Below are 225849 nucleotides of genomic sequence, written 5' to 3' on the forward strand. Positions count from 1 at the left end.
AACTCATCCCGACCCCGGGCAGCAAGGTGCCACGTGGCCTGGTCCTGCGCAAGACACCGGACAATGCCGAGCGCACGACGCTGGTGATCGATCCGGCCAACAGGCGCTTCGAGATCGACCGCACCCACACCACGCTCGACCCGGACGCCCGCTCGCGCGGCGTGCAGGGCGGCGCCTTCGATGCGCGCGGCGAGCACCTGCGCCTGCGCGTCTTCCTCGACCGTTCGATGGTCGAGGCCTACCTGAACGACCGCAAGAGCCTGACCAGCCGGGTCTATCCGAGCCGATTGGATGCGACCGGCCTGGCCTTGAACGCGATGCCGGGCGACCGCATCGTTAAACTCAGGGTATGGCGCATGGGGGCGTCGAACGGCAAGCCGGTCGCCCCCGCGCAGCCGGCCGGTGCAGCCCGTTAATCAAGGAACGTCAATGGCATCCATTACGCTGGCCGGCGTCGGCAAGGCCTACCCCGGCAAGAGCAGCAAGCACATTCTCGAAAACATCGATTTCACGATCGGCGACGGCGAATTCGTCGTGCTGGTCGGTCCATCGGGCTGCGGCAAGTCGACCGTGCTGCGCATGATCGCGGGGCTGGAAGAGATCAGCGCCGGCGAGATCCGCATCGACGGCGAACGGGTCAACGAAACGCCACCGGCGCGGCGCGGCCTGTCGATGGTGTTTCAGAACTACGCGCTGTATGCCCACATGAGCGTGTTCGAGAACATCGCCTTCGGCCTGCGCCTGGCGCGGGTGCCGAAGGCCGAGATCAAGCTGGCGGTGCAGGAAGTGGCGCGCATGCTCCAGCTCGAGCATCTGCTGGAGCGCCGCCCGCCGCAACTGTCGGGCGGCCAGCGCCAGCGCGTGGCGATCGGCCGCGCCATTGTGCGCAAACCGCGCGCCTTCCTGTTCGATGAACCGCTGTCGAACCTGGACGCGGCACTGCGCGCCGATATGCGGGTCGAGATCGCCCGCCTGCACAAGCAGCTCGGCGCCACCATGGTGTATGTCACCCACGACCAGGTCGAGGCCATGACCCTGGCCGACCGCATCGTGGTGCTGGGGCCATCCGGGGTGCAGCAGATCGGCGCGCCGATGGCCTTGTACGAACGGCCGGCCAATGTCTTCGTCGCCGGCTTCATCGGCATGCCGAAGATGAACCTGGTCGAGGCCGCGCTCGACGCCGCCGGCCGCCTGGCGCTGGGCGCGGTGGCGCTCGATTGGACCCAGCTCGAGGCCGCCGGCCAGGCGGTCACCGCCGGCATCCGCCCGGAACACCTGGCGCCCGATCCAAGCGGCCCGCTGCGCGGCGTGGTGGTGCTGGTCGAGCGTCTCGGTTCCGAGTCGCATGTGCACCTCGAAGTGGCCGGCCTCTCCAAACCGCTGGTGGTCTCAAGCAAGGATGCGCCGCCCGCCGTCGGCAGCGCCTGGGCGGTGCGTCCATTGCCGGGTGCGCTGCACGTATTCGGCTCCGACGGCGCGCGCATCGAGGCACAGGCGCCAGGCGCCATCCAACTCAACGGTTTCAATGGTCATTCGGAGGTTGCATGATTGTCGTATGTGGCGAGGCTTTATTCGATGTGTTCGCGCAGCACGAGGTGGCGGCCGGCATCGAGCTGTCCGCGCGCCAGGGCGGTTCGCCCTTCAACCTGGCCATTGGCCTGGCGCGTCTGGAAGCGCGCGCGCAGTTTTTCGGCGGCCTGTCGCAGGACATGTTCGGCCGCAAACTGTACGCTGCCTTGCAGGCCGAGGGGGTCGATCTTGACGCCGCGCCGCGTCCCGATGCCGCCTCGGCCCTAGTCATGGTCAGCGTCGACGAGCGCGGCTTGCCGCACTATGCGTTCTACGGCAACGAGACCGCCGAGCGCATGGTGCATCCGGCCGACCTCGCGCGCGTCGCGCACGATGCGCAGGCGATCCACGTCGGCTCCTACTGCATGGTGGTGGAGCCGGTCGCCTCGACCCTGCGCGCGCTGGTCGAACGCCAGCGTGGCCGCAGCCTGATCGTGTACGACCCCAATGTGCGGCTGACGATCGAGCCGCGCGTCGACCGCTGGCGCGAGGTCCTGCGCTGGATGCAGGAACGCGCCGATGTACTCAAGGTGAGCGAAGAAGACATCCACGCCCTGTATCCGGGCCTGGCGGTGAAGGATTTCGTGGACCGTGCGCTGGAGGCCGGCGTGGCGCTGGTGGTGGTCACCCGCGGCGAGCAGGGCGTGGTGGCGGCGACCCGCGCGTTGCCGGCCTTCACGCTGCCGGCCGTGCCGGTGACGGTGGTCGATACCGTCGGCGCCGGCGACACCTTCCAGGCCGGCCTGCTGGCCTGCCTGCAGCGCGCCGGGCGCCTCACCCGCCAGGCGGTACAGGACATCGGCGCCGACGAACTGCGCGCGGCGCTGGCGTTCGCGGCGCGCGCCGCCGCCATCACCTGTTCGCGCCAGGGCGCCGAGCTGCCGTATCTGAACGAAGTCATGCCAGGCGCCGGACCGGCGGCGCCTGGTGCGCTCTAGTGGTGTCCGGCGTGCTGCGGTCGCTCATGACAACGATGGACACCTGTTAGTCGTCGCGAGCACGGCACAAGTTCTTGAACATACAAGTCGAATATAAAATCTATCTCAGGAGACACTCTCAATGCCTTACTCGATTTCATCCTATATCGGCCGCTCGGCCGCCCTGGTCATCGGCCTGATGCCGGCACTGGCCTTCGCCCAGCAGCAAGCCGCGAGCGCCGCCGCGGCCGAAGCCCAGTCCCAGGCCGAAGACGGCACCGCCGTCGTCATCGTCACCGGCGTCACCCAGACCACCAGCAAGAAGAACGCGACCTTCTCGATCAACACGATCAGCGCGGAAGAAATGCAGCGCCTGGCGCCGATCAGCACCGCCGACCTGCTCGGCAACCTGCCGGGCATCTATGCCGAGGGCAGCACGGCCGGCGAGGCGGGCAACAACATCACGGTGCGCGGCCTGCCGGTAGCGGGTGGCTTTCGCTTCTCACCGCAGCTGATCGACGGCCTGCCGGCCTATGAAGAGCCGGAAGTGCCGTTCATGAACAACGACGTGCTGGTGCGCGACGACCTGATGACCGAAGCGGTCGAGGCGGTCAAGGGCGGCCCCGGCGGCATCTTGTATTCGAACGGCCTGGGCGCCACCGTCAACCACATTACCCGCACCGGCGGCAAGAGCCTGGAAGCGGGCTACAAGATCGAGTACGCCGACTACGGTTTCTGGCGCCACGACGCCTTCGTCTCGGGCCCGATCAACGACAACCTGACCGGCGCCATCGGCGGCTTCTACCGCCGCAGCGACGGCATCCGCGACACCGGCTACACGGCCGACCAGGGCGGCCAGGTACGCGGCAACCTGATTTTCACCAGCGACAACAAACGCACCACGCTGCGCCTGGACGGCCACTACCTGAACGACCGCACCGCCTTCTACCAGAACCTGCCGATCTCGGTGCCGCGCTTTACCCAGAGCGGCACGCCGGCCAACCCGACGGTGCTGAACAACGATTCGATCCAGCCGCTCGGGATCGACTTCGGTAACGGCACCACGGCCTCGCCCTACAACCGCCGCTTCACGATGCTGGGCGAGTACGGCAGCCGCGAGATCGACCAGGCCGACGGCCTGCACCCGAACTTCCGGATGTTCAGCGCCAAGGCGACCCATGTATTGGACTCGGGGCTCAAGCTGTCGGCCAACCTGCGCCACACCGGTGGCGGCAGCGGCTTCAACGCCGTCTTCACCGGCAACGACACGGCCGGCGCCAGCAACTTCCTCAATGCGCGCTACCAGAACGACGTGATTTCGCCGGCCCATGGCGCGGCCCTGAACTGCAACCTCGACAACGCCAAGCTGCGCGGCTACTTCAATGTCCCCGCCAGCGGCGCCTGCTCGGCCTTCGCCAATATCAGCCGCGAAGACTTCATCCGCAATTATGGCAAGGCGAGCGGCGTGCAGGGGCGCTGGACCAACGACGGCTCGGCGGTCGCGGGCGACGCTTACCTGAACTTCCTGATCCCGTACATCGCCAAGATGGATGCCAGCAGCAATGTGCTGGACCTGCAGGCGCAAAAGACCTTCCAGGCCGCCGGCACCCACGACGTGACCTTCGGTGTCTACGGCAGCCGCTACACCTACGACGTCAACTTCCAGACCGGCCTGCTGGTGGGAGAGAGCGCCGCACGCAGCCGCCTGGCCGACCTGATCGCGGTGGACGCCAACGGCCAGCAGGTCGGGCCATCGCTGACGCTGGGCGGCGCGATCCTGCCGGGCTGGAACGGCCACCTGGCCGACTTCAAGGGCGACGGCCGGGCGGTCTACCTGCTCGACCATTGGGAGACAATGAATAAACGCCTGCGGATCGATGCCGGCGTGCGCTACCAGAGCCTGGACGCGAATGTGGTGCGCCGCAACCGGGAGACGGCGGTCGACCTGACCCCGGCCGGTGTCGTGGTCGGCTCGACCGCCGATACGACGGCCGACAACGAGGTATTCTTCCCGTCCACCGCGCGCACGCTGAAGAAGAAGTTCGACGCGGTCGGCTGGTCGATCGGCGCCAACTACAGCATCAGCCGGCCGCTGTCGGTCTATGCGCTGGCCTCGAGCTCGTTCCGCCTGCCGAGCGTGGGCGACCTGGTCGACCTGAGCGCCGCCGGCACCATCAGCGCCAATGGCGAAGCGGTCGACATCGACGCGGTCGAGCGCATTCGCCAGTATGAAGGCGGCGTGCGCTACATGACGCGCGAGTTCGGCACCTCGATCGCGGTGTTCTACAACAAGTTCTCGCCACGCAGCGCGGTCAATATCTACCGCGATATCGAATCGAGCCAGTGTTCGGCGATTGGCGGCGTCACTCAGATCAATTCCTGCCCCGAGGTGGCGCAGCTGTACAAGCGCGGGGTCGAGAATGTCGGCGCCGAAGTCGAGCTGACCTACCGGCCGCGCTTCATCGACGGCCTGGAGCTGAAAGGGAACTTCCTGGTCCAGCAGCCCAAGATCGAAGGAGCCAACTATACCCTCACGCAAGAAGACAAGACGCCCGACGGCGTGATCACGGGTTACCACTACGTACAGGTGAGCGAGGATGGGCGCCGTCCGCGGCGCCTGGCCAAGTTCATGGCCAACTTCACGCCATCGTACGACCTGCGCGCCGCCACTGGCCTGCCTCTGACGATTTATGGGCAGTACCAGTACACGGGCGACCGCTTCTCCGAAGCGACCGATACCAACGTCACCCTGCTGCCGTCGTACAGCATCATCAACCTGGGCGCGCAGTACGAGGTCACGCCGCGCCTGATGGCACAGGTGCACGTGGCCAACCTGCGCGATTCGCTGACCTTCACCGAAGGCGATCCACTGTTCAACGACCTGTTGTCGCCGGACGGCACGCGCAATCGTGGCGTGGCACGGCCGCTGTTCGGGCGCACCATTCGTGCGAGTCTGACGTACCGGTTCTGACGCAGTCCCAACGCTTGCGAGAAGAGGCGGGACGAAAACCCGCCTCAAGCAAGATTCGGGCAGACGCGTTGCAGACCGGCCTTGCGCAGCGCGCGCACTTCTCGCTGCAGCGCCTTGGTGCGCTCTGCGTCTGCAGTAGTCGGGCCTGGGCGCTGGCCAGTGTCACGCTCCTGTGGCGGAATCAATCCGCCGTCCACGCTGGTATGATTGCGGTACCATTACTGTTATGCGCATGTTTGTAGGGGCTTAAGAGCCCCGTACCGCGCAGCCAGTGCCGTTCACCAGCGGCAATAACGATAAGCGACCACTCAGCAGCGGAGACCATCTCTATGGGCATCAAACGCAGACAATTCCTGGCCTCGGCCGGCAGCGCGGCCGGTCTTGCCGGCCTGGGCAGCGTGCCGGGCGTCGCCAGCGCCGCTGCCAGGGGCGGGGCCCCGCTCTACCGGCAGGGCGGCGCACCGGTGCGGGCGCGGGTCGAAGACCTGCTCGGGCGCATGACGCTCGACGAGAAGATCGCGCAGATGCAGTGCCTATGGCAGAAAAAAGTCGCCGTGCAGAACGCGGACAGCAGCTTCTCGGGCGAGAAGGCTGCCGCCGCACTCCCGCACGGGGTGGGCATGCTCGCACGCCCGTCCGACCGCCAGCTTGGCAGCGGCGCCAACGTCGCCGGCGACGCCGGCCAGACCGTGAATCGCGGCCCGCGCGAGACCGCCGAGTACGTGAACGCGGTGCAGAAATGGGCGCTCGAGCGGACCCGGCTGGGTATTCCGGTCCTGATGCACGAGGAAGCGCTGCACGGTTATGCGGCGCGCGAAGCGACCAGCTTCCCGCAGGCGATCGGCCTGGCGTCGAGCTTCGATCCGGGCCTCGTGACCCGGGTGTTCGCGGTCGCCGCCCGCGAAATGCGCGCACGTGGCGCCAACCTGGCGCTGGCGCCGGTGGTGGACGTGGCGCGCGATCCGCGCTGGGGCCGCATCGAGGAAACGTTTGGCGAAGATCCGCACCTGTGCGGCGTGATCGGCAAGGCCGCCGTGATCGGCTTCTCGGGCGAGACGCTGCCGCTCGCACCGGGCAAGGTGCATGCGACCCTCAAGCACATGACCGGCCACGGCCAGCCTGAGAGCGGCACCAACATCGGCCCGGCGAACGTCGGCGAGCGCGCCCTGCGCGAAGATTTCTTCCCGCCCTTCGAAAAGATCGTCCGCGAGACGAAGATCGCGGCCGTCATGCCCTCGTATAACGAGATCGACGGCGTGCCGTCGCACGCCAACCGCTGGCTGCTCACCGACGTGCTGCGCAAGGAGTGGGGCTTCGAGGGCGTCACCGTGTCGGATTACATGGCGATCAACGAACTGGTCACCCGCCACAGCCTGGCCGCCACGCCCAAGGAAGCGACGCTGCGCGCCATCCAGGCCGGGGTCGACGTCGAAACCCCGGATCCGCTGGGCTTCCTGACCCTCGCCGAGCTGGTACGCGAGAACAAGGTCGCGCTCAAGGAGATCGACGACGCCGTGCGCCGCACCCTGACCTTGAAGTTCGACGCCGGATTGTTCGAGCATCCGTATGCCGACGCGGCCCAGGCCGATGCCCGCACCGCCACCCCGGACGCGATCGCGCTTGCGCGCGAGGCGGCGCGACGCAGCGCGGTGCTGCTGAAAAACGACAAGGGCCTGCTGCCGCTGCAGGCGGACAAGGTCGGCAAGCTGCTGCTGCTCGGCGCCCATGCCAGGGATACCCCGATCGGCGGCTATTCGGATGTGCCGCGCCACGTGGTCTCGGTCTACGAGGGCCTGCAGGAGGAAGCGCGCGCGCACGGCTTCGCGCTGGCCTACGCGGAAGGCGTGCGCCTGACCGAAGAACGGATCTGGGGCAAGGCCGAGATCATCTTTACGAAGCCGGAAGTCAACGCGCGCCTGATCGCCGAAGCGGTGGAGGCGGCGAAAGCGGCCGACACCATCGTCATGGTCCTGGGCGACAACGAAATGACGGCGCGCGAAGCGTGGGCCGACAACCACCTGGGCGACCGCATCACGCTCGACCTGCTGGGCCAGCAGAACGACCTGGCGCGCGCGATCTTCGCGCTGGGCAAGCCGACCGTGGTACTGCTGCTCAACGGCCGCCCGCTGTCGGCCACGCTGCTCGCCGAGCGCGCCGACGCCCTGCTCGAATGCTGGTACCTGGGCCAGGAGACCGGCCACGCGGTGGCCGACCTGCTGTTCGGGCGGGCCAGCCCGGGCGGCAAGCTGCCGGTCTCGATCGCGCGCGATCCGGGGCAGCTGCCGATGTACTACAACCGCAAGCCGAGCACGCGCCGCGGCTACATCGACGGGGTCACCACGCCGCTGTACCCGTTCGGCTTCGGCCTCTCGTACACGCGCTTCGAGATCTCGGCGCCGACGCTGGCGCCCGCGCGCATCGGCGTGGACGGCCGCACCCGGGTGCGGGTCGAGGTGCGCAACGTCGGCAACCGGCGCGGCGACGAGGTCGTGCAACTGTATATTCGCGACGACGTCAGCTCGGTCACTCGCCCGCTGCTGGAGCTGAAGGGCTTCCAGCGCGTGACCCTGGAGCCCGGCGAAACCCGCAGCCTGGGCTTCGACATCGGACCGGGCGATCTGTGGTTCTTCGACACCGGCATGCAGCGTGTCGTCGAGCCGGGCACGTTCTCCATCTTCGTGGGACCGAACAGCGTCGAGCTCAAGAAGGCGACCCTGACGGTGGCGTAAACCAGGCAACGTGCTGGCCGCCGCCTGGGGACAGGCAGGCGGCCTCTGTCTGCTCGCCTCGGGCGGGAGGGCGCGGTCGCGCCCGGGCGCTTGCGCCCTGGATGCGCCTGGGATGTGCTCTCTGCGAACTCCGGCAATCAAAAAAAACGCGGGCCGCTTGCGGCCCGCGTTGTCTTGCGCTGGAAGCGACCGGGATCAGAAGTCGTAGGACGCGCGCACGCCGAAGCTGCGGCCGGTCTTGAACCAGGCGCGGCCCAGCATGCCCACGTGCTGCTGCATCAGCTGCTTGACCGTGGTGTCGGTCAGGTTCGTCGCTTCCACGCCGATGCGCAGCTTCGGGGTGACGTTGTAGAAGAACGAACCGTCCAGCTGGCCATAGTCATCCATCCACAGCGGCAGGCCGAAGGCCTGGTTGTTGTCGCCGTTGTAGGTGCCGTAGGTCGGGCTGGCCGGGTTCATGTCGCGCGCGTCGGTGCCGCGGGTGCCGTAGGTGTTCACCCCCAGCAGGTAGCGCGAGCGCCAGTTGTAGGCCAGGCGCGCCTGGACCGGTCCGCGCTCGTACATGAGGGCGAGGTTGACGGTCTGCTTCGACAGGCCCTGCAGCGGCAGGTTGCCGAACGAGCGCATGTCGACGTCGCAGCCGTTGATCGACAGGTTCAGGTTGTCCGCGCCTTCGCCACCGCTGCACCATTCGGAAGAGACCGGGTTGTCGAGCTTGCGCTCGCTGTCGACGTAGGTGAAGCTGAGCTGGGTGCCGATGCCGCGCAGCCACTCCGGCACGAAGTCGAAGTACTGCTGGTAGGCGAGCTCGAAGCCGCGGGCGTAGCCGTGCGCGCCGTTGGTCGGGCCGGTGACCAGGAACTGGCGGTCTTGTCCGGCGGCGTCCTTCACCACGTAGTTGTAGTTCTGGTTGACGATGATGTTCTTGATGTCCTTGTTGAACAGCGCGAAAGTCAGCGAACCGGCCTTGGCGAAGTACCACTCGGCGGTCAGGTCGACCGAGGTGGCCGTGGCCGGGCGCAGGTTCGGGTTGCCCTGGCCGGTGCCGACCAGGTTGACGCCGTTGAACGTCACCGTGGTCGGCAGGCCGGTGTCGCCGCCACCGGTGGTGGTCGAGCGCACCGACTGCGACAGCGAGGTGTAGGCCCTCAGCTGGCTGAAGTCGGGGCGTGACATCGACCTGGCCACGGCGAAGCGGAACTGCAGGTTGTCCGCGGCCTTGTAGCGCAGGTTCAGGCTCGGCAGCCAGTTGTGGTAATCGTTCTCGTAGTCCTGGCGCTGCGCGAAGGCCGGGATGTTCGGGATCAGTTCGGCGCCGCGCACGTTTGCGCCCTCCGGGATGGTCGGCACGGTCGGGGAGAAGACCGTGTAGCCGAAGGCGTTCGACGAGGTCTTCACGTAGCGCACGCCGATGTTGCCGTCGATCGGATAGCCCAGGTCGTCGAAGCTGAAGCGGGCCTGGGTATAGAAGGCGCGGCTCTTTTCACTCTGCCGGTTGATGCTGGCCGGGTCGTTGGCGAAGCCGGCCGGCTTCCAGGGGGTGCAACTGTTCCAGCCCTGGATGGCGGTCAGCTCGTCGCACAGGACGGCCTGGTAGCCGTGCAGCCTGGCATAGCTGTCCGGGTAGCCGCGCGCCACGGCGTCGTCGGGGAACCACACGCCCGGGATGGTCACGTCGCCGCCGAAGAAGTTGGGCTGCCCGACCAGCGAGGCGCCGCCGGCGAAGCGCGGGTCGTTCAGGAATGCCTCGTGCGGGATGCGCGAGCCGATCATCCACGGCTGGGTCACGCCCTGCCAGTTATAGTCGGGATTGGTGTTCTGGTTGAGCGAATCGCGGTTCTGCAGGCGCACGCCGAAACGGACGTCGCGCAGCACCGGGTGATCGAAGTCGTACCTGACGTCGGTCTTCCACGCCTTGCTGTCGGCGACCGAGTTGTCCAGGTGCTCCATGGTGTAGGCCCAGTAGTATTTCGCCGGATCGGCGAAATGGGCCAGGTCGGCCGGGCTGAAGCTGAACGTCGGCTGGTCGCCGCGGAAGTCCACTCTCTGGCTCGGCACCTTGATCCCGGTCGCCACGTCCGAATCGAAGCCGTTGGTGCGGGCCTTGATGCGCTGGAAATCGGTGACCACGGTCCAGTTGGGCGACACGCGCCACTGGAGGTTCAGGGCGATGTCCTGGGTGCTCGACCTGCGGTCGGACACGCGGCGGTCGCTGTTGTAGTTGACGCCGCCGTTTTCCGGATTGGACCAGGTGCCGGCCAGCAGCGCGCCGGTATCGCTCCAGACGCCGTCCTGCACCTGCATGTCGTATGGGTTGCTCTCCTGGGTCAGCAGGGCCCGCTCGGACCAGTCTTCGCGGTAGCGCGAGCGGAAATAGGTCAGGCCGGCGGTCAGGTCGCGCATGGGGCGCCACTGCAAGGCCGCGTAGTCGCCCTTGCGGTTGCGGTTGAATTCCTGCGAGCGCCATTCGGCGCCCTTGGGCACCCACATGGTCCTGCCTGGAACGATGTCGTCGACGTGCGGGTAGTAGGGCGCGACGTACATCGCGTCGTTGCGGGTGTTGGTCTTGGAGGAGGCCAGGTCGATCAGGGCGCCGACCTCGCCGAGCGGCGTGGTCCAGCGGTTCGAAAACAGCAGCGAGCCGCTCGGGTCGGCGCGCTTCTTGAGCAGCTCCGAGTAGCTGGTGTTGACCGTGGCCGAACCCTTGAAGCCCTTGAAGTCGAACGGCATCGCGGTGCGCAGGTTGACGATGCCGGAAATGCCGCCCTCGATGTGCTCCGCCGACGGATTCTTGTACACGTCGACGCCGGCCATCAGCTCGGGGGGAACGTCGCTGAAGCTCAGGGAGCGCCCGCCGTTGGCCGAGAAGGCTTCGCGGCCGTTCAGTTCGGACAGCACGTAGGTCAGGCCGCGGATCGCGATGCCTGAACCCTCCACCGCATAGTGCTGCGGGTCGTTCGGCGCGCTGCGGTCCATGGTCACGCCGACCACGCGGCTGAGCACCTCGGTGATCGAACGGTCGGGCAGCTTGCCGATGTCTTCGGCGACGATCGAGTCGACCACTTCGTCGGAATCCTGCTTGAGCTTCTGGGCCGACTGGAGCGCCGCGCGCTGGCCGGTCACCTTGACGACGGCCGCGTTCGGCGCGCCGGGATCGGCGGCGGTGGTGTCGGTGGACTGGGACCATACTGCGCCGCTGTACAGGACGGCAGTCTGCGCAACCGCCGCGGCGATCACTGTTCTCTGGAACTTTCTCACGTTGTCTCCGTAATTTAGGTAATTTTTTTTATCCAACAGGTTGTCACGCGCCATGATGAATCGGGCTGTCACTAACACTATTTGTTATACGCTACCATAAAGATTCTGCCGACCTCCTGTTCATCTGAAGTTTTTGTGAATACACAACAGTTAATGCGGTAAAGCGCTGGGCGCAGCCGGGCGCGTCCCGAATGTCGCTACGAGAGAAGCACTTGCGCTGCGAGGGTGCCTGGTAACAATGTTCGGTCTGTCTACATGTCTACCGTACGTAATTGCGCCGCGCTCGTCAAGAAATCGGTTTCATCCAAGTCGGTTTTTTTTGAGGTTGTTGTTTTAGCCACCGCTTCCAGGGTCGGGCTACCTGATTCCCATAGGAGGAAGAGCAACCGCATGCGGCGCGGCGCCCGCAGTCTGGCGCGCTGCGACGTGGTGCGGCGCCGGCTCGGCTGCGGCGTTGCAGGCTGGCGAACGCGCAGCCCATGAAAGGTTTTCATGGACGCCAGGGAGCACAGGCAGGCATATGAATGGTAGCGTGAACATTTTTACTCCGGAGTACTTTCGGCCCGACGACAGCGGCGCGCCATGCCGAGCCCCGTCGGATAAGGCGGGTAGCGCCAGGCAGTCCGGGGCGCGCGCCTGGCATGGCCCAGCGCCCAGCCTCACGCGGGCGTCGTCACGGGGCGAATGGCGCGGCCGACGGCCCTGATCCGGTCGAGGGCAGGGCGGTGAATCAGGCGGCCGCGGGCGGCCGCACCTGGTGCGCGATGTAGGCGCGATGTTCCGGCATCCGGCTCACGACCTGGCCGATCATGTCGCGCACGCCGGCGAAGTGCCCGTGCACCTGGCGCATGTCCAGCGCGTCCACGAAAGGGTCGTAGCGCTTCGGGACCACGCCGAGCCCCATCAGCATGGCCACGAAGGACGGCTCGGCAAAGCCGTCGTGGTCCAGGATGGTCACCCGTCCGGTCTCGCGAAACAGCGCGATCTGGTGGCGCAGCGAATCCGGAATCGGCATGTTGGCGCAGTAGCGCCAGAATTCCGAATCGTCGCGCTGCGTCAGCTTGTAGTGCAGGATGATGAAGTCGCGCACCGATTCGTAGCGCATGCCCATGACGCGGTTGAACTCGTCAGCCAGTTCGGGGCGGCAGTCACGGTCCGGGAACAGTTCGAGCAGCTTGCCTACCGCGGTCTCGATCAGGTGGATGCTGGTCGATTCGAGCGGCTCGACGAAGCCGGCGGCCAGGCCCACCGCCACGCAATTCCCGATCCAGGACTTGCGCCGGCGGCCGGTCACGAAACGCAGCTGGCGCGGCTCGTCGAGCGCGGCGCCGTCGAGGGAGGCGAGCAGCGCCTCGCGCGCCCGATCGTCGCTGGTGAAGGCGCTGCTGTAGACGTGGCCGTTGCCGGTGCGGTGCTGCAGCGGGATGCGCCAGATCCAGCCGGCGTCCTTGGCGGTGGAGCGGGTATAGGGCAACAGCGAGGGCAACAGCGAGGGCGACAGCGAGGGCGACAGCGCGCTGGCCGTCCCTGCGGCGGCGCAGGGGACGGCCAGCGCGCTGTCGCATGGCAGCTGCCCGCTCCAGTGCTCGTAACCGGCTTTCAGGGCGCCCTCGATCAACAGGCCGCGAAAGCCCGAGCAGTCGATGAAAAGGTCGCCTTCGAGCCGGCGCCCGTCGCGCAGCTTGAGCGCCGTGATGAAGCCGTTGTCCGGGTGCCGCTCGACCTCGACCACCATGCCCTCGATGCGCCGGGCGCCGCGCGCCACGGCGTAGTCGCGCAGGTAACCGGCGTACAGGCCAGCGTCGAAATGGTAGCCATACGAATACGCGTCGCTGACCGAGGGCGTGCGGTTGTCCGGCGGCGCGAACTTCGACTGGCGCGCCATCATCGCGGACACCGACCAGTTCTCCAGCGCAGGCATGTTGTTGAACTCCCTGGCCATGCGCAGCCAGAACATGTGGGTCGGGTGCTTGCCGAGCGAAGGGCCGAAGTCGCCGAAGCCATGGAAGAAGCGGTTGCCGACGTGGCCCCAGTCCCTGAACTCGATGCCGAGCTTGTAGCTGGCCCGGGTTTGCCGCACGAAGTCGTCGGGATCCAGGCCCAGCGCGGCGTTGTAGAAGCGGATGGTGGGCAGGGTCGCCTCGCCGACCCCGATGGTGCCGATTTCGGGCGACTCCACCAGGGTCACCTCGCAGGGGGCGCCGGCGCGCCGCGCCAGGCGCTGCACCAGCGGGGCGGCGGTCATCCAGCCGGCGGTGCCGCCGCCCACGATCACGATCCGGCGGATCGGTTTGTCGTTCATGTCGTCTCCTGTTCCGGTTCCCGCCGCAGGGCGTGCCTGTCACGGCGTGTTCTGCATACGACGGGAAGTGTAGGGCAGGTTCCGATGGCCGCGCAATCAAAATGTTTGCGCATAACAAACGATGTTGTGCAGTTTTCGCGCGGCCGCGACGCCGCGTGGCGGGTCGGGGTGTCGTTGGAGAGTGCGGCGGGGCGCACGGACGCCCGCCGGCCCAGGCCGGCGTGGCGTCAATCCGTTTGCGGGGCAGCGCTATCGGCAGGCGAAGCTGGCCGCGTCCTCGACGTTGCCGCTGCCCTTGTAGCGCGCCACCTGCGGGAACGGGCACAGGGGCCGCGTGCGTGTCGCCGACCAGGTTGGCGGCAGGTCGGCGTTCACGCCCGCGGCATTGCCCGCGCCGCGGGCGCTGGCGGTCACGCTGTCCGGCGCCTGGCCATGCTCGACCCAGTTCACGAGCGGCGTCAGCATGTCGAACTGGTCGGTGGCCGGGCCGCCCGCGCAGTGGTTCATGCCGGGCACCGGGAAGTAGCGGGCGAAGTTCGATGCGTCACCCAGGTTGGCCGTGGCCAGGCCCCGGTACCAGTCGCGGGTGTCGTCGCTGGAAAAGATCGGGTCGCTGGTGCCATGGTAGACCAGCATCTTGGCGCCGCGCTGTTTGAGCTTGCCGAGATTGGTCGCGTCGGGCGCCGTCATGAAGGACATGGCGTTCTCGGGAAAGCGCGCGCTGGTGGCGTTGATCCGTGCCAGCATCTGGTCGAGGCTGCGCGTCAGGACGAAGTCGCGGCCGTCGAAGCTTGCCGGGTCTTCCGGCGGCGCCGAAAAGATGAAGGCGACCGCGCCGGAATCCAGGTTGATCGGCGCGCTGAACTTCCAGCTGGCCCAGCCGTTCGCCGCCAACCCGGCGTCGTAGGGGAAGCTGGTGTAGATGGTGGCGCCGGAGCCGGTCCTGGCGCCCGCGAATAGCGCGCCGATGCCGGTCTTTTGCGCCGCGCTCAGGCAGGCGCCGTCGCGCGCGCCGCTGCAGGTCGGCACGTCGCGCTGCAGGTCGAACGCGGCCTGGCAGGCGGCGCCGTCCTGGATCATGCCGTCCGTGGCGCCGTCGAGCGCGTCGCACTTGCCGAGCACCGCGTTCGACACGAGGGCGCGTTCCGGCTGGGTGAACCCGGTGGCGGGTTCGCCCGGCGTGCTGGCCAGCGCCGCGTAGGTCTTGGCGCCGGCGATGTTGGCGATCGCCGCCAGCGGCAGGCGGTAGCCGGGGTTCCCGACCAGGAAGCCGTCGTACTGGTCGGCGTAGCGGCTTGCCGCCACCATCGCGTGGCGCCCGCCGTTCGAGCATCCGCCGATGTAGGAACGGTCGGGGCCCTTGCCATAGGCGGCCTGGATCGCGCTCTTGGCCATCGGCGTGAGCTTGCCGACCGCGGCGTAGCCGTAGTCGAGGCGGGCCTCTGGGTCGAGCCCGAAGAACGGTGTCGGGGCGCCGTGGCCGGCGTCCGAACTGATGACGGCAAAGCCCATGTTCAGCGCGTTGTCGAGCGCCGCGGCGCCGGCCGGGCCGGTGGCGGGAACGACGCTGCCGTCGACGCCGCCGTTGGCCTGGTAGAACATGCGCCCGTTCCAGTCGAGCGGCAGGCGCATCTCGAAGCCGATCGCGTAGCGCTCGCCGTCGACCGGGCTGACCCTGCGCAGCATCTGGCCGGTGACCTGGCAGTGGGCCGCGACCGGCTTGCCGGCAACGGCGAGGGCGCCGGCGGCGACCGGCTTGGCGGCGGTGATGTGCGTGTCGGGATAGCTGATGCGGGTTGCGAGTTCGGCACAGGCGCCGAGCGCGGCGCCGACGGCCGGGGCCAGCCGGGGGAGCGGCGCGCCCTGCACGGGCGGAGCGGGTGCGACGGGCGGCGGGACGGGGGCGTCATCGTCGCTGCAGCCGGCCAGGCCCAGCGACGTGGTCAGGGCGGCGACGATGCCGAGGTGTCGGGCGTTCATGCGTGATGTCTCCTCTGCGGGGTAACAGATCGTGTCGAAACGTCGGATGTGCGGCTGTGCGCTGTGCGGCTGCGCGGCCCCGGCAGGGGCGCGCAGCAGTTACGTCGGAGAGCGGCGCTCAGTCCGGACGGACGTCCTTCAGGACGCCGATCGGCTGGTTCACCAGCTTGCCGTTGACCTTCTTCACCTCGCGGATGTACATGTTCTGCACGATGTCGCGGGTCTTCGGATCGATGCTGATCGGTCCGCGCGGGCTGTTCCACTTCATGTTCGACAGCACCTTCAGCGCCGCGTCGCCGGTGACCTTGCCGCCCAGCTTGCGGACGGTTTCATAGATCATGCCCATCGTGTCGTAGGCCGCGACGGTGACGAACGTGGGCGCCGGACGGCCCGGATTGGCGTCAGCGTAGGCTTTCAGGAAGATCTTGTTGGCCTCGTTGTCGAGCGCGGTCGAGTAATTGAGCACCGTGACCGCGCCGAGCGCACGCTCGCCCAGCGCCTCCAGGGTCGGGCTGTCGCTCGTCATGTCGCCCACGCCGAGAAACTTGATGCCCGCCTTGTCCAGTCCCTTGTCGCTGTACGCCTTGAGCATGCCGGCGCCGTCTTCGGCCCCCGGCGCGAAGAAGAAGACCGCGTCCGGCTTGGCGTCCTTCACGCGCTGCACGAACGGCGAATAGTCGGGATTGGCCAGCGGGATGCGCGAGGAACCGATGATCTTGCCGCCACTCTCGGTCAAGCCCTTGGCGAACTTCGCCTCGGCGTCGTGGCCGGTGCTGTAGTCGGTCACCAGCGAGAACACGTTGCCGATCTTGTTCTGCGCGGTCCAGGTGCCGAAGGGCTCGGTCATCTGCTGCATCGTCATCGAGGTGCGCAGCATGTAGGGCGACCTGGACGTGATGCCGGTCGTGACCGCGTTCATGACGATCATCGGCGTCTTGCCCTGCGTCGCCACCGGCGCCACCGCCAGCGCGCTCGGCGTCAGCGAAAAGCCGATCAGGAAGTCGACCTTTTCACGGCCGATCAGCTCCTGGGCCGCGCGCTTGGAGTGCTCGACGTTGCTGCCGCCGTCGTCGCGGTAGATGACCTGGATCTTCTTGCCGGCGACCTGGTCGCCGTGCAGCTTCATGTAGGTCTTGATCCCGTCCTCGAACGGCTTGCCGATGTTGACGAACGGCCCCGTGAGCGCGGCGATGACGCCGATCTTGATCGTGTCCTGCGCGAGAACGGGGGCGCTGGCGAGAGGCAGGATGGCAAGGCCAAGGCAGGCCAGGGTGTGCAGTTTCATGTTGTCTCCGTGTTTTTTAGGTTTCATGCAGCAACGATGGTGCCGGGTTCGGTTCCGTCATACATCGCATCGACCAGGGCCGCGCGCCGCTGCAGCACCGCGGCCTGGTTGATGGATCCCTTGTCGGTCTGCTCCCTGGCGTCGATCGAGGGCGGCTCGGCCAGCAGCAGCATGCGCTCGACCCGCTTCGACGACCCGCCCGCATCCACGTTCAGGGTCGCCAGCAGACCTGTGAAGAAAGCGCGCACCGGTTCGCTGGCCAGCACCTCGGCCGCCGCAGCGCCGGGCGGCAGCTCCGACAGCACCAGGCAGTTGTCCATGCGCGGGAACACGAGCAGGCCGATCGCGTGCCGGTTCAGGCCCGTGACCACCGCATCCTGCACGTAGGGCGCGCCCTGGCTGATGACGCGCGCGCGCAGCGGACCGACGCTCACGAAGGTGCCAGAACTGAGCTTGAAGTCCTCGGCGATGCGTCCGTCGAACATGAAGCCCAGTTCAGGATGCGCCTCGTCGACGAAGCGCAGGGCGTCGCCGGTGCAATAGTAGCCGTCGCTGTCGAAGGCCTCGGCCGTGAGCTGCGGCGCGCGCCAGTAGCCGGGCGTCACATGCGGACCGTGAAAGCGGGCCTCGAGCTTGCCGGCGAGCGGCACCAGCTTCACCTTGCAGCCCGGCGCCGGCACGCCGACGTAGCCGGCCTTGAGGATCGGCCCGGTGCCGAAGGTGCACGACGGCGACGTTTCGGTCATGCCCAGGCCGGTCATGATGCGGATCGACTCGCCGCAGCGCGCGAGCGCGACCCGGTCCAGGTGTTCCCACGCGGCCTGCGACAGCCCGGCCCCGGCGCAGAAGAACAGTTTCACGCGCGAGAAGAAGGTCTTGGCCAACTGGTCGTCGGTTTCCAGCGCCTCGGCCAGCATCTCCCAGGCCACCGGGATGTTGAAGTAGACGGTCGGGGCGATCTCGCGCAGGTTCCTCAGGGTGGTGGCGAAGTCCTTCGGCGTCGGCCGGCCGTCATCGAGGTAGAGCGTGCCGCCGTTGTAGAGCACGATGCCGACGTTGTGGCTGCCCCCGAAGGTGTGGTTCCAGGGCAGCCAGTCGAGCAGCACCGGCGGCTCCGCGCCAAAAAAGGGGAAGGTCTGCAGCAGCATCTGCTGGTTACTGCTGAGCATGCCGTGGGTGGTCACGACCGCCTTCGGCTTCTTGGTCGAGCCCGAGGTGAACAGGAACTTGGCGATGGTCGCCGGCCCCACCTGTGCGTTGCGGGCGTCGATGGTGGTGGGTTCGGTGGCGAGCAGCGACGCGAAGGCGGTGGCCGGGCGTCCCGGCACGTCGCCTGATGCCAGAATCAGTTCCATGTCCGGCGCCAGCACGGCCTCGATGGCGCGCGAATAGGCCGCGCCGTCGCTGGCGAACAGCGCGCCCGGCGTCAACTGCTCGATCAGGTCGCGCAGCTTGGCCGGGTCGGTCGCCACCAGCGAATAGGCCGGGGACAGCGGCGAATAGGGGATGCCGGCATACATGGCGCCGAGGGCGAGCTGGAAGTGTTCGAGGTCGTTCCCCGACAGGATGACCAGCGGGCGCTGCTCCGACAGGCCGCGGTCCAGCAGGGCCTGGCCGATGCGGCGCGCGTTTTCCAGCACCTTCGCATAGGACAGGCGGATCCATTCGCCATCAAGCCCGCGCCGCGCCACCAGCGTGCGCTCCGGGTGCGCGCGCGCGCCCTCGACCAGCCGGTCGGTGAAGCGCGCGGGGAAGGGCGCGAGCGGCGTGACCGCGTCGAGATGCCAGGCGCCGTCCACCTGGTAGGCGGCGACTTCGGGATTGCCGAGGTCGACATGCCGCCGCGCATGCGTCCCAGCTGCGAGCCCATCAGTGCCACCGCCCGCCACAATCGTTGATTGGGTCATGGCAGCCCCCTTCAGATCGGGAAGTGGCGCGGCGTGGTCTGTATCGTGATCCAGCGCAGGTCGGTGAACTCGGCGATGGCCGCCTTGCCGCCGAAGCGCCCGTAGCCGCTGCCCTTGACGCCGCCGAAGGGCATCTGCGCTTCGTCATGCACGGTCGGGCCATTGATGTGGCAGATGCCCGACTCGATGCGCCGGGCCAGCGCCATCGCGCGGCCGATGTCGCGGCTGAACACGGCCGCGGACAGGCCGTATTCGCTGTCGTTGGCCATGCGGATGGCTTCCTCGTCGCTGTCGAAACGCAGCACCGAGACGATCGGGCCGAACGATTCCTCCTGGTAGACCAGCATCTCGGGCGTGACGTTGTCGACGATCGCCGGCTGCATGATGTTGCCTTCCACGCCAGGACCGGACCGGGTCACCGCCGCGCCGCGGGCGCTGGCGTCGTCCAGCATCGCCTGCACGCGCTCGGCCGCGCCCGGGTCGATCATGCCGGCCAGCGGGGCGTCGCTGCGGGCCGCCTTGAGGGTCGCGGTCTTGGCGGCCAGCTTGCCGATGAACGCGTCGGCGACCTTGCGGTCGACCAGGATGCGGTCGGCCGACATGCAGATCTGGCCCTGGTTGAAGAAGGCGGAAAACGCCGCCGCTTCCACCGCCGCATCGAGGTCGGCGTCGTCCAGCACCACGACCGGGTTCTTGCCGCCCAGTTCCAGCAGCACCGGTTTCAGGTATTTCGCCGCCTGCTGGGCGATGATGCGTCCGACCTTGGTCGAACCGGTGAAGTTAATGCGGCGCACGGCCGGAGCGGCGATCAGGCGCTCGACGATCTGCGGCGCGTCGTCCGGGGCGTTGGTGATGACGTTCACCACGCCTTGCGGGAAGCCGGCGTCGACGAACGCCTGGCCGATCAGGCGGTGCAGCAGCGGGCACATCTCGGACGCTTTCAGGATGACCGTATTGCCGCAGGCGAGCGGCATGGCGAGCGCGCGCGTGCCGAGGATGATCGGCGCGTTCCAGGGCGCGATGCCGACCACGACGCCGCAGGCCTGGCGCACGCCCATGGCGAGCGAACCCGGCACGTCGGACGGAATGACTTCGCCGCTGATCTGGGTCGTCATGGACGCCGCTTCGCGCAGCATGTTGGACGCGAGCGTCACGTTGAACTGGTACCACATCGGCGCGCCGCCGCATTCCGCCACGGCGGTTTCGACGAACTGGCCGCGCAGCGCTTCCATCTTGTCGGCCGCTCGCAGGAGCAGGGTGCGGCGCTCGCCCGGCGCCATGGCCGACCAGGCGGGGAAGGCCGCCTTTGCGGCGGCGACGGCGGCGTCGACATCGTCGAGGGTGGCGGCGGCGGCGCGGGTGGCGACGTCGCCGGTGGCGGGATTACGGCGCTCAAAGGTGGCGCCGTTCGATGCGGGACGGGCTTGCCCGTTCAGCAGCAGGTCTGCTTGGAACATCAGAGGTCTCCTCTGTCAACTTCGATGGTAGGCGGCTGCCCGGTTGCGGGCGCCGCGCGGTGTATTTATTATTCGCAATTATTATGATCGACCGCTACGCCGCGCGGCTCACGGTTGGCGCTTGTAGGTCTGCAGGCCCGGCTTGATCGTCTTGTCGTCCAGGAACTGCTTGAGGCCTTCCTTGCGGCCTTTTTCCGGATCGCGGAAGTTCGACTGGTCGATCTTGGCGTACAGGTAGTCCTCGCCCTGTTCCCAGGTCAGCTCGCGGCAGCGCTTGAAGCCGACCTTCGCATAGCGCAGCACCACCGGGTTCTTTTCGAGCAGCTTGTTCGCCAGTTCGATGACGGCGGCGCGCAGCTGGTCCTTCGGCACGCTCTTGTTGACGAGCCCCATGGCGGCCGCTTCCTTGCCGGTGAAGGTGTCGCCGGTCATGATGTAGTGCAGCGCCTGGCGGTGGCCCATGGTGTCGGCCACGGCCTTGCTGACCAGGTTGCCCGGCGGGATACCCCAGTTCACTTCCGACAGGCCGAACACGGCGTCGTCGGCGGCGATCGCCAGGTCGCAGGCGACCAGCGGCGAGAACGCGCCGCCGAAGCACCAGCCGTTGACCATGGCGATGGTCGCCTTGCTGTACATGCGCAGCAGCTTCCATTGCCACTGCGAGCAGTCGCGGCGCATCCGCTCCTGCATGATTTCGGGCTTGCCGTCGGTCTCGCGGAAGTATTCCTTCAGATCCATCCCGGCGGTCCAGGCCTCGCCCGCGCCGGTCAGCACCACGACCTGCGCATCGTCGTCCAGCTCGAGGGTTTCGAGCACGTCGATCATCTCGCGGTTGAGCGTCGGGCTCATGGCATTGCGCTTCTCCGGACGGTTCAGGGTGATCCAGCCGATACCGTTCGCGACTTCCACTTCGACGGTTTGCCAGCGCGCAGCGTATTTGGACATACAATGTCTCCTCAGTAGTAAGAATATTATCAGGCTGCCTGATATACGGCTTATACTATGCCGAGCTGATTTCGCTGACAAGCACTTTTTCATGACTATTTCAAAAAAACCTTCACCGGCATCCAGGGCCCCCGCCGCCGTCTCCACCGCCAAGCCGATCGGCCTGGCGTACCTGGTCGGGCGTCTCGACCACATACTGAGCCAGCGCCTGCGCGAGAGCCTGGCGCCGGCCGGCCTCACCGTGCCGCAGTACACGGCCCTGTCCGTGTTTCGCGCGCACGGGTCCCTGTCGAACGCCCAGCTCGCCACGCGCACGATGATTTCGCCGCAGTCGGCCAACGAGATGGTCAAGCAGATGGAAGCGAAGGGATGGATCGCGCGCACGCCCGATCCGGCGCACGGGCGCATCATCCAGATCAACCTGACCACGGCCGGGCATGCGGTGCTGGGGCAGTGCGATCCAAAGGTGGCAGAGGTGGAGCGGGCGATGTTCCCGGATCTGGACGAGGCCGCAAGGGCGCAGCTGCTGGCGCAGTTGCGCGGGGCGGTCAAGGCGCTGAGCGCGCTGGAGGCGTAAGGCCGCGCTTGAGGCCTGCGGTCATGGCGCCGGCGGGCCTGATGGCGCGCCGGCGCCCGGGTGTTACTTGCCCGGATCCTTCTGGTTCGCGAACTGGTCGAACTCCACGTTGTACGGCTGCCCGTTCACCTTTTCCACCTTGCGCACGTAGACCGTCTGCACCACGTCGCGCGTGGCCGGGTCGATCATGATCGGCCCGCGCGGGCTCTGGATCTTCATTCCCTTGAGCACCGCCATCGCCTTGTCGCCCTCGATCTTGCCGCCCAGCTTGTTGCTGACCTGGTAGATCGCGTTCATGCCGTCGTAGGCGGCCACCGCCATGAAGTTCGGGCGGCCGCCCTGCGGGTTGGCCGAGGCGAAACTCTTCAGGAAGGCTTCGTTCTCGGGCGACTTGTGCGCGGCCGAGTAGTGGAAGGTGGTGATCACGCCCAGCGTGTTGTCGCCCATGGCCGGCAGCACGTGGTCGTCGGTCAGGTCGCCGGTGGCGATGACCTTGATGCCGGCCTCCGCCAGGCCGCGTTCGCGGTAGCCCTTCATGAAGGCGATGCTCTGCTCGCCGGCCGGCACGAAGACGAACACGGCGTCCGGCTTGATGTTCTTGATGCGCTGGATGAAGGGGGCGAATTCCGGGTTGCGCAGCGGGACGCGGATCGCGTCGACGATCTTGCCGCCGTTTTTCACCAGGCGCTCGCTGAAGGCCTTTTCGGCGTCGATCCCGGGGCCGTAGTCGGCCACCACGGTCACCACGTTGTTCACCTTGTTCTTGACGGCCCAGTCGGCCATGGGCGCTGAGATCTGCGGCAGCGTCATCGAAAAGCGCGCGATGTAATCGGACCTGGTGGTGATCACCGAGGTGGCCGCGTTCATGATGATCATCGGCTTTTTCGCCTGCTGGGCGATCGGCGCCACGGCCAGGGCTTCCGGCGTCAGGCCGAAGCCCGCCAGGAAGTCGACCTTGTCGCGCACGACGAGTTCCTGCGCCAGGCGCTTGGCGACTTCCGGCGCCGGACCGGTGGTGTCCTTGTAGATGATCTGGATCTTCTTGCCGGCCACCGTGTCGCCGTGCTGGGCCATCCAGGCCTTGATCCCGCCCTGCATCTGCTTGCCGTAGTCGGCGAACGGTCCGGAAAACGCGGCGATGACGCCGACCTTGATGGTGTCCTGCGCATGCGCCCCGGGCGCGAAGGCGAGGGTGGCGGCAGCGAGCGCGGTTGCGGCGGCAATCGTCGTGTATTTCATGTTTTGTCTCCTGTGGTGGGTCTTGTCCGATGCCTGGTGGGCCAGGCATCGGTGTGTCGTTGTCGACACGGATCATATCAGGCTGCCTCATATTGTTGACAACCTTCGGCGACGTCAATAGTATCTAAAACACGTTCGATTAACAACTTCTTGTTCGATAATCGCACGACCCATAAAAACCACGGAGACAACATGAAGAACACCACCTGCAGCGCCGCCGCGCTGGTATGCGGTATCGCCGCCGCCTGCGCCACCACCTTCGCCCACGCCCAGGCCACGGTCCAGCTCTACGGCATCGTCGACAGCGGCCTGGCCCGCATGACGAACGTGAACAGCGCGGGCGATTCGGTCACCAAGATGCCGTCGCTTACCAGCTCCTTCCCGTCGCGCATCGGCTTTCGCGGCACCGAGGATCTCGGCGGCGGGCTGCAGGCGTTCTTCGTGCTCGAGAACGGCTTGGCGATGGACACGGGGGCGCAGCAGCAGGGCGGCCGCCTGTTCGGGCGGGCGGCGAACGTCGGCCTGAAAGGCGCGTGGGGCACGCTGACGGTGGGTCGCCAGCAGAACATGACCTACATCGCGGGACTGAAGACCGACGTGCTGGGACCGCACCTGTTCGCCATCGGCAGCATCGATCCTTACCTGCCGAATGCGCGCAGCGACAACGCGATCGGCTACATGGGCAATTTCAGTGGCTTCGTGCTGGGCGCGACCTACAGCTTCGGGCGCGACGCTTCAAGCGCCGGCGGTCCTGCCGCGACCAACTGTCCCGGCGAGGTGGCGGGCAACGCCAAGGCCTGCCGCCAGTACACCGGCCTGATCGGCTACGAGACCAAGGCCTTCGGCCTGAATGCCACGTATGACCGCATGTACGGCAACACCGGCGCGGCCGGTGGCCTGGCCACCAGCGCCAACACCGACATCCGTGCCACCGTCAACGGCTACCTGATGCTGGGTCCGACCAAGCTGGGCGGCGGCGTCATCGCGCGCGAACTCAATGCCGTGACCGGGCAAACCGAATCGAACCTGTACTACTTCGGCGTCAGCCACCCGATCGGCGCCTTCACGATCGACGCCCAGGTCGCGCGCCGCGACACCAAGGACTCGGACTCGGACGTCGACATGCTGGTTGCGCGCCTGACCTACGCGATGTCGAAGCGCACCTTCGTCTACACGGCGGTGGGCCGCATGGACAACGACGGCGCCTCGGCGGTGGCGCTCGATGCCGGCGGCACCGTCGGGGTTGGGTTGGCGCAGAACGGCGTCATGGCGGGCCTGCGTCACCACTTCTGAACGCGCCTCGATCAACCTACTGCGCGTCGGATCTTCGGTCTGCGGTGCTCGCCGTACGTTTGTACGGCTGCGCTCCTCGACCGAAGCTCCTTCCGCTCGCTACGGTTTCTCGAGGCGCGGGGACGTCGCGTGACAGATGGGGGGAAGCTTCGAAAGCATTACGGCAACAGCACCGAGAGTTCCTGCGCGCCGCGCTGCAGGATGGGCAGGAACTCCTCGCGCATGCGTTCGACGCTCACGCGGCCGGCCTGGGCGCCGACGTTGAGCGCGGCCAGCACCTGGCCGGTCGCCCCGCGCACCGGAACGGCGATCGAACGCAAGCCCAGTTCGAGTTCCTCGTCGTTGACGGCGTAGCCGTCGCGGCGCACGCGCAGCAGGATCTCGCGCAGGCGCTTCTGGCTGGTGACGGTCTTGTCCGTCATGGGGCGCAGCTTCACGCGCGCCAGATAGTCGTCCAGGGCCTCGGGCGGCAGGTGCGCCAGCATCACGCGGCCAAGCGACGTGCAATAGGCCGGCAGGCGGCTGCCCGTGTTCAGGGCCACCGACATCACGCGCGAAGTGGCCGAGCGCGCCACGTACAGCACCTCGCCGTCGTCGAGCACCGCGAGCGAGCACGACTCTCCCAGCTCGCGGCTGATGGCGTTCAGGTAGGGCTGGCTGGAGACGGTCAGCGGCGTCGACGACAGGTAGGAGTAGCCGAGCGTCAGCACTTTCGGGCGCAGCGAGAAGTTGTTCAGTTCGGCGTCGACATAGCCGAGTTGCTGCAGCGTGTAGAGGCAGCGGCGCACGGCGGCGCGCGGGATGCCGGTCTTCTGGCTGATCTGGGCGATGGTCTGGGGTTTGCCCGAGTCGCTGAAGGCCTGCACCACCGCCAGGCCGCGGGCCAGCGAGGTCATGAAGCTCGGATCGGTCATCGCGTCGATCTGCTCGGCGATGGTCGCCTCGCGTTCCTCGTGCAGGCCGGCAGGGCCGGCGGCGGCCGTCGCGGGTGCTTTGCTTATCGGTTTTTTCATGGCGCGATTTTAATGCAAGGGCAGGGCGCTTTGATTGGGATTTTTTCTTGACCTTTCGGGCGCCGTGCCACTACACTGATTTGGTCGGTAATCAATCATTAGTTCGATTATCGAACATTTCGAAAATTCAATCAAGCTCGAAATTCGAGCGCGATATTCAAGCTCGACATTCAGGCTGCGCCGTCGCCACAGGGCGCACGACAGGGAACACCAAGGTGAACACATGATCGACAAAACCTATGAATCGCTGGAGCGCGCCGTCGCCGACGTGCACGACGGCGCAACCGTCATGATCGGCGGCTTCGGCAACGCCGGCATGCCGTCCGCGCTGATCGACGCGCTGATCGCGCAAGGTGCGCGCGAGCTCACGATCGTCAACAACAATGCCGGCAACGGCGACACCGGCCTGGCGGCGCTGCTCAAGGCCCGGCGGGTCCGCAAGATCGTCTGCTCCTTCCCGCGCCAGACCGACTCGCAGCATTTCGACGCCCTGTACCGCGCCGGCGAGATCGAGCTGGAACTGACGCCGCAGGGCAACCTGGCCGAACGCATCCGCGCCGCCGGCGCCGGCATCGGCGGCTTCTTCACCCCGACCGGCTACGGCACACTGCTGGCCGAAGGCAAGGAAACGCGCCTGATCGACGGCCGTCACTATGTGCTCGAGTCGCCGATCCACGCCGACTTCGCGCTGATCAAGGCGCTGCGCGGCGACCGCTGGGGCAACCTCGTGTACCGCAAGACGGCGCGCAACTTCGGCCCGATCATGGCGATGGCCGCCAAGACCACCATCGCCCAGGTGGCCGAGATCGTCCCGCTCGGCGAACTCGACCCGGAAGTCATCGTCACGCCTGGCATCTTCGTGCAGCGTGTCGTGAAGGAGGCAGCATGAACAGCCCACTGAACCACAGCCCAATGAACCGATTCACCCGCGACCAGATCGCCGCCCGCGTGGCGCAGGACATCCACGAAGGCGCGTATGTCAACCTCGGGATCGGCCTGCCGACCAAGGTCGCCAACTACCTGCCGGCCGATCGCGAAGTTTTCCTGCACAGCGAGAACGGCCTGCTCGGCATGGGGCCGGCCCCAGGTCCGGGCGAGGAAGACGACGACCTGATCAACGCCGGCAAGCAGCCGGTCACCCTGCTTACCGGCGGCGCCTACTTCCACCACGGCGACTCGTTCGCCATGATGCGCGGCGGTCACCTCGACGTCTGCGTGCTGGGCGCGTTCCAGGTCTCGGAAAAGGGCGACCTGGCCAACTGGCACACCGGCGCGCCGGACGCGATCCCCGCCGTGGGCGGCGCGATGGATCTGGCGATCGGCGCCAAGCAGGTGTTCGTGATGATGGACCACCAGACCAAGCAGGGCGAAAGCAAGATCGTGCGCGAATGCACCTACCCGTTGACCGGTGTGGCCTGCGTGAACCGCATCTACACCGATCTGGCCGTGCTCGACGTCACCCCGAATGGCCTGGTCGTGCGCGAAATGGCGCCGGGCCTCTCTTTTGAAGCCTTGCAGGCGGCCACCAGCGCACCCCTCCTGGCCCCCGAATCGAAAGGATGAACATGACTGAAGCGTATATTGTCGACGCGATCCGCACGCCCATCGGCCGCTACGGCGGCGCGCTCAAGGACGTGCGCGCCGACGACCTGGGCGCGGTGCCGCTGCGCGAACTCATGCAGCGCAACCCCGGCGTGGACTGGAGCGCCGTCGACGACGTGGTGTTCGGCTGCGCCAACCAGGCCGGCGAAGACAACCGCAACGTGGCCCGCATGGCTTCGCTGCTGGCGGGACTGCCGCCGGACGTGCCCGGCACGACCGTGAACCGCCTGTGCGGCTCCGGGATGGACGCGATCGGCATCGCCGCGCGCGCCATCAAGTCGGGCGAGACGCGCTTGATGATCGCCGGCGGCGTCGAATCGATGACGCGCGCGCCGTTCGTGATGGGCAAGGCCGACAGCGCCTTCTCGCGCCAGGCCGCGCTCTTCGACACCACGATCGGCTGGCGCTTCCCCAACAAGCAGATGAAAGCGCTGTACGGCACCGACTCGATGCCGGAAACGGCCGAGAACGTGGCAAACGACTACCAGATCTCGCGCGAGGACCAGGACCGCTTCGCCCTGGCCAGCCAGCAGAAGACGGCGCGCGCCCAGAAAGAGGGCCTGTATGCGGACGAAATCGTGCCGGTCTTGATCCCTCAGAAGAAAGGAGAGCCCATCGTCTTCGCCCAGGACGAGCACCCGCGCGAGACCAGCATGGAAGCGCTGGCGAAACTGAAAGGGGTCGTGCATCCCGAGGGCAGCGTTACCGCCGGCAACGCCTCGGGCGTGAACGACGGTGCGGCGGCGCTGCTGGTGGCCAGCAAAGAGGCCATGGAAAAATACGGCTTGCGTCCGCGCGCGCGCATCGTCGGCATGGCCACCGCCGGCGTGCCGCCGCGCGTGATGGGCATCGGCCCGGCGCCGGCCACCAGGAAGCTGATGCAGCAGCTCGGCATGCACCTGGACCAGATGGACATCATCGAGCTCAACGAAGCGTTCGCGTCGCAGGCGCTGGCCGTCCTGCGCGACCTGGGCATCGCCGACGACGATCCGCGCGTGAATCCCTACGGCGGCGGCATTGCGCTGGGCCATCCGCTCGGCATGAGCGGCGCGCGCCTGGTGACGACGGCGGTGTATCAGCTGCACCGGACGGGCGGACGGTACGCCTTGTGCACCATGTGCATCGGGGTCGGGCAGGGCATCGCCATGGTGATCGAACGCGTCTGACAGCGGTTTTCACCGATTCGAGTAACAGAGTAGCAGGAGACAAAATGAACAAGCACCACACCTCACGCGGGAGGCAGCCATGATCGGCAACTTCATCGGCGTGCTCTTCGACGGGATCGCCTACGGCAGCCTGTTGTTCCTGATTAGCGTCGGCCTGTCGGTCACGATGGGCCTGATGAACTTCGTCAACCTGGCGCACGGCGCCTTTGCCATGGTGGGCGGCTACGTCTGCGTCACCCTGCTCGGCAAGCTCGGGCTGCCCTTCCTGGCCACGCTGCCGCTGGCCTTCATCGCCGCGGCGGTCGTCGGCCTGGTCCTCGAACGCACGCTGTACCGCCGGCTGTACAAGGCCAGCCACCTCGACCAGGTGCTGTTCTCGATTGGCCTGACCTTCATGGCGGTGGCCGGCGCCACCTTCCTGTTCGGCCCGACCCAGCAACCGGTCAACCTGCCCGACTGGCTGCGCGGCCAGGTCCACGTGCTGGGCCTGGACCTGGGTTCCTACCGGCTGTTCCTGATCGCGGTCGTCGTGCTGATCACGCTGGGCCTGTACCTGCTGATCGAGCGTACCCGCTTCGGCGCCCAGATCCGCGCCTCGGTCGACAACCAGACCGCCGCCGCCGGTCTCGGCATCAACGTCAGCCGCGTCTTTTCGCTGACCTTCGCGCTCGGTTCGGGTCTCGCCGGCCTGGGCGGAGGATTGGGTATCGACGTGCTGGGCCTGGACCCGAGCTTCCCCGTCAAGTACATGGTCTACTTCCTGCTGGTGGTCGCCGTCGGCGGCGCCGGCTCGATCAAGGGACCGCTGATCGCCGCGCTGATCCTCGGCGTGTTCGACGTCGCCGGCAAGTACTACGTGCCCGAAGTGGGCGCCTTCGTCATCTACACGCTGATGGTCGTGCTCCTGATTCTGTTCCCGTTCGGTCTGGTACGGAGGAAAGCATGAGCGACTATTCCACTTCCGCCTTGAGGGCCAAGGCCCCGACCACCCCGGATTCCGCCATGGACACTGCGACCACCACCGTACCACCGAGCGCCATGCAGCACCGTGCGCGGCGCCTGCCGAACGACCGCTGGAAGCCGCTGGAGATCATGTTCTGGCTGTTGCCGGTCGCCTCCTACTTCCTGTTCCCGGACTACCTGGTGCTGACCAGCCAGATCATGATCATCGGCCTGTTCGCGCTGTCGCTCGATCTGATCCTCGGCTATGCGGGGATCGTCTCGCTCGGCCACGCGGCGTTCTTCGGCCTGGGCGCGTATACCGCCGGCCTGCTGTCGGTGCATGGCTGGGGCGAACCGGTTTCCGGGCTCCTGGCCGCGGCGCTGGTGGCCGGGGTGATGGGCTTCATCGTCAGCTTCCTCGTGGTGCGCGGCCAGGACCTGGCGCGCCTGATGGTCACGCTCGGCATCGGCCTGATGCTGTTCGAGGCCGCCAACAAGGCGGCCTTCATCACCGGCGGCGTCGACGGCCTGTCGGGCATGGTGATGGATAACCTGTTCGGCGTCTTCGAGTTCGACCTGTACGGCAAGACCGCCTTCTGGTACAGCTTCGGCGTGCTGTTCATCCTGTTCGTGGTGCTGCGCCGACTGGTCAACTCGCCCTTCGGCCTGTCGCTGCGCGGCATCCGCGAAAGCGGCCGCCGCATGCCGGCCATCGGCGCCGACGTCGACCTGCGCCTGAAGGCGATCTTCACGGTCAGCGCGGCCATCGCCGGCGTCGCCGGCGCGCTGCTGGCCCAGACCACCCAGTTCGTCGGGCTGGACGTGCTGGGCTTCCCGCGCTCGGCCGAACTCCTGATCATGCTGGTCCTCGGCGGCACCGGCCGCCTGTATGGCGCCCTCATCGGCGCGGCGGTATTCATGGTGGCCCAGGACTATATTTCGGGTCTTGATCCGGCCTACTGGCAGTTCTACATCGGCCTGCTGCTGGTGCTGATCGTGCTGTTCGCACGCGGCGGCATCCTCGGCGGCCTCGAGAAGATCGTCGCCAGGTTCAAGCGCAAGGAGGCGGCATGAGCACCAGAAACAGCACCAGCACCGGCGCCCTGCGCACCGAAGCGCTGTCCAAGGCATGGGGCGCCTTCAAGGCGAACACCGACATTTCGCTCACGTTCGAGCCGGGTGCGCGCCATGCGCTGATCGGCCCGAACGGCGCCGGCAAGACCACCTTCATCAACCTGCTGACCGGCGGCTTTGCGCCCACCAGCGGCAAGGTCTGGCTCGGCGGCCAGGACATCACGAGGCTGCCGCAGCACGAGCGCGTGAAGCTCGGCATGACGCGCACCTTCCAGATCAACACGCTGTTCGCGGGCATGACCGTGCTCGAGTCGGTGGTGCTGGCGATCTGCGAGCGGCGCGGCCTGCAGAAAACCTGGTGGAAGACGGTCGAGAAGCACGACGACGTCGTGGCGGAGGCGATGGCCCTGCTGGCGACGCTGAAGCTGACCAGGGAAGCCGACGCCATCACGAGCAGCCTGGCCTACGGCAAGCAGCGCCTGGTCGAGATCGCGCTGGCCCTGGCCACGAAACCGAAGATCCTGCTGCTGGACGAGCCGGCGGCCGGCATTCCCTCGGCCGAGAGCCGCGAACTGTTCGAAGTGATCGCGGGGCTGCCGCGCGACGTGACGGTGGTCTTCATCGAACACGACATGGGACTGGTGTTCCGCTTCGCCGAACGCATCACGGTGCTGGTGGGAGGCCAGGTGCTGACCGAGGGGACGCCGGCGGAGATCGCGGCCGATCCGCGCGTGAAGGAAGTGTATCTGGGCGAGGTGGAACATGGCTGAACTGCTGGTGTTGGACAAGGTAACGGCCGGCTACGGCGAATCGATCGTGCTCGAAGACGTCTCGTTTTCGATGAACGAGGGCGACAGCCTGGCGCTGCTGGGGCGTAACGGTGTCGGCAAGACCAGCCTGCTGGTGACGCTGATGGGGTTGACGCGCCTGCACAAGGGCGCGATCCGCTGGGCCGGACGCGACATCGCGCGGGTGCCGACCTACCGCCGCTCGCGCGACGGCCTGGGCTGGGTACCGCAGGAGCGCCACATGTTCCCTTCGCTGACCGTCGAGGAGCACCTGACGGTGGTGGAGCGCCCGGGGCCATGGACGCTGGCGAAGATCTACGAGATCTTCCCGCGCCTGTATGAACGCCGTGCCAACATGGGCAGCCAGCTTTCGGGAGGCGAGCAGCAGATGCTGGCGATCGCCAGGGCCCTGATGACCAACCCGCGCATCCTGCTGCTCGACGAGCCGATGGAAGGCCTGGCGCCGATCATCGTCCAGGAACTGGTGCGCGTGATCCGCCGCCTGGTGGCGGAGGAACGCATGTCGGTGATCGTGGTCGAGCAGCACGCGCGCCTGGCGCTGTCGCTGACCTCGCGCGCCATCGTGCTCGATCGCGGCCGCATCGTGCACGATTCCGACAGCGCGAGCCTGCTGGCCGATGGCGAGAAGCTCGACCGGCTGGTGGCAGTGGCTTAGGCCTGCGCTCCAGGTTCACCCTGCGGGCCCGCTCGAGCCGTAATGGTTTGTACCCGCGCCGCCACGGCGCAATCATAAGAAAACAGGAGACACACCTTGAACACGCTGAACCCAACCCGTCGCCACATCGTCCTCGGCGCCGCCGTCCTTTGCGCCGGCCTTTCCTCAAGCCCTGCCTACGCCGCCGAACCCCTGAAAGTCGGCCTGATCGTGCCCATGTCCGGCCCCTTCGCCTCGACCGGACGCCAGGTCGAAGCCGCCGTCAAGCTGTTCCTCCAGCAAAACGGCGACACCGTGGCCGGCCGCCGGATCGAGGTGATCCTGAAGGATGACGGTGGGGTCGCGCCGGACGTGACCAAGCGCCTGGCGCAGGAACTGGTCGCGCGCGACAAGGTCCAGGTGCTGGCCGGCTTCGGCCTCACGCCCCTGGCCTTCGCGGCCGCCCCGGTCGCCACCCAGGCCAAGGTGCCGATGATCGTCATGAACGCGGCCACCTCGGTGATTCCGCAGCGCTCGCCGTACATCGTCCGCACTGGCTTCACGCTGCCGCAGGTGACGGCGCCGATGGCGCAGTGGGCGGCGAAGAACGGCATCAAATCGGTGGTCACCTTCGTGTCCGACTACGGCCCCGGCATCGATGCCGAGAAGGTCTTCGTCAAGGACTTCACCAAGGCCGGCGGCAAGATCGTCGCCTCGCTGCGTGCGCCGCTGCGCAACCCGGACTATTCGCCGTTCCTGGCGCGCGTCAAGGATGCCAAGCCCGACGCGCTGTTCGTCTTCGTGCCCTCGGGCGAGGGCGCGGCCGTGCTCAAGCAGTTCACCGACCGCGGCCTGGGCCAGGCCGGCATTCGCCTGATCGCCACCGGCGACGTGCTGGACGACGACCTGATGCCGAGCATCGGGCCTTCGGCGATCGGCGTGGTCAGCAGCCACCATTATTCGGCCGCCCACCCATCGCCCGAGAACAAGACGTTCGTTGCGGCCTTCACCCAGGCGAACAAGGGCATGCGCCCGAACTTCCATGCGGTGGGCGCCTACGACGGCATGCAACTGTTGTGGGCGGCCCTGAAGAAGACCAATGGCAATAGCGAGGGGCCGAAGCTGATCGCGGCGATGAAGGGGCATTCGTGGAACAGCGTGCGCGGCCCTGTCTCGATCGACCCGGCCACGCGCGACATCGTGCAGACGGTCTATATCCGCAAGGCCGAGCAGGGCGCGGGCGGCGTGTTCAACGTCGAATTCGACAAGGTCGAGAAGTTCAAGGATCCAGGCGTCGAATAAATCTCGCGCGGGTGCAGAGGCGGCATCACTTGCCGCCGCTCTCGCCCGGCATGGCCAGCGGCGCCCGGCTTTGTTCGTTGTTCTCTTCGACCAGCTTGGCCAGCAGGCCCATGAACTGCGCCTGCTCCTCGCCGCTCAGCGGCGCGAGCAGGCGCTGGCGCAGCCGCTGCGCCCCCGGCACCAGGCCGTCGAGCAGTTGCCGGCCGGCGGCCGTGATCGTCAGCGCCCGCTGGCGCCGGTTATGCGGAATCACCTTGCGTTCGAGCAGTCCCTTTTCTTCGAGGCGGGCGCAGACCGTGGCGCCGGTCGAGGTATCGATCGCGGCCAGCCCGGCCAGCGACACCTGGTCGATGCCCGGATGCTCGGCGAGCCGGCTCAGCATCGCATATTGCACCGGCGTCAGTTCGCTTCCCATCTCGTCGTAGAACAGCGACACCGAGATCTGCTGGGCGCGCCGCAACAGGTGGCCGGGGTGCTGGTACAAGTCGAGCATCGAGCTCTGGTCGTCAGGAGCTTTTTCCATTTGCATGTTTCTAGTTGTTATCCGCGCGTCGTTCTTGCGCAGCGCACCATCAAAATAATCACGAAACCCGGTTTACTTCGGCCCGCAAACGCGTAATACTTTTCTCACATTCAGTGTACTGAATATCCCTGAATATACGATAAAGACGACAAAGGAGACAAGGATGTTCCCTAAAAATGCGTGGTACGTGGCCTGCACCCCGGACGAGATCGATGGCAAGCCGCTGGGCCGCCAGATCTGCGGCGAGAAAATCGTGTTCTACCGTGGCGAGAACGGCAAGGTTGCGGCGGTCGAGGACTTCTGCCCCCACCGCGGTGCGCCGCTGTCCCTCGGTTTCGTCCGTGACGGCAATCTCGTGTGCGGCTACCACGGGCTCGAGATGGGGTGCGAAGGCAAGGCCATCAGCATGCCGGGCCAGCGCGTGCGCGGCTTCCCCTGCATCCGCAGCTACGCCGTCGAGGAGCGCTACGGCTTCATCTGGGTCTGGCCGGGCGAGCAGGCGCTGGCCGACCCTGCCGCCATCCATCATCTGGAGTGGGCGGACAGTCCCGAGTGGGCCTATGGCGGCGGCCTGTATCACATCAACTGCGACTACCGCCTGATGGTCGACAACCTGATGGACTTGACGCACGAAACCTATGTCCATGCCTCGAGCATCGGCCAGAAGGAAATCGACGAGGCGCCGGTCACCACGAAAGTGGAGGGCGAGCAGGTCGTCACCAGCCGCTTCATGGAAAACATCATGCCGCCGCCGTTCTGGCAGGCGGCGCTGCGCGGCAACGGCCTGGCCGACGACGTGCCGGTCGACCGCTGGCAGATCTGCCGCTTCAACGCGCCCAGCCACGTGATGATCGAAGTGGGCGTGGCGCACGCCGGCCACGGCGGCTACCACGCCGATCCGGCGTACAAGGCCTCGAGCATCGTGGTCGACTTCATCACCCCCGAAACCGAGACCTCGCACTGGTATTTCTGGGGCATGGCGCGCAACTTCAAGCCACAGGACGCCGAACTGACGAAGACCATCCGCGAAGGCCAGGGCAAGATCTTCAGCGAAGACCGCGAGATGCTGGAACTGCAGCAGCAAAACATCCTGCGCCATCCGGACAGGAAGCTCCTGATGCTGAACATCGATGCCGGCGGCGTGCAGTCGCGCCGCATCATCGACGCCTGGCTGGCCAGGGAACGGCCGCAGGAGGTGGCGGCATGAGCACGATCGAGGTGAGGGTGGCCGGCAAGGCGATCGAGGCCGACGGCATCTGCAGCTATGAGTTGGCGCCGCTCGCCGGCGGCGCGTTGCCGGGATTCGAGGCCGGCGCCCACGTGGACGTGCACCTGCCCGGCAATCTGGTGCGCCAGTACTCGCTGTGCAACGCGCCGGGCGAAACCCACCGCTACCAGATCGGCGTGCTGCTCGACGCCGATTCGCGCGGCGGCTCGCAGGCCATGCACGACCAGATCGAGGTCGGCTCGGTGCTGACGATCAGCGCGCCGAAGAACCATTTTCCGCTGGTCGAGGCCGAGCGCACGGTACTGCTGGCGGGCGGCATCGGCGTGACGCCGATCCTGGCGATGGCCGAGGCGCTGGCGGCCAGGGGCGCAGCCTTCGAGCTCCATTACTGTGCCCGTTCTCCCGAGAAGGCGGCGTTCAAGGAGCGGCTCGGGCAGTCGCACCTGCGCAGCCTCGTGCAGTTCCACTACGACAGCGGCGAGTCCGCACAAAAGCTCGACTTGCCGGCCGTACTCGGCGCGCCGGCGCCCGGCACCCACCTGTACGTGTGCGGGCCGCAGGGTTTCATCGACTACGTGCTGGGCGGCGCACAGGCGCTGGGCTGGCCGCAGGCGCAGCTGCACGTCGAGTACTTCAGCGCGGCGGCGGTGGACACGAGCGGCGACCAGGCGTTCGAGGTCAGGCTCGCGTCGAACGGCAAGGTGGTGACGGTGGCGGCCGGCCAGACGGTGATCGAGGCGCTGCTTGGTGCCGGCGTCACGGTCCCGTACTCGTGCGAGGAAGGCGTCTGCGGCACGTGCCTGACCCGCGTGCTCGAGGGCGTGCCGGAACACCGCGACATGTACCTGACCGAGGAAGAGCAGGCGGCGAACGACCAGTTCACGCCGTGCTGCTCGCGCGCGAAAACCAGGGTGCTGGTGCTGGATCTGTAGGACGCGCCGCGGGAAGCTCCCGCGGCGACCCGCTCACAGCGCCTACAGCGCCTGCACGAAGCCGGCGACACTGGCCGCAAACGCCTCCGGCTGCTCCACCGCCGCCAGGTGCGAGGCGTGCGCGATCACTTCCAGCCGCGCGTCGGGAATCGCTTGCGCCAGCACCTCGGCCATCGCCACCGGCGTTCCCTGGTCCAGTTCTCCCGCCAGCACCAGGGTCGGCACGGCGACTTGCCCCAGCCGCGCGGTGGTGTCGACGCGCCCCACCGCATTGCAGCAACCGATATAGCCTGCCGGATCGGTGGTCACCAGGCGCCGCCGGAAGCGCGCCACGGTCGCGGCTTTGCGCGCCCGGAAGTCGTCATGGAAGTAGCGCCCCATGACCGCGTCGGCGATCGCCTCGATGCCCTGTTCGCGTACGGTGGCGATGCGCTGCTCCCACACGGCGCGCGCCGCTTCCGGGTAGCCGCTGGTGGTGTTGGCCAGCACCAGCGCGCGCACCAGCGCCGGATGGCGCAGGGCCAGTTCCTGCCCGACCATGCCGCCCATCGACAGGCCGATCCAGACCACCGGGCCGGTGTCGAGTTCGCGCAGCAGGCGCGCGGCGTCGTCGGCCAGGTCGGCCATCGCATACAGCCCCTCGGGCGCGTCCGAACTGCCGTGGCCGCGGTGGTCGTAGGCGACGACGCGGCAGTCCTGCGCCAGCGTGTTGGCCAGGCTGTCCCACATGCTCAGGTCGCAGCCGAGCGCATGACTGAGGACGACCGTGTGGCGCGGCGCCTTGCCGCTACGCGGCTCGCGCACGCTGTAGTGCAGGGCCGGGCTGCTCGCCGTGCGGCCCGCGCGGCCGATGCCCGGATGCGCGGCCGCGGCCGGCGCCGCCGGCGCCAGGGCGTAGCCGATCTGCTCGCCGACTTCGCGCAGGATCTGCAGGGTGTGCGTGAAGGCCGTGTTGGCGGCGGGCACCCCGGCGTAGACGGCCGACTGCATCAGGATTTCCTTGATCTCGTCGGGGCTCAGGCGGCTGTCTTCCTCACCCAGCAGGGCGGCGCGCACGTGCAGCTCGAATTCTTCCCAGCGCCCGAGGGCGATCGTGATCGACAGGACGATCGCGCGCCGCATCTTGTGCTCGAGCCCGGGGCGGCCCCAGATCTCGTTCCAGGCGAAGCGGGTGATCAGGTTCTGGAAGTCGGCGTTGAAACCATTCGCATTGTTCAGCGAACGGTCGACCCAGGCGTCGCCGAGGACGCTGCGGCGGTTCTGCAGGCCGCGTTCGAAATCGTGGTCAAGGGGATCGAAGCTCATGCGCGTTGTACTCCGTGAATTCAGTCGTGAAAGGGATGGGTGGCGCCGAGCACGGCCATGCGGCCGCGCAGGCCTTGCAGCTGGCCTTCGGCCAGGCGGCGCGCGGGCTGGGCGGCGGCGAGCGGGTCGAAGCGGGCGGCCAGCTGGGGCAGGTCGACGTGCCCGGCCAGCTGCGGGTCGGCCTGGACGGCTTCGCGCAGCAGGGCGTGCAGGTCGCGATCGTGGCCGGCGCGCCGGCTGAGGCCTTCGAGCAGCGCATGCGCCTGCGGCCGGCCGATGGCGCCGGCCAGGTAGCTCGACGCGCTTTCGGCAAACACCAGGCCGTGCAGCGCCTCGATATTGCGCAGCATGCGCGCCGGGTCGACCATCAAGCCCGCGAAGGCCTCGTTCAGCGCGCGCAGGGCGCCATGGGCGGACAGGAACAGGTTCGGCCACTCTGCCAGCTCGGCCTGCCAGTTGCCGAGGCCGCGCTCGTGCTCCTGGCCCATGCAGGCCAGCAGGGCGGCGGCATGCTGGGGCGTGCGCCGGGCGGCGGCCAGCGCGATCATCGCCGATACCGGGTTGCGCTTGTGGGGCATCGCCGACGAGCCGCCGCGGCCATTGCCGGACGGTTCGGCCAGCTCCGCCACCTCGCCCTGGGCCATCAGGCTCAGGTCGGTCGCCAGCTTGCCCAGGCTGCCCGCCAGCACGGCCACTTCGAGGCCCAGCCGCACCCATTCGTCGCGCTGGGTGTGCCAGGCGGCGTCCGCCACCTTCAGGCGCAGCTCCTCTGCCACGCGTTCGGCCACGGCGCCGCCGTGTTCGCCCAGCACCGACAGGGTGCCGACCGCGCCGCCCAGCTGCAGCTGCAGCGCGCGGGCGGCCGCCAGGCGCAATTGCTCGCGCGCGCGCACCAGCGGCGCCAGCCAGCCGGCGGCCTTGAAGCCCAGGCTCGTCACCTGCGCCGGCTGCATCAGCGTGCGTGCCAGCACGGGCGTGGCCAGGTGGCGCTCGGCCAGCGCCAGCAGGTGTTCGCCCAGTTCGTGCAGGCCATCGTCCAGCAGCCGCAGGGCTTCGCGCGTGACGAGCACCATCGCCGTGTCGACCACATCCTGGCTGGTGCTGCCCCAGTGCACGTGGCGCGCGGCCTCGGCATCGTACAGGCCGACCGTCCGGGTGAGTTCCTTCACCAGGGGAATGGCGAGGCTGCCCGCGCGGCGCCCGGCATCGATGATGGCGGGGATGTCGTACAGCTGGGCGTTGCACACGCCGGCGATGGCCGCCGCCGCCGCGGGCGGCACCAGCCCCTCGGCCGCCTGCGCACGCGCCAGCGCGGCTTCGAAGGCAAACATGGCCTGCACCACCGCCGCGTCGTCGAACGCGGCGATCATGTCCGGCGTGGTCAGGAAACTGTCGAAGATCGAGACGCTCATACGTTTAGTTGCTCATACATAGTCGAAGAAAACGGTTTCCTGCTCGCCCTGCAGATGGATGTCCCAGCGATAGGAGGGCTCGCCCCGGCCATCCTCCATCTTGCGGGCCAGCAGCGTGGCGCGGCGCGCCTGCGGCACCTGGTTCAGGATGGCGGACTGCGCCAGGGCGGCGTCGTCCTCCAGGAAGACCGCCGTGAACTGGTGCTTGACGAGCCCGCGCGCGAACACGGTGACGTACATCAGCGGCTCGCCGCCGCCGGCGGGCGCGGCCACGCGCATGCTGAATTCGCCCTGCTCGCCGCTCGGCGCGCGGCGAAAGCCCGGGATCAGCCGCCCGGGCTCGGCGTCGGCCCCCTGCGGCGTCCAGACCTCGATCTGGGCGTCGTTGACTGGCGCGCCGTCGCCGTCGTAGATGACGCCGCTGACGAGGACCGTGGCGCCGGCCGCCGGCACGGCGTCCGGCAGCGAGGCGTCGACGGCCCACTGCCAGGCTTCATGCGAGAACGGACCGATGGTCTGGGAAGTCGTGATCTTGCTCATCGTGCGTTCTCCTTACAGGTCCATGGGCGTGGCATGGCGGCCACGCAGGACGATATCGAATTCGTAGCCCAGCATCTCGCTGCCCACCGTGTGTTCGAGGCTGAAGCGCGACACCAGCCGCTGGCGCGCCGCTTCGTCGGGCACGCTCTGGAAGATCGGGTCGTAGTCGAACAGCGGGTCGCTCGGGAAATACATCTGGGTCACCAGGCGCTGCGCATACACGTTGCCGAACAGCGAAAAGTGGATGTGGGCCGGGCGCCAGGCCTTGTCGTGGTTGCCCCAGGGGTAGGGGCCGGGCTTGATCGTCACGAAGCGGTAGCGGCCCTCGTCGTCGGTCAGCATCTTGCCGACGCCGTGGAAATTCGGGTCGAGCGGCGCCGCGTGCTGGTCCCGGTTGTGCCAGTAGCGTCCGGCCGAGTTCGCCTGCCACACCTCCACCAGCGAATTGCGCACCGGCTTGCCGTCTTCGTCGCACACGCGCCCGGTGACGACGATCTTTTCGCCGAGCGGCTCGCCGTCGCCGTGCCGCGTGAGGTCGACATCGTTCGGCAGCAGGATGCGCGGCGTGGCGACGATGTTCTGCGTCACCGGCAGCGGCGCTTCGATGCGCAGCATCGGCTGGGAGGGGCCACGCTTGACGGTGGATTTGTAGGACGGGTAGACGAGTTCGGGGTACACGCCCGGCTCGACGAGATCGAATTTCACGGCCTTGTCTCCTTCGATATGGTTGGTCAGTGCCGGGATATCGTAAGGAAAGGTGGTTGGGCCGACAATGGGAGGGATGAGCGCGGCGTCCGCACAGCGCACGAAGTGTGCGATACTCGCACAAATCATCCTTCTTTTCAGTCCATGAGCCAAGACGCAGCGCAGCCGCTCGCCCGCGACCTCGTCGCCGGCCTCGACAAGGGCCTGAAGGTCATCGAAGCGTTCGACCAGGAACGCTCGCGCCTGACGATCGCCGAGGTGGCGCAGGCGACCGGGCTGACGCGCGCCGCCGCGCGCCGCTACCTGATCACGCTCACGCATCTGGGCTACATGCGCCACGAGAACAAGCTGTTCTCGCTGACCCCGGCCGTGCTGCGGCTCGGCCAGTCCTACCTGCATTCGGCGCGCCTGCCGCGCATCGCCCAGCCGCTGCTGTACCGGCTGGCGTATTCGCTGGGCGAAGCCGCCTCGGTGGGTGTGCTCGACCACGACCAGCTGGTCTGCGTGGCGGCCGTGAGCGCGGGCCAGCTGGTATCCGGCACGCTGCAGCCGGGCACGCGCGTGCCGGCCTGGTGCACGGCCAACGGGCGGATGCTGCTCGCCAGCCTGCCGCAGGAGCGGGTCGACGAGTTCCTGGAACGCGCCCAGCCCGAGCAGATCACCGTGCACACCATCGTCAACAAGGAACGCCTGGCGCTGGAAATCGCGCGCAGCCGGGCCCAGGGCTACGCCCTGGTCGACCAGGAACTGGAACTGGGCCTGCGCGCGATTGCGGTGCCGCTCAGGAATTTTCGCGGCGACGTCGTGGCCGCGATGAACGTCAGCGTCCACGCGGCGCGCCTGCCTGCCCAGCAGATGGTCGAGCGCTGCCTGCCGGCGATGATCAAGATTCAGGTCGAGTTGGGCGCGCTGCTGTAAGCGGCTAAGCGCCTGACAAGACCTCTGGACGTACCGCCAGCAGATGAGCGAGCAGGCAAGTGAAAGAGACGCCTGATGGATGTCTGCCCGTCGCTCATGCCGGATTCGCGATGACGGAATAAGTCAACGTGTGTCGTGCACCTGGGCGCCCGACATCTTGGCGTCGAGCGGCAGGCCACGTTGATCCATGGTGCTTGCAGCCAAGCTTGCCACGATTGGTCGGGTTTCGGGCCCATATGTTCGCCACCTGCAGGGGCCGGTACGCTGGCAGCATCAACGCTAGCTCGATCCCGGATGATCGGGTCGTGCTCTCGCAGTCGTCGCAGAACTGCCTCGTGGATGCGCTGCCAAACGCCGGCTTGCATCCATTCGTGCAGTCGACGCCAACAAGTCATGCCAATGCCGCAGCCGAGTTCGCGAGGCAGGTGTTCCCACGGCATCCCAGTCTTGAGCACAATAGAATCCCAGTCAGGGTCGCGCGATCATCGATACGTGGCCGTGCGCCTTTCTACGATCTGCGACGATGGGTCGGGAGATGAGTTGCTACAAGCGACCAAAGGTCTTTGGGGAGAAGTGCTTTGGCCATGGCGTTCTACCGACGCGATCCTCAGCGGAATTTCCCTTGAAGGTACTGCCGGTTGTATTCGGCCATGTCAAAGTTCGCCTGGTGCAGCAAGTTCTGGATCGCCCGCGCCTCCTTCTTCAGGATCAGGACGATCTCGCCTTGCGCTTTCAATGGCAGGCAGTCGGCCTTTGCCGAAATGCTGATGGCGCCCAGCGGAGCGCCGGAGCCGTCATGCACCAGGACCCCAACGCCGCTGATGCCGGCAATCATGCGCCCGTCGTGAATTCCATAGCCGGCCTCACGCGATTGCCGGGCGATTTCCAGTAGCAGCGGCACTGTCAGTTTGCCGAAACCCGCGAGCCGTCGTGCATTCGCCGATACGATCCGTTCGATCTCATCGTCGGCCAGGGCGCTCAATATTGCCAGGCTGCCGGCGCCAACGCCCAAAGGGCGATGCACGCCGATATCGAGCGCGGGAATGTCCAGCGGGGTTGTCCCATCAACCCGTTGGATCGACAGCGCATCGTAGTTGCTGCGGATGGTCATGAATGCGGTATGTCCGGTTTCGGCTGCAATACGTTCCAGCGAGGGGCCGCAGATTTCGCGCAGCTTGAATTGCGAAGCTGCGGTCAGCCCCAGTTCGAACAGCCCATGCCCAAGCACATAGCGCCGCGACGTCAGGTTCTGCATCACCAGGCCCTCTTCGATCAGGCAATTCAGGATCCGGTGGATTGTTGTGCGGTTCAGGTCCAGTTGCCTGGCCAGGTCGACCAGGCGTAATCCATTCAGGCTGTAGGAGGCGATTTCACGCAGGATCCGCGCGGCGCGGTGAATGCTTTGCGTCCCCGATGCAGTTTCTGAAGAACCCTCCCTGGATCGCTTCCCGACTCGTGCCGCGATCGATTTGTCGATGCTTGCGCTCATTGTGTTACTCCGATTAGTTCACTATCTGGACCGTAAAATTATGCGCGGGCCGCTATAAGCCAATGATTTTAATGTACTGTTTACTCAACTCGCAAGCAATCGGAAATTAGTTCACAGTGTGAACGCTTCTTTCTGGTGCATTGCGCAGCAATTTGGTGCGCGCTCACGCATCTTGCACCGTTTCCAATCAGAGGGAGTTCGAAATGAAAAAGACGAGTTTGGTGGTACGTACATTCGCAGCCGCCGCCGGGCTGTTGCTGGCGGTCGGTTCGTCGCCGGTGCAGGCCCAGGACAAACAGTCCTGCATCGGTTTTTCGGGCGCGCTGACGGGCCCCGCCACCTTCAGCGGTGATGCGGCAAGGATGGGAGCCGAAGTGGCGCTCGACGAGATCAACGCCAAAGGTGGGGTGCTGGGCAAGAAGCTCACGCTCAAGATGTATGACGATGCCGGCCAGCCGCCGAAGGGCGTCGATAACGTGCGCCGCATCGCGCTGGCCGATAACTGCATCGCGATGTTGGGCGGCTACCATAGTGGCGTGGCGCTGGCGATGCGCGATCCGATCGAAAAGATCGGCATACCCTACGTTGGCGTGATGGCGGCCGGCACCAAGATCATCGAGCCTGACAGCGGCACGAACAAATGGATGTTCCGTGTCTCCGCCAAGGACCGTTGGGTCGCCGAATACCTGGTCGATGTCGCCCTGAAGCGCGCACCGAACAAGAAGGTCGCGGTCTTCTATGAAAACACCGGGTGGGGCAACGGTGCCGCGCCGGACGTCAAGGCCGCACTGCTCAAGAATGGCGTCACGCCGGTTGCGATGGAAACCTTCAACTGGGGCGACCAGGACATGACTGCCCAACTGATGCGCGCGCGGGCCGCCGGCGCTGAAGCGATCGTCATGTTTGCACTGGACCGTGAAGGCAACCAGATCCTGCGCGGCATGGACAAGCTCAAGTACCGGCCCGTGATCGCAGGCGCTTGGGGCCTGGCTGGGAACCTCGGTGAAATCGCCGGCCCGCTGGCCAATGGCGTCATGGTGGTCCAGACCTTCAGCTGGATGGGGCAGCAAGACGCCAGGACGGCCGCAGTCTACGCAAAGATTGCGCAGAAGTTCGGCTTGAAAAAACCCTCGGAACTCAAGATGGGCAGCGGCACCGCCAACGCGTATGACGCGGTGTACCTGATCGCCAAGGCGATCGAGGTGGCCGGGAGCTATGACCGGGCGAAGGTGCGTGACGCGCTGTTTCGCGTCAAGCACCAGGGACTGGTTGCCAACTACAACCCGGCCTTTGGCGCATCGCTCGAGAAACATGATGCGATTCTTCCCAAGGACTACAAATTGACGGTTTGGCAGGACGGCGCGCTGCTGCCGCTGGCACAGACCCGATACAAGTAATCGGCAATTCCTGCGCTGGCGCTGGCGCGATGCCGCGTCAGCGCGACGAAACCTGGGAGTCTTAAAGTGAGTACCTTCATTCAATATGTATTAAGCGGGATGTCGATCGGCGCGATCTACAGCCTGATCGGACTGGGGTTCTACATCATGTGGTCCGCCTGCCGTGCGGTCAATTTTGCGCACGGGGACGTGGTCATGGTCGGTGGCGTCGTCGCCGTGGTTTGCCTTGACGCCGGTATTTCCCTGGCTGTGGGCCTGCCACTGGCAGTCATCGTTTGTGTCGGGTACGGGATGCTGGTCGAGCGCCTGGCGGTCCGGCCGTTCAACAAGGACGCCAGTGCGATCGGCTGGATGTTGACCACGATCGCGATCGGCATCATGGTCGAGAGTTTTGCCACCATTAAGTTCGGCTCGTTTGCGCGTGCCTTGCCGTCGCCCGGCGTGGACGAGCCGATCGAGATCTTCGGCGCCGGGGTCTACCTGCAGGAACTGCTGATTCCCGCGTTCGCCATCGCCTTCATGTTCGGCCTGGAAATCTTTTACCGGCGCACCATGCTGGGCCGCGCGATGAGGGCCATCGCTTTCAACCGGGTCGCCGCTGGCCTGATGGGCATCAACGTCAGCCGCGTCACCGGGATTTCATTCGGCCTCGCAGCCGGCCTGGGCGGCTTTGCCGGGGTCCTGGTGGGCCCGATCATCCAGGTATCCGCCACCATGGGCGTGCTGATCGGTCTCAAGGGTTTTGCGGTCGCGATCATGGCCGGTGTCACGAGTGCGCGCGGTGTCGTCATCACCGGCCTGCTGTACGGCGTGATGGAAAAATTTGTCGAAGGCTACATCAGTTCGGCAGCGCGGGAAATCGTCGGCTTCTCGATCATGATCCTGATCCTGCTGGCATTCCCTCAAGGAATCTTCGGACGCAGAGAGGTGGCCAAAGTATGAATATGCATACGATCAAAAAATTCGGGTTTCCGGTGCTGGTGGCCGGACTCGGCATCGCCCTGTACCTGTTGCCCCACATGGTGGCCAACGTGTACGAGTTGCGCATCTGGATGCTGTTGCTGATCTACGTCATGGTCGCCCTCGGGCTGAACCTGCTCACCGGCCTGACTGGCCTGATCAGCCTGGGCCAGGCCGGCCTCTTTGCCATCGGTGCCTATGCGGTGGCCATCCTGTCGACCCGCTTCGGCCTCGGCATGATCCCTTGCATGCTGATCGCCACCGCCCTTGCGGCAGTGTTCGGCGCAATCCTGGCCTACCCGACGGTACGGGTCCGCGGCGTGTACCTGGCCGTGATCACGATCGCCTTCGGCATCATCGTCGAGAACGTGGCGATCGAGTGGCAAAGCCTGACCGGCGGAACGGCCGGCATTTCCAGCATTCCGAGCCCGGCGCTGTTGGGAGCCACGCTGGACGAAACCGGCTACTTTACGGCGCTGGCAGTGCTGGCGATGGTGGCGTTCATTCTTCACTACAACCTCATCAAATCACGCTATGGCCGCGCGATGCGTGCGGTCAGCCAGAGCGAGACCGCGGCGCGCACGGTCGGCATCAATCCAGTGATGATGCGCCTGATGTCCTTCGTGATTGCCGCAGCCTTCGCTGGCGCCGCCGGCGGCGCGTATGCCTACCTCAATCTGTACGTGAATCCGGACACCTTCCGCTTCGACGATTCGGTGCGCTTCTTACTGATGGTCATCCTGGGCGGTTCCGGCACGGTGATCGGCCCGGTGCTGGGCGCGACGGTGCTGACCTTTATCCCCGAGTACCTGCAAGCGTTCGGCAGTTGGCAGCGCTTCGCTTATGGTGCGTTGCTGGCGCTGGTCATGTTCGGCATGCCGCTGGGCATCGTCGGCACGGCCAATGCCTGGGCTACGCGCTTCAGCAAGAAAGTCAGCCGTCGTTCACGCCCCTGGCCGCGCCCGGATAACGACGCGCAGAACCTGCTCGGCGTCGAAGCGGTGGCCGGCGCAGCCTGCCTGGAGACGGTCAACCTGACGATGGCGTTCGGCGGCCTGGTCGCCAACCAGGACGTCAGCGCGTCGCTCAAAGCTGGCCAGGTGCATGCGGTGATCGGCCCCAACGGCGCCGGCAAGTCGACCTTCATCAACTGCGTGTCGGGATTTTATACGCCGACCGGCGGCACGATCCGCTTCCTAGGGGAGAACGTGACCGCCAAGGTCAGCCACCAGTTGGCGCGCATGGGCTTGGCGCGCACGTTCCAGAACACCGAACTGTTCGGCGACATGACGGTGCTGGAAAACGTGCTGGTGGGCGCCAACGCGCGTTACCGGAGCGGACTGGTGGCGACCTTGCTGCGCCTGCCGTCCTTCTTCCGCGACGAAAAAAAGTACACCGAAGAGGCCAGGCAACTGCTCGCCTACGTCGGCCTGGATGAGTACGCGGACGAAAAGGCGCGCAACCTGCCGTTTGGTCACCAGCGTCGGCTGGAAATCGCCCGCGCCCTGGCGATGTCGCCGAAGCTGTTGTTGCTCGATGAACCGGCTGCCGGCCTGACCCATGGCGAAATCGAAGACCTGATCAAGCTGATCCGCAACCTGGCATCGCACCGGCTGACCATTTTGCTGGTGGAGCACCACGTCGACATGATCATGGCGGTGTCGGATCACGTGACGGTCCTCGATTACGGCAAGGTGATTGCGTCCGGCAGCGTGGCCGAAGTGCGCAATGACCCAGCGGTGATCGAAGCCTACTTCGGCGCGGCGCCCGCAGTCGAATCCAAGGAGTACGCATGAGCGCCCCATTGTTAAAGGTTGAAAACCTCTCGGTGAACTACGGCCATATCCAGGCCTCCCGCCAAGTGTCGATCGAAGTGGGCGAAGGCGAGTTCGTCGGCATCATCGGATCGAATGGCGCCGGCAAGAGTTCCACCCTGAAAGCGGTGGCGGGCGTCGTCAGGCCGGCCGCCGGGACGATCACCATGGCGGGCAAGCCGGTGCACGGCTGCGGCTCGCACGAGATGGTGCGGCATGGCGTGGCCCTGGTGCCGGAAGGGCGCTTCGTCTTTGCCGACCAGAGCGTCGAGGACAACCTGATTCTCGGCGGCTACATCCGTGCCGAGCGCGGCGGCCCGGCCGCACTGCAGGACGACATGGAGCGCATGTACCAGCTGTTTCCACGGCTAAAGGAGCGGCGCACCCAGCTTGCCGGTTCGCTGTCCGGTGGCGAACAGCAAATGCTGGTGATTGCACGCGGCTTGATGTCGCGGCCCCGGCTCTTGATGATCGATGAAGTGTCGCTCGGACTGGCGCCCAAGGTGCTGGAACTGCTGTTTCCGGTGCTGCAAGACTTGAACCGGCAGGGCTTGGCGATCTTGCTGGTCGAGCAGATTGCCACCCGTGCGCTGGCGGTGACGTCGCGCGCCTACGTCATGGAAAACGGCAGCGTCACGCAGAGCGGACCGTCGCAACAGCTGATGCGCGACCCGTCCGTCATGGAGGCCTACCTGGGCAAACAGCACTGATCACCACGGGCCTGGCCCTTGTTGCGCGCAGTACCGGCTTCCGCTGGCGGAGGCTGTCTTTTCCCACACTCGTATTTTCTGGAGTTATGCAAATGAAACAACGTATCGTCGACCTGACGCTGACCTTGTCGGACAACATGCCGGCCCACAAATTGTTCCAGCGCCCCATCGTGGCGCCGCACATGACGCATGAAAAAACCAAGTCGCTCGGGCTCGGGGTGCCGGGCGATGCGATGACCTTCGCGACCACCTTCATCAGTACCCTCGATCACATCGCGACCCACGTCGATGCGTTCTACCACACCGATCCGAACGGCATGAGCGTGGACGACATGCCGCTTGAAATGTTCATGGGCAAGGCAGTCTGCTTCGACATGACGCATATCCCCGATCTCGGCGATATCGATGTCGCCGATCTCGAGGAAGCCGAGCGCAAGACCGGCATCAAGGTTGACGGCCACATCGTGCTGCTCAACACCGGCTTGCACAAGCGGCACTATCCCGACATTAAAGTCGTGTGGAGCAATTGCGGGCTGACCGCCGAAGCGACCCACTGGCTGGCCGACCGCGGCTCCAGGCTGCATGGCGTGGAAGGACCCTCGACCGACAAGCCGTCGCACAACCTGTTCCCGAGCCACCGGGTGTGCCGCGACCGTGGCATTACGCACTATGAGTGGCTGGTCAATCTGGAAGAGCTGGTGGGGAAAGGCGAGTTCATGTTTTACGGTCCACCCCTGAAGATCCATCAGGGCAGCGGTTCGCCGGTGCGCGCCTGGGCCGTGCTGAACGACTGAGCGTCCACCCTGTAACCCCTGCCTGACGGCCGCGCAGCGCACATGATACGCCGCGGCCACGTCCGCACTTTCTGACCGGAGCAATGATGACGCACACGAACACGACCGATCAGCGGATTCCGATCACGCTGCTCACCGGCTTTCTCGGCGCCGGAAAAACCACCCTGGTCAACCGGATTCTGTCGGCACCCGACAGCGGCAAGACCGCCGTCATCGTCAATGAATTCGGCGACATCGGCATCGACGGCGACTTGATCACCAAGACCTCCGACGACATGCTCGAATTGAGCAACGGTTGCATTTGCTGTTCCAGCAAGGACGACCTGATCGAGGCGCTCTACAAGCTGTACATGCGCAAGGCTGGCCTGGCGGAACCGAAGGTGGAGTTCGACCGCATCGTGATCGAGACCACCGGCCTGGCCGATCCGACCCCGCTGGCGCAGGCCTTTTACAGGGACATGTCCTTGAGCCTGACCTACCGGCTCGACGCCATCATCACGCTGGTCGACGTCAAGCATATTGAATCCCAGCTGAGGGACGCGCCGGAGGCGCGCCGCCAGTTGGCGATGGCCGACAAGATCATCTTCAACAAACGCGACCTGGTCGGCGACGCCGATTATGCGCGCGTCGTCGATGCGGTCAATGCGCTCAATCCGTTTTCGCCGAAGGAAACCGCGACCTACGGTTCGCTCGAGCTGAGGAACCTGGTCGACCTGAACCTGTTCGACCCGAACGCAAAGGAATCGGCGATCGCCGCCTGGCTGGGGGAAGCCGCGGCTCCGGCAGCGCAGGGGCATCACCATCACGACCATGAAGGACACGTGCATGGCGCCGCGGACGATTGCCCGGCCTGCCTGGACGACCCGGCACACCGCCACGCCGCCCACCTGGACGGCATCACGGCGATCAGCCTGCGCGAAGTGCACGCCATGGATTACCAGAAGCTGATGGAATTTCTCGAGCGCCTGTCAAATGTGCATGGCGCCAACTTGTATCGGGTGAAGGGGCTGGTGCGCTTTTCAGGCATCGACAAGCCCGTGATCCTGCAGGGCGTGCAAACCGTATTCAGCCCGCTGGCCTATGCGGAACAATGGCCCGGCGGCGATACCAGTACGCGTATGGTCATCATCGGCAAGCAGCTCGACAGGCAAGAGATCGCCAGCGGTTTTGCGCAGTGCGTGGCGGCCGAGACGGCGACGCTGGACCGCTCGCTGTGCATGATTTGAATCCGGGGAATGACATGCTGACTCAATACCCTGGCGCGATCGCACTGCGCGACGCGATGCTGAGCAAGGAAGTCTCGGCGCTGGAGGTCATGCAGGCCTGCCTGGCACGCCAGGAGGAAACCGAGCCGCGGCTGAACAGCTTCGTCACGCGTACGCCGGAGATGGCGTTGGCGGCGGCGCACCGTGCCGACCAGTGCCTGGCGCGGGGCGCGCAGCCGGGCGCGCTGCACGGATTGCCGATTTCGGTGAAAGACCTGATCGCCATTGGCGGCGTGCACCAGACCTTCGGTTCGCGCGTCATGAAGGATCACGTCGCCCAGTGCGACGCACCGGCGGTGGCGCGCATCAAGGCCGCCGGCGCCTGTATCGTCGGGACCACCACCACCAGCGAATTCGGCTGCAAGGCGGTGGGCGACTCGCCGCTGACCGGGGTGACGCGCAATCCGTGGAATACCGACAAGACCCCCGGCGGCTCGAGCTGTGGCGCTGCCGCAAGCGTGGCCGCGGGCGTGACGCCCTTCGCGCTGGGCACGGACGGCGGCGGTTCGATTCGCGAACCATCTTCGTTCACCGGGCTGTTCGGCATCAAGGCGCAGTTCGGGCGGGTGCCGGTATTTCCCGCGTCGGCAACGCCCACGCTGGCACACGTCGGGCCGCTGGCACGCACGGTCCGCGATGCGGCATTGTTGTTGGGGGCGATATCCGGTTATGATGCGCGCGACCCGTTTTCGATCACGGCGGCTGTGCCCGATTTCCTGGGGGCTTGCGGTCAGCCCGTCAAAGGCATGAAGCTGGCCTGGAGTCCGACCCTGGGCTACGCCAAGCCTGATCGGGAAATCGTGACCATTACCGAACGCGCCGTGCGCGCGTTCGAGGCGATGGGCTGCGAAATCATCGACCTCGGTGAAGCGTTCGGGAGCGATCCGGCCGACGTGTGGATGGCTGAATTCTATGCCGGCGTCGGGACCCGCTTGAACGATGCCATGTGCAACAGCCGCGACCTGCTTTGCCCTGCGGTGTCGTCCCTGCTGGAGAGCGCCCTGGACCAGTCACTGCTCGGCTATTATACCCAGGTGTTCGAGCGCTATCGGTTCCGCGAAAAGGTACGCACGATGTTCGACGGTTTCGACCTGCTGTTGACGCCGACGGTGCCGGTCTGCGCGTTCGACGTCGAGGTCAATGTCCCGCCGCAATTTGCCGACCGCAATGCGTGCTCGTGGCAGTACTACACCTATCCGTTCAACCTGACCGGGCAGCCCGCAGCGTCGCTTCCGGTGGGTTTCACTGCGAGCGGCTTGCCTGTCGGACTACAACTGGTGGCGAAATTGCACTGCGAAACAGATATCTTCCGCGCCGCTGCTGCGTACGAGGATCTGCACACGTGGACGTCCATGCGGCCGCCGCAGGCGTCGCGGGACCGGTAGGCGTCTGATGCGCGCCATCGGTAACGCAGGTCGGCGCCAGGTCGCGATCGCCCCCTGTGCTCTGTTGCCCGAAGGCTGCGTCTTGGCTGCCGAGGCCACGGTTTCGCAGCCTATCACCAGCTGCCCATGAACGTGACCCTGCACCTTTGCCGGGCCAAAGTAGCCAAATCGGACTACGCGGCCTGGAATGTTTCTCTACATTCCAAGAGCAGCCCTGGTCGGGAAAATTGGGCTCCCAGTCCATCGATTTGAGTTTTTACACGGGCTGGGCCGATAGAGGACGTCGGCTCAGTGTACGAGGTTGTTACTGCCGGAACAAGTAAGAGGTTAGGCGTTCTAAGTCGTCACCGCGGCTTGGGTCTGCCGCCTGAACTCCTTCGGCGTCACCCCGATCAGTTTCTTGAACAGCCGGCTGAAATAGGCCGGATCCTGAAACCCCAGTTCATAGGCGATGCTGGCGATGCTGGCCGGTACGTAGGTCAGCTTGCGGCAGGCTTCCAGCATCAGCCGGTCCTGGGTGATGTCGAAGGCCGTCTTGCCGGCCAGCTTCAGGCACAGCCGGTTCAGGCGGGCCGGCGGGATCCGCAGCAGGTCCGCGTAGCGGCCGACCTGCCACTGTTCCTGGTAATGGCGTTCCACCTCGACCCGGAAGCGGCTGAACAGCTCGAAGTCGCCGCGGCCGGACTTGTCGGCGAGGCGGCGCTCGGCCTGCACCCGCACCAGGTTCAGGAGCGCGCAGCGCGCCAGCCATTCGAGCATCAGGGTATGCCCCTGGCGCGGCCATGCCGCTTCGAGGATCAGGTTGCGCAGCAGCGCCTCGATGCGCTCGCGCACTTCTGGCACGGGGTCCAGCGCGATGGCGAGGGGCTGCACGAACAGCGCGGCGAACAGGTCGCCCTCGTGGCCGGCGGCGGCGAACAGCACGTTCTGGTCGAGGGTCAGCACATAGCCATGCGCTTCCTCGGAAAAGGCGAAACCGTGCGCCAGCGACGGATGGATGGTCAGGGCGACCGGGCCGGCGCACTCCCAGCGCTCGCCTTCGATGTCGGCCACGACCCGTCCGCCAAATAAAAAAAGTACCTGGAACAGCCCCGCGTGCCGGTGCACCCCGATGTGCCAGTCATGCTGGCGGCTGCGTGTTTCGATCAGCTCGATATGCACGCCCTCGGCGTCCGTGCCCCGTGTCAGCTCGCCATAGAGCGCGAATTCGGGGATCTTCGGGGATGGTGCGGGCTTGGGCATGAGGGCAACGGGCACGGGAAGCGAATGTAAAAATAGTACAAGTTTTTCCGCGTTCTATCCATTCTTATCCGCGCGCCTGGGTACTACGATGATGTCAACAAAACACAAACGGAGACAACATCATGCGTACCCAGGTCGCCATCGTCGGCGCCGGTCCTGCCGGCCTTCTGCTTTCCCACCTGCTGCACCTGAACGGCATCGAGTCGGTCGTGCTCGAGACGCGCAGTCGCGCCGATATCGAAGCCACGATCCGCGCCGGCGTCCTCGAACAGGGCAGCATGGACATCCTGGACCAGGCCGGCGTGGGCGAGCGCATGCGCAGGGAAGGGGCGCTTCACCACGGCTTCGAGCTGGCCTTCGGCGGCAAGCGCCATCGCATCGATCTTACCGAACTGACCGGCAAGGCGATCACGGTCTACCCGCAGCACGAGGTGATCATCGACCTCGTCGCGGCGCGGCTGGCGGCCGGCGGCCAACTGCTGTTCGAAGCGAGCGAGGTGGCGCTGCACGGCACCGATACCGCGCAGCCGTCGGTCACGTTCTCGCACCAGGGCGAAGCACAGCGGCTTCTGGCTGACTTCGTCATCGGCTGCGACGGCTTCCATGGCGTGTCGCGCCCGGCGATTCCGGCGGGTGTGCGCCAGGACTTCCAGCGCACCTATCCGTTCGGCTGGTTCGGCATCCTGGTCGAGTCCGCGCCGTCGTCCGACGAACTCATCTACGCCCAGCACGAGCGCGGGTTTGCCCTCGTCAGCACCCGCTCGCCCACCGTGCAGCGCCTGTATTTCCAGTGCGATCCGCAAGACCATGTCGACAACTGGTCGGATGACCGCATCTGGTCCGAACTGCATGCGCGTACCGCGAGCGACGGCGGCTGGAAGCTCAACGAGGGCCGGATCTTCCAGAAGAACATCATCGGCATGCGCAGTTTCGTCTGCGCCCCGATGCGTTCCGGCCGCCTGTTCCTGGCCGGCGACGCCGCGCACATCGTGCCGCCGACCGGCGCCAAGGGGATGAACCTGGCGATTTCCGACGTGCGCCTGCTCGCGCGCGCGCTGGAGGCCTTCTACCAGCGCGGCACCGAAGAGCTGCTGGACGGCTATTCGGACGCGGCCCTCAAGCGCGTGTGGCGGGCCGAATACTTCTCGTGGTGGATGACGCGCCTGTTGCACACCTTCGCCGACGCGTCGCCATTCGAGCGCCAGGTGCAGCGTGCGGAGCTGGAAAACGTCGTGTCCTCACGCGCGATGCGCACGGCGCTGGCGGAAAACTACGTGGGCGCGTTCTGAAGCGGGCGGCCGGAAGCGGGCAGGGCCGGCACATGCGCTCCGGTCCGGGATGACCGGCGGCGGCCCCGAGCGCTGGAAGCGGCGTCAGGCCGGCGGGGTGGAATAGTCCGGCGGCGCGGCGTAGAGCGCCGCCAGGCCCTCGTCCTCGAGGTCTTCCAGCAGGCGGATCAGGGTGGCCGACGCCTGTTTGCACTCGTACAGGAGCGGCATCATGTCGGCCAGCGCGGCGCCGGCCCGCACCCGCTCGATGAGCCGGGCGCCGGCCTCGTGCAGCGCGCGGTGCGGGGCGTCGATCGCCTGGTACATCGGCGTATCGGCGAAGTAGCGGCCGTCGCCCACGTACCACGCCCCGAGGGCGCACTTGGTCACGCCCATGGCTGGATAGCCGTCCATCTGGCGCAGCGGCGAATCGGCCGGCAGCGCCGCGCGCTGGATGACGTAGCTGACCATCTGACGGCGCCACTGGATGTGGTCGACGATCGCCATGTGCACCAGCCCGATCGGCATGCCGCGGCGCTTGCCGTTGTCGCGCCGGAACAGGTCGAACTGGTCCAGGGGGAGCGGGCGGCTGATCAGGTAGCCCTGCGCCACCTTGCAGCCCGCCTCGACCAGGAAATCATGCTGCTCCGGCGTTTCCACGCCTTCGGCCACCACGGTCAGGCCCAGCTCGTGCCCGAGCCGGATGGAGGAGCGCACGATGGTCGCGTTCTTGGCCGAGTCGAGCATGCGGCCGATGATTCCCTTGTCGAGCTTGATCGTCGTGAACGGCCACTGGCTGAGCGTGTCCATGCTGGAGTAACCGATTCCATAGTCGTCCATTGCCAGTCCCACACCGACGTCGGCCAGCTCCTGGACGTTCCAGAGCATGGACGCACCACCCTGCAAGGCCTGGGTTTCGGTGATTTCGAGCTCGAGGGTGGTGGGGGACAGTCCGTACTGCAAGACGGCATCGAGGATGGCCCTGGTGACGAGGGCGTCCTCGAGATCGCGGGCGGTCACGTTGAGCGAAAAGTGCAAGCCCTCTTCCAGGTGCTTGCCCACCAGGTCGTGGACCAGCGTGGACAGCAACTGCATGGTCAGTTCCTTGATCAGGCCGCTGTGCTCAGCCACCTCGATGAAGGTGGCCGGTGGCAGCATCGTGCCGTCGGGCCGCTGCCATCGCGCCAGGGCCTCGGCGCCGACGATGCGGTCGGTGACCAGAGATGCCTTGGGCTGGTAATGCAGGATGAATTCCCTGTTACGCAGCCCTTGGGCGATGTCCGATGTGGTGACCCTGACCATGGCGCGCCTCCCTCGCCGATGCGGAATCTATCTTTATCCGCCGATATGGCTGGACCGTCAAGCGTGCCTGCGGTCCGCGCGGCATGCCGGACGGCGCCCGCGTGTTGCTGGTGGGGGCAGCGGCGGCGATGAGGGCAGCCGCCGGCGAGGCGCCGGGCGCGACGCCGGGCGTCCCGGCAGCGCATTTGTTGAACATGGATGCCGATCCCGACCGTGGCCGGCAGGGGCGGATACCAGCGCCCATATCGCGGCTGCGCCACGCCCGGCCAAGCTGCGCGAAAAGGACTATCATGATCGCTTTATCAACCCGGACCTTGATGCTCATGACGACTTCCAGCTATCCCGACATCCGCCTCCTGATCGCCAACGAATGGGTCGACGCCACCGGCGGCAAGACCATTCCTGTGGTCAACCCGGCCACCGGACAGCCGATCGGCACCGTGGCCCATGCCGCCATCGCCGACCTGGACCGCGCCCTGGCCGCCGCCCAGAAAGGGTTCGAGGCCTGGCGCGTCGTTCCCGCCGCCGAGCGCGCCGCCACCATGCGCCGCGCCGCCAGCCTGCTGCGCGAGCGCGCCGGCGACATCGCGCGCCTCCTGACCCAGGAACAGGGCAAACCCCTGGCCGAAGCGAAGATGGAAGCCATGGCCGGCGCCGAGATCATCGACTGGTTCGCCGCCGAAGGCATGCGCGTATATGGCCGCATCGTGCCGTCGCGCAATCCGGCCGCGCAGCAACTGGTGCTGAAGGAGCCGGTCGGCCCGGTCGCTGCCTTCACGCCGTGGAACTTCCCGATCAACCAGGTCGTGCGCAAGCTGGCCGCGGCGCTCGCCACCGGCTGCTCCTTCCTGTGCAAGGCGCCTGAAGAAACGCCGGCGTCGCCGGCGGCGCTGTTCCAGTGCTTCGTCGACGCCGGCGTGCCGCCGGGCGTGGTGGGACTGGTGTTCGGCGACCCGGCCGAGATTTCGGGCTACCTGATTCCGCACCCGGTCATCCGCAAGGTCACCTTCACCGGCTCGACCCCGGTCGGCAAGCAGCTGGCGGCCCTGGCCGGCGCCCACATGAAGCGCGTGACGATGGAACTGGGCGGCCATGCGCCGGTGATCGTGGCGGCCGATGCCGACGTGGCGCTGGCGGTCAAGGCCGCCGGCGGCGCCAAGTTCCGCAACGCGGGCCAGGTGTGCATCTCGCCGACCCGCTTCCTGGTGCACAACGCGATCAAGGACGAGTTCACGCGCGCGCTGGTCAAGCACGCCGAAAGCCTCAAGCTGGGCGACGGCCTGCAGGAAGGCACCACGCTGGGGCCGCTGGCCAATCCGCGCCGCCTGACGGCGATGTCGCAGCTGGTGGACGACGCGCGCGCCAAGGGCGCGGTGGTCGCCACCGGCGGCGTGCGCGTCGGTGATGCCGGCAACTTCTTCGCGCCGACCATCCTGGCCGACGTGCCTCTGGCGGCGAGCGTATTCAATGACGAGCCGTTCGGCCCGGTGGCGGCGATCCGCGGTTTCGACAGCCTCGAGGATGCGATTCTCGAGGCCAACCGCCTGCCGTACGGCTTGGCCGCCTATGCGTTCACCAGCTCGATCAAGAACGCCCAGCTCTTGATGAACCGCATCGAAGTCGGCATGTTGTGGATTAACCAGCCCGCCACGCCGAGCGCCGAGCTGCCGTTCGGCGGGGTCAAGGATTCGGGCTATGGTTCCGAAGGCGGTCCCGAGGCGCTGGAATCTTACCTCAACACCAAGGCCGTCTCGATGGTCGGGGTCTGATTCCGGCCGGGCCGCACTCGTCGCTGGCGTTGTCGATCGGCTGGCTGTGCCGTCGACAGGCCGCGCAGCGTGCGCTCAAGGGGTAGGGGCAGCGGCGGCGTCGAGGTAGTGCACCTCGTCGGAGACCGCGCGCAGCATGGCGGCCGCCTGTTCCGGCGTCAGGTCGCGCTGGGGCTCGGCCAGCATCTCGAAGCCGACCATGAACTTGCGCACCGACGCCGAGCGCAGCAGCGGCGGATGGAAGTGGGCATGCAGCTGCCAGGCCGCGGTGTCGGCGTCTTGCCCGTCTTGCCCATACGGGGCGCCGTGCCAGCCCATCGAATACGGGAACGAGGTCTGGAACAGGTTGTCGTAGCGGGTGGTCAGGCGCTTGAGGGCGAGCGCCAGGTCAGTGCGCTGCGCGTCATTCAATGCTTCCAGGCGCGCCACCTTGAACCGCGGCAGCAGCAGTGTTTCGAACGGCCAGGCCGCCCAGTACGGCACCACCGCCAGCCAGTGCGCGGTCTCGACCACCACCCGCTCGGTTGCCTGCGCCTCGCGCCCGGCGACGTCCAGCAGCAGCGGCCGGCCATGCTGGTCATGATAGGCGCGTTGATGGATGTCCTCGCGCGCCGGCAGGTCGGGCAGGAAGCTGGTGGCCCAGATCTGGCCATGCGGGTGCGGGTTGGAGCAGCCCATCGCCGCGCCCTTGTTCTCGAATACCTGGACCCAGCGGTAGCTGGCGCCCAGCTCGGCCGCCTGTTCGCACCAGGTGTCGACCACCTCGCGCAGCGCCGGCAGGGGCAGTTGGGGCAGCGATTTGGCATGGTCGGGCGAAAAGCAGATCACGCGGCTGGTGCCGCGCGCGCTCATGCTCTGGAACAGCGGGTCGGCGCCGGGCGGCGCTTCCGGGGTGTCGGGTGTCAAGGCCGCGAAGTCGTTGGCGAACACATAGGTGCCCTTGTAGTCGGGGTTGCGCTCGCCGTTGACGCGCACGTTGCCGGGGCACAGGTAGCAGCCGGGATCGTGCGCCGGCCCGGTGGCGCGGTCGGGGGCTTCCTGCTGCCCTTGCCAGGGGCGCTTGGCGCGGTGGGGTGATACGAGTACCCAGTCGCCGCCGAGCGGATTGTAACGGCGGTGCGGGTGGTCGGTGGGATTGAACATCGCATTCCTCGTCATGGTCGGATCGCCTGGAGCTTACCACCCGACGCCATCGATGGCGACCAGCGGCACGCAGATCGCGGCCGAGCCGCAGGATGTGGATGGGACGAGGAGAAGATATGCTGGCCCTGCGATGGACGAGCACGCGCGCGGCGGCGTAGACTGCGGATTCGATCCGCTCATCTGTTCATCCGCTATCCGCACATGATCATCTCGTCCGCCACCGACTTCCGCCAGGCCGCGCGCCGCCGGCTGCCACCCTTCCTGTTTCACTACCTCGACGGCGGCGCCGGCGCCGAGCAGACCCTGCGCAGCAACGTCGACGACCTGCAGGCGATCAAGCTGCGCCAGCGCGTGCTGCGCGGGTCCGAGCAGCTCGACCTGGGCGTCGAGTGGTTCGGCGAAGGCTATGCGCTGCCGATCGCGCTGGCGCCGGTGGGCCTGACCGGCATGTATGCCCGGCGCGGCGAGGTGCAGGCGGTGCGCGCCGCCTGCCGCCGCAACATCCCGTTCATCCAGTCGACCGTCTCGGTCTGTCCGCTGGCCGAGGTGGCGGCCCAGGCCGCCCACCCGATCTGGTTCCAGCTGTACGTGCTGAAAGACCGCGGCTTCATGCGCGACGTCATGCGCCGTGCATGGGAACTCGGGTCGCGCACCCTGGTGTTCACGGTGGACATGCCGGTGCCCGGCGCGCGCTACCGCGACGCCCACAGCGGCATGAGCGGGCCGAACGCGCCGCTGCGGCGCCTGCTGCAGGCCGCGCTCCATCCGCGCTGGGCCTGGGACGTGGGGCTGTTCGGGCGTCCGCATGACCTGGGCAACATCACCGCCTATCGCGGCAGCGCCACTGGCTTGGCCGACTACATCGGCTGGCTCGGCGCCAATTTCGACCCCGGCATCGCCTGGCCCGACCTGCAATGGATCCGCGACGAGTGGCAGGGCAAGCTGGTCATCAAGGGCATCCTCGACCCCGAGGATGCGCGCGCTGCGCTGGCCTTCGGCGCCGACGGCATCGTGGTCTCGAACCACGGCGGCCGCCAGCTCGATGGCGCGCCGTCGAGCGCGGCGGTGCTGCCGGCCATCGCCGCCGCGGTCAAGGGGCGGATGACGATCTTCGCCGACGGCGGCGTGCGCACCGGGACCGACGTGTTCCGCATGCTGGCGCTGGGGGCGGACGGCGTGCTGCTGGGGCGCGCCTTCGTCTATGCGCTGGCCACCCAAGGCCAGGCCGGGGTCGAGCGCCTGCTGCAGATCATGGAAAAGGACTTGCGCACCAATATGGTCCTGACCGGCGTGCGTGCGGTGAGCGAGATCGGGCCGGAGCTGCTGGCGGCCTGACTTTCGGATAGGGCGCTCAGCCGTCCGGGTCCGGTTTCACGCGGGTGAGCTTGTAGTCGGCGGCGGAACGCTCGAGCGCCAGGCCCAGCGTGTCCTTCAGTTCGTCGGGATCCGCGCCGGCGTCCAGCTGGCGCTTGGCGAAGGTGTTGCGCAAGGTGCGCCCGCCGGAGCGCGACAAGTCCATGCCGGCCCGCTCGAACGTGGCGCGCATCTGCATGTAGACGGTTTTCCTGGTCATCCGGGCGCCGGTCAGGTTGGCCGGGAACACGAACTCGCCCGGGATCGCCATCGTTTCTCTTTCGTCCAGCCAGGCGCGCAGTTCGTCGGCGCCTTCGGCGGGCAGGGCGACCTCGTGTTCGTGGCTGGTGTCGTGCTTTTCTTCCGGGGTGATCGTCAGCACGATCGCGCCGTCGATCGACGCCTGGCGGCCGACTTCCGTGGTCAACAGGCCAACCGCTTCCGATACCTTCAGCCCCGCCAGCGCGATGACCACCTGCATGGCGCGGTCGCGCCGGCGCTTCCAGCCATCGAACGGGGTAGAGCGCCGGCGCCGCGGCGCCTCGGCCGGCAGCGCCGCGAAAAAGCGCGCCAGCTGGTCTTCCGACAGGGTGCGTCCGGCCTCGTCCTTCGCCATGTGGGCGCGGTCGATGCCGAGAATCGCCTCTTGCGCCGGATTGGGCACGACCCCGAGATGCTCGTAGCAGCGTTCCAGCAGGCGCAGGTAGCGGTAGGCGATCTTGCTGTTCAGGACGCGCTTGCCCTTGACCGTGCGGTTGATGAAGCGCAGCAGGTCTGCCTTCGACACCCTGGAGAAGGGCAGGCGCTGTTCCCGCAGCCAGCCGGCCAGGTTGTTGAACATGAACAGGTAGATCTTCGCCGACTCGGCCGACAGCACGCGCAGCGTGCCGTCGGCGCGCTGGCGCCGGCCGGTTTCGGCGAAGGCCGTGCTCGACACGAACGCGTTGAATGAGGTGACCGGGTCGGCGTCCCAGGAGGTGGCGGTGTGCATGGCGCGGCGCATTGGATGGAGATGGCGCCACCATACCATAAAACGTAACTAACCAACATTACGCACACACCAAAGAAAAACCTGAACGCTGACGACTACGAACAGGCTAACCCTACTCACGCAAGGCTTGCAGGAGAGGGGGCGAGCCGGACCCCGGTCGGCGTCCGCAGGCGGCGCCGCATGGATGGCGCCGATCGATCGCTCAGAGGGCGCGCAACACGCCCATGGCGCCGGCCAGCTTTTCCGACAGCAGCGACGTGTCGCTGTGCGTCATGACCAGCTCCTGCGTGGCGCGGGTCATCGCCACATACAGCAGGCGCGCCTCGTCGCGCTCGTCCTCGCCGTCCCTTGCCGGTGCGCCGATGCCGGGAATGCAGACGAGCGGGAATTCCAGCCCTTTGCTGCTGTGCATGGTGATCAGTTTCACGCTGTCGTGCTCCGGGGTGAACGATCCCTTGCGGTCCTGCTGCCACTGGAAGGGGATGCGCTTGTGCTCCAGGGCGTCGACGAGCAGCTTGCCGATGCCATAGCGGCGGTAGACGACCGCCATCTCGTTCCATGGCGTTCCCAGGCGATTGGCTTCGGTCAGGCGATCGGCCAGGAACGCGGCTTCATCCTTCAGCGTCGGCAAGGTGACGAGCAGCGGTTTCGGGCCGCGGCGCCCGGCGCTCATCGGCAGCACGGTCGGCGCCTGGTCTTCTTCGGCATCGCTGGGCGAGAGCAGGTTGTCGGCAAAGGCGCGCGCCACCGCCAGGATGTCGGCGGTGTTGCGGTAATTGAGCTTCAGGATGGTGGTGCGGCCCTTTGCCTGGATGCCGACGCTGGAAAACGAAAACCGGGGTCGCTTGCGGTCGCCATAGATCGACTGGGCATCGTCATACAGCACGAGCAGCGAGTTCGAATCCGGGTGCACCATCTGGACCACGAGCTTGAACCATTCCGGCCTGAAGTCGTGCCCTTCGTCGACCAGCACGGCGTCGTACTGCGCCGATGGAATCAGCTTCTGGTCGACCGAGCGGATCACGCGCTCCACGCAGGCTTCGAAGAAGGCGTTGGCGTCGCCGTCGTTGACCGGCTTGCCCGCATGGTAGGCGTCGAGCTGGCGCACGCACCAGGCATGGAAGGTGGCAACGTGAACCTTGTCCTGCAAGCCCTTCGCCGCCATCACGCTCGCGAGCTTGGTCGCCAGCGTCTTGTTGTAGCACAGCACCAGGATCGGTCGTGTGGACGATTTCGCCAGGTGTTCGGCCCGATAACCCAGGATCAGCGTCTTGCCCGAGCCGGCGACCCCGTGGATGACGCGGTGTCCTTCGCCCAGGCTGCGCGCCAGTTGCTCCTGCTGCAGGTCCATCACGCGCAGGACATCCGGCAGCTCGACCGTCATTTGCCCCGGTTCGTCGAACGCGCCCGGCTGGGGCGGGATCCGTACCTCGGGGAAGATGTGCCAGCGGATGCGGTCGATCTGCGGTAGCGTCAGTTTCCGCGTGAATTTGATGGGGAACATCTGCCACAGCCGCTGCTGGAAACCTTCCGGGTCCACGGCGTCGGTCATCTCGTCCTGGCAGATGACGAGGTGCGGGGGCAGGACGCCATCGAGCTCGGCCTTGTCGAACTGCTTGCGGGTGATATTGGTCAACACTACGCCATGGCCGTAAGGAAATGCCGGCTTGCCTTTCAGCGAGCCGCTGGGCCATACCAGTTGCGGGTCGCGTTCGAGCTTGTTGATCACGGCGTACATGTACTGACGTGCCTGTTCCAGTGGATTCTGCACGTGCTTGACGCCGTCGCCGGCGACGATCGCCACCGTCTGCTTGTCGATGCTGCGGATCGTATCGGGACGCCAGTCCTTGACCTCGAGGACCAACAGGCCGCGGTTCGGATGGAACACGACGAAGTCCGGGTGCTGGGTGCGCTCGCCGATCGACACGTCGTACCAGCACAGGTAGTCGTCTTCGAGCTTGTCTTCGAGACGGGTCGCCAGGCGCCGTTCCCCGGGCGTCATTCGCGAGGCGCAAGCGCCGATCGAAGGAATCAGCGTTGCCATGTGCACTCCTAGTTTTACTCGCGAATCATTCTACCGGACGCCTCGACGGGCAAAACTCGCCAATTTCCACGTTGTTGCGCCGATACGTCCAGGCTGGCGGCGGCCGGCGGAGCAGTAGAATGATCCTCCGGCCGGCAGGCGATACGGCGCCCCGTGATAAAATGCGCGCGCTATCCCTGGCAGTAGCGGATCGAGCGAAGTGCGACTCCCACGAGAAATTCGGTACTGTAATCAGCGACCATGAGCCCTGTCCCGGTAGTAATGACGTTAAGTTAAGGCGAAAGTCTTCTCGAGTTAGCGTAAAAGCGTCGTCCCCACGCAGGTGGGGACCCAATCTTGCAAGCGTTTCGGCGACGTTTGCAGCACTTGGGTCCCCGCCTGCGCGGGGACGACGTATTTGACGGCTAGCTCAGCAGCTCAACTTAACGGTATTACTGTCCCGGCAGGGCTTTCTATTTTTACCCCATCGTTTCTGGATTTTTCATGGAAATTAAAGTCAACTTCCTCGACAAGCTTCGCCTGGAAGCCAAGTTCGACGATTTCACCGTCATCGCCGACCAGCCGATCCGTTACAAGGGTGACGGCTCGGCGCCGGGCCCTTTCGATTACTTCCTGGCCTCGTCGGCCCTGTGCGCGGCGTATTTCGTGAAGTTGTACTGCAACACCCGGAATATCCCGACCGAGAATATCCGCCTGTCGCAAAATAATATCGTCGACCCGGACAACCGCTACCAGCAGATCTTCAAGATCCAGGTCGAGCTCCCCGCGGACATCTCCGACAAGGACCGCCAGGGCATCCTGCGCTCGATCGAGCGCTGCACGGTGAAAAAAGTGGTCCAGGCCGGCCCCGAATTCGTGATCGAGGAGGTGGCCAGCCTGGACGCCGACGCCCAGGCGCTGCTGACCCTGCAGCCCGACGCGGAATCGCGCACCTATATCGCGGGCAAGGACCTGCCGCTGGAGCAGACCATCGCCAACATGTCGGGCATGCTGGCCAGCTGGGGCATCAAGATCGAAATCGCGTCCTGGCGCAATATCGTCCCCAACGTCTGGTCGCTGCACATCCGCGACGCGCATTCGCCGATGTGCTTCACCAACGGCAAGGGCGCGACCAAGGAAAGCGCATTGGCTTCGGCGCTGGGCGAATTCATCGAACGCCTGAACAACAACCACTTCTATGCCGGCGCATTCTGGGGCGAGGACATCGCCAACGCCGACTTCGTGCATTACCCGAGCGAGCGCTGGTTCAAGCCGGGCCCGGACGATGCGCTGCCGGAAGGCATCCTCGACGACTCCAGCCTGGCGTTCTACGATCCCGATGGCGAATTGCGCGGATCGCACCTGATCGACACCAATTCGGGCAACGTGGAGCGCGGCATCTGCGCGCTGCCTTTCGTGCGCCATTCGGACGGCGAGGTCGTGTATTTCCCGTCCAACCTGGTCGAAAACCTGTATGCCAGCAACGGCATGAGCGCCGGTAACACGCTGGCCGAGGCGCAGGTGCAGTGCCTGTCCGAGATTTTCGAGCGCGCGGTCAAGCGCGAGATCCTGGAAGGCGAGCTGGCCTTGCCCGACGTGCCGCAGGCGGTGCTGGCGAAATATCCTGGCATCGTGGCCGGCATCAAGGGCCTGGAAGAGCAGGGCTTCCCGGTGCTGGTCAAGGACGCCTCGCTGGGTGGACAGTATCCGGTGATGTGCGTGACCTTGATGAACCCGCGCACCGGCGGCGTCTTCGCGTCCTTCGGCGCCCATCCGAGCTTCGAGGTGGCGCTGGAGCGCAGCCTGACCGAATTGCTGCAGGGGCGCAGCTTCGAGGGCCTGAACGACCTGCCGCGGCCGACCTTCGCCAGCGAAGCGGTGACCGAACCCTATAATTTCGTCGAACACTTCATCGATTCGAGCGGCGTCGTCTCGTGGCGCTTCTTCAGCGCCAGATCGGACTTCGATTTCGTCGAGTGGGACTTCACCGCGCAGGGCGAGCATGCCAACGCCGAGGAAGCCGCGACCCTGCTCGCCATCCTCGAGGAGATGGGCAAGGAAGTCTATACCGCCGTCTACGACCAGCTGGGCGCCGTGGCCTGCCGCATCCTGGTGCCCGATTATTCCGAAGTGTATCCGGTCGAAGACCTGATCTGGGACAACACCAACAAGTCGCTGCTGTTCCGCTCCGACATCCTCAACCTGCACCGCCTGGACGACGAAGCACTGGCGCTGCTCCTCGAGCGCCTGGAAAACAATGAGCTGGACGAGTATTCCGACATCGCCAGCCTGATCGGCATCGAGTTCGACGAGAACACCGACTGGGGCCAGCTGACGGTGCTCGAACTGCGGCTCTTGATCAACCTCGCGCTCAAGCGCTACGAGGACGCGCACGAACTGGTCGGCGCCTTCCTGCAGTACAACGACAACACCGTCGAGCGAGGCCTGTTCTACCAGGCCATGAACGTGGTGCTCGAGGTGGTGCTGGACGACGAGCTGGCACTGGGCGACTACGTCGCCAACTTCCGCCGCATGTTCGGCGACGCCAGGATGGACGCGGTGCTCAGGTCCGTCGAAGGCACGGTGCGCTTCCATGGCCTGACCCCGACCAGCATGCGGCTCGAAGGGCTCGAGCGCCACCACCGCCTGATCGACAGCTACCGCAAGCTGCACGCGGCGCGCGCGAAGGCGGCGGGCGCCAGGTAAGGCAAGCATAAGGCAAGCATGATCGCGCCCCTGTCCGCAGGGGCATTTTTTTGCCATCGGGCGATTCCCTCGGTAGAATCGGCGTCTTCGCTTGCACGCCCGGGGAGACGCCAGATGCGCGACGCAATCATCATCGGCGCCGGCCATAACGGCCTGGTCTGCGCCTGGTACCTGGCCCGCGCCGGGTTGAAGGTGACGCTGCTCGAGCGGCGCGACGTCGTCGGCGGCGCCGCGGTCACCGAGGAATTCCATCCCGGTTTCCGCAACTCGGTGGCCGCCTACACCGTTTCGCTCCTCAATCCCAAGGTGATCCACGACATGGCGCTGGGCCGGCACGGCCTGCGCATCGTCGAACGTCCGCTTTCCAATTTTCTCCCGCTGGAAGATGGCCGCTACCTGAAGGTCGGCGCCGGCAGGACCGCCCTGGAAGTCGCCAGGTTCTCGCAGCGCGACGCCGGGCGTCTGGACGACTACCATCGGCACCTGGACGACGCGGCCGACCTGCTGCGCGAGCTGGTGCTGCGCACGCCACCGAACCGCAGCCAGGGCGGCTGGCTGGCCGCGCTGCCCGAGCTGCTCGAGGCCGGCCGCATCGGCAACCGCATGCGCAAGCTGTCGCTGGCCAGCCAGCGCGAACTGCTGGACCTGTTCACCAAGTCGGCCGGCGACGTCCTGGACGGCTGGTTCGAGAGCGATCCAATCAAGGCGGCCTATGGTTTCGACAGCGTGGTGGGTAACTACGCCAGTCCCTACACGCCGGGATCGGCCTACGTGCTGCTGCACCACGTGTTCGGCGAGGTCAATGGAAAAAAGGGCGCCTGGGGCCACGCCATCGGCGGCATGGGCGCCATCACCCAGGCGATGGCAAAGGCGGTGCAGGCCCTGGGCGTGGAGATCCGCACCGGATGCGGGGTAGCCGAAGTCGTGCTGCACAAGGGTCGCGCCACCGGCGTCGTCACGGCCGATGGCGAGCGGTTCGATGCGCGCGCCGTCGTCTCCAACCTCAATCCGCGACTGCTGTACACCCGGCTGGTCGACCCTGGCGCGCTGCCGGCCGACTTTTTGCGCCGCATCGGGGCGTGGCGCTGCGGTTCGGGCACGTTCCGCATGAACGTCGCGCTGTCCGAACTGCCGGACTTTCGCTGCCTGCCAGGCCGGGGCATCGCCGAACACCACGGCAGCGGCATCATCATCGCGCCCAGCCTGCGTTACATGGAGCGCGCCTACCACGACGCGCGCGCCCAGGGCTGGTCGCAGGCGCCGATCGTCGAGCTCCTCATCCCGTCGACGCTCGACCCGAGCCTGGCCCCGCCGGGCCAGCATGTGGCGAGCCTGTTCTGCCAGCACGTCGCGCCGATACTGCCCGATGGCGCGAGCTGGGACGAGCACCGCGAGCAGGTGGCCGACCTCATGATCGACACCGTCGACCGCCATGCGCCGAACTTCAGACGCGCGGTGCTGGGCCGCCAGATCATGAGCCCGCTCGACCTGGAACGCACGTTCGGGCTGGTCGGCGGCGACATCTTTCATGGCGCGCTGGGGCTCGACCAGCTGTTCTCGGCGCGTCCGATGCTCGGCCACGCCGACTACCGTGGCCCCGTGCCGGGCCTGTATACCTGCGGCGCGGGCACCCATCCCGGCGGCGGCGTGACCGGCGCGCCCGGGCACAACGCCGCGCGCGAGATCCTGCGCGACTTCAGGCGGGGGCGCGCTGCGCCGCCGGTCGCGCCGGCATAGTCCCGCATCGCGCTTGCGCGTGGGCCAGGACGCGCGCCCAGGGCCGCCCTGGGGGTGGTCCGGAATAGGCTCTTAGCGCACGTCGAGTAGCTCGACGTCGAAGATCAGGCTCGCGTTCGGTGGAATCGGACCGGCGCCGCCGGCGCCATAACCCATCTCGGGCGGCAGGATGAGGGTGCGCTTGCCGCCAACCTTCATGCCTTGCACGCCTTCGTCCCAGCCGCGGATGACCTGGCCGGCGCCCAGCTGGAAGCTGAACGGCGCGCGTCCGGCCGACGAATCGAACTGCGCGCCGCGCAGCGTTTCCTTGCCCGGCTCGTACAGCCAGCCGGTGTAGTTGACGACAGCGGTGGCGCCGGCCACGGCTTCCTTGCCGGTACCGGGAATGGTGTCGATCTTCTGGAAGGCGACGGCCGACGCGGCCGACTGCGGCGCCTGGGCGCGGTCGCAGCCGGCCAGCGCCAGCGTCAGGCCCAGGCCGAGGACGCAGGAGGACAGCAGGTGTTTCATAGGCTTCTTTCTTGATAGTTGCCGGAGTGGTATGCCCGGCAGCATACATGGCGCCGCGCGCGCTGCCAACACCGGCGCATCCGCACGGCCCCCGCCGTGCGGCCTTGGCGCGTCCGGTCTCCACCTTACACCTGCAGGCAGGCCCGCTCGACCTGTGCGCAACGGCGCCCCTTGTCGCCGGGCGCCGGGGCTCCGGCATCACCGCGCCATACACCGGCGCCACGACACATTGCCATCGCCATCTGGAAGTAACCAGCGCGCTACGGCGCGCTTGTTCGATGTATTTGCCGGACTGGTTCGTCGTTTGTAAAAAGATGTATGAACTAATTTGTGTATTTATGTCAACGGAATCCGATGGCGAAGCGTTGAGCCTGGTATCGAAGGGCGCAACCGTCGTGCACAGGACGTGCACGCCAGAGCGCATCACAGAACTGGAGAATGAATGAGAGTCAAGCCGATCTGCGCCGCCATCATGCTGATGTCGGCCTATGGCGCGCCGGCCCTGGCGCAAACCGTCGCCGGGACCAACGCCGAGATCGAGGCCCGGACCGACACCGAGGCCGCCACGGCCGCGCAGGCCGTTCCAGCCGCAGAGGCCGCCGCCGTTCCTGCCGCCGCCGTGGTGCAGGTCACCGGCCTGCGCCAGAGCCTGCGCTCGGCCGAAGACATCAAGCGCGACGCCCCGCAGGTGGTGGACGCCATCAACGCCGACGACATCGGCAAATTCCCCGACCGCCAGGCCGGCGACGCGCTGCAGCGCATCGCCGGCGTGCAGGTAGGGCGCGACCGCGGCGAAACCAGCACCGTCATCATCCGCGGCCTGCCGGACGTCGCCACTACGCTCGACGGCAACGAGATCTTCACCGCCGCCGGCCGCCGCCTGTCTTATCAGGACTTGCCGGTCCAGTCGATCGCCGGCATGGAAGTGTACAAGTCGGCCACCGCCAACCAGTTCGAAGGCGGCATCGCCGGCGCCGTCAACATCCGCCTGCGCGCGCCGTTCGACAACAAGGGCTTCACCGGGACCGGCTACATCGAGGACCGCGTCAACCAGACCAATGGCAGCGGCAATACCCCGGACAAGCACAGCCCGGGCGGCGGCTTCCTGGTCAGCAACCGCTGGAACACCGCCTTCGGCGAGATGGGCGCGCTGTTCGACGTCGCCGTCAACCGCGACAACTGGGCCTACCCGGTGCAATACGTCGACCGTCCCGACAATGTGTTTTCGGTGCGCCCGGACGGCAGCGCCACCCGCCTCGGCAACGTCGGTCCGTATGCGCCGGCCGCGCCGGACGACGTGCTCGGCCAGCTGCCGAACATCGGCGGCATCTACAACGCCGGACAGCGCGAGCGCCAGAGCGTGCACGGCGCCTTCCAGTGGAAGGTCAATCCACGCCTGACGGCCAGCGCCCAGTACCTGGGCATGGGCTACCAGGGCCGCTCCGGCGTCAACTACGTGATGAGCAACGTCACCTGGGCGCCGCGCCTGACGGACGTGGTGCTGGCGCCGCAAGGCAGCGCCTGCGCCACGCCGCAGGGCGCGATCTGCCCGATCCTGGCCGCCAGCGCGCCGGCCGCGCGGTTCGGCAACGCCTACGACTGGGATCCGTACACGGCGTCGAGCAGCTGGGGCCAGAACGAGCGCACCGCCACCCATTACCTGAACCTTGGCCTGAAGTACGCCGATGGCCCGCTCAGCGTCGACTCACAGTTCGGTTACACCCGCTCCAGGTTCGTCAACGACACCGTGATCGTCGACCAGCAGGTGCCGGGCGCCAGCGCCAGCGTGTACTCGTACGGCGCCGACGGCCACGGCGGCTTCAACGCGATCACGCTGCCGGGCAGCGGCGGCAATGCCCTGCAGGACCCGCGCAACTACGTGCTGCGCGGCCTGGTGCAGAACTGGAACGAGCAGGCCGGCAGCCAGCTGCAATGGCGCACCGACGCCACCTGGCGCCTTGGCGGCGACGGTTTCTTCACGGCCCTGCTGGGCGGCCTGCGCCTGTCCTCGCGCAAGGCCAGCTATCACGGCGCCGAAGGCTACGCCGATTTCAGCGGCGAGCGTCCAGGCGCTGCCGGCGCCCTCGGCCCGGCGTTCCAGGCGCGGGTGCCGGGCCTCGATCGCCTGGGCGGCGCCTGGTACGGCCCGTCATCCGACTTCCTGATCGACGATGCCGACGCCGTGCGCGCGCTGTACGGCGCGGCCAGCGGCCGCGTGCCGGACGACCCGGGCCGCCTGTTCGACCAGCGCGAGCGCAACGCGACCCTGTACCTGGCGGCGCGCTGGGCAGCCAACCCGGGCGGCATCGACGTCAAGGGCGAGATCGGTGCGCGCGTCGTGCGCCTCAATCGCGAGCTGAGCGGCATGACCCGGATCGGCGACGCGGTGTCGAACGTCGACCTGTCGACCTACGAAACCAATTACCTGCCAAGCGCTTCGGCGGTGGTCGGCTGGACCGAAGATCTGCAATCGCATTTCTCGGTCGGCAAGACCATCACCCGTCCGAACTTCGGCACGCTCAATCCGGCCCTGACCCTGGTGCCGTCGACCGTCAATCTGCCGGGCAGCGGCGGCGCCGGCAACCCGTACCTGGCGCCGACCCGCTCGACCAATATCGACGCCACGCTCGAATACTACTTCCAGAAAAACGGCTTCGCCCAGGTCGCGCTGTTCAACCGCGACATCGACGGCTACGAGCAGAGCTTCACGCGCGATGAAGTCATCGGCGGCCAGGTCTACCGTGTGACGCGTCCGCAGAATTCGGGCAAGGGCCGGCTGCGCGGGGCCGAATTCGGGATCCAGAAGTTCTTCGACTTCTTGCCCGGCCCATGGGCCAACTTCGGCGCCCAGGCCAACGCTACGTGGATCGACGGCGACAACCAGAGCCGTACTGCCTTCGACAGCGACACCTACACCACCACGCCGCTGACCGGCGTGGCCAGGAAGAGCTACAACCTCGCGCTGCTGTACGAGGGCAACGGCATCACCGGGCGCCTGGCCGCCACCCGCCGCGGCGACTACGTCGAGCAGATCGCCGAAGCGCCGTTCAACCAGGACCGCGTGGTCAAGGGGGCGACCTTCGTCGACCTGAGCATCGGCTACGAGATCAACGACACCGTCTCGTTGCAGTTCGATGCGATCAACCTGACCAGGACGAAGTTCGAGAGCACGCTGGGCGAGTACATGCCGCGCGACGTACGCTACAACCCGACGACCTATGGCCTGAGCCTGAGGTTCCGGATGTAGCGTGCGCGCGTCCACGGACGCCGGCGTCCGCCTTGCCGTGGCCCCGGCGACGCGAAGGCGGGCAGGGCCGCGACCGCGCCCCGGTGCGGGCGTGCGCCGCTGGTCGGCTCGGCCGGGTCAGGACCCCGTGCGCGGCGGCGCGGCGTCGGCCGCCATCTCCATCACTGAATCACGCTTGTCCAGCAGGTGCCGCGACAGGATCGCCGCCAGGCGCTTGCCGTCGCGCTCTTCGAGCGCTTCCATCATCTGGCAGTGCTCTTCGATCGCCTGGTCCCATTTTTCGGGGACGATATTCGACTTGAGCCGCAACGACTGCAGGCGCCGGTTCATGTTCAGATAGGTGTGATGGAGGACGGAGTTGCGGGCGGCCTCCGAGATCTTGTTGTGGATCGCCTGGTTGCGGCTGTAGTAGCCGGGCAGGTCGCCCTGCTCACGGCAGGCCAGCATCGCGTCGTGCAGCGCCCGGATCTCGGCGACTTCCTCGGGCGTGATCCGCGCGCACGCATATTCGCCCGCCAGGGCTTCGAGGCCGCTGACGAATTCGAAGGTTTCCCATACTTCTTGCTGCGTCATCTTGTAGACCGATGCGCCGCGATTCGGCGCGATCTCGATCAGGCCTTCGGCGGCCAGCGCTTTCAGCGCTTCGCGCAACGGCGTACGCGAAATGCCCATGGTTTCGCACAGTTCGCGCTCATTGAGCTTCATTCCGGGAGGAAACACGGACTCGACGATCAGCCGGCGCAGATGCGACACCACCGTGTCGTGCAGGTGCTGCCTGGCCAGCTTGGGAAGCGCCGGCGCCGCGGCGCCGTTTGCCGAAACCGGATCAACTTCCGCGTCTTGCATTCAATGTCTCCACTTTCATAATTTTGGTGGGATTCTATCACCCGGTTGTATTTGCATTACTGAACGTCGACCTGACTTCCTGAAAAATAATGATCGGCCTTGCATAAGCCTGGGTGTCAGTATGTTTCAATTCTGCAACAAATCCAGCCAGTGACGATGGCTGCCATTGGCCGCCATGCGCGTTGACCAAGTATCAAACAGGATTCCTTGGCACACGCCGATCATATCGGGGATCCGTTGGCGCTCGGCGCTTTGCGTCACGCGCGTGATGCAGATCGCGCGGCCTCTTGGCAGCGGCAAGGGGGCGCTGAGCCGGTCGAGGCGACCAGATCAAGGGATCCCTTACCGCCCATCACCTCGATGGAAATATTCCAAAATTTCTGAAACTCCGAAACTGCCATTTTAGCAGTGCCCACGCTACCAGCGTTGTAACTTATGGTAGTGATGCGACGGTTGCGAGGGGGCGTTCGACGCGCAGCCGATGCCCCCTGGAATGCCGGATCGAGACGAAATTTCTCTGTAGAAGCTATCCAATGCTGGTGGCGGGGATTGGCATCCCCCCTGAGTTATTGGTACGATGTATCTTGCATTTTGCATACAAAATACATTTTTCAATCCGAGAGAGAGACTTCATGTCCGACGATCAACAATCCCCATCGCGGCGGCGCCTCATCAAGAGCCTGGTGTTCGTGCCGATGGGCGCGGGAGCGGCGGCAGCCATTCACCAGGGGCTGCCCAACGCCAACGCCACCGCCAGCGCACCCGCGGAAGGCAAGCCGAATCCCTATACGCCCAAGTTCTTCAACGCGAAGGAATGGACATTCGTGATCGCCGCGGTCGATCGCCTGATCCCGCATGACGAGCACGGCCCTGGCGCCGTCGAGCTCGGCGTGCCGGAGTTCATCGATCGCCACATGCAGTCGCCGTACGCCGCCGGCAGCATCTGGTACATGCAGGGCCCGTTCCTCGAAGCAACCGGCGACTTCGGCTACCAGGGCAAGCTGGCGCTGAAGGACATCATCCGCGTCGGCATCGCCAACGTGGACGCGTATTGCGCCAGGACCTACTCGGGCAAGGCCTTCGCCGACCTCGACGTGCGCATGCAGGAATCCGTCCTCAAGGAACTCGAGGGCGGCAAGATCAAGCTCAACGATATTTCGTCGAAGCAGTTCTTCGCCGATTTCCTGTCCGAGACCCGCGCCGGCTACTTCTCCGATCCTAGCCACGGCGGCAACAAGGACATGGGCGCCTGGAAGATGATCGGTTACCCCGGGATGCGGGGCGACTACCTGGAGTGGGTGAAGATTCGCGACAAACCGTATCCGCTGGGACCGGTGGACCTGGCTGGACGGAGGGGATAAGAGAATATGGCAATCGTAAAAGAGAAAAAAGACGCGGTCATCGTCGGCGCCGGCTGGGTCGGCGCCATCATGGCCAAGGAACTGACGGACGCCGGCCTGAATGTAGTCATCCTCGAACGCGGCCCCGACCGCGACACGCAGACCGACTTCGCCTATCCGCGCGTGATCGACGAGCTCGAAGGCTCGGTGCACCGCAAATACCTGCAGTCGCTGGCGCAAGAGACCGTGACCATCCGCCACAACCTGAACACCGTGGCGGTGCCGAAGCGCCGCATGGGCTCGTTCAAGCCGGGCACCGGCGTGGGCGGCGCGGGCTCGCACTGGTCGGGCGTGCACTTTCGCGCGCTGCCGGAAGACTTCAACCTGCGCAGCACCATGGAGCAGCGCTACGGCAAGAAGATCATGCCCACCGGCATGTCGATCCAGGATTTCCCGGTCACCTACGAAGAGCTGGAGCCGCATTTCTCGCATTTCGAATACGTGTGCGGCACGTCGGGCAAGGCCGGCGTGTTGAACGGCAAGGTGGTCGAAGGCGGCAATCCCTTCGAAGGCTCGCGCTCGCGCGAATACCCGCTGGGACCGAACCCGGACTACCTGGGCGGCGAAATGTTCTACACGGCGGCGCGCGAAATGGGTTACCACCCGTTCCCGATCCCGGCCTCGAACACCTCGGCGACCTATACGAACCCGTACGGCTGCCAGATGGGTCCGTGCAACTTCTGCGGCTTCTGCTCGGACTACGGCTGCCTGAATTACTCGAAGGCCAGCCCGAACATCAACATCTTCCCCGTGCTGCGCGGGCGCAAGAATTTCGAAATGCGCACGCTTGCCCAGGTCTTGAAGGTGAACCTGACGGCGGACGGCAAGATGGCCACTGGCGTGAACTATCTCGACGCCGGCGGACAAGAGTGCGAACAACCGGCGGACATCGTCATCCTGGGCGCGTTCTCGCTGTACAACGTGCACCTGATGCTGGTGTCGAAGATCGGCCCGGCCTACGACCCGGTCACCAGGACCGGCACCGTCGGCAAGAACTACTCGTACCAGAACCTGAACCGCGTCTCGCTGTTCTTCGACAAGAACGTGCACGCCAACCAGTTCATGGGCATCGGCGGCGGCGGCACCACCTTCGACGACCTGAACGGCAACCGCAACGATCCGACCAAGTCGGGCTTCGTCGGCGGCGGCGTGATCTGGGCGCGCCAGCCGGGCGGTGGTCCGGTGCGCGGCATCGCGACCGCGCCGGGCGTGCCGAACTGGGGTAGCGACTGGAAAAAGGGCGCCAAGGACGCGATGCGTCACTCGTTCTATTACGAAGTGCAGGGTTCCTGCATGGCTTACGACGACGCCTACCTCGACCTCGATCCGAACTACAAGGACGCGTTCGGCCGACCGCTCTTGCGCATGACCTTCGACTGGCACGACAACGAGATCGCGGCGTCGGCCTACCTGGTCGACAAGGCCCAGGAGATGTGCAAGGTGCTGAACCCGCTGGCGACCAAGGGCGACGCCAAGAAGCCGGGCACGCACTACAACATCAACCAGTACCAGAGCACGCACACGGTCGGCGGCGCGATCATGGGCGCCGACCCGAAGACCTCGGCCCTGAACAAGTACCTGCAGTCGTGGGACGTGCCGAACGTGTTCGCGCCCGGCGCCAACGCCTTCCCGCAGAACAACGGCTACAACCCGACCGGCATGGTCGGCGCGCTGGCGTACTGGTGCGCGAAAGCGATCCGGGAACAATACATCAAGAACCCCGGCCCGCTGGTGCAGGCATAAGAGGACCACATGACCCAACAAAAACCTGTCAAGAAAATCGTCCTTGGCCTGGCCATCGCCGGCGCGGTGATTCTTGCCGGCGCCTATGGCTACGCCGTGGCGCCGACCGAAACCCGCAAGATCGAACCCGGACCACAACTGGCCGGCCTGGCCGCCGGCGCCAGGCCGGATGCGGGCCTGATCGAGAAGGGCCGCTACGTCGCCACCGCGTCCGACTGCATCGCCTGCCACACGGCGCCCGCCGGCAAGGAGTTCGCCGGCGGCCGCGTGATCCAGTCGCCGATCGGCAATATGTACGCGACCAACGTCACGCCGGACAAGGAAACCGGCATCGGCAACTACTCGCTGGACGACTTCGATCGTGCGGTCCGCCACGGCATCGTGCCGGGCGGCGGCACGCTGTATCCGGCGATGCCGTACCCGTCTTACGCCCGGATGAGCGACGTCGACATGCGCGCCCTGTATGCCTACTTCATGCACGGCGTCGAGCCGGTCAGGCAGGCCAACCGCGACAACGAGATCAGCTGGCCGCTGTCGATGCGCTGGCCGCTGGGCATCTGGCGCAAGACCTTCGTGCCGGTGCAGGGCCCGATGGACTTGTCGAAGTATTCGGACCAGCGCATCGCGCGTGGCGCCTACCTGGTGCAGAGCCTGGGCCACTGCGGCAGCTGCCACACCCCGCGTGCGGTGACGCTGGGTGAACTGGCGCTGGACGAATCCGGCCCGGAATACCTGGCGGGCGGCCCGCTGATCGACGGCTGGCTGGCGGTCAACCTGCGCGGCGACAGGGTCGACGGCATGGGCAACTGGACTGCGCAGGACATCGTCGACACGCTCAAGACCGCCCGCAACAAGCACTCGGGCGTGCTGGGCGAGCCGATGCAGGACGTGGTCAAGCACAGCACCCAGAACATGCTCGACGACGACCTGATGGCGATGGCGCTCTACATCAAGAGCCTGCCGGAGACCGGCAACAAGAAGGCCAGCTTCGCCGCCAGCGACGCCACCGTGCAGAAGATCATGGCGGGCAACGACAGCGAACGCGGCGTCCAGCTCTACCTGGACAACTGCGCGGCCTGCCACCGCGTGGACGGCAAGGCCGCCGGTGACGTGTTCCCTGCGCTGCCGGGCAATCCGACGGCGCTCTCGGCCGACCCGACCTCGCTGATCCGCGTGATCCTGGCCGGCGCACGGTTGCCATCGACCCACACGGCGCCGTCCGACCTGGGCATGCCGGGCTTCGCATGGCGCCTGTCGGACGACGAGGCGGCGCGTCTGGCCACCTTCGTTCGCAGCAGCTGGGGCAACCAGGCTTCGCCGGTCGGCGCGGCCGACGTGGCCAAGGTGCGCAAGCTGTTGAAGGAGCACGAGATCCATACGGCGGACCAGGGCAATACCAGGCACTGATGCCGTATCGGACGGCGGCGCCGTCGGCATTCGTCAGATCGACGGCTGCCGGCGGCGCCGTTTTTCGTTAACCGGCCGGCAAGGCCGTCCGAGCTGACCGACGTCGGCGCGGTGCGCGGCCATGCTATACTGGCGCCGTTCCGACTCCTGCATCGTATATGAGACGATTTTTCGTCATCTGCCTGACCCTTCTGCTACCCCTGAATATGTTTGCCCTGGCCATGGCCGCATCCGCGATGCAGCCCGCCGCAGCGGCGGAACACGTCACACCTTCCGAAGTCCTCATCCACACGGCTGCGCTCGAGACCGACGCCGCCGTGCCGCTGTTCGCCGACGCCTACCTGGCCGGCGGCGCCGATTGTCAGTCCGCCTGCGATATCGATCCCGATGAACCGCCCGCCGGCGCCGACGTCCACGACTCCGTGTACGAAGAGCTCGGCCTGCGGCTGTCCGGCCTGGCGGAAGGCGCGATCGGACCCCCGGCGCCGCCGCGCGCCAATCACTCCTCGTTCCCGTTGCTGAAACCCCCGCGCCGGCCCTGGAGGCCTGCCTTCGCCGCTGCCGCGGCGCCCCTGGCCGATCACGATCCCCGCATGGACGGCGCATGTCGACACGACCGCGCCGCCGTGCCCGCGATCGCGGCCGCGATTCACTTTTAGCAAATTAACGAGGTAATACCATGGAATGGCTATTCGACCCGGCAATCTGGGCGGGTCTGCTCACACTCATTGTCCTGGAAATCGTCCTGGGCATCGACAACCTGATTTTCATCGCGATCCTGGCCGACAAGCTGCCGCCGCACCAGCGCGACAAGGCGCGCCTGATCGGCCTCTCCCTGGCCATGCTGATGCGCCTGGGCCTGTTGACGATCGTGTCGTGGCTGGTCACGCTCACGACGCCGCTGTTCGCGCTCGGGCCGTGGGCGCCCTCGGGGCGCGACCTGATCCTCCTGTTCGGTGGCGTATTCCTGCTGTTCAAGGCCACCGTCGAGCTGCACGAACGCCTGGAAGGCGTGACTCACGTCCACACCCAGTCGAAGGTGTACGCCAGCTTCGGCGCCGTGGTGGCGCAGATCGTGGTGCTCGACGCCGTGTTCTCGCTCGACGCCGTGATCACCGCGGTCGGCATGGTCGACCAGCTGGAAGTCATGATGGCGGCCGTCATCATCTCGATCGGCGTCATGATCCTGGCGTCCAAGCCGCTGACCCGCTTCGTCAACGCGCACCCGACCGTGGTCGTGCTGTGCCTCTCCTTCCTGCTCATGATCGGCCTGTCGCTGGTGGCCGAGGGCCTGGGCTTCCACATTCCGAAGGGCTACCTGTACGCGGCGATCGGCTTCTCGATCCTGATCGAGACCCTGAACCAGTTCGCGCGCCGTAACTTCCTCAAGAACGAGGCGCGCGTCCCGCTGCGCGACCGCACCGCCGACACCGTGCTGCGCCTGATGGGCGGCAAGCGGCGCCAGGATGCCGAGCCGGACCCAGAGGACACGCAGGCCGGGGAGCCACAAGCCTTCGGCGTCGAGGAGCGCAATATGGTCAGCGGCGTGCTGACCCTGGCCGACCGTTCGATCCGTTCGATCATGACGCCGCGCTCCGAGATGTCCTGGGTCAACCTCGACGACGAAGCCGACGCCATCCTGCGCCAGTTGCAGGAAACGCCGCACAGCCGGATGCCGGTCTGCCGCGGCCAGCTCGACAACCTGGTCGGCATCGCCCGCACCAAGGACCTGATCAGCCAGCTGGTACTGCAGGCGCGCATCGACGACGTCGTCGACGACGGCAATGGCTCCAATGGATCGATACGCAAGCCGATCCTGCTGCCCGACACCGCCGGCGTGCTCAAGGCCATGGACACGCTCAAGCGCGCCCACGGCCAGCTGGTGCTGGTGACGGACGAATTCGGCATCGTGCAGGGCCTCTTGACCCCGGTCGACATCCTGGAGGCGATCGCCGGCGAATTCCCCGACGAGGACGAGCAGCTGGCGATCCAGCCGGTGGGCCCCGGCGTATGGGAAGTCATGGGCACGGCCGACCTGCACCAGCTCGAGCAGGTGCTCGAGACCGAGGGGCTGGTCAGCAGCGACGACGATTACACCTCGCTGGCCGGCTTCCTGCTGGCGCGCTTCGAGAGCATGCCGGAGCTTGGCCAGGAGCTCGAGATCGAGGGCCTGCGCTACCGCATCCTGAGCGTGGAGGAGCGCCGCATCGCGCGGGTGCTGGTCCAGCGCATCGTGGCCGAGGATGCCGGGCTGGCCGCCTGACACCGCTTTTTACCGTAACCGTACCAAGAAGGACATCATGAAACGTACTTTGTTGTTTATTGCAACCAACCTGGGCATCATGCTGGTGCTGGGCATCACCGCCAGCCTGCTGGGCGTGAACCGGTTCCTGACCTCGAATGGCCTCGATCTCACCAAGCTCCTGATGTTCGCCGGCCTGATGGGCTTTGGCGGCGCCTTCATCTCGCTGCTGCTGTCCAAGCCGATCGCCAAGTGGAGCACCCGCGCGCGCGTCATCGGGCAGCCGTCGAATTCGACCGAACAGTGGCTGCTGGACACGGTGGCGGCCCAGGCCCGGCGCGCCGGCATCGGCATGCCCGAAGTGGCGATCTATGAGGGCGAACCGAACGCCTTCGCCACCGGCGCCACCAGGAACTCGTCGCTGGTCGCGGTCTCGACCGGCCTGCTGCAGTCGATGACCCAGCAGGAAGTCGAAGCCGTGCTGGCCCACGAGGTGGCCCACATCGCCAACGGCGACATGGTCACGCTGACCCTGATCCAGGGCGTGGTCAACACCTTCGTGATCTTCCTGGCGCGCATCGTCGGCTATTTCGTGGACGGCATGCTGCGCAAGAATGACCAGGAAAACACCGGTCCCGGCATCGGCTACATGGCCACCGTGATCGTGTGCGAGATCGCGTTCGGCATCCTGGCCAGCATCATCGTGGCCTGGTTCTCGCGCCAGCGCGAATTCCGCGCCGACCGCGGCGCCGCCACCATCATGGGCCAGCCGCAGCCGATGATCGCGGCCCTGCGCCGCCTGGGCGGCATGGCCGAAGGCGCGCTGCCGAAGAACATGAGCGCATTCGGCATCTCGGGCAAGGGCGGCGCGCTGGCGCTGTTCTCGAGCCATCCTCCAATTGAGGAACGCATCGCGGCCCTGCAGTCGCGCTGAGGCGCACCGGCCTCAGGGGCCGGGAGTCGGCGTCAGGGCGCCGCCGCGTTGACGCCTGGCACGCCGACCCGGATCGCCTGCGAAAAGTCGTGCGCACCGGTGTCGGAGGCGCGCCCGCGCGCGTTGATGTGGCCACGATCGCGCAAGACCGCATAGGGCAGGCGCGAGGTGAGCGCACCCTGCTCGTAGGCGTATTCGGCGAAGTGCCCCGACGCGAGCAGGCGATAGTCGAGCGGCAGGGCGGGATCGATCCGGCGCGCCAGCTCGAACAGGATCGTGGTGCAGTTGCTGGTCAGGGTGTTGTAGAACTCGGGCTGGCGGCGCAGCCGCTCGGCGCGCGCCAGGTAGTCCAGCAGCGCCGCGCGCAGCTGCGCCGGCGTGGCGCGCAGCCGGTATAGATAGACCTGCTCGCCGCGCACATTGCTGCGCGTGCGGATCAGGTCGCGCTCGTCGGACGCGACGATCACCTGTTCGAACTTGCGGAAGAACCCACCGGCGGCCGAGAAGGTCTCGTCGCGTTCCTTGCGGATCTCGAGCGACAGCACCAGCCGTTGGCCGTCGCTGAAGCCGAACGACACCAGCGTGTGGGCGATGTGCGGTCCCATCCAGTACGACAGGACCAGGTCGGCCGTCTCGAGCCGGGACAGGTCGTAGCGCCGGGTTTCCCAGCGCGGCGTATAGTCGGTCTCGGTGCGCCACTCGAAGGCGCGCACGTTGCGTAGTGTCAGGCGCTCGCCGTCGACCGAGGCTTCCAGCAGGCGCGCGACGTCGTCGGCGCAGGCCCTGGCGTGCGACGGCGCGAGCGACTGCCACCATCCCAGCATCGCCAGCAACGCCAACGCGCCGGCCAGCAGCAGCCTGCGCTCGTGCTGCCAGCCGGGCGCGCGCGCCAGCACCAGCGCCACGGCCAGGCCGAGCAGGGTCCAGGCGCCGCCCACGGCCAGCGCCGGCGCGGGCGCCAGCTGAAACCATAGGGCGGCCGCGCCCCATGTCGTGACGGCCACGACCGGCAGCGCCGACAGGCTCCGGACCAGGCGCCTGCGGTTCACCGCGCTTCCTGCGGCGCCGCCGGCTGTTCGGGCAAGAACCAGTTCAGCAGCAGCGCGCACAGCCCGCCGGTGGCGACGCCCGATTCGAGCACGCCCCGCACTGCGGCCGGCATATGGGCCAGGAATTCAGGCACCTGGGACACGCCCAGGCCCAGCGCCAGCGACACCGCGATCACCAGCAGCGCGCGCCGGTCGAGCGTGACGCCGGCCAGGATGTTGATGCCGGCCGCGGCCACGGCGCCGAACATGACCATGGCGGCGCCGCCCAGCACCGGTTCCGGCACCGCCTGGATCACGCCGGCGACCGCGGGGAACAGGCCCAGGATCACCAGGAACAGGGCGATCCACATGCCGACGTGGCGGCTGGCGATGCCGGTCAGCTGGATCACGCCGTTGTTCTGGGCAAAGATCGAGCTGGGGAAGGTGTTGAAGATGCCGGCCAGCAGGGAGTTGGCGCCGTTGACCAGCACGCCGCCCTTGATGCGCTGCATCCACAGTGGACCCTCGACCGGCTGGCGCGAGACCTTGCTGGTGGCCGTCACGTCGCCGATCGCTTCCAGCGAGGTGACCAGGTAGATCACGATCATCGGGATGAACAGCGACCACGAGAAGCCGAGGCCGAAGTGCAGCGGCGCGGGCACCTGGAACAGCGGGGCCTCGTGCATGCCGCTGAAGTCCAGGCGGCCCATCCAGCCGGCCAGCGCGTAGCCGACGGCCAGCGCGATGACGATGGCCGCGCTGCGCATCCAGGCCACCGGCACCCGGTTCAGGATCACGATGATGGCCAGCACCACGCCGGAGAGCAGCAGGTTCTCGCCGTTGGCGAAGCTGCCGTCGGCCATGGCCGCATAGCCGCCGCCCATGCTGGTCAGGCCGACCTTGATCAGGGTGAGGCCGATCATGAGCACCACGATGCCCGTGACCAGCGGCGTGATCAGGCGCTTGACGAACGGCAGGACGCGCGAGACGCCCATCTCGATGAAGGAGCCGGCCACCACGACGCCGAAGATCGCCGCCATCACCGCTTCCACCGGCGTGCCCTGCTTGACCATCAGCGCGCCGCCGGCGATCAGTGGTCCGACGAAGTTGAAGCTGGTGCCCTGCACGATCAGCAGGCCCGCGCCGAACGGACCGAAGCGGCGGCACTGCACGAAGGTGGCGATGCCGGAGACGACCAGCGACATCGAGACGATCAGGTTGGTGTCGCGGCTCGATACGCCCAGCGCCTGGCAGATCAGCAGGCCAGGGGTGACGATGGGAACGATGATGGCCAGCAGATGCTGCAGGGCGGCCAGCATGCCGAGCAGCGGGGGCGGACGGTCGTCCAGTCCGAGGATCAGTTCCGGTGGGGGCGCCTGGACGGCGTGCTGGCTTGGGGGTGTCGGCATGGAAAACTGCTGGGCAAAGGCGCGATTCTACAGCCTGACGGACGGCGCCGGGCGACCGGGGTGTAGAATTGCCGCCTTTCACGGAGAAAACCATGGACACGGCGGGACTGACGATCGCGAGAATCCTGCATGCGGGGTACGTCTTCGAATGCGAGGGCAGCCGTATCGCCTTCGACACGATTTTCGAGAATCCCTTCAGCCGCAACTGCCACGCGTTTCCCGACGTGCGCTTCGACCTCGACGCCATCCGGCGCCAGCGGTTCGACGCCGTCTTCATCTCGCATTTCCACGACGACCACTGCTCGCTCGAGAGCCTGGACCTGCTGGAGCGCACCACGCCGCTGTACATCTACTGCCAGTTCGACGCGCTGTTCGAGATGGTGCGCCAGCTCGGCTTCACCCGGGTGCACGCGCTGGCGCTGGACCGGGTGGTCGAGGTCGGGCCGTTCACCGTCACGCCGCGCGAGGCGATGGATCGCGAGGTCGATTCGATGTTCCAGGTGCGCGCCGCCGGCATGAACGTGCTCAACGTGGTCGATTCATGGATCGACGACGACACGCTCGGCCAGCTGGCCGGCCTGGGGCCATGGGACATGGTGCTGTGGCCGTTCCAGACGATGCGCGAGCTCGAGGTGCTGGCGCCGTCGCGTCACGCCGCGGCGCCGCCCGGCGTGCCCGCGGAATGGCTGGACCAGCTGCGGGCGCTGGCGCCGCGCCATGTGGTCCCGAGCTCATGCCAGTTCCTGCAGGAGCCGTGGTCCTGGTATAACCGCGCGTTCTTCCCGATCTCCTACGCCCGCTTCGCGCAGGAGGTGGGAGCGGCATTGCCGGACGCGCGCATCGTGCGCCTGGACCCCTCGGTGGCGGTGCGGCTCGACGCCGCCGGCCTGCACCCGGCGCCGCCGCTGGCCTGGGTCATTCCGGTGGGCGAGCAGGACGTCGACTACGCCTATGAGGGAAATGCGGCGCCCCCGTCCACGGGCGAGATCGCGCGCCACTTCGCGCCGCTGGGCGCGCAGGAACAGGCGCGCGTCATGGAGTACTGCCGCCGGGGACTGGTGACGAAGTATCGTGACACCGAAGCCGGCTCGGCCTATTTCGACCGTCCCCGCATCTGGCGCCTGTCGGTGTTCGACCATGCGGGCCAGCCCAGCCACTATCACTACCGCCTCGACGGCGAGGACGCGGCGCTGGTGGACGCCACGGCCGGCCCGCTCGGCTGGAGCACCGAGATCCCGGCCGCCAAGCTGTACGCGGCGCTCGCGCTGGGCGAGTCGCTGACCTCGATGTACATGCGGATCAATGACGTGCAGTTCGAGCCCGCTGTCGAGCGCGAACTGCAAGAGGCCGACGTGATCGACGACCCCTTGATCCGCTGCCTGTTCGGCGACACCTTCGGGGCCTACCAGGCGGCCCAGCTGCGCCGCCTGCTGGCGCGCGACCTCAGCGCGCGCCCTTGATCGCGCTCGACGCCACCCGGGCCAGGCCCTGGCCATGGGGATTGCTGACGGTGCGCGTAACGAGGATGTCGACCGGCGTCACGGCGCGGCCATAATAGGCGTGGTTGCGGCCCTCGTCGACCGAAATCACGGTGCCGTCGAGGTTCACGCCGCCGTACAGCCCTTTCGACCGGGTGTACGCCACCATGTCGGCATTGATCGGCGCGCCCGTGCCGGCGCCGACCGGGCCGGCCGCGACACTCACTTCGCCGCCCAGCTTGAACGACGTCGACAGCAGGGAATCGAGGCCTTTTTCGGTCATCACCAGGGCCACCATTTCGGACGCCTGGGCGCCGGCCTGCAATCCCACCGAGCCTGCGGCGATGCGGTAGAAGGCCGGGCCGGCCCAGTCGTTGCCATGGCGTGCGATGAGAACCGCCGAACCGCCCGAGCCGCCCACGATGAAACCGGCCTGCACGATCTGGGGGCTGATCAGGATCGCCCTGGCGCTGCCCACGTGTTCGCGGAACCACGTCATGTCGGGGTCGCGCACGAAGTTGGTCAGGGTGGCCTGGGCCGCGTCGACCTGGGCCCGGGTGTCGTCAAGAGTCGGCTCGCTGGCGCAGGCGGCGAGCCCGAACGCGGCAACGGCGGCGAGCACGCGGCTGCGCCGCGCGGTACTGTGCAATGACGTCGACATGATCACCTCGCAGATGGCGGTAGGGTAAGTGCCGGCTCAACATCGCCTGGCTTGTAGCGCATTGCTCCCGATGATGGCGGGGAACGACATCATCGGGTAGAACATCCGGTATCCATCCCTTCGCGGCGGATTGCCCGGGCAGCACAGCCTAACGCCGCCGCGGGCGCCGGCGCCATTGGACTTTCGTCGTACACGGCGATTCCTTTGGACCATGGTCCAATGCCGCCGCGCGGCCGCCGCGCCTAACATCGGTGGACGGCCTGCGCTGGCGGCCAGGCGCCGGGTTGGGGAGACACGATGGACATACTGCACGAACTGCTGACGCTGGCCACGCACGCGAGCCTGCTGCTGCTGGCGCTGGGCATCGGCATGGATATCGCCAAGGGCGACGGCCTGTACCTGCTGCGCCGACCGCGCCTGCTGCTGCGCGCGCTGCTGGCGGTGGTGGTCGTGGTGCCGCTGGTCGCGGCGCTGCTGGTGGCGCTGCTGCCGCTGAGGGAATCGGTCGAGATCGCGATCGTGCTGATGGCGGTGTCGCCGTTGCCGCCGATCGTGCTGGCCAGGGAGATCCGGTTCGGCGCCCGCAAGCCCTACGCCTACGGCCTGCTGGTGGCGATGGCAACGCTGTCGATCGTGACGGTGCCGGCGGCGGTGGCGATCCTGGCCTGGCTGTTCGACGCCCACGCCGCGGTGTCGCCGCTGGCGGTGGCGCAACTGGTGTTCGTTTCGCTGTTCGTGCCGCTGGGCCTGGGACTGGGCCTGCGCGCGCTGGCGCCCGGCCCGGCGGCGCGCGCCGCGCCGCTGGTCGGCAATTTCGCTTTCGGGTTGCTGGCGCTGGCCTGCCTGCCGCTGCTGGTGACCGTGGCGCCCGAGCTGGCGCGCCTGATCGGCGACGGCACGGCGCTGGCGATCCTGGCCGTGGTGCTGGCGGGCCTGGTGGCCGGCCACCTGCTGGGCGGGCCCGATCCGCACGACCGGGTCGCGCTGGCGCTGTCGTGTGCGACGCGCCATCCCGCCATCGCGATGCTGGTCGCCGGCGCCAATGCGCTGGGCGACGAGGTGCGGGCGACGGTCGTGCTGTTCGTCGTTCTCGGCCTGGTGGCGATCGTTCCCTACCAGCTCTGGCTGCGCCGTCAGGCGCTGGCGCCGCAGTAAGGAGACGCCGATGACGCCGGCGCTGCCATCCTGGGCCGACGGCCCCGCCCGCGACCGGATCATCGATTTTGTGCGGCGGGTGACGGACGAGGCGTCGAGCGCCCATGTGCCGCCCGCCGGCCGGATCGCCGTGTTCGACAACGATGGCACGCTATGGTGTGAGAAGCCCGGTCCGATCCAGGCCGAGTTCCTGTTCCACCGGCTCGCGCGCATGGCCGCGCGCGAGCCGGCGCTGGTCGTGCGCCAGCCGTGGAAGGCGGCGCTGGCGCGCGACCATGCGTGGCTGGGCGCCGCCATCGAGCAGCATTACCGGGGCGACGGCGCCGCCCTGCATGCCATGGTCGATGGCCTGCTGCAGTGCTATGTCGGGCTGAGCACCGACGAGTTCGCGCGCGCGGCCGCCGATTTCCTGCACGTCGCGCGCCATCCGCAGCTGGGCCGGCCCTATGTCGAGTGCACCTATACGCCGATGACCGAGCTGCTGCGCTACCTCGCCGGACACGGCTTTACCAACTGCATCGCCAGCGGCGGCACGCGCGACTTCATGCGCACGGTGACCGAGGAGGTGTATGGCATCCAGCCCGAGAACGTGATCGGCAGTTCGGTCGCGCTCGAATACCGCGAGGACGTGGGCGACATCGTCCATACCGTCGCGGTCGAGGTGTTCGACGACGGGCCGATGAAGCCGGTGCGCATCTGGAGCCGGCTGGGACGGCGGCCGATCTTCGCCGCCGGCAATGCCAACGGCGACATCCAGATGCTCGATTATTGCGCGCGCGGACCTGGCGCGTCGATGTGCCTGCTGATCCACCACGACGACGCCGCGCGCGAATATGCCTACACGGGCGGCGCCGAGGCGGCGCTGCTGCGCGCGGCCCGCGATGGCTGGACCGTGGCCGCCATGGCCGGCGCCTGGCGCACCGTGTTCGCGCCGCCCGCGGGAGCGCTGTGATGAGGCCCGGCTCCAGATCCTGGTCGGTCCTGGCGCAGCTTGTGATGCTGGCGCTGGTGGCGTCCGGCCCGTTGGGCGCCGCCCAGGGGCCCACCGCGCCGCAGGACGATCCGCAGGGCCGCCAGGAGGATGTCGCGTCGCCGCAAGCCGCGCCCTGGCCGCGTCAGGTGCGCGCGGGCGCCACCACCCTGACCATGTACCAGCCCCAGCTCGATGCCTGGGATGGCGCGCGGCTGCAGGCGCGCGCCGCCGTCGGGGCCAGCGCCGGCGCGCCGCCGCAGACCCGCTATGGCGTGATGACGCTCGAGGCTGACACCCTGGTCGACAAGGGCACCCGCAGCGTGACCCTGGTGCGGGCCCGCATCGTGGGCTCCGAGTTCCCGTCCGCCTCCGCTGCCGAGAAGAGCGCCTGGGAGGCGGCGATCCGCGCCGAGCTCGAAGGCCGTTCGCGCACCATCGAACTCGACCGCCTGGAGGCGGCCATGGAGGCGCTCGGCGCCGGGCGCGCGAGCGCGCAACAGGCGCTGCGTAATACGCCGCCGCGCTTCGTCTTTTCGACCGTGCCGGCGCTCCTGGTGAGCATCGACGGCGCGCCGGTGTACCGCCGCCTGGCCGGGCTGCCGTTCGAGCGCGTGATCAACACCCGGCCGCTGCTGCTGCGCGATGCGCGCGGCGTGCACTACCTGAAGATCTTCGACGGCTGGATGAGCGCGCCGTCCCTGGACGGCCCTTGGCGCGTGCTGGCGGCGCCCGGCGCCGACCTGGAACGCGCCTGGCGCCAGGTGTCGGACGCGCACCTGGCCGATCCGCTGACTGGCCAGGCGGGGCCGGACGATCCGGCGCCGCGCCTGGCCGACGGCGCGCCGGCGCTGTACTTCGCCACCGTGCCGACCGAGCTGGTGGTGACCGACGGCGCGCCGCGCTACGTCCCGATCGAAGGCACCCGCCTGCTGTACGTCGAGAACACCACCGGCAACCTGTTCAAGTCGACGCTCGACAACCGCAGCTACGTGCTGGCTTCCGGCCGCTGGTTCGGCGCCGCCGACGAGAGCGGGCCCTGGGAATACGTGGCGCCGTCCGCGCTGCCGCCCGACTTCGCGGCGATTCCTGACGATAGCGCCAAGGAAAACGTCAAGGCGTCGGTTGCCGGCACCGCCCAGGCGCGCGAGGCGGCGATCGCCGCCGCCATTCCACAGACGGCGACCGTGCAGATCGCGCAGACCACCTTGCCGACGCCGGTGTTCGATGGCGCGCCCCAGTTCAGGCCGATCGACGGCACCTCGCTGCGCTACATCGTCAATACCGCCACCACCATCATCGAGGCCGCTCCGGCCAGCTACTACGCGGTGCAGGATGGCGTCTGGTTCACCGCCAGCGCGCCCGCCGGCCCATACCGGGTGGCCACCAGCGTGCCGGCCGAGATCTATGCGATCCCGCCCGAGTCGCCGCTGTACTTCGTGACGGCGGTGCGCATCTACGGCGTCGACGACGGCGGCGTGACGGTCGGCTATACGCCGGCCTACCAGGGCACCCTGGTCGATCCCGGCAGCGGCGTCGTGGTCTACGGCACCGGCTACGCCTACCAGCCTTGGATGGGCAGCGCCTGGTATGGCGCGCCCGTCACCTATGGCTATGGCGCGTCGGTGGCCTACACGCCCTGGACCGGCTGGGCGGTGGCCTTCGGCCTGGGCTGGGCCTGGGGCGCGGCCGTCTCGTCCTCGGGCTGGGGCTGGGGCCCCTATCCGTACTGGGGCGCCTGGGCGGCGCCGGCATGGGGCGCCGCCTATGGCGCGCGCGGCTGGGCCGGCTATACGGGGAATATCTACTCGCAGTGGGGCAGCCGCGCCAGCGTGGGCCGCGCCGCGGGCGGCTTCGATGCCTGGAGCGGCAACGCCTGGGCCAGCCGGGTCGGTTCTTCGTACAACTCGCGCACCGGCGTGGCCGCCGCCGGCCAGCGCAGCGCCGTGCGCAACGTGTATACGGGCGAATTCGCCGCCGGCGCGCGCGGCGTGGCCCAGGGGCCGCGCGGCGGCTTGGCCGCTGGCGGGCGTGGCATCGTGGCCGACCCCGCGCGCGGGGTCGCGGCCGCCGGCCGCCGGGGCGTGATCGCCGACCCGGCCAGCGGCAGGGCGGTGCAGGGCGGACGCGGCGTGGTCGTCGACCGCGCCAGCGGCCAGGCCGAACGGGTGGCCGGCGCGCGCGGGGCCGGAGGCGGTGCGGTGGCGCGGGTCGGCAACGACGTGTACGCCGGACGCGATGGCCGGGTGTATCGCAACACCGGCGCCGGCTGGGAGCGGCACGGCGCCCAGGGCTGGAGCGCGGCCGGTGGCGGCCAGGGCGCCGCGACGCTGCGCCAGCGGCTCGACGTGGATCGCGGCGCGCGCCAGATGGGCGAGGTGCGCACCCGGAATTTCGACCGTTCATCGATGAACTTGCAGCGCAGCTTCGGCGGGCATCGCGGCGGATTCCGGCGCCGCTAGCACGGCTTCCAGGCGAATGAGGAGAGAAACCATGAACGAACCGATCAACCCCGAGCCGGCGCGCGGCCGCCCGGCTCCGGTGAACGTGGACGACGCCGAACTGCTGCCGGGGGGCTGGACCATCCCGGCCGCCGGGCTGGTGGCGTAAAGGGCGGGCCGGCCATGGATACTGTCAGCGCGTCCCCCTTCGAGGACCCGGCGGTCGAGCTGTCGGCGCGCCGCACCGGCATGTCGTTCCAGCGCACCCGCATGAGCGCCGACCGCACCCTGATGTCGGTGATCCGCACCTCGCTGTCCCTGATCAGCTTTGGCTTCACCATCTTCCAGCTGTTCCTGAAGCTGGCCCAGGCCGAGGTGCTCGATGAAGGCAGCGGCGCGGTGCGCGGCTTCGGCGTGTCGCTGGTGCTGCTCGGGATCGCGATGCTGGTCTCCGGCATCGGCTTTCACGTGGCCTTCATGCGCGGCCTGCGCAGGGAGCGCGCGCAACTGAAGGCCCAGGGACTGATCCACGGCGAGAGCGCGTTCCCGGTTTCGCTGACCCTGATCGTGGCCCTGGCCATGCTGCTGATCGGCCTGTTCGCGATCGGGGACATGGTGCTGGGCTTTGGGTCGGTGGTATGAATCCACAGGCAGCGAGAGGCAGGTCAGCATGGCGAACACATCAAAGAACACCAACCGGAAAAGCGCGTCCCGGGTGCCGATGGCGGTGCGCTGGCCGGGACGCATCGCCGCCGCCAGCGGCGCCTGTCACTGACCAGGAGGGCATATGCCGGAAGCAACAAGCAAGACGGCGGCCGGCGCCGACCGCCGCGACGCCTATCTGGAAGCGGCGCCGGCCCCGGGGCTGGCGCCCCGTCCAGGCCTGGCCTGGATCCCCGGCGGGCAATTCCGGATGGGGTCCGACCGCCACTATCCCGAAGAGGCGCCGGCCCATCCGGTCCGGGTGTCCGGCTTCTGGATGGCCACGAGCACGGTGACCAATGCCGAATTCGCCCGCTTCGTGGCGGCGTCCGGCTACGTCACCGTGGCCGAGCGCGATCCCGATCCGGCCCTGTATCCGGGCGCCTTGCCCGAGATGCTGGTGCCGGGCGGCATGGTGTTCCTCAAGCCGCCGGGACCGGTCGACCTGCGCGACATCGGCAACTGGTGGGCCTATGTGGGCGGCGCCGACTGGAAACATCCGCGCGGGCCCGACAGCGCGCTCGACGGCCTGGACGAGCATCCGGTGGTGCAGGTGGTGTACGAGGACGCGCTCGCCTATGCGCGTTGGGCCGGGCTCGAATTGCCGACCGAGGCCGAATGGGAATTCGCCGCGCGCGGCGGCCTGGACGGCGCCGATTACGTGTGGGGCGGCGACTTCATGCCGGATGGCGCGCCGATGGCCAATACCTGGCATGGCGAATTTCCCTGGCAGCGCCTGCCGCCCTCGACCGCCCGTGGCACGATGCCGGCGCGCGCTTTCGCGCCGAACGGCTATGGCTTGTACCAGATGGCAGGCAATGTCTGGGAATGGACGGCCGACTGGTACCGCGCGCGGCATCCGGCGGCGGCGCACAAGGCCTGCTGCGTGCCGCTCAACCCGCGCGGCGGCGCGCAGGACGGCAGTGTCGAGGCGGGGCGCGAACGCGGCGGCCCCCGGATCGCACGCAAGACCATCAAGGGCGGTTCGCACCTGTGCGCGCCGAATTATTGCCGGCGCTACCGGCCGGCGGCGCGCTATCCGCATCCGCTCGACACCGCGACCTGCCACCTGGGCTTTCGCTGCATCCTGCGGTCTTAGCCGGTGTGGCGCTGTCTCTGCGGCTACTCGACGGTGTAGCCGCGCCCCCGCATGCAGGCGCTGTAGGCGCGCCCGTAGTCGTCCAGCGCCGCCTGCTGCGCGCCGGCGCTGGCCGCGTTGCGGCCGGCCTGGTTCTGGCGCGCGCGATGGCCGCCGGCGATGGTGCCGACCCCGGCGCCGATGGCGGCGCCTTCGCCGGCGTCGCCGCCGATCGCGCCGATGGCGGCGCCGCCGAGCGCGCCGCGCAGGGCGCCGCGCACCCGTTCGCCGCCGCCGACGGCCGGGCCGGTCTCTTGCGGCGGCGGCTGGGAGGCGAGGGCGGCCGGATCGATCCCGGTCTGCTTCCTGGCCCAGGTGGTGCACTCGCCGTCATCGCGCTCCTGGCGCGCCTGGCTTTGGCCCTGGGACGGATAGGCGATCGGGCGCTGGGCCTGGGCCGCCGTCGCACTGGCGGCCAGCAGGACCGCACAGCCGAGCTGGCGGGTGAGCCGTCGCGTGAGCGACATGGTGCGCTCCGGCGCTGGCTGGGAATAGTTGCCCGGGAAACCCGAGCGCAGCGCCCGGGCCGCGCCGGCAGCGCCGGGCTGGGTGGTCCGGCGCGCCTGGCAGCCTGCCAGCACCGTGGCCACGGGCACTGTGCCGATGGAAGTGTTCATCGAAAGGATCCCCCGAAGGTCTGACGGCCATCGTCATCGTGGTCGAATCGCGGGAACAAGGCCATTGTCCTTTGGTCCTACCTCGGACAGACGGACACAGACGATGCGCGGCCCGGCGGCGCAAAGGACGAGACGAGGATGACGGCGACGACCTGGCTGCGACTGGCACTGATCTGGATGCTCCCCCTGGCGCTGACCCCGGCCGCCGCCGGTGCAGTCGCCGATGCCGCTGCCGCATCCGACACCGCAGCCGACACCGCAGCCGATGCCGCGGCGGGCGCGCAGCCGGCCGCGCCGCGCATCGGCCTCGTGCTGGGCGGGGGTGGGGCGCGCGGCACCGCCCACGTCGGCGTGCTCGACGTGCTCGACGCCTTGCGCGTGCCGGTCCATTGCGTGGCCGGCACCAGCATGGGGTCGCTGGTGGCCGGCGCCTGGCTCGGCGGACTCACCCCGCCGCAGATGCTCGAGCGCATTGGCAAGGTCGACTGGCGCGACCTGTTCGACGACGCGACCGCCCGCGGCCAGACCAATTACCGCGAGCGGCGCCTGGCGCAAAGCTATTATCCCGGTCTCGAGGCCGGCATCACTCCGGACGGACTGCGCATGGCGCGCGGTCTCCTGGGCGGTCAGAAGATCAAGCTGTTCTTCAATACCCTGGTCGGCGCCGACCGCGGCGAGCGCACCATCGAGAGCCTGCCGCTGCCCCTGTCGATCGTGACCACCGACATCGGCACCGGCGAGCGGGTCGTGTTCCGCAGCGGCGAACTGGCGGCCGCCATGCGCGCCAGCATGAGCGTGCCGGCGGTGCTGGCCCCGGTGCGCTACCAGGACCGCTACCTGGTCGACGGCGGCCTGGTCGACAACCTGCCGGTGCGCGAAGCGCGCGAGCGCTGCCAGGCCGACGTCATCATCGCGGTCGACGTCGGCTCGCCGCTGCTGCAGCCGCAGCAGGTCGCGTCGGTCGCCACCGTGTCCCTGCAAATGATCAATATCCTGACGGAGCAGAACGCCGAGGCTTCGCGCGCCCAACTGGGGCCGGGCGACATCTATATCAAGCCCGACCTGACAGGCATCACGGCGGCCGACTTCGGCAAGTTCCGCGAGGGCGCGGCGCGCGGCAAGGCGGCGGCCGAGGCGGTGGCGCCGCAGCTGGCGCGGCTCGCGCTGCCGGTCGCCGACTACGCGGCGTGGACCGCACGCCTGCGCAGCCCGGCGCCGCCGCCGCCCGTCATCGACCGCGTCGAGGTCGCCCGGCTGCGCCATGTGAACCCGGTGCTGGTGCATGAACACCTCGATATCGTGCCCGGGCAGCCGCTCGACACCAATCGTCTCGAGGCTGGCCTGGCCCGCGTGTATGGCGAAGGCGACTTCGAAAGCGTCGACTACGCGCTGCTGGGCACCCGCGCGCGGCGCATCCTGCAGGTCACGCCCACCGAGAAGAGCTGGGGCCCCGATTACCTGCGCTTCGGTGTCGAGCTGCAGGCCGCGAACGACGAGAACGACTTCGCGCTGCGCATGGCCTACCACCGCAAATGGCTCAATCCGCTTGGCGGCGAATGGCTGTCCGGGGCCCAGATCGGCGAGCGCGCCACGCTGTTCACCCAGTTCTACCAGCCGCTGGGGCCGCGCCAGCGCTTCTTCCTCCAGCCGGCGCTGGCGCTGGTGCGCGACCGGCTCAATGTTTACCAGGACGACCGCCGCATCGCCGAATATGCGCTGCGCAGCCGCGGCGCCAGCCTCGGGCTGGGCATGAATGCCGGCACCGTCGGCCAGCTGCGCCTGGAACGCACGGTGCGCAAGATCGAAGCCACGGTCGAGACCGGGCCGGCGTCCTTGCCGACCGGCGAGTCGACCCTGCGTGGCTGGCAGGTCGTGGCCGACTTCGACCAGTTCGACAGCGCTTTCTTCCCCAGCCGCGGCTGGGCGGCGCGCGCCGCCTGGTTCCGCCACGACGATGGCGACTACAGCCGGCTGGCGACCGAGCTGCGCGCCGCGTACGTCTGGGGTGAGTACGTGCTCAATGGACGGCTGCACTACACCGGCTCGACCCAGGGGCGGATGCCGCTGGCCGACGCCGCCGCGCTGGGCGGCTTCCTGAATCTGTCCGGCTATGTGCGCAACCAGGTCCTGGCCGACGATGTGCGCTTCGCCAGCCTGCGCGGCGAAAAGATCATCGGGCGCATGCCGCTGGGGCTGCGCGGCGACCTGCGCGTCGGCCTGTCGCTCGAGGCGGGCAGTGCGCGCAACCGCTTCACCGAAACCCGGCTCGACGGCTGGCAGGCCGCGGCCGCCATCTACCTGGGCGGCACGACGCCGCTTGGTCCGCTGTACTTCGGCGCCGGACTGGCGCAGGGCGGCCGCTCGTCGCTGTACCTGTTCATCGGTTTGCCTTGATGCGGCGCTTGCGCGTGCCGCCATCGCAGGCCGGTCCGCAACCATGGCGACGTTGCCGCGTCCTTTACCACCATGGATCATGACAATCGGAGGCTGGCATGAACATCCGTACCACGAGCAAGACGGCAATGGCACTGGCGAGCTGTGCAGCGTTGGCGACGATGGCCACCCCGGCTGCGGCCCAGGCGCAGGCGGGCGAGCGCTGGGACTACGAATTTTCGCCCTATCTGTGGGCGGCCGGCCTCGATGGCACGACGACGGTGGGCGATCTGTCGGTCGAGAGCGAGCACAGCTTTTCAGACCTGGTGGACAAGCTCGACTTCGGCTTGAGCGGCAGCTTCGAGGCGCGCCAGGGGCGCTGGGGCGTCCTGTTCGACGGCATCTACATCAAGCTCTCGGACGACGTCGCCACGGCACGCGGACCGGTGGATGTGGAAGTGGTGCAGCAGATGTACACGCTGGGCGGCGCCTGGCGTGCGCTCGAGGGTCCGGCCCCGGTCGACCTGATCGCCGGCCTGCGCTTCAATTACCTGAAGCCGACGCTCGAACTGGGCGGCGTCGAGCGCGGCCAGAGCAAGGATGCGCTCGATCCCTATGTCGGCGTACGCGGCCGTTATCCGCTGGACCCGCGCTGGACGCTGGTCGGCTACCTCGACGTCGGCACGTTCGACGGCAGCGACTACGCGTGGCAGTTGCTGGTGGGCGCAAGCTATGCCTGGCGGCCCGACCGCTCGCTCAAGTTTGGCTATCGCCAGCTCAAGACCAAGTACGACGGCGAGCGCGTCGACGTCGACACGACGATGCAGGGCCTGTATGTCGGTGTTGGCTTCCGCTTCTGATCGGCAATTTTTACGGTCTATATGCGTTCAAAATAGGGTTGCACGGAAAGGTTGATGCTGTGTGACCGCGTTACTCAAGATTGGTTTCACAGGAGGCTGGCTAAGTGCCCTTGATGTTTGTGACATATCAAATAGGCCATGTGTCGTCCCGTGCGTGGGTGACCGCGCATCTAGAATCGTCTGCACCGCGCTGGCATGCGCAGGATCATGGTTGACAGCGGAAGACGCCGCGCCTGAAAGTATGGAGGTGGCTTCCGGTGCATTCTTGCAGCGGGAGTTGGCTATGCAAACGATCGAACCCCTGACCTATCTCGTCGATGGCGATGCCGGGGCGCTGAAGGACATGGCGTGCCTGCTGCAGGCGGCGGGCCTGCATGTGGCCGCCTTCGACCGCACCGACAGCTTCCTGCAGGCCCACGATCCGACCGCCCCCGGCTGCGCCGTGATCGATGTGCGGATGCCGGGGCTGGACGGCCTGGCGCTGCTGCGCGAACTGCAGGAGGGCGGCGCCGAGCGCGCCATCGTGTTCGTCGCCGGCGGCGCCAGCGATGCGGCGCTGGGCGTGCGGGCCATGAAGGCCGGCGCCGTCGACTTCCTGATCAAGCCGCTCGAGGTGGATGGCTTCATCGCCGCGGTGCGCCATGCGCTGGCGCGCGATGCCCACGAGCGCGCGGTGCGGGTCGAGCTGCAGCGCATCCGCGCCCACCTCGACACCCTGACCCGGCGCGAGCAGCAGGTGCTGCGCCATGTGGTGTCCGGCCGCCTGAACAAGCAGATCGCCTTCGACCTCGGCATCGCCGAAAAGACGATCAAGGTGCACCGCGCCCGGGTCATGGAAAAGATGGGGGCGACCTCGCTGGCCCAGCTGGTGCGCGAGACGCTGGAACTCGAGGCGGGGGCGGTATTCGCCGGCGACGGCGTCGACAAGGATGCGCTGTGACGGCGGCCACATTCGGCGCCCCGCGGCCAAGCGCCCCCATTCGCCGGCATCGCCCTTTGGTCCAATAGGCACTTGCCATCGGCCAGGGCAGGATGGCGATCCGCAGGCGCGCGCCGTACGTGCGTCCGGCAAGATGGGGAGAGCGTCATGTTGAACAAACTGTTGGCCGAGTTCATCGGCACATTCTGGCTGGTGCTGGGCGGCTGCGGCAGCGCGGTGCTGGCCGCCACCTTTCCCGAGGTCGGCATCGGCCTGACCGGGGTGTCGCTGGCCTTTGGCCTGACCGTCCTGACGGCGGCCTATGCGCTCGGCCCGATCTCCGGCGGCCACTTCAATCCCGCCGTGTCGGTAGGGCTGTGGGCCGGCGGGCGCTTCCCGGCGCGCCACGTGGCGCCCTACGTCGTGACGCAGGTGGCCGGCGCCGTGCTGGCCGCCGCCCTGATCTATGTGATTGCGAGCGGCAAGGCCGGCTTCGACGTCCAGGCCGGCTTCGCGGCCAATGGCTACGGCGTGCATTCGCCGGGCGGCTATTCGCTCGAGGCGGCCTTCGTGTGCGAGCTGGTGATGAGCTTCATGTTCGTGCTGGTGGTGCTGGGTGCGACCCACCCGCGGGCCCCCGTCGGTTTCGCCGGCATCGCGATCGGCCTGGCCCTGGCCCTGGTGCACCTGATCAGCATCCCGGTGACGAACACCTCGGTCAACCCGGCGCGCAGCACCGGCCCGGCGTTGTTCGTCGGCGGCTGGGCGGTGGCCCAGCTATGGCTGTTCTGGCTGGCTCCCTTGCTCGGCGGCACGCTGGCCGGCGTGTTGTACCGCAAGGTGCTGCAGCGCGAGCCGGCCGAGCCCTCGGGCATGGGTCCGATGGAGCCGGAGATCAGCCTTGGGGCGCGCACCTGAAGCGCGCCAGTTTTATAGCCTGGGAGAAAGTGCCGATAATATTGCTGACATCTTTGCAGAATAGCCACTACAATCGAAATGCATCCTGTCGTCACGATGCACCCGTCAGCGCCCGCCTTGTGCGGGCGCTCGTTCGTTGTGCCTCGCATGCAGCTGGCATATCCGCCCCGGCGGAGTTCGCATCGCGGGCCTGGTTCGAAAGGAAGTGGCGTGCAAACCGAGATCAAGTCATCTGTCATGGAAGCGATCGGCAACACGCCGGTGGTCAGGCTCGGCCGCGTATTCGCGGCGGCCAATGTGGTGGCCAAGCTGGAATTCATGAATCCGGGCGGCAGCATCAAGGACCGCATGGTGCGGGCCATGCTGCGCAAGCTGCCGCCTCAGGCGACGCGCGTGGTCGAGGCGTCCTCCGGCAACACGGGGGCGGCGCTGGCCATGGCCAGCGCCGTCCTTGGCCTGGACTGCGAGGTCGCCGTTCCGCTCACCACCAGCCGGGAAAAGATCAGGCGCATCGAAGCCTATGGCGCGACGGTGCGGGTGTGCGACGCCGAGCGGGGCCCCGACTACCAGGAGACTGCCCTGGGCATCGCGCGCCAGGGCGACGCCCATCATCTCGACCAGTACCGGTCAAGCCTGAACAGCCAGGCGCACTACGCCGACACCGCGCCCGAACTGTGGTCGCAGATGAAAGGCCAGATCGACGTCTTCGTGTGCGGCGTCGGCTCGGGCGGGACGATCTCGGGCATCGGGCGCTACCTGAAGGAGCGCGATCCGTCGATCCGCGTGATCGGGGTCGAACCGCGCGATTCGGCCTACCGGACACTGGTCACCGACCAGCCGGCGGGCGGCGAATTCGCCAGCGCGATCGAGGGCGTCGGCAAGGGCTGTCCGTCGCCGGTGTTCGATCCAAAGGTGGTCGACGACGTGGTCCAGGTGCCGGATGAAGAAGCGCTGGCCTGGATCCACCGGCTGGCGCGCGAAGAGGGCATCCTGGCCGGCGGTTCGAGCGCCTGCGTGACGGCGGGGATCGCCCGCCTGCTGCCGCAACTGGGCAATGCACGCATCGTGACGATCTTCCCGGACTCCGGCGCGTTCTACCTGTCGAAATACTTTTAAGAGCCTACCCCGGTAGGTGGGACAGGCTCCTAACGGCCGTCGCGGCCGGCTTCCTGATCGCCCTCGGCCTGTTCCTGCGCGCGCGCCGTCGGCAAGTGCCAGCCGTAGCGGATGGCCGCCAGGCGCAGGCCGAAGCACAGCGCCGCGCCGGCCAGCGCCGTCGGGGTGCTGGGCAGGCCCAGGGCGTCGCCGGCCACCACCACGCTGGCCCCGGCCAGGGCGGCGACGGCGTAGATGTCCGACCTGAACACGGCCGGCACGTTCGACAGCAGGACGTCGCGCGCGACGCCGCCCCCGATCCCCGTCAACATGCCGAGCAGCGCCGCCATCACCGGCTCCAGGCCGAACACCAGCGCCTTCTGGGCGCCGGCGACGCAGAACAGGGCCAGGCCGGCGCCGTCGAATACCAGCACCGGGTGGCGCAGGCGGTGCAGGGCGGGCGACCAGAAGAAGATCGCCACCCCGGCCAGCAGCGACACGCCAAGATAGCGCCAGTCGGTGAAGGCGGCCGGCGGCGTGGCGCCGATCAAGAGGTCGCGCACGATGCCGCCCGAGGTGGCGGCGACGAACGACAGCACCAGCACGCCGAACAGGTCGAGGTGGCGCCGCACGCCGGCGGTGGCGCCGCTCAGGGCGAACACGAAGGTGCCGACCAGGTCGAGCGTCAGCACCAGGGTCTTCATGGCGGCGCCCATGTCGAGGGCGGAAACGGGGAACAAGGCGTACCTCTGAACATGAAAGGGAGGATGCGGATTCTATAGCACGGCGCCGGTGCGTGCCCATCCGCGTCCATCCACGCCCGCCCTTGGCTGTGCGCCGGCGCATGGACGAGCGCGGCCTGCCGCTCGGGCATGGCGCCCGCGCGGATGCGGCTGCTTGACGCCGGGCGGGATGCCGGGGCAGGATGGATTCCGTGCTGGCGCCGCCGCCCGCACTGCACGACCTTGAAACAAGGCGGGCGCCGTCGGGCGGCCGCATCGCATGGGAGCCAACAGATGAACATATCCAGCCCCGGGGTGAAGCAGCGCGAGGAAGCACCCCTCCGGCAAACGAGCGGCGAGGTGCAAGGGGGGCCAGACCCACACCTGGAAGAGGCGCTCGACGAAGCGCTTGCCGAATCCTTCCCTGCCAGCGACCCCGTGGCCGTCTCGATCAGCTCGGCCGCTCCGGGTGCGCATCCGCGCACTGCACGATCCTCCGAACCGCCATCCTGACCCGCAAGCGTGCGCCTTTTCGGCACGGCTGACTCTAGACTTGGTACTCGTTGTCGGAGCACATACGGTCACTTCCCCGCATGATTGCATGCATGACCTGGCGGGCCCGCGCCCGCCACCCGAGAAGGAGATTTCACCGTGTCGACCACCATCACCATCAACGGAAACGTCGTCGCACTGCCAACCGATCCGCGCGTCTCCCTGCTCGACTTCCTGCGCGAGCACCTGCACCTGAGCGGCACCAAGAAGGGCTGCGACCAGGGCGCCTGCGGCGCCTGCACCGTGCTGCTCGACGGCGAGCAGCGCATCCTGTCGTGCCTCGCGCTGGCCGTGCAATACCAGGGCCGCGCGATCACCTCGGTCGAGGGGCTGGCCAGCGGCGAACAGCTGCATGCGCTGCAGCAATCGTTCATCGAGCATGACGGTTTTCAGTGCGGCTATTGCACGCCAGGCCAAATCTGCTCGGCGCTGGGCATGGAGGCCGAGCTGCGGCGCGGCGTGCCGAGCTACGTCACCGAAGACCTCGGTCTCGATACGATCGCGTTCAGCGAAGACGAGGTACGCGAGCGCATGAGCGGCAACCTGTGCCGTTGCGGCGCCTACAACGGCATCGTCGCCGCCGTGACCGAGCACCATATGCAGTCGCACGCCAGGGCGCCGGCCGGGGAGACGTCATGAACCCGTTCACCTTTGCCCGCGCGCACGACGCGCAGGACGCCGTGCGCAAGGGTGCGGCGGCGGGCAGCCGCTATCTCGGCGGCGGCACCAACCTGGTCGACCTGATGCGCGAGACCATCGAGCGGCCGGCGCAGTTGGTCGACGTCAGCGGCCTGTCGCAACAGATCGACGAGCGCGCCGACGGCAGCCTGCTGGTCGGCGCGGCGGTCAAGAACACCGCGCTGGCCGAGCACCGCACGGTGCGCACGCGCTTTCCGCTGCTGGCGCGCGCCATCGCGTCCGGCGCCTCGGGCCAGATCCGCAATATGGCCACCGTCGCCGGCAACGTCCTGCAGCGCACCCGCTGCGCCTATTTCTACGACCGTGACGGCGCCCACTGCAACAAGCGCAATCCGGGCGAGGGCTGCGACGCGCTCCAGGGCGTGCACCGCATGCATGCGGTGCTGGGGGCCTCGAGCGCCTGCATCGCCACCCATCCGTCCGACATGTGCGTGGCGCTGGCCGCGCTCGACGCCGTGGTCCACCTGCAGGGCCTGGGCGGGACGCGTCAGGTGCCGTTCACCGGCTTTCACCTGCTGCCCGAAGACCATCCCGAGCGCGAGACCGTCCTCCAGAGCGGCGAACTGATCACGGCGATCGAGATTCCGGCGCTGGCCTTCGGCGCCAACTCCACCTACCGCAAGGTGCGCGACCGCGCCAGCTACGCCTTCGCGCTGGTGTCGGTGGCGGCCGCGCTCGAGGTCCGGGACGGGCTGGTCAGCGACGTGCGGCTGGCGCTGGGCGGGGTGGCGCACAAGCCGTGGCGCGCGTCGACGCTGGAGCAGATGCTGCGCGGCCAGCCGGCCGACGCGGCCCATTTCGAGGCAGCGGCGCGCGCCGAGATGGCCGACGCCAGGCCCCTGCGCGACAACGCGTTCAAGATCCCGCTGGCCCAGCGCACGATGGTGGCCGTGCTCGACCGGCTGGCCACCGCCCATTCCTGAGGAGCTAGAGCATGAAGATCGTGCAGAACATCCAGAAGGCCGGCCAGGCGATCATGCAGAAGGCGGTGGCGCTCGCGCCCGACCGCTACGTCACCGGCGGCAAGCCCGATCCGCTCACGTCCAGCGACGATCCGCTGATCGGCGCGCCGGTATCGCGCCTGGACGGCCCGGTCAAGGTGAAGGGCGAGGCAAAATACGCCGCCGAGTTCGCGCTGGACCGGATGGTCCATGCCGCACTCGTGCACAGCACGGTGGCCAAGGGGCGCATCGCCGCCATCGACGCGGCCGACGCCGAGGCCGCCCCCGGCGTCGTGCTGGTGCTGAGTCACCGCAACGCACCCAGGATGTGGGCCCCGGCCGTGCTGATGCGCGAGCCCATGGGGGCGAGCGGCGACGCACTGCCGGTATTCCAGGACGACCGCGTGCACTGGAACGGCCAGCCCGTCGCCCTGGTGCTGGCCGAGACGCGGGAACAGGCCGACCATGCGACGACGCTGGTGCGGGTGCGCTACGAGAGCGAGGATGCACTGACGTCGATGGAGGCCGCCCGCGCCGCCGGCGACAGGCTCGGCCAGTTCCAGGGCGAGCCGCTGCAGGACGTCATCGGCGACGCCGAGGGCGCGCTGATGGCCGCGGCCCACCGCGTCGATGCGGTCTACCGCACGCCGCGCCACAACCACAATGCGATCGAGCTGCATGCGGTGACCGTCGTCTGGGAAGGCGACGTCCTGCGGGTCCACGACGCCAGCCAGGGGGTGGCCAGCACGGCCTGGACGCTGGCGCAGGTGTTCGGCATTGGACACGACCAGGTGCGGGTCACGTCGCCCTTCGTGGGCGGCGGCTTCGGCGCCAAGCTGTTGTGGCAGCACCACCTGCTGGCGGCGGCGGCGTCGAAAGTGTCCGGGCGGCCGGTGCGCATGATGCTGTCGCGCGCGGGCGTCTACCGCGTGGTCGGTGGGCGCGCGCCGACCGAGCAGCGGGTCGCCATCGGCGCCGACCGCGACGGCCGCTTCGACTCCCTGATCCATGCCGGCACGACGGTCATGACCGAGTACAACGCTTTCCCGGAGCCGTTCATCCACAATGCGCGCGCGCTGTATGCGGCGCGCAATATCAAGCTCGAGGTGCGGACGGTCAACATGAACATGGCGGCCAATACCGCCATGCGCGCGCCGGGCGAGTCGGTGGGGTCTTTCGCCCTGGAGTGCGCGGTGGACGAGCTGGCCGACCTGCTCGGCATCGATCCGATCCTGCTGCGCCGGCGCAACGAGCCGGTCCAGGACCCGACGCAGGGCACGCCGTTCTCGTCGCGCCACCTGATCGAGGCCTACCGCGCCGGGGCCCAGGCCTTCGGCTGGCAGGAACGCCATGCGAAGCCGCGCATGCGCCAGGAGGGCGAGTGGCTGGTCGGCCTGGGTTGCGCCAGCGCCGTGTTTCCCTATTACCGGATGAATGGCGGCGCAGCCCGCATCGTCCTGGGCCGCGACGGCCGCGCCCGGGTATCGGTCGGCGCGCACGAGATGGGCATGGGCACGGCCACCGCCCAGTCCCAGCTGTGCGCGGCGCGCCTCGGGCTGCCCTTGGACAAGGTCAGCTTCGACTACGGCGACTCGTCGCTGCCGGGGGCGATCCTGGCCGGCGGCTCGCAGCAGACCGCCGCGATCGCGGCTTCGGTCAAGGCCGCGCACGAGGCGCTGTGCGCCGAGCTGCTGAAGTTCGCCGGGCGCGATTCGCCGCTGGCGGGCCTGAAGCCCGAGCAGGTGCGCGCGCGTGGCGGCGGCCTGTGCAAGATCGATGACGCCGGCCGCTGGGAAAGCTATGCCGGCATCCTTGCCAGGGCCGGGCGCGCCGAGGTGGAGGTGACGGCCGAGGCGGCGCCGTCGCAGGAAAGCCTGCACTGGTCGATGCACTCGTACGGCGCGATCTTCTGCGAAGCGCGGGTCAACGTGGTCACCGGCGAGCCGCGCGTGACGCGCCTGCTGGGCTCCTTCGATTGCGGCCGCATCCTCAATGCCAAGACGGCCGCCAGCCAGCTCCGGGGCGGGATGATCATGGGCCTGGGCGCGGCGCTGATGGAAGAGACGCATTTCGACGAGCGCAATGGCCGCATCGCCAATCCGAGCCTGTCGGACTATCACGTGCCGGCCCATCTCGACGTGCCGCCGATCGAGGTGATGTGGCTCGACATTCCCGATCCGCATGCGCCGGCCGGCATGCGCGGCATCGGCGAGATCGGCATCACCGGCACCGCGGCGGCGATCGCCAACGCGATCTACAATGCCTGCGGCAAGCGGGTGCGGGAGTTGCCGATCACACTCGACAAGCTGATGTGATCGGGCGGTGAGGGCGCCCGGGACGCTTGCCGGGCGTCCCGGCGCCGATCTCGGGGTGCGCAGGATGGCGCAGGCCAGGCCACCGGGATCAGCGACCCGAGGCCCATCGCTGCATGATCGACACCGGCGTCTTCGCGTCCGCCTCGACGTCGATGATGGCCCGGCGCCGCGCTGCCGGTAAAGAGTCGGGCGCCTATCCGACCACGCGCATGGAACACAGGTCGGCTCCGAAGGCGGGCAGGGCATTCTCGCCGAACGTGGAGGCGCTAATCAGCAAGCTCGACCGCCGCAAGGCCGCGCTCACATGCGCGGATTTTCGCTACAGTCGTGACAGTTTTCCGCGCTTCAAGTTGGGGCATGGCTAGATGTCGTTGCGCTCGACGATGCCGGGCGCGTTGTCGCGCATTGGCGACGACGGTCTCGTCGCGCAGCCGGCTGCCTGTTGCGACGCTGCGCTGTCGCCCGTGATGGCAAAGCGGGAGCCCTCGTGCACGGCATGCTGCAGCGTGAGGGTGGCAAGGAACACCGTGCTGAACTCGATGATCGCGACCACCAGCAGGAACACCGGTGCGGCGATCGCCATCGCGACGATCGTGGCGTCGGACTGACGGCGGATACATCGTAATTCAGGACATTTTACGGAAGGGTTGACCAGTCATGCGGTAAGCTTCGGGATTCTATAGGGAAAAAAACATTTCCCGCATCGGTTTTAGAAAGGATTCAACGCCTCCGTCGGCGCCGCACAACATGAATTGGCTAGCAAGCATCGTCCCTTCCTTTCTTCGTTCAACGGGTCGCGCGCGCACGCGCCAGTCGAGCGCCGAGCAGCGCGTGGCCAACGCCGACGCCGAGGTCTGGATGGTGTTCGGCATGCGCGGGCTGCTGGCCGTGTCGGCGCTGCTCACCTTGTTCATCGGGCCGGGCGGCATGACGGCCCCGGGCGCATGGACCTGGGCCGTGTTCGCCGCCTATGTCCTCCACAGCCTGACCCTGCTGGCGCTCGCCGGTTACCGCGCCGGCTTTTCGCATGGTCCGCTGGTGTACTGGATCGACATCGCCTGGTACGGCCTGTTCGTCTGGGCCAGCGGCGGCAGCGCCAGCCCTTTCTTCCCGTTTTTCTTCTTCGCCATCCTGGCCGCTTCGTTCCGCCACGGCTTCGACGCCGGCGCCAAGCTCACTCTCGGTTCGGTCGCCGTGGTGGCGCTGTCGGTGGCGGCGGCGCAAGGCCTGGCGTCGCTGCACATCCTGCTGCTGCGCGCGACCTTCATGCTGGCGCTCGGCTATATGGTCGCGTTCTGGGGCGGACTGGCGGTCGACCAGCGCCGACGCCTGGCGCTGCTGCGCGACGTGAGCCGCCTGTCCAATCCGCGCTTCGGGGTGCAGCACACCCTCGACTCCTTGATGGAAAAGATCCTGCGCTTCTACGGCGCCGACAGCTGCGTGCTGCTGATGCAGGACAGCCACGAGCGCTGGGTCATGAGCACGGCTCACCATCCGAAAAGCGGGCGTGCGATCAGCCGCAGCCGGCCGGATGCGGCCGACATCGCGCCGCTCCTCAGGCTCGAGGACGACGCCAGCCTGTACCAGGCGCCGCCGCGCTACCTCGGCCTGTTCGCGCTGGGTCGCGCCACGGCGCTGAACCAGGGCAAGGACACGCGCGAGTGGCGCCAGGCCGACCCCCACGCCTGCCGCCATGTCGCCGACCTGCTCGATGCCGAGGGGTTCATCAGCGCCGCGCTGCCGCTGCGCAAGGGCAGCGGTCGCATCATCGTCACCGGCGCGCGGCTCAAGCGCAGCGACGCCAGTTTCCTGAAGCACATCGTGCAACAGGCATTCCCGGTCATCGAAACCATCGACCTGCTCGACCGGCTGGCGTCGGAAGCGGCGTTCCGCGAGCGCCAGACCATCGCCCGCGACTTGCACGACAGCACAATCCAGCCGTATATCGGCCTGCGCCACGCGGTGGCCGCGATCCGCAACCAGGCCGGTGACGACAGCGCGGTCGCGCCGGAGCTGGATCGCTTGCTGGCAATGTGCTCGGGCGTGATCGGTGACATGCGCGACTTCGCCCAGCGTTTTCGCAGCGGGCGCCAGGAAGAACCGGAACTGCTGATCGCGCTGCGGCGCCAGTTGCACCAGGTCGAGACCTTCTATGGCCTGGATGTGATGCTGGAAATGCATGCCGACAGCCCCATCCAGGACCGCATGGCGGCCGAAGTGTTCCAGATCGTCACCGAAGGCATCAGCAATATTTGCAAGCACACGCGGGCGCGCACGGCCGGCGTGGTGGTGGAAGCGAAGGGCGGTACGCTCGCCATCGATATTGTCAATCCGACAGCCGTGGGCGGAAAGGCCGCCGCGGCCTTCGTGCCGAGCTCGATCGCCGAACGGGTCCAGGGCCTGGGTGGCAAACTGGAGATGGAAGCCGACGGCCGCCAGACCCTGCTGCGCATCCACATACCGATCTGAACACGCAAAGTTGCAAGGAGAAACATGACCATTCGTATCTTATTGGTCGATGACCATAAAACCATGTTGTGGGGACTGGAGCGCCTGATCCAGGCCGAGGGCGATGCCTTCCAGCTGGTCGGCAGCGCCAGCGACGGCATCGAGGCCAGGGCCTTGTGCGCCGAGTTCAAGCCCGACATCGTGCTGCTCGACCTCGACCTGAAGGGGACCTGCTCGATCGATTTCCTGCCGACGCTGATCCAGAACGGAACCACCAGGGTCGTCATCCTGAGCGCCAATCGCGACCAGGCGACGCTGGCGGCGGCGGTCAAGGCCGGCGCGCGCGGCGTGGTCAGCAAGGAGGCGCCGACCGAGGACGTGCTGGCCGCCGTGCGCAAGGTGCATGGCGGCGAGCTGTGGCTCGACCAGACGCTGATGCAGGTCCTGCTGGGCCAGCTGGTGGCGCCAGCGCCGAAGGCCGATCCGGAGGCGCAGCGCATCGCCTCGCTCACTGCGCGCGAGCGTGAGGTGATCGGCATGATCGTGCAGGGCAAGGGCGCCCTGAACAAGGACCTGGCCGAGCGCGCCTTCATCTCGGAGCGCACGCTGCGCAACCACCTGACCACCATCTACCAGAAGCTGGACGTGGCGAACCGCCTCGAACTCTACGTCTACGCCACCAGGCACGGACTGTCCTGACCCTCCCCGCCGGCGCGCTCCCGGGCGCCGCTCACTTCTCCAGCCTGCCTGGCGATCCTCTCCACATGGCGTCTGGGACATTTGTCCCAGACCGCCGTGGCAACAAGTCCCCCGCGAAAAGGTAGTTTTGACGGATGGCGCCAGAACCGCCGATCCGTAAGATTCGACCCGTGCGCCGCGTACCGTTTCACGCGGCATGGCGGCAACAGGACAGGAGCGAACGTGGACGACATGGAACCCACGCGGGAAGACAATCCGGAGCACAACTACGAAAGAAACAGCAGCCCGGCAATGTCGTACCTGGTCCTGAGCGTCCTGCTCGCAGTCGTCTGCTTCATCGCGGCGATGGCCGTGTGGACGATCGCATGAAGCCCGACTTATTCATATCAACGAAAGGCACGACCATGAACTTCATCGCCAACCTGATCAAGGAAGAGGATGGCGTCACGGCGATCGAGTACGCGCTGATCGCCGCGCTGATCGCCGCGCTGATCGCCGGCGTCATCATCGCGGTGATCACTCTGCTGGGCAGCAACATCAGCGTCCTGTTCAACGCCCTGGCGGCAAAGATCAAGTAGCAAGCCCTGAGACATCCCACCGCCCGACGGCGGCCCCGATCCGGCACGGTCTTTCCGCTGCCGGATTTTTTTTCGACCGGAGTCGAACATGACGACGCTGCCACTCATGCTGCTGCTTGCGCTGCTCGGCGCCGCCGTCTGGCACGACGTGCGCGCGCGCCGCATCCCGAATGCCGTCATGTTCCCCGGCATGCTGGCGGCGTTCGCGCTGCACGCGCTGCTGCCGGCGGGGCCGGGTTTGTTCGGTCCGCAGGTCGGTGGCCTGGGCCTGCTGCAGTCGCTGGGCGGCTGGGGACTGGGCCTGGCGCTGCTGCTGCCGATGTATGCGCTGCGCCTGATGGGCGCCGGCGACGTCAAGCTGCTGGCGATGGTGGGCGCGTTCGTCGGCGCCGGCCAGACCCTGACCGTCGGCCTGGTCACGCTGCTCGCCGGCGGCCTGCTGGCGGCGGCCTTCGCCGCCTGGAAGGGCAGCCTGCGGCGCCTGGCCGGAAATGCCTGGCAGATGGTCATGCGGGCCGTCTTTTCCGCGCTGGCCGGCCGCACCGCCGCCCCGCCCGCGCCGCCGGAGGCAGCCAGCGGCCGCCTGCCGTACGCGGTGGCGATCGCGGCCGCCGCCATCGGCTGCGTGCTGTGGACCCGTGCGCACGGGGAACTGCCGCTGTGAGCCAAACCACAAGCAACGCCCCCCTGGCCTCGTCATCAACGACGCCGGGCGCACGACGCTGACGCGCAACAGCCAGAACGAGATGGTGGGCTTTGGCCCGCTGGAGCGTCTGCTTGCCGACCCGAGCGTGTCGGACATCCTGGTCAACACCCACAAGCAGGACTGGGTCGAGCGCCGCAGCAAGCTGGAACGGACCGACGTCACCTTCACCGACGACGCCCAGCTGACGAAGATCATTGACAAGATTGCTGGCCTGATTGCCCTGGCAAGGCGGTAGCGGCGGGTCATAGGGCGATAGCGGTCATACAGGATCAGTATGACTGGCGGTCGATGAGATAGATGGTTTGTGAATGGCGATCATCATGGATCGCAATTTGATTTCTATCTCAGTGGGCGCATACTGGAGTCATACCAGTTCACACACGAAAGAGAAGATCATGTCCACCCTGTCGCTTCGCCCCAGCTTTGCAGCCCAGTTGTCGGCCGTCGCCGCAACCCTCACCAACTTCCTGCGTGCAAAGGCGGCGCCAGTCGCCGTCCCGCGCAGCGCCGACGCCGGCGACGTCTGGGCGCTGTACCGCATGACCCGCGGCGCGGACGCCATCTCGCCGGCAGTCGCCCGCCGCCTGGAAGCGCACGCACAGCAGAAGTAACCGGCGCGCCGCGCCACGAACAGACGCCCTGCTTCGAGCAGGGCGTTTTGCTTGGCGCACGCTGCCTTGCCCGGCAGAACGGGCTGTGCGACTAGTCCTCCGGCGGCTCGTGAAATTCATCGGCCCGCGAGAACAGATCCCAGGCCGCGATGAACAGCGCCGCGATCACCGGCCCGATCACGAAACCGTTCAGGCCGAACAGGGCCATGCCGCCCAGGGTCGAGAGCAGGATCACGTAGTCCGGCAACTTGGTGTCCTTGCCGACCAGGATCGGGCGCAGGATATTGTCCACCAGCCCGATCACCAGCACGCCATAGGCGGCCAGCACGACGCCTTGCCAGATGTCGCCGGTAGCCAGGAAGTACACCGCCACCGGCGCCCACACCAGGGCCGCGCCGACCGCCGGCAGCAGCGACAGGAACGCCATCACCACGCCCCACAGCAGCGCGCCGCTGACGTCCAGCGCCCAGAAGATCAGGCCGCCCAGCGCGCCCTGGGCCATCGCCACCAGCACATTGCCCTTGACCGTGGCGCGGATCACCGTGGTGAAGTTCTGGAACAGGCGACCCTTGTACTCGCTCGACAAGGGGACTGCGCGCTGGATGCGCGCCGCCAGGATGCGGCCGTCGCGCAGCAGGAAGAACAGCAGATACAGCATGATGGCCATGCTGATCACGAAATCGAGCGTGTTGCGGCCGATATTGAGCGCGTATTGCGCCGTGGCCTGGCTGATCTGGGCCGCGCCTTCGGTGATTTTTTCCTGCAGCGAAGCCAGGTTCGTCAGGTCGAACCGCTCGAGCAGTGAGATCGCCCAGTCCGGCAGTGCACCGACCACGAGGTTGAAGTACGAGGCGACATCGAGCTGGCCTGCGCTCAGGCGCGCGTAGATGGCGGTGACTTCATTGATCAGCGACGAGGTGATCACGGCCAGCGGCAACAGCACCATCAGGACGATCACCAGCAGCGAGAGCAGGGCGGCGGCCGTCGGCCGCCCCTTGGTCGCGCGCAGCAGCCGCGATTGCAGCGGCGCGAACAGGATGGCGAACACCACGCCCCAGAACACGGCCCCGGAATAGGGTAGCAGCACCCAGAAGAACGCGATCGTCACGATCGCCAGTAACAGGAGGAAGGAGTTCTGGGGCAGCGTGAATTGCTTCATCGGTGAGGCGCAAGGCGAAATGGTTAATGTTTCCTGATGATAAACCATGGCGTTGCGACCACGGCTGCCTTTTGCATGGCGCGGTACGCCAGCTAACATATGTTTCTACTTTTAGTAAATTGTCGCTTGTTGACCACAAAGTCATCAATCGTGCGCATTGCTCAAATGCCATCTTGCGATAATGAATGTCGCTACGCTTAGACATGGTCTGGCGGGCAATTGAATATCATTCTTTATCGGAGAACCCATGTCCCGCATCGCGCCGCGCTTCACATTGTCCACCATTCCCACCACACTCGCCCTGGCCCTGAAGTGCGCCATCGTGCTGGGTGCGGCAAGCGCCGGCATGGCCCAGGCCCAGCAGTCGCCGGCCCTCGACCGCATGAGCATCTCGGCCGGCGCCTTCCATGCCGAGCCGACGATCCACCTGGGCGGCGACACCCGTTATGGCCGCGTCGATACGCCCGACGAAAAGATCGACGACGTCACCCTGCCGCGCGTGAAGGCCGAGATGCTGATCGGCGACAGGCATGGCCTGTCGTTCGACTACTTCCGCTTCGATGAAGACTGGGCCGGCAGCGCCAGCGGCGATACCGTCTACGAAGGCCGGCCGGTCAGCGGCACCATCAGCGCCGAAGCCGACCTGCGCCTCGAAATGGCCCGCTTCGCCTATAAATGGTGGATGGGCAAGGAAAGGAACGCCTTCGGGGTCGGCCTGGGCGCGGCCTACCTGCGCGCCAAGGTCTCGGGCTCGGTCGATGCCAACCTGAGCGCCTCGAATCCGGTCGAGAATTATTCGTGGAGCGGTTCGGCCTCGGGCAGCGACAGCGTCTGGGCGCCAACCGTCGAGCTGGCATGGCGCCACGCGCTGAACGAGCAATGGCGCTTCTACGCCGAGGCCTCGGGCATCAAGAAGAATGGCGGCACGGTCGAAGGCCATATCTGGAACGGCGCGGTCGGCGTCGAATGGTTCCCGCACCAGAACGTCGGCCTGGTGCTCGACTACACCGTCCAGAAGATCGACCTGCACCGCAACGGCGACCGCACCGCCGACCTGGACCTGAAACTGAAGGGCCCATCGGCCTTCGTCAAGGTCCGTTTCTGACCGGCGAGGCGCACGCGATTCCTCTTGGACTGCACGCTCAATTGCTTCCGGTCATAATACATAGTGCGAAAGCACTAATGTAGCGGAGCGAGGAGAGCGATTGAGCGCGGAGCATCTGATCGGTTGTCATGATTGCGGTAGCCTGTACCACCGGGAGCCGCTGAATTCGTGCGAGCGCGCGCGTTGCGTGCGCTGCCGCCACGAACTGTATCGCTGGCATGCCGGCGGGCCCCTGCGCCGCGCTGATTCGCTGGTGGCGCTGACCCTGGGCGCCGTGCTGGTCTACCTGCTGGCCCAGAGCTTCCCGATCGTCACGCTCGAGATGGGCGGCATGGCGTCCAGCGCGACCCTGCTGGAAGCGGTGGGCGTGCTGTGGAACGCAGGAATGCAGGTGATCGCGGCGATGGTGCTGTTGTGCGCGATCGTCTTCCCCGGCCTGGAGCTGGCATCGCTCCTGTATGTCGCCGTCGGCCTGCGCCGTGGCCGGCGCGTTCCGGGATTTAACATGGTGCTGCGCGTGGTGCAGGGCGCGCGCCACTGGGCCATGACCGAAGTGCTGATGATCGGCATCCTGATCACGGTGATCAAGATGACCAGCATGGCGCGGGTGGTGCCTCATCCGGGCCTGTTCGCTTTCGGTGTACTGACCATCCTGTGCGCGCTCGTGATGCGCTACGAACCCAAGGCGCTGTGGGAACTGGCCGACCGCCTGGCGCCGCGTCCAGGCCAGGCGGCCGGTGGTGGCGCCCATCCGCACGCCGGCGCCCACGTGGCCGGCGCGCTCGTCTCCTGCGGCGCCTGCGGCCTGGTCAACGGCCATCCCTGGCAGCGCGCGAAGAATGGCGCGGCGCACTGCCGCCGCTGCGGCGCCGCGCTGTACCGCCGGATCCCGAACAGCATCGGCTGGACCTGGGTGATGCTGGCCGCGGCCACCTTGCTCTACATTCCGGCCATGGTGCTGCCGGTCATGTACACCCGCACGATCGGCGGCGGCGCCGAGGGCGACACCATCATGAGCGGCGTGGTGCTGTTCTGGAACACCGGCTCGCCGGGCCTGGCCATCATCATTTTCATCGCCAGCATGGTGGTGCCGGTGTCGAAGCTGGTGGCGCTGGCCTGGCTCAATGCGACCGCGCAGCTGCGTTCGCGCATGGCGCCGCTGGCGCGCACGCGCGCCTACCGCGTGGTCGAATTCGTCGGCCGCTGGTCGATGCTCGACATCTTCGTGGTCGCGCTGACCGTGGCGCTGGTGCGCTTCGACGCGCTGGCCACGATCACCGCGGGGCCCGGCGCGATCGCCTTCGGCTGCGTGGTGATCGTGACGATGGTCGCCTCGCACCAGTTCGACCCGCGCCTGATCTGGGACCCTATTGAATCGAATGGAGAACGACATGCCTGAACAGGACGGCGTACGAGCGCCGCAGGGGCCGCCGGCCCCGGGCCCCATTTCGCCCGACGTCGACCGGCCGAGCCGCTGGCTGCCGTCGCTGATCTGGTTGATCCCTTTGCTGGCGGCCGTCATCGGCGCCTGGCAGGTGGTGCAGTGGGTGACCGACAAGGGCCCCACGGTGTACGTCTATTTCGCCACCGGCGAAGGCCTGGAGGCGAACACCACCCGGGTCAAGTACAAGGACGTCGACATCGGCCGCGTGGTGTCGGTGACGCTGGCCGAAGACGGCAACCGGGTGGTGGCCAAGATCGCGATGGTCAAGGAGGCGGGCCGTTTCACGGCGAAGGATTCGCGCTTCTGGGTGGTGCGGCCGCAGATCGGCGCCAGCGGCGTGTCGGGACTCGGCACCTTGCTGTCCGGCCCGTACATCGGCGCCGCGCCCGGCGTGTCCGAGGAGTCCAGCGACGCCTTCACCGGGCTGGAGACGGCGCCGCCGATCCCGATCGGCCTGAAGGGGCGCGAATACCTGCTGCATGCCGACAGCCTGGGGTCGGTCGCGCCCGGCTCGCCGGTCTACTTCCGGCGCGTGCGCGTCGGCCAGGTGGCCAAGGTCGAACTGGACAAGGCCGGCCAGGGCGTCGACATGTCGGTATTCGTCGAGGAACCGTATATCGGCTTCGTTGGCACGGACACGCGCTGGTACCACGCGAGCGGCGTCGACCTGCGCCTGGACGCCAGCGGCCTGAAGCTCAATACTCAGTCGCTGGCGGCGCTGGCCACCGGCGGCATCGCCTTCGAATCGACCGACGGCAAGAAGCCGGCCGTGCCGGCCCCGGCGGGCAGCCGCTACCGGCTGGCCGAAGACCGCGCCGCGGCCCTGCGGCCGCCCGACGGCCCGGCCACCAGCGCCGTGCTGTACTTCGACCAGACGCTGCGCGGCCTTGCGCCGGGCGCGCCGGTCGATTTCCGCGGCGTGGCGCTGGGCGAGGTGCGCACCGTCGGCATCGAATGGGACCGCGAGCGCCGCCGCTTCAATATGCCGGTGACGATCGACATGTACCCGGGGCGCCTGGGCCAGGACTTCATGAACGCGCTGAACCAGGGCCGCGCCGGCCAGGACATGCTGGGCATGATGGTGGGCCGCGGCCTGCGCGCGCAACTGCGCAACGGGAACATCCTCACCGGCCAGCTGTACGTGGCGCTCGACTTCTTCCCAAAGGCGGCCAAGGCCGCGATCGGCCAGCAGGGCGAGCTGGTGGTGCTGCCGACCGTGCCGGGCCAGCTCGACGAGCTGCAAGCCCAGGTGGCGCGCATCGCCAACAAGCTGGACAAGGTGCCGTTCGACGAGATCGGCGCCAACCTGAACCGCACGCTGGCGCAGGCGAACGCGACGCTCGCGCGCCTCGAAGGCGAGGTGCTGCCGGAGATGACGGGCACGCTCACCGCCGCCAAGGGCACGTTCGCGCGCGCCGAGAACCTGCTGGCCCAGGATTCGCCGCTGCAGTCCGACCTGCGCCAGGCGCTGCAGGAAGTGACGGACACGATGGCCAAGCTCAATGCGCTGGCCGACTACCTCGAACGCAATCCGCAGTCGATCATCCGCGGCAAACCCCAGGAGAAGAAGTGATGACGTCATTCCCGTTGCGCCGCCGCGCCCTTGCCACCGCCTGCGCCGCCGGCCTGCTCGGCGCCTTTCTCGGCGCCTGCAGCAGCACGCCGGTCGACCGCTTCTATACGCTGAGCGGCGGCCCGACGGTCGCGCCGCCCGCCGGCGGCGCCGCGCCGCTGTATTTCGAGATGCGGCCGGTGACGGTGCCGGCCCAGCTGCGCCGTCCGCAGATGGTGGTGAGCACCGGAGAAGGCACGATCGACCTCGAGGAACACCATCGCTGGGCCGGGCCGCTGGCCGAGGAAATCGGCAACAGCCTGTCGCTCGGGATCGCGGCCCGTGTGGGCGGGGTGGACGTCTACCGCAGCGCGGCGCCGGACGGCAGCACGCTGTACCGGATCGGCGCCGACGTCCAGCGCTTCGAATCGCGCCCCGGGAGCCATGCGCTGATCGATGTGGTGTGGAGCGTGCGCAGGCTCGATGGCGGCCAGATTGGCGGCCAGATGCAGACTTGCCGCAGCGTGTTCCAGGAACCCGTGGGGATGGGCCACGACGCCCTGGTGGCGGGCCACCGGGCGGCGCTGGACAAGCTCTCGGCCACCATCGTGCTGGCGGTGCGCGCCCAGCAGGAGGGACAGGTCGGGGGGGCGGCGCCGGCCTGTCCGGCCGGCTGAACCGTCAGGGAATCAGGCGCTCCGCGCGCAGGCGCGCGAACAGGTCGTAGAACGAATCGTCGGTGGCCTGCCAGGCGGCAAAGCCCAGGCGCCGGCTGTTGGCCATGTCGGTCATTACTTCCAGCGGGCGGCCCAGGTCGAGGTCGGTATGCCAGGGCGAGGCCAGGCGATCCAGGTCGGCTTCGACCAGGCCGTGGCGCGTGGCGATCTCGCGCCACACCGCGTGGTCGTTCGCCATCGCGGCCTCCAGGGGCTGGATCGTGCCGTTGAAGCCCGCCGCCTGCACGCCGAAGAACGCGGCCAGCTTCGGCCACAGCCAGCTCCAGCGGAACACGTCGCCATTGACGATGTTGAAGGCTTCGTTGCGGGCGGCGTCGGTGTCGGCGGCCCATACCAGCTGCCTGGCCAGCATGCGCGCATCGGTGACGTCCGACATGCCGTTCCACTGCGCGCTCGACCCCGGGAACTGGAACGGGCGCCCGGTTTCCTTGCAGATGGTCGCGTAGACGGCCAGGGTGGTGCCCAGGTTCATCGCGTTGCCGACCGCCAGACCGATCACGGTGTGGGGGCGGTGCACGGTCCAGGTAAAGCGGTCGCGCTCGGCCGCGGCATAGACTTCGTCTTCCTGCGCGTAATAGAAATTCTCGAGCGGCAGGCGCGGCTGGCTTTCGCGCAGCGGGGTGTCGGGCAGGGTGCCCGAACTGGCGTAGGCTTCGAACGGGCCCAGGTAGTGTTTCAGGCCGGTCACCAGCGCGACGTGGCGCACGCTCTTCTTTGGCGCCAGCGCGTCGAGCAGGTTGCGCACCAGGGCGGCATTGACGCGGATGTTCTCGGCCTCGCTGTCCTGGCGCATCCAGGTGGTGATGAAGACGTGGGTCGGATCGACGTCGGCCAGCGCGGCGCCCAGGGCTGCGGGGTCGAGCAGGTCGGCGGCCACGTGGCGCACGGCGGGCAGGTCTTGCGGGGCGCGGCGCGACAGGCCGACCACCTCCCAGCCCCCGGCCAGCAGTTCGCGGGCGACGTGGTTGCCGCCGATGCCGGTGACGCCGACGACCAGTGCGGTTCGTTTCATGTAAGTACTCCTGATGTAACAGTTGGACCTCATTCTACCGGCTGAGATAAATCCGCGCGCAGGCCCCAAGGAAACGGGGCGCCGCCTTGCCGCGGCGCCCCGTCCAGGACTTCACCTTCAGGACATCAGAAGCGGTAACGCAGGGTCAATGAGGTGTTGCGCGGCGCACCGTAGGTGATCTGGTTGAAGGCGGAGAACATCGCGAAGTGGGTTTCGTCGGTTGCGTTGCTGACGTTGAGCTGGGCCGACAGCTGCTTCGTGAAATCGTAGCGCGCCATCAGGTTGACCAGGGCAAACGACTCCTGCTCGATGCGGCCGTCGATGCCTGGCGCCACGGTGCCGTCGATGGTGTAGGTGCTGCCTTCCCAGTTGACGCCGCCGCCGATGGTGAGCTTGCTCCAGGCGCCGGGCAGGCGGTAGGAAGCGAAGGCGCGCAGGGTCTTGCGCGGGTAGATCGCATTGAAGTCGGCGCCGGTTTCATCCTTGGCGCGGAAGATCGCGTAGCCGATGCTGGCGTTCAGGCCAGAGACGATCTCGCCCGAGACGTCCAGCTCGATGCCTTTGCTGGTGGCGCCGTCCGCCGCCCGGTAGTGCGTTTCTTCCAGCAGCGGGCCGGACGGGCCGTCACGATCGATGCGGCCGGCCGCCTGGCCCAGCTTGTCCTGCTTCAGGTGGAACACGGCCAGCGAGGCGTTCACGCGGCGGTCGAAAAACTCGCCCTTGATGCCGGCTTCGCTCGCCTTGCCCTCGATCGGGTCGAGCAGGTTGTTGGCCAGGTCCCTCAGGTTCTGCGGCTGGAAGATGCTGGTGTGGCTGGCGTACAGCGAATAGGTGTCGTTCAGGTCGAACACCAGGCCGGCGTACGGCGTGATCTCGTTCGTGTGCTTGATCGAATACGGGGCTTCCCACGCGCCGCCGCCGTGCTTCTCATAGTTGGTCACGCGCGCGCCGACGATGGCCTTGAGCTGGTCGGTGAGCGAGAAACGCGCCATTCCGTACAGGCCTTGCTGGGTCGTTTCGCTGTCCTGGTAGCGCGCTTGCGCGCCCCAGGTCGGCGTCGGGTAGGCGGCCGGATTCCACCCGTTGAAGTCGGTGACCGGCGGCGTCATGCCTGTGGCCATGCCCGGGAAGGTCGCGATGCGGTTGTTGGCATAGAAGTCGGTATCGGCATGCAGGTAGCCGATGGCCGCCTGGTGCTCGCGGCCGAACGCCGAGAACGGACCGCTGGCGTGGATGCCGAAGTCCTTCTGTTTGGTCTGGGTGACATAGGAACCGGCGAAGGAGCCGATGCCGGCGCCGGTCTGGCGATCCGGCACGCCGGACAGGTACAGCAGGCGCGAATCGCCGTCGCGGGTGGCGTCGGTATAGGTCAAGCGCAGGTTCCAGCCGTTGGCGAAGCGGTGCTCGTAGTCGGCGAAGAAGTTGTCGTACTGGTTGTCATAGCCGGCCCAGGGGGTGGCGGTGGTCAGCGAGCGGTCTTCGGGGATGACCGAGCCATCGGCGTAGCGGTAGGGCAGGCCGCCCCACATCGGGCCGCGCGGGCTCATCTTCTGGCGGCTGAAGCCGGCCGAGAAGGTGCCGTCGCGGCCGATGTCGGCTTCGACCGTGCCGTAGAAGGTGCGGTCCTTGTTCTCCAGGTGCCGAACCCAGCTGTCGCCTTCGCCGACCTCGCCGACGAAGCGCCCGCGCACGCTGCCCGATTCGTTGAGCGGGGTCGAGACGTCGGCCATGACGTGGCGCTTGTCCCAGCGGCCGACGGTGGCTTCGATGCGGCCGCCCAGCGTCTTGCTGAAGGCGCGCTTGCGCACCAGGTTCAGCGCGGCCGATGGGGTGCCGGCGCCGGTCATCAGGCCGGTCGCGCCGCGCACCACTTCGACGCGGTCGTACAGCGCCAGGCTGCCCAGCACTTCGCCGGCGCTCCAGGCGGCGTCCCAGGTGGTCGGGATGTTGTCGATCTGCAGGTTGGTCACTTCGAAGCCGCGCGCCGTGAAGCTGCCGCGGTGAGTCTCGTACTGGTTGACCGAGACGCCGGTGACGTTGTTGACCACGTCGGTGATCGTGAGGAGGCCCTGGTCTTCGATGCGCTGCTGGGTGACGACCGAGACCGATTGCGGGGTGTCGCGCAGCGACATGTCGAGCGGCGTCGCGGTGCGGGTGCGGCCGATGGTGTACGAACCGACGTCGTCGGCCAGTTTCTGGGCCTGCACCTGCACCTGCGGCATCGAGGTCGTGCCGGCGGCGGTATTGCTGGCCTCGGTGGATTGGGCCTGGGCGAGGAGCGGGAGCGCGAGGCCCACACAGAACGTCAGGGTCTTCAGTGTATGGCTTGGGATTGCGCTGACCTGCTTTTCCATCTTTTTTCCTGTTCTTAACGATGAGTGGGGGCGGACCAGCGCTCGATGAGCGTGCATCGCCCTGCAATAACTTGAATGCGATTAAGAATGATAAGCATTCTCATCTATGAGTGTCAAGTATGGCAATGACCTTGTCCTGAAGCGAGGATCGCGTAAATGCAGGATGGCCGAGAGCGGGCAAGGCTCTATCGGCCGGTTCTGGATGGGCAAGCAGGTGTCACGTCGACGACAGCACTGGACAGGTGGTGCAATGGATCAGGCAAATTCTTCGGCGTCAGTCTGTTGCCGAGACGGACCTCAAGATCGCCGGTCGGCTGGCTGGCCGTGGCGCGGGCAGGCCTAGCTGCTGCGAGGCGGCTGAATGAGCCGGTGTCGGTCGCGCGGGGGAAGGCGCGCATGGCCAGGAACTGGTGCATGCACAGGCGAGCGGGATGGAAAAGCACATGGGCCACCATGATCCATCAGGATGGATAATGGTGGCCCTCAAACAGGGCGTGGCCGGATCAGGCCACTTCTTTCTTGTTCGCTTCGGTAATGGTCCAGTAATAGATCGTCCGGCCATCGACCTCGGCCGTCTTCTCCGCCGGCCATTCCGACCCCATGTCGAAGGCATGCGACACCACGCGGGTGCCGACCTTGAGCTGCTTCCACAGCTGCGGACGCAGCTTGGCGTTGATGGTCGGCAGCAGGTACAGGGTCACGACGGTCGCGTTCGAGAAATCGGTCTTGAACAGGTCACCGACACGGAACTGGGCGCGGTCGGAGACGCCGGCCTTCTTGGCGTTTTCCTTGGCTTCCGCGATGCGGGTCGGGTCGATGTCGATGCCGGTGCCGCGCGCGCCGCGTTCCTTGGCGGCGGTGACGACGATGCGGCCATCGCCGCAGCCCAGGTCGAACAGGGTGTCGTTCTTGCCGACCTTGGCCAGGTCGAGCATCTTGTCGACCACTTCTTGCGGGGTCGGGACGTAAGGCACGTCGAGGCGCGGCGTGGCGGCGGTGGCCGCGGTGGCCTGGGCCAGCGCGCGGCCGAACGGGAACATCATCAGGCCGGTGGCGGCGGCGGTGGACAGCAGCAGGGTACGACGGCGAGGTTGCGGATTCATCAGCACAGCTCCTTGGTCAGGTGGGGTCTTGGGGGTAAAAACTCTCTTGGACATTATCGATCGCTTTTCGAGCGCAGCAGCAGCAGCAGCACGACGCCGACGGCCAGCACGGCGACGCCGATCCAGGCCGCGTTCAGGCCGCCGAGCTGCTGGCTGTACACGTACGACAGGCTCGACCACAGCATATAGGCGCAGCTGGCGCAGAACAGCAGCGGCAGCAGCGGATACAGCGGCACCTTGAACGGCCGCGGCGTGTGCGGCTCGCGCCGGCGCAGCACGAACAGCGAGATGCCGGTGAGCAGGAAGAACAGCCAGAACACCGGCGCCGTGAATTCGACCATGGCCTTGAAGCCGCCGCCCAGCGCGGCGCCGGTCGCGACCAGGGCCAGGGCCGCCACGCACTGCACCGTCATGGCGACCGTCGGCGTGCCGCGCTCGCTATCCCACTCGGCCAGGCGGCCCAATTTCTTCCAGTCGAGGCCGATGGCGTAGCTGGTGCGGGCGCCGACGATCATGGTGGCGTTGATCGAGGTGAGCGCCGAGATCGCCACCAGCACCGAAATGATTTTCTCGCCGGCCGGGCCGAAGGCGACCTTCATGACGTCGGCCGCGACGGCCTCGGAGGCGGCCATGCCGTCCATGCCCAGCACCTTCCAGTAAGCCCAGGTCACCATCAGGTAGAGCGCGGTGATGACGACGATGCCCATGGTCAGCGCCTTGACCATCTCGCGCGGACCGCCGCGCATCTCGGCGCTGATGTAGGCGGCCTCGTTCCAGCCGCCATAGGTGAGCAGGACGAAGACCATCGCCATGCCGAGGGCGGCGGCGGCCGGGCCCGATGCGCCTCCGGCAGCGGTCGCGGCGGCTGCCGGCGCGGGCGCCGGGTCGGTGAACAATGCGGCGGCGCCGACGATGAGCAGCAGGCCGAGGATTTCCGCGACCGTCAGGAAGGTCTGGGTGTTGGCGCCGGTGCGGATGCCGCGCAGGTTGAGCGCCGACAGGCCGGTGATCACGGCGACGGCGTACACGGTGCTGCCCCAGCCGGCCGGCAGCATGGTCAGCGGAATCGCCTGCTGCATGTAGTCGCCGAAGACGAAGCCGAGCAGTGCGATCGAGCCGGTGGTGATCACCGAGAAGCGCGCCCAGCCGAACAGGAAGGCGACCGAACGGCCGTAGGCGCGGTGCAGGTAGTGGTAGTCGCCGCCGGTATGCGGATACGCGGTGGTCAGCTCGGCGTAGCACAGGGCGCCGATGAGCGAGACCACGCCGCCCATGATCCACAGGGTGAACATGGCCGTCGCCCCGCCGCTCATGCTGGCGACCAGGGATGGGGCCTTGAAGATGCCGGCGCCGATCACGACGCCGACGATGACGGCAACCGCTTCGCGCAGGCCGATGGTGGGGCGGGGTCGGGTATCGTGAGGGGCTGAAACAGTACGCTGCGCTTCTATGGCATCCATGTCGTGATCGGTTGGGCACGGCAGCGGCCGGTGGCTGCGTCGCGCTTGGTTGCACATGGGGAGCCTGTACAGACACCAGCGCTCACCCGTTTTTCGGTACTGGATGTTATCCAGACCGCAGAGCAGATGGCGCGCGATTGAATTGCTATAAAGATAAATACAGTGTGGAGGCAACGTGCGACGCTATAGTCCGTGCGCGGCGCGGCCGGGCGCCGCGCCGTGCCGGCAGCATGAGCGCTGCCGTAACCGGTTCTCAGTCTGCTGGCGGGGAAGCCTTGGCGTCGGCCCCGGCGCTGGCCGCGACCGCAGGCAACGCCGGCGTGCGTCCGTCGTCCGATGCATGCGCCAGCGCGGGCGCGCCCAGCCACTCGAAGATGGCCGGCCAGATCGCGGCGTGCGCGTTGCGGCCGACCAGGACGCCGACGTGCTGCAGGTTGACGCCGACGTCGCCGTCGTAGGCGAGCACGCGCTTGCGTTCGCTGCCGGCGGCTTCGTGGAAGGGCAGCACGGATGCGGGCGGAATCACCTTGCTGCGGAAGTCGACCACGCACAGCAGCGGCGCGCGCAGGTCGCGCGGGCCGATCGCGCGGCCATTGATGTCAAGCCGGCCCTGCATGAACTCGTCGTTGCGGTACAGCGACTCGACGATGTCGGTGAACAGCCGGCCGGGCAGCGGAAATTCGTCATGGGTCCAGCGCTCGACGCGCATATGGGTGGCCAGCGCCTTCGGGTCGAGCAGCGACAGCCAGCGGTCGGCGATGCGCTCCCACTGGAACGCCTGCGGTTCGGCGATGGCGCTCATCATGTTCAGATAGGCGCCCGGCACGTGGCGGAAGGCGTCGGCGATGCCGCGCGCGTGCGGGGTGGCGTTGACCAGTGGCGTAAAGCAGCAGCTGGCCTGCTCGAAGTGCAGCGGCGACTCGAGCAGGATGGTCGCGGCCACGCGCTCGGGATGCATGCAGCTGTAGATCGCGGCCAGGATGCCGCCGAGCGAGTGGCCCACGATCGTGAGCTGTTCCTGGCCGCTGTCTTCCATGATCGCGCGCTGGCAGGCCGACAGCATGCGCTCGCCATAGTCGTCAAGGCCGACGTCGCCGTCGCCGTCAGGCATTGGCAGCCATTCGGCCAGGTAGACCCGGTAGCCGCGCTCGCTCCAGCGCCGCACCACGCTGATGTCGGGCGCCAGGTCCCAGATGTAGGCGCGCTTGATCGGCGCCGGCACCAGCAACACCGCCGGGCCGCCGCCGGGAGCGTCTTGGTAGCGGTGCAGCTTGACGCCGGGCTGTTCGAGGATCACGGTGGACGGGGTCTGCTGCGGCCCGTAACCGGCCCGCTCCAGCATCTTGCCGCGCGCCTGGCGGCTGCGGTCCATCTGCTTGAGGGCGTGGGTTCCCAGGTGTGCGAAGGCCCCGAGGTTGTTCCAGTTGCTTGCGTACATGGATGGCGATCCCGTCGAATTGGCGATCACGAGACTCTACGCTAACTCCCGTCCGGCTCCAACCGCGCACGTTTCGAATCGCGGCCCTGTTTGCGCTAGGTAAAACAACGCACGAACAGATATATCCGAGCGGAATCGAATTGCGCTCACAGATACTTGACCCAGGCTTGTCCGCTCTTGCGCTTGTACTGGCCGAAGCGTTTCGTCGGCCAGTACAGCAGCGCCGCCAGCACCACCGCGGCCAGCCATACCTGCCATACCTGCGTGAAATCCGCCCGCGGCACGCCCAGCACGGTCGCCGCGATCCTTTGCGTGGCCAGCAGCACGTACAGGTGCAGGATGTAGAAGAACAGCGGCGCGCCGCCGAACACCGCCGCCACCCGCATCCAACCCGCTTCGGCGCGCTCGATCCAGGCCAGCGCCAGCAGGCCCACGCCCAGGGTCAGCAGCAGGAAGTCGAGCGAGGGCGGGTATTTGGTGAAGTTCAGCCACGACATCGCGCTGCGCAGCGGCTCGGCCTGCGGCGCCCACGGCAGCGTCTCGCCATAGATGTTCCAGGTGCGCAGCACCACGAGCAGGGCCAGGCAGGCCAGGGCCCCGGCGACCAGCCAGCGCCGGCGCAGGGCGGGGTCAAGGCTGCGGGCGTACAGGGGTCCGCAGGCATAGCCCAGCAGGATCACGCCGATCCAGGCCAGCAGCGGATAGCTGATGCGCACCCGCACCGGCTCTTCGAGCAGGTAGCCGCGCTGCTCCAGCACGGTCCAGGCGGAGGCGGCCCAGGAGCCGGGTTCGAACGACAGCCCGGACAGCGCATTGTGGCCGCCGACGATCGCGATCCCGATCGCCGCCAGCAGCGCCAGGGGCAGCCGGTGCAGCACGGCCAGCGCCAGCATCGACAATCCGATGGCCCAGATCACCTGCAGGTAGACGATGTGCGGCGTGAAGCTGCCGGTCCAGGCGAAGTTGATCACCACGATTTCGAGCAGGATCAGGAAGGCGCCGCGCCTGGCGAGAAACCCCGTGGCGCTGCGCGGGCCGTCCGCCGGGTGGGCGTACAGCCAGGCCGACAGGCCGGTGAGGAACACGAACATCGGCGCGCAGAAATGGGCGGCCAGGCGCGAAAAGAACAGGGCGGGATCGGTCGCGCCCACGTCCATCGGGTCGCCGACCTGGTGCTGCAGGAAGAATGTCTCGCGCACGTGGTCCACCGTCATCAGGAGCATGACCAGGCCGCGGGCGACGTCGATGGAGGCGATGCGCCTGCTCGCGTCGTGGATTGGAAGGGGGGAGGTACTCGGGTTCATATCGGCCGGGATTGTACGGGAATCCGGCCGCCGGCAACACAACGGCGTCCGCCCCAGGGCTTGTTCCTCTGGCAGAGTCGCCACCCATGGCCATTGACGGGCAGGGTGGTCGACGATGAAGCGGAAGATGCGCGTCCCGGCTCAGTCCAGATGCTCGTGATGATCGGCCACTCCCAGCTTCCAGTAGGCCGAGATCCGGCCCGCCTGGCGTGGCAGGCCCTTGTCGATCAACCGCTGGCGCACCTGGGCCATCAGCCAAGCCTCGCCGCCGCCCCAGGCCAGGCCCGCGCCGCCCGGTAATCGCAGATCGCCCAGCACCTGCAGCAGTTCCTCGTTCGACGCCGCCCAGTGGACGTCGGCGTCGGCCTCGGTGGCGAAAGCGCGGCGGTCGGCCGCATCGACCAGCAGCACGGCCTGGACGCGGGCGCCGGACGGCAGTTCTTCCAGGCGCCGCGTCACCGCCGGCAGCGCGCTGGCGTCGCCGACCAGCAGGTGCCAGTCCATGACCAGCGGCAGGATCATCGAGCCGCGCGGGCCGCCGATGACGGCCTTCGATCCGATCGCGGCGTTGCGCGCCCACTCGGCGGCGGCGCCATGGCCGTGCAGGGCGAACTCGAGGTCGACCTCGCAGGCTTGGCGGTCGAAGCGGCGTGGCGTACAGTCGCGCCGAACCTGCTGCCCGTCGGCATCAATGAACATGAACTTGACGTGGTCGTCGAACGACAGCGAGGTGAAATCCGAGAGCGCGGCGCCGCGGAAAGTGATGCTGGCAAAGCCAGGGCTGAGCCGCGCGATGCGCGCCACCTCGACCTCGCGCAGCTTGAGGTCATGGCGAACGCGCTCGATGGCGGGAATTGGCGCGGGAATGCGGGAGTCGGCCATGCTACACTCCAGAATTAGTTGATAGTGTCCACCATTATGCGAAAAGAAGTTGATAGAGTCAACCAGGGCCGCGAGGGCCGGGCGAACGACGGGCGGGCGGATGACGGCCGGGCGGACGATCCCCTGGAGACGATGCACGCGATCGTGCATCTCTACCGTTCACGGCAGCTGCGCGACCTGCGCGGCGGCCCGCACGAGCTGGCGCAGATGGAGATGAGAGCGCTCGGATATTTTGCGCGCCACCCCGGCGCCACGCAGAGCGATCTGGTGGCGCATTCGGGACGGGACAAGGCGCAGGTGGCGCGCCTGATCCGTGCGCTGCGCGAGGCGCGGCTGCTGGAGGCGGCCCCGGATGAACACGACCGGCGCAGCACGCGGCTGACGCTGAGCGCGGCGGGGCAGGAGGTGTTTGCCGGACTGCAGCGCGAGAGCGGCGCATTGGGGGCGGCGGCGCTCGCCGGGCTGTCCGGGGACGAACAGGCCCAGCTGATGGCGCTGCTGGCGCGGGTGCGCGCCAACCTGGAACGACAGCGGGCCGATTAGCCCGCCGGGCGATCGTTGATTACTCGACCCAGCCGAATCCGTCGCGCGCCAGCAGCGCGAACGACTCGGCCGGACCCCACGAGCCGGCCGCGTACGGATGCGGCTTCTCGTTCAGGGTTTCCCAGCCCTTGATGATCGGTTCGACCCATTCCCAGGCCGCTTCCAGTTCGTCGCGGCGCATGAAGTGGGTCAGGCGGCCGCGCACCACGTCGATCAGGAGGCGCTCGTAGGCTTCGGCGCGGCGCTGCTGGAAAGCCGACTGCAGGTCGAGGTTGAGCTCGACCTGCTGCATCTGCATGCCGCTGCCGGGCTGCTTGGCGAAGATCTGCAGCTTGATCGCCTCCTCGGGCTGCAGCTCGATCACCAGGCGGTTGGCGACGCCGCCCGGGGTTTCCGGGAACAGCGGGAACGGCGGATTGGTGAATTCGATCACGATCTTGGACGAGCGGCGGGCCATCCGCTTGCCGGTGCGCAGGTAGAACGGCACCTTCGACCAGCGCCAGGTATCGATGCGCGCGCGCAGGGCGACGAAAGTCTCGGTATGGCTCTGCGGCGGCACGTTGTTTTCTTCGTGGTAGCCCTTGACCTCCTGGTTGCCGCTCACGCCGCGCGTGTACTGGCCGCGCACGGTGTCGCGCGCGATGTCGGCAAGCGTCATGCGGCGCAGCGAGCGGATCACTTTCAGCTTCTCGTCGCGCACCGCGTCCGGCGACAGCGAGGTCGGCGGTTCCATCGCGACGATGCACAGCAGCTGCATCAGGTGGTTCTGCACCATGTCGCGCATCGCGCCGGCGCTGTCGTAGAAGCCGGCGCGGCTGCCCACGCCCACTTCCTCGGCCACCGTGATCTGCACGCTCGCGATGTTCGGCGCGCGCCACAGCGGTTCGAGGATCGAATTTCCGAAGCGCAGCACCATCAGGTTCTGCACCGTTTCCTTGCCCAGGTAGTGGTCGATACGGTAGATCTGCGACTCGGCGAAGTGCTTGCCGACGGCCTCGTTGATCTCGACCGCCGAGGCCAGGTCGCGGCCCAGCGGTTTTTCGAGCACCACGCGCGCGTTGGCGTCGACCAGGCCGGTGGCGGCCAGCTTGTCGCAGATGGTGGTGAACAGCGCCGGCGCGGTGGCCAGATAGAACACGCGCTGGGCGCCGTCGCGCGAGGCTTCGCGCAGGGTGTCGAAGATCTCGGCGTTCGAGACGTCCAGGCGCACGTAGACCAGCAGGTCGAGAAAGCCAGCCCAGCTCTTTTCGTTGAAATTGGCGGCATTGATGAAGGAGCGCGAATGCTCCTCGACGAAGGCCAGATAGGCGGCGCGATCGTAGTCCTGGCGACCGGTTGACAGGATGCGGGTCGACGGCGGCAGGTTGCCGTGCAGGAAGGCCATGTACAGGGCGGGCAACAGCTTGCGCATGGCAAGGTCGCCCATGCCGCCGAAGATGGTCATGTCGAGGGGAAGGCCGTTATCGTGCTCGTTCGAGGTGCTCATGTCTCTTTCGCTGACAGGTTGTATAGATCGCTTGCGTCGTGCGCTCGCCTGGTTGGTCTTCGATTGTAGCCTACATGAAGAAAATGGACTGGCAAATCGGGCAAGGTTGCTGCGGCCAGTGCTGGAGCGAAAAAAAGCCCGAGCAAGCGTTAATGACGCTAAGTTAAAGCGAGAGTTTTCTTGAGTTAGCGTAAAAACGTCGTCCCCACGAAGGTGGGGACCCAATCCTGCAAGCGTTTCGACGACGTTTGCAGAACTTGGGTCCCCGCCTGCGCGGGGACGACGTATTTGACGGCTGACTCGGCAGCTTAACACGCGGGCAATGGGTGCTGACGCAATCCGATCCCGCACGCCGACGAAGACGCCAACGCGGACGCCGACCCGGACGCCGACCCGGACGCCATCCGCGTGGGTACGTCGCCTTGCGATCCCTGGCGAAGAATATTTTTTCAGTTCACCTTACAGCCGAACGATCTGCGGCTCAGGTACACTCATGCAAGAACGCTGGATACCACGATGATGTCGTGACCACGCCGGTCCTGCCGGTCCGATGGAATGTGCATGCTCATGAGCGGTTGACTGGCGTCTGGACGGGGGAACTGTCTCCGAAAGTTAATTGATGAAACTGATCGACCAATTACGAACGCTTCCTGAGCGCCTGCATGCGCAAAGGCCTCAGTTGCGCGAGATCCTCGCAACGCTGGGGGAGAGCTCTGCCGCGCTTGTCCTGCTTCTATTTTCGCTGCCTGCCATCGTTCCTACTCCGGGGGTACCCGCGGGAATGTTGTTCGGTTCGCTGCTGACGCTCGTAGGGTTGCAAATGACTTTAGGCATACTTCCGATTCGCATTCCTCCAGGCCTGTCCGGCTTGCGCATCGAGCATGCGACGCTGCATCGCGTCATCGCGCGCACGGTTCCCTATCTGGAAAAGTCAGAGCGCTGGATACGACCACGTTTGTCCAGCTTGGTGACGCCTTTTGCCACACGTGCAATTGGATTGGTCATATGCGTCATGGGGGTTCTTATCGCCTTACCCATCCCGTTCGGAAATACCGTTCCGGGCCTGGCCGTGCTATTGCTTGCCTTAGGATTGGGGCAACGTGACGGTGTAGCCATTCTCGTCGGCATGGTGTTGGCGCTTGTTGCATGCGCAACCTCCTGGGGATTGCTGGCCGGGAGTTGGTGGGTGATCGAGCGGTTTTTCTTGCCGAACTAAAGGGTGGGCAGCTTCCGAGTCCGCCCTGCTGAACGATTGTTCAAGATGATAATGAAAATATGGCTTTTCGGGATGTTCCATGCACTTGCGCGATAAAACGCCTCTTTCACATGATGGCACGACCTGCTCGCACGGCACCGACTCCTTTCTTTCCATTTTCTGGATATTCCTGAAGCTCGGCCTGACCTCATTTGGTGGCCCGATAGCGCATCTTGGCTATTTTCGGGATGAGTTCGTAACAAGGCGGCGCTGGTTGAACGATGCCAGCTATGGCGATCTGGTAGCACTGTGCCAGTTCATGCCAGGGCCGGCCTCGAGTCAGGTCGGCTTCTCTTTGGGCGTGTTGCGCGGTAATGGCTTGTCGGGAGGACTGGCGGCGTGGTTGGGCTTCACCATGCCGTCGGCCATCGTCCTGGCTGCGTTCGCTCTGGGAGCCGCTGCATTTACCGGCCCGTTGGCCGAAGGTTTTTTGCATGGACTCAAACTGGTTGCAGTGGCCGTTGTGGCTCAAGCGATCTGGGGCATGGCAAGAAGCCTGACACCCGACCGGCAGCGCGCAGCGATCGCACTGGGCGCCGTCCTGATCGTGGTTTTTCATGGCGGCGCGATCGGGCAAATTGCGGCCATTGCCATGGGAGCCCTTGCAGGGCTGTGGCTCTGCCGGGGGCAGCATGTTCCGACGCATGGACATTCCGCTTTTCCGATCACACGTCGCGCCGGCATTGCTGCAATCGTCTTGTTCGCCGCCTTGCTGATCGGACTGCCTGTTCTCGTTACCCTGACAGGAAACCAGCAACTTTCCTTCTTCGATGCCTTCTACCGGTCAGGTGCGCTGGTCTTTGGCGGCGGCCACGTCGTGCTGCCGCTACTGGAGGCAGAGATGGTCACGCCTGGGCACGTCACCAATGAAGCCTTTCTTGCCGGGTACGGAATGGCGCAAGCGGTCCCCGGTCCACTCTTTGCCTTCGCCGCCTATCTGGGCGCCGCAGCCAACCAGACTGCGGATCCGCTGACCGGCGCAGCCATTGCCCTTATCGCGGTCTTTCTTCCTGGTCTGTTGCTCGTATATGGAATGCTGCCATTCTGGGACCGTTTGCGCATGCATCCATTCGCCCAGCACGCCATGCTCGGCGCCAATGCAGCAGTCGTCGGCATCCTTGGCGCCGCGCTGTATGACCCGGTCTGGACCAGCGCCGTGCTCGATGCACGCGACTTTGCGGTCGCGCTCGGAGGTTTTGTGCTGCTCACCGCCTGGAAGGCGCCACCATGGACTCTGGTGGTGGTGCTTGCAGCAGCCGGGATGGTGTCCAGGACGCTGTAGACTTTTTTGGGAGAAAATAATGAACACTGCCTCCGTCATCGAACCGGATGCGCTCGCCGCGGGGCGCCCTCTACGCCTGCTCGACGTGCGTGACGTCCCGGCGTTCGACGCCGCCCACGCAACCAAGGCGATACGCGTACCGATCGAGGAGTGGGAAGCGGCCGCCAAGGCCGACACCACCGGGCTCGACAACGTCGCCTATTGGGAGCAGGCCATTCGCCAACTCGGCATCGACGATCACGCCCTGGCGGTCGTCTATGACGATGGGCGCATGACCGAAGCCGCGCGCGTCTGGTTCATCCTGCAGTATTTCGGAGTCCGCGCGACCATCCTGAACGGCGGCTGGCCTGCGCTGTCATCGCCTGACATTCCTGCGGAATGGATTGCCTCCGGCAGCGCCGCTTTCCATGCCAGCCCGGATAGCGGCCGTGTCGGGCTGACCGACAGGGTCACGCTTCAATCCGAATTAGAGGATGGCATCGACATTCTCGATGCCCGTACCGTCGCCGAGTTTCGTGGCGAGGACCTGCGTCGTAACAAGCGTGGGGGCCACATTCCTGGCGCGCGGCACCTTCCGCACGGCGCGCTGTTGATTCAAAACCGGCTTCGGCACAGCGACGAGCTGCGTCAGCTTCTTGCTGAGGCAGGATTTCAGTCCGGCGACGATATCATCACGCATTGCGACGGGGAGGACGCGCCGCGCTGGCGGCAGCGGCTGCCCTTCATGCCGGTTACCACAACGTGCGCGTTTACTACCTGAGCTTTTCTGATTGGGCGCGCGACGAAACCTGCCCGATCGAACGCTGAGATTCCAGCCGTGCATGGGGCGCCGGGCCGGCGCGCAGGCTGGGATCGACCACGTGCGTGGGCGGCGCCCCCGCTACGGGATGCCTGCTATTCCGAGCTGCGCCGCATGCCGCCGCAGGAATGCCAGGTGGGCGCCGCGCGTGGCGGGCCCGTCGTAGGGCAGGATGGTCCACCGCTCGGACGCCCGCATCGTCTGGCCGGGCGCCAATTCGACATAGGGCGCGTGCACTTCCAGCTCCAGCATCCCTTTGCCTGGCGCGTCGGCATCGGCGTCCTGGTACAGCTCCACCTGGCCCTGGGCCGGATGGATGGCGGCCCGCGGCTGGTGCGCGAACTGGATCACCAGGGCCTGGCCGTCGCCAAACGCCGCCAGCCACCCGCGTGACGGCTGGGCAAACAGCTTGCCCTTGCGCGCGGCGTCACCCGGCACCGGCAAATCGAGCGACAGCATGCCGCGTTCGAGTGTGTAGCGCAGCGCCGCGCCCGGCTCGAGCCGGACGTCGTCGTGCGACGCCACCGGCACGTAGGCCCGGGTGTGCGCCGGCACGCGGGTGTTGAACCAGATGTCGCGTCCCGCGGGGCTGGCGCTGCGGTTGGTGGCCTCGGCATCGAGCTGCAGGCTGTCGGGCCGGCCGGGCACCAGGGCATAGCGCTTGCGCAACTGGATCCCGGACACCGGGCTGGCTGGGCTGTCGAGCACGATCTCGCCCGGTGTTTTTTCCACCACCGAGTATTTCGCCAGGCTCAACCAGGGATCGGGCGGCCAGCTCGCCTTCGCCGCGGCGCGCGCCGGATTGACCTCCTGGTGGACCCACCATTCGTGTTGCGGCCCGATCCAGACCTCATGGCCCTGGTAGCGGACGTGGTTGGACATCGCGTCCGGCGCGAGCGCGGGATCGCCGGCCGTTTCGTCGACGAGCAGGAAATTGGGTTTGCCCTTGAGTGCGAACGACAGCAGGCGGCCGCCAGCCACGTCGGCGACGCGCGCCTCGATCACGCCATTGTCGAGGCGGTGCGCGGGGAGTCGCGCAAACGCGGACGTGGCGGCGCACAGGCAGGCAAGGCCGAGCGTCAGTAGGGACAGGGGCGGGCGGGGCATAGGCGCGGGCATGAGCGCAGGCGCATGCTGGTTGTCGGGCATGCCAGCATAGCAGAGGAGTGGCCGGCCGAAGAAGCGCCGCGCCAGGAAAGCGGAACAACCGCGCAACCGGTTACCCGGTTGCGCGGCGTGGATGATTGAAACGCGACAGGATTACTTCGAAGCGTCCTGCATCTTTTCGCCAGCGCGCTCGACGCTGCGGCCAGCTGCGGCGGTGGCGTCGCTGGCGGCGTCCTTGGCTTCGGCGGCGGCTTCACGCGATTCCTGGCGCACTTCGGCGGTGGCGTTTTCGATGCGGTCGCCAGCGCGCTCGGCAGCGGCTTCGGCGCGCTCACCGGCGGCTTCGATGTTGTCGCCCGCGCGCTCAGCGGCGGCGTCGGCGGCAGCCACGCCTTCGCGGGTTTCCTCAGCGACGTTACGGCCTGCGTTGTCGATGGCGGCGCCGGCTTCTTGCGCCGGGCCCATATTGTCGTTCTTGTTGCAACCAGTGGCCAGGACGGCGACGGACAGCATGATGGCGGACAGGGCGATAGTGGTTTTCATTGTGGGCTCCTAAAATAAATGTTGTCGTTTAGCTTACACCAGCTGCTAATTTTTGACTCACGCCACGACCTCAATCGTGCGCGATGGAGCTATTACAACATTTCCAACACTCATCGGCTGTGCGCTAGATAACTTAACAACATGTCTGGCTGCTGAGCCGAGGTCTGCGGATGAGCGAAGCACACACGGAGTTGCCCGTTTGGTCGACCTGCACGGGATTTCTCTTCTCGCGAAGGCCCGGTCCGGGAATCACGCATTCCAGCGCAGATACTTTCTTGGCAGAATAAGGTCTTTGCCACCGAAATCCGAACATGAGTCCAACCCAGGTACGTCTGCGCCGCTGGTCGCAGGATGGCCGCCTGTACGCGGTGCTGGCCGCCGCCGGCTTCAGCATGAAGGCGGTATTCGTCAAGTTGGGCTATGCAGCGGCGCCGGTCGAGCCGCTCACGCTGCTGGCCGTGCGCATGGGCTTCGCGCTGCCGCTGTTCCTGTGGCTGGCCTGGCTGGCGCGCGCCCATGCCGCCGCGCCGCTGTCGGTCAGGGACGGCATCCATATCGCGCTGCTGGGCTTCCTCGGCTACTATCTTTCCAGCCTGTTTGACTTCTACGGCCTGCAGACCATCACGGCTGGGCTGGAGCGGCTGATTCTCTACCTGTACCCGACGCTGGTGCTGCTGTTCCAGGTCTGCCTGACGCGCGAGCAGCCCTCCGGCCGTACCCTGCAGGCGCTGGCGATCTGCTATCTCGGCCTGGGCATCGGCTTCGTGCACGACCTGCAGGTGGCGGGCTGGAGCCGCGACGTGATGGTGGGTTCGGCCTGGGTATTCGCCAGCGCCGTGACCTACGCCCTGTACTACCTGGGCACCGGGGCACTGGTGACCCGTATCGGCTCCATGCGCCTGGCCGGGCTGGCCGGCAGCGCATCGTGCGTGTTCGTGCTGGGGCACTTCATGGCGGTGGGCGATGCGGCCGCGCTGCCGGCGCTGCCGGCGGCGGTCTGGTTCAATGGCGGCCTGATGGCCGTGGTCTCGACCACGCTGCCGATCTACTGGCTGGCGCTGGCGATCGGTCGCATGGGCGCGGCGCAGGCGGCGGCAGTGGGCAACCTGGGACCGGTGCTGACCGTGTTCGCATCGTGGCTGCTGCTGGGAGAGCCGGTATCGCCGTACCAGTTGGGCGGGCTGGCGCTGGTGATCTTCGGCGTGAGCCGGCTCAAACCGGCGCCGAAGCGCTCCCCCGACCGCTCGTAACGGCGTCGAACAGGCCAGCGCCCGCCCAGCGTGCCTGGGGAACGACGCTCCGCGCCGCAATGGCCTTCTGCGCGTAAGCCGGCCCCAGCGCGCGCAGCAGACGCGGAAAGGCGCGGCAGTAGCTCGACTGAATCCCGGCCAGACGCGCCAGCTGGGCGTATTCGACCACCGCGCCCGGCGCAACGGCGTCGAGCACCTGCCGTACCCGCAGGCGCCAGTCGTCGGCCCATGACGGGAAGCGCTGGCCGAGGTCGCGCACCGGGTCGCCCGGATGAATGATCCCGGCTGCGACGACGCGCGCCAGGACGCCGCGGCGCGTGCCGATCCGGGCCGCCAGGCGCTCGCCATGACCGTCCAGCCGTGCGCAGGCTTCGCACGCGAACATCAGGCGCACCTGCGCCTCTGCGCCGATGCGCAGCACGGTGCCGGATGGCAGGTGGTCGATGTCGTCGTCGAGCAGGAGATTTTCGCGCAGCGCCTGGGGCGCCAGCGCGAGGGCGGCATAGCTGGCGCTGGAAGCGAGCAGCAGCTGGCGCGGGGAAAGCGGATCGAGATGGCGGTCCCCTGCGGCGCCGCTGCCTGCGACCAGGCACATGGCGTCGACCCGCACCGGCGCGGGTGCGCCGGCCGGGCGGATCGACAGGTCGGCGATCACCTGGCGGGTGCTGACGTCATGGGGCGGCGTGCAACGCGCGCGCCGCCTCGCGGTACCTGGCGGCATTCGGCACGTCGGTCCAGGCCGGCTTGGCCGGGTCGTTGGCGATGTCCTGCACGGCGACGGCGATCATGCGGTTCACGCGCGCCATATTGTCGTAGTCGATCTTGTCCCAGGTGTCGTCCTTGCCGTGGTAGTCGGGAAAGCCGAAGGCCACCGCCAGCGTGTGGGCCGGCACGCCGGCGTTGGCCAGGGCCTGGTTGTCGCTGCGCGCGAAATAGCGGTCGCTGTTGGTCGGATGCTTCCAGAAACGGATGCCGGTGCGCTCGGCGGCGCGCTGCATGGTCGTGCCCACGGTCGAGTAGTCAAAGCCCGTCATGGTCGCGGACGAGACCTGCGCTCCTTCGCTGTCGTCGGTGCGGCCCAGCTGCTCGAGGTTCAGGTTCATCACGGTGTCCTTCAGCGGAAACACCGGGTTCTTCGCATAGTAACGCGACCCCAGGAGGCCCAGCTCTTCGCCGAACAGGGCCACGAACACGATGCTGCGCCGTGGACGCTCCTTCTGCGCCGCCATGGCTGCGGCGATCTCGATCACCGATACGGTGCCGCTGCCGTCGTCGTTGGCGCCGTTATGGATCTCGCCGTCGCGGATGCCCAGGTGGTCGTAGTGGGCGCTGAGCATGACGTAGGTGTGCTTGAGTTGCGGATCCGATCCGCGCAGCACGCCGATCACGTTGCGCAGCTTGACCGGGCTGACGGTCGGCGCGGCCACCCTGGCGGCCATGCTCGCGCCGCCCCGTTCGAGCGTGGCGGCAACGTCGGCCGCGTGCAGCAGCACGACCGGCGGGCCGTCCTTGGGCACCGGCTGGCTCGGGTCGATCAGCCAGCCATCCCGGGTGCGGCCGTGGCGGCGTTCGCGGTCGATCATCACGACCAGCGCGGGTTTGCTGCGCAGCTTCGCTTTCAGCACGCCGGCCGCGCCGGGAATCGCCGCCGCGGGCACGACCAGCACCTTGCCATTGGCCGCGCTCTCGTCGTCCAGCGCCGCCTGCCACTGCATGAACACGGCCGGCGTGGTCCCGAGGGCGACCGGATCGACGAAGTTGGCCGAGGCGCTGCCGGCCGGGACCTCGATCGTCCTGCCGCCCGCCGTCACCGTGATCGTGATGTCCTTCTCGCCGCGCCTGGCGTACTGCCAGTTGGCGGTCTGGTAGTAGCCGTCGTCGCCGGCTGCTTCCAGGCCGGCGCGGCGGAACTGGGCGGCGATGTATTCGGCGGCCAGGTCGACGCCGCGCGAGGGCGTGCCGCGGCCCTCGAGCATGTCGGACGCGAGGAAGGACAGGTGGCCGCGCAGCGAGTCGGCCGAGATGTGGCTGGCGAGCGCATCCTGGGCGAACGCGCGGGGCGCATCGGTCTGGGTCGCGCAGCCGGCGAGGGCAAGGCTGAGGCCGAGGGCAGAGACGAGGTGACGCATGCGTGGACTTCCTTGGGGGGTAAAAAAATTGCAATATGACATGCCAGGTAACTGCGGTCAATTGCCTGGTAAACCAAGCGTTCTCATGGCGCGTTGTGTTGGCATGGTTTGATTGGTTCGTCTGGCATGGCATTTGCGCCCGGTATCAGAGGTCTTGCACGGGCATCCAACGAAGGTCCAGTCATCGCATTCGCGGCGGCCCGCTTCACGCCCGGCCTGCCACTCAAGCGCCCAGGGACGGTCGCGGCGCGCCTCTGATCGCCTGACACATGCCGCCAAATTGCGCACCCGTCCATCGAGGCTGGAGCGAGAGGCGCACGTATTGCGAGCGTCCGTCGCGGGCTTCGTCGATCGCCTTCTTCGATCACCCCAGGGCGATCCGCGCGGACGGGCGACGTCGGTGACGGTGATGATCGCTTGTGAACGCCGCGCTCCGGTGCTTGCGCCAAGCCGTTTCGGTCGACGCCGGAGCCGCTTCGCGCCATCCATTCTCCGGTTCGTCGCAGCGCATCTTGCCGGTCGCCCGGCTGCTGGGCACAATGGCTTTACTTTCAGTCAAGCGAGCCAGCATGTCCAGCTCCATCCATTGCCTCCTGCCAGCCCCGCGTTCGCGCCTGCGGCGCCTGCTCGCCGATCTGCCGTTGTCGATCGCCATCAGCGCCGTGCTCGCCGCCTTCATCGGCCTGGTATCCGGGCAGTTCCTCGAAAACCTGCTGGTGTCGATCCTGATCGGCATCGTGGCCTTCACCATCGTCAATGGCGGCAGGCTGCTGTGGTGGGACCGGCCGCACTGGGGCCTGCGCGAATGGGCGCCGTTCCTGGCGCTGGCGATCGCGGCGGCACCGGTGGCGCATTTCATGGGCCTGAGCGCCGGCGGCGCGATGCTCGGCATCCCGACCCCGGCGCTGGCCGAGTATCCGACGCCCGGCCGCATGAGCATGATCCTCTTCACCATGCTCGGAACGATGACGATGGTGGTGCTGGTGAGATACCGCGAACGGGTGCGCCGCATCGAGGACGAGCATGCGGCGGCGCGGCTGCGCGCCGAGGTCATTGAACGCCAGGCGCTGCAGGCGCAACTGCGCCTGCTGCAGGCGCAGATCGAGCCGCACATGCTGTTCAACACGCTGGCCAACCTGCAGGGCCTGATCGCGATCGACCCCGACCGCGCCAGCGAGATGCTCGACCAGCTGATCCAGTACTTGCGCGCGACCCTGAGCGTTTCGCGCGCCGAGACCACGACCCTGGAGCAGGAATTCGCGGCGATGGACGCCTACCTGGGCTTGATGGGCGTGCGCATGGGCGAGCGGCTGGCCTATCGCCTCGACCTGCCGCCCGCGCTGGCGACGGCGCGCCTGCCCACGATGCTGCTGCAGCCGCTGGTGGAGAACGCGATCGTGCATGGTCTGGAGCCGAAGGTCGATGGCGGCGAGGTCGTCGTCAAGGCCAGCGTGGCCGGCGACAGCCTCGTGATCGAGGTGCGCGACACCGGTCTTGGCCTGGGCCAGCTGCATGGCCGGCGCGGCGGCGGGGTGGGGGTGTCGACCACCCGCGAACGCCTCGAGGCCCTGTACGGCGAGCGCGCGACGCTGTTCCTGACGCCGGCCGCGCCACGCGGCGCGCTGGCCCGCTTGAGCCTTCCCCTGGAGACCACCGCATGACCCGCGCCCTGATTGCCGAAGACGAACCGATCCTGGCCGCCACCCTGGCCAGGACCTTGCGGGACTTGTGGCCTGGGCTGGACATCGTGGGCACGGCGCCGAACGGCGTGGCGGCGGTGGAGCAGGCGCTGGCGCTGCGGCCCGACGTGCTGTTCCTTGATATCCGCATGCCGGGCCAGACCGGGCTGGAGGCGGCCGAGGAACTGGCCGAGCGCTGGGAAGGACCGCAGCCGCTCCCGCACATCGTGTTCGTGACCGCCTTCGACGACTACGCGGTCGAGGCCTTCGAGCGCGCCGCGGTGGACTACGTGCTCAAGCCGGTCAGCGCGGGGCGGCTCGGCAAGACGGTGGAGCGCCTGCGCGCGCTGGTCGGGGCGCGGCATGCGGCGGCAGTGGACGCCACGGATGCGGACGCCCTGGGCCGGCTGCTCGGCCAGCTGCAGGCGCTGCTGCCGGCGTCAGCGGTGAGCGAGCGCTTGAGCACGGTGCGCGCGGCGGTCGGCAACGTGGTGCGCATGATTCCGGTGGCCGACGTCGTGTTCTTCCAGGCGGTCGACAAGTACGTGAACGTGGTGACGGCGGACGGCGAGGCGCTGATCCGGGTGCCGCTGAAGGACTTGCTGCCGCAGCTCGATCCGGGGCAGTTCCGGCAGGTCAGCCGCAGCATGGTGGTGAACATGGCGTGCGTGCTGAGCGCGGGGCGCGATGACATGGGCAAGGTGACCCTGAACCTGCGCGGGCGGTCGGACAAGCCGCGGGTCAGCCCGGTGTATGCGCACTTGTTCAGACACATGTAGGGGGCTGGGTGGCTTATTCGACTTCCGGGACAAAAAATACACTGTCGATCCTGCCGTCGTCTTTGTCGGCTTCGAAGACCAGCAGATACCCTTTTCCGTACATGCTACTGACGGTGTCCGGCCCGACAACATAGGCCAGGTTCGTATCGTAGTCGTAATAGGCGGTCTGAGTGCCGAGCAACGCCTCCACGTCTTTTCTGGTGAAATTTCTGGTGTCGTGCTGTTCGAGGAAGGACGCGGTCATTTTCGCCCGCTCCACCTGAGACGCAGACGCCCAAGCTTCGGGCGTGAATTCGCGCCCTCCGAGCTTGCGCGCCTGATCCTCAACCGAGTTCAGCCAACATCCGGCTAGCCCGAGCATCGAAAGCAATAGCGGACAGACTACGCGCATGGCGGTCAACCGGACCGACTGAAGGTGGGCAAGCACAGTAACGCTGTCAGACATGCGTGCGATCAGCTTTCATTCCACTTCGGGTAGGAAGAATACTCTGTCGACCTCCCCATCGTATTTGTCGGTCTCAAATACCAGCAAGTAGCCTTTTCCGTACATACTCTCGACGGTCGTTGGCCCAACAAAATAGGCTGGATTGGTGTCATAGTCGTAGTATCCCGTTGGCGCCCCAAGCAGTGCAACCACTTCCTTACGATGAAAGCTGGTGACGTCATGCTTTCTAAGAAGCGAGGCAGTCATCTCGCCACGCTGCAGGTCAGTGGCGGTTGCCCACGTCTGCGTGGTAAACTCACGCGCCCCCAGTTTTTTGGCTTGATCCTCGACTGAGTTCCAGCAGCCGGAAAGTAGAATCGAAAGCAATAAGACTTGCGCTCGGGTCGGCATCTGCTCATCTCACTGTCTGATTACTTTTAACTGGCCCGACCGTAAAGCACTGATACAAAGTTGACCGAGCAATTGATTCGAAGTGGGAATGCGACCAATCCTGAGACCGACTTCATTGTTATGCAGATCCATGGCTTTTTCGTCCGGTGGGTTCTCCGGGAAATCTTCGTGCGCCGACGTGTATCTGAGCGCATTGTTATACCCAATCTCGCGACAGAGAATTGCAGACCAGAAGCAATGTCGAAACGCGTCACCCTGGCCGTTGTGGTCGTGTCTGCCGAATCGCCGCTTCGTCTCTTCGGTTGCAGCACGCGCTGCCTCGTCGATCGAGGCCGCATGCTCTGGGTACATCATCAAGTAGACTTTCTCGCTATTGCTGAGTTTCCAAATTTTCATTAGTACCGATGTGGGCATTCTGAAACTCCTGGTACGAATCAACGTTTGAGTGTTCCATGTCTCCCGAAAATGTAGTTTGGCGCCCCTCAAGAGCATGCACTGGAATTGAGTAAAATGCGGGTTTTGCCAGCACACACCTCACCATGGAACTCCGCGCCGCCGCACTGCATGCGCTGCTCGAAACCGATCCCGCAACCAAGGCCCGGGCGGTCGCCGCCCTGACCGCCGCCAGCAAGGCCGGGACCGTGCGCATCGACACCGCCATCGCGCTCGCCGCGCCCGCCGGCATCCCCGGCCGCCCGCTGCGCCCCGAACTGGTGCCGCCGCTGCAGGTCGGCCGCCGTTCGATGGCCACGCCCGAAGGCCGGGCCATGCTGATCCACGCGCTGGCGCACATCGAATTCAACGCCATCAACCTGGCGCTCGACGCGCTGTGGCGTTTCCACGGCATGCCGGCGCAGTATTACCTCGACTGGCTGCGCGTGGCCGACGAAGAGGCGCTGCACTTCACGATGCTCAGCGCGCACCTGGCCACGCTCGGTTACGCCTACGGCGACTTTCCCGGCCACGACAGCCTGTGGGAGATGGTGGCCAAGACGGGCGACGACGTCATGGCGCGCATGGCGCTGGTGCCGCGCACCCTGGAAGCGCGCGGGCTCGATGCGATTCCGCCGCTGCGCAAGAAGATCGCCCAGGCCGGCGACCTGGCGGCAGCCCTGATCCTCGACCGGCTGCTGGTGGACGAAGTAGGGCACGTCGAGATCGGCAATCGTTGGTACTTCAGCCTGTGCCGCGAACGCGGGCTCGAGCCGATCGCCACCTACGATGAACTGACCGCGCGCTACAAGGCGCCCGTCCTCAAGGGACCGTTCAATATCGAGGGCCGGCGCCAGGCCGGCTTCACCGAGGCCGAGCTGCAGCGCTACCGCTGATGGAGACGGGTGTGGAAACGGGCTTCCTGTTGACGCGTCACTGGCGCGACACCGCCGCCGGCTGCGAGGTCGAGTTCTGGCTCGCCACCGATGCCGGCCCGCGCCGCCTGCGCCTGCCGCTGCAAACGCCCGTGGCTTTCATTCCCGAGGAACAACGCGCCGCCGTCGAACAACTGCTGGTCGATGAGCGCGGATGGGAGCTGCGTGCGCTCGAGTTGCGCGACTTTCGCCACCGGCCGGTCGCCGGCCTGTACTGTCGCAAGTACCGCCAGCTGATGCGCATCGAAAAGCAGCTGCGCCAGCATGGCCTCGACGTGTTCGAGGGCGACGTGCGTCCGCCCGAGCGCTACCTGATGGAGCGCTTCATCACGGCGCCAGTGAGTTTTGGCGGCACGCCGGTCGACGGCGATCCGTTGCTGCTGGTCGACGCGGTCCTGAAACCGGCGCCGGGCTACCGGCCGGCGATCCGCACCGTGTCGCTCGACATCGAGACCACCTTTCAGGGCGAACTGCGCTCGATCGCGCTCGAAGGCTGCGGCCAGCGCCAGGTCTACATGCTCGGTCCGCCCAATGGCCAGGACGGTGAGCGCGATTTCGAACTCGACTACTGCGACACCCGGCTCGAACTGCTCGACCGCCTGGAACAGTGGATCATCCGCCACGACCCCGACGCCATCATCGGCTGGAACCTGATCCAGTTCGACCTGCGCGTGCTGCAAAAGCACGCCGAGCGTTTCAACCGCCCGCTGCGCCTGGGCCGTGACGGCAGCGCGATCGAGTGGCGCGAGCATGGCGGCAAGCAGGAACACTACTTCATCTGCATCGCCGGCCGCCTGGTCATCGACGGCATCGACGCGCTGCATTCGGCCACCTGGAGCTTCCCGTCCTTCAGTCTCGAGAACGTGTCGCGCGCCCTGCTCGGCGAAGGCAAGGCGATCGACAATCCGCACGACCGCATGGCCGAGATCGACCGCATGTTCGCCGAGGACAAGCCGGCGCTTGCCTGGTACAACCTCAAGGATTGCGAGCTGGTCACCCGGATCTTCGACAAGACGAAGCTGATGGCCTTCCTGCTGGAGCGCGCCAGCGTGACCGGGCTCGCGGCCGACCGCAGCGGCGGTTCGGTGGCGGCGTTCGAGCACCTGTACATGCCGCTGCTGCACCGCCAGGGACGGGTGGCGCCGAACATCGGCGACGTCGCCGGCGCCGACAGCCCCGGCGGCTTCGTGATGGATTCGCGCTCGGGCCTCTACGATTCGGTGCTGGTGCTGGACTACAAAAGCCTGTATCCGTCGATCATCCGCACTTTCCTGATCGATCCGCTCGGCCTGGTCGAAGGCCTGCGCGAGCCCGAGGACGCCACGGTGCCGGGCTACCGCGGCGGGCGCTTCTCGCGCACCAGGCACTGCCTGCCCGGCATCGTGACCCAGGTCTGGGCCGGCCGCGAGGCCGCCAAGCGCGAGCGCAATGCGCCGCTGTCGCAGGCGCTCAAGATCATCATGAACGCCTTCTACGGCGTGCTGGGCACCACCGGCTGCCGCTTCTTCGACCCGCGCCTGGCCTCGTCGATCACGATGCGCGGCCATGACATCATGCACCGCACGCGCGAGCTGATCGAGGAGCAGGGCTACCAGGTGATCTATGGCGACACCGATTCGACATTCGTCTGGCTGGGGCGCGCGCATGCCGAAGGCGAGGCGCGCCGCATCGGGCAGGCCCTGGTCGAGCACGTGAACGGCTGGTGGCGTGCGCACCTGCAGGCCGAGCTGGGCATCGAGAGCGCGCTCGAACTGGAATACGACGTGCACTTTCGCCGCTTCCTGATGCCCACCGTGCGCGGGTCGGACGAAGGCAGCAAGAAGCGCTACGCCGGACTGGCGGCGAACGCGGACGGCGGCGAAGAGATGGTCTACAAGGGCCTGGAGACGGTGCGCACCGACTGGACCCCGCTCGCGCAAGCCTTCCAGCAGGGGCTCTACGAACGCATCTTCAAGGGCCAGCCCTACCAGGACTACGTGCGCGAGCTGGTCGCGCGCATGTTGCGCGGCGAATGCGACGACGACCTCGTCTACCGCAAGCGCCTGCGCCGGCCGCTGGAGGAATACCAGCGCAACGTGCCGCCGCACGTGCGCGCCGCGCGCATGGCCGACGAACACCACCTGCGCCAGGGCCGCCCGGCGCTGTACCGCAAGGGCGGCTGGATCCGCTACGTGATGACCTCGAACGGCCCCGAGCCGATGGAAGCGCGCCGTGGGGCCATCGACTACGAACACTATCTCACGCGCCAGCTCGAACCGGTGGCCGACGCCATCCTGCCCTTCCTGGGCGACAGCTTCGCCAATCTGACGAGCCCGCAGCAGACGCTGTTCTAGCATCACCGTCGCCCGCGTCATGCTTCGCTATTGCTCGCTGGACTGCCGGCAGGATCCGGCGCCGCCGCTCGATGACGACATGGCCCCAAGGCAAGGTTTCGATGCCGCCCGCATGAACGCGCGCGGCGGCGTCGCAAGCGCTGGCCCGCGACCGCGCTCCCTTTCTATAATGATCCCGTCATTACACGCCATCACCATGGAGTCGTCGTGTCCTTCCTGATCGTCCTGGCCGCACTGGTATTCCTGATGTTCGCCGCCTACCGCGGCTACAGCGTCATCCTGTTCGCGCCGGTCGCCGCCCTCGGCGCGGTGCTGCTGACCGACCCGGCGCAGGTGGCCCCGGTGTTTTCCGGCATCTACATGGAAAAGATGGTCGGTTTCGTCAAGCTGTACTTCCCGGTATTCATGCTCGGCGCGGTGTTCGGCAAGGTGATCGAACTGTCGGGCTTTTCCGAGTCCATCGTGGCCGCCGCGATCCGCCACATCGGCGCCGCGCGCGCCAATGCCGTCATCGTCGCCGTGTGCGCGTTGCTCACCTATGGCGGTGTGTCGCTGTTCGTGGTGGTGTTCGCGGTCTACCCGTTCGCGGCCGAACTCTATCGCCAGAGCGATATCCCCAAGCGCCTGCTGCCGGGAGCGATCGCGCTGGGGGCCTTTTCGTTCACGATGGACGCCTTGCCCGGCACGCCGCAGATCCAGAACATCATACCGACCACCTTCTTCCAGACCACCGCGTGGGCGGCCCCGGTCCTGGGCACCATCGGCGCGCTGTTCATCCTGGCGGTTGGGCTCTGCTACCTCGAGTGGCGCCGCCGCACGGCGGCCGGCAAGGGGGAGGGCTATGGCGCCTCGCTGGTGAACGAACCGGAACGGGTGGATATCGATGCCGGCGGCTTGCCGCATCCGCTGCTGGCGCTGGCGCCCCTGCTGCTGGTGGGCGTGGCCAACTTCGTCTTCACCCGCATGATCCCGGTCTGGTATGGCGCCGACAGCCACACCGTGCCGCCCGCGATCCTGCCGGGTATCTCCACGCCGGTAACCACCACGATCAAGACCGTGACCGCGATCTGGGCGGTGCAGGCGGCGCTGCGGCTGGGGATCCTGTTCGTGGTCGCGACCGCGTTCAGGCGCGTGGCCGGGCGCTTCGCCGATGGCAGCAAGGCGGCGGTCGGCGGCGCGCTGCTGGCGGCGATGAATACGGCGTCGGAGTATGGCTTCGGCGGCGTGATCGCGGCGCTGCCGGGCTTCCTGGTGGTGAGCGATGCGCTGCGCAGCATTCCGGATCCGCTGGTGAACGCGGCGGTCTCGGTCAGCTCGCTGGCCGGCATCACCGGCTCGGCCTCGGGCGGCATGAGCATTGCGCTGGCCGCGATGTCCGACGTTTTCATTCGCGGCGCCGAGCATGCCGGGATCTCGCTCGAGGTGATGCACCGGGTAGTGGCGATGGCCAGCGGCGGCATGGACACCCTGCCGCACAACGGCGCCGTGATCACCCTGCTGGCGGTCACTGGCCTGACCCATCGCGAAGCCTACCGCGACATCTTCGCCGTTACGCTGATCAAGACGGCGGCCGTGTTCTTTGTCATCGGTGTCTATTACGTCTTCGGCGTCGTGTGACAAATCGTGGTTTTTTTGCACTGGTTCCTGCAATATCAGCAAGGCTTGTGGCGTGTCTTGACCCAAGAAACAGCCGCGCGACTACAATGACTTCCGAAATGGTTTCCGTGCAGCACTATTACTCCAGGATGGAACATGAAATCGGTACAACAAGAAGTCGACGAGCGCAGCAACCTGACCGGCACCAACAAATTCGAATTGCTGTTGTTCCGCCTGGGCGGTGACGAGCAGGGCAACCACAACGAGCTGTTCGGCATCAACGTCTTCAAGATCCGCGAAATCGTCGCCATGCCCGAGATCACGGCGGTGGCCGGCGCGCCGCGCCACGTGCTGGGCGTGGTCAACCTGCGCGGCCAGATCATCCAGGTGCTCGACCTGCCGGGCATCACCGGCGTCAAGCCCAGGTCAGGCCTGAACATCATGCTGGTGACCGAGTTCGCGCGCACCACCCAGGCCTTCGCCGTCGAGAGCGTGGAAGAGATCGTGCGCCTGGACTGGAGCCAGGTGATGACCGCCGAGCACAGCGCCGGCAGCGGCATGGTGACCAGCATCGCGCGCCTGCCCGAGCAGGATGGCCAGCCGGCGCGCCTGGCCCAGGTGCTCGACGTCGAGACCATCCTGCGCAACCTGAACCCGACCCAGGAGCGCGAGAACATGGAGCAGGCCGTGGGCGCCAGGATCACGATCAAGCCGGGCGCCGTGATCCTGGCGGCCGACGATTCGGTGGTGGCGCGCGCACTGATCGAGCAGGGCCTGGAAGCGATGGGCCTGCCCTACATCATGACCAAGAGCGGCAAGGAAGCCTGGGACCAGCTGGGCACGATCGCCGCGGCGGCCGAAGCCGAAGGCCGCACCGTGTACGACCGCGTGGCCATGGTGCTGACCGACCTCGAGATGCCGGAGATGGACGGCTTCACGCTCACCCGCAACATCAAGTCGAGCAACCGCTTCGGCAACCTGCCGGTCGTCATCCACTCGTCGCTGTCGGGCAGCACCAACGAAGAGCACGTCAAGAACGTGCGCGCCGACGCCTACGTCGCCAAGTTCTCGGCCGAAGACCTGTCGCGCACCCTGCGCAAGGTGCTGGGCGGCTGATCCGGCGCCCGGGGATGATGAGCTAGTTGCCGCGATGCTATGATGCGGCCGTGATCCCCGACCTTTCCCAATTACTGATCCTCGACAGCCTGCTGCGCGAGGGCAGCCTGACCCGCACCGCCGAACTGCTCGGCATGACCCAACCGACCGTCAGCCGTGCTCTGGCGAAACTGCGGCGCCATTTCGGCGACCCGCTGTTCGTGCGTTCGGGCCAGCGCATGCAGCCGACCGTGCGCGCCCTCGAGCTGGCCGGCCCGGTGGCGGCGGTGCTGGACGCGGCGCGCCAGCTCGAGGGCGGCCCGGCCGCGTTCGATCCGCTCAACGCCACCCGTTCCTTCGGCCTGTACATGGTCGACGGCGCAGTGGTGAACATCCTGCCCCAACTGCTGGACGGCCTGGCCAGGCTGGAAAACGGCGCTGCCGGCCTGCAGCTGCGCAGCGTGCACATCGATCCCGGCTCGCTCGAGGCCCAGCTCGAGCGCGGCCATATCGACCTGGCCATCGGCCGCTTTCCGCACCTGCTCAACAACATCCGCCAGCGCAAGCTGTGGGACGACGAATACGCCTGCCTGATGCGGCGCAGCCACCCCTGGGCCGGGCAACTCGACCACGACACCTGGCTGACCCACCGCCACGTGCTGATCGAGATGGAGCACACCAGCCATCACAACGTGGCCGTGACCCGCAAGCTCGAAACGCTGCTCGAGCCCACCCGCATCCTGTGCCACGTGCCGAGCTTCACCTCGGCCGCCCATATCGCCCTGCACACCGACGCCATCGCCACCATCCCGCTGCGCCTGGCGCGGCCGCTGGCGCGCGACCTGGGCCTGGTGCTGGCGCCGATGCCGGTCGAGCTGCCGCCGCTGCAGCTGGCGCTGTACTGGCACGAGCGCAGCCATCGCGACCCGGCCAACCGCTGGCTGCGCGACTTCGTGCTCACGACCCTCACCAACACGCTGGGCGGCGACGACCATCATGCAGATTCTGCATGACGTTCATGCCGCTTATGGCATGGCCTAAATAACTCACAGCAACTATGCTTCGGCTTCCTGTATTTTGCCGAGGCACTCCATGCTTCCATTCCACCCCGCGCCAGGCCGGTCGGCGACCCGCCTGGCGCTCGTTTCTGCCATGCTCGTCCTGGGCGGTTGCGTGTCGATGGGCGCGCAGCCGCCATTGGCGCGCTTGAACGGGGACGCGCCCCTGAATTCATCGCGCGCTATTGGGTCGTTGACGACCGAGACCGCCGCCTGGCCGACCCAGGACTGGTGGCGCGCCTATGGCGACCCCCAGCTCGACCGGCTGGTGGAGGGTGCACGCGACGCCAGCCCGACGATCGCCGCTGCGCTCGCACGGGTGCGCCAGGCGGCGGCCCTCGAGGGCCTGGCCGCGGCCAGCCTGGGGCCGCAAGCCAGTGCGTCGGTCCACACCGCGCGCCAGCGCTACAGCGAACATGGCAGCGTGCCCAAGCCGTTGGCCGGCAGCTGGGAGTGGGCCGCCGACGCCGGCGTCAACCTGGGCTATGAACTCGATTTCTGGGGCAAGAACGCCGCCAGCGTGGCCGCCGCCGCCGGCCGCGTCAATGCGCGCCAGGCCGAAGCCCAGGCCGCGCGCCTGGCCGTGTCGAGCGCCGTGGTGCAGGCCTACCTGCGCCTGGACCACCTGTACGCCCAACGCGACCTGGCTGGCCGGGAGCTGCGCCAGCGCAGTCGCATTCTCGAGCTGGTGCAGCAGCGCGTCTCCGCCCAGCTCGACAGCAAGGCGGAGCTGAAGCAGGCCGAGATCGGCGTGCCGGCCGTGCGCGGCCAGATCGCGGCGCTGGACGAGGCGATCGCGCTGACCCGCGGCCAGATCGCGGCCCTGGGGGGGCAGGGCCAGGATGCGGCCGGGGCGATCGCCCGCCCGCAACTGCGCCTCTACCGCCCGGCCGCGGCGAGCGCCGACATTCCGGCCGCGCTGCTGGGCCGCCGGCCGGAGCTCGTCGCGCTGCGCTGGCAGGTCGAAGCGGCCAGCGGCGAGATCGACGTCGCCAGGGCGCAGTTCTATCCAACCGTGAACCTGGGCGTCTCCGCTGGCCTGGCCAGCCTGGGGTTCGAGCGCCTGCTGCAGGGCGGCAGCCGCAGCTTTGCCGCCGGCCCGCTGATAACCCTGCCGCTGCTCGACGGCGGCCGGCTGCGCGGCAACCTCGCGGCGCGCAGCGCCGAATTCGACGTCGCGGTCGAGAACTACAACGCCGCCGTGATCGACGCGCTGCGCGACGTGACGGCGCAGCTGACGTCGCTGCGCTGGCTGGGCGAACGGGTGCGCGAGCAGGACCAGGCGCTGGCGGCGGCCGAAGAGGCCCATGCGCTGGCCGAACAGCGCTACCGCGCGGGGCTGGGCAACTTCGTGCAGGTCTTGATCGCCGAAACCCAGGTCGTGGCCCAGCGCCGCGCCCAGGCCGACCTGGACGCCCGCGCCTACGAGCTGGACGTGAACCTGGTGCGCGCCCTGGGTGGCGGCTACCGGGCAGCCGCCGCGCCTCCCGCCCTGGGCGCGCATTGAAGAATCGAGAGAACGCCATGGACACCAACAATACGAACAATACGAATCCTGCTCCCCAGGGCCGCCGCAGGCTCGCGCTGGGCCTGACGGTCGCGGTGTTCGCCGCCGCCGGCGGCATCGCCTGGTCCTCGCCCGAGGTGCTGGGCATCGGCTGGAACAGTCAGCACACCGAAGACGCCTACGTCGAGGGCAACCTGGTGCAGGTGACGCCACAGGTCGGCGGCACCGTGACCCGCATCGCGGCCGACAACACCGATTTCGTGCGCCCCGGCGACGTGCTGGTGCAGCTGAACGAGGTCGACGCCCGCCTGGCCCAGGAGCGCGCCGAGGCGGCGCTGGCCAAGGCGGCGCGCCAGGTGCGGGCCCAGTTTGCCGGCGTCGAGCAGTTGCGCGCGACGGTCGCCCAGCGCGAAGCCGATCTCGGCAAGGCCGCCAGCGACCTGGCACGCCGGCGCGGGCTGGCCGGCACCGGCGCCGTGTCGGGCGAGGACATCCGCCACGCCGAAGACGCCGTGGCCGCGGCCCGGGCGGGGCTCGCCGCCGCGCGCCAGCAGGCCGGCTCGGCGCTGGCCATGGTCGACGGCACCACGGTCGAGAGCCATCCCGACGTGCGCTTTGCGATCGCGCAGCTGCGCGACGCGTCGCTGGGCCTGGCGCGCACCACGCTGGCCGCGCCGGTGGGCGGCATCGTCGCCCGCCGCAACGTCCAGATCGGCCAGCGCGTGGCGCAGGGCGCGCCCCTGATGGCGATCGTGCCGCTGGACCAGATGTGGGTCACCGCCAACCTGAAGGAAACCCAGCTCAAGGACGTGCGCATCGGCCAGCCGGTGGCGGTGACGGCCGACGTGTACGGCAAGGAGGTCGTGTTCCACGGCCGCGTGGCCGGCCAGGAAGCCGGCACCGGCAGCGCCTTCGCCGCGGTGCCGGCGCAGAACGCGACCGGCAACTGGATCAAGGTGGTGCAGCGGGTGCCGGTGCGCATCGCGCTCGACCCGGCCGACCTGGTGCGCCATCCGCTGCGCCTGGGCCTGTCGATGAAGGTGGCGATCGACACCAGCAGCAAGCAGGGCCCGAGCCTGATGCAGGCCGGCGCCGCGCGCCAGCAGTACCAGACCGTCGTGTTCGAGACCGAGTCGCATGGCGCCGAGGAGGCGATCCGGCGCGCGCTCGGCCGCCCGGGCGCGGTAGCGTCGCGTTGATGGAAAGGGCAGGCGATGAACGCCCTTGCTAGACCAGCTGCTCCGCTTTCGATTCCGCGTCCGGCCTTGCTGGCCGCGATCTTCGTCTTCAACTTCATCGAATTCCTGGCGACCGGCATGACGGTGTTCGCGGCGCCGGCCATCATGGGCCACGTCGGCGCCTCGCCCGAGGAATACGCCACCGTCTCGGCGCTGTACGCGGCGGTGGCGGTGCTGTCGATCTCGCAGCTGACGGTGCTGGTGCAGCGCCTGGGCTGGCGCAACTACCTGCTCGGCGGCGTGCTGTTCTACCTGGTCGGCGCCTGGATCTGCGCCGGCAGCGGCAGCGTCGCCGCCTTCGCCGGCGGCCGGCTCCTGATGGCAATGGGTGGCGGCGTGTTCATGACGGCCTCGCGCATGATGGTCAACCTGATTCCGCCTTCGCCCCAGCGCCTGCAGGGCATCGCGGCCTTCGGCGGCGCGCTCTCGCTTGGCCTGGCGCTCGGCCCGCTGGCCGCGGCGAAATTCATCGGGCACGAAGCCTCTGGCGGGATGTTCCTGCTGCTGGCGGCGCTGGCCGTGATCGGCGCCGGCATCGCGGCGCGCTGGCTGCCGCTCGGCGCCGACACGCTGGACGGCACGCCGACGCGCCTGCATGTACCGGATGCGATCCTGCTCGGCGGCGGCGCCGCCATCACGCTGTTCGCCCTGCAGCACCTGACGTACGACTGGCATGGCGGCGAGCGCGGCGCGCTGCTCGGCCACCTGGCGCTGGGCCTCGCGCTGCTGCTGGCCTTTGGCCTCGTCAAGGCGCGCCGCCGCGAACCCTTCCTGCACCTGAACATCCTGGCCAGCGCGCGCTATCGGCTGGGCCTGGTCATCTTCGCGGTCTGCTACGCGGTGCTGGGGATGGTCAACACCCTGTTGCCGCAGGCGGTGCAGAAGGGCCTGGGCATGGGACTGGAGCAAGCTGGAGTCCTGCAAGGCATCGGCCTGCTGTCGACCTTCGTCGTGTTCGTGGTGATGCTGCAGATGGTCAAGCGCAATCCGCATCCGACCAGGTTCTTCGTGACCGGCTTCCTGATGCTGGCGGCGCTGGGCTGGCGTTTCGCCACCCTCGATCCGCGCGCCGACGCCTGGGACACGGTGATGCTGTGGCTGGGCCTGTTCGGCGGCTTCCTGACCCTCGGCATGGCGACCGCGGCGATCCACTCGTTCAAGGATCTGCAGGCCGACAACGTGGTCTTCGCGCACGGCCAGCAACTGAAGAACATGCTGGGCCAGGTGGGCCTGGCGCTGGGCGTTGGCGTGACCAATGTCGCGCTGCAGGAACGCACCGCCCTGCATGCGTCGCGGCTGGCCGAGAAGGCCGGCGCGATCGGGGACGGCGGCCTGGAGTTGGCGCGCCAGGCCGGCCTGCTGGCGGGCCAGGACCTGTTCTGGATCGTGATGTGGGTGGGCCTGGCCGGCGCCGTGTTGCTGGCCATGCAGCGCAGGTTCGATTGAACCCCGACGGTGGCGTCGTTCGCGGCCCTGGCCCTGGTCGCCGGCTTGGTCCGGCGACGCCCGGAGGTGGCCCGGATTGCACCCCGAAAAGACAACGCCCGGCGCCAGCCTGCAAAGGCCGGCGCCGGGCGGCGCGCGGGTGTGGATACCGCTTTCAGTGCATCAGTCTTCCTGGAACGCCTCTTCGCGCTTCTTGCGCAGCGACGGCAGCATCACGACGATCATCGCCGCCGCGGCCAGGCCCAGCATCACGCCCGAGATCGGACGCTCGATGAACACCATCGGATCGCTGCGCGACAGCAGCAGGGCGCGGCGCAGGTACTCTTCCATCATCGGGCCGATGATGAAGCCGAGCAGCATCGGCGCCGGTTCCAGTTCCAGCTTCGCGCACAGGTAGCCCAGCAGCCCGAACAGGGCCATCAGGTAGACGTCGAAGGTGCTGTTGTTCAGGCTGAACACGCCGATCGCGCAGAACATCAGGATGGCCGGATACAGCATTTGGTAAGGCACCATGATCATGCGCACCCAGAGGCCGATCATCGGCAGGTTCAGCACGACCAGGAACAGGTTACCGATCCACATCGAGACGATCAGGCCCCAGAACAGGGCGGGCTGCTCGGTCATCACGGCCGGACCCGGCTGGATGCCCTGGATGATCATCGCGCCGATCATCAGCGCCATCACCGGGTTCGACGGGATGCCGAGGGTCAGCATCGGGATGAACGAGGTCTGGGCGCCGGCGTTGTTGGCCGCTTCCGGCGCCGCCACGCCTTCGATCGCGCCCTTGCCGAACTGCGCCGCGTTCTTCGACACCTTCTTCTCGAGCGAGTACGAGGCGAACGAGGCCAGCATCGCGCCGCCTCCCGGCAGGATACCCAGCACCGAGCCGAGGCCGGTCGCGCGCAGCACCGGCGCGATGATGCGCTTGAAGTCGTCCTTGCTCAGCATCAGGCCCTGGACCTTCTTCATGACCAGGTTGCGGCTTTCGTCGTGTTCCAGATTGCGGATGATTTCGCCGATGCCGAACATGCCCATCGCCACGATCACGAAGTTGATGCCATCGGCCAGTTCCGGCAGGTCGAAGGTGTAGCGCGCCGAGCCCGAGTTGACGTCGGTGCCGACCACGCCCAGCAGCAGGCCGAGCAGCACCATGCCGATCGCCTTGAGCAGCGAGCCGCTGGCCAGGACCACCGAGGCGACCAGGCCGAGCACCATCAGCGAGAAGTATTCGGCCGGGCCGAATTGGAGCGCGACATCGGCCAGCGGCGGCGCGAACAGCGCCAGCAGCACGGTGGCGACCGAGCCGGCGAAGAACGAGGCGATCGCCGCCGTGGCCAGCGCCTTGCCGGCGTTGCCGTTGCGCGCCATCTGGTAGCCGTCCAGGGCCGTGACCACCGAGGATGACTCCCCGGGCAGGTTGACCAGGATCGCGGTGGTCGAGCCGCCGTACTGGGCGCCGTAGTAGATACCGGCCAGCATGATCAGGGCCGATTCCGGCGGCAGGCCGAAGGTCGCCGGCAGCAGCATGGCGATGGTGGCGACCGGACCCAGGCCCGGCAGCACGCCGACGGCGGTGCCGACGAACACGCCGACCAGGCAGTAGAACAGGTTCTGGAGGGTAAAGGCCGTTTCCAGGCCGAGTGCGAGATTGCTGAAGATTTCCATATTGTTTTAATTCCCACCGAACCATGGACCGAAGATAGGCATCGGCAAACCGAGCAACTTGACGAACAGGCCCACGGCGAACAGCGTCGCGCCCACGGCCAGGGCCACGGCCTTGGCCAGGTTGAATTTGCGGCCGGCATAGCTGCTGATCATGATCAGCAGGAGCGTCGCCGGCACCAGGCCCGCGTTGCGCATCAGGAAGCCGAACAGCAGCACGGCGACCAGCACCAGCAGCAGTTCCTTCCAGTAGAGGCGGCCGACCGGTTCGCCCTGTCGGAAGAAGGAGCGAATCAGCGAGCCTGCGCCGACCAGCGACAACATGCCGCCGAGGACCGTCGGGAAGTAGGCCGGACCCATGCGGCCGGCCGTCCCCATTTCATAGTCCTGGCCGATGATGATGGCGGAAAGGCCAAAGAAGAGAAAGACGATGCCACTCCAAAAATCCTTTGGGTGGCGTATGAATGCTGGCACGTGATGGTCCCCTTTTTTTGTGATGCAAATGCGGTATTACAGATGCAGTGGTTCGAAGTGTATTTCAGCGACGGCGCCGTGGCTACGGCAGGTACAACAAAACGCACCGCCCGGCGAACCCGGCGCGGTGCGCAGTGTCAATTCCTCATGCTCAGTCGGCGAAGGCGCCGGCTTTCTTGATGATCGGACCCCACAGGTCGATCTGCTGCTTGAGGTGGGTGCGCAGGGCTTCCGGCGTCGCCTGGTTGGTCGGGACCGGCTCGGTGCCCAGGTCGTTGAAGCGCTTGATCACGTTCGGGTCGCGCAGCGAGGCGCGCAGGGCGCTCGCCAGCGCGTCCACGACCGGCTTCGGCGTGCCCTTCGGCGCGTACAGGCCGTGCCAGACGCCGACCTCGAAGTTCGGCAGGGCGCCGGAGGCCAGGGTCGGCAGGTTGGGCAGCGACGGCACGACCGTCTTGGTGGTCACGCCATAGGCCTTGATCTTGCCGCTCTTGATCTGGCTGGTGGTATTTGTGGTCTGGTCGCACATGAAGTCCACCTGGCCGCCCAGCAGGTCGTTCATCGCCGGGCCGGTGCCCTTGTAGGGCACGGTGGTCAGCTCGACGCCCATCGCGGTCTGCAGCAGCATGCCGCACAGGTGCGAGGCCGAACCCAGGCCGGCGTGGGCGTAGGTGACCTTGTCCTTGTTGGCCTTGACGTAGGTGATCAGCTCCTTCATGTCCTTGGCCGGGAAGTTGGCGCGCGCGACGACGGTCATCGGCACGTCAGTGATCAGGCCGATCGGCTCGAAGCTGTCGATCGCGTTGTACGGCAGCTTGCGGTACAGGGCAGGGGCGGTCGACTGGCCGATGTGGTGCAGGAACACGGTGTAGCCGTCGGGTGCGGCCTTGGCCGCGCGCGCCGCGCCGATCGTGCCGCCGGCGCCGCCGACGTTCTCGATGATGATCTGCTGCTTGAGGGTGGTGCCCATCGACTGCGCCACCAGGCGCGCCACGGTGTCGGTCGGACCGCCGGCCGCGAACGGCACGATCATGGTGATGGTCTTGTTGGGATAGTTCTGGGCCTGGGCCAGGCCGCTGCCGAAAGCGGTCAGGCACGCGACAGCGCACAGCATCTTGAGCTTCATGTTTGTCGTCCTCGTAAATCTCGTTCTTGGTATGGGATGGCGGCACCGCACCTTGCGGTGCGCTGCTGCGCTCTAGCGTTGTCTTACGCAGCTAGGGTTGTACCAGTAAACATATTGATATGCAACTACGTGGAAATACGTATGTCGCATAGCTGTGACGAGGGTCAGCAAAAGCGATATGGCGCGGGACACAAATACTGACGGGAATTCGGTAAATATGACGCCGACAGCGGGCGCTGTCGGCGTAAGAACGACATCAGGGCGACGTGAAAACGCCGCCCGTTTCGCGCGCGAAACTGCACCTGCAGCGGCGCCAGCAAAGGCGCTCAGACCGGCGCTTACACCGGCGGATTCACCGGCAGTTCACGGTCGCCCAGCAGCATCTTGGCTGGAGTCATCGGCGTGGTGCGCAGGCGCTTGCCGGTCGCATGGAAGATGGCGTTCGATACCGCCGCGGCCACGCCGACGATCCCGATCTCGCCCACGCCCTTGACGCCGAGCTGCTTGCTCACGATGCGGTCGTCCTCTTCCACGAAGATCACGTCGATGTCGTGGATGTCGGCGTTCACCGCCACGTGGTACTCGGCGTAATTGTGGTTCATGAAGCGCCCGTACTTTTCGTCGGTATGGGTTTCTTCATGCAGGGCCTGGCTGATGCCCCAGACCACCGCGCCGCTGATCTGGCTGGCCGCGGTCTTGGCGCTGATGATGCGTCCGGCCGCGACCGCGCTGACCACGCGGGTCACGCGCACCATGCCCAGCTTCTCGTTGACGCGCACTTCGCAGAACACGGCCGAGTGCACCGCGCGCGCGTACTTGCGCTGCTTGAGCATCTGCGGCGTCATGAAGAATTTTTCTTCCAGGCGGTCCAGGCCCGCGTCGCGCAGCACGGCGGCCAGCTCGATCCGGCGCGCCGGGTCCGTTTTCAGGAACACCGCGCCGTCGCCGAACTCCACGTCGCGCATGCGCGCCTTGGCCAGTGGCGAGTCCTGCATTGCCGAGGCCATCTTGAGCAGCTGGTTCTTGAGCTTTTCGCAGGCGCCGTGCACGCCCGAGCCAACGGTGGCCATGTGCGACGAGCCGCCTTCGATCGGCGCCATCGGCAGCGTCGAGTCGCCCAGCTGGAAGGTCACCTGCTCCAGCGGCAGGCCAAGCTGCTCGGCGGCGACGATCGACATCGCGGTATAGGTCCCGGTGCCGATGTCGGTCGCCGCGCTGCTCACCACCAGGCGCCCGTCGACGTGCAGCACGGCCGAGACGCGCGCCACCATCACCAGCGCATCCCAGATGCCGGTCGCCATGCCCCAGCCCACCAGCTCGTCGCCATCCACCATCGAGCGCGGCTCGAGCGCACGCTTGTCCCACCCGAAGCGCTCGGCGCCCTGGCGGTAGCATTCGCGCAGCTCCTTGGTCGAGTACGGCTTGTCCTCGATCGGCGAGACGTCGGTGTAGTTCTTCAGGCGCAGGGCCAGCGGGTCCATCTTGAGTTCGTATGCCAGCTCGTCCATCGCCACCTCGAGCGCGTGCACGCCGTGGGTGGCGCCGGGCGCGCGCATGTCCAGCGGCGTGAAGCGGTCATGCGCCACCACCTGGTAGCCGAGCTTGACGTCGGGGCAGGCGTACAGCTGCCCGGACCAGTTGACGATCACTTCCACGTAGTCCTCGAGCCGCGAGGTTTCCTGGATCGCCTCGTGCCAGATCGCCTTGAGCGTGCCGTCACGGTCGGCGCCGAGGCGGATGCGGTGCCAGGTCTCGGGACGGTGGCCGAAGCTGAACATCTGCTGGCGCGTGAGCACCACGCGCACCGAGCGTTTCAGCTGCAGCGCGCCCATCACCGCCAGCGGCAGCTGGTATTGCGGACGCAGGCCGGATCCGAACGCGCCGCCGACGTAGGGATTGCGCACCGTGACCTTGTCCTTCGAGATGCCGAAGCCGTGCGACACGTACCAGCGGCTGTTCTGCGAGCTCTGGGTCTTGTCGTAGATGGTCAGGTGGCCGTCCTCGCCGTAGATCACGGTCGAGGCGAACATCTCCATCGGATTGTGGTGCTCGACCCCGTTGTAGTACTGCGAGTCGATCTTGACCGGGGCCTCGGCGAACGCCTTCTCGCCGTCGCCGGTGGAGCTCGGCGGCGTGAAGCCGGCCTTCATCTTCTTCGGCTCATAGGCCTGGTCGAGGCGTTCGAGGTGGTTGGTCTCGTGCGCCTCGACGTCGTAGTGCACGCGCACCAGCTGGGCCGCGTGGCGCGCGGCCTCGAAGGTGTCGGCGATCACCAGCGCGACCGGCTGGCCGCTGTAGAAGATCTGGTCCGAAAACAGCGGCCGGAACGGCGAGCCGGCGGGAGCGGTCATGTCCTTCCAGGCGATGTCGAAGGAGCGCATCTTGGGGCGGTTCTCGTGGGTCATCACCGAGATCACGCCATGCGCGGTGAGGGCGTCGACGGTGTCGATGCGGGTGATGCGGCCCTTGGCCACGGTGCTGCTGACGACTACGCCGTAGCACAGGTCGGGCGCGAACACTTCGGCCGCGTACTGGGCCTGGCCGGTCACCTTGGCGCGGCCGTCGACGCGCGAGACGGACATGCCGCTCTTGACGCGGCCGGTGCCGGCCGGCGCGCTCGGGGCGCGCAATTCTGGAATCAGGTCGGTCATGCTCGGTCTCCCTCTGGATGTCGGGCCTGGGGCTGCGCTGCGCCGCTGGCGATATCGGTGCCGCGCGCGGCGCTGGTCAAGGCCTGGACGATGGCGTTCTTCGCCAGCGTCAGCTTGAAGTCGTTGTGGCCGTAGCCGCGCGCGCCCTGCAGGATGGCGTCGGCCGCGGCGGCGAAGGCTTCCTCGCCGGCCGCCTTGCCCACCAGTTGCTGTTCGGCTGCTTCGATGCGCCACGGCTTGTGGGCCACGCCGCCCAGCGCGATGCGCGCGGCCTTGATGGCGCCGCCGGCCTCGAGGTCGAGGGCGGCCGCCACCGACACCAGCGCGAAGGCATAGGACAGGCGGTCGCGCACCTTGATGTAGGCGCTGTGGGCGATGAAGCGGTCGGCCTGCGGGACCGTGATATGGGTGATCAGTTCGCCCGGCTGCAGGGTGTTGTCGACCTCGGGACGGTCTTCCGGCAGGCGGTGGAAGTCGGCGAAGGGGATTTGCCGCTTGCCGCTGCTGGACTGGACGTGCACCGTGGCATCCAGCGCGCGCAGGGCCACGCACATGTCGGACGGGTGGGTCGCGATGCAGGCTTCGCTCGTGCCCAGGATCGCGTGCTGGCGATTGACGCCGTCCCTGGCCGGGCAGCCGGTGCCGGGCTCGCGCTTGTTGCAGGCGGTGCCGACGTCGTAGAAGTAGACGCAGCGGGTGCGCTGCATCAGGTTGCCGCCGTTGCTCGCCATATTGCGCAACTGGGGCGAGGCGCCGGCCAGGATCGCGCTCGACAGCAGCGGATAGCGCTCGCGCACCAGCGGGTCGTAGGCGGTGTCGGCGTTGCGGGCGAGGGCGCCCAGCAGCAGGCCGCCGTCGGCATCACGCGCGACCTGGTCCAGGGCCAGGCCCTCGACCCTGAGCCCGTTGATGTCGACCAGCTGCGAAGGACGCATCACGCCTTCCTTCATCAGGTCGAGCAGGTTGGTGCCGCCCGCGATCGGGCGCGCCTGGCCGCCGCTCAGGGCCGCCAGCACGGCGTCGAGGTCTTTCGATTGGGTGAAGGTGAAGGGATTCATGCCAGCACCGCCCCGGTGGTAAAGGCCGGCTTGTCGCCGTCATCGCGCGCGTGCTCGCCGCGGCGCAGCTCCATCACCTGGACCACGGCGTCCGCGATCTGCGGATAGGCGCCGCAGCGGCAGATATTGCCGCTCATGAGTTCGCGCACGTCGTCGCGCGACCTGGCCTGGCCCTCGTTCATCAGGCCCACGGCCGAACACAGCTGTCCCGGGGTACAGTAGCCGCACTGGAAAGCGTCGCACTCGATGAAGGCTTGCTGAAGCGGGTGCAGGTCTTCACCGTTGGCAAGGCCCTCGACCGTCGTGATTTCCTTGCCGTTCTGCATGACCGCCAGGGTCAGGCAGGAATTGATGCGCTTGCCGTCCACCAGCACCGTGCATGCGCCGCATTGTCCCTGGTCGCAACCCTTCTTGGTGCCGGTCATGCCTGCGCGCTCGCGCAACAGGTCAAGCAAGGTCACCCAGGACTCGACGTTGAATTCGCGGTCTTGCCCGTTGATACGCAGGCGGACCGGATACTGCTGGTGAAGTTCCATGGTCATTCCTCTCTATGAGAAGCCATGACCTTACCCGTGCAGGTGGTGCGTCACGGTTAGGTGACGCACCTATTCCCGAGGTTGCTTGCCAATTTGCTCAGGGACCGCGGAAGACCACCGTCTTGTTGCCGTCGACAAACACACGGCGCTCGATATGGAACTTGACCGCCGCCGCCAGCGCCAGGCACTCGTTGTCGCGGCCGACGCGGGTCAGCTGGTCGACCCGGTAGTTGTGGTCGACCCGGGTCAGCACCTGTTCGATGATTGGGCCTTCGTCGAGGTCGGGCGTGGCGTAGTGGGCGGTGGCGCCGATCAGCTTGACCCCGCGGTCGAAGGCTTGCTGGTAGGGATTGGCGCCCTTGAAGCCGGGCAGGAAGGAGTGGTGGATGTTGATGCACTTGCCGGCCAGGCGCCGCGCCAGCTCGTCCGACAGGATCTGCATATAGCGCGCCAGGATCACCAGCTCGGAACCGGTCTCCTCGACAATCTCGAGCAGGCGCGCCTCTTGCTGCGCCTTGTTGTCCTTGGTTACCGGCAGGAATACGAAGCGGATGCCTTCGCGCTCGACCATCGGGCGCAGGTCGAGGTGGTTCGACACCACCGCCGTGATCTGCATGTTCAGTTCGCCATTGCGGCGGCGGTACAGCAGGTCGTCCAGGCAGTGGTCGGTCTTGGAGACCATGATCACGGTGCGTACCGGGTCGAGCGGGTCGAACATCTTCCACTGCATCTCGAGGCGGCCGGCGACGAGGTCGGCGAATTCGCTGCGGATACGGTCGATCGGTGGTGAATTTTCTTGCTGGCGAAACACGGCGCGCATGAAGAAGCGCGCGGTCGAATCGTCGTCGAACTGTTCCAGCGCGCAGATATAGCAGTCGCGCTCGGCGAGGAAGGTCGCGACGGCGGCGACGATGCCGGTGCCGGCCGGACAGCTGGCGTTGAGGATGTATTCGATGCGGCCGGCTGGCGCCGGGGCGATGCTGCTCATGAGTGATTCCTGTCGGTTAGGGGCAAATTGCAATGTAGTCGTCCGTCACGCGACACCGGCCAGGTGGGCCGGCGGCAGCTCTGGTATCCGGCGCCGCCGGGTCGGCGACGCTGGCAAGGCGATGTTGTCAGAATATATAGAATGAGGGATGCGGCCGACGCCGTCAAGCATCCAGGTCAGGCATGCTACCATGCGCGCTTTTGACCGTCCCGCCATGCCGATCCCGACCTCGATGCGCATCCGTCCGCTGCTGCCCGCCGACCTGGACGCCGTGCTGCGCGTGCAGGCGGCCTGCTATCCGCCGGCGATGCAGGAAGCGGCGGCGGTGGTGAAGGCGCGGCTGGATGCGGCCGCCGCCACCTGCCTGGCCGCGTGCGATGCCGGCGGCGTGTGCGGCTACCTGTTCGCCTACCCGTCGCGCCTGGGACGGGTCACCGCCCTGGGCGCGCCGTTCGAGATCGCGCCGGACGCCGACACCCTGTACCTGCACGACCTGGCGGTCGATCCGCGCGCGCACGGGCGCGGACTGGCGCGCGCGCTGGTGGCGCATCTGCTGGGCCGCGGCCGACGCCTGGATTCGTCCCGGGGCTTGACCCATGCGGCGCTGGTCTCGGTGCAGGACAGCACGCGCTTCTGGAGCGGCCTCGGCTTCAAGGAGCGCTCGACCGGCGATGCGGGCCTGCTCACGTATCCGGCGGGCGCCGTCCATATGGCGCGCCCGCTCACTTAATTTGCTGGACGGATCATTCGACGCGGCGCACCTTGGCCGAGGCGTTGCTGCCTTCCACGCGCATGAAGATGGTGCCGAACAGATTGCGTTCGATGCTGACCTTGGCGTCGTCGCGCGGGGCCAGGACCGCGTCGCTGCCGTCGACGACGCGCCACACCTGGCCGTTGGCCAGGCGGATCCGCGAACCCGGGCCCCAGCCCTCGAACCTGCCGACGACCGTGCTCTGGACCGAGCTGGGCTGCGTCTCGCGCTGCTTCACCGCCTCCATGCCGAAATTGTCCTCGGCGCCGGCCGGGGCCGGCGCGCTTGCCGCCCGGGCCGCCGTCGCCGGGCTCGCCACACCGACGGGGATCGCGTCATAGCAGGCCACGCGCGATGCGACATCGGTCATGGCGCGGCAGGTCAGGAGCGCCGCATCGCCAGGGCTGGCATTGGCGAGCGCGGAGCCGGAGGCGAGCAGCAATACGGCAAGGGGCAGTGCGGCAAGAGGCAGTGCGGCAAGAGGCAGAGCGGCAAGAGGCAGGGCTTTCATCGGAATCCTAGGTAAAGGTGGAAGCTTGCCCGCGGGCGCGCCCCTGGGCGGCTACGATTATAGGGGATGCCGATGCATGAAGGGAAATCGTGGGCCGGCCGGCAGCCGCGCGCGGGACGTTCTATACTGCTGCGACGCCAGGCACCTCCAGACCGTGGCGCGCCATCCCAAACCAAGGAAGATCATGGATCAGCAACCGAACGACACCCCAGGCCAGCAAGTGACGATCATCGCCACCCTCTACGCGAAGGCCGGCCAGGAAGCCGCGCTCGCGGCGCGCATGCACGAGATGATCGACGCCACCCGCAAGGAAGCCGGCTGCATCCTGTACGAGCTGCAGCGCTCGGACGAGGACCCGCGCGAGTTCATCATGGTGGAATACTGGCGCGATGCCGAGGCGATAGCACTGCACGACGCCAGCGCCCACATGGCCGCCCTGGTGGCCGACCTGCCGGCGCTGGTCGACCGCCCGGTGGTGGTGCGCAGGTACACGCCCGCCTGAGCGAGGCGCACTTCAGCCGGGGCGGTCGCGCCGGACGGATCGCGCCTGGGCGTAAGAGGGCGCTGTCGAAAAATTTAACACGGTTCGCCGACGTATTGACGCGGCTGCGGAAATATTTCGTAGAATCAAAGAGTTGCCATTCCGACCATATTTGGCCCGCTTCTTGCTCATCTATTTGCTCACCCGAGGTGAATAACCACAAGGAGCATGTCGATGGCGCCCATCATCCCCTACCTGTTCGCGGCCGCGCTGCTGGCCCAGCCGGCGCAGGCCGCGGTCACCTATTCCTGGCACGAGGTCGGCACTTCGCCAATCTCGCCGCCGGGCCTGAACATGGAACTCGTGTTTTCGGACGACGCGGTCGCGCAGGGCAAGCTGGAACTCGATTTCGTGAACATGTGCGACCTGGGCGAGCCTTGCCTCGATGGGCAGGACAGCCTGCTGTCGCTGCGCTACTGGTATGCAGAGCCGTGGGCGGACGAAGGTCGTGCGAATTACATCGATTATGGCCACCGCAAGCTGCCCGCGCACTATTTCGATCGAATCCGGCTGAACCTGACCTTCCTGCCCGGCGGCCTGCTGGACGGATACATCTACGCCAATGACGGCAACTCGCACGTCGAGATCGCGAGCCTCGGCGGCCTGTTCACGGTCGTGAATGCGCACAGCGACGAACCATTCGGGTGCAACTACTTCTCCGATCCCTGCTCGGGTTCGACCGGCTACCTGGCGGGCGCGTCGATCGAAGGCGAGGTGCCGGAACCGTCGAGCGTGCTGCTCGCCGGCCTGGGCCTGGCGGCCATCGGGTTCGCGCGCCGGCGGCGGGCGCGCCGGGATTGACAGGCGCGTAATCAGGCAGCCGGCGCCAGCAGCGCCGCGGTGTCGGGCGCGCCCATGCGCAGCGCCGCATCGTGGGCGCTGACGCCGCCGGCATCGCGCAGCGCCGGGTCGGCGCCGCGCTCGATCAGCAGGCGGGCGATGTCGACCCGGTTGAACATGGCGGCGAACATCAGCGCGGTCCTGCCGGACGGTCCCGCATGGTCGGCGATGGCACCGTGGTCCAGCAGGAGCGTCGTTACCGCCAGGTCGCCCTTGAAGGCGGCGCCGTGCAGCGGCGCCTGGGAGGCGTCGTTCAACAGTTGCGGATCGGCGCCGTGCTCCAGCAGCACGCGCGCGGCGTCGAGGTGGCCGTGGTAGCAGGCCAGCATCAGGAGACTGTCGCCGCGCTCGTTGCGCAGATTGGGCGGCAAGCCCTTGGCCAGCAGCGCGCCGAGCGGTTCGGCGTCGCCCTTGCGGGCGTACTGGAACACCTCGCGCAACCATGCGAGGGTGGCTTCGTCGAGTTCCGCCGGCGTGGCCGGCAGGGTGGATTCATTGGCTTGCATGCGGGGTCCTGTGTCGGTGCGATGGTTGATTAGATCACATCCGGCGCCGCCACGCAGTCGCCGCACGCCAGCTGACGGGGGGTGTTCGAGGCCGAGCCGGACCTGCGGCTGGCGCACGATTGAGGGTCCGCAAGCGGCGCCGGGCGCCGCCGCCGCACCATGGGACGCCGATTGTTCCACAGGAGAGCCCATGAAAGCCGGCACCTGGATGGCGCTCGCGGCCTGCATGCCGGCCGGCGCGCTGGCCTCGATTCCCTATGTGTATCCGTTCAATGCGATGACCGGCCAGGAAGTGATCGAGCATCGCCTCAAGGAGCCCAGGACTTAGCTCGACTACATCAACCGCAAGAAGGTGGGACGGGTGGACGCCTACCTGAACGGCATCAAGGATGCGGGCCATGGCCGCGAATGGTGCCTGGCCAGGCCCGTGCTGCCGCAGGAACTGAACGTGGCCGTCGTGCGCCGCCTGAAGGCGACGCGCAAGCCGGCCGAACTGAAACGCAACGCGGCGCCGCTGGTGCTGGCCGAGCTGCGCCGGCGCTTTCCCTGCCCACCGCCGGGCAAGAAGAAGCGCTGAGCGAGGATGGTCAGAAGTCGACGTTCATCGACACCCACAGGCGACGACCGTCCATATTGTTGACGTACACGCTGCCATAGGTCGGCGCCGCGGTCGGGGTCGACTGGTAAGGACGGTAGTCGACGAAGTCCTTGTTGAGCAGGTTGTAGATCGCGGCATTGATCGAGATGGTCGGGCTGAGCTGGTAGGCGGTGCCCAGGTGCAGCATGCCATAGCCCTTGTAGTCGCCCAGCGTCGCCTTGGCGGCGCGGGTGACGGCCGAGACGCCCGGATCGCGATAGCGCTCGCTGCGGTACTCGGCGCGCAGCCACGCGTTCCACTGCTGCGAGATGTCCCAGGTCAGGCGCGCATTGAGCGCGTGCTCGGGCGTGTCGGACAACGGCTTGCCGGCGTTGGCGCCGCTTTTCTGCTCGCTCTCGGTATAGGTGTAGTTCGCGCTGGCGACCCAGCCGGCGGCCAGCGGGAAGCGGGTCGCCAGTTCCACGCCGCGCGTCACTGCCTCGTCGACGTTGATCGACTGGCTGAAGGCATCGACGTTCGGCCAGTTGCCGAAGCTGACGCAGCCAGGGCGGTCCGGCGCCAGGCGGTAGGCGCAGTTCAGCAGGCCGGTGCCGCTGGTGATCTTGTCCTGGAACTCGTTGTTGAACACGGTGACGTTGCCGGTCCAGCCGGCGCCGTTGTCGAAATAAGCGCCCAGCTCGGTCGTCACGCTGGTCTCGGGCGTCAAGCCCGGGCTGCCGACCAGGGGAATCGTGCCCTGGCCGCCGAAGCCGATGATGCCGGGCGAAAGCTGCTCGACGCGCGGCGTTTTATAGCCCTTGCTGACGCCGCCCTTGAAGGTCCAGCGCGGCGACGTCGTCCACACCAGGTAGGCGCGCGGGCTGGTCTGGCCACCGAAGATGCTGTGGTCGTCGTAGCGCGCGCCCAGGGTCAGGGCCAGGCGCTCGTGCAGCCGCCATTCGTCTTCCAGGAACAGCGCCTTCTGGGTGAACGCGAACACCTCGGGCGCGACGCCGTCGACCATCTCGGCATCCCAGTGCTGGGCGCCGATGGTGGTCAGGTGATTGCCCCATGGGACCAGGAGCTTCGTGTCGAACACCTTGCTCTCGACTTCCAGCGTGCGCGGGGAGCCGGCCGCCGCGCCCGGCGTCCCCGGCGGAATGGTGCGGCCATTGGTCTCGGTCTGGTTGACCATATAGCTGCTGTCCCAGGTGCCGAACGGCAGGCGTGCCTTGTAGGCGGCGGTGTACTGGTTGCGGTTGTACTGCTGCTCCGGGCCGTAGCCGCCCTGCACGCCCAGGGTGCCGAGTAGTCCGGTCGAATTGTCGTACTTCTGGCGCGTGGCGTCGGCGTCAAGCGTCACCTCGTGGTTGCGATGAGGCGTGAAGGCCAGGCGCGCGCCGAGATTGCGCACGGTGGATTCAACCGGATTGGCGCCCATGTTCAGGCCGTTGGTCTGGCCCTCGTAGGTGATGCTGGCGGCGTCGCGCCGCTGGGCGCTGCCGCGCAGGGCCAGGCCCAGCACCTCGCTCGCGATCGGGCCGCTCAGGTAGAACTTGCCGGCCTTGACGTCGCCGAATGCCGATTCTTCCTGCACCGTGTAGTCGGCCGAGACCGAGCCGTTCCACTGCTTGCCGACCTTGCGCGTGATGATGTTGACCACGCCGCCCATCGCGTCCGAACCGTACAGGGTCGACATCGGTCCGCGGATGATTTCGATGCGCTCGATCGCGCTCACCGGCGGCATGAAACTGGTCGAGGTGCCGCCGAAGCCGTTCGGCGTGACGTTGCCGGCCGCGTTCTGGCGCCGGCCGTCGATCAGGAGCAGGGTGTAATCGCTCGGCATGCCGCGCACGCTGATGTTCATCCCACCGGTCTTGTCGCCGGCGGCGGCCACGTCGATGCCTTCCACGCTTTCCAGGGCCTGGGCCAGGTTGCCGAAGCGCTCTTTCTCGAGCTGGTCGCGGGTCAGCACGGTGATCGAGGCGGGCGCTTCGCGGATGGTCTGCTCGAAGCCCGAGGCCGAGACGACGACGGTCGCCATGTCGGCCGGGACGGCGTCGGCATGCGCGGCGACGGGCAGGGCGCCGATGGCCAGACTCAGGAGCGAACGGCGCAGCAGCGGGGCGTGAAGAACTGGGGTAGGCATCATTTTTCCGTGGTTTTAATTAAGAGCGTGTAGATACAGATGTAAAGCGATGTAAAGATCAGGTTGCTCATATTCTAAACACAAATACGAATCATTCCTATTCTTATTTGTAGAAATGTGGCATCGATGAGGGGGCCGGGCGCCTCCGAACTCGGCCATTGGTCGCTAGGGCGGCAGGTTGTCGGCTATCATGCCGGGTGCGCCAGGGACGAGGCTGTCGGTCCCGGCCAGCGCCCCATTGTCATTACAGCCCCCTGAGGAGTACACATGAAGAAGACCATGATCCTGGCCGCGAGCCTTGCCGCCGCCGCCGCCATCCCTTCGGCCCATGCCAGCGCCGACCTGGCCAAGGCCAAGGCCTGCATGGCCTGCCACGCCGTTGCGAGCAAACTCGTCGGTCCGTCGTACAAGGACGTCGCCACCAAGTATGCGAAGGACGCCGGCGCCGAAGCGCGCCTGGCGTTGAAGATCCAGAAGGGCAGCAGCGGCACGTGGGGTCCGGTGCCGATGCCGGCCAACCCGCAGGTCAGCGACGCCGAGGCGAAAACCCTGGCCAAGTGGATCCTGGCGCAGAAATGACCCACCGGCGGCGCCGTCCGGCGCCGCACATCGACCATGCCGGGCTACCGGCGCGGTCCTCCCATACGGGCGCGGCGCCTGGACGACAGGCCCCGCCCATGCTCCTCCCGATCTCCCCGGCGTTCTCTCCCTTCGGCATCAACGGCGGCGCTGACGTCGGCGCCATGTTCGAAAATTTCGATGAAAGGCGGTGAGATTATCCGTTTTTCAAGTCCTCGTCGTGCGAGCATAATGACTCCATCGCGTCGAACACAAGCCGGAAAGACCTGCGGATTTCTCCGCCCCGGCGATCGAGTGGATCGATGATTACCCATTACGAAAGGATGACACCATGTTGAACGTACGTAAAAGCAATGAACGCGGCGGCGCCAGTTTCGGCTGGCTCGACTCGAAGCACACCTTTTCCTTCGGCCACTACCATGATCCGAAGCACATGGGCTTCGGTCCGCTGCGCGTCATCAACGAGGACAAGGTGGAGCCCGGCCGTGGTTTCGATTCGCACGGCCACCGCGACATGGAAATCATCTCGTATGTGCTCGACGGCGCGCTGGAGCACAAGGACAGCATGGGCAACGGCTCGGTGCTGCGCTACGGCGACGTGCAGCTCATGAGCGCGGGCTCGGGCGTGGTGCACAGCGAATACAACCACTCGAAGACCGAGGGCGTTCACTTCCTGCAGATCTGGATCATGCCGAACGTGGGCGGCGCCGAGCCGCGCTACGAAGAAAAGCACTTCGACGCGGCCGACAAGACCGGCAAGCTGCGCCTGATCGCTTCAAACGACGGCCGCGAGGGATCGGTGTCGATGCGCCAGGACGCCGCATTGTATGCGACCATCCTGGATGGCGACGATCGGGTGGAGCACGCCCTGGCCGCCGGCCGCCAGGCCTACGTCCACGTGGTCCGCGGCCGGGTGACGGTCAACGGGATCGCGCTGGACGGCGGCGACGCGCTGAAAGTGACCGCCGAGGACGCGGTGACCCTGGCGCAGGCGGCCGGCGCCGAGGTCTTGCTGTTCGACCTGCCGCAATAAGGAGCCGCCGCGCTCGCCGCCCCCAGGAGGGGCGGCCCCCGGCACATGACGAAGTTGGCGACGATAACGGGAGACCGCCATGCAAGTGACCACTACGCGCGGCAACGACAAGCTGCAATACAAGATCCGGATCGGCAAGCATGAGCTGATCGCCGACGCCCCCGAAGCCCTGGGCGGCGACGACAGCGGTCCCGCGCCGCACGATCTCCTGGCCGCCTCCCTGGCGGCCTGCACCGCGCTGACCGTGACGATGTATGCCAGGCGCAAGGGCATGCAACTCGACGACGTGCGGGTCGCCATCGACCATGGCCAGCAGGACGACGCCTACGTGTTTCGCTGCAGCATCGAATTGGTCGGCCGGCTGAGCGCGGAGGAACGCGCCCGTCTGCTCGACATCGCCAACAAGTGCCCGGTCCACAAGACCCTGTCAGGCCCGATCCGGATCCTGACCGACGCGATCTAGGCTGGGCCCGCGCAGGGGTCGGGCAGCATGCGCGCGAAGGCCGCCCCGGTGCGCATGCGCGCGATCCACCACTTGAGCGCGGCGCCATCCTCGCCGCTGCGCCAGGCGAGATAGAAAGTCTCGTCCGCCTTCGGTTCCACCACCTGTTTCTCGACCAGCAATCCCTGGTCGATGGCCGGTCGCGCCCATGCTTCCGGCAGGAAACCGAAGCCGAGCCCCTGGACCTGGAACTCGTACTTGGTGCGCATGTCGGGCACCGCCAGCGTGTCTTGCCCGAACAGCAGGCCGACGGTGCGCGCGCCGAGCACGCGCGCCGAGTCCGAGACCGAGATCGCCCGGTAGGGCAGCAGGTCGGTCTTGTCGAGCGGATGCGCTATCCGCGCCAGCGGATGGTGCGGGGCGACCGTGAACACGAAGGCGCTGCTGCCGAGCGGTTCGGCGGTATAGCCGCCGCCCGAAGGGCCTTCGCCGGCCGCGCCTACCAGCAGGTCGACGCGGCGGTCGAGCAGGGCGTCCCAGGTGCCCGACAGCGACTCGCGGACGATGCGCAACCGGGTCTGGTCGGCCACCTCATAGAAGGCTTCGATGTCCGGCTGCAGCGCCCCGCTCGATAACACCGAATCCATGCCCAGGGCGATCTCGGTCTCCCAGCCCGAGGCCACCCGCCGCACCCGCGATTCGAGGTCGCCGGCGGCGCGCAGCAGGTAGCGGCCTTCCCTGAGCAGTTCCTGGCCGGCCGCGGTGAGCGTCACCTTGGGGCCGAAGCGTTCGAACAGCCGCACGCCCAGGTCGTCCTCGAGCTTGGAGACGGTATACGAGATGGTCGATGGCACGCGAAACAGTTCCTTCGCCGCCCCGGCGAAGGAACCGCGACGGGCGATGGTTTCGATGATCTGGAGGGCGTCGAGGCTGAGCTTGAGCAATTGTATTTCCCACGTTGGGTGATGGCGCCATGGTAGCGCCAAGCACCGGCCCGCACCAAGTATTGGCTTGCTCAACATGGCAATCTGATTCTATCGCCGTGGCGCTGGTCTAACGATACTTCATCGACCGGGCGCCGATCGGGCGTCGCCTGCAAGAAGGAGCTGAACATGTATCTGATTTCATTGGGCGCCGGCATCCTGGCCGGCCTGCTGTATGGCCTGATCAACGTGCGCTCGCCGGCGCCGCCGGCCATTGCCCTGGTTGGCCTGCTGGGCATGCTGATCGGCGAACAGATCGTCCCGGTGGCCAAGCGCCTGATCGACGGCCGCCCGGTCACCGCCAGCTGGTTCGCCAGCGAATGCCAGCCCAAGATCACGGGCGTAGCCAAGCCGCCGCAAGCCCATGCGCAGGAACCGGACGGTCCGCACCAGGGCTGATCCGCGGATTTCACCAGCCAGCGCGTTTTTCAACCCACGGAGAACATCGTGAGCAATCCAAAACTCGAAGTCCTGACCCCGCAGAATTCGCAGCTGATCGTCATCGACCACCAGCCGCAAATGGCGTTCGGCGTGCAGTCGATCGACCGCCAGACCCTCAAGAACAACGTCGTGGGCCTGGCCAAGGCGGCCAGGGTGTTCAACATCCCGACCACGATCACCACGGTCGAGACAGAGTCGTTCTCGGGCAACACCTACCCCGAACTGCTGGACGTGTTCCCGGGCCAGCCGATCCTGGAGCGCACCTCGATGAATTCGTGGGACGACCAGAAGGTGCGCGACGCGCTTGCCAGCAACGGCCGCAGGAAGGTCGTCGTGGCCGGCCTGTGGACCGAGGTGTGCAACACCACCTTCGCCCTGTGCGCGATGCTCGAAGGCGGCTACGAGATCTACATGGTGTCGGACGCCTCGGGCGGCACCACCAGGGAAGCGCACGACATGGCCATGCTGCGCATGGTGCAGGCCGGCGCGGTGCCGGTGACCTGGCAGCAGGTGCTGCTCGAGTGGCAGCGCGACTGGGCCCGACGCGACACCTACGAGGCGGTGATGAAGATCGTCACCGAGCACTCGGGCGCCTACGGCATGGGCGTGGACTACGCCTACACCATGGTGCACAAGGCCGCGGCGCGCGCCCAGGGTACGCACGAGATGCTGGCGCCGGTTCCTGCCCATCCTGCCCGTTGATCGGCGCGCCGACCAACATGCCGGCCAACACGCCGACCGACACGCCGGAAGCGACCGGCGTTTTCGCCACCGCAAACCCGCCGGGCGAGCCGCGCCAGGCGCTATCGGGAGTACACGCATGAACCAAGCACAGTCCAGCGCGGGCGCGCAATCGGCCCCGCCGCTCATCCTGATCAACGGGTGCTTCGCGACGGTCGACCGCGAACAGCCCCAGGCCAGCGCGGTCGCCATCCACGACGGGCGCTTTCTGGCCGTGGGGGACACCGACGACGTGATGCGCCACCGCCGCGACGGCAGCCAGGTGATCGACCTGAACGGCCGCACCGTGGTGCCGGGCCTGAACGACTCGCACCTGCACCTGATCCGCGGAGGCCTCAACTACAACCTCGAGCTGCGCTGGGAAGGCGTGCCGTCGCTGGCTGACGCCCTGCGCATGCTCAAGGAGCAGGCCGATCGCACGCCCAATCCGCAATGGGTCAGGGTGGTGGGCGGCTGGACCGAATTCCAGTTCGCCGAGCGCCGCATGCCGACCCTGGACGAGATCAACGCCGCCGCGCCGGATACGCCGGTGTTCGTCCTGCACCTGTACGACCGCGCCCTGCTCAATCGCGCGGCCCTGCGCGCGGTCGGCTACACGAAGGACACGCCGGATCCCCCGGGCGGCGAGATCGTGCGCGACGGCGCCGGCAACCCGACCGGCATGCTGGTCGCGCGTCCGAACGCGATGATCCTGTATGCGACCCTGGCCAGGGGGCCGAAATTGCCCTACGACCTGCAGGTGAACTCGACCCGGCAATTCATGCGCGAACTGAACCGCCTGGGCCTGACCAGCGCGATCGACGCCGGCGGCGGCTTCCAGAACTACCCCGACGACTACGCCGTCATCGAGGAACTCGACAAGGCCGGCCAGCTCACCATCCGCATCGCCTACAACCTGTTCACCCAGAGCAAGGGCAAGGAGCTGGAAGACTTCGGCGCTGGACCGGCATGGTGACGCCGGGGCAGGGCAGCGACTACTACCGCCACAACGGCGCCGGCGAGATGCTGGTGTTCTCGGCGGCCGACTTCGAGGATTTCCTGGAGCCGCGCCCCGAGCTCGCCCCCGGCATGGAAGACGAACTGGAACGCGTGGTGCGCCACCTGGTGGCCCAGCGCTGGCCGTTTCGCCTGCACGCCACCTACGACGAATCGATTTCGCGCATGCTCGACGTGTTCGAGAAGGTCGACCGCGACATCCCGTTCGACGGCCTGCACTGGATGTTCGACCACTGCGAGACCATCACCCAGCGCAATATCGACCGCGTCGCCGCGCTCGGGGGCGGTATCGCGATCCAGCATCGGATGGCGTTCCAGGGCGAATACTTCATCGAGCGCTACGGCAGCGCGGCGGCGCAGTCCACCCCACCGGTGAAACGGATGCTGCAGACTGGCGTGCCGGTCGGCGCCGGCACCGACGCCACCCGCGTGGCCAGCTACAACCCGTGGACCTCGCTGTACTGGCTGGTGACGGGCCGCACCGTGGGCGGCCTGCCGCTGTACGGCAGCGCCGGCCACCTGCCGCGCCAGGTGGCGCTGGAACTGTGGACCGCGGGCAGCGCCTGGTTCTCCAATGAGCAGCAGAAGAAGGGCCGCATCCGCGAGGGGATGCTGGCCGACCTCGCGGTGCTGTCGGAGGACTTCTTCAGCATCGACGCCGAACAGATCAAGGCGATCGAATCGGTGCTGACCGTGGTCGGTGGGCGCATCGTGCATGGCGCCGCCGAGTTCAGCAGCCTGGGACCGCCGCCGATTCCGGTGCTGCCCGACTGGTCGCCGGTGACGCAGGTGGCGGGCCACTGGAGACGGGCCAACGCGGCCGAAGCGCGCGCCCAGCCGAACCTGCCACGGCAGGCGCTGCCGCACCAGTGCAGCGGCCCGTGCGGCGTGCATGCCCACGGCCACGACGCCGCGCGTCGCGCGAACGTGCCGGTGTCGGATGTCGGCGGCTTCTGGGGCGCGCTCGGTTGCAGCTGCTTCGCGTTCTGACGATGGCCGCTCCTGCCCCTGCTCCTGCCCCTGCGACTGTGCCTGCCGCTCCATCGCGCCTGCAGGGTTTCGACATGGGCTTTCTCGGCGGCTACGTCGACACCCTGGGCTTCATCGGCTTGTTCGGCCTGTTCACGGCCCACGTCACCGGCAACTTCGTGCTGCTCGGCGCCTCGCTGGCCGACCCGGCGAACATCCCGTCGCTGTTGAAGATCCTGGCCTTTCCGGCGTTTATCCTCGGCATCGCCGCGGCGCGCCTGCTGGTGGCGTGGTGCGAGCGGCGCGGCAGGGATGCGCAGCGGCCGTCATACCTGCTGCAGCTGGTGCTGCTGATCGGCTTCATGGCCTGCGGCATGCTGGCCGAGCCGGTCACGCGCGACATGTCGGCGCTGGCCATGGCGGCGGGCCTGCTCGGCACCGCGGCGATGGGGGCGCACAGCGCGGCCAGCAAGCTGCTGCTGGCCCACCTGGCGCCGACCTCGATGATGACCGGGAACGTGACCCAGCTGGTGATCGATACCGTGGACCACCTGCGCGGGGCCGGCGACGCCGCCACCACGGCGCGCTGCAGCAAGTTCTTCTGGCCGCTGTTCGGCTTCGCGCTCGGCTGCGCGGCGGGCGCCTTCCTGTTCCTGGCGGCCGGCTTCGTGGCGCTGATCGTCCCGGTGGCGATCCTGTGCCTGCACCTGGTCAAGCCCGGCCTCGGCCAGGCGTAGGACATTCAGGCGTAGGACATTCCAATGACCAAGAACCGCCTGGAGGCGTTCAGCGACGGCGTGATTGCCGTCATCCTCACCATCATGGTGCTGGAGCTGACGCCGCCGCACGACGCGGCGTTCGGCGACATGCTGGCGGTCGTCCCGGGCTGGTTGCGCTACGCCCTGAGTTTCGTCTACATCGGCATCTACTGGGTCAACCATCATGCGCTGTTCGAGCGCGTGGAGCGGGTCGACTGGGCCACGCTGTGGGCCAACCTGCACCTGTTGTTCTGGATGTCGCTGATCCCGTTCGTGACCGCCTGGGCCGCCGAACACCCGCTGGCGCCGGCCCCGGTGGCCCTGTACGGCGTGGTGCTGTTCCTGTGCTCGGTGTCCTTCATGCTGCTGGCGTGGCGCCTGGGCGCGCTTGCCGGCCTGGATCACGCCCACACCTGGCAGAACGGCAAGAACCGGCTGTCGCTGGCCATCTACGCACTGGCGGTGGGGGTGTCGCTGTGGCAACCGTTGATGGCGGCGCTGATTCACGTGCTGCTGGCGGCGCTGTGGCTGGCGCCGAACCGGAACGAACGCGGTAAGCCGTGACTGGACGCCACCGCACCTGAACGGCATCCCACGCCCACGGTTTCTGCGACCAGTCGCGTTTCACCCGCACCTTCCACGAGGTGGCCGGCCTGTCGCCCCACGTCTGGCGCTGCCTGCACCGGCCGGGCCGCGCGGCCGATCCGTACGAAAGCGAACAGAAGCGCACCATCGGACGGGATATGGTGGAGGCTGCCTAACCAGTGGGAGCGCCCCGTGTTCGACTTCATCACCGAGTTCATGCAGAGCGGCGGCTACCTGGCCGTGTTCGCCCTGATGGCGTTGGAAAATATTTTCCCGCCGATTCCGTCCGAGCTGATCATGCCGTTCGCCGGCTTCGTCGCCGCGCGCGGCGACCTGCACGTGGTCGGTGTGCTGCTTGCCGGCACCGCCGGTTCGGTGGCCGGGGCCTTGCCCTGGTACTACGCCGGCAAGGTCTATGGCAAAGAACGCCTGGAAAAATTTGCCGACAAGCATGCGCGCTGGATGACCGTCACCCATGGCGACATCGAGCATGCGATGGATTCATTCGAGAAGCATGGACGCAAGGTCGTGCTGTTCGGACGGTTGATTCCGGCGATCCGCACGCTGATCTCGGTCCCGGCCGGCCTCGCCGGCATGCCGATGGGACAGTTTTTGCTGTACTCGACGGTGGGCTCGCTGGTCTGGACCGGCATCCTGACCGGCGCCGGCTACATGCTCGAGAGCCAGTACGAACGGGTGGCGCAATACGTCGATCCGGTCTCGAAGGCGGTGCTGATCGGCCTGCTCGGCTGGTACCTGTACCGGGTGGCGACCTTCAAGAAGCGCGCCAAGGCGCAGGAGTCCTAAAGTACTCACCTCAGGACGGCCGGGACGCCTCGGGGATAGTAGAGCCGGCGCGCCACCAGACCTGGTTGCGTCCGTTCTGCTTGGCGCGGTACAGATGGGCGTCGGCCGCTTCGAACAGCCCGGCTTGCTGCTCGTCGCCGCCAGGATCGAGGGTGGCGCCGCCGATGCTGACCGTTAATAGCGGCGCCACGCTCGACGCCTCGTGCGCGATGCCCAGAGCGGTGACCGCCTCGCGCACCCCTTCGGCTACCCGGCGCGCATCAAACGCGTCGGTGTCGGGCATCAGGAGCAGCAATTCCTCGCCGCCGTAGCGCGCCGCCAGGTCGCCCGGGCGGCGCAAGGCGGCGCCGGTCACCCGCGCCACCGAGCGCAGCGCGCGGTCGCCGGCCGGGTGGCCGTAGCGGTCGTTGAACTGCTTGAAGGCGTCGATGTCGAGCAGTGCCAGCGACAGCGGGCGCCCCGAGCGCCGTGCGCGCTGCCATTCGAGGTCGTACATTTCGTCGAAGCGGCGGCGGTTGGCCAGTTCGGTCAGGCCGTCGATGTTGGCGAGCCGCTCCAGCATCCGGCGCTGGCGCACCACCTGCAGGTGCAGCGCCACGCGCGCCATCACCACGGTGTGGTTGAAGGGCTTGACGATGTAGTCCGAGGCGCCCATCCTGAGGCCGTTTGCCTCGTCCTCGGGGCGGTTCAGGCCCGAGATGAAAATCACCGCGATGTGGGCCGTGCGCGGCGCAGCGCGCAGGCGGCGCAGCACCTCGTAGCCGTCCACGTCGGGCATCATCACGTCGAGCAGGATCAGGTCCGGCAGGTGGCGCGCGGCGCGCTCCAGGGTCTGGGCGCCGTTGCGGGCCAGCAGCACCGTGTATTCGGGCTTGAGCAGTTCGCCCAGCACTTCGCGGTTGATGGCGTCGTCGTCCGCCACCAGGACTTTTTGGGTTTCCACCAGGTTCATCTGTTACCTTCCAGGGCGACGCTGTGACTAACGCCTTGACTGAAGCCGTGATTCAGGCCGTGACTCAGGCCGAGCTGCGCCGCCAGCGCCGACAGCGGCGCCAGCGCGGCGCCGTAGTCCAGGTCGTCGATCGCGCGCCGCAGCAGGGCCAGTTGCGGCGCGCGCTGGCCGCCGGCCAGCAGCGCCTCGAGCTGATCGAGCGCGTCCTCGGCGCAGGCGTCGTCGGTGCGCAGCCAGCCGTCGAGACGGGCCACCACCTCGGCCAGCGCCGGCGCGGCAGCCGGTGGCGGCCGGCCGAAGGCCGCCACCCGGGCCAGGCCGGCCAGCACCGGCTCGGCGGCGGCGATCAGCGCGGGCACCTGGACCCCGATCCGTTCATGCCGTCCGGCGCGCAGGTCCTGGTCCAGGCGGCCGGCGGCGGCCGACAGCGCGAAGGCGCCGACATAGGCCGCGCTCGACTTGAGGTTGTGCGCCAGCGACTGCATGCGCGCATGGTCGCCGCCGCCCAGCGCCTCGCGCAGGATGGCGGGCGCATCGCCGTACTCGCGCACGAAACTGCCGGCGCGCTTCTCGAGCCGGCTGCGCTGGCCGTCGACATGGTCCAGGGCCAGGCCCCAGTCGATGCCGGGCACCGCCGGCAGGGCGCGCGCGATGGCTGCCGCCGATTCCGCCGATCCCGTCGATTGCACCGATTCCGCCGACACCGCCGCTGGTCGTTCGTCCGCTGGCAGGGAGCGGCCGTCAAGGCGGGCCGGGTCGATCCACTTGAGCAGGGTGCAGAACAGCAGGTCGGGGTCGATCGGCTTGGTCACGTGGTCGTTCATGCCGGCCAGCCGGCTCTGCTCGCGGTCGCTGGCCATGGCGTGCGCCGTCATGGCCACGATCGGCAGCGTGCGCAGGCGCGGATCGAGGCGGATCGCGCGCGTGGCGGCGTGGCCGTCCAGCTCCGGCATCTGGATGTCCATCAGCACCAGGTCGTAGTCGCCCGCGCGCGCCATGCGCACCGCTTCCTCGCCGTTGAAGGCGACATCGACCTGCGTGCGCGCGGCCGCCATGAAGTCGAGCGCGACCTCGCGGTTGTTGGCGTTGTCCTCGGCCAGCAGGATGCGCGCGCCGTCCAGGCGCGGCAGGTCGGCCATGATGGCCGGTGGCGTATGCGCGGCGCGCGCGTCGCCGCCGTCCTGCGCCGGCGCGGCGTGCGGATGCAGTACCTGCAGCACGCTGTCGTACAGCAGCGCCGGGCCGACCGGCTTGTCGAGGAAGGCGTCGACCGGCAGTTCCCCGGCGCTCTCCAGCACCGCCTCGCGGCCGACGGCCGACACCATCAGGATCGCCGGCGGCGTGGCGCCGGCGACGTGGGCGGGGATGCGACGGATGGTCTCGACGCCATCCAGGCCGGGCATCAGGTAATCCATCAGCACGATCTGGTAGGGGCGGCCTTCGGCCTGCGCCGCGGCCAGCATGCGCAGGCACTCCTGGCCCGAGGCGGCGCTGTCGGACCGCGCGCCGAAGGTGTCCAGCATGCCGGCCAGCGCGGCGCGCGCGCTGGCGCTGTCGTCGACCACCAGCGCGCGCAGGTCGGTCAGGATCGCCGGGCGCAGCGCGCCGGCGCCAGGCTGGCCGTCGTCGAGCCCGAGCGGGACGGTGAAAGTGAAACAGCTGCCGGCGCCGGGCGTGCTCTGGACCGAGATGCGCCCGCCCATCAGCTCGACCAGCTGGCGCGAGATCGACAGGCCCAGGCCGGTGCCGCCGTATTGCCGGGTGGTGGAGCTGTCGGCCTGGGTGAAGGCGTCGAACAGGCGTTCGAGCTGTCCCGCGTTCATGCCGATGCCGGTATCGCTGACCGAGAACGCCAGCATGATCCGGCCGTCGCCGGCCGCACCCGGTTGGGCTTCGACCGCGACCACGATCTCGCCGCGCTCGGTGAACTTGACCGCGTTGCCGGTCAGGTTGATCAGCACCTGGCCCAGGCGCAGCGGATCGCCCACCAGCCGTTGCGGCACGCCGGGCCCGACCCGGAACACCAGCTCGATGCCCTTGGCCTCGGTTTTCATCCCGACCAGGTTCGACAGCTGCTCGAGCATCTCGTCGAGCGCGAACGGCGCCGCCTCCAGCGACATCTTGCCGGCCACGATCTTCGAGTGGTCGAGGATGTCGTTGATGATGCCCAGCAGGTGTTCGCCGGCGCCCAGGATCCCGGAGACGTAGTTGCGCAGCCGGGGATTCGGATCGGCGGTCAAGGCCAGCCGGCTCATGCCGATGATGGCGTTCATCGGGGTGCGGATCTCATGGCTCATATTGGCCAGAAACTCGGACTTCATGCGCGCCTCGGATTCGGCGCGCTGCATCGCCGCGCGCAGCGTCTTGGCGCGCAGGCTCAGGATGTGCATGAAGACCAGCATGTCGAAGGTGATCCCCAGCTGCAGCGAGTGGTTGGTCCAGAAATTGACCGGCACCTCGCCGGCGGCAAGCAGGCCCTGGGTGATCGTGCCGCCGTAGCTGGCCACCCAGCTGATCAGGAAGTAGGTGCCGATCGCGTCGCGCTCGCGCATGCGCCGGAATGCCGCCGGCACCCCGAGCAACATCGGCACCGCGCCCACGGTGGAAGTGATGGCGATCATCGGCAGGTGCGTGATCAGGTCGAAGGCCCAGGCCACACCGGTCAGCGCGCAGATCGCCGCGCCGCTGCGCATGACGATCCGGAACCTGCGGTCGCGCCCGGGCCGCGCCATGATCTGCTCGACGAACAGGTAGGCGCCGACCGAGCCGACCATCGACGAGAGCCCCATCATGTGCTCGCTGAGCCACAGGTGGTCGCGCCACAGGAACTGCTCGGCCGTGCCGTGCCAGATCGTGAGGTAGACGGTCAGGCCGCCGATGAACAGCGCATACTTGAAGAACAGCGCATCGCGCAGCGCGACCCACTGTCCCAGGCTGTAGAGCACCAGGCAGGCGGCGATGCCGAACAGCAGCCCTTGCAGCATCTGTTCCCCGAGCGCGGCGCGATGGAAGGCGTCCTGCTGGAAGAAGGTCACCGGCAGCAGCTTCGGACCGCGCGACTGGACCCGCACCAGCAAGGTGTAGTCGCGGCCCGGGGTGAGTTCGAGCGCGACCGCCGGCACCCGGCCCTTGAGTGCGCCCTTCATGTCCTGGCGCCGGCCGGTGGCGGCCAGCTTGCGCAGCGCGCCGCCCTCGACCAGGTAGACGTCGAGGTATTCCAGCAGGGCGACGTCGAACTGCACCACCCAGTGCGCAGGGGCGTCGGGCGCGACCCGGAACGGGATCCGGATCCAGCTCGGCGCCGGGTTCAGGCCCAGGGTGCCATACGCCTTGTCGGGCGCCGTGAAGCGATCCTGCGCGGCCAGGGCGCCGGCCACGTCCAGGCTCTTGCCGGGGTCGCGCAGCAGGCGCGCCGCTGGCCAGCCTTCGACCGCCGGGGTGTCGGCGGCCAGGACCGCCGGGGCGGCGCCCGCCGCGCGCGCGGACAGCAACAGGCAGAGCGCCAGGCCGAGCAGGATGGACAGGGCGCGCATGGTCAAGCCGCCCGTTTGTCCGCATCCACGTCGGCGCTGCCGCTGGCAGCGGCCGCTTCGCCATGCCCGGCCAGCCTGGCTTCGAGGCGGCCCAGCCAGCGCGGCGCGCGCGGGTCGTGGCGCCACTGGCCGAGCGCGTCGCGCACCTGGCCCAGCAGCGCGTCGGGCAGGCGCAGGGGACGGGTCTGGTCCATCAGGAAGCGCGTGACCAGCCGGTAGCCGAAGGCGCGCGTGAGCATGCGGCTGATCGAGAAGCCCGGCACAGCCAGGCGCACGACGGCGTCGGTGGCGCGCACCAGGGCCAGGCCGCCCGCGAACACGAGCCGCGACGACAGCGGCTGGCGCCGGTTCAGCCCGAGGTCGGCGCTGGCGTCGCGCCCGCACAGGTAGCGCGTGAGCAGGGTCGGGAAGGGCTTGAACAGGCGCAGCGCAATCTCGCCCTCCATCGCGCCCATCAGGGCCGCCGCCAGTGCCGGGCGCGGATCGGGAGCGCGCACCAATTCTCGGCCGCGCGCCTGGATGTCGTGGAACGCCTGCTGCGCCTGCGCCATGGTGTCGGGCATCAGGGAGCGTTCGATGCCGAGCAGGTGCCCCAGCACGTTCCAGGCATGCAGGTAGTCTTCCTCGTCCCGGCGCGCGAGGCCCAGGCCGAGCTTGCGCAGGCTGCGCAGGAACACGTAGTGGAAGGTCAGCAGGGTATAGGCCAGCTCTTCCTGGTTGCACGGCAGGCCGCTTTGCGCGGTGTTCCAGCCATGGGCATACAGCGTGTGGTAGATACCGCCGCCGGCGGGCAGCAGCGGCCGCACGGGACCGGCGCCCAGCGAGTCGTCGGGCGAGCCGCGCAGGATCAGGTGGCGGATGGTGGCGTGGATCAGCCTGACCTTCAACGCCTGCGCCACGCCGGCGCCCTGGCTGGCGGTCATTCCCCCGGCGAGCATGACCGGGAAGATCATGGCGGCGGTGGAGCGCACCCGGTAGTCGGTGTGCGCCTCGAGCTGGCCGGCCGCGTGCAGCACGGCGGAAAGATCCGGCAGCACGTAGCATTCGGGCAGGCTGGCGCAGAACAGCAGGGTGCACGACAGCATGCTCATGTCCATGAACAGGCCTTCCGCGCGCGCGATGCGCTCCGGGTCGGCCCACCCGGGCAGGGCGCGGCAGGCGGCCAGGTAGTCGTTCAGCGCCGCGGCGGCGCGCGGATCGAGGCCCGGCCCCGGCTGCCAGTGCGCCAGGGCGCCGTTGCTGTCCCAGCGCGCCAGCTCGCGATTGACCGCGGCGATGCGTTCGGCCAGCTGCTGCGGACCGTCGGCGCCGGCCAGCATGGCGGCGACGGCGAGATCGGCAGGCGGATCGGCGCGCATGGACGGGGCCGGCGTGAACGGCGGATGGGGTGCGTCGCGGTGCATACGGTCTCCTGGTACGGCGGTGGGAAGCGTCGGGAATCGTCGAAAAGCGGCTCGGGTCAGAAGCGCAGAGCCAGGCGCAGGTCGGCGCTGCGCGGCGCGCTCGGCGTGGCCATGCCGAAGCTGTCGATCAGCGTCGGCCGCACCGCGTTCTCGAGATTGCGCACCCGCGCCAGGAGGCTCCAGCTGGCGTGCGCCGGCTGGTAGCGCAGGGTGGCGTCGGTCGTGGTATGCGCCGGGATCCGGTATTCCAGAGCGTTGCTCGGGATCGTGATCGCGTAATCGGCGCTGCGGCGCGAGAACACGCCGGCGTGCAGCTGTCCGTCCAGCGCATGGAAGCGGTGCTCGTAGCCCAGGGTGTAGACATGGCCCGGCGCCCGGTCCAGCTTGCGGCCGGCCCAGGACACGCCGACGTTCGGCCGGTAGACCGCGTAATGGGCGTCGAGGAAGGTGGCGCCGTAGCGCAGGCGGCCGTTGGCGCCGACCCGCAGCTCGCCGTCGAGCTCCAGGCCGCGCGAGCGGGCCTGGCCGGCATTGCCGGTCAGCAGGCGTGGCGCGCCCGAGACGATCGCATTGCTGCTCAGCTGCAGATTGGCGTAGTCGTAGTAGAAGGCGGCGGCATTGAAGCTGACCCGCCCGTCGAGCAGGCGCGACTTGAGACCGGCCTCCCAGGCGCGCAATTCCTCGGGCTGGTAATACAGGTAGTCCGGCGCGACCGCGGCCGCCGCCGGGCAGGTGACGCCGCCGATGTCGGCGCCGGCCACGCAGCCGTCGTTGAAGCCGCCGGCCTTGTAGCCGGTGGCCAGGCTGGCGTACAGCAGCGTACCCGGCGCCAGGTCGACGTCAAGGCCCAGGCGCCAGGTGGTGCGCGTGGTGGACAGCGCGGCGGCGTTCGGCAGGCGGCGGTCGGTGGCCGGATTGAACGCCGGTCCCTGCTGGAAATCGGTCGAGCCGACGCGGTCCTTGTCGTCGGCAGTGCGCCGCGCGCCGGCCGTCAGGCGCAGCGCGTCCAGCACGCGCCAGGTCAGCTGGCCAAAGACCGCGCGGCTGTGCGCCCGGGTGTGCAGCGGGAAGGCGTAGTACGGGGGCAGGCCGACGCGCCGCAGGCCCTGGAAGGCGTACGAGGTGTGCGAGTCTTCGCTGAAATAGTAGAGGCCGGCCTGCCCATCGAGCCGACCGCCGCCATGGGTGGCGATGCGCAGCTCGTGCGAATCCTGCGCGTTGTGGCCATCGTAGTCGTTGATCACGCCGAGGGCGAGCGTCGGGGCCACGCGGTAATGATAGTTCTGGCGGATTGCCTGGTCCAGCTTGCGGTGCGCGCCCAGGTAATGCACGGTCGCCGGACCCAGGTTCCAGCTCAGGTCGGCCGACAGGCCGCGCACGCGGCGGTCGTGCCAGCCCTGCGCCGGGGTCATGTTCGGCGGTCGGAAGCCGTTCGTCAGGCGCGCGTCGGTGGTGCTGTCGCGCCACACCGGCCGGCCGCTCGCCACGCCGTCGAAGAAGTTGGTGTCCGGCACGATGCGGTCGTTATTGCCCCCGGTCTCGCCGTAGTCGTAGCGCATCACCAGGGTGGCGTCGCGGTCGAACCTGATCCTGGCGCTCAGGCGCGCATCGCGTTCGTCGCGGTCCATGCCGGGACGGTGCGGCGTGCCCTGGCCGTTCTTCAGGAACGGGTCCTGGCGCAGCTGGCTGAGCGCGGCGCGCAGCGCCAGCGCGTCGTTGACGGGGACGTTGACGACGCCGTCGACCTTGCGCCGGCCGTAGGTGCCGGCCTCGAGGCCGAGCGCGCCTTCCAGGCGGTCGGTCGGGGCGTTCGAGATCACATTGACCAGGCCGGCGGTGGTGTTGCGTCCGTACAGCGTGCCCTGCGGGCCGCGCAGCACTTCGATGCGGTCGACGTCGAGCAGGTTGGCGCTCTGGCCGGCGGGGCGGGCGATGTAGACGCCGTCGAGCATGAAGGCGGCCGACGGATCGCCCTTGTCGGTGGTGTCGTTGTTGCCGATGCCGCGGATCGTCACGCGCAGGCCCGAAAAGGCCTGGTCGATGTGCACGTTCGGCAGGCGCGGGCCGAGGTCGGCCGGGCTGATGGCGCCGAGGTCGCGCAGCTGCTCGCCGCTGACGACGCTGACCGCGACCGGGGTGCGCGAGGCCAGCGATGCGGTGCGCTGGGCGGTGACCACGACTTCCGGCACGGCCGCGCCATCGTCCTGGCCAGGGGGAATCTGCTGGGCGTGGGCGACGCCGCCCACGAGTCCCGACACCGCCGCGACCAGCAGCTGCCGGGCTCGCCGGGCCTGAATTGCTTTCATGTAAATAAATCCCCGTCTGGACCGATACTTGCCCGCACTGGGCAAGATCACCTCGATTGTTCTGCTCGGGCAAATAAAATTGCGCCGTATTATGCGAGTCTGCGAGTCTAACAGCTCGTGACTACAGGCAATAGTCTATGGGGAAGTTATTGAACAAAATACGACGGAATGCAACGCCAGGCAATCTGGATCGTGGTTGAAACATTAAGGCGCTGTCACCGCTAGCTGTGGATGAGCACTGAACTGCTGAGCTGACCCGCGGTCCAATCCCGGTCGTCATCGATCGGGAGCGTACGATGAAAGCGCCACAGTTCGCGCAACTGTTCGCCCAGCTGCCAGAGCTAAACCAGCCTCAGCGCCAGAAGGTGCTCGCCGCCCTGCATCCGGCAGCCGGACTGGACCGGGTGATCGCCCTCATCGGCGAGATCCGGTCAACCGGGAGGCGCTGTCCGCACTGCGCCTGCCAGCGCTGCCACCGGCATGGCCAGGCCAACGGCCTGCAACGCTACCGCTGCTGCGCATGCGGCCGGACTTTCAACGACCTGACCGGCACGCCGCTGGCGCGGCTCAGGCTCAAGGGCAAGTGGCTCGCCTATCTGGAAACGGTGTTTGACTCCCGCTCGGTCCGCTCTGCGGCCAAGCGTGTCGGCGTGCACCGCAATACGGCCTTTCGCTGGCGTCATCGCTTTCTCGACCGGGTCAAGGACGACCGCCCGGCGCGTCTTTCAGGCATCGTCGAGGCCGACGAAATGTTCCTGCTCGAATCGCAAAAGGGATCACGCAAGCTCGATCGCCAGCCGCGCCAGCGCGGCGGCAAGGCCGCCCTGCGCGGAATCTCGCACCACCTCGACTGCATCCTGGTGGCGCGCGACCGCAGCGGCCAGACCATCGACGCCGTGACCGGACGCGGCGCGTTAAAATTGGCCCGGCTGGTCAGGCACCTGTTGCCGAAACTCGATCCCCAGGCGCTGCTGGTGACGGACGCCAACGCCGCCTATGCCCCCTTCGCCCGCGCCCACGGCGTCGCGCATCAAGCGGTCAATGTCAGTGCCGGCGAACGGGTGCGCAAGGGCGCCGAGGGCGCCATCCATGTTCAACATGTCAACGCCTATCACCGGCGCTTCAAGGAATGGCTGTCGCGCTTTCATGGCGTGGCGTCGCGCTGGCTGCCCAACTACCTGGGCTGGCATTGGGCGCTCGATGGCGGGCGAGTACCATCTATCGAGCAATTGCTGCGCATTGCATTCGGGGTCATCAACAGCTTATGGGTACAGCGCCAACATTAACGCGGTGCGCGGCGCGGTCTTGCGCAGGGTTCATCGCGCGGTCGGTCGCGGCAGCGCCGCCGACCGACCGCTGGCCCGGGTCAGGCCGCCAGGGCAGGGCGCATGGCCGGCGCCGCGCGACGGCCTGGCGCGGCGCTGGCCGCGCCGTGTTCGAGGCGGAAGGTGCCGACCACGGCCGACAGCTGTCCGGCCTGCTCGCGCATCGCATCGGCCGCCGCCGCGGCCTGTTCGACCAGGGCCGCGTTCTGCTGGGTCACGCGGTCCATCTCGACGATGGCGGTGTTGACCTGCTCGATGCCGGCGCTCTGTTCTTCACTGGCAGTGGCGATCTCGCCCATGATCGCGGTGACCTGCGCGATGCCCTGCACGATCTGCTCCATGGTCGCGCCGGCGCGGGCGACCTGCTGCGTGCCCTGCTGCACCTGGTTCACCGAGTCGTCGATCAGGCCCTTGATCTCCTTGGCCGCGGCGGCCGAGCGGTGGGCCAGGGTGCGCACCTCGCTGGCGACGACCGCGAAGCCGCGGCCTTGCTCGCCGGCGCGCGCCGCTTCCACCGCCGCGTTCAGGGCCAGGATATTGGTCTGGAAGGCGATGCCGTCGATGACGCCGATGATGTCGACGATGCGCTGCGATGCGGCGTCGATGCGGCCCATGGTACCGACCACCTCGTTCACCATGCGGCCGCCTTCGCCGGCCACGCCGGCGGCGCTGGCGGCCAGGCCGTTGGCGCGGCGCGCGTGCTCGGTGTTCTGGCGCACGGTGGTCGTGAGTTCTTCCATCGAGGCGGCGGTTTCTTCCAGCGAGCTGGCCTGCTGCTCGGTGCGGCTCGACAGGTCCTGGTTGCCGCTGGCGATCTCGCCGGACGCCTGCGCGATTGTTGCGGTGCCGTCGCGCACCTGGCCGACGATGGCCGCCAGATTGACGTTCATGCGCGACAGCGCCGCCATCAACTGGCCGACTTCGTCGCCGCGCTCGAGCACCTCGCGCTCGAAGCGGCTGGTCAGGTCGCCGCCGGCCACGCGTTCGGCGACTTCGACCGCCTGGCGCAGCGGCGCCGTGATCGAGCGGCTGATGAACCAGGCGCAGGCGGCGCCCAGCAGCAGGGCCGCGCCGCCCAGCGTGAACAGGATCACACGGGTGCTGGCGTAGGACGCCAGGATCGACCGGGCCACGCCATCGGTGGAGGCGATCTGCAGGGTGGCAAGCTTGTCGACGGCTGCCAGGTAGGACACGGTGCGCGGCGTCAGCTGCTCGCGGTAGATCTGGTCGAGCTGGGACTGGTCGCCTTCGCGCTTGGCCTGGAACAGGGCGTCGCGCGCGGCCATGTAGCCCAGCCGTTCTACCGTCACCAGCTTGAACTGCTCACGCACGTCGGGGTTGCGCAGCGACGCTTCGATTTCCTTCTGCAGCGCATTGGAGCGGGTGGTGATCGCCTGGCGGCGCGGGCCGATCACGTCGAGGATGCCGGCGTCGGCGCCGTAATAGACGGTTTCGTTGATGGAGCTGTTGATCTCGATGTTGCGGCGCCATTCGGCGACGCTGCGCTGGTTCTGCATGCTGCTGTTGACCATACGGTCGGTCAGGTCCGCCGCGGACTGCATGCGGGTCAGGGCCGTGGCGCTCATGGCGAGCAAGAGGATGAGAACGGTAGCGAAGCCAATGCCCAGGCGGGCGCCGATATTCAGTTTTTTCACGAGGGTGGTTTCCAGGCTGCTGTAATCTGCAGGAGGACCGCGGACGGCCGGACCGGACTGGCGCCGCGCAGGCTCCTGTGAGGAACGCCGCGGGCACCGCCGGATCGAGGCCCGAGTATAACTGGCAAATTCAGTAACTGGATTTCCAAGCGGCAAATTTTCAATATGTGGAGAATCCCATGTTGCAATTTAACGCGCCGGCCCGGCCGGCCGTGCGTCCCGACCGGCCAGCCTGCACCCTGCTCAAGCCGGCAGGGCGGCGCGCACCTGCTGCTGGCGCGGCGCGGTTCTGGCAGGTTCGCCCTGTCCAAGGCGGAAGGTGCCGACCACGGCCGACAGTTGCCCGGCCTGCTCGCGCATCGCATCGGCCGCCGCCGCGGCCTGTTCGACCAGGGCCGCGTTCTGCTGGGTCACGCGGTCCATCTCGACGATGGCCGTGTTGACCTGCTCGATGCCGGCGCTCTGCTCTTCGCTGGCGGCGGCGATCTCGCCCATGATCGCGGTGACCTGGGCGATGCCCTGCACGATCTGTTCCATGGTGGCGCCGGCGCGGGCGACCTGCTGCGTGCCCTGCTGCACCTGGTTCACCGAGTCGTCGATCAGGCCCTTGATTTCCTTGGCCGCGGCGGCCGAGCGGTGGGCCAGGGTGCGCACCTCGCCGGCGACGACCGCGAAGCCGCGGCCCTGCTCGCCGGCGCGCGCTGCTTCCACCGCCGCGTTCAGGGCCAGGATATTGGTCTGGAAGGCGATGCCGTCGATGACGCCGATGATGTCGACGATGCGCTGCGATGCGGCGTCGATGCGGCCCATGGTGCCGACCACCTCGTTCACCATGCGCCCGCCTTCGCCGGCCACGCCGGCAGCGCCGGCGGCCAGGCCGTTGGCGCGGCGCGCGTGCTCGGTGTTCTGGCGCACGGTGGTCGTGAGTTCTTCCATCGAGGCGGCGGTTTCTTCCAGCGAGCCGGCCTGCTGCTCGGTGCGGCGCGACAGGTCCTGGTTGCCGCTGGCGATCTCGCCCGAGGCCTGCGCGATTGCCGCGCTGCCGTCGCGCACCTGGCCGACGATCGCGGCCAGGTTGACGTTCATGCGACCCAGCGCTTCCATCAGCTGGGCCACCTCGTCGCGGCCGTGCGCCTCGACCCGGCTGCCAAGGTCGCCGTCGGCGACGCGCTCGGCCACCTCGACCGCCTGGCGCAGCGGCGCGGTGATCGAACGGGTGATGAACCAGGCGAAGGCGGCGCCAAGCGCGACCGCAGCCACGGCCAGCACCAGCAGGATGATGCGGGTCTCGGCATACGAAGTCAGGATGGTGGTGCCGACGCCGGCGGTGGCGGTGCTCTGGCGCGCGGCGAATTCCGTCAGCGCGTCCTCGAAGGCGCGGGCGCGTGGCACGAAGTCACGGTGATAGGCCTGCTCCAGGCGGACCGGGTCGCCCGCCAGCTTGGCCTCGAGCACGGCTTCGCGCGCGCCGTCATAGCCGGCGCGCAGTTCCTTGGCGCGGTCCAGGAAGACGCGCACCTTCTTGTTGAGCAGGTTGGCGTCGACGTCGGCCTGCAGGGCCTCGGCCTGGCGGATGGTCGCGCGCAGGCGCGGCGTGAGCTGCGCCACCACGCCGGCGTCGCCCCCATGGTAGACGGCGTCGATCATGGTGTCGCTCACCTCGATCGCCTTGCGCCATTCGGCCACCGTCAGCTGGTTCTTGGTGCTGGTATTGACGAGACGGTAAGTCAGGTCGCCCGCCGTCTGCATGCGGGTGAGGGCGGTGGCGGCCATGGCCAGCAGCAGGGCAAGGACGACGGCAAAGGCGAGCCCGAGTCGGGCGCCGATCTTCAGGTTTTTCACTGGATATTCTCTCTTGGTTGGCGGCGCGACCGCCGGCGTGCGTGCGCAAGGCAAGACGACAGCGGGGCCGGTACATAACAAGCATCAATCGAGATGCGATAACCGATAGTGTATCGCAATAATGAAATGGTGTTGCCTTGCAGCAAAATTCCCGAGCCGATCGGCCTGGATGCCATGCGCGCCCAGTCCTACAGCAGGCGAGGACGCCCGCCTATTGTCTTCAGGCGTGCAGCGGCTAGGATGGGCAACATGTTATTGAACATCGGGAGAATGCCATGGCGACGCAAGACGAAGGCAAGGACGTGAAGGGACGCAGCTGGGACCAGGTCACCGGGGGCACCACCAGCGCGGCAACCATGGGCGCCGGGGCGACCGGGGAAGTCGGCGCCAGCGCCGAGCGCAACGATCCGGCCCGGCGCCAGGGTGATGGTGCGATGCAGCAAGGCGGGCAAGGCAGTCAGGCCGGTCGCACCGACGACCTGCTGGCCGGCGGTTCGAACGACGAGCAGTCCGACGAGGGATTCCGGAGTGGCGCCAACCGCCAGTCGGGCATTGCTGGAAATTATCGGACTGAACGTCAAATTGAACATCGGACCGAGCGTCGGGCTGGGGCAGGCGCGGCCGATGCCGCCGACGACGAGTACGACCAGGGGACGGCGCGGCGCCAGCCTTAGCCGCCTGCACCCAGAAGGCGGTGGGCGCATAGCGCCGGTTTCAGCTGGCACTGCATGGCGCAGGAGCACCACAGCCGGTCCCGACCCGCCTGCGCGCACGCACACGCCGCAATTTTGATGACCGGCGGCAAGTTTGTGTCAGAATGTGGCGATGAATGACAAGTTTTCCAAACCGCCCGCGCTGACGCGCTCCTACCGCGGCCAATCGCAGGAGCAGCGTCGCGCCGAGCGCCGCCACCGCCTGATCGCGGGCGCCATCGCCGTCTACGGCGAGCGCGGCTATCACCAGGCCACGGTGAAGGCGGTGTGCGAAGCGGCCGGCCTGACCGAACGGTACTTCTACGAGTCGTTCGCCAACAGCGAAGCGCTGCTGATCGATTCTTACCATGCCGTCACGAATGCGGTACTGGCCGAGATCATGGCTGCGGGCGAAGCCGCCGGGCGCGGCCAGGCGGCGCGCGCGCGTGCGATGCTGCACGCGTATTTCACAGCCCTGCAGCGCGCGCCACAGTCGGCGCGCGTGTTCCTGGTCGAGATCCGGGGCGTGAGCCGCGCCGTGGACCAGGCGTTCGACGCTTCGTTGCGCGCCATCGGCCGCCAGGTCGCGCACGCGCTGGCCGCCGGGGCGGACGATGAGCTGCTGCAGGCGGGGGTGATCGGCGGTGTGATTCACATTGCCCTGCGCTGGATCGAAGACGGCTACCAGCCGCCGATCGAGCAGGCGGTCGAGGCGGCGCTGCGCCTGGGCGCGGCGCTGGTCGCGCCGCCGCGCACGTCCGCCCCACCGGGGTAGGCGGGTACGCCGGTCCGGCACAGGTGGGAAAGCCGCCCGGCATGGGCGGGAAAGCCACCCCCGGGGTGGCGCAGGTTCAGACGTGCAGGGCGTGGCCGAGCGCGCGCAGCGCGGCTTCCTGCACCGCCTCGCCCAGGGTCGGATGGGCGTGGATCGTGCGGGCGACGTCTTCCAGCTGGGCGCCCAGCTCGATCGACTGGGTAAAGCCCGCGGCCAGTTCCGACACCCCGACGCCGACCGCCTGCCAGCCGAGGATCAGGTGGTTGTCCTTGCGCGCGACCACGCGCACGAAACCATCCGTGCCCTCGATCGTCATTGCGCGGCCGTTGGCGCTGAACGGGAAGCTGGCCTGGATGGCGTCGATGCCGGCGGCCTGCGCCTCGGAGGGCGACATCCCCGCCACGACGATCTCGGGATCGGTGTAGCACACTGCGGGAATCGCCGAGGGCTGGAACCAGCGGCGCTTGCCGGCGATGATCTCGGCCACCATCTCGCCCTGGGCCATGGCGCGGTGGGCCAGCATCGGCTCGCCCGTGAGGTCGCCGATTGCCCACACATTGCGCATCGAGGTGCGGCACTGCTCGTCGACCTTGATCGCGCGGCCCGCCATGTCGAGCATCAGGTTCTCCAGGCCCCAGCCGGTGGTCGCGGGCCTGCGGCCGACCGCCACCAGCACCTTGTCGGCTTCCAGGTAGGCCTCGACGCCGGATGCGTCGCGCACTTTCACGCGCGCCGCGTCCACGCCGCTTTCCACTCCGTCTTCCATGCCCAGTACCTGCGTCGCCAGGCGCAGCTCGACGCCAAGCCGTTCGAGCGACCTGGCCACCGGTTTCACCAGGTCGGCGTCGTAGGCCGGCAGGATGCGGTCAGCCGCTTCGACCACCGTCACCTGACTGCCCAGCTTGCGGTAAGCCGTGCCCAGCTCCAGGCCGATGTAGCCGGCGCCGACCACCACCAGGCGGCGCGGCACGCTGTCTTGCGCCAGCGCCTCGGTCGACGAGATCACCGGGCCGCCATCGTGGCTGAACGGCATGAACGGCAGCTCGACGGGCTGCGAACCGCTGGCCAGCAGCAGGTGTTCGCAGCGGATGCGCAGCGTTTCCTGGCCATCGGCCTCGACTTCGACGGTCTTGCCGTCCAGGATCCGCGCCCAGCCGCGCACCACGCGCACGCCCTGTTTCTTGAGCAGGGAGCCGACGCCGCCGGTGAGGCGCTTGACGATGCCGTCCTTCCACGCCACGGTGCGCGCCAGGTCGATCCGCAGCGACTCGACGCTGATGCCGAGCGGCGACTCCTGGGCCGCATAGGTGGCGCCCTTGTGATACTCGTCGGCCGCGTGGATCAGCGCCTTCGACGGAATGCAGCCGATGTTCAGGCAGGTGCCGCCGGGGGTCGCGCCCTCGACCACGATGGCCGGGATCCCCAGCTGCCCGGCGCGGATGCCGGCCACGTAGCCGCCGGGGCCGCCGCCGATGATGAGCAAGGTGGTGTTGATCGTCTCCATCGGCTCACTCCACGAACAGGGTTGCGGGAAATTCGAGGTAGCCGCGGATCGCCTGCACGAACTGGGCCGCCACCATGCCGTCGATCACGCGGTGGTCGAACGAGGACGACAGGTTCATCATCTTGCGCGCCACCATGGCGCCATCCCTGATCACCGGACGGTCGACGATGCGGTTGACGCCGACGATGGCGACTTCCGGGCGGTTGATCACCGGCGTGGTGACGATGCCGCCCAGCGCGCCGAGGCTGGTGATCGTGATGGTGGAGCCGGTGAGCTCCTCGCGCGTGGCGCGGCCAGCGCGCGCGGCCTCGGCCAGGCGCGCGATCTCGGTCGCGCTCGACCACGGGTCGCGCGATTCGGCATGGCGCACCACCGGCACCATCAGGCCGTGCTCGGTCTGGGCCGCGATGCCGATGTGGGCCGCGTCGTAGGTGGTGAGCAGGTTGTGCTGGTCGTCGTAGCGCGCGCTCATCATCGGAAACTCGCGCAGGGCCAGCACCACGGCGCGCATCAGGAGCGGCAGCAGGGTCAGCTTGCCGCGCTCGGCGCCGTAGCGCGCGTTGAGCTGCAGGCGCAGCGCTTCCAGTTCGGTGACGTCGACTTCTTCGACATAGGTGAAGTGCGGGATGTTGCGCTTGGCTTCCTGCATCTTCTCGGCGATCTTGCGGCGCAGGCCGATCACCTGGGTCGCGTGTTCGCCATGCTGCTCGGCATAGCGCTCGTCAGGGCCGCCATTGGCCGCGCCGCCGCGGCGACCCGCCACGTGGGCGTCGAGGTCGGCGTGGGTGATGCGGCCCGCCGGGCCGCTGCCGGCCACGAACTGCAACTCGATGCCCAGGTCCCAGGCGCGCTGGCGCACGGCTGGCGCCGCCAGGGGCTTGTCGCCTTCGGCGCGCAGCTGGGGCGCGCCCCTGGACGCCAAGGCCGGACGTGCGCTCGGCGCCGGCCTGGAGGTCGGGGCCGGCGCAGGGGCTGGAGAAGGGGCTGCAGAAGGGGCTGCAGAAGCGGCCGGCGCCGCTGAGTCGCCGGCCGCGCCGCCCGCGACGGCCTCGAGCTGCGGTTCGGCCACTTCCTCGGCCGGCGCGGCGGCGGCGGCCGTCCTGACCGGTTCCTGGCTGGCCTTGGGCCCGCCGTGGTCCTTCAGGTTGCCGGCGCCTTCGACGTCGAGGCGGATCAGTTCGGCGCCCACGGCCAGCGACTGGCCGATCGCGCCGCCCAGGCTGGCGATGGTGCCCGCGACCGGCGACGGGATCTCGACCGTCGCCTTGTCGGTCATGACGTCGGCCAGCACCTGGTCTTCCCTGACCACATCGCCCGGCTGCACGTGCCAGGCCACCACTTCGACTTCGGCGATGCCTTCGCCGAGGTCGGGCATCTTGATGACGTGAATACCCATTGCCTCAACCCTCCATCACGCGTTTCAGGGCCGCGCCGACGCGGTCGGGCCCCGGGAAATAAGCCCATTCCTGCGCATGCGGATACGGGGTGTCCCAGCCGGCGACGCGCCCGATCGGCGCCTCCAGCTGGTAGAAGCAGTGCTCTTGCACCAGCGCCGCCAGTTCGGCGCCGAAGCCGCTGGTCTGCGTCGCTTCGTGCACGATCACGCAGCGGCCGGTCTTCTTGACCGAGTCGACGATGGTGTCGAGGTCGAGCGGCCAGATGCTGCGCAGGTCGATCACCTCGGCGTCGACGCCGGACTCGCGCGCCGCCGCCTCGGCGACCCAGACCATGGTGCCGTAGGCCAGCACGGTGACGTCGTTGCCGGGGCGGACGATCGCCGCCTTGTCGAGGTCGACGGTGTAGTAGCCGGGCGGGACTTCGCCCTTCGGATGGCCGGACCAGGGCACGACCGGCCGGTCGTGGTGGCCGTCGAACGGGCCGTTGTAGAGACGCTTGGGCTCCAGGAAGATCACCGGATCGTCGTTCTCGATCGAGGCGATCAGGAGACCCTTGGCGTCGTACGGGTTCGACGGCATCACGGTGCGCAGGCCGCACACGTGGGTGAAGAAGGCTTCGGGGCTCTGGCTGTGGGTCTGGCCGCCATAGATGCCGCCGCCGCAGGGCATGCGGATCACCATCGAGGCGGTGAATTCGCCGGCCGAGCGGTAGCGCAGGCGCGCCGCCTCGGACACGATCTGGTCGGTGGCCGGATAAAAATAGTCGGCGAACTGGATCTCGACCACGGGGCGCAGGCCATAGGCGGCCATGCCGACCGCGGTGCCGACGATGCCGCCTTCCGAGATCGGCGCGTCGAACACGCGCGACTTGCCGTACTTCGCCTGCAGCCCGTCGGTGACGCGGAACACGCCGCCGAAGTAGCCGACGTCCTGGCCGTACACCACGACGTTGCCGTCGCGTTCCATCATCACGTCCATGGCCGAGCGCAGCGCCTGGATCATGGTCATCGGCATCGTCTGTGGCAGATTCGCCGTTTCTTTCGGTTGATCGTCTCGTGCCATCTTCATACTCCCAGCTGCTGACGCTGACGGCGCAGGTGCTCCGGCATGTCCTTGTAGACGTCCTCGAACATGGTCGCGGCGCTCGGCGCGCGCTCGTCGCCCAGGGTGCCGTAGCTCTCGGCTTCCTTCTGCGCGGCCAGCACTTCGGCCTCGAGTTCGGCCTGCACGGCTTCGTGCTCGGCGTCCGACCACCAGCCCAGGTTGGTCAGGTACTGGCGCAGGCGGGCGATCGGGTCGCCCAGCGGGAAGCGGGCGTAGTCGTCGGCCGGGCGGTAGCGCGAAGGATCGTCCGAGGTCGAGTGCGGGCCGGCGCGGTAGGTGACCCATTCGATCAGGGTGGGGCCGAGATTGCTGCGCGCCCGCTCGGCGGCCCAGCGCGAGACCGCCAGCACGGCCAGGAAGTCGTTGCCGTCCACACGCAGCGAGGCGATGCCGCTGCCGATGCCGCGCGTGGCGAAGGTCACGCTCTCGCCGCCGGCGATCGCCTGGAAGCTCGAGATCGCCCACTGGTTGTTGACCACGTTGAGGATGACCGGCGCGCGGTACACATGGGCAAAGGTGAGGGCGGTCGAGAAATCGGATTCCGCGGTGGCGCCGTCGCCGATCCAGGCCGAGGCGATTTTTGTGTCGCCCTTGATGGCGGACGCCATCGCCCAGCCCACCGCTTGCGGGTACTGGGTGGCGAGGTTGCCGGAAATGGTGAAGAAGCCGGCCTGGCGCACCGAGTACATCACGGGCAGCTGGCGGCCCTTGAGAGGATCGCGCTCGTTGGACAGCAGCTGGCAGATCATGTCGACCATGGGCACCTGGCGCGCCATCAGGAGGCTTTGCTGGCGGTAGGTGGGGAAATTCATGTCGCCGTCCTGCAGCGCGAGGGCGTGGGCGGTGCCGATCGCTTCCTCGCCGAGCGAGATCATGTAGAACGACATCTTCTTCTGGCGCTGGGCGATCACCATGCGCGCATCGAACACGCGGGTCTTCATCATGGTGCGCAGGCCAAAGCGCAGCAGCTCGCGGTCGGGCTCCTCGGCCCACGGGCCGACGGCGTTGCCGTGCTCGTCGAGCACGCGGATCAGTTGCTGGGCGATGTCGCTGGTCTCCAACGGCGCGACATCGATCGGTGGACGCCGGACCGAACCGGCAGCGCTCACCTGGAGAAACGAAAAATCGGTCTTGCAGCCCGGGCGGCCGGTAGGCTCCGGTACGTGCAGCGACAGAGGTTTGCTCTGGCTCATAGATATGCTTTCCCTTTTGAGGTGTTTTGCAGCAAGAGGCATCATAGACCCTTAGTTGACGTTTACGTCAACTGCGCGTAACTATTTTCATATTGCTGTGCAGCATAGGCGGGCGCCGCGCCGTGCCCGCACTTCGCCGTTGGGCGCGAAACGCCCGGACTGGCGCGCCCGCGGCAAGCCATGCGCCATGGGTGCGCCGCACACCGCGGGCTCAGCGGCGACGATAGCGCATCGGGGCAGCGCGCTTGTTGGGCAGGGCTAAGTGAATGGATGAACGACCGGCCCTGAACCGCGTTTACCTGCGCTCGTCGCACGATGTTGCGTTTCGTCGCAAACCGCGTGTCGTCCAGCCCGCGCGGTGCGAGGATGCGTTCCATGACTAATGAGGTATCTGGCAACGTCCTGGAGCGCGCATGCATCAATGTCCCCGGTCTTTCATGTCCCTGGCGCGCGCAGGTCTGGCGGCGTGCCTGCTGCTGTGCGCGGACATGGCGGCTGCGGGCGGCGGCCCGGAGCGGATCACGGCAGCGCAATTTCGCGAAGATGTCGCCTTCGTGCGCGCCATGATTGCCCGCATGCACCCCGACCCGGCATTTTCGACCGACGCGCCCGCCATGCACGTTGCACTGGACCGGATCGCGCAAGGGGGGCACGGGTTGCCGCCCACGCTCACGCGCGACGAAGCCTGGCGACGCCTGGCGTCGGTCAACGCGCTGCTGGCAGACGGGCATTTCTTTATTGGCTATCCGGACTGGCGCCAGGAAACGCGCGCCTGGCTGGCGGCGGGCGGCAGCCTGTTTCCGTTCGAAGTGAGCGTCGATCCGGATGGGGCGCCGTCGCTGTTTGCCGAGGCCGACGCCGGGCCGGCCCGGGTCCTGTCCGTCAATGGCGTGGCCGCGAAGGAACTCGTGACGACGCTGTCGTCGATGGTGCACGGCGATACGCCGCGCTTCCGGGCGAACCTGCTGGGCCAGCGCTGGTGGTGGTACTACTGGAAGATGTTCGGCGCGCCCGATACCTACGAACTGGAGCTGGAACAGGAAGGTGTGCGGCGCACGGTCGCCATTCCCGCCCGACGCAGGCTGCCGCGCATCCTGGCGCAGGAGGCGCGGCGGGCTTTCGACCTGGCCATCGGCCCGGACCGCCGCGCGGTGCTGACGGTCGACACCTTCAGCCTGCCCGATCCCGCGCTATTCATGGCGTTTACGCGCGAGGCCTTCGCCCGGATGCGCGCGCAGGGCGTGACCAGCCTGGTGATCGACATCAGCAGGAACGGTGGGGGCGACGACGCGGTCTGGATCGATGGCCTGATGCCCTATCTGGCCACGCGGCCGTACCGGACCGGCTCCACCTACCGCGGGTTGGCGCGCGCCCCGGCGGGTTCCCCCGCCCAGCCCATGCGCGGCGAGATCGCGACCTGGCGCCAACCTCAGCCCGCCAATCCCCTGCGTTTCCAGGGCCGGACCGAGGTCCGGATCGGTCCCGGCACCTATTCGTCGGCCGTCCTGTTCGCCAACGTCATGCGCGATTTCGGTTTCGCCACGCTGGTGGGCGCCGGCGGCGCCGCCCGCCAGACCCAGTCCGGTGGCGTGCGCGACGCCAGACTGCCGCATTCCGGCCTCGCGATCACGCTACCGCGTTTCATCCTGGCCCCCCCGGCCGGGGGCCGGCCGGGCGCACTGCTCGAGACGACCGGCCCCGTGCGCCATTAAAGGCGGCCCGCGGTCGTCGCTGCCTGAGCCGCCCGGGCCGCCGCTCGCCGCTCGCGCAGCCAGTAGCCGCAGCCCAGCACCGCCAGCCACACCGGAATCAGGAGCACCGAGATGCGCAGGCCCGGCGTCAGCAGCATCACGAGCAGGAGCAGCGCGACGAAGCCCAGGCACACGTAGTTCGACAGCGGGAACCACGGACTGCGAAAGCTCGCGCGCTCCCCCCGGCTGTCCTTGTAGCGGCGAAAGCGCAGGTGGCTCCACGAGATCATCGCCCAGTTGAGCACCAGGGCGGCCGTGGCCAGGGCCATGACCATGCCCAGCGCCTCGCGCGGCAGGAAATAATTGATCGCGATCGCCGATCCGGTGGCCAGCGCCGACACGCCCAGGGCCACCAGCGGCACGCCGCGCCGGTTGGTGTATTTGAACGAGGCCGGCGCATTGCCCTGTTCGGCCAGGCCGAACAGCATGCGGCTGTTGGCATACACGCAGCCGTTATACACCGACAGCGCGGCGGTCAGCACGACCAGGTTGAGGACGTTGGCGACCCAGCCACTGTCGAGCGCCTGGAAGATCAGCACGAAGGGGCTGCCGCCCGTCACCACTTTCTGCCACGGATACAGCATCAGGAGCACGGCCAGCGCGCCGATGTAGAAGATCAGGATCCGGTACAAGGCGTTGTTGGTGGCGCGCGGGATCGTGCGCGCCGGATCGTCCGCCTCGGCGGCGGTGATGCCGATCAGTTCCAGGCCACCGAACGAGAACATGATCACCGCCATCGCCATCGCGAGGCCGGCCACGCCGTGCGGGAAGAAGCCGCCGTGCCGCCACAGATTGGCCACGCCCGCCTCGGGACCGGCGCCGCCACCCACCAGCAGGTACACCCCGAACACGATCATGCCGACCACCGCGACCACCTTGATCACGGCGAACCAGAATTCCATTTCGCCGAACGCCTTCACGTTGAGCAGGCTGATGGCGTTGACCAGCATGAAGAAGCCGAGCGCCGAGACCCAGGTCGGCAGGTCAGGGAACCAGTACTGCATGTAGATGCCGAGCGCGGTCAGCTCGGCCAGGCTGACCAGGATGTACATGACCCAGTAGTTCCAGCCCGAGACGAAGCCGGCCCAGCGCCCGCAATACTTGTCGGCGAAGTGGCTGAACGAGCCGGCCACCGGTTCCTCGACGATCATCTCGCCGAGCTGGCGCATGATCAGGAAGGCCACCGCGCCGGCGATCGCATAGCCCAGCAGCACCGAGGGGCCGGCCATCTGGATGGTCGAGGCGATGCCGAGGAAGAGGCCGGTGCCGATGGCGCCGCCAAGCGCGATCAGCTGGATGTGGCGGTTCTTCAGCCCGCGCTTGAGTTCGTTGTGCCCGTCGGCCATGGTCCGTCTCTTGGTCTTGCCAGAAAGACAGGGATTCTACTGCATCCTCCGGGCCAGGCAAACCTGCGCCGCCAAGTCGAGGCTCGCGCTATGCTGGGGCTGACGGCAAGCCGCCGACGACTACCGAGGAGAAACCATGCGCAAGATGATCATGATGGCCCTGGCAGGGCTGATCTGGAAACAGTTTCAAACGAAGGTGCTGAAGCGCCCGCCGGCGCCCAAGCGCACCTGGCGCTACTAAGAACCTATCCCGGTAGGTTCTGCGCTGTCACACGCCGTGCGGCAGGCCGAGATTGCGGTTTGCCGGCACGGCGACGTCGATCATCCGCGGATGCGGCAGGTCGAGCGCGCCCATGAGGGCCAAAAAATCGTCGCGGCTGCGGTTGGCCAGGCGCGCATTGTGGCGCCGCTCCCAGCCGATGGTCGATACCGACTGGCCCTTGTAGTCGTGGCCCGGCCACACCCGCACATGGTCGTCCAGCGCGAACAGCTTGCGGGTGACGCTGTCGTACAGGCGCCCGGCGCTGCCGCTCTGGAAGTCGGTGCGGCCGCAGCCGTCGATCAGCAGGGTGTCGCCGGTGAACAGGTTGCCGCGCCACAGATAGCACATGCTGCCGGCGGTATGGCCGGGCGTGTGGATCACGGCGATGTGCTCGTGCAGGCCGAAGCGGATCTGGTCGCCGTCCTGCAGCTGCACTTCGGCCGGCGGGATGTCGCATCCGCTCGGCACGCAGGCCGTGGCGCCGGTGCGCTCGCGCAGGCGGCCGGCCGAGGTCACGTGGTCGGCGTGGGCGTGGGTTTCCAGCACGTGGGTCAGGCGCAGGCCGAGTCGCTCGACATGCGCCAGGTCGCGCGTGAAATGGCGGTCGACCGGGTCGATGATGACGGCGTCGTAGCTGCCGGGCGCGGCCAGGATATAGGTAAAGGTCGACGATTCGGCGTCGAACAGCTGGATCGGATTGACTTGCATGGATATTTCCTCGGTTGCCCCGTCCGTTGTACCACAAGTCGCTGGCGGCGGGGAGGCCGTTCAGCGCAGGCTGGCCAGCTTGTCGCGCAGCGTCGCTTCCGACAGCTCGCCGACGTGACGCAGGCGCAGCTTGCCGTCGGCATCGTAGAACAGGGTGGTGGGGTAGCCGACGGCGCCGGTGCGCGCCGCGAGTTGGCCGGCGGGATCGATCACGACGTTCTGCAGGCGCAGCTCTTGGGTGGCCAGGAAGCGGCGCACCGCCACGCCCGATTCACCCTGATTGACGAACACGAAGCCGATGTCCGGGTTGGCCGCCTGCGCGGCCTGCATGGCGGGCATCTCGCGCCGGCAGGGGGGACACCAGGTGGCCCACAGGTTGATCACCAGCGGACGGGGGGCGGGGCCGCCCAGGCTGCGTAGCGGCACCTCGGCGCCATCGAGCTGGCGCACCATCAGGTCCGGCAAGGGCGGGCGCGGCGGCGCCAGCGCCTGGGCCGCCAGCAGGCCGCCGATCCAGACCGCGCCGCCGGCCAGTATGCTGGCCAGCAGCGGGCGGCGCAGCGCGGCGTGACGCCGGGTCAGTTCGGCGCCGACCACGCCGGCGACGATCAGGCCGGCCACCGGCTCGAAGCCGCCGTCGCGGATGTCCAGCGCGCTCCATGGCGCCTTCAGATAGATGTCGTGGTGCTTGAGGACGAAAACGGCGCGCGCGGCCAGAAAGCCCGTCACGATCATGCGCCACAGCACTGCGCCGGCGTCGACGCCGCGCCGGCGGCGCAGCCAGTCGGCGCTGGTGGTGGCCGCCAGCAGGGCCAGCACCACCAGCATGGCCGACAGCGGAATGACGAGGGAACCGAGCCTGACGGCGTCCATGGTGCGCGGGCGGCCGGGTCAGGCTTCGTCGACGACCGGCGGCGGCTCGGGCAATTGCTGCACCAGGATGCGGTCGATGCGGTTGCCGTCCATGTCGACCACCTCGATCCGGTAGCCGTCCCATTCGAAGAATTCGGACGTCTTGGGAATGTAGCCGAAATGGTACAGCACGAAGCCGGCCAGCGTGTGGTAGGCCCCGGTGCCTTCGTCCGGGAAGCGCACGTCGGTGTTCATCAGGTCGCGGAAGCGGTCGAGGTCCACGCCGCCGTCGATCAGCCAGCTGCCGTCCTGGCGCTGCACGGCGTCCGGGTCGTTCTCTTCGCCGATCACGGTGACGTCGCCCACCAGCGCGCTCATCACGTCGGACAGGGTGACCATGCCCTGGATGTCGCCGTACTCGTCGACGATCAGGGCCAGTTCGGCGCGGTTCTTCTTGAACAGCTCGAGCAGCACCATGGCGCTCACGGTCTCGGGCACGAACAGGACGTCGGAAACCGCGTGCTCGATGTTGATCGCCTCGAGCGAGCCATGGCGCACCGCCTGGACCAGCAGGTCGCGCACTTTCACGTAGCCCAGGATCTGGGCGCGGTCGCCGCGGTAGACGGGAAAGCGGCTGTAGCTGTGGCAGCTGATGAGCTCCAGTATGTCGCGCCGCTCGGCGTCGAGGTCGATCATGACCAGGTCGACCCGCGGCGTCATGAGGGCCTTCAGGTGGCGGTCGTCCAGGCGCAGCGCGCGCGAGACGATGTCGTATTCGGTCTTCTCGAACAGGCCGGCGTCGGTGCCCTCCTTGAACATGCCGGTGATGTCTTCCTCGGTCGGCGCGTCTTCCTTGGCGTCGTGGATGCCGAACAGGCGCACGATCGCTTCGGTGGTGAGCGACAGCACCTTGACGAACGGCGACATGATCAGCGACAGCATGTTCAGCGGCGGCGCGATCAGCGTGGCCATGGTCTCGGGATGGCGCATGGCGATGCGTTTCGGGACCAGCTCGCCCAGGACGATCGAGACGAAGGTAATCGCCAGCACCACGATGAACAGCGCGATCTCGTACGCATACGGCGCGAGCACGGTGACGGTTTCGATCTGCGGGGTCAGGCGCGACACCAGCGAGGCTTCGCCGAAGGCGCCGGTGAAGATGCCGATCAGGGTGATGCCCACCTGGACGGTGGACAGGAAATGGCTGGGATTGTCGGCCAGCGCGATGGCGGTGCGGGCGCCGCGGCTGCCTTCTTCGGCGCGTCGTTCGAGGCGCATGCGCTTGGCGGAGACCAGCGCGAGTTCGCTCATCGCAAATACCCCGTTCAACAGGATCAGGACGAGGATGATCAATATGTCTGACATGCTGGGCTCTTGCCCCATGACCGGTCATGCCGGGCCGTGACCGGGCAGGCCACCATGGCCTGCCGGCGAATCATGGCATAAATGACAAAATCCCGGAAGACCGCAGCGTGCGCAGGCGATTCAGGGCGTGAGCCGGAACTGCTTGCGGATGCCGGCCCAGCACTGCTGGTAGTCGTCCTGCAGCTGGGGCGAAGCCAGCGCCTGCGCCGTCGGCGCCAGGACGGCGCGGGTCTCGAACATGAAGGCCATGGTGTCGCCCACCTTCTGCGGGCGGCTGGTATCGAGACTGCTGGCCTTGTCGAAGGTGGCGGCGTCAGGCCCATGCCCGCTCATGCAGTTGTGGATGCTGGCGCCGCCCGGCACGAAGCCTTCGGCCTTGGCGTCGTAGGCGCCGTGGATCAGCCCCATGAATTCGCTGGCGACGTTGCGGTGGAACCAGGGTGGGCGGAAGGTGTCCTCGGCCACCAGCCAGCGCGGCGGGAAGATCACGAAGTCGAGCGTGTCCACGCCCGGCGTGTCCGACGGCGCGTGCAGCACCAGGAAGATCGATGGGTCGGGATGGTCGTAGCTGATCGAGCCGATCGCATTGAAGTGGCGCAGGTCGTATTTATAGGGGACGTAGTTGCCGTGCCAGGCCACCACGTCCAGCGGCGAGTGACCGATCGGGGCGCGCCACAGGCGCCCGCCGAACTTGGTCACCAGCTCGAATTCGCCCTCCAGGTCTTCGTAGCGCGCGCTCGGCGTGAGGAAGTCGCGCGGGTTGGCCAGGCCGTTCGAGCCGAGCGGGCCCAGGTCGGGTAAGCGCAGCAGGGCGCCGAAGTTCTCGCAGATGTAGCCGCGCGCCGCGCCGTCGGGCAGCAGCACCTGGAAGCGCACGCCGCGCGGGATCACGGCGATTTCCTGCGGCTCTACCTCCAGCAGGCCCAGCTCGGTCGCGATCGACAGCCGGCCCAGCTGCGGCACGATCAGGAGTTCGCCGTCCGCGTCATAGAAATAGCGGCCCTCCATCGCGCGATTCGCCGCGTACAGATGGATGGCGCAGCCGCTCATCGCATCCGGCGACCCGTTGCCGGCCATGGTCACCCAGCCGTCGATGAAGTCGGTCGGTGCATGGGGCATCGGCAGCGGGCTCCAGCGCAGCTGGTTCGGCGGCGCGGGCGTGTCGAAGCGGGCCGCCAGGCGCGGGGCGTCCAGGGGCACAAAGCTGCCGTGCACCGCCGCCGGACGGATGCGGTACAGCCACGAGCGCCGGTTCTGGCTGCGCGGGGCGGTGAAGGCGGTGCCGGACAGCTGCTCGGCGTACAGGCCATAAGCCACGCGCTGCGGCGAATTGCGGTGCCGGGGCAGGGCGCCGGGCAGGGCTTCGGTGGCGAACTCGTTACCGAAACCGCTCATGTAGGCGGACGGATGGCCGGGCTCGTGGCGCATGGGGTCTCCTGGATGGTGGGTCGTGTCGTCGATGGCGCCACTCTAGAATACTCCGCCATCTTTTACGAGATGAATAGAAGAATGTAGACTATTCATATCATAAATATTACTGTTCGGGCCACGGCCCTGGCGTGGACAATGCATGTCAGTCGCCGGTGCGGCCGGCAGCCGGGGAAATCCATGAACGAAGCACACGGTACATGATCGAAGCACACGATATCGACCTGAACCTGCTCTCGGTATTCCACGAGGTCTACCGGGAGCGCCAGATCTCGTCGGCCGCCCGGCGCCTGGGGCTGTCGCAGTCGGCCGTGAGCAACGCGCTCGCGCGGCTGCGCCGCAGCTTCGGCGACGAGCTGTTCGTGCGCACCGCCAGCGGCATGCAGCCCACCCCGCTGGCGAGCCAGATGGCCGAGCCGATCGGGGCGGCGATGGTGCAGGTGGCGCTGGCCCTGAACCAGCGCAGCCGCTTCGAGCCAGGGTCCAGCAACCGGCGCTTCATGCTGGCCATGACCGACGTCGGCGAAGTGTATTTCATGCCGACCCTGATCGAGCGCTGCCGCCAGCTGGCGCCCCACGTCGAGATCAGCTCGGTGCGGGTGGCCACGCTGTCGCTCAAGGAAGAGATGGAAGGCGGGCGGGTCGACCTGGCGGTCGGGCCGTTCGAGGACGTCTCCGAGGCGCTGTACCAGCGCCACCTGTTCCGCCAGCCGTTCGTGGCGATGTTCCGCAAGGGGCACCCGCTGGCGCGCGGCGAGCTGACGCTGGAGCGCTTCGTCGCGGCCGAGCACCTGCTGGTGGACGCCGCCGACAGTCCGTACGACCGGGTGAACGCGGCGCTGGCCAGGGCCGGTGTCGGGCAGGCGGCGCACGGGCCCGGGATACGCTACAGGGTGCCGCATTTCACGGCGGTGCCGTATATCGTGAGCACCAGCGACCTGGTGGTGACGGTGCCGCAAAAACTGGCCGAGCGCGCGGCCGCGCCGTTCGGGCTCGAATGGGCGACGCCGCCGCTCGACCTGCCGCCGCTGCAGACGAATATTTTCTGGCACCGCCGCTTCAACCAGGATCCGGGCAGCCAGTGGCTGCGGGGACTCCTGGCCGACGTGTTCGCGGAAACCTGAGTCAGTAGTAAAGAGCAACAGTCAACGATCGCTAGCTAGATAAAGGAAGAGACAATGGCAGACCTGTTCGAAAATCCGATGGGCCTGATGGGCTTCGAGTTCGTCGAGTTCGCGTCGCCCACGCCGGGCGTGCTGGAGCCGGTGTTCGAGGCGCTGGGCTTTACCAGGGTGGCGACCCATCGCTCCAAGGACGTGGCATTGTTCCGCCAGGGCGGCATCAACTTCATCATCAACAACGAGCCCAAAAGCTACGCCGCGTATTTCGCGGCCGAGCACGGGCCGTCGGCCTGCGGCATGGCCTTCCGTGTCAAGGACGCGCACAAGGCCTATGCGCGCTGCTTGGCGCTGGGCGCCCAGGCGGTCGAGATCCCGACTGGTCCCATGGAGCTGCGCCTGCCGGCCATCAAGGGCATCGGCGGCGCGCCGCTGTACCTGATCGACCGCTTCGAAGAGGGCAAGTCGATCTATGACATCGACTTCGAGTTCATCGAAGGCGTCGAGCGTCACCCGGTGGGCCACGGCCTGGCGATCATCGACCACCTGACCCACAACGTCTACCGCGGCCGCATGTCCTACTGGGCCTGCTTCTACGAGAAACTGTTCAACTTCCGCGAGATCCGCTACTTCGACATCAAGGGCGAGTACACTGGCCTGACCTCGAAGGCGATGACGGCGCCGGACGGCATGATCCGCATTCCGCTGAACGAGGAAGGCAAGGCCGGCGGCGGCCAGATCGAGGAATTCCTGATGCAGTTCAACGGCGAAGGCATCCAGCACATCGCGCTGCTCACCGACGACCTGATCGCGACCGTCGACAGGCTGCGCGCGGCCGGCGTGCCCCTGATGGCGCCGCCGCCGGACACGTATTACGAGATGCTGGACGAGCGCATCCCGGGCCACGGCCAGGATGCCGAGGCATTGAAGGTGCGCGGCCTGCTGCTCGACGGCGCCGTGAAGGACGGCCATGCGCGCCTCCTGGTGCAGATCTTCGGGGTGCCGCAACTGGGCCCGGTGTTCTTCGAGTTCATCCAGCGCAAGGGCGACGACGGTTTCGGTGAAGGCAACTTCAAGGCCCTGTTCGAGTCGATCGAGCGCGACCAGGTCAAGCGCGGCGCGATCGAAGGAGCGCAGGCGACGGCCGCAGCCTGATCCCGGGCCGGGCCGGCAGCCGGCGTTCGCACGGCGCACGGCCGGATTTGCTATCCTGTACACTTTTTGGCGGACGGGCAACGGGCCCGGCCGCCGTCTCGTGTCGGGAGTAGAGGTATGCTGGCTGCGTTCGCGGTCCTGTTGTTGTTCCAGTGCCTGGGCGAAGGCGTCGTATTCGTGTTCCAGCTGCCCTTGCCGGGGCCGGTCGCCGGCATGCTGCTGCTCATGGGGGCGCTGCTGGCCATGCCGAAGCTGAAGGCGCTGGTCGAGGGGGCCGCCAATACGCTGCTGTCGCACCTGTCGCTGCTGTTCGTGCCGGCCGGCGTGGGCATCGTGGTCGCCGCCAGCAGCGGCAGCGGCCACTGGTTCGCGATCCTGGCTTCGCTCGTGGTCAGCACCGTGCTGGCCCTGGCCGTCACCGGCCTGATCCTGCGCGGGATGGGTAATGCGACGGAGGGCGGCGATGCCTGATTTCGCCGGATTCAGCCATTTCTGGGTCTATCTTTCCGCCTCACCCCTGCTGGGACTGACCCTCACCCTGTGTGCCTACCTGGCGGCGCAGCGTATCTTCGCCCTGTGCAATGCGTCGCCGCTGGCCAATCCGGTGGCGATCGCGGTCGCACTGATCGTGGCCGTGCTGTGGCTCACCGGCATGTCCTATGAGCGGTATTTCAGCGGCGCCCAATTCGTCCACTTCCTGCTCGGGCCGGCCACGGTGGCGCTGGCGGTGCCGCTGGTGCGCCAGCTGCCGCGCCTGCGCCGCGCCGCCTTGCCGCTGGGCGCGGCGCTGCTGGCCGGCAGCGTGACGGCCATCGTGTCGGCGGTGGTGGTGGCGCTGCTGCTCGGCGCGACGCCGGAGCTGGCATACACGCTGGGGCCGAAATCGGCCACCTCGCCGATCGCGATGGCGGTGTCCGAGCGGCTCGGCGGCATCCCGGCGCTGACCGCGGCGCTGGTGATCGGCACCGGCATCTTCGGCGCCGTGTTCGGCCGCTACGTCTTCATGCTGCTGGGCGTGCGCTCGGAGGCCGCCTGCGGCTTCGCGCTGGGCCTGGCCTCGCACGGCATCGGCACCGCGCGCGCGTTCCAGGTCAGCCCCGGGATGGGCGCCTTCGCCGGCCTGGCGATGGGCCTGAACGGCGCGCTGACGGCGCTGCTGGCGCCCTGGCTGGTGCCCCTCGTGATGAGGTGGATGCAGTAGGGCACCGCTGCCCCGCACAATCGACAGCCGGGCTAATCTGTTTCCAATTCATTCATGACGGAGCAGATTTTGACCAACTATAAAACGATCAGCCTCGCCATCCAGGGTGGGGGCACCTACGGCGCATTCGGCTGGGGTGTCCTCGACCGCCTGTTGCAAGAGCCGGACCTGGTCATCGACGCATTGAGCGGCTCGAGCGCCGGCGCGCTCAATGCCGTGGTGGTGGCCGACGGCTACGCGCGCGGCGGCGGACGCGAGGGCGCGCGCCGGGCGCTCGACAAGTTCTGGCGCACGCTCGGCAGCGCGGCGGCCCTGAGCCCGCTGCAGCGCACGCCGCTCGACCGCATGGCGCCCACCTTCACGATGGCGTTCTCGCCGGCCTACCACCTGCTCGAACTGATGGGCGCCCTGATGGGGCCGGTGCGCGAAGGTCCGCTCACCCTCAATCCCTTACGCAACTTCCTCGCCACCATGATCGACTTCGACCGGGTGCGCGACTGCGAGGAACTGCAGGTGTTCATCGCCGCCACCAACGTGCGCACCGGAACCGGCAAGCTGTTCCGGCGCGAAGAGATGGACGTGCAGCGCCTGGTGGCCTCGTGCTGCCTGCCGACGGTGTTCGCGGCGGTCGAGGTCGAGGGCGAGATGTACTGGGACGGCAGCTATGTCGCCAATCCGCCCCTGGAGCCGCTGATGCGGCACTCGGCCGCGAGCGACCTGATCATCATCCAGAACAATCCGATCGCGCGCGGCGACATGCCGACCAATATGGCCGACATCGCCAATCGGTCCAACGAGATCGCGTTCAACATCAGTTTCGTGCGCGAAATCAGCGCGCTGCGCTACCTGGACGGCTTGCCCGACGAACGCCGCGGCGCCGGGGCGACGCCCAAGGGCATGCACCTGCACCTCATCAGCGGCAACGAGTTCCTGCAGGATCACGGCATCTCGGCCAAGATGAATGCCGAGATGCCCTTCCTCCAGCTGCTGCACGACCAGGGCGTCAAGACGGCCGACCGCTGGCTGAAGGAGCAGGGCGCCCATCTCGGGGTCAAGTCCACGCTTGACCCGATGCCCGTGTTCTTCCCCGACCAAGTCTAAGGTAAGAAGAACGCAATACGCCGCCGGTCTTGCGAGCGGCGGCGTGGTCGTTAGCAGTAAAGCGCGGTCAGGTATTGGCCGGCTGCGACTTCCATGCAGTTTTCTTCGGCTTGAGCGCGAACGCGGCCAGCAGGGCGCCGGCCACGCCGATCACCATCGCCGCCGTGCTGCCCGAGAAGCCGACCAGGTGTTCCTTGGCCAGCTTTCCGGCCTTCGGCCCCACCAGCTGCATGCGGCGGCGCGTCATCTCGGCGCCCATCTCGGCCAGGCGCTCTTTGCCGAGGATCGCCTCGGCGTCCGGCAGCAGCTTGGTTTCTTCCTCGGCGACATGGTGCATCACGTCACGCATCAATTCCATCACCAGCGCATCGTGGCGCGGGTCGGCGCCGGACGTGGCGCGCAGCTCGGCGATCAGGCGGCGCATGTCATCGTGCTCGGGCTCGGCCTCGTGGATGAACGGCTCGCCGCCGTCGCGCTGCCGCATCACCGGATAGAAGATCTCTTCCTCAAGCGTGGCGTGGATTTCCAGGCCGTCGCAGATGGTGTCGGCCAGCGCCTTCTTGACGGTTGGGCTCTTGTCCTTGGAATACTGGTGGAAGGTGACCATCACATGCGAATGGTCGAAGCGGATCATGTCGGTAATACTTGGGCTCAGTCGTTTGAGATTCATGGTAGTACCCCCGTTCGTGATTGTTTGAACAATATGGTAGGCCGGGTCGGCGCGGGAAGACTGTAGGCGCGCGCGCCGGTGGCTTGTCGGCCACCGGCCCAGCCGGGCGCGCGCTTCGGATGGCAGATACACGCGGACCAGGAATGGTGACGCGGAATATCGAAGCGCGATGTTGAAGAGGAATGTTGAACTGAAACAATTGCATGTCACATATGTCCTACATGGACACGGGACGACTCCTGACTGTCAGTTCACTGCCGACCTGCGAACATGGGTGTTCGAGCTGCCGGTCCCGGCGGCAGCCTCTTTAACGGCAGGGCACGCAGCTCGCGTGGGTGCCGGAGTTCCACCTCAACGGAGAATCCTGACATGTTTGCACACAACAAGCGCTTGCAATATACAGTCCGCGTCAGCGGGCCCAACCCGGCCCTGGCGAACCTCATGCTCGAACAGTTCGGGGGACCGCAGGGCGAGCTGGCTGCGGCCATGCGGTACTTCACCCAGGCCGTCGCCGAAGACGATCCAGGCCGCAAGGACATGCTGTTCGACATCGCGACCGAGGAGCTGAGCCACCTGGAGGTGATCGGCAACATCGTCGCCATGCTGAACAAGGGGGCCAAGGGCCGCCTGGCCGAAGCCATCGACACCGAGGCCGACATGTACCGCGCCATCACCGGTCCGGGCAACGACAGCCATATCACGCAAGTGCTGTACGGGGCCGGCGCGCCGCTGACCAACTCGGCCGGCGTGCCGTGGACCGCCGCCTACATCGACTCGATCACCGAGCCGACCGCCGACCTGCGCTCGAACATCGCCGCCGAGGCGCGCGCCAAGATCGTCTACGAGCGCCTGATCGCGCTGACCGACGACCCGGGGGTGAAAGAGGCGCTGGGCTTCCTGATGACGCGCGAAGTGGCGCACATGAAGTCGTTCGAGAAGGCGCTGTATGCGATGGAGCCCAACTTCCCACCGGGCAAGATGCCGGTGATCCCGGCCTTCGCCAGCGTTTACTACAATATGTCGCAAGGCGCGGGCGAGGTGCGCGGCGCCTGGAACCAGGGCGCCGACTGGGACTTCATCAGCGACCGCGAGAAGCAGATGGCCGTCGACGGCGGCTCGGGCGAGGCCGAAGTGGCCCTGCCGACCGATGACATCGATGTCCTGCGCAATATGGCGATGCGCACGATGTCCGATCCCACGGCCACGCCACGGACCGGTTCCGAATTGGGCATGATGCAATCGGCAACTGGTGGTACGATGGGTGGATCGGGCGGCAATGCGATGGGCGACGCCAACGTCGGCTCCAAGGGCGGTCCGCTCGACGATACCGGCGCCGGCAAACCGAAGCGCGGCGCCAAGCCGCAGAAGTGATCCCCGCCGTGCCGGTCGCCGCCCCACGCGTGGTGCGGGGCGGCCTGGCGCGGTCTTTGACAGGAACAGGCATGCAACTCCAAACCGACAAGAGCAACGACCCTCGTGGCCTTGCCCGCTGGCTGACCCCACGCCGCGCCATCGGTTTCGGCATCTGCGCCATCGGCTTTCTCGTCCTGCTCGGCAGCATGGTCGAGCAGATCATCAACGCCAATCCCAAGATGCTGGCGGCCCTGGCGGGCGGCAGCACCGCGGCGGCGGCAACTGCCCTGGGCACCTTGCCGGTCCTGTTCGCACAAAATTTCACCAAGCGCACCTACGATTGCTTCCTCGGCTTCGGTGCCGGCGTCATGCTCGGCGCCACCGCGTTTTCGCTGGTGATCCCGGCGCTGTCGGCCGCCAAGACGGCAGGGGCGGGCAACTGGGAATCGAGTCTCATGGTCGGCGCCGGCATCATGTTCGGCGCCGGCGCCATCCTGCTGCTCGGGCGCGCGGTGCGCACCGAGGGCATCCTGTCCAACGAGCCCGACAAAGTGTCGGTGCGGCGCGCCTGGCTGTTCGTGTGGGCCGTGGCCCTGCACAACCTGCCGGAAGGCCTGGCCATCGGCGTGGCCTTCGCCGGCATCGACCTCGAGAAAGCCACCTCGCTCGCTACCGGCGTGTCGATCCAGGACGTGCCCGAAGGTCTGGTGGTGGCGCTCGCGCTGCACGCAGTCGGCTACAGCCGCCTGGCCGCGGTCGGCATGGGCGTGGCCTCGGGCCTGGTCGAGCCGATCGCCGCCGTGTTCGGCGTGGCCCTCATCGGCATCTCGGCCGGCCTGCTGCCGTATGCGCTGGCCGCCGCCGCCGGCGCCATGCTGCTGGTGATCGTCAACGACGTGATCCCCGAGTCGCGCCAGTCGGGCAACGGCACCCAGGCCAGCATCGCACTGGTCTTCGGCTTCATCCTGATGACGGTGCTCGACACGGCGCTGTCGTGACATCCCGGTGACCGGCATGGCGGGATGGTCGCATTGACGATCATCCCATGCTTGCCACCACCGCATGACCATCCCCTCCAAACGGAACACACCCGTCAGCGCATGCTCGACGTCGCGGCGCGCGCAGGGCACGCAGGTGCTCGCCTTGCGCGTGCGCGCCATCGACACCGACCCGACGCGGGAGATCTTCCTCCCCAGGCGGGCGCCGTCCACGGCCGCTAAACGCGGCTATGCGGCTATGCGGCTATGCGGCTACGCGGCGCTGGACGCGGGCGCGCACGAAGTCATGAGCGCCAAAGTGACGCAGGCGGTGAAGTCCGGGCTGTCGAGCATGCCGGGCATTGACACCGGGGCCAGCCGCGACAATGTGTGCACAAATCGCCGCCCGGCGCCGGCTGGACTCGCGCCGCATGCCCCCGAGCCGACGACCGCCAGTATCGTCAAGCCGATGAGCGATGGCGGGGCCGGCGCGCGCCGCTTTCGCGTCCTGACGGCGCTCGGCATCTATTCCGGCGCGGAGAATCGCCCGCCGCCAGCATCGCCATGGTCGAATAGCACGGCAAGCAGCGCATTACGAACCGTGGCCACGAACACGAGCAGTCGGCCAATCCCCGGCAATGGCGCACGGCGCGCGACCAGGTGCGATATACAGGGTTGAAAAGCAGGGTTGAAAAGCAGAGCTGAAAAGCAGAGCCCAAAGCCGAGCCCAAAGCCGAGCCCAAAAAAAAAGGCGGCCCCGCGGGGCCGCCGTCATGTCACGTCAGGCGACAGGCATCAGTCGCGAATCTCCAGCTTGCGGTTCAGGCTCAGCGCCGCCAGCGAGGCCACGGCGCCCGACAGCAGGTACAGGCTGACGTAGCCCAGGCCGAAGTGGGCCGACAGGCCGAGGGCGACCAGCGGGGCGAAGGCCGCGCCGACCAGCCAGGCGAGGTCCGAGGTCAGGGCCGCGCCGGTGTAGCGGAACTGCTTCAGGAAGTTCGAGGTGGTGGCGCCCGCAGCCTGGCCATACGAGAAGCCGAGCAGGGTGAAGCCGATCAGGATGAAGGCGTTCTGGCCGGCGGTGCCGCTATTGATCAGGAACGGGATCGAGGCCGAGTACAGGGCGATCAGGGCCGCGGCGGTGCCGAGGGTGGTGCGGCGGCCCAGCTTGTCGGCGACGACGCCCGAGATCAGCATGGCCCCGGCCGCCAGCCCGGCGCCCCACATCTGGACGTGCAGGAACTCGTCCATCGGACGGGTATCGTACAGCTGGATCCACGACAGCGGGAACACGGTCACCAGGTGGAACAGGGCATAGCTGGCCAGGGCGGCCATGGCGCCGATCACGATATTGCTGCCTTGCTTGCTCACCAGCTCGCCGACCGGGGCCGGATCGAGGTGGTGCGAGTCGAGCAGGCGCGAATACTCGGGCGTGCTGGCCAGGCGCAGGCGTGCGAAGGTGCCGACCACGTTGATGGCGAAGGCCACGAAGAACGGGAAGCGCCAGCCCCAGGTCAGGAAGTCTTCTTCGGACGTATAGGTGATCAGGAAGGCGAAGATGCCGGCCGCGATCACGAAGCCTAGCGGTGCGCTCAATTGTCCGAGCATGGCGTACCATCCGCGCTTGTTCTCCGGGGCACTGAGCGCCAGCAGCGAAGGCAACCCATCCCACGAGCCACCCTGGGCGAAACCCTGGGCGATGCGCAGGGCCGCCAGCAGGATGATCGCGGCGGCGCCGATTTCACTATAGGCCGGAAGCATGGCGATCACGACGGTGCTGGTTCCCATCATGAGCAGCGAGATGCCGAGTTTCATGTCGCGGCTCCAGCGCTTCTGGATCGCCATGAACACGACCGTGCCGATCGGACGCGCAATGAAGGCGAGGGCGAAGATGGCGAACGAATACAGGGTGCCCTCGAGCCGGTCGGCCCACGGGAAGAAAATGGCGGGGAAGACGAGGGCCGACGCGATGGCGTACGTGAAGAACTCGAAGTATTCGGCCGAACGGCCGATCACCACGCCGACGGCGATGTCGCCCGGATCGACGTGTGCATCCCTGGCATTGATGTTGCGAGCCCCGCTATTGGGGTGTGTGATCGGAGCGGCCCCGGCGCCGCCGTACGTCGTCGTGCTTGGCATATTGTGTTCTCCAGAGAAGTCGACGGCCGCCACTGTTGTTGAAATTGCATTTTGGCAAAGGTGGGACAATGTGTCCAATGTTCTTTGGCGACCGTTGGCATTACAGTAGCATGTTCTTATTCCATGTAACGTTAGATACCTAGCATGATTCCTAAAATTGTCCGCCGCGGACTCCCATTACTTCCGCTCGCAGCGCTGGCCGGCTGCAACACGGTCGTCATGAATCCCACCGGTGATATTGCGAAGCAGCAGGCCGATCTGATCACCATATCGGTAGTGCTGATGTTGTTGATCATCGTCCCCGTGATGATCCTGACTGTCCTGTTCGCCTGGCGCTATCGCAAGAACGCCAACGCGAAGTACGAACCCGATTGGGACCACTCGACCAAGCTCGAGCTCATCATCTGGGGCGCTCCGCTCCTGATCATCATCGTCCTTGGCCTGATCACCTGGGTCAGCACCCACAAGCTCGATCCTTACCGTCCGCTCGAACGCCTGGACGAACACCGTCCGATCCCGGCCTCGACCAAGCCGCTCGAAGTGCAGGTCGTGGCGCTGGACTGGAAATGGCTGTTCATCTATCCGGAACAGGGCGTCGCCTCGGTCAACCAGCTGGTGACCCCGATCGACACCCCGGTGCGCTTCAAGATCACCGCCTCGACCGTGATGAACACGTTCTACATCCCGACCCTGGCAGGCATGATCTACGCGATGCCGGGCATGGAGACGGAGCTGAACGCGGTCCTGAACAAGACCGGTGACTACCACGGTCTGTCGGCCAACTTCAGCGGCGACGGTTTCTCGCACATGAAGTTCGCCTACAAGGGTGTCACCAACGAAGAGTTCAACACCTGGGTGCAGGAAATGAAGGCCAATCCAGCCGTGCTGGATCGCGCCGACTACCTGGTGCTGGAAAAGCCGACCGCCAAGGAGGCCGTGCGCCACTACGGCCAGGTCGAGCCTGCGCTGTTCAACCGCGTCGTCAACCGCTGCGTGGCGGAAGGCAGCATGTGCATGAACCAGCAGATGCACGAAGACGAGAAGCGCAACCAGATGGCCGCCGCCATCCGCCAGCAATCGCTGGGCGGTAAGTCGCAGCTGGCGGAAGCGCTGGAAATGTGCGTCGCTCCTATTAATACCTTGATGAAGTAATCATGCAAGAATCATTCGACTTGACGAAGTTCATCTTCGGTCGGCTGGGCTGGGACGCGATCCCGCTCCATGAGCCGATTCTGCTCGCTACCTTCGCAGGCGTGATCGTCGGCGGCCTGGCCCTCGTGGCCATCCTGTCGTACTTCCGCCTGTGGGGCACCTTGTGGAAAGACTGGATCACCAGTATCGACCACAAGAAAATCGGGATCATGTACATGATCCTGGGCCTGATCATGCTGCTGCGCGGCTTTGCCGACGCACTGATGATGCGCGCCCAGCAGGCGATCGCCTTCGGCGACAACGCCGGCTTCCTGCCGCCGCACCACTACGACCAGATCTTCACCGCCCACGGCGTGATCATGATCTTCTTCGTGGCGATGCCGTTCGTGACGGGGCTGATGAACTATGTGGTGCCGCTGCAGATCGGCGCGCGCGACGTGGCCTTCCCGTTCCTGAACAACTTCTCGTTCTGGATGACCACCATGGGCGCCGTGCTGATCATGGCGTCGCTGTTCGTCGGTGAATTCGCGCGTACCGGCTGGCTGGCGTACCCGCCGCTGTCGGGCATCCTGGCAAGTCCGGGCGTCGGCGTCGATTACTACATCTGGGCGCTGCAGATCGCGGGCGTGGGCACGACCCTCTCGGGCGTCAACCTGATCGTCACCATCATCAAGATGCGCGCGCCGGGCATGGACCTGATGAAGATGCCTGTCTTCGTCTGGACCTCGCTGTGCACCAACATCCTGATCGTGGTCACCTTCCCGATCCTGACCGCCGTGCTGGCCATGCTGGGCATGGACCGCCTGCTCGACACCGCGTTCTTCACGAGCGACCGTGGCGGCAACCCGATGATGTACGTGAACCTGATCTGGATCTGGGGCCACCCCGAGGTGTACATCCTGATCCTGCCGGCGTTCGGCATCTTCTCCGAAGTCGTCTCGACTTTCTGCGGCAAGCGCCTGTTCGGCTACACCTCGATGGTGTACGCGACCTGCGTCATCATGGTCCTGTCCTACCTGGTCTGGCTGCACCACTTCTTCACCATGGGCTCGGGCGCCAGCGTCAACGCGTTCTTCGGCATCACGACGATGATCATCTCGATCCCGACCGGCGCCAAGATCTTCAACTGGCTGTTCACCATGTACCGCGGCCGTATCCGCTTCGAACTGCCGATGCTGTGGACGATCTCGTTCATGCTGACCTTCGTGATCGGCGGCATGACCGGCGTCATGCTGGCCATTCCAGCGGCCGACTTCGTGCTGCACAACTCGCTGTTCCTGATCGCCCACTTCCACAACGTGATCATCGGCGGCGTCGTGTTCGGTATCTTCGCCGGCATCAACTACTGGTTCCCGAAAGCCTTCGGTTACAAGCTGGACCGTTTCTGGGGCCTGGTCTCGTTCTGGCTGTGGTCGATCGGCTTCTGGGTCGCGTTCACCCCGCCGTACATCCTGGGCTTCATGGGCTACACCCGTCGCGTCAGCCATTTCGACGATCCTTCGGTCCAGTGGCTGTTCCAGATTTCGTTCGTGGGCACCCTGATGATCGCCGGCGGTATCGCCGCGCTGCTGATGCAGTTCTATGTCAGCTTCCGTGACCGTAACACCGCTCGCCTGCGCGACTTCACCGGCGATCCATGGGAAGGCCGTACGCTGGAATGGGCGACCTCGTCGCCGCCGCCGGACTACAACTTCGCGTTCACCCCGGTGGTGTTCGACAACGACACCTTCGCCGACATGAAGAAGAACGGCTACCGTCGTCCGCTGAAGGACTTCGTGGCGATCCACATGCCGAAGAACACCGGCGCCGGCATCATCATCTCCGCGATTTCGTGCGTGGTGGGCTTCGGCATCATCTGGCATATGTGGGCGCTGACCGTGGTTTCGTTCGTCGCCATGATGGCCGCGATCATCATCCATACCTTCAACTACAAGCGCGACTACTACATTCCGGCCGAAGAAGTGGCCCGTACCGAAGCAGAGCGTACCCGTATGATGGAAAGCCATGTCTGAACTTAAAGCATCTGTAACCGGCGGCAGCGTCGCCGATGACGTGAGCGGGCGCTACATCGCCCGCGAACACCACCCGGAGCAGGGCACGCTGCTGGGCTTCTGGCTCTACCTGATGAGCGACTGCCTCATCTTCGCGTCCCTGTTTGCGACCTATGCGGTGCAGGGCCGCTCGTATGCCGGCGGTCCGACCGGCGCCGAGCTGTTCGAGCTGCCGCTGATCGCGCTCAACACCGCGTTCCTGCTGGTGTCGTCGCTGACCTTCGGCTTCGCCATGATCGCCGCGCAGGCGAAGAACCTGTCCAAGGCCCGCATGTGGCTGGCCGTGACCGGCATCCTGGGCCTGGCCTTCCTGTGCGTGGAAATCTATGAGTTCCAGCACCTGATCCACATGGGCGCCGGTCCCCAGCGTTCGGGCTTCCTGACCGCGTTCTTCGCGCTGGTCGGCACCCACGGCCTGCACGTGACCTTCGGCATCATCTGGCTGGTGACCCTGTACTTCCAGCTGGGTAAACACGGCCTGACCCCGGAAAACTTCCGTCGCCTGTCGTGCCTGTCGCTGTTCTGGCACTTCCTGGACCTGATCTGGATCTTCGTCTTCACCTTTGTCTACCTGATGGGAGTCCTGCCATGAGCGACCACCACGACCACGGCCATCATGGCCATGACGTCCACGTGACGCACTACAGCGCCAAGGACTACATGATCGGCTTCGCGCTGTCGGCGATCCTGACGATCATCCCGTTCTGGCTGGTGATGGGCAACGTGCTGGCGCCGGAAACGACCAAGTGGATCATCCTCGCGTTCGCCGGCGTGCAGCTGATCGTGCAGATGGTTTATTTCCTGCACTTGAACTCGAAGGCCGAAGGCGGCTGGAACATGATGGCGTTGATCCTGACCGTCGTGATCCTGGTCATCGTGCTGGCCGGTTCGATCTGGGTCATGCATCATATGAACACCAATATGATGCCTGGCATGGGTCCGAACAGCACCCACGACATGACCTGATGTCGGTAGTGCACGAACAGCCGGCGGCGCCGGCGCATCCTCCGCGCTCCGCCTTCGTGCGGCGCGCGCTGGCGGTGGCGGCCCTGCTGCTGTTCGTGCTGTTTGCCGGTCTGGGGACCTGGCAGGTGTTTCGCCTGCAATGGAAACTGGACCTGATCGAACGCGTCGACGCACGCGTTCATGCGCAACCCGTTGCGCCGCCCGCGGCGGCGCAATGGGCGCAAGTCTCAAGAGAGTCCGACGAATACCGGCGCGTGCGCCTGTCGGGCCGCTATCTCTACGAATTGACCACACCGGTGCAGGCGCTGTCCGACCTCGGCGCCGGTTTCTGGCTGCTCACGCCGCTGTGCCTCGACGACGGCCACATCATCCTCGTCAACCGCGGCTTCATTGCCTCGAGCGGCGACATCGCGACCCGTTATCCTGGCCGTCGCGCCGGCGCCGATCCCTGCGCCGCCGCCACCGGCGAACGCGTCGACTTCCATGGCCTGCTGCGCATCGCCGAGCCCAAGAGCGGCTTCCTGCGCGATAACGATCCCGTCAACAACCGCTGGTACGCGCGCGAAGTCGGCGCCATCGCCGCCGCGCGCGGCTTCGACCTCGCCAGGGTCGCGCCGTTCTTCGTCGACGCCGGCAAGGGCCAGGACCCTGCCGCCGCGCCGGAAACCGCCGTGGGCGGCCTGACCGTCATCGCTTTCCCGAATAATCACCTCGTCTACGCGCTCACTTGGTATGCTCTGGCCCTCATGGTGGCCGCCGCCGCGTGGTGGGTCGTGCGCTACGAAGCCAGGGCCGGACGGGGCGGCGACGCCGACGATTAAGACGCCTGCCGCGCCGCGCGCGCGGGCCGCAGGACAGACATAACGGATTCCGATGCAATCTCCGCTGGATTTTTTTGCCAGGGCGGCGCGCTCCTCGCCGTCCGCCGCCGCCGCCAACGTGGAGTTCGCGGCCGGCCACAAGAACATGCTGCAGCTGATCGAGCTGCGCTGGATCGCCGTCATCGGCCAGATCACCACCATCGCCTCGGCCATCCTGATCTTCGGGATCGAGCTGCCGCTGGTGCACATGCTGCAGGTGCTGGCCTGCCTGATCGCCTTCAACGTCGCCAGCCACCTGCGCTGGCACGAACGGCGGCCGGTGTCGAACGGCGAGATGTTCCTGGCGATCCTGGTCGACGTCTCCAGCCTCACCGTGCTGCTGTACCTGTCGGGCGGCACCACCAATCCGTTCGCCTTTCTCTATCTGCTGCAGGTGATCGTCTCGGCCGTGCTGCTCGACGTGCTGTGGACCTGGAGCATCGTGCTGATCACGATCGCCTGCATGGCCGGTCTCGCCGTCTACGCCCAGCCGCTCGCGCTGCCGTTCGACCATGCGCGCGGCATCGGCAGCCTGTACGTGCAAGGCCTGCTGGTCTGCTTCGCGCTCAACGCCGCCCTGCTGGTGATGTTCATCTCGCGCATTTCTGAGAACGTGCGCGACAAGGCGACCCAGCTGGCCGCGCTGCGCCAGCGTGCGGCCGAGGAAGAGCACATCGTGCGCATGGGCCTGCTCGCCAGCGGCGCCGCCCACGAGCTGGGCACGCCGCTGTCGACGGTCTCGGTGATCCTGGGCGACTGGAAGCGCATGCCGGCCTTGCGCGACGACCCCGAGCTGCTGGGCGAGCTGACCGAGATGCAGACCCAGCTCAAGCGCTGCAAGGCGATCGTCAGCGGCATCCTGCTGTCGGCCGGCGAGGCGCGCGGCGAGTCGGCCGAGCGCACCACCATCCGCCGGTTCCTCGACGAGCTCGCCGAAGGCTGGGAGGCCAGCCGTCCGGTGCGCACCTTCATCTACAATAACCGGATCGCCGACGACCTGCCGGTGGCGAGCGACTCGGCGCTGCGCCAGACGGTCGACAACCTGCTCGACAACGCGCTCGAAGCGTCGCCCGACTGGGTCTACATGGACGCCCACATCGACGAGCGCACCCTGGTGCTGACCGTATTCGACCGCGGTCCCGGCTTTGCGCCGAGCATGCTGGCCCATTTCGGCAAGCCCTATCATTCGACCAAGGGCAAGCCCGGCGGCGGACTCGGGCTGTTCCTGGCGGTGAACGTCGTGCGCAAGCTCGGCGGCACCGTCACCGCGCGCAACCGGCGCCTGGAGGAGGGCGGCGGCGCCGAAGTGTCCGTGCGCCTGCCCCTGGCCGCGATCGAACTGGAGGAAACAGACGATGCAGAATCCTGAGCCGCTGCTGCTCATCATCGAAGACGACGACGCCTTCGCCCGCACCCTGACCCGCTCCTTCGAGCGGCGCGGCTACCGGGTGCTGGGCGCGACCGGCCACGACGAGGCCCAGGCCCTGCTGGCCCAGCACAACCCCGGCTACGCCGTGGTCGACCTGAAACTCAAGGGCAATACCTCGGGCCTGGCCTGCGTGCAGCTGCTGCACGAGCACGACCCGGACATGCTGATCGTGGTGCTGACGGGCTTTGCCAGCATCGCCACCGCGGTCGAGGCGATCAAGCTGGGCGCCGTGCAATACCTGGCCAAGCCGTCGGACGCCGACGACATCGAGGCCGCCTTCGGCCACGTGGCCGGCAGCGCCGACGTCGAGGTCACGAATCGATCGACCTCGATCAAGACGCTGGAATGGGAGCGCATTCACGCCGTGCTGGCCGAGACCGACTTCAATATCTCGGAGGCCGCGCGACGGCTGGGCATGCACCGGCGCACCCTGGCGCGCAAGCTCGAAAAACAGCGGGTCAAGTAGATGCGCGCGCCGCGAGTCTGGCCGGGCGTGGCGCCGGGCCTGGTCCTGATTCTGGTCCTGGCCCTGGGTGGCTGCGGGCGCGACGCTGCCGCGCCCGCGGCAGGCGTGGCCGGCGCCGCCGGCGCGCCGTCGGCGGCCCGGATCGAGGCCGGGCGCAAGCTGTTCGCGCGCTGCGCCGGTTGCCACCAGGTGGGGCCGAATGCGGGCAATATCTTCGGGCCGCAGCTCAACGGCGTGCTCGGCCGCCAGGCGGGCGGCGTGGCCGGCTACGCCTATTCGCCGGCGATGAAAGCGTCCAGGCTGGTATGGGACGAACGGAACCTGGCCGCCTTCATCCGCGACTCCGACGCGGTCATACCCGGCAACAGCATGCGCTTCATGAATTTCATGAGCGAACAGCAGGCCGGGGACATCGTCGCCTACCTGGCCACGCAGGGCGATCGCTAGCCGTTGCGGCAGCGTGGAACGCAACCCGACGTAGGCGCCCGGCAGCAGCGCGGCGCCCGCCAGCAATCCCGGCATCCGCTCGGCAGCCATCCCGGTAACGTTTCTTCTAATACGCCCCATCTGTTTCATCCATGTCAATATTTTCGCGCGCACAAGGCGCGCAAGATGCGCTGACGATCGGATTCCTACGACAATGTGCGGGTAGGGCGCCATATCGCCTGTCTGTACATTCGCACAAATAGGGTTGCCACGATTATATTTTTCGTGCAGTATAGCTGGGTGGCAACCGGTAGCGTCCGGGAGCCCGATCAGCGATGAGGCGGCTCAACCCGTTTCTTTTTGCCCCCCGCGTTCGCCGGGGGGCATTTTTCGACACGCGGCGCAGCGTTTCCCCATCTGCCGCGTCTGGCGCTCCCCCGCGCCGAATCGGACCATCGTGCCTGCGCGGCTCCCTGCCGCCGGTTGGCGCGTCCTACCGGAGGATTGGATGAGCGAGCTGCTTTCACTCACGCATGCGCTGGCCTGGCCGCTGGCGCTGACGCTGGCCTGGATGGCTGGCGAACTGCTGTACCGCTGGGCCAACGTGCCGCGCATCTCCATCTATGGCTTGTGCGGTTTCGTGTTCGGCAACCTGTCGAGCGGCTACCTGCCGCCGGCGCAGGCCGACAACTTCATGATGCTGGCCAACCTCGGTTTCGGCCTGATGCTGTTCGAGCTCGGCTACCGCATCAACCTGCGCTGGCTGCGCACCAATCCCTGGCTGCTGCTCACTTCGGTGCTGGAAGCCGGCCTGACCTGGGCCGCCGTGTACTACGTCTCGCGCATCTGCGGCCTGGCCGTGCTCCCGGCCTGCCTGCTGGCGGCCCTGGCCATGGCCAGCTCGCCGGCCGGCCTGCTGCGCATCGTCAACGAGCAGGGCGGCGGCGGCCAGGTGACCGAGCGCGCCATGCACCTGACGGCGCTGAACTGCGTGCTGGCCGTGTTCGTGTTCAACGTGACGGTGGGCTTCGGCGTGTTCCAGACCTCGGGCGACGTGGTCCACGCCAGCTGGACCGGCCTGGTGGTGCTGGCCGCGTCGAGCGGCCTGGGCGCGGCGCTGGGCTGGCTGCTGCCGCTGTGGCAGCGCGTGGCCAGCCATGTGCGCTCCAACTCCACGCTCACGTTCGCGGTATTCGTCTTCCTGCTGGTGGCGATCACCCATGTGCTGAAACTGTCGCCGGTGCTGGCGGCGCTGACTTTCGGCCTGGTGGCGCGCCACCGCCGCGTCACCCTGAGTCCGGCGCAGCGCAACTTCGGCGCCCTGGGCGACCTCCTGACCGTGCTGCTGTTCTTTTTCGTGGCCACCACCATCGCCTGGCAGCCGACCGCCGAGGGCCTGATGCTGGGCCTGTTGCTGCTGCTGGTGCGCGCCCTGGTCAAGGTCGGGGTCTGCACCGCCACCGCGCGGGTGTCGGGCATCCCGGCGCGCAAGGGCGCCCTGACCGGGGTGGCGATCATGCCGCTGACCGTGTTCGCCATCATCCTGATCGAGCAGACCCGGCGCTCGGGCGTCGACCTGTTCGACACCCTCGCGCCGCTGGCCCCGCTGGCGGCGATGGCCATGATCCTGGAGGTGCTGGCGCCGATCCTGACCCAGATCGCGCTGACCGGCGCGCGCGAGTCGGGTTTTACCAGATACAAGAACGTCGTGAAGGAGGACAAGGATGCCGCTGCCTGAATTTTCGCGCTCGGAACCGCTGACCATGGGGGTCGAGCTGGAGCTGCAGCTCGTCGGCCTGTCGGATTTCGACCTGGCCCCGGCCTCGCCGGACATGCTCGACCTGCTGGCGCGCGCGCCGTTCCCCGGCGCCGTCACGCCCGAGATCACCGAGAGCATGATCGAGATAAACAGCAGCATCCATACCGGCTACGCGCCGCTGGTGGACGAGCTGCGCCTGATCCGCGACACGCTGCTGCGCGCGGGCGACCGCCTGAACGTGGGCGTGTGCGGCGGCGGCACCCATCCGTTCCAGCAGTGGACCGAACGCCGCATCTACGAAAAGCCGCGTTTTCGCGAAGTCTCGGCGCTGTACGGCTACCTGGCCAAGCAGTTCACCGTGTTCGGCCAGCACGTGCACATCGGCTGCGGCAGCGGCGACAACGCCCTGTTCCTGCTGCATGCGCTGAACCGCTACATCCCGCACTTCATCGCGCTGTCGGCTTCGTCGCCCTTCCTGCAGGGCAGCGACACCCAGTTCCATTCCTCGCGCCTGAACTCGGTGTTCGCCTTTCCGCTGTCGGGCCGGGCGCCATTCCTGCTGACATGGGCCGACTTCGAGCGCGGTTACTTCAGGCGCATGGAAGACACCGGCATCGTGCGCAGCATGAAGGACTTCTATTGGGACCTGAGGCCGAAACCCGAATACGGCACCATCGAGCTGCGCGTGTGCGACACCCCGCTCACGGTCGAGCACGCGGCGGCGCTGGCGGCCTACCTGCAAGCGCTGTGCAGCTACCTGCTGGAGGGTAACGAAGCGCCGCCGCGCGAGGACGACTACCTGGTCTACAACTACAACCGCTTCCAGGCCTGCCGCTTCGGCCTGGACGGCAATATCGTGCTGCCCCAGGCACACCAGCAGGTCAGCCTGCGCGACGATATCCTGGCCACCCTGGCGCGCATCGCGCCGCACGCCGAGCGACTCGGATCGAGCGCCGCGCTGGCCCACCTGTCGGGGATGGCGAAGGCGGTCGGCGACGCCGCACAGCTGCGCATCGTGCACGAGCACGAGGGCAGCGTGGAGGCGATGGTCAATCTGGCGTTGGGGAAATTCCGCAGCGAGGTATAAGCGCTAGGCTTGGCCCAGCGGGATCTTGCCCGCCGCCTCATCCGCGTCGAGGCGGGCGATGAGCGTCGCCAGGTCCTGCTCCAGGCGCAGCAGGGTGGCTTCGTCCAGCGTGGCCAGCGCGCTCGGCAGCACGCCGGCCGCCGGGCCGGGGACCCGGCGCAGCACTTCCTGGCCTGCCGGCAAGATGCGCAGCGCGACGTTGCGCCGGTCCGCGCCTTCGCGCGCCGCCGCCACGTAGCCGCGCTCGACCAGGCCGCGCGCCAGGTTGCTGGCGGTCGACTGGTGGATGTCCATGGCGCGCCCCAGGCTGGTGGCGCCGATGCCCGGCTGGCTCTCGATCACCGACAGCGCCCAGACCTGGGCCCCGCCCAGGCCGGCGTCACGCTCGAGCTGGCGAAAGTGCGTCTTGACGGCATTGAAGACGATACGGAACTGGCGCAGCACGCGCTGGGGCGGCGCGTCGGTGGAAGCGGGCATGGATTCTCGATTGGGTTCGGACGGCATGGGCGAGATGATAATGCAACAGCCGGCGAAGCGGGGCCGGGCCGTTCGCTTTTTCTTGGCGCCCGGGTTCCCCCGAACGCCCCGTTCTGCGCTAGCATCGATTCATGCGAAGCGCATCCGCCAGCCCTGGTGTCCCGCGGCGCGGCCTGTCCCTGGCCGCGATGGGCACCTGCCTGCTCGGTCTGGTGCTTACCTCGCTGCTGTGCGGCGTGGTGCGCAAGGTGGAGGTCGACCGCGCCCAGGCCGAATTCCACCAGCGCGCCGTGGTGCGGGTCGCGGCCGTGACCCGCGCCTTCGCCGAGGCCACCGACGCCGCGCGCGCCGTCAACCTGTTCTTCCGCGCTTCGAGCAACGTCACGCGCGCAGAGTTCGACGCCTTCGCCCAGCCGCTGGTGGCGCGCCACGGCTACCTGCAGGCGCTGGTGTGGCAGCGCTTCGTCAGCCAGGGCGAGCGGGCCGCCTTCGAGGCCGAGCGGCGCGCGTTCTGGCCCGGCTTCGAGATCCGCGAACGCGTCAGGACCGGGGCGCCCGCCCTGGTCCGGGCCGGCGTGCGCTGGCGCTACCTGGTCGACGACTACGTGGCGCCGATCGTCGGCAATGAGCCCACCTTCGGCTACGATGCCTGGTCCAACGCGCCGCAGCGGGTCCCGACCCAGCGTGCGATCGACACCGGCGAGCCGGCCGCCAGCCCCATCATCGACCTGCTGCAGGGCGGCGGGGCGCGCCAGGGGGTGCTGATCGCCTTGCCGGTCTACCGCAGCGGCGCCCGGCCGCTGGACACGCCGGCGCGGCGCGCGGCCGTGGTGGGCGCCACCGGGGTGGTGATCGACGTCGCCCTGCTGGTTGGCGGCACCCTCGAATCGGTGCGCCTGCTCGACGACGACTTCGCGCTGTCGCTGCGCGGCCCGGACGCCCTCGGCAACCTGGTCACCGCCTATCAGCACGGCAGGCTCGCCACGCCCGAGGACTGGCGGGAGCGCCTGCTGCACGGCCTGGGCCTGCGCCACGCCGAAGCGTTCGAGATCGCCGGCAGTGCCTGGCAGGTGGTGGTCGAGGAGCGGCCGGCGGCGCTGGGCAGCCACATGGCCGAGCTGGTGGCCATGGCGCTGGGCCTGATCCTGAGTTTCGCCGCCGCCGCTCTGGTGCAGCAGCGGGTGGCGCGCACGCGCCGCATCGAGGCCCTGGTCGAGGAGCGCACCGCGGCGCTCGAGCGCGCCACCGGCTCGCTGCGGCTGTACGAACGCGCGATGGAGGCCAGCGCCAATCCGATCCTGCTGGTCGACGCCGAGCAGCCGGGCTACCCGATCGAATACGCCAACCCGGCCTGCGAGCGCACCTTCGGCTATGCGTTGCACGAGCTGGCCGGCCAGCCGCTCAAGCTGCTCGCCGGCCCGGACGCCGACCAGCCGGCGCTGCAGGAGCTGCGCCGCGCCCTGCACCAGCAGCGCGAGGAGCACGCCCTGGTGACGGTCCATACCCGCGACGGGGTGGAGCTGATCGGCGACGTCTACGTGGCGCCGGTGCGCCGCGCCGACGGCCGGGCCGGGCATTTCGTGGTCACCGTCTACGACGTCACCACCGCCAAGCGCTACGAGGCCGAGCTCGAACGCCATGCCCACTACGACACGCTGACCGGGCTGGCCAACCGGGCCCTGCTGTCCGACCGCATCGAGCGCGCCACCGCGAATGCCGGCGGCGCGCCGGTATGGACCGTGCTGCTCGACTTCGACCACTTCAAGCTGATCAACGACACCCTCGGCCGGCGCGCCGGCGACGAGGCGCTGCGCATGCTCGCCACGCGCATCAAGGGCGCGCTGCGCCCGGCCGACACCGCGGCCCGGGTCGGCGGCGACGACTTCGTGCTGGTGCTGGTCGGCGTGGCCGACGAACGCCAGGCCGCGGCCCGCATCCAGCAGGTGCGCGAGGCGGTGAGCGAACCGATCCACCTGGCCGGCCAGCGCCTGGTGCTCAGCTGCAGCGCCGGCGTGGCCGCGTTCCCGGCCGACGGGCTGGACGCCGACACCCTGGTCAAGCACGCCGAGATCGCGATGTACCGCGCCAAGGCCATCGGCCGCAACGGCGTACAGTTCTATGCCCCGCACATGAATGCCGAGGCCTTCGACCGCCTGGCCCTGGAGAGCGCGCTGCGCCATGCGCTGCAGGACGACCAGTTCGAGCTGCATTTCCAGCCGCAGGTCGACCTGGCCAGCGGCAGCGTGGTCGGCAACGAGGCGCTGATCCGCTGGCGCCATCCGCTGCTGGGCACGGTCCGGCCGGACCGCTTCATCGCCCTGGCCGAAGAAACCGGCCTGATCGTGCCGATCGGCGCCTGGGTGCTGCGCACGGCCTGTCGCCAGAACCGGCGCTGGCAGCGCGCCGGGCTGGGACCGCTGCGCATCGCGGTCAACCTGTCGGCGCGCCAGTTCGCCGAGCCGGACCTGGTCGATACCGTGGCCCAGGTGCTGGCCGAGACCGGCCTGCCGCCGGCCTCGCTCGAGATCGAGCTCACCGAAAGCATGATGGTGGCCGACGCCGATGCCGCCATCCACACCATGCAATGTCTCAAGCGCATGGGCGTCAAGCTGTCCATCGACGACTTCGGCACCGGCTATTCGAGCCTGCAATACCTCAAGCGCCTGCCGGTCGACGTGCTCAAGATCGACCGCACGTTCGTGCAAGACATCGTGGGCAACCCGGACGGCGCGGCCATGGTCGACGCCATCATCTCGCTGGCCCACAGCCTGCGCATGGGGGTGATCGCCGAAGGGGTGGAGACGATCGAGCAGCTCGACTACCTGCGCGGCTGCGGCTGCGACGAGGTGCAGGGCTATGTCTACAGCCGTCCGCAGCCGGCCGCGCAGGTCGAGGCGCTGCTGCGCGCCGGCCGGGTGGAGCCGGTCGCCAGCACCGCCTGAGCCCGCGCGAGGCCATGCGGGTCGCGTCCCGTCCCGTGGCGGCGCACGCGGTCAGCTATACTTGCCCCACATTGTGACTTCGATCAGGGCAGGAACAGCGAGTGGACCAGAAACAGAACGACGAGAACACGGCAAACGCGGACGCCGCGCCCACCGTGCAGCAACGCCTCAAGCTGGTTTCCCGGCGCCTGGCCCGGCGCCTGCTGGCCGGCGCCTCGACCCGGGCCGGCGCCCTCAAGACCGGCGCCCGCGCGCGCCTGCACGGCCGGCCGCTGCCGGTCAAGCTGGCCCTGGTGTCGCTCTGGAGCCTGGCCGCCGGCCTGATGGCGATCCTGGCCTGGCTCCTGATCCTGATCCCGTTCACCCCGGGCATCGACGACCTCGAGCAGGTCAGCCGCTCGCGCCCGACCGTGATCCTGGACGCCGGCGGCCGCCCGCTCGGCACGTTCGAAAAAGGGCTCCAGGAACGCGTTCGGCTGTCGCAGGTGTCGCCGCACGTGGTCGAGGCGCTGATCTCGACCGAGGACCACCGCTTCTACCAGCACCACGGCGTCGACTTCAAGCGCGTGGCCGGCGCGCTCTGGGCCAGCCTCAAGGGCGACCCGCAGGGCGGCTCGACCATCACGCAGCAACTGGCGCGCAATATGTTCCCGCAAGAGATCGGCCGCGCCCGCAGCGTGAGCCGCAAGATGAAGGAACTGATCACCGCGATCAAGATCGAGAACACCTACAGCAAGACGCAGATCCTGGAAGCCTACCTGAACACGGTGCCTTTCCTGTACAACGCCTACGGCATCGAGATGGCGGCGCGGACCTACTTCGGCAAGCCGGCGGCCCGGCTCGACGTGCTGGAGTCGGCGACCCTGGTCGGCATGCTCAAGGGCACCCATTACTACAATCCAGTCGCCAATTCCAAGCGCTCGCTGGCGCGCCGCAACGTGGTGCTGGGCCAGATGCGCAAGCACGGCGCCTTCGACGACAAGCGTTACGCGCAACTGGTCAAGCGTCCGCTGCGCCTGCGCTTCGCGCGCCTGCCCGACCGCAGCGGCAAGGACGACCATTTCACCCACCACGTGCGCAAGTGGCTGCTCGACTGGGCCGACGAGAACGACTACAACCTGCAGCTCGACGGCCTGGTGGTGCGCACCACGCTCGACCCGGAACTGCAGGCGGCGGCCGAGCGCGCGGTGCGGCGCCAGGCCGACATCCTGCAGGCGATCGCCGACGTCGAGTGGGCCAACCCCAACCTGCCGCGTTCGACCGCCACCGCCACCTATACGGCGATCCGCCCGAACATCGACCCGTTCTCGTACTACTGGATCAGCAATGCGCGCGTGCTGGACGCCTTCGTGCGCGAGAGCGGCGCCTACCGCAGCGCGGTCGAGGAGGGCGAAGCGCCGGCGGCCGCCCTCAAGCGCCTGAAAGCCGATCGCGGCTTCATGAATGAACTCAAGAGCGCCAAGTCGCGCCTCGAGGCCGGCTTCGTCGCGCTCGACCCGGCCAGCGGCGAGGTCAAGGCCTGGGTCGGCAGCCGTGACTTCGAGCGCGACCAGTACGACCACGTGGCCCAGGCCGCACGCCAGCCGGGGTCGACCTTCAAGCCTTTCGTCTATGGCGCCGCGCTCGAGCGCGGCATCCCGCCCGACCAGGCTTACCGCGACGTGGTGCGGGAATTCAAGGGCGACGACGGCAGCACCTGGCGCCCGACCGACATGGACGGCAACAGCGGCCGCTCGATGCCGATGCGCGACGGCCTGGTGTTCTCGAAGAACACGATCACCGCCCAGGTGAGCCAGGAAGTCGGCATCGGGCCCATCGTGCGCCTGGCCCAGGGCCTGGGCGTGCGCCAGAGCCGGCTGGAGGAGGTGCCCTCGCTGGCCCTGGGCACCAGCCCGGTCACCCTGCTCGAGATGGTGAGCAGCTACGCCACCATCGCGGCCCTGGGCGAATACCGCAAACCGATCTTTGTCCGCACCATCGAGGACCGCGAGGGGAATGTAATCGCCGATTTCGGCGCCGGCCAGCCCGAGCGCGCGATGTCGCGCGAGTCGGCCGAAGCGCTGATCGACATGCTGCGCGGCGTCGTCACCCGCGGCACCGGCAACGGGGTGCGCAACCGCTTCGGCATCCGCGGCGACCTGGCGGCCAAGACCGGCACCAGCCAGAACAACCAGGACGGCTGGTTCATCATGATGCATCCGCACCTGGTGGCCGGGTCCTGGGTCGGTTTCAACGACAACCGGGTCACCATCCGCAGCAGCTACTGGGGGCAGGGCGGCCATAATGCGGCGCTGGTGGTGGGCGACTTCTTCCGCGGCGCATTCGACGCCGGCAGCCTGGACGACAAGGCGACGCTGCCCGGCTGGCGCGCGCCCGCGCCGCGCCGCTACGTGGAGGAAGAAGAGCCGGAAGAATTCTTCACCGACGAAGCGTACGAAGTGGTGCCGGAAGAAGGCCCGGAACCGATGGAGGTCGCGCCGCTGCCCGAGCAGATCGTGCCGGTAGAGCCGCCCGAGCCGCTCGAGCCGGCCGAACCGCCGCTGCAGCCTAGCGCGCTGCCGTCCGGGTTCCCGGCCCCGTCGGGCGATCCGCTTCCTGCGCCAGCGCCGGATCTGCCTTGAGCAGCGGATAGGGATTGATCGCGCCGCCGGTGTCGTACACGCCATAGTGCAGATGCGGCGGCGTGCCCTTGGCGTTGCCGGTGTTGCCGACATAGCCCAGCACCCGGCCGGCCTCGATGCGCATGCCGGGCTGGACGTCCGAGTAGCCGTCCAGGTGAGCATAATAATGGCGCTGGCCGCCGGGACCGAGCACCCATACCACCAGGCCGCCGAGGCGATTGGTGCCCACGCGCGTGACGATGCCTTCGGTGCTGGACACGACCGGGGTGCCGCGCCTGGCGAAGATGTCGATGCCCTCGTGCTTGCGGCCTTCGCTGCGCGCGCCATGCCAGGTGTCGCGCAGGGCGCGCCGCTGCACGCCCTCGACCGGCACCGGCAGCGCCAGTGGCGTGGGCATGGCCGCCAGGCGCATGGTGTACAGGGCCCGTTCGATGTAGGGTTCGAGCAGCCCGTATCCCAGCACGAGGATGGCGGCGACGAAGAGGCTACGCAGGAAAACGGTCATGGCGGCTCCGCTGGACGGTGGTCATGCAAACCAGTTGGGGACGCTCACGCGCTTTCACAGGGAAAACCGGAAGATTGCAGCCAGTCGTCCAGACGCGCCTCGGCGCTCCATCGTCGACGTTGCCGCTTCCTGGCGCCGCAAGGGCGAACAGCATGCATGTCCGGGACAGCCGTTCATGCGGGCGCGGCCCGACTGCACCTGCTCGCTTACCGCCAATCCAGGCCTTATTTCCCCGGTGATGACCTTCGCTGGCGGGCTTCATGCGTCTGGAAATTGCCAAAACAGCCATGTTCAAAATCTTTCTTCGCGTGGAACATGAAAAATGTCCCAATTCGGCGTAAACATCCATGGACGGAAAGTATTGCCGTATGTAAACTATCTGAATGGTCAGATAGTAAGGAGCACACGATGGACAAGAATCACAAGGGTGAACTGGTCGGCAGCAGGACGCCGGAGCAGCTCGAGAATGACCGCCGCTTCAAGGAGGCGGCGCTCAAGCAGATTGCCGACAGCGGCGAGAACTGGGCGATTCACAGCCTGGCGGTCATGAAGCGCAATGCGCTCGCGCGCGTGCTGTACCTGAACGACCTGTACCGGGACATCGTCACGGTGCCGGGCGTGATCTGCGAATTCGGCGTCCAGTGGGGCGCCAGCCTGTCGGTCCTGCTCAACCTGCGCAACATGTACGAGCCGTATAACGTCGAACGCTTCATCTACGGCTTCGACACCTTCACCGGTTTCGCGTCGGTGCACGAAAAGGACGGCGCGGCGGCCAAGGTCGGCGACTATGCATCGGTCGACGGTTACGAGACCACGCTGGCCGAGATCCTGGGCTATCACGAGTCGATCTCGGCCTTCCAGCACCAGCGCAAGTTCGAGCTGATCAAGGGCGACGCCACGCAGACCATCGATACGTGGCTCGACGCCAATCCGGGCGCCACGATCGCCCTCGCGATCTTCGACATGGACGTCTACGCGCCCACCAAGGCGGTGCTCGAGAAGATCAAGCCGCGCCTGACGAGCCGCTCGGTCCTCGTCTTCGACGAGTTCACGCACCAGAAATTCCCGGGCGAGGTGCAGGCGGTGAGGGAAGTCTTCGACATGCGCGACGTCGAATTCACGCGCAGCATTCACCAGAGCCACGTGGCGATCATGAAGTTCCGCTGAAGCGTCCCGCCCGGCCTTGCGATTGGCTCAGAGGATCGGCGTGCCGCCCGTCACCGCGATGCGCGCGCCCGAGATATAGCTCGCCTCGTTTGATGCCAGCATCACGAACGCCGGCGCCACTTCCTTCGGCTGGCCGGCGCGCTTCATCGGCACCTGGCTGCCGAAGTTCTCGACTTCTTCGGGCGGCATGGTCGACGGGATCAGCGGCGTCCAGATCGGGCCCGGCGCCACCGAGTTCACGCGGATGCCTTTCTCGGCCAGCAGCTGGGCCAGGCCGGCGCTGAAATTGGCGATCGCGCCCTTGGTGGCGGCATAGGCGAGCAGGGTGGGCTTCGGATTGTCCGAATTGATCGAGGTGGTGTTGATGATCGACGCGCCCGGCGCCATGTGCTTCACTGCCGCCTTGCAAAGGTGGAACATGGCGGTGATGTTCACCTGGAAGGTGTAGTCCCACTCGTCGTCCGGGATCTCATCGAGCGTGTCGTGCGACATCTGGAACGCGGCATTGTTGACCAGCACGTCGATGCGGCCGAACTCGGCCACCGCCTTGTCGATGATGGCGCGGCAGTGGGCGCGCTCGGCGATATCGCCCGGCACCAGGATGGCGCGGCGGCCGGCTTCCTCGACCAGGCGCGCGGTCTCGCGTGCGTCGTCGTGCTCGTTCAGGTAGGAAATGAGCACGTCGGCGCCCTCGCGCGCGAAGGCCAGCGCGACCGCGCGGCCGATGCCGCTGTCCCCGCCGGTGATCACGGTGGCCTTGTCCTGCAGGCGGCCGGAGCCGCGGTAGCTGGTTTCGCCGTGGTCGGCTTGCGGGGTCAATTCGGCTTCGCGGCCGGGCGGTTGTTGCTGTTGCTTGGGAATATCCATCGTGTGCTCCATATCTGGGAAAAATAGCGGGGCGCGGACCGGCCGGCGGCGGGTCCGCGCGATCGACTGTGTGGCCTTTCAGCGGCCGAGGTGCTCGCGCACCGCGCTGGCGCTCACGCCAACCTGGTCGACGGCGCGCT

At 67.4% G+C, this 225849-nt stretch carries 194 protein-coding genes and 3 pseudogenes (2 of these 197 cut by a window edge); 119 read left to right on the forward strand and 78 right to left on the reverse strand.

Features of this window, described 5'->3' with window-relative positions; all coding sequences use genetic code 11:
• The 5 genes from ACZ9AQ_RS05150 to ACZ9AQ_RS05170 form a co-directional block, all read left to right on the forward strand.
• On the forward strand, positions 1–416 hold the end of the coding sequence (locus tag ACZ9AQ_RS05150; protein WP_429202267.1) for a GH32 C-terminal domain-containing protein. It extends 1975 nt beyond the left edge of the window; 416 of the gene's 2391 nt are visible here — the last part of the coding sequence; its start codon lies beyond the left edge, outside the window; its stop codon occupies positions 414–416.
• A 13-nt stretch (positions 417–429) separates the two neighbouring features.
• Complete coding sequence (locus ACZ9AQ_RS05155; protein ID WP_429202265.1) at positions 430–1548, forward strand: ABC transporter ATP-binding protein; 1119 nt, start codon at positions 430–432, stop codon at positions 1546–1548.
• Positions 1545–2507 (forward strand): carbohydrate kinase family protein, encoded by a 963-nt coding sequence (locus ACZ9AQ_RS05160; RefSeq protein WP_429202263.1) that lies wholly within the window; start codon positions 1545–1547, stop codon positions 2505–2507. The genes ACZ9AQ_RS05155 and ACZ9AQ_RS05160 overlap by 4 nt, the downstream gene beginning before the upstream one ends.
• Before the next feature lie 121 nt (positions 2508–2628).
• Entirely contained in the window at positions 2629–5457 is a 2829-nt protein-coding gene (locus ACZ9AQ_RS05165; RefSeq protein WP_429202261.1) for a TonB-dependent receptor, read from the forward strand.
• Positions 5458–5786: 329 nt separating this feature from the next.
• Positions 5787–8186, forward strand: coding sequence for a glycoside hydrolase family 3 N-terminal domain-containing protein (locus ACZ9AQ_RS05170; RefSeq protein WP_429202259.1), 2400 nt, complete (start codon positions 5787–5789; stop codon positions 8184–8186).
• 195 nt (positions 8187–8381) lie between these two features.
• On the opposite strand, the gene ACZ9AQ_RS05175 is transcribed toward ACZ9AQ_RS05170, so the two are convergent.
• The 8 genes from ACZ9AQ_RS05175 to ACZ9AQ_RS05210 form a co-directional block, all read right to left on the reverse strand.
• Positions 8382–11444: a TonB-dependent receptor gene (locus ACZ9AQ_RS05175; protein ID WP_429202258.1), complete on the reverse strand. Its 3063-nt coding sequence runs from the start codon at positions 11442–11444 to the stop codon at positions 8382–8384.
• Between the two features lie 251 nt (positions 11445–11695).
• Positions 11696–11938: a hypothetical protein gene (locus tag ACZ9AQ_RS05180; protein WP_429202256.1), complete on the reverse strand. Its 243-nt coding sequence runs from the start codon at positions 11936–11938 to the stop codon at positions 11696–11698.
• A 236-nt stretch (positions 11939–12174) separates the two neighbouring features.
• Positions 12175–13746, reverse strand: a complete 1572-nt coding sequence (locus tag ACZ9AQ_RS05185; protein WP_429202254.1) for a tryptophan halogenase family protein — start codon at positions 13744–13746, stop codon at positions 12175–12177.
• 249 nt (positions 13747–13995) lie between these two features.
• Positions 13996–15726 carry a tannase/feruloyl esterase family alpha/beta hydrolase gene (locus tag ACZ9AQ_RS05190; protein WP_429202252.1) on the reverse strand — a complete coding sequence of 577 codons (1731 nt, stop codon included), beginning with the start codon at positions 15724–15726 and terminating at the stop codon, positions 13996–13998.
• A 118-nt stretch (positions 15727–15844) separates the two neighbouring features.
• Positions 15845–17011 carry an ABC transporter substrate-binding protein gene (locus tag ACZ9AQ_RS05195; RefSeq protein ID WP_429202251.1) on the reverse strand — a complete coding sequence of 389 codons (1167 nt, stop codon included), beginning with the start codon at positions 17009–17011 and terminating at the stop codon, positions 15845–15847.
• A 23-nt stretch (positions 17012–17034) separates the two neighbouring features.
• Positions 17035–18918, reverse strand: a complete 1884-nt coding sequence (locus ACZ9AQ_RS05200; RefSeq protein WP_429202249.1) for a feruloyl-CoA synthase — start codon at positions 18916–18918, stop codon at positions 17035–17037.
• A gap of 11 nt (positions 18919–18929) precedes the next feature.
• Entirely contained in the window at positions 18930–20375 is a 1446-nt protein-coding gene (locus ACZ9AQ_RS05205; RefSeq protein WP_429202247.1) for an aldehyde dehydrogenase, read from the reverse strand.
• Positions 20376–20483: 108 nt separating this feature from the next.
• A complete protein-coding gene (locus ACZ9AQ_RS05210; RefSeq protein WP_429202246.1) occupies positions 20484–21320 on the reverse strand; it encodes a p-hydroxycinnamoyl CoA hydratase/lyase in 837 nt (278 codons plus the stop codon).
• Between the two features lie 91 nt (positions 21321–21411).
• Between ACZ9AQ_RS05210 and ACZ9AQ_RS05215 the strand changes: the two genes are divergently transcribed.
• On the forward strand, positions 21412–21897 hold the full coding sequence (locus tag ACZ9AQ_RS05215) for a MarR family winged helix-turn-helix transcriptional regulator (protein ID WP_429202244.1): 486 nt from the start codon (positions 21412–21414) through the stop codon (positions 21895–21897).
• A 63-nt stretch (positions 21898–21960) separates the two neighbouring features.
• Here ACZ9AQ_RS05215 and ACZ9AQ_RS05220 read toward each other — a convergent pair whose 3' ends face one another.
• Positions 21961–23136: an ABC transporter substrate-binding protein gene (locus ACZ9AQ_RS05220; RefSeq protein WP_429202242.1), complete on the reverse strand. Its 1176-nt coding sequence runs from the start codon at positions 23134–23136 to the stop codon at positions 21961–21963.
• 192 nt (positions 23137–23328) lie between these two features.
• On the opposite strand from ACZ9AQ_RS05220, the gene ACZ9AQ_RS05225 reads away from it, so the two are divergent.
• Positions 23329–24429: a porin gene (locus tag ACZ9AQ_RS05225; RefSeq protein ID WP_429202240.1), complete on the forward strand. Its 1101-nt coding sequence runs from the start codon at positions 23329–23331 to the stop codon at positions 24427–24429.
• Between the two features lie 158 nt (positions 24430–24587).
• Here ACZ9AQ_RS05225 and ACZ9AQ_RS05230 read toward each other — a convergent pair whose 3' ends face one another.
• The gene (locus tag ACZ9AQ_RS05230; RefSeq protein WP_429202238.1) at positions 24588–25442 is read right to left on the reverse strand and encodes an IclR family transcriptional regulator domain-containing protein; all 855 of its coding nucleotides are present in this window, start codon (positions 25440–25442) and stop codon (positions 24588–24590) included.
• Positions 25443–25665: 223 nt separating this feature from the next.
• On the opposite strand from ACZ9AQ_RS05230, the gene ACZ9AQ_RS05235 reads away from it, so the two are divergent.
• The 8 genes from ACZ9AQ_RS05235 to ACZ9AQ_RS05270 all read left to right on the forward strand — a co-directional run bounded on the left by ACZ9AQ_RS05235 (position 25666) and on the right by ACZ9AQ_RS05270 (position 32971).
• The gene (locus ACZ9AQ_RS05235) at positions 25666–26331 is read left to right on the forward strand and encodes a 3-oxoacid CoA-transferase subunit A (RefSeq protein WP_429202236.1); all 666 of its coding nucleotides are present in this window, start codon (positions 25666–25668) and stop codon (positions 26329–26331) included.
• 23 nt (positions 26332–26354) lie between these two features.
• Positions 26355–27005 carry a CoA transferase subunit B gene (locus ACZ9AQ_RS05240; protein WP_429202235.1) on the forward strand — a complete coding sequence of 217 codons (651 nt, stop codon included), beginning with the start codon at positions 26355–26357 and terminating at the stop codon, positions 27003–27005.
• A 2-nt stretch (positions 27006–27007) separates the two neighbouring features.
• Positions 27008–28210, forward strand: coding sequence for a 3-oxoadipyl-CoA thiolase (gene pcaF / locus ACZ9AQ_RS05245; RefSeq protein ID WP_429202233.1), 1203 nt, complete (start codon positions 27008–27010; stop codon positions 28208–28210).
• Between the two features lie 79 nt (positions 28211–28289).
• Positions 28290–29156: a branched-chain amino acid ABC transporter permease gene (locus ACZ9AQ_RS05250; protein WP_429202231.1), complete on the forward strand. Its 867-nt coding sequence runs from the start codon at positions 28290–28292 to the stop codon at positions 29154–29156.
• A gap of 56 nt (positions 29157–29212) precedes the next feature.
• Entirely contained in the window at positions 29213–30226 is a 1014-nt protein-coding gene (locus ACZ9AQ_RS05255; protein ID WP_429202837.1) for a branched-chain amino acid ABC transporter permease, read from the forward strand.
• Positions 30223–30996 (forward strand): ABC transporter ATP-binding protein, encoded by a 774-nt coding sequence (locus tag ACZ9AQ_RS05260; protein ID WP_429202229.1) that lies wholly within the window; start codon positions 30223–30225, stop codon positions 30994–30996. The genes ACZ9AQ_RS05255 and ACZ9AQ_RS05260 overlap by 4 nt, the downstream gene beginning before the upstream one ends.
• Positions 30989–31690, forward strand: coding sequence for an ABC transporter ATP-binding protein (locus tag ACZ9AQ_RS05265; RefSeq protein ID WP_429202227.1), 702 nt, complete (start codon positions 30989–30991; stop codon positions 31688–31690). Before ACZ9AQ_RS05260 ends, ACZ9AQ_RS05265 begins: the two co-directional genes overlap by 8 nt.
• Before the next feature lie 105 nt (positions 31691–31795).
• Positions 31796–32971: an ABC transporter substrate-binding protein gene (locus ACZ9AQ_RS05270; RefSeq protein WP_429202835.1), complete on the forward strand. Its 1176-nt coding sequence runs from the start codon at positions 31796–31798 to the stop codon at positions 32969–32971.
• 25 nt (positions 32972–32996) lie between these two features.
• Here ACZ9AQ_RS05270 and ACZ9AQ_RS05275 read toward each other — a convergent pair whose 3' ends face one another.
• Positions 32997–33494, reverse strand: coding sequence for a MarR family winged helix-turn-helix transcriptional regulator (locus tag ACZ9AQ_RS05275; protein ID WP_429202226.1), 498 nt, complete (start codon positions 33492–33494; stop codon positions 32997–32999).
• 163 nt (positions 33495–33657) lie between these two features.
• Here ACZ9AQ_RS05275 and ACZ9AQ_RS05280 point away from each other — a divergent pair, with 163 nt between their 5' ends.
• Together ACZ9AQ_RS05280 and ACZ9AQ_RS05285 are read left to right on the forward strand one after the other, a co-directional pair.
• Positions 33658–34701, forward strand: coding sequence for an aromatic ring-hydroxylating dioxygenase subunit alpha (locus ACZ9AQ_RS05280; protein WP_429202224.1), 1044 nt, complete (start codon positions 33658–33660; stop codon positions 34699–34701).
• Positions 34698–35654, forward strand: coding sequence for a PDR/VanB family oxidoreductase (locus ACZ9AQ_RS05285; RefSeq protein ID WP_429202222.1), 957 nt, complete (start codon positions 34698–34700; stop codon positions 35652–35654). The genes ACZ9AQ_RS05280 and ACZ9AQ_RS05285 overlap by 4 nt, the downstream gene beginning before the upstream one ends.
• Before the next feature lie 42 nt (positions 35655–35696).
• Here the strand turns inward: ACZ9AQ_RS05285 and pcaCD are convergent, their stop codons facing one another.
• From pcaCD to pcaH, 4 genes are read right to left on the reverse strand one after another with little or no spacing between them, the layout of a single operon-like run.
• Positions 35697–36959: a bifunctional 4-carboxymuconolactone decarboxylase/3-oxoadipate enol-lactonase PcaCD gene (gene pcaCD, locus ACZ9AQ_RS05290; RefSeq protein ID WP_429202220.1), complete on the reverse strand. Its 1263-nt coding sequence runs from the start codon at positions 36957–36959 to the stop codon at positions 35697–35699.
• 20 nt (positions 36960–36979) lie between these two features.
• The gene (gene pcaB / locus ACZ9AQ_RS05295; protein WP_429202219.1) at positions 36980–38371 is read right to left on the reverse strand and encodes a 3-carboxy-cis,cis-muconate cycloisomerase; all 1392 of its coding nucleotides are present in this window, start codon (positions 38369–38371) and stop codon (positions 36980–36982) included.
• Positions 38372–38383: 12 nt separating this feature from the next.
• Positions 38384–38911, reverse strand: coding sequence for a peptidase associated/transthyretin-like domain-containing protein (locus ACZ9AQ_RS05300; RefSeq protein ID WP_429202217.1), 528 nt, complete (start codon positions 38909–38911; stop codon positions 38384–38386).
• Between the two features lie 12 nt (positions 38912–38923).
• Positions 38924–39616 carry a protocatechuate 3,4-dioxygenase subunit beta gene (gene pcaH, locus ACZ9AQ_RS05305; protein ID WP_429202215.1) on the reverse strand — a complete coding sequence of 231 codons (693 nt, stop codon included), beginning with the start codon at positions 39614–39616 and terminating at the stop codon, positions 38924–38926.
• A 144-nt stretch (positions 39617–39760) separates the two neighbouring features.
• Here pcaH and ACZ9AQ_RS05310 point away from each other — a divergent pair, with 144 nt between their 5' ends.
• Positions 39761–40534 (forward strand): IclR family transcriptional regulator domain-containing protein, encoded by a 774-nt coding sequence (locus ACZ9AQ_RS05310; RefSeq protein WP_429202213.1) that lies wholly within the window; start codon positions 39761–39763, stop codon positions 40532–40534.
• Positions 40535–40663: 129 nt separating this feature from the next.
• On the opposite strand, the pseudogene ACZ9AQ_RS05315 reads toward ACZ9AQ_RS05310, so the two are convergent.
• Positions 40664–41042, reverse strand: a pseudogene (locus ACZ9AQ_RS05315) (transposase); the annotation flags it as partial.
• A gap of 99 nt (positions 41043–41141) precedes the next feature.
• Positions 41142–42023, reverse strand: coding sequence for an IclR family transcriptional regulator (locus ACZ9AQ_RS05320; protein WP_429202211.1), 882 nt, complete (start codon positions 42021–42023; stop codon positions 41142–41144).
• A gap of 155 nt (positions 42024–42178) precedes the next feature.
• Here ACZ9AQ_RS05320 and ACZ9AQ_RS05325 point away from each other — a divergent pair, with 155 nt between their 5' ends.
• From ACZ9AQ_RS05325 to ACZ9AQ_RS05355, 7 genes are all read left to right on the forward strand, one after another.
• On the forward strand, positions 42179–43420 hold the full coding sequence (locus ACZ9AQ_RS05325) for an ABC transporter substrate-binding protein (protein ID WP_429202209.1): 1242 nt from the start codon (positions 42179–42181) through the stop codon (positions 43418–43420).
• Between the two features lie 66 nt (positions 43421–43486).
• Entirely contained in the window at positions 43487–44362 is an 876-nt protein-coding gene (locus ACZ9AQ_RS05330; RefSeq protein WP_429202207.1) for a branched-chain amino acid ABC transporter permease, read from the forward strand.
• A gap of 2 nt (positions 44363–44364) precedes the next feature.
• Positions 44365–46176 (forward strand): branched-chain amino acid ABC transporter ATP-binding protein/permease, encoded by a 1812-nt coding sequence (locus tag ACZ9AQ_RS05335; protein ID WP_429202205.1) that lies wholly within the window; start codon positions 44365–44367, stop codon positions 46174–46176.
• Positions 46173–46904 carry an ABC transporter ATP-binding protein gene (locus tag ACZ9AQ_RS05340; protein ID WP_429202203.1) on the forward strand — a complete coding sequence of 244 codons (732 nt, stop codon included), beginning with the start codon at positions 46173–46175 and terminating at the stop codon, positions 46902–46904. Before ACZ9AQ_RS05335 ends, ACZ9AQ_RS05340 begins: the two co-directional genes overlap by 4 nt.
• Positions 46905–46996: 92 nt before the next feature.
• Complete coding sequence (locus ACZ9AQ_RS05345) at positions 46997–47698, forward strand: cyclase family protein (RefSeq protein ID WP_429202201.1); 702 nt, start codon at positions 46997–46999, stop codon at positions 47696–47698.
• An 86-nt stretch (positions 47699–47784) separates the two neighbouring features.
• Positions 47785–48924 (forward strand): CobW family GTP-binding protein, encoded by a 1140-nt coding sequence (locus ACZ9AQ_RS05350; protein ID WP_429202200.1) that lies wholly within the window; start codon positions 47785–47787, stop codon positions 48922–48924.
• 14 nt (positions 48925–48938) lie between these two features.
• A complete protein-coding gene (locus ACZ9AQ_RS05355; protein ID WP_429202198.1) occupies positions 48939–50348 on the forward strand; it encodes an amidase in 1410 nt (469 codons plus the stop codon).
• 336 nt (positions 50349–50684) lie between these two features.
• On the opposite strand, the gene ACZ9AQ_RS05360 is transcribed toward ACZ9AQ_RS05355, so the two are convergent.
• Positions 50685–51590 carry a helix-turn-helix domain-containing protein gene (locus ACZ9AQ_RS05360; RefSeq protein ID WP_429202197.1) on the reverse strand — a complete coding sequence of 302 codons (906 nt, stop codon included), beginning with the start codon at positions 51588–51590 and terminating at the stop codon, positions 50685–50687.
• Between the two features lie 122 nt (positions 51591–51712).
• On the opposite strand from ACZ9AQ_RS05360, the gene ACZ9AQ_RS05365 reads away from it, so the two are divergent.
• On the forward strand, positions 51713–52879 hold the full coding sequence (locus tag ACZ9AQ_RS05365) for a 4-hydroxybenzoate 3-monooxygenase (protein ID WP_429202195.1): 1167 nt from the start codon (positions 51713–51715) through the stop codon (positions 52877–52879).
• Positions 52880–52963: 84 nt separating this feature from the next.
• On the opposite strand, the gene ACZ9AQ_RS05370 is transcribed toward ACZ9AQ_RS05365, so the two are convergent.
• Positions 52964–54160 (reverse strand): EAL domain-containing protein, encoded by a 1197-nt coding sequence (locus tag ACZ9AQ_RS05370; RefSeq protein WP_429202193.1) that lies wholly within the window; start codon positions 54158–54160, stop codon positions 52964–52966.
• A 323-nt stretch (positions 54161–54483) separates the two neighbouring features.
• Between ACZ9AQ_RS05370 and ACZ9AQ_RS05375 the strand changes: the two genes are divergently transcribed.
• Positions 54484–55929, forward strand: a complete 1446-nt coding sequence (locus tag ACZ9AQ_RS05375; protein WP_429202833.1) for an NAD-dependent succinate-semialdehyde dehydrogenase — start codon at positions 54484–54486, stop codon at positions 55927–55929.
• Positions 55930–56004: 75 nt separating this feature from the next.
• Here ACZ9AQ_RS05375 and ACZ9AQ_RS05380 read toward each other — a convergent pair whose 3' ends face one another.
• Positions 56005–57072 (reverse strand): UDP-glucose--hexose-1-phosphate uridylyltransferase, encoded by a 1068-nt coding sequence (locus tag ACZ9AQ_RS05380; protein WP_429202192.1) that lies wholly within the window; start codon positions 57070–57072, stop codon positions 56005–56007.
• A gap of 201 nt (positions 57073–57273) precedes the next feature.
• Between ACZ9AQ_RS05380 and lldD the strand changes: the two genes are divergently transcribed.
• Positions 57274–58407 (forward strand): FMN-dependent L-lactate dehydrogenase LldD, encoded by a 1134-nt coding sequence (lldD, locus tag ACZ9AQ_RS05385; RefSeq protein ID WP_429202191.1) that lies wholly within the window; start codon positions 57274–57276, stop codon positions 58405–58407.
• Between the two features lie 16 nt (positions 58408–58423).
• On the opposite strand, the gene ACZ9AQ_RS05390 is transcribed toward lldD, so the two are convergent.
• Both ACZ9AQ_RS05390 and ACZ9AQ_RS05395 read right to left on the reverse strand, forming a co-directional pair.
• Positions 58424–59416, reverse strand: coding sequence for a site-specific integrase (locus tag ACZ9AQ_RS05390; protein ID WP_429202190.1), 993 nt, complete (start codon positions 59414–59416; stop codon positions 58424–58426).
• A gap of 202 nt (positions 59417–59618) precedes the next feature.
• Complete coding sequence (locus ACZ9AQ_RS05395; RefSeq protein ID WP_429202188.1) at positions 59619–61460, reverse strand: DEAD/DEAH box helicase; 1842 nt, start codon at positions 61458–61460, stop codon at positions 59619–59621.
• Between the two features lie 483 nt (positions 61461–61943).
• On the opposite strand from ACZ9AQ_RS05395, the gene ACZ9AQ_RS05400 reads away from it, so the two are divergent.
• Together ACZ9AQ_RS05400 and ACZ9AQ_RS05405 are read left to right on the forward strand one after the other, a co-directional pair.
• Complete coding sequence (locus ACZ9AQ_RS05400; RefSeq protein ID WP_429202186.1) at positions 61944–64145, forward strand: OsmC domain/YcaO domain-containing protein; 2202 nt, start codon at positions 61944–61946, stop codon at positions 64143–64145.
• Positions 64146–64259: 114 nt separating this feature from the next.
• Complete coding sequence (locus tag ACZ9AQ_RS05405; RefSeq protein WP_429202184.1) at positions 64260–65882, forward strand: phytoene desaturase family protein; 1623 nt, start codon at positions 64260–64262, stop codon at positions 65880–65882.
• 72 nt (positions 65883–65954) lie between these two features.
• Here ACZ9AQ_RS05405 and ACZ9AQ_RS05410 read toward each other — a convergent pair whose 3' ends face one another.
• A complete protein-coding gene (locus tag ACZ9AQ_RS05410; protein ID WP_429202182.1) occupies positions 65955–66392 on the reverse strand; it encodes an FKBP-type peptidyl-prolyl cis-trans isomerase in 438 nt (145 codons plus the stop codon).
• A 47-nt stretch (positions 66393–66439) separates the two neighbouring features.
• On the opposite strand from ACZ9AQ_RS05410, the gene ACZ9AQ_RS05415 reads away from it, so the two are divergent.
• Entirely contained in the window at positions 66440–66838 is a 399-nt protein-coding gene (locus ACZ9AQ_RS05415) for a hypothetical protein (protein WP_429202180.1), read from the forward strand.
• On the forward strand, positions 66835–69639 hold the full coding sequence (locus ACZ9AQ_RS05420) for a TonB-dependent receptor (RefSeq protein ID WP_429202178.1): 2805 nt from the start codon (positions 66835–66837) through the stop codon (positions 69637–69639). The genes ACZ9AQ_RS05415 and ACZ9AQ_RS05420 overlap by 4 nt, the downstream gene beginning before the upstream one ends.
• 117 nt (positions 69640–69756) lie before the next feature.
• Here ACZ9AQ_RS05420 and ACZ9AQ_RS05425 read toward each other — a convergent pair whose 3' ends face one another.
• Positions 69757–70485, reverse strand: a complete 729-nt coding sequence (locus tag ACZ9AQ_RS05425) for a GntR family transcriptional regulator (protein WP_429202176.1) — start codon at positions 70483–70485, stop codon at positions 69757–69759.
• Between the two features lie 632 nt (positions 70486–71117).
• Between ACZ9AQ_RS05425 and ACZ9AQ_RS05430 the strand changes: the two genes are divergently transcribed.
• The 6 genes from ACZ9AQ_RS05430 (at position 71118) to htpX (ending at position 78211) form a co-directional block, all read left to right on the forward strand.
• Positions 71118–71846, forward strand: coding sequence for a gluconate 2-dehydrogenase subunit 3 family protein (locus tag ACZ9AQ_RS05430; protein WP_429202174.1), 729 nt, complete (start codon positions 71118–71120; stop codon positions 71844–71846).
• 6 nt (positions 71847–71852) lie between these two features.
• A complete protein-coding gene (locus ACZ9AQ_RS05435) occupies positions 71853–73628 on the forward strand; it encodes a GMC family oxidoreductase (protein WP_429202172.1) in 1776 nt (591 codons plus the stop codon).
• A 9-nt stretch (positions 73629–73637) separates the two neighbouring features.
• Positions 73638–75035, forward strand: a complete 1398-nt coding sequence (locus ACZ9AQ_RS05440) for a c-type cytochrome (protein WP_429202170.1) — start codon at positions 73638–73640, stop codon at positions 75033–75035.
• Between the two features lie 158 nt (positions 75036–75193).
• The gene (locus ACZ9AQ_RS05445; protein WP_429202168.1) at positions 75194–75694 is read left to right on the forward strand and encodes a hypothetical protein; all 501 of its coding nucleotides are present in this window, start codon (positions 75194–75196) and stop codon (positions 75692–75694) included.
• A gap of 20 nt (positions 75695–75714) precedes the next feature.
• On the forward strand, positions 75715–77298 hold the full coding sequence (locus tag ACZ9AQ_RS05450) for a TerC family protein (RefSeq protein WP_429202167.1): 1584 nt from the start codon (positions 75715–75717) through the stop codon (positions 77296–77298).
• A gap of 37 nt (positions 77299–77335) precedes the next feature.
• Positions 77336–78211 carry a protease HtpX gene (htpX, locus tag ACZ9AQ_RS05455; protein ID WP_429202166.1) on the forward strand — a complete coding sequence of 292 codons (876 nt, stop codon included), beginning with the start codon at positions 77336–77338 and terminating at the stop codon, positions 78209–78211.
• Positions 78212–78243: 32 nt separating this feature from the next.
• On the opposite strand, the gene ACZ9AQ_RS05460 is transcribed toward htpX, so the two are convergent.
• Both ACZ9AQ_RS05460 and ACZ9AQ_RS05465 read right to left on the reverse strand, forming a co-directional pair.
• On the reverse strand, positions 78244–79260 hold the full coding sequence (locus ACZ9AQ_RS05460; protein WP_429202165.1) for an Lnb N-terminal periplasmic domain-containing protein: 1017 nt from the start codon (positions 79258–79260) through the stop codon (positions 78244–78246).
• On the reverse strand, positions 79257–80648 hold the full coding sequence (locus tag ACZ9AQ_RS05465; RefSeq protein WP_429202163.1) for a nucleobase:cation symporter-2 family protein: 1392 nt from the start codon (positions 80646–80648) through the stop codon (positions 79257–79259). The genes ACZ9AQ_RS05460 and ACZ9AQ_RS05465 overlap by 4 nt, the downstream gene beginning before the upstream one ends.
• A gap of 92 nt (positions 80649–80740) precedes the next feature.
• On the opposite strand from ACZ9AQ_RS05465, the gene ACZ9AQ_RS05470 reads away from it, so the two are divergent.
• A complete protein-coding gene (locus ACZ9AQ_RS05470; RefSeq protein WP_429202161.1) occupies positions 80741–82108 on the forward strand; it encodes an MBL fold metallo-hydrolase in 1368 nt (455 codons plus the stop codon).
• Here the strand turns inward: ACZ9AQ_RS05470 and ACZ9AQ_RS05475 are convergent.
• The gene (locus tag ACZ9AQ_RS05475; RefSeq protein WP_429202160.1) at positions 82092–82787 is read right to left on the reverse strand and encodes a lipid-binding SYLF domain-containing protein; all 696 of its coding nucleotides are present in this window, start codon (positions 82785–82787) and stop codon (positions 82092–82094) included. The two genes, ACZ9AQ_RS05470 and ACZ9AQ_RS05475, sit on opposite strands and share 17 nt — an antisense overlap.
• Positions 82788–83084: 297 nt before the next feature.
• Here ACZ9AQ_RS05475 and ACZ9AQ_RS05480 point away from each other — a divergent pair, with 297 nt between their 5' ends.
• The 5 genes from ACZ9AQ_RS05480 (at position 83085) to ACZ9AQ_RS05500 (ending at position 89154) form a co-directional block, all read left to right on the forward strand.
• Positions 83085–83942: a hypothetical protein gene (locus tag ACZ9AQ_RS05480; RefSeq protein WP_429202159.1), complete on the forward strand. Its 858-nt coding sequence runs from the start codon at positions 83085–83087 to the stop codon at positions 83940–83942.
• Between the two features lie 10 nt (positions 83943–83952).
• Entirely contained in the window at positions 83953–84894 is a 942-nt protein-coding gene (locus ACZ9AQ_RS05485) for an HAD family hydrolase (RefSeq protein ID WP_429202157.1), read from the forward strand.
• Complete coding sequence (locus ACZ9AQ_RS05490; RefSeq protein ID WP_429202155.1) at positions 84894–87374, forward strand: autotransporter; 2481 nt, start codon at positions 84894–84896, stop codon at positions 87372–87374. The genes ACZ9AQ_RS05485 and ACZ9AQ_RS05490 overlap by 1 nt, the downstream gene beginning before the upstream one ends.
• Before the next feature lie 162 nt (positions 87375–87536).
• Positions 87537–87995 carry a YidH family protein gene (locus ACZ9AQ_RS05495; protein WP_429202153.1) on the forward strand — a complete coding sequence of 153 codons (459 nt, stop codon included), beginning with the start codon at positions 87537–87539 and terminating at the stop codon, positions 87993–87995.
• A 145-nt stretch (positions 87996–88140) separates the two neighbouring features.
• Positions 88141–89154 carry a formylglycine-generating enzyme family protein gene (locus ACZ9AQ_RS05500; RefSeq protein ID WP_429202151.1) on the forward strand — a complete coding sequence of 338 codons (1014 nt, stop codon included), beginning with the start codon at positions 88141–88143 and terminating at the stop codon, positions 89152–89154.
• 23 nt (positions 89155–89177) lie between these two features.
• Here the strand turns inward: ACZ9AQ_RS05500 and ACZ9AQ_RS05505 are convergent, their stop codons facing one another.
• Positions 89178–89810: a glycine zipper family protein gene (locus ACZ9AQ_RS05505; RefSeq protein WP_429202149.1), complete on the reverse strand. Its 633-nt coding sequence runs from the start codon at positions 89808–89810 to the stop codon at positions 89178–89180.
• A gap of 138 nt (positions 89811–89948) precedes the next feature.
• Here ACZ9AQ_RS05505 and ACZ9AQ_RS05510 point away from each other — a divergent pair, with 138 nt between their 5' ends.
• The 5 genes from ACZ9AQ_RS05510 to ACZ9AQ_RS05530 all read left to right on the forward strand — a co-directional run bounded on the left by ACZ9AQ_RS05510 (position 89949) and on the right by ACZ9AQ_RS05530 (position 95996).
• Positions 89949–92204, forward strand: a complete 2256-nt coding sequence (locus tag ACZ9AQ_RS05510; protein ID WP_429202148.1) for a patatin-like phospholipase family protein — start codon at positions 89949–89951, stop codon at positions 92202–92204.
• A gap of 98 nt (positions 92205–92302) precedes the next feature.
• Positions 92303–93043, forward strand: a complete 741-nt coding sequence (locus ACZ9AQ_RS05515) for an outer membrane protein (RefSeq protein WP_429202147.1) — start codon at positions 92303–92305, stop codon at positions 93041–93043.
• 283 nt (positions 93044–93326) lie between these two features.
• Positions 93327–93983: a response regulator transcription factor gene (locus ACZ9AQ_RS05520; RefSeq protein ID WP_429202145.1), complete on the forward strand. Its 657-nt coding sequence runs from the start codon at positions 93327–93329 to the stop codon at positions 93981–93983.
• Positions 93984–94130: 147 nt separating this feature from the next.
• Positions 94131–94880 carry an aquaporin Z gene (gene aqpZ, locus ACZ9AQ_RS05525; protein WP_429202144.1) on the forward strand — a complete coding sequence of 250 codons (750 nt, stop codon included), beginning with the start codon at positions 94131–94133 and terminating at the stop codon, positions 94878–94880.
• Between the two features lie 210 nt (positions 94881–95090).
• Entirely contained in the window at positions 95091–95996 is a 906-nt protein-coding gene (locus ACZ9AQ_RS05530) for a PLP-dependent cysteine synthase family protein (protein ID WP_429202142.1), read from the forward strand.
• Positions 95997–96025: 29 nt separating this feature from the next.
• Here the strand turns inward: ACZ9AQ_RS05530 and ACZ9AQ_RS05535 are convergent, their stop codons facing one another.
• Positions 96026–96715, reverse strand: coding sequence for a trimeric intracellular cation channel family protein (locus tag ACZ9AQ_RS05535; protein ID WP_429202140.1), 690 nt, complete (start codon positions 96713–96715; stop codon positions 96026–96028).
• Positions 96716–97348: 633 nt separating this feature from the next.
• On the opposite strand from ACZ9AQ_RS05535, the gene ACZ9AQ_RS05540 reads away from it, so the two are divergent.
• The 4 genes from ACZ9AQ_RS05540 (at position 97349) to ACZ9AQ_RS05555 (ending at position 101569) form a co-directional block, all read left to right on the forward strand.
• Positions 97349–97888 carry a 2Fe-2S iron-sulfur cluster-binding protein gene (locus ACZ9AQ_RS05540; protein ID WP_429202138.1) on the forward strand — a complete coding sequence of 180 codons (540 nt, stop codon included), beginning with the start codon at positions 97349–97351 and terminating at the stop codon, positions 97886–97888.
• Positions 97885–98871 (forward strand): FAD binding domain-containing protein, encoded by a 987-nt coding sequence (locus ACZ9AQ_RS05545; protein ID WP_429202136.1) that lies wholly within the window; start codon positions 97885–97887, stop codon positions 98869–98871. Before ACZ9AQ_RS05540 ends, ACZ9AQ_RS05545 begins: the two co-directional genes overlap by 4 nt.
• Positions 98872–98882: 11 nt before the next feature.
• Positions 98883–101204, forward strand: a complete 2322-nt coding sequence (locus ACZ9AQ_RS05550) for a xanthine dehydrogenase family protein molybdopterin-binding subunit (RefSeq protein WP_429202134.1) — start codon at positions 98883–98885, stop codon at positions 101202–101204.
• Positions 101205–101317: 113 nt separating this feature from the next.
• Positions 101318–101569: a hypothetical protein gene (locus tag ACZ9AQ_RS05555; protein ID WP_429202132.1), complete on the forward strand. Its 252-nt coding sequence runs from the start codon at positions 101318–101320 to the stop codon at positions 101567–101569.
• On the opposite strand, the gene ACZ9AQ_RS05560 is transcribed toward ACZ9AQ_RS05555, so the two are convergent.
• Complete coding sequence (locus ACZ9AQ_RS05560; RefSeq protein ID WP_429202130.1) at positions 101566–101787, reverse strand: TadE/TadG family type IV pilus assembly protein; 222 nt, start codon at positions 101785–101787, stop codon at positions 101566–101568. The two genes, ACZ9AQ_RS05555 and ACZ9AQ_RS05560, sit on opposite strands and share 4 nt — an antisense overlap.
• Positions 101788–101951: 164 nt before the next feature.
• Here ACZ9AQ_RS05560 and ACZ9AQ_RS05565 point away from each other — a divergent pair, with 164 nt between their 5' ends.
• From ACZ9AQ_RS05565 to ACZ9AQ_RS05595, 7 genes and pseudogenes are all read left to right on the forward strand, one after another.
• Positions 101952–103673 carry a sensor histidine kinase gene (locus ACZ9AQ_RS05565; RefSeq protein WP_429202128.1) on the forward strand — a complete coding sequence of 574 codons (1722 nt, stop codon included), beginning with the start codon at positions 101952–101954 and terminating at the stop codon, positions 103671–103673.
• A 24-nt stretch (positions 103674–103697) separates the two neighbouring features.
• Positions 103698–104351, forward strand: coding sequence for a response regulator (locus ACZ9AQ_RS05570; RefSeq protein WP_429202126.1), 654 nt, complete (start codon positions 103698–103700; stop codon positions 104349–104351).
• 222 nt (positions 104352–104573) lie between these two features.
• Positions 104574–104720, forward strand: a complete 147-nt coding sequence (locus tag ACZ9AQ_RS05575; protein WP_429202124.1) for a hypothetical protein — start codon at positions 104574–104576, stop codon at positions 104718–104720.
• 35 nt (positions 104721–104755) lie between these two features.
• Positions 104756–104929 (forward strand): Flp family type IVb pilin, encoded by a 174-nt coding sequence (locus ACZ9AQ_RS05580; RefSeq protein ID WP_429202122.1) that lies wholly within the window; start codon positions 104756–104758, stop codon positions 104927–104929.
• Positions 104930–105017: 88 nt separating this feature from the next.
• Positions 105018–105593 carry a prepilin peptidase gene (locus ACZ9AQ_RS05585; RefSeq protein WP_429202120.1) on the forward strand — a complete coding sequence of 192 codons (576 nt, stop codon included), beginning with the start codon at positions 105018–105020 and terminating at the stop codon, positions 105591–105593.
• Positions 105594–105627: 34 nt separating this feature from the next.
• Positions 105628–105852, forward strand: a pseudogene (locus ACZ9AQ_RS05590) (CpaF family protein); the annotation flags it as partial.
• 178 nt (positions 105853–106030) lie between these two features.
• A complete protein-coding gene (locus ACZ9AQ_RS05595; protein ID WP_429202118.1) occupies positions 106031–106246 on the forward strand; it encodes a hypothetical protein in 216 nt (71 codons plus the stop codon).
• Positions 106247–106337: 91 nt separating this feature from the next.
• On the opposite strand, the gene ACZ9AQ_RS05600 is transcribed toward ACZ9AQ_RS05595, so the two are convergent.
• A complete protein-coding gene (locus ACZ9AQ_RS05600; protein WP_429202117.1) occupies positions 106338–107405 on the reverse strand; it encodes an AI-2E family transporter in 1068 nt (355 codons plus the stop codon).
• A 247-nt stretch (positions 107406–107652) separates the two neighbouring features.
• On the opposite strand from ACZ9AQ_RS05600, the gene ACZ9AQ_RS05605 reads away from it, so the two are divergent.
• The 4 genes from ACZ9AQ_RS05605 to ACZ9AQ_RS05620 all read left to right on the forward strand — a co-directional run bounded on the left by ACZ9AQ_RS05605 (position 107653) and on the right by ACZ9AQ_RS05620 (position 112183).
• Positions 107653–108510 (forward strand): hypothetical protein, encoded by an 858-nt coding sequence (locus ACZ9AQ_RS05605; protein ID WP_429202115.1) that lies wholly within the window; start codon positions 107653–107655, stop codon positions 108508–108510.
• A gap of 100 nt (positions 108511–108610) precedes the next feature.
• Positions 108611–109909 carry a paraquat-inducible protein A gene (locus ACZ9AQ_RS05610; protein WP_429202113.1) on the forward strand — a complete coding sequence of 433 codons (1299 nt, stop codon included), beginning with the start codon at positions 108611–108613 and terminating at the stop codon, positions 109907–109909.
• Positions 109902–111527, forward strand: a complete 1626-nt coding sequence (locus ACZ9AQ_RS05615; protein ID WP_429202111.1) for a PqiB family protein — start codon at positions 109902–109904, stop codon at positions 111525–111527. The genes ACZ9AQ_RS05610 and ACZ9AQ_RS05615 overlap by 8 nt, the downstream gene beginning before the upstream one ends.
• Positions 111527–112183 (forward strand): PqiC family protein, encoded by a 657-nt coding sequence (locus ACZ9AQ_RS05620; RefSeq protein WP_429202109.1) that lies wholly within the window; start codon positions 111527–111529, stop codon positions 112181–112183. Before ACZ9AQ_RS05615 ends, ACZ9AQ_RS05620 begins: the two co-directional genes overlap by 1 nt.
• Positions 112184–112187: 4 nt before the next feature.
• Here the strand turns inward: ACZ9AQ_RS05620 and ACZ9AQ_RS05625 are convergent, their stop codons facing one another.
• From ACZ9AQ_RS05625 to ACZ9AQ_RS05655, 7 genes are all read right to left on the reverse strand, one after another.
• Positions 112188–113255, reverse strand: coding sequence for an SDR family oxidoreductase (locus tag ACZ9AQ_RS05625; protein ID WP_429202107.1), 1068 nt, complete (start codon positions 113253–113255; stop codon positions 112188–112190).
• A 125-nt stretch (positions 113256–113380) separates the two neighbouring features.
• The gene (locus tag ACZ9AQ_RS05630; protein WP_429202105.1) at positions 113381–115609 is read right to left on the reverse strand and encodes a TonB-dependent siderophore receptor; all 2229 of its coding nucleotides are present in this window, start codon (positions 115607–115609) and stop codon (positions 113381–113383) included.
• Positions 115610–116112: 503 nt separating this feature from the next.
• Positions 116113–116712: an SAM-dependent methyltransferase gene (locus tag ACZ9AQ_RS05635; protein WP_429202103.1), complete on the reverse strand. Its 600-nt coding sequence runs from the start codon at positions 116710–116712 to the stop codon at positions 116113–116115.
• A 53-nt stretch (positions 116713–116765) separates the two neighbouring features.
• The gene (locus tag ACZ9AQ_RS05640; RefSeq protein ID WP_429202101.1) at positions 116766–118172 is read right to left on the reverse strand and encodes an APC family permease; all 1407 of its coding nucleotides are present in this window, start codon (positions 118170–118172) and stop codon (positions 116766–116768) included.
• Between the two features lie 253 nt (positions 118173–118425).
• On the reverse strand, positions 118426–119610 hold the full coding sequence (locus tag ACZ9AQ_RS05645; RefSeq protein WP_429202099.1) for an alpha/beta fold hydrolase: 1185 nt from the start codon (positions 119608–119610) through the stop codon (positions 118426–118428).
• Positions 119611–119756: 146 nt separating this feature from the next.
• The gene (locus tag ACZ9AQ_RS05650; protein ID WP_429202097.1) at positions 119757–120914 is read right to left on the reverse strand and encodes an acetyltransferase domain-containing protein; all 1158 of its coding nucleotides are present in this window, start codon (positions 120912–120914) and stop codon (positions 119757–119759) included.
• 141 nt (positions 120915–121055) lie between these two features.
• Positions 121056–121796, reverse strand: coding sequence for a siderophore-interacting protein (locus ACZ9AQ_RS05655; RefSeq protein ID WP_429202095.1), 741 nt, complete (start codon positions 121794–121796; stop codon positions 121056–121058).
• 24 nt (positions 121797–121820) lie between these two features.
• Between ACZ9AQ_RS05655 and ACZ9AQ_RS05660 the strand changes: the two genes are divergently transcribed.
• Positions 121821–122339 (forward strand): MarR family winged helix-turn-helix transcriptional regulator, encoded by a 519-nt coding sequence (locus ACZ9AQ_RS05660; protein WP_429202093.1) that lies wholly within the window; start codon positions 121821–121823, stop codon positions 122337–122339.
• Positions 122340–122358: 19 nt separating this feature from the next.
• Here the strand turns inward: ACZ9AQ_RS05660 and zwf are convergent, their stop codons facing one another.
• Positions 122359–123825, reverse strand: coding sequence for a glucose-6-phosphate dehydrogenase (zwf, locus tag ACZ9AQ_RS05665; protein WP_429202092.1), 1467 nt, complete (start codon positions 123823–123825; stop codon positions 122359–122361).
• Positions 123826–124444: 619 nt separating this feature from the next.
• Here zwf and ACZ9AQ_RS05670 point away from each other — a divergent pair.
• From ACZ9AQ_RS05670 to ACZ9AQ_RS05680, 3 genes are all read left to right on the forward strand, one after another.
• Positions 124445–125041, forward strand: coding sequence for an exopolysaccharide biosynthesis protein (locus tag ACZ9AQ_RS05670; RefSeq protein ID WP_429202090.1), 597 nt, complete (start codon positions 124445–124447; stop codon positions 125039–125041).
• 79 nt (positions 125042–125120) lie between these two features.
• Complete coding sequence (gene chrA, locus ACZ9AQ_RS05675) at positions 125121–126362, forward strand: chromate efflux transporter (RefSeq protein WP_429202088.1); 1242 nt, start codon at positions 125121–125123, stop codon at positions 126360–126362.
• A gap of 19 nt (positions 126363–126381) precedes the next feature.
• Positions 126382–127122 carry a sulfurtransferase gene (locus ACZ9AQ_RS05680; protein ID WP_429202086.1) on the forward strand — a complete coding sequence of 247 codons (741 nt, stop codon included), beginning with the start codon at positions 126382–126384 and terminating at the stop codon, positions 127120–127122.
• Between the two features lie 120 nt (positions 127123–127242).
• Here the strand turns inward: ACZ9AQ_RS05680 and ACZ9AQ_RS05685 are convergent, their stop codons facing one another.
• Both ACZ9AQ_RS05685 and ACZ9AQ_RS05690 read right to left on the reverse strand, forming a co-directional pair.
• The gene (locus tag ACZ9AQ_RS05685; protein WP_429202084.1) at positions 127243–128268 is read right to left on the reverse strand and encodes a DUF4380 domain-containing protein; all 1026 of its coding nucleotides are present in this window, start codon (positions 128266–128268) and stop codon (positions 127243–127245) included.
• 153 nt (positions 128269–128421) lie between these two features.
• The gene (locus ACZ9AQ_RS05690; protein ID WP_429202082.1) at positions 128422–128811 is read right to left on the reverse strand and encodes a hypothetical protein; all 390 of its coding nucleotides are present in this window, start codon (positions 128809–128811) and stop codon (positions 128422–128424) included.
• 311 nt (positions 128812–129122) lie between these two features.
• Here ACZ9AQ_RS05690 and ACZ9AQ_RS05695 point away from each other — a divergent pair, with 311 nt between their 5' ends.
• Positions 129123–130061 carry a DMT family transporter gene (locus ACZ9AQ_RS05695; protein ID WP_429202080.1) on the forward strand — a complete coding sequence of 313 codons (939 nt, stop codon included), beginning with the start codon at positions 129123–129125 and terminating at the stop codon, positions 130059–130061.
• On the opposite strand, the gene ACZ9AQ_RS05700 is transcribed toward ACZ9AQ_RS05695, so the two are convergent.
• Both ACZ9AQ_RS05700 and ACZ9AQ_RS05705 read right to left on the reverse strand, forming a co-directional pair.
• Complete coding sequence (locus ACZ9AQ_RS05700; protein ID WP_429202078.1) at positions 130024–130782, reverse strand: MOSC domain-containing protein; 759 nt, start codon at positions 130780–130782, stop codon at positions 130024–130026. The genes ACZ9AQ_RS05695 and ACZ9AQ_RS05700 overlap by 38 nt on opposite strands.
• Positions 130733–132190: a M28 family peptidase gene (locus ACZ9AQ_RS05705; protein WP_429202076.1), complete on the reverse strand. Its 1458-nt coding sequence runs from the start codon at positions 132188–132190 to the stop codon at positions 130733–130735. Before ACZ9AQ_RS05705 ends, ACZ9AQ_RS05700 begins: the two co-directional genes overlap by 50 nt.
• Positions 132191–132759: 569 nt before the next feature.
• Between ACZ9AQ_RS05705 and ACZ9AQ_RS05710 the strand changes: the two genes are divergently transcribed.
• Together ACZ9AQ_RS05710 and ACZ9AQ_RS05715 are read left to right on the forward strand one after the other, a co-directional pair.
• Positions 132760–133851, forward strand: a complete 1092-nt coding sequence (locus ACZ9AQ_RS05710; protein ID WP_429202074.1) for a sensor histidine kinase — start codon at positions 132760–132762, stop codon at positions 133849–133851.
• Entirely contained in the window at positions 133848–134648 is an 801-nt protein-coding gene (locus tag ACZ9AQ_RS05715) for a LytR/AlgR family response regulator transcription factor (RefSeq protein WP_429202072.1), read from the forward strand. Before ACZ9AQ_RS05710 ends, ACZ9AQ_RS05715 begins: the two co-directional genes overlap by 4 nt.
• Positions 134649–134661: 13 nt before the next feature.
• On the opposite strand, the gene ACZ9AQ_RS05720 is transcribed toward ACZ9AQ_RS05715, so the two are convergent.
• The 3 genes from ACZ9AQ_RS05720 to ACZ9AQ_RS05730 are packed head-to-tail and all read right to left on the reverse strand — an operon-like array spanning position 134662 to position 135897.
• The gene (locus ACZ9AQ_RS05720) at positions 134662–135093 is read right to left on the reverse strand and encodes a hypothetical protein (protein WP_429202071.1); all 432 of its coding nucleotides are present in this window, start codon (positions 135091–135093) and stop codon (positions 134662–134664) included.
• A gap of 15 nt (positions 135094–135108) precedes the next feature.
• Positions 135109–135483: a hypothetical protein gene (locus ACZ9AQ_RS05725; protein ID WP_429202069.1), complete on the reverse strand. Its 375-nt coding sequence runs from the start codon at positions 135481–135483 to the stop codon at positions 135109–135111.
• A 9-nt stretch (positions 135484–135492) separates the two neighbouring features.
• Positions 135493–135897, reverse strand: a complete 405-nt coding sequence (locus ACZ9AQ_RS05730; RefSeq protein WP_429202068.1) for a DUF6973 domain-containing protein — start codon at positions 135895–135897, stop codon at positions 135493–135495.
• Positions 135898–136022: 125 nt separating this feature from the next.
• On the opposite strand from ACZ9AQ_RS05730, the gene ACZ9AQ_RS05735 reads away from it, so the two are divergent.
• The 8 genes from ACZ9AQ_RS05735 (at position 136023) to ACZ9AQ_RS05770 (ending at position 147123) form a co-directional block, all read left to right on the forward strand.
• Positions 136023–136811 (forward strand): ferritin-like domain-containing protein, encoded by a 789-nt coding sequence (locus tag ACZ9AQ_RS05735; protein WP_429202066.1) that lies wholly within the window; start codon positions 136023–136025, stop codon positions 136809–136811.
• Positions 136811–139183 carry a DNA polymerase II gene (locus ACZ9AQ_RS05740; RefSeq protein ID WP_429202064.1) on the forward strand — a complete coding sequence of 791 codons (2373 nt, stop codon included), beginning with the start codon at positions 136811–136813 and terminating at the stop codon, positions 139181–139183. The genes ACZ9AQ_RS05735 and ACZ9AQ_RS05740 overlap by 1 nt, the downstream gene beginning before the upstream one ends.
• 207 nt (positions 139184–139390) lie before the next feature.
• A complete protein-coding gene (locus ACZ9AQ_RS05745; protein ID WP_429202062.1) occupies positions 139391–140800 on the forward strand; it encodes a GntP family permease in 1410 nt (469 codons plus the stop codon).
• Positions 140801–140935: 135 nt separating this feature from the next.
• On the forward strand, positions 140936–141895 hold the full coding sequence (locus ACZ9AQ_RS05750) for a chemotaxis protein (RefSeq protein WP_429202060.1): 960 nt from the start codon (positions 140936–140938) through the stop codon (positions 141893–141895).
• Between the two features lie 50 nt (positions 141896–141945).
• The gene (locus tag ACZ9AQ_RS05755) at positions 141946–142887 is read left to right on the forward strand and encodes a LysR family transcriptional regulator (RefSeq protein ID WP_429202058.1); all 942 of its coding nucleotides are present in this window, start codon (positions 141946–141948) and stop codon (positions 142885–142887) included.
• A 79-nt stretch (positions 142888–142966) separates the two neighbouring features.
• The gene (locus tag ACZ9AQ_RS05760; protein ID WP_429202057.1) at positions 142967–144439 is read left to right on the forward strand and encodes an efflux transporter outer membrane subunit; all 1473 of its coding nucleotides are present in this window, start codon (positions 142967–142969) and stop codon (positions 144437–144439) included.
• 17 nt (positions 144440–144456) lie between these two features.
• Complete coding sequence (locus ACZ9AQ_RS05765; RefSeq protein WP_429202056.1) at positions 144457–145638, forward strand: efflux RND transporter periplasmic adaptor subunit; 1182 nt, start codon at positions 144457–144459, stop codon at positions 145636–145638.
• 15 nt (positions 145639–145653) lie between these two features.
• Entirely contained in the window at positions 145654–147123 is a 1470-nt protein-coding gene (locus tag ACZ9AQ_RS05770) for an MFS transporter (RefSeq protein ID WP_429202054.1), read from the forward strand.
• Positions 147124–147285: 162 nt separating this feature from the next.
• On the opposite strand, the gene ACZ9AQ_RS05775 is transcribed toward ACZ9AQ_RS05770, so the two are convergent.
• The 7 genes from ACZ9AQ_RS05775 to purU all read right to left on the reverse strand — a co-directional run bounded on the left by ACZ9AQ_RS05775 (position 147286) and on the right by purU (position 155618).
• Positions 147286–148788, reverse strand: a complete 1503-nt coding sequence (locus tag ACZ9AQ_RS05775) for a tripartite tricarboxylate transporter permease (RefSeq protein WP_429202052.1) — start codon at positions 148786–148788, stop codon at positions 147286–147288.
• Positions 148789–148794: 6 nt separating this feature from the next.
• Entirely contained in the window at positions 148795–149259 is a 465-nt protein-coding gene (locus tag ACZ9AQ_RS05780) for a tripartite tricarboxylate transporter TctB family protein (RefSeq protein WP_429202050.1), read from the reverse strand.
• A gap of 151 nt (positions 149260–149410) precedes the next feature.
• A complete protein-coding gene (locus tag ACZ9AQ_RS05785; protein WP_429202049.1) occupies positions 149411–150385 on the reverse strand; it encodes a tripartite tricarboxylate transporter substrate binding protein BugD in 975 nt (324 codons plus the stop codon).
• 338 nt (positions 150386–150723) lie between these two features.
• Entirely contained in the window at positions 150724–153036 is a 2313-nt protein-coding gene (locus tag ACZ9AQ_RS05790) for a xanthine dehydrogenase family protein molybdopterin-binding subunit (RefSeq protein ID WP_429202047.1), read from the reverse strand.
• A complete protein-coding gene (locus ACZ9AQ_RS05795) occupies positions 153033–154094 on the reverse strand; it encodes an FAD binding domain-containing protein (protein WP_429202045.1) in 1062 nt (353 codons plus the stop codon). Before ACZ9AQ_RS05795 ends, ACZ9AQ_RS05790 begins: the two co-directional genes overlap by 4 nt.
• Positions 154091–154630: a (2Fe-2S)-binding protein gene (locus ACZ9AQ_RS05800; protein ID WP_429202042.1), complete on the reverse strand. Its 540-nt coding sequence runs from the start codon at positions 154628–154630 to the stop codon at positions 154091–154093. The genes ACZ9AQ_RS05795 and ACZ9AQ_RS05800 overlap by 4 nt, the downstream gene beginning before the upstream one ends.
• Positions 154631–154727: 97 nt before the next feature.
• Positions 154728–155618, reverse strand: a complete 891-nt coding sequence (purU, locus tag ACZ9AQ_RS05805; protein WP_429202041.1) for a formyltetrahydrofolate deformylase — start codon at positions 155616–155618, stop codon at positions 154728–154730.
• Positions 155619–155808: 190 nt separating this feature from the next.
• Here purU and ACZ9AQ_RS05810 point away from each other — a divergent pair, with 190 nt between their 5' ends.
• A complete protein-coding gene (locus tag ACZ9AQ_RS05810) occupies positions 155809–156348 on the forward strand; it encodes a GNAT family N-acetyltransferase (RefSeq protein ID WP_429202039.1) in 540 nt (179 codons plus the stop codon).
• 13 nt (positions 156349–156361) lie between these two features.
• On the opposite strand, the gene ACZ9AQ_RS05815 is transcribed toward ACZ9AQ_RS05810, so the two are convergent.
• Complete coding sequence (locus ACZ9AQ_RS05815) at positions 156362–156880, reverse strand: hypothetical protein (protein WP_429202037.1); 519 nt, start codon at positions 156878–156880, stop codon at positions 156362–156364.
• A 184-nt stretch (positions 156881–157064) separates the two neighbouring features.
• Here ACZ9AQ_RS05815 and ACZ9AQ_RS05820 point away from each other — a divergent pair, with 184 nt between their 5' ends.
• Together ACZ9AQ_RS05820 and ACZ9AQ_RS05825 are read left to right on the forward strand one after the other, a co-directional pair.
• Positions 157065–157382, forward strand: a complete 318-nt coding sequence (locus ACZ9AQ_RS05820) for a putative quinol monooxygenase (protein ID WP_429202036.1) — start codon at positions 157065–157067, stop codon at positions 157380–157382.
• A gap of 213 nt (positions 157383–157595) precedes the next feature.
• Complete coding sequence (locus tag ACZ9AQ_RS05825; RefSeq protein ID WP_429202034.1) at positions 157596–158222, forward strand: PEP-CTERM sorting domain-containing protein; 627 nt, start codon at positions 157596–157598, stop codon at positions 158220–158222.
• Positions 158223–158233: 11 nt separating this feature from the next.
• Here ACZ9AQ_RS05825 and ACZ9AQ_RS05830 read toward each other — a convergent pair whose 3' ends face one another.
• Positions 158234–158767: an ankyrin repeat domain-containing protein gene (locus tag ACZ9AQ_RS05830; RefSeq protein ID WP_429202032.1), complete on the reverse strand. Its 534-nt coding sequence runs from the start codon at positions 158765–158767 to the stop codon at positions 158234–158236.
• A gap of 190 nt (positions 158768–158957) precedes the next feature.
• Here ACZ9AQ_RS05830 and ACZ9AQ_RS05835 point away from each other — a divergent pair, with 190 nt between their 5' ends.
• Positions 158958–159095: a hypothetical protein gene (locus ACZ9AQ_RS05835; protein ID WP_429202030.1), complete on the forward strand. Its 138-nt coding sequence runs from the start codon at positions 158958–158960 to the stop codon at positions 159093–159095.
• 24 nt (positions 159096–159119) lie between these two features.
• Positions 159120–159344, forward strand: a complete 225-nt coding sequence (locus ACZ9AQ_RS05840; RefSeq protein WP_429202029.1) for a Rap1a/Tai family immunity protein — start codon at positions 159120–159122, stop codon at positions 159342–159344.
• A gap of 10 nt (positions 159345–159354) precedes the next feature.
• Here the strand turns inward: ACZ9AQ_RS05840 and ACZ9AQ_RS05845 are convergent, their stop codons facing one another.
• Positions 159355–161493 (reverse strand): TonB-dependent receptor domain-containing protein, encoded by a 2139-nt coding sequence (locus ACZ9AQ_RS05845; protein WP_429202027.1) that lies wholly within the window; start codon positions 161491–161493, stop codon positions 159355–159357.
• Between the two features lie 267 nt (positions 161494–161760).
• Between ACZ9AQ_RS05845 and ACZ9AQ_RS05850 the strand changes: the two genes are divergently transcribed.
• From ACZ9AQ_RS05850 to ACZ9AQ_RS05860, 3 genes are all read left to right on the forward strand, one after another.
• The gene (locus ACZ9AQ_RS05850; protein ID WP_429202025.1) at positions 161761–162072 is read left to right on the forward strand and encodes a c-type cytochrome; all 312 of its coding nucleotides are present in this window, start codon (positions 161761–161763) and stop codon (positions 162070–162072) included.
• 331 nt (positions 162073–162403) lie between these two features.
• Positions 162404–163105 (forward strand): pirin family protein, encoded by a 702-nt coding sequence (locus ACZ9AQ_RS05855; RefSeq protein WP_429202023.1) that lies wholly within the window; start codon positions 162404–162406, stop codon positions 163103–163105.
• 79 nt (positions 163106–163184) lie between these two features.
• On the forward strand, positions 163185–163568 hold the full coding sequence (locus ACZ9AQ_RS05860; protein ID WP_429202021.1) for an OsmC family protein: 384 nt from the start codon (positions 163185–163187) through the stop codon (positions 163566–163568).
• On the opposite strand, the gene ACZ9AQ_RS05865 is transcribed toward ACZ9AQ_RS05860, so the two are convergent.
• On the reverse strand, positions 163565–164491 hold the full coding sequence (locus ACZ9AQ_RS05865; RefSeq protein WP_429202019.1) for a LysR substrate-binding domain-containing protein: 927 nt from the start codon (positions 164489–164491) through the stop codon (positions 163565–163567). The two genes, ACZ9AQ_RS05860 and ACZ9AQ_RS05865, sit on opposite strands and share 4 nt — an antisense overlap.
• Before the next feature lie 162 nt (positions 164492–164653).
• Between ACZ9AQ_RS05865 and ACZ9AQ_RS05870 the strand changes: the two genes are divergently transcribed.
• The 6 genes and pseudogenes from ACZ9AQ_RS05870 (at position 164654) to ACZ9AQ_RS05895 (ending at position 169827) form a co-directional block, all read left to right on the forward strand.
• Positions 164654–164929, forward strand: a complete 276-nt coding sequence (locus ACZ9AQ_RS05870) for a XapX domain-containing protein (RefSeq protein ID WP_429202831.1) — start codon at positions 164654–164656, stop codon at positions 164927–164929.
• 48 nt (positions 164930–164977) lie between these two features.
• Positions 164978–165673 (forward strand): hydrolase, encoded by a 696-nt coding sequence (locus tag ACZ9AQ_RS05875; RefSeq protein WP_429202017.1) that lies wholly within the window; start codon positions 164978–164980, stop codon positions 165671–165673.
• A 118-nt stretch (positions 165674–165791) separates the two neighbouring features.
• Positions 165792–167698, forward strand: a pseudogene (locus ACZ9AQ_RS05880) (amidohydrolase).
• Between the two features lie 38 nt (positions 167699–167736).
• Complete coding sequence (locus tag ACZ9AQ_RS05885; RefSeq protein ID WP_429202015.1) at positions 167737–168414, forward strand: YoaK family protein; 678 nt, start codon at positions 167737–167739, stop codon at positions 168412–168414.
• 24 nt (positions 168415–168438) lie between these two features.
• Positions 168439–168999, forward strand: a complete 561-nt coding sequence (locus tag ACZ9AQ_RS05890) for a TMEM175 family protein (protein WP_429202013.1) — start codon at positions 168439–168441, stop codon at positions 168997–168999.
• Between the two features lie 213 nt (positions 169000–169212).
• Positions 169213–169827, forward strand: a complete 615-nt coding sequence (locus tag ACZ9AQ_RS05895; RefSeq protein ID WP_429202011.1) for a DedA family protein — start codon at positions 169213–169215, stop codon at positions 169825–169827.
• A gap of 10 nt (positions 169828–169837) precedes the next feature.
• On the opposite strand, the gene ACZ9AQ_RS05900 is transcribed toward ACZ9AQ_RS05895, so the two are convergent.
• Genes ACZ9AQ_RS05900 through ACZ9AQ_RS05915 form a run of 4 tightly spaced genes read right to left on the reverse strand, consistent with a single transcriptional unit; the run spans position 169838 to position 178021 of the window.
• The gene (locus ACZ9AQ_RS05900; protein WP_429202010.1) at positions 169838–170779 is read right to left on the reverse strand and encodes a diguanylate cyclase; all 942 of its coding nucleotides are present in this window, start codon (positions 170777–170779) and stop codon (positions 169838–169840) included.
• Positions 170776–174312: a response regulator gene (locus ACZ9AQ_RS05905; RefSeq protein WP_429202008.1), complete on the reverse strand. Its 3537-nt coding sequence runs from the start codon at positions 174310–174312 to the stop codon at positions 170776–170778. The genes ACZ9AQ_RS05900 and ACZ9AQ_RS05905 overlap by 4 nt, the downstream gene beginning before the upstream one ends.
• Before the next feature lie 2 nt (positions 174313–174314).
• The gene (locus ACZ9AQ_RS05910) at positions 174315–175715 is read right to left on the reverse strand and encodes an oxygenase MpaB family protein (protein ID WP_429202007.1); all 1401 of its coding nucleotides are present in this window, start codon (positions 175713–175715) and stop codon (positions 174315–174317) included.
• 56 nt (positions 175716–175771) lie between these two features.
• Positions 175772–178021 carry a TonB-dependent receptor gene (locus tag ACZ9AQ_RS05915; protein ID WP_429202006.1) on the reverse strand — a complete coding sequence of 750 codons (2250 nt, stop codon included), beginning with the start codon at positions 178019–178021 and terminating at the stop codon, positions 175772–175774.
• 296 nt (positions 178022–178317) lie between these two features.
• Between ACZ9AQ_RS05915 and ACZ9AQ_RS05920 the strand changes: the two genes are divergently transcribed.
• Positions 178318–179307, forward strand: a complete 990-nt coding sequence (locus ACZ9AQ_RS05920) for an IS1595 family transposase (protein ID WP_429202005.1) — start codon at positions 178318–178320, stop codon at positions 179305–179307.
• Positions 179308–179387: 80 nt separating this feature from the next.
• Here the strand turns inward: ACZ9AQ_RS05920 and ACZ9AQ_RS05925 are convergent, their stop codons facing one another.
• Both ACZ9AQ_RS05925 and ACZ9AQ_RS05930 read right to left on the reverse strand, forming a co-directional pair.
• Positions 179388–181001 carry a methyl-accepting chemotaxis protein gene (locus ACZ9AQ_RS05925; protein WP_429202003.1) on the reverse strand — a complete coding sequence of 538 codons (1614 nt, stop codon included), beginning with the start codon at positions 180999–181001 and terminating at the stop codon, positions 179388–179390.
• Between the two features lie 243 nt (positions 181002–181244).
• On the reverse strand, positions 181245–182843 hold the full coding sequence (locus ACZ9AQ_RS05930; RefSeq protein WP_429202001.1) for a methyl-accepting chemotaxis protein: 1599 nt from the start codon (positions 182841–182843) through the stop codon (positions 181245–181247).
• A gap of 275 nt (positions 182844–183118) precedes the next feature.
• Between ACZ9AQ_RS05930 and ACZ9AQ_RS05935 the strand changes: the two genes are divergently transcribed.
• Both ACZ9AQ_RS05935 and ACZ9AQ_RS05940 read left to right on the forward strand, forming a co-directional pair.
• Positions 183119–183517: a hypothetical protein gene (locus ACZ9AQ_RS05935; protein WP_429201999.1), complete on the forward strand. Its 399-nt coding sequence runs from the start codon at positions 183119–183121 to the stop codon at positions 183515–183517.
• 151 nt (positions 183518–183668) lie between these two features.
• Entirely contained in the window at positions 183669–184310 is a 642-nt protein-coding gene (locus ACZ9AQ_RS05940) for a TetR/AcrR family transcriptional regulator (protein WP_429201997.1), read from the forward strand.
• Positions 184311–184386: 76 nt separating this feature from the next.
• On the opposite strand, the gene lpdA is transcribed toward ACZ9AQ_RS05940, so the two are convergent.
• The 4 genes from lpdA to ACZ9AQ_RS05960 are packed head-to-tail and all read right to left on the reverse strand — an operon-like array spanning position 184387 to position 189508.
• Positions 184387–185814 (reverse strand): dihydrolipoyl dehydrogenase, encoded by a 1428-nt coding sequence (gene lpdA, locus ACZ9AQ_RS05945; RefSeq protein ID WP_429201995.1) that lies wholly within the window; start codon positions 185812–185814, stop codon positions 184387–184389.
• 4 nt (positions 185815–185818) lie between these two features.
• Positions 185819–187210 (reverse strand): dihydrolipoamide acetyltransferase family protein, encoded by a 1392-nt coding sequence (locus ACZ9AQ_RS05950; protein WP_429201993.1) that lies wholly within the window; start codon positions 187208–187210, stop codon positions 185819–185821.
• Positions 187211–187214: 4 nt separating this feature from the next.
• A complete protein-coding gene (locus ACZ9AQ_RS05955) occupies positions 187215–188225 on the reverse strand; it encodes an alpha-ketoacid dehydrogenase subunit beta (RefSeq protein WP_429202829.1) in 1011 nt (336 codons plus the stop codon).
• A gap of 50 nt (positions 188226–188275) precedes the next feature.
• The gene (locus tag ACZ9AQ_RS05960; protein WP_429201991.1) at positions 188276–189508 is read right to left on the reverse strand and encodes a 3-methyl-2-oxobutanoate dehydrogenase (2-methylpropanoyl-transferring) subunit alpha; all 1233 of its coding nucleotides are present in this window, start codon (positions 189506–189508) and stop codon (positions 188276–188278) included.
• A 413-nt stretch (positions 189509–189921) separates the two neighbouring features.
• Here ACZ9AQ_RS05960 and ACZ9AQ_RS05965 point away from each other — a divergent pair, with 413 nt between their 5' ends.
• On the forward strand, positions 189922–191220 hold the full coding sequence (locus ACZ9AQ_RS05965) for a S41 family peptidase (RefSeq protein ID WP_429201990.1): 1299 nt from the start codon (positions 189922–189924) through the stop codon (positions 191218–191220).
• On the opposite strand, the gene ACZ9AQ_RS05970 is transcribed toward ACZ9AQ_RS05965, so the two are convergent.
• The 5 genes from ACZ9AQ_RS05970 to hmgA all read right to left on the reverse strand — a co-directional run bounded on the left by ACZ9AQ_RS05970 (position 191217) and on the right by hmgA (position 197253).
• Entirely contained in the window at positions 191217–192605 is a 1389-nt protein-coding gene (locus ACZ9AQ_RS05970; protein WP_429201989.1) for an amino acid permease, read from the reverse strand. The two genes, ACZ9AQ_RS05965 and ACZ9AQ_RS05970, sit on opposite strands and share 4 nt — an antisense overlap.
• Before the next feature lie 268 nt (positions 192606–192873).
• Positions 192874–193575 carry an MBL fold metallo-hydrolase gene (locus ACZ9AQ_RS05975; protein ID WP_429201987.1) on the reverse strand — a complete coding sequence of 234 codons (702 nt, stop codon included), beginning with the start codon at positions 193573–193575 and terminating at the stop codon, positions 192874–192876.
• A 60-nt stretch (positions 193576–193635) separates the two neighbouring features.
• Positions 193636–194448 (reverse strand): redoxin domain-containing protein, encoded by an 813-nt coding sequence (locus ACZ9AQ_RS05980; protein ID WP_429201986.1) that lies wholly within the window; start codon positions 194446–194448, stop codon positions 193636–193638.
• An 18-nt stretch (positions 194449–194466) separates the two neighbouring features.
• Entirely contained in the window at positions 194467–195792 is a 1326-nt protein-coding gene (locus ACZ9AQ_RS05985) for a hemolysin family protein (RefSeq protein ID WP_429201985.1), read from the reverse strand.
• 120 nt (positions 195793–195912) lie between these two features.
• Positions 195913–197253, reverse strand: a complete 1341-nt coding sequence (hmgA, locus tag ACZ9AQ_RS05990) for a homogentisate 1,2-dioxygenase (RefSeq protein ID WP_429202827.1) — start codon at positions 197251–197253, stop codon at positions 195913–195915.
• 167 nt (positions 197254–197420) lie between these two features.
• Between hmgA and ACZ9AQ_RS05995 the strand changes: the two genes are divergently transcribed.
• The 5 genes from ACZ9AQ_RS05995 (at position 197421) to ACZ9AQ_RS06015 (ending at position 201795) form a co-directional block, all read left to right on the forward strand.
• The gene (locus ACZ9AQ_RS05995) at positions 197421–198344 is read left to right on the forward strand and encodes a LysR family transcriptional regulator (protein ID WP_429201984.1); all 924 of its coding nucleotides are present in this window, start codon (positions 197421–197423) and stop codon (positions 198342–198344) included.
• Between the two features lie 54 nt (positions 198345–198398).
• Entirely contained in the window at positions 198399–199493 is a 1095-nt protein-coding gene (gene hppD, locus ACZ9AQ_RS06000; RefSeq protein ID WP_429201982.1) for a 4-hydroxyphenylpyruvate dioxygenase, read from the forward strand.
• Between the two features lie 117 nt (positions 199494–199610).
• Positions 199611–199964, forward strand: a complete 354-nt coding sequence (locus ACZ9AQ_RS06005) for a CidA/LrgA family protein (protein ID WP_429201980.1) — start codon at positions 199611–199613, stop codon at positions 199962–199964.
• The gene (locus ACZ9AQ_RS06010; RefSeq protein WP_429201978.1) at positions 199957–200694 is read left to right on the forward strand and encodes an LrgB family protein; all 738 of its coding nucleotides are present in this window, start codon (positions 199957–199959) and stop codon (positions 200692–200694) included. Before ACZ9AQ_RS06005 ends, ACZ9AQ_RS06010 begins: the two co-directional genes overlap by 8 nt.
• Positions 200695–200763: 69 nt before the next feature.
• Positions 200764–201795, forward strand: coding sequence for a patatin-like phospholipase family protein (locus ACZ9AQ_RS06015; RefSeq protein ID WP_429201976.1), 1032 nt, complete (start codon positions 200764–200766; stop codon positions 201793–201795).
• A 67-nt stretch (positions 201796–201862) separates the two neighbouring features.
• Here ACZ9AQ_RS06015 and ACZ9AQ_RS06020 read toward each other — a convergent pair whose 3' ends face one another.
• The gene (locus ACZ9AQ_RS06020; RefSeq protein WP_429201974.1) at positions 201863–202465 is read right to left on the reverse strand and encodes a hemerythrin domain-containing protein; all 603 of its coding nucleotides are present in this window, start codon (positions 202463–202465) and stop codon (positions 201863–201865) included.
• A gap of 369 nt (positions 202466–202834) precedes the next feature.
• Between ACZ9AQ_RS06020 and ACZ9AQ_RS06025 the strand changes: the two genes are divergently transcribed.
• The 3 genes from ACZ9AQ_RS06025 to ACZ9AQ_RS06035 all read left to right on the forward strand — a co-directional run bounded on the left by ACZ9AQ_RS06025 (position 202835) and on the right by ACZ9AQ_RS06035 (position 205474).
• Positions 202835–203836: a manganese catalase family protein gene (locus ACZ9AQ_RS06025; RefSeq protein WP_429201972.1), complete on the forward strand. Its 1002-nt coding sequence runs from the start codon at positions 202835–202837 to the stop codon at positions 203834–203836.
• A 71-nt stretch (positions 203837–203907) separates the two neighbouring features.
• A complete protein-coding gene (locus ACZ9AQ_RS06030; RefSeq protein ID WP_429201971.1) occupies positions 203908–204816 on the forward strand; it encodes a ZIP family metal transporter in 909 nt (302 codons plus the stop codon).
• Positions 204817–204880: 64 nt separating this feature from the next.
• Complete coding sequence (locus ACZ9AQ_RS06035; protein WP_429201969.1) at positions 204881–205474, forward strand: Rossmann-fold NAD(P)-binding domain-containing protein; 594 nt, start codon at positions 204881–204883, stop codon at positions 205472–205474.
• Between the two features lie 116 nt (positions 205475–205590).
• Here ACZ9AQ_RS06035 and ACZ9AQ_RS06040 read toward each other — a convergent pair whose 3' ends face one another.
• Entirely contained in the window at positions 205591–206934 is a 1344-nt protein-coding gene (locus ACZ9AQ_RS06040) for an MFS transporter (protein ID WP_429201967.1), read from the reverse strand.
• A 144-nt stretch (positions 206935–207078) separates the two neighbouring features.
• On the opposite strand from ACZ9AQ_RS06040, the gene cyoA reads away from it, so the two are divergent.
• The 10 genes from cyoA (at position 207079) to ACZ9AQ_RS06090 (ending at position 217130) form a co-directional block, all read left to right on the forward strand.
• On the forward strand, positions 207079–208086 hold the full coding sequence (gene cyoA / locus ACZ9AQ_RS06045) for a ubiquinol oxidase subunit II (protein WP_429201966.1): 1008 nt from the start codon (positions 207079–207081) through the stop codon (positions 208084–208086).
• A gap of 2 nt (positions 208087–208088) precedes the next feature.
• Positions 208089–210098 (forward strand): cytochrome o ubiquinol oxidase subunit I, encoded by a 2010-nt coding sequence (cyoB, locus tag ACZ9AQ_RS06050; protein WP_429201964.1) that lies wholly within the window; start codon positions 208089–208091, stop codon positions 210096–210098.
• A complete protein-coding gene (gene cyoC / locus ACZ9AQ_RS06055; protein WP_429201962.1) occupies positions 210091–210729 on the forward strand; it encodes a cytochrome o ubiquinol oxidase subunit III in 639 nt (212 codons plus the stop codon). The genes cyoB and cyoC overlap by 8 nt, the downstream gene beginning before the upstream one ends.
• The gene (gene cyoD, locus ACZ9AQ_RS06060; RefSeq protein WP_429201960.1) at positions 210726–211103 is read left to right on the forward strand and encodes a cytochrome o ubiquinol oxidase subunit IV; all 378 of its coding nucleotides are present in this window, start codon (positions 210726–210728) and stop codon (positions 211101–211103) included. The genes cyoC and cyoD overlap by 4 nt, the downstream gene beginning before the upstream one ends.
• Positions 211103–211924, forward strand: coding sequence for an SURF1 family protein (locus ACZ9AQ_RS06065; RefSeq protein WP_429201959.1), 822 nt, complete (start codon positions 211103–211105; stop codon positions 211922–211924). Before cyoD ends, ACZ9AQ_RS06065 begins: the two co-directional genes overlap by 1 nt.
• A 52-nt stretch (positions 211925–211976) precedes the next feature.
• A complete protein-coding gene (locus ACZ9AQ_RS06070; protein ID WP_429201958.1) occupies positions 211977–213332 on the forward strand; it encodes an ATP-binding protein in 1356 nt (451 codons plus the stop codon).
• Entirely contained in the window at positions 213319–213858 is a 540-nt protein-coding gene (locus tag ACZ9AQ_RS06075) for a response regulator transcription factor (RefSeq protein ID WP_429201956.1), read from the forward strand. Before ACZ9AQ_RS06070 ends, ACZ9AQ_RS06075 begins: the two co-directional genes overlap by 14 nt.
• Positions 213859–214305 carry a c-type cytochrome gene (locus ACZ9AQ_RS06080; protein WP_429201954.1) on the forward strand — a complete coding sequence of 149 codons (447 nt, stop codon included), beginning with the start codon at positions 213859–213861 and terminating at the stop codon, positions 214303–214305.
• 487 nt (positions 214306–214792) lie between these two features.
• Complete coding sequence (locus tag ACZ9AQ_RS06085) at positions 214793–216022, forward strand: cation:proton antiporter (protein WP_429201953.1); 1230 nt, start codon at positions 214793–214795, stop codon at positions 216020–216022.
• Entirely contained in the window at positions 216009–217130 is a 1122-nt protein-coding gene (locus ACZ9AQ_RS06090; protein ID WP_429201951.1) for a YbdK family carboxylate-amine ligase, read from the forward strand. Before ACZ9AQ_RS06085 ends, ACZ9AQ_RS06090 begins: the two co-directional genes overlap by 14 nt.
• Before the next feature lie 3 nt (positions 217131–217133).
• On the opposite strand, the gene ACZ9AQ_RS06095 is transcribed toward ACZ9AQ_RS06090, so the two are convergent.
• Entirely contained in the window at positions 217134–217607 is a 474-nt protein-coding gene (locus ACZ9AQ_RS06095) for a MarR family winged helix-turn-helix transcriptional regulator (protein WP_429201949.1), read from the reverse strand.
• Between the two features lie 131 nt (positions 217608–217738).
• Here ACZ9AQ_RS06095 and ACZ9AQ_RS06100 point away from each other — a divergent pair, with 131 nt between their 5' ends.
• Entirely contained in the window at positions 217739–220549 is a 2811-nt protein-coding gene (locus tag ACZ9AQ_RS06100; protein ID WP_429201947.1) for a bifunctional diguanylate cyclase/phosphodiesterase, read from the forward strand.
• Positions 220550–220650: 101 nt separating this feature from the next.
• Positions 220651–223170, forward strand: a complete 2520-nt coding sequence (locus ACZ9AQ_RS06105) for a penicillin-binding protein 1A (RefSeq protein WP_429201945.1) — start codon at positions 220651–220653, stop codon at positions 223168–223170.
• Here ACZ9AQ_RS06105 and ACZ9AQ_RS06110 read toward each other — a convergent pair.
• Positions 223097–223675, reverse strand: coding sequence for a M23 family metallopeptidase (locus tag ACZ9AQ_RS06110; RefSeq protein ID WP_429201943.1), 579 nt, complete (start codon positions 223673–223675; stop codon positions 223097–223099). The two genes, ACZ9AQ_RS06105 and ACZ9AQ_RS06110, sit on opposite strands and share 74 nt — an antisense overlap.
• Here ACZ9AQ_RS06110 and ACZ9AQ_RS06115 point away from each other — a divergent pair.
• Complete coding sequence (locus tag ACZ9AQ_RS06115) at positions 223674–223994, forward strand: hypothetical protein (RefSeq protein WP_429201941.1); 321 nt, start codon at positions 223674–223676, stop codon at positions 223992–223994. The two genes, ACZ9AQ_RS06110 and ACZ9AQ_RS06115, sit on opposite strands and share 2 nt — an antisense overlap.
• Before the next feature lie 89 nt (positions 223995–224083).
• Positions 224084–224842 (forward strand): class I SAM-dependent methyltransferase, encoded by a 759-nt coding sequence (locus tag ACZ9AQ_RS06120; protein WP_429201939.1) that lies wholly within the window; start codon positions 224084–224086, stop codon positions 224840–224842.
• Between the two features lie 27 nt (positions 224843–224869).
• Here ACZ9AQ_RS06120 and ACZ9AQ_RS06125 read toward each other — a convergent pair whose 3' ends face one another.
• Positions 224870–225709: a glucose 1-dehydrogenase gene (locus ACZ9AQ_RS06125; RefSeq protein ID WP_429201937.1), complete on the reverse strand. Its 840-nt coding sequence runs from the start codon at positions 225707–225709 to the stop codon at positions 224870–224872.
• A gap of 78 nt (positions 225710–225787) precedes the next feature.
• Positions 225788–225849: the final stretch of a DUF3606 domain-containing protein gene (locus tag ACZ9AQ_RS06130; RefSeq protein ID WP_071362741.1), read on the reverse strand. 115 nt of this gene lie beyond the right edge of the window; the window shows 62 of its 177 coding nt (coding positions 116–177); its start codon lies off the right edge, out of view; it ends in the stop codon at positions 225788–225790.

The organism is Massilia sp. UYP34 (assembly GCF_056279385.1).

Bases quoted from the DNA above. Each gene is read 5' to 3' on its own strand.
- ACZ9AQ_RS05155 (WP_429202265.1), top strand. From the start codon at position 430: ATGGCATCCATTACGCTGGCCGGCGTCGGCAAGGCCTACCCCGGCAAG.
- ACZ9AQ_RS05160 (WP_429202263.1), top strand. From the start codon at position 1,545: ATGATTGTCGTATGTGGCGAGGCTTTATTCGATGTGTTCGCGCAGCAC.
- ACZ9AQ_RS05165 (WP_429202261.1), top strand. From the start codon at position 2,629: ATGCCTTACTCGATTTCATCCTATATCGGCCGCTCGGCCGCCCTGGTC.
- ACZ9AQ_RS05170 (WP_429202259.1), top strand. From the start codon at position 5,787: ATGGGCATCAAACGCAGACAATTCCTGGCCTCGGCCGGCAGCGCGGCC.
- ACZ9AQ_RS05180 (WP_429202256.1), bottom strand. From the start codon at position 11,938: ATGAAAACCTTTCATGGGCTGCGCGTTCGCCAGCCTGCAACGCCGCAG.
- ACZ9AQ_RS05185 (WP_429202254.1), bottom strand. From the start codon at position 13,746: ATGAACGACAAACCGATCCGCCGGATCGTGATCGTGGGCGGCGGCACC.
- ACZ9AQ_RS05190 (WP_429202252.1), bottom strand. From the start codon at position 15,726: ATGAACGCCCGACACCTCGGCATCGTCGCCGCCCTGACCACGTCGCTG.
- ACZ9AQ_RS05195 (WP_429202251.1), bottom strand. From the start codon at position 17,011: ATGAAACTGCACACCCTGGCCTGCCTTGGCCTTGCCATCCTGCCTCTC.
- ACZ9AQ_RS05200 (WP_429202249.1), bottom strand. From the start codon at position 18,918: ATGACCCAATCAACGATTGTGGCGGGCGGTGGCACTGATGGGCTCGCA.
- ACZ9AQ_RS05205 (WP_429202247.1), bottom strand. From the start codon at position 20,375: ATGTTCCAAGCAGACCTGCTGCTGAACGGGCAAGCCCGTCCCGCATCG.
- ACZ9AQ_RS05210 (WP_429202246.1), bottom strand. From the start codon at position 21,320: ATGTCCAAATACGCTGCGCGCTGGCAAACCGTCGAAGTGGAAGTCGCG.
- ACZ9AQ_RS05215 (WP_429202244.1), top strand. From the start codon at position 21,412: ATGACTATTTCAAAAAAACCTTCACCGGCATCCAGGGCCCCCGCCGCC.
- ACZ9AQ_RS05220 (WP_429202242.1), bottom strand. From the start codon at position 23,136: ATGAAATACACGACGATTGCCGCCGCAACCGCGCTCGCTGCCGCCACC.
- ACZ9AQ_RS05225 (WP_429202240.1), top strand. From the start codon at position 23,329: ATGAAGAACACCACCTGCAGCGCCGCCGCGCTGGTATGCGGTATCGCC.
- ACZ9AQ_RS05230 (WP_429202238.1), bottom strand. From the start codon at position 25,442: ATGAAAAAACCGATAAGCAAAGCACCCGCGACGGCCGCCGCCGGCCCT.
- ACZ9AQ_RS05235 (WP_429202236.1), top strand. From the start codon at position 25,666: ATGATCGACAAAACCTATGAATCGCTGGAGCGCGCCGTCGCCGACGTG.
- ACZ9AQ_RS05240 (WP_429202235.1), top strand. From the start codon at position 26,355: ATGAACCGATTCACCCGCGACCAGATCGCCGCCCGCGTGGCGCAGGAC.
- pcaF (WP_429202233.1), top strand. From the start codon at position 27,008: ATGACTGAAGCGTATATTGTCGACGCGATCCGCACGCCCATCGGCCGC.
- ACZ9AQ_RS05250 (WP_429202231.1), top strand. From the start codon at position 28,290: ATGATCGGCAACTTCATCGGCGTGCTCTTCGACGGGATCGCCTACGGC.
- ACZ9AQ_RS05255 (WP_429202837.1), top strand. From the start codon at position 29,213: ATGGACACTGCGACCACCACCGTACCACCGAGCGCCATGCAGCACCGT.
- ACZ9AQ_RS05260 (WP_429202229.1), top strand. From the start codon at position 30,223: ATGAGCACCAGAAACAGCACCAGCACCGGCGCCCTGCGCACCGAAGCG.
- ACZ9AQ_RS05265 (WP_429202227.1), top strand. From the start codon at position 30,989: ATGGCTGAACTGCTGGTGTTGGACAAGGTAACGGCCGGCTACGGCGAA.
- ACZ9AQ_RS05275 (WP_429202226.1), bottom strand. From the start codon at position 33,494: ATGGAAAAAGCTCCTGACGACCAGAGCTCGATGCTCGACTTGTACCAG.
- ACZ9AQ_RS05280 (WP_429202224.1), top strand. From the start codon at position 33,658: ATGTTCCCTAAAAATGCGTGGTACGTGGCCTGCACCCCGGACGAGATC.
- ACZ9AQ_RS05285 (WP_429202222.1), top strand. From the start codon at position 34,698: ATGAGCACGATCGAGGTGAGGGTGGCCGGCAAGGCGATCGAGGCCGAC.
- pcaCD (WP_429202220.1), bottom strand. From the start codon at position 36,959: ATGAGCTTCGATCCCCTTGACCACGATTTCGAACGCGGCCTGCAGAAC.
- pcaB (WP_429202219.1), bottom strand. From the start codon at position 38,371: ATGAGCGTCTCGATCTTCGACAGTTTCCTGACCACGCCGGACATGATC.
- ACZ9AQ_RS05300 (WP_429202217.1), bottom strand. From the start codon at position 38,911: ATGAGCAAGATCACGACTTCCCAGACCATCGGTCCGTTCTCGCATGAA.
- ACZ9AQ_RS05310 (WP_429202213.1), top strand. From the start codon at position 39,761: ATGAGCCAAGACGCAGCGCAGCCGCTCGCCCGCGACCTCGTCGCCGGC.
- ACZ9AQ_RS05320 (WP_429202211.1), bottom strand. From the start codon at position 42,023: ATGAGCGCAAGCATCGACAAATCGATCGCGGCACGAGTCGGGAAGCGA.
- ACZ9AQ_RS05335 (WP_429202205.1), top strand. From the start codon at position 44,365: ATGCATACGATCAAAAAATTCGGGTTTCCGGTGCTGGTGGCCGGACTC.
- ACZ9AQ_RS05340 (WP_429202203.1), top strand. From the start codon at position 46,173: ATGAGCGCCCCATTGTTAAAGGTTGAAAACCTCTCGGTGAACTACGGC.
- ACZ9AQ_RS05345 (WP_429202201.1), top strand. From the start codon at position 46,997: ATGAAACAACGTATCGTCGACCTGACGCTGACCTTGTCGGACAACATG.
- ACZ9AQ_RS05350 (WP_429202200.1), top strand. From the start codon at position 47,785: ATGACGCACACGAACACGACCGATCAGCGGATTCCGATCACGCTGCTC.
- ACZ9AQ_RS05355 (WP_429202198.1), top strand. From the start codon at position 48,939: ATGCTGACTCAATACCCTGGCGCGATCGCACTGCGCGACGCGATGCTG.
- ACZ9AQ_RS05360 (WP_429202197.1), bottom strand. From the start codon at position 51,590: ATGCCCAAGCCCGCACCATCCCCGAAGATCCCCGAATTCGCGCTCTAT.
- ACZ9AQ_RS05365 (WP_429202195.1), top strand. From the start codon at position 51,713: ATGCGTACCCAGGTCGCCATCGTCGGCGCCGGTCCTGCCGGCCTTCTG.
- ACZ9AQ_RS05370 (WP_429202193.1), bottom strand. From the start codon at position 54,160: ATGGTCAGGGTCACCACATCGGACATCGCCCAAGGGCTGCGTAACAGG.
- ACZ9AQ_RS05375 (WP_429202833.1), top strand. From the start codon at position 54,484: ATGACGACTTCCAGCTATCCCGACATCCGCCTCCTGATCGCCAACGAA.
- ACZ9AQ_RS05380 (WP_429202192.1), bottom strand. From the start codon at position 57,072: ATGTTCAATCCCACCGACCACCCGCACCGCCGTTACAATCCGCTCGGC.
- lldD (WP_429202191.1), top strand. From the start codon at position 57,274: ATGATCATCTCGTCCGCCACCGACTTCCGCCAGGCCGCGCGCCGCCGG.
- ACZ9AQ_RS05390 (WP_429202190.1), bottom strand. From the start codon at position 59,416: ATGCACACCGCCACCTCCTGGGACGCCGACCCGGTCACCTCATTCAAC.
- ACZ9AQ_RS05395 (WP_429202188.1), bottom strand. From the start codon at position 61,460: ATGGCAACGCTGATTCCTTCGATCGGCGCTTGCGCCTCGCGAATGACG.
- ACZ9AQ_RS05400 (WP_429202186.1), top strand. From the start codon at position 61,944: ATGGAAATTAAAGTCAACTTCCTCGACAAGCTTCGCCTGGAAGCCAAG.
- ACZ9AQ_RS05405 (WP_429202184.1), top strand. From the start codon at position 64,260: ATGCGCGACGCAATCATCATCGGCGCCGGCCATAACGGCCTGGTCTGC.
- ACZ9AQ_RS05410 (WP_429202182.1), bottom strand. From the start codon at position 66,392: ATGAAACACCTGCTGTCCTCCTGCGTCCTCGGCCTGGGCCTGACGCTG.
- ACZ9AQ_RS05415 (WP_429202180.1), top strand. From the start codon at position 66,440: ATGGCGCCGCGCGCGCTGCCAACACCGGCGCATCCGCACGGCCCCCGC.
- ACZ9AQ_RS05420 (WP_429202178.1), top strand. From the start codon at position 66,835: ATGAGAGTCAAGCCGATCTGCGCCGCCATCATGCTGATGTCGGCCTAT.
- ACZ9AQ_RS05425 (WP_429202176.1), bottom strand. From the start codon at position 70,485: ATGCAAGACGCGGAAGTTGATCCGGTTTCGGCAAACGGCGCCGCGGCG.
- ACZ9AQ_RS05430 (WP_429202174.1), top strand. From the start codon at position 71,118: ATGTCCGACGATCAACAATCCCCATCGCGGCGGCGCCTCATCAAGAGC.
- ACZ9AQ_RS05435 (WP_429202172.1), top strand. From the start codon at position 71,853: ATGGCAATCGTAAAAGAGAAAAAAGACGCGGTCATCGTCGGCGCCGGC.
- ACZ9AQ_RS05440 (WP_429202170.1), top strand. From the start codon at position 73,638: ATGACCCAACAAAAACCTGTCAAGAAAATCGTCCTTGGCCTGGCCATC.
- ACZ9AQ_RS05445 (WP_429202168.1), top strand. From the start codon at position 75,194: ATGAGACGATTTTTCGTCATCTGCCTGACCCTTCTGCTACCCCTGAAT.
- ACZ9AQ_RS05450 (WP_429202167.1), top strand. From the start codon at position 75,715: ATGGAATGGCTATTCGACCCGGCAATCTGGGCGGGTCTGCTCACACTC.
- htpX (WP_429202166.1), top strand. From the start codon at position 77,336: ATGAAACGTACTTTGTTGTTTATTGCAACCAACCTGGGCATCATGCTG.
- ACZ9AQ_RS05465 (WP_429202163.1), bottom strand. From the start codon at position 80,648: ATGCCGACACCCCCAAGCCAGCACGCCGTCCAGGCGCCCCCACCGGAA.
- ACZ9AQ_RS05470 (WP_429202161.1), top strand. From the start codon at position 80,741: ATGGACACGGCGGGACTGACGATCGCGAGAATCCTGCATGCGGGGTAC.
- ACZ9AQ_RS05475 (WP_429202160.1), bottom strand. From the start codon at position 82,787: ATGTCGACGTCATTGCACAGTACCGCGCGGCGCAGCCGCGTGCTCGCC.
- ACZ9AQ_RS05480 (WP_429202159.1), top strand. From the start codon at position 83,085: ATGGACATACTGCACGAACTGCTGACGCTGGCCACGCACGCGAGCCTG.
- ACZ9AQ_RS05485 (WP_429202157.1), top strand. From the start codon at position 83,953: ATGACGCCGGCGCTGCCATCCTGGGCCGACGGCCCCGCCCGCGACCGG.
- ACZ9AQ_RS05490 (WP_429202155.1), top strand. From the start codon at position 84,894: ATGAGGCCCGGCTCCAGATCCTGGTCGGTCCTGGCGCAGCTTGTGATG.
- ACZ9AQ_RS05495 (WP_429202153.1), top strand. From the start codon at position 87,537: ATGGATACTGTCAGCGCGTCCCCCTTCGAGGACCCGGCGGTCGAGCTG.
- ACZ9AQ_RS05500 (WP_429202151.1), top strand. From the start codon at position 88,141: ATGCCGGAAGCAACAAGCAAGACGGCGGCCGGCGCCGACCGCCGCGAC.
- ACZ9AQ_RS05505 (WP_429202149.1), bottom strand. From the start codon at position 89,810: ATGAACACTTCCATCGGCACAGTGCCCGTGGCCACGGTGCTGGCAGGC.
- ACZ9AQ_RS05510 (WP_429202148.1), top strand. From the start codon at position 89,949: ATGACGGCGACGACCTGGCTGCGACTGGCACTGATCTGGATGCTCCCC.
- ACZ9AQ_RS05515 (WP_429202147.1), top strand. From the start codon at position 92,303: ATGAACATCCGTACCACGAGCAAGACGGCAATGGCACTGGCGAGCTGT.
- ACZ9AQ_RS05520 (WP_429202145.1), top strand. From the start codon at position 93,327: ATGCAAACGATCGAACCCCTGACCTATCTCGTCGATGGCGATGCCGGG.
- aqpZ (WP_429202144.1), top strand. From the start codon at position 94,131: ATGTTGAACAAACTGTTGGCCGAGTTCATCGGCACATTCTGGCTGGTG.
- ACZ9AQ_RS05545 (WP_429202136.1), top strand. From the start codon at position 97,885: ATGAACCCGTTCACCTTTGCCCGCGCGCACGACGCGCAGGACGCCGTG.
- ACZ9AQ_RS05550 (WP_429202134.1), top strand. From the start codon at position 98,883: ATGAAGATCGTGCAGAACATCCAGAAGGCCGGCCAGGCGATCATGCAG.
- ACZ9AQ_RS05555 (WP_429202132.1), top strand. From the start codon at position 101,318: ATGATCGACACCGGCGTCTTCGCGTCCGCCTCGACGTCGATGATGGCC.
- ACZ9AQ_RS05560 (WP_429202130.1), bottom strand. From the start codon at position 101,787: ATGGCGATCGCCGCACCGGTGTTCCTGCTGGTGGTCGCGATCATCGAG.
- ACZ9AQ_RS05565 (WP_429202128.1), top strand. From the start codon at position 101,952: ATGAATTGGCTAGCAAGCATCGTCCCTTCCTTTCTTCGTTCAACGGGT.
- ACZ9AQ_RS05570 (WP_429202126.1), top strand. From the start codon at position 103,698: ATGACCATTCGTATCTTATTGGTCGATGACCATAAAACCATGTTGTGG.
- ACZ9AQ_RS05580 (WP_429202122.1), top strand. From the start codon at position 104,756: ATGAACTTCATCGCCAACCTGATCAAGGAAGAGGATGGCGTCACGGCG.
- ACZ9AQ_RS05585 (WP_429202120.1), top strand. From the start codon at position 105,018: ATGACGACGCTGCCACTCATGCTGCTGCTTGCGCTGCTCGGCGCCGCC.
- ACZ9AQ_RS05595 (WP_429202118.1), top strand. From the start codon at position 106,031: ATGTCCACCCTGTCGCTTCGCCCCAGCTTTGCAGCCCAGTTGTCGGCC.
- ACZ9AQ_RS05600 (WP_429202117.1), bottom strand. From the start codon at position 107,405: ATGAAGCAATTCACGCTGCCCCAGAACTCCTTCCTCCTGTTACTGGCG.
- ACZ9AQ_RS05605 (WP_429202115.1), top strand. From the start codon at position 107,653: ATGTCCCGCATCGCGCCGCGCTTCACATTGTCCACCATTCCCACCACA.
- ACZ9AQ_RS05615 (WP_429202111.1), top strand. From the start codon at position 109,902: ATGCCTGAACAGGACGGCGTACGAGCGCCGCAGGGGCCGCCGGCCCCG.
- ACZ9AQ_RS05620 (WP_429202109.1), top strand. From the start codon at position 111,527: ATGACGTCATTCCCGTTGCGCCGCCGCGCCCTTGCCACCGCCTGCGCC.
- ACZ9AQ_RS05625 (WP_429202107.1), bottom strand. From the start codon at position 113,255: ATGAAACGAACCGCACTGGTCGTCGGCGTCACCGGCATCGGCGGCAAC.
- ACZ9AQ_RS05630 (WP_429202105.1), bottom strand. From the start codon at position 115,609: ATGGAAAAGCAGGTCAGCGCAATCCCAAGCCATACACTGAAGACCCTG.
- ACZ9AQ_RS05635 (WP_429202103.1), bottom strand. From the start codon at position 116,712: ATGAATCCGCAACCTCGCCGTCGTACCCTGCTGCTGTCCACCGCCGCC.
- ACZ9AQ_RS05640 (WP_429202101.1), bottom strand. From the start codon at position 118,172: ATGGATGCCATAGAAGCGCAGCGTACTGTTTCAGCCCCTCACGATACC.
- ACZ9AQ_RS05645 (WP_429202099.1), bottom strand. From the start codon at position 119,610: ATGTACGCAAGCAACTGGAACAACCTCGGGGCCTTCGCACACCTGGGA.
- ACZ9AQ_RS05650 (WP_429202097.1), bottom strand. From the start codon at position 120,914: ATGAACCCGAGTACCTCCCCCCTTCCAATCCACGACGCGAGCAGGCGC.
- ACZ9AQ_RS05655 (WP_429202095.1), bottom strand. From the start codon at position 121,796: ATGGCCGACTCCCGCATTCCCGCGCCAATTCCCGCCATCGAGCGCGTT.
- zwf (WP_429202092.1), bottom strand. From the start codon at position 123,825: ATGAGCACCTCGAACGAGCACGATAACGGCCTTCCCCTCGACATGACC.
- ACZ9AQ_RS05670 (WP_429202090.1), top strand. From the start codon at position 124,445: ATGAAACTGATCGACCAATTACGAACGCTTCCTGAGCGCCTGCATGCG.
- chrA (WP_429202088.1), top strand. From the start codon at position 125,121: ATGCACTTGCGCGATAAAACGCCTCTTTCACATGATGGCACGACCTGC.
- ACZ9AQ_RS05680 (WP_429202086.1), top strand. From the start codon at position 126,382: ATGAACACTGCCTCCGTCATCGAACCGGATGCGCTCGCCGCGGGGCGC.
- ACZ9AQ_RS05685 (WP_429202084.1), bottom strand. From the start codon at position 128,268: ATGCCCCGCCCGCCCCTGTCCCTACTGACGCTCGGCCTTGCCTGCCTG.
- ACZ9AQ_RS05690 (WP_429202082.1), bottom strand. From the start codon at position 128,811: ATGAAAACCACTATCGCCCTGTCCGCCATCATGCTGTCCGTCGCCGTC.
- ACZ9AQ_RS05695 (WP_429202080.1), top strand. From the start codon at position 129,123: ATGAGTCCAACCCAGGTACGTCTGCGCCGCTGGTCGCAGGATGGCCGC.
- ACZ9AQ_RS05700 (WP_429202078.1), bottom strand. From the start codon at position 130,782: ATGCCGCCAGGTACCGCGAGGCGGCGCGCGCGTTGCACGCCGCCCCAT.
- ACZ9AQ_RS05705 (WP_429202076.1), bottom strand. From the start codon at position 132,190: ATGCGTCACCTCGTCTCTGCCCTCGGCCTCAGCCTTGCCCTCGCCGGC.
- ACZ9AQ_RS05710 (WP_429202074.1), top strand. From the start codon at position 132,760: ATGTCCAGCTCCATCCATTGCCTCCTGCCAGCCCCGCGTTCGCGCCTG.
- ACZ9AQ_RS05715 (WP_429202072.1), top strand. From the start codon at position 133,848: ATGACCCGCGCCCTGATTGCCGAAGACGAACCGATCCTGGCCGCCACC.
- ACZ9AQ_RS05720 (WP_429202071.1), bottom strand. From the start codon at position 135,093: ATGTCTGACAGCGTTACTGTGCTTGCCCACCTTCAGTCGGTCCGGTTG.
- ACZ9AQ_RS05725 (WP_429202069.1), bottom strand. From the start codon at position 135,483: ATGCCGACCCGAGCGCAAGTCTTATTGCTTTCGATTCTACTTTCCGGC.
- ACZ9AQ_RS05730 (WP_429202068.1), bottom strand. From the start codon at position 135,897: ATGCCCACATCGGTACTAATGAAAATTTGGAAACTCAGCAATAGCGAG.
- ACZ9AQ_RS05735 (WP_429202066.1), top strand. From the start codon at position 136,023: ATGGAACTCCGCGCCGCCGCACTGCATGCGCTGCTCGAAACCGATCCC.
- ACZ9AQ_RS05740 (WP_429202064.1), top strand. From the start codon at position 136,811: ATGGAGACGGGTGTGGAAACGGGCTTCCTGTTGACGCGTCACTGGCGC.
- ACZ9AQ_RS05750 (WP_429202060.1), top strand. From the start codon at position 140,936: ATGAAATCGGTACAACAAGAAGTCGACGAGCGCAGCAACCTGACCGGC.
- ACZ9AQ_RS05760 (WP_429202057.1), top strand. From the start codon at position 142,967: ATGCTTCCATTCCACCCCGCGCCAGGCCGGTCGGCGACCCGCCTGGCG.
- ACZ9AQ_RS05765 (WP_429202056.1), top strand. From the start codon at position 144,457: ATGGACACCAACAATACGAACAATACGAATCCTGCTCCCCAGGGCCGC.
- ACZ9AQ_RS05770 (WP_429202054.1), top strand. From the start codon at position 145,654: ATGAACGCCCTTGCTAGACCAGCTGCTCCGCTTTCGATTCCGCGTCCG.
- ACZ9AQ_RS05775 (WP_429202052.1), bottom strand. From the start codon at position 148,788: ATGGAAATCTTCAGCAATCTCGCACTCGGCCTGGAAACGGCCTTTACC.
- ACZ9AQ_RS05785 (WP_429202049.1), bottom strand. From the start codon at position 150,385: ATGAAGCTCAAGATGCTGTGCGCTGTCGCGTGCCTGACCGCTTTCGGC.
- ACZ9AQ_RS05790 (WP_429202047.1), bottom strand. From the start codon at position 153,036: ATGACCGACCTGATTCCAGAATTGCGCGCCCCGAGCGCGCCGGCCGGC.
- ACZ9AQ_RS05795 (WP_429202045.1), bottom strand. From the start codon at position 154,094: ATGAATCCCTTCACCTTCACCCAATCGAAAGACCTCGACGCCGTGCTG.
- ACZ9AQ_RS05800 (WP_429202042.1), bottom strand. From the start codon at position 154,630: ATGGAACTTCACCAGCAGTATCCGGTCCGCCTGCGTATCAACGGGCAA.
- purU (WP_429202041.1), bottom strand. From the start codon at position 155,618: ATGAGCAGCATCGCCCCGGCGCCAGCCGGCCGCATCGAATACATCCTC.
- ACZ9AQ_RS05810 (WP_429202039.1), top strand. From the start codon at position 155,809: ATGCGCGCTTTTGACCGTCCCGCCATGCCGATCCCGACCTCGATGCGC.
- ACZ9AQ_RS05815 (WP_429202037.1), bottom strand. From the start codon at position 156,880: ATGAAAGCCCTGCCTCTTGCCGCTCTGCCTCTTGCCGCACTGCCTCTT.
- ACZ9AQ_RS05820 (WP_429202036.1), top strand. From the start codon at position 157,065: ATGGATCAGCAACCGAACGACACCCCAGGCCAGCAAGTGACGATCATC.
- ACZ9AQ_RS05825 (WP_429202034.1), top strand. From the start codon at position 157,596: ATGGCGCCCATCATCCCCTACCTGTTCGCGGCCGCGCTGCTGGCCCAG.
- ACZ9AQ_RS05830 (WP_429202032.1), bottom strand. From the start codon at position 158,767: ATGCAAGCCAATGAATCCACCCTGCCGGCCACGCCGGCGGAACTCGAC.
- ACZ9AQ_RS05835 (WP_429202030.1), top strand. From the start codon at position 158,958: ATGAAAGCCGGCACCTGGATGGCGCTCGCGGCCTGCATGCCGGCCGGC.
- ACZ9AQ_RS05845 (WP_429202027.1), bottom strand. From the start codon at position 161,493: ATGCCTACCCCAGTTCTTCACGCCCCGCTGCTGCGCCGTTCGCTCCTG.
- ACZ9AQ_RS05850 (WP_429202025.1), top strand. From the start codon at position 161,761: ATGAAGAAGACCATGATCCTGGCCGCGAGCCTTGCCGCCGCCGCCGCC.
- ACZ9AQ_RS05855 (WP_429202023.1), top strand. From the start codon at position 162,404: ATGTTGAACGTACGTAAAAGCAATGAACGCGGCGGCGCCAGTTTCGGC.
- ACZ9AQ_RS05860 (WP_429202021.1), top strand. From the start codon at position 163,185: ATGCAAGTGACCACTACGCGCGGCAACGACAAGCTGCAATACAAGATC.
- ACZ9AQ_RS05890 (WP_429202013.1), top strand. From the start codon at position 168,439: ATGACCAAGAACCGCCTGGAGGCGTTCAGCGACGGCGTGATTGCCGTC.
- ACZ9AQ_RS05900 (WP_429202010.1), bottom strand. From the start codon at position 170,779: ATGAACCTGGTGGAAACCCAAAAAGTCCTGGTGGCGGACGACGACGCC.
- ACZ9AQ_RS05905 (WP_429202008.1), bottom strand. From the start codon at position 174,312: ATGCGCGCCCTGTCCATCCTGCTCGGCCTGGCGCTCTGCCTGTTGCTG.
- ACZ9AQ_RS05910 (WP_429202007.1), bottom strand. From the start codon at position 175,715: ATGCACCGCGACGCACCCCATCCGCCGTTCACGCCGGCCCCGTCCATG.
- ACZ9AQ_RS05915 (WP_429202006.1), bottom strand. From the start codon at position 178,021: ATGAAAGCAATTCAGGCCCGGCGAGCCCGGCAGCTGCTGGTCGCGGCG.
- ACZ9AQ_RS05920 (WP_429202005.1), top strand. From the start codon at position 178,318: ATGAAAGCGCCACAGTTCGCGCAACTGTTCGCCCAGCTGCCAGAGCTA.
- ACZ9AQ_RS05935 (WP_429201999.1), top strand. From the start codon at position 183,119: ATGGCGACGCAAGACGAAGGCAAGGACGTGAAGGGACGCAGCTGGGAC.
- ACZ9AQ_RS05940 (WP_429201997.1), top strand. From the start codon at position 183,669: ATGAATGACAAGTTTTCCAAACCGCCCGCGCTGACGCGCTCCTACCGC.
- lpdA (WP_429201995.1), bottom strand. From the start codon at position 185,814: ATGGAGACGATCAACACCACCTTGCTCATCATCGGCGGCGGCCCCGGC.
- ACZ9AQ_RS05950 (WP_429201993.1), bottom strand. From the start codon at position 187,210: ATGGGTATTCACGTCATCAAGATGCCCGACCTCGGCGAAGGCATCGCC.
- ACZ9AQ_RS05955 (WP_429202829.1), bottom strand. From the start codon at position 188,225: ATGCCGATGACCATGATCCAGGCGCTGCGCTCGGCCATGGACGTGATG.
- ACZ9AQ_RS05960 (WP_429201991.1), bottom strand. From the start codon at position 189,508: ATGAGCCAGAGCAAACCTCTGTCGCTGCACGTACCGGAGCCTACCGGC.
- ACZ9AQ_RS05965 (WP_429201990.1), top strand. From the start codon at position 189,922: ATGCATCAATGTCCCCGGTCTTTCATGTCCCTGGCGCGCGCAGGTCTG.
- ACZ9AQ_RS05970 (WP_429201989.1), bottom strand. From the start codon at position 192,605: ATGGCCGACGGGCACAACGAACTCAAGCGCGGGCTGAAGAACCGCCAC.
- ACZ9AQ_RS05975 (WP_429201987.1), bottom strand. From the start codon at position 193,575: ATGCAAGTCAATCCGATCCAGCTGTTCGACGCCGAATCGTCGACCTTT.
- ACZ9AQ_RS05980 (WP_429201986.1), bottom strand. From the start codon at position 194,448: ATGGACGCCGTCAGGCTCGGTTCCCTCGTCATTCCGCTGTCGGCCATG.
- ACZ9AQ_RS05985 (WP_429201985.1), bottom strand. From the start codon at position 195,792: ATGTCAGACATATTGATCATCCTCGTCCTGATCCTGTTGAACGGGGTA.
- ACZ9AQ_RS05995 (WP_429201984.1), top strand. From the start codon at position 197,421: ATGATCGAAGCACACGATATCGACCTGAACCTGCTCTCGGTATTCCAC.
- hppD (WP_429201982.1), top strand. From the start codon at position 198,399: ATGGCAGACCTGTTCGAAAATCCGATGGGCCTGATGGGCTTCGAGTTC.
- ACZ9AQ_RS06005 (WP_429201980.1), top strand. From the start codon at position 199,611: ATGCTGGCTGCGTTCGCGGTCCTGTTGTTGTTCCAGTGCCTGGGCGAA.
- ACZ9AQ_RS06010 (WP_429201978.1), top strand. From the start codon at position 199,957: ATGCCTGATTTCGCCGGATTCAGCCATTTCTGGGTCTATCTTTCCGCC.
- ACZ9AQ_RS06020 (WP_429201974.1), bottom strand. From the start codon at position 202,465: ATGAATCTCAAACGACTGAGCCCAAGTATTACCGACATGATCCGCTTC.
- ACZ9AQ_RS06025 (WP_429201972.1), top strand. From the start codon at position 202,835: ATGTTTGCACACAACAAGCGCTTGCAATATACAGTCCGCGTCAGCGGG.
- ACZ9AQ_RS06030 (WP_429201971.1), top strand. From the start codon at position 203,908: ATGCAACTCCAAACCGACAAGAGCAACGACCCTCGTGGCCTTGCCCGC.
- ACZ9AQ_RS06035 (WP_429201969.1), top strand. From the start codon at position 204,881: ATGACCATCCCCTCCAAACGGAACACACCCGTCAGCGCATGCTCGACG.
- ACZ9AQ_RS06040 (WP_429201967.1), bottom strand. From the start codon at position 206,934: ATGCCAAGCACGACGACGTACGGCGGCGCCGGGGCCGCTCCGATCACA.
- cyoA (WP_429201966.1), top strand. From the start codon at position 207,079: ATGATTCCTAAAATTGTCCGCCGCGGACTCCCATTACTTCCGCTCGCA.
- cyoB (WP_429201964.1), top strand. From the start codon at position 208,089: ATGCAAGAATCATTCGACTTGACGAAGTTCATCTTCGGTCGGCTGGGC.
- cyoC (WP_429201962.1), top strand. From the start codon at position 210,091: ATGTCTGAACTTAAAGCATCTGTAACCGGCGGCAGCGTCGCCGATGAC.
- cyoD (WP_429201960.1), top strand. From the start codon at position 210,726: ATGAGCGACCACCACGACCACGGCCATCATGGCCATGACGTCCACGTG.
- ACZ9AQ_RS06065 (WP_429201959.1), top strand. From the start codon at position 211,103: ATGTCGGTAGTGCACGAACAGCCGGCGGCGCCGGCGCATCCTCCGCGC.
- ACZ9AQ_RS06070 (WP_429201958.1), top strand. From the start codon at position 211,977: ATGCAATCTCCGCTGGATTTTTTTGCCAGGGCGGCGCGCTCCTCGCCG.
- ACZ9AQ_RS06075 (WP_429201956.1), top strand. From the start codon at position 213,319: ATGCAGAATCCTGAGCCGCTGCTGCTCATCATCGAAGACGACGACGCC.
- ACZ9AQ_RS06080 (WP_429201954.1), top strand. From the start codon at position 213,859: ATGCGCGCGCCGCGAGTCTGGCCGGGCGTGGCGCCGGGCCTGGTCCTG.
- ACZ9AQ_RS06085 (WP_429201953.1), top strand. From the start codon at position 214,793: ATGAGCGAGCTGCTTTCACTCACGCATGCGCTGGCCTGGCCGCTGGCG.
- ACZ9AQ_RS06090 (WP_429201951.1), top strand. From the start codon at position 216,009: ATGCCGCTGCCTGAATTTTCGCGCTCGGAACCGCTGACCATGGGGGTC.
- ACZ9AQ_RS06095 (WP_429201949.1), bottom strand. From the start codon at position 217,607: ATGCCCGCTTCCACCGACGCGCCGCCCCAGCGCGTGCTGCGCCAGTTC.
- ACZ9AQ_RS06100 (WP_429201947.1), top strand. From the start codon at position 217,739: ATGCGAAGCGCATCCGCCAGCCCTGGTGTCCCGCGGCGCGGCCTGTCC.
- ACZ9AQ_RS06115 (WP_429201941.1), top strand. From the start codon at position 223,674: ATGGCGGCTCCGCTGGACGGTGGTCATGCAAACCAGTTGGGGACGCTC.
- ACZ9AQ_RS06110 (WP_429201943.1), bottom strand. From the start codon at position 223,675: ATGACCGTTTTCCTGCGTAGCCTCTTCGTCGCCGCCATCCTCGTGCTG.
- ACZ9AQ_RS06120 (WP_429201939.1), top strand. From the start codon at position 224,084: ATGGACAAGAATCACAAGGGTGAACTGGTCGGCAGCAGGACGCCGGAG.
- ACZ9AQ_RS06125 (WP_429201937.1), bottom strand. From the start codon at position 225,709: ATGGATATTCCCAAGCAACAGCAACAACCGCCCGGCCGCGAAGCCGAA.